The 226,677-nt window shown below is 69.9% G+C and carries 227 protein-coding genes, 2 tRNA genes, 1 other RNA gene and 1 pseudogene (1 of these 231 cut by a window edge); 152 read left to right on the top strand and 79 right to left on the bottom strand.

The features are described 5' to 3' along the window. The first annotated feature begins 7 nt into the window (after positions 1-7). From QM728_RS11615 to QM728_RS11570, 10 genes are all read left to right on the top strand, one after another. Positions 8-184: a hypothetical protein gene (locus QM728_RS11615; protein ID WP_415032164.1), complete on the top strand. Its 177-nt coding sequence runs from the start codon at positions 8-10 to the stop codon at positions 182-184. Between the two features lie 96 nt (positions 185-280). Continuing rightward, positions 281-1,615 carry a cytochrome P450 gene (locus QM728_RS11610; protein WP_415032163.1) on the top strand — a complete coding sequence of 445 codons (1,335 nt, stop codon included), beginning with the start codon at positions 281-283 and terminating at the stop codon, positions 1,613-1,615. Further along, positions 1,612-2,196 carry a TetR/AcrR family transcriptional regulator gene (locus QM728_RS11605; protein ID WP_415032162.1) on the top strand — a complete coding sequence of 195 codons (585 nt, stop codon included), beginning with the start codon at positions 1,612-1,614 and terminating at the stop codon, positions 2,194-2,196. The genes QM728_RS11610 and QM728_RS11605 overlap by 4 nt, the downstream gene beginning before the upstream one ends. A gap of 70 nt (positions 2,197-2,266) precedes the next feature. Next, positions 2,267-3,088, top strand: a complete 822-nt coding sequence (locus tag QM728_RS11600) for an SDR family oxidoreductase (protein ID WP_415032161.1) — start codon at positions 2,267-2,269, stop codon at positions 3,086-3,088. Position 3,089: 1 nt separating this feature from the next. Beyond that, positions 3,090-3,629 carry a hypothetical protein gene (locus tag QM728_RS11595; RefSeq protein WP_415032160.1) on the top strand — a complete coding sequence of 180 codons (540 nt, stop codon included), beginning with the start codon at positions 3,090-3,092 and terminating at the stop codon, positions 3,627-3,629. Continuing rightward, positions 3,626-4,144 carry a hypothetical protein gene (locus QM728_RS11590; RefSeq protein ID WP_415032159.1) on the top strand — a complete coding sequence of 173 codons (519 nt, stop codon included), beginning with the start codon at positions 3,626-3,628 and terminating at the stop codon, positions 4,142-4,144. Before QM728_RS11595 ends, QM728_RS11590 begins: the two co-directional genes overlap by 4 nt. After that, positions 4,141-4,728 carry a hypothetical protein gene (locus tag QM728_RS11585; RefSeq protein ID WP_415032158.1) on the top strand — a complete coding sequence of 196 codons (588 nt, stop codon included), beginning with the start codon at positions 4,141-4,143 and terminating at the stop codon, positions 4,726-4,728. Before QM728_RS11590 ends, QM728_RS11585 begins: the two co-directional genes overlap by 4 nt. Continuing rightward, positions 4,725-5,213 (top strand): hypothetical protein, encoded by a 489-nt coding sequence (locus tag QM728_RS11580; protein WP_415032157.1) that lies wholly within the window; start codon positions 4,725-4,727, stop codon positions 5,211-5,213. Before QM728_RS11585 ends, QM728_RS11580 begins: the two co-directional genes overlap by 4 nt. A gap of 34 nt (positions 5,214-5,247) precedes the next feature. Beyond that, positions 5,248-6,468, top strand: coding sequence for an NAD(P)/FAD-dependent oxidoreductase (locus QM728_RS11575; RefSeq protein ID WP_415032156.1), 1,221 nt, complete (start codon positions 5,248-5,250; stop codon positions 6,466-6,468). Further along, positions 6,468-7,181, top strand: a complete 714-nt coding sequence (locus QM728_RS11570; RefSeq protein WP_415032155.1) for a DNA alkylation repair protein — start codon at positions 6,468-6,470, stop codon at positions 7,179-7,181. Before QM728_RS11575 ends, QM728_RS11570 begins: the two co-directional genes overlap by 1 nt. 88 nt (positions 7,182-7,269) lie before the next feature. Here the strand turns inward: QM728_RS11570 and QM728_RS11565 are convergent, their stop codons facing one another. Then, on the bottom strand, positions 7,270-8,610 hold the full coding sequence (locus QM728_RS11565) for an APC family permease (protein ID WP_415032154.1): 1,341 nt from the start codon (positions 8,608-8,610) through the stop codon (positions 7,270-7,272). A 61-nt stretch (positions 8,611-8,671) separates the two neighbouring features. On the opposite strand from QM728_RS11565, the gene QM728_RS11560 reads away from it, so the two are divergent. Continuing rightward, entirely contained in the window at positions 8,672-9,463 is a 792-nt protein-coding gene (locus tag QM728_RS11560; protein ID WP_415032153.1) for an LLM class F420-dependent oxidoreductase, read from the top strand. 59 nt (positions 9,464-9,522) lie between these two features. Here QM728_RS11560 and QM728_RS11555 read toward each other — a convergent pair whose 3' ends face one another. From QM728_RS11555 to mftR, 3 genes are read right to left on the bottom strand one after another with little or no spacing between them, the layout of a single operon-like run. After that, positions 9,523-9,924, bottom strand: a complete 402-nt coding sequence (locus QM728_RS11555) for a hypothetical protein (protein WP_415032152.1) — start codon at positions 9,922-9,924, stop codon at positions 9,523-9,525. A gap of 19 nt (positions 9,925-9,943) precedes the next feature. Continuing rightward, positions 9,944-11,002 (bottom strand): 2Fe-2S iron-sulfur cluster-binding protein, encoded by a 1,059-nt coding sequence (locus QM728_RS11550; RefSeq protein WP_415032151.1) that lies wholly within the window; start codon positions 11,000-11,002, stop codon positions 9,944-9,946. A gap of 37 nt (positions 11,003-11,039) precedes the next feature. Continuing rightward, positions 11,040-11,708, bottom strand: coding sequence for a mycofactocin system transcriptional regulator (mftR, locus tag QM728_RS11545; RefSeq protein WP_415032150.1), 669 nt, complete (start codon positions 11,706-11,708; stop codon positions 11,040-11,042). Between the two features lie 46 nt (positions 11,709-11,754). On the opposite strand from mftR, the gene mftA reads away from it, so the two are divergent. The 9 genes from mftA (at position 11,755) to QM728_RS11500 (ending at position 17,560) form a co-directional block, all read left to right on the top strand. After that, positions 11,755-11,850 (top strand): mycofactocin precursor MftA, encoded by a 96-nt coding sequence (mftA, locus tag QM728_RS11540; protein ID WP_415032149.1) that lies wholly within the window; start codon positions 11,755-11,757, stop codon positions 11,848-11,850. Then, positions 11,850-12,230: a mycofactocin biosynthesis chaperone MftB gene (mftB, locus tag QM728_RS11535; RefSeq protein WP_415032148.1), complete on the top strand. Its 381-nt coding sequence runs from the start codon at positions 11,850-11,852 to the stop codon at positions 12,228-12,230. Before mftA ends, mftB begins: the two co-directional genes overlap by 1 nt. Beyond that, positions 12,227-13,447: a mycofactocin radical SAM maturase gene (gene mftC, locus QM728_RS11530; RefSeq protein ID WP_415032147.1), complete on the top strand. Its 1,221-nt coding sequence runs from the start codon at positions 12,227-12,229 to the stop codon at positions 13,445-13,447. The genes mftB and mftC overlap by 4 nt, the downstream gene beginning before the upstream one ends. A 42-nt stretch (positions 13,448-13,489) precedes the next feature. After that, positions 13,490-14,698, top strand: a complete 1,209-nt coding sequence (mftD, locus tag QM728_RS11525) for a pre-mycofactocin synthase MftD (RefSeq protein WP_415032146.1) — start codon at positions 13,490-13,492, stop codon at positions 14,696-14,698. Between the two features lie 2 nt (positions 14,699-14,700). Beyond that, the gene (locus QM728_RS11520; RefSeq protein ID WP_415032145.1) at positions 14,701-15,198 is read left to right on the top strand and encodes an SRPBCC family protein; all 498 of its coding nucleotides are present in this window, start codon (positions 14,701-14,703) and stop codon (positions 15,196-15,198) included. After that, the gene (locus QM728_RS11515; protein ID WP_415032144.1) at positions 15,191-15,742 is read left to right on the top strand and encodes a DUF1990 family protein; all 552 of its coding nucleotides are present in this window, start codon (positions 15,191-15,193) and stop codon (positions 15,740-15,742) included. Before QM728_RS11520 ends, QM728_RS11515 begins: the two co-directional genes overlap by 8 nt. 100 nt (positions 15,743-15,842) lie before the next feature. Beyond that, a complete protein-coding gene (locus tag QM728_RS11510) occupies positions 15,843-16,253 on the top strand; it encodes a hypothetical protein (protein ID WP_415032143.1) in 411 nt (136 codons plus the stop codon). 9 nt (positions 16,254-16,262) lie between these two features. Then, on the top strand, positions 16,263-16,697 hold the full coding sequence (locus QM728_RS11505) for a hypothetical protein (RefSeq protein WP_415032142.1): 435 nt from the start codon (positions 16,263-16,265) through the stop codon (positions 16,695-16,697). A gap of 62 nt (positions 16,698-16,759) precedes the next feature. Next, positions 16,760-17,560 carry a mycofactocin-coupled SDR family oxidoreductase gene (locus QM728_RS11500; protein ID WP_415032141.1) on the top strand — a complete coding sequence of 267 codons (801 nt, stop codon included), beginning with the start codon at positions 16,760-16,762 and terminating at the stop codon, positions 17,558-17,560. A 1-nt stretch (position 17,561) separates the two neighbouring features. Here the strand turns inward: QM728_RS11500 and QM728_RS11495 are convergent, their stop codons facing one another. Beyond that, a complete protein-coding gene (locus QM728_RS11495; protein WP_415032140.1) occupies positions 17,562-18,665 on the bottom strand; it encodes a CaiB/BaiF CoA transferase family protein in 1,104 nt (367 codons plus the stop codon). Positions 18,666-18,762: 97 nt separating this feature from the next. On the opposite strand from QM728_RS11495, the gene mftE reads away from it, so the two are divergent. From mftE to mftG, 3 genes are read left to right on the top strand one after another with little or no spacing between them, the layout of a single operon-like run. Then, positions 18,763-19,464: a mycofactocin biosynthesis peptidyl-dipeptidase MftE gene (mftE, locus tag QM728_RS11490; protein WP_415032139.1), complete on the top strand. Its 702-nt coding sequence runs from the start codon at positions 18,763-18,765 to the stop codon at positions 19,462-19,464. Positions 19,465-19,511: 47 nt separating this feature from the next. Next, the gene (mftF, locus tag QM728_RS11485; protein ID WP_415032889.1) at positions 19,512-20,870 is read left to right on the top strand and encodes a mycofactocin biosynthesis glycosyltransferase MftF; all 1,359 of its coding nucleotides are present in this window, start codon (positions 19,512-19,514) and stop codon (positions 20,868-20,870) included. Next, on the top strand, positions 20,867-22,129 hold the full coding sequence (mftG, locus tag QM728_RS11480; protein ID WP_415032138.1) for a mycofactocin system GMC family oxidoreductase MftG: 1,263 nt from the start codon (positions 20,867-20,869) through the stop codon (positions 22,127-22,129). Before mftF ends, mftG begins: the two co-directional genes overlap by 4 nt. Positions 22,130-22,215: 86 nt before the next feature. Here mftG and QM728_RS11475 read toward each other — a convergent pair whose 3' ends face one another. The 5 genes from QM728_RS11475 to QM728_RS11455 all read right to left on the bottom strand — a co-directional run bounded on the left by QM728_RS11475 (position 22,216) and on the right by QM728_RS11455 (position 26,417). Further along, the gene (locus tag QM728_RS11475) at positions 22,216-22,704 is read right to left on the bottom strand and encodes a hotdog fold domain-containing protein (RefSeq protein WP_415032137.1); all 489 of its coding nucleotides are present in this window, start codon (positions 22,702-22,704) and stop codon (positions 22,216-22,218) included. Positions 22,705-22,738: 34 nt separating this feature from the next. Next, on the bottom strand, positions 22,739-24,286 hold the full coding sequence (locus QM728_RS11470) for a DUF4153 domain-containing protein (protein ID WP_415032136.1): 1,548 nt from the start codon (positions 24,284-24,286) through the stop codon (positions 22,739-22,741). Positions 24,287-24,428: 142 nt separating this feature from the next. Continuing rightward, positions 24,429-25,004: a hypothetical protein gene (locus tag QM728_RS11465; protein WP_415032135.1), complete on the bottom strand. Its 576-nt coding sequence runs from the start codon at positions 25,002-25,004 to the stop codon at positions 24,429-24,431. A gap of 173 nt (positions 25,005-25,177) precedes the next feature. Further along, positions 25,178-25,528 carry a hypothetical protein gene (locus QM728_RS11460; protein ID WP_415032134.1) on the bottom strand — a complete coding sequence of 117 codons (351 nt, stop codon included), beginning with the start codon at positions 25,526-25,528 and terminating at the stop codon, positions 25,178-25,180. Positions 25,529-25,595: 67 nt separating this feature from the next. Continuing rightward, positions 25,596-26,417, bottom strand: a complete 822-nt coding sequence (locus QM728_RS11455; protein WP_415032133.1) for a tyrosine-protein phosphatase — start codon at positions 26,415-26,417, stop codon at positions 25,596-25,598. 408 nt (positions 26,418-26,825) lie between these two features. Between QM728_RS11455 and rpsJ the strand changes: the two genes are divergently transcribed. From rpsJ to rpsQ, 11 genes are all read left to right on the top strand, one after another. After that, a complete protein-coding gene (rpsJ, locus tag QM728_RS11450) occupies positions 26,826-27,131 on the top strand; it encodes a 30S ribosomal protein S10 (RefSeq protein WP_007318892.1) in 306 nt (101 codons plus the stop codon). A 16-nt stretch (positions 27,132-27,147) separates the two neighbouring features. Beyond that, complete coding sequence (gene rplC / locus QM728_RS11445; protein WP_415032132.1) at positions 27,148-27,807, top strand: 50S ribosomal protein L3; 660 nt, start codon at positions 27,148-27,150, stop codon at positions 27,805-27,807. Between the two features lie 257 nt (positions 27,808-28,064). After that, positions 28,065-28,706 carry a 50S ribosomal protein L4 gene (gene rplD / locus QM728_RS11440; RefSeq protein WP_415032888.1) on the top strand — a complete coding sequence of 214 codons (642 nt, stop codon included), beginning with the start codon at positions 28,065-28,067 and terminating at the stop codon, positions 28,704-28,706. 2 nt (positions 28,707-28,708) lie between these two features. Then, entirely contained in the window at positions 28,709-29,014 is a 306-nt protein-coding gene (rplW, locus tag QM728_RS11435) for a 50S ribosomal protein L23 (protein WP_415032131.1), read from the top strand. Positions 29,015-29,050: 36 nt separating this feature from the next. Then, entirely contained in the window at positions 29,051-29,887 is an 837-nt protein-coding gene (gene rplB, locus QM728_RS11430) for a 50S ribosomal protein L2 (protein WP_415032130.1), read from the top strand. A 17-nt stretch (positions 29,888-29,904) separates the two neighbouring features. Continuing rightward, entirely contained in the window at positions 29,905-30,186 is a 282-nt protein-coding gene (rpsS, locus tag QM728_RS11425) for a 30S ribosomal protein S19 (RefSeq protein WP_415032129.1), read from the top strand. 2 nt (positions 30,187-30,188) lie between these two features. Then, complete coding sequence (rplV, locus tag QM728_RS11420; RefSeq protein ID WP_415032128.1) at positions 30,189-30,602, top strand: 50S ribosomal protein L22; 414 nt, start codon at positions 30,189-30,191, stop codon at positions 30,600-30,602. Then, the gene (gene rpsC, locus QM728_RS11415) at positions 30,602-31,453 is read left to right on the top strand and encodes a 30S ribosomal protein S3 (protein WP_415032127.1); all 852 of its coding nucleotides are present in this window, start codon (positions 30,602-30,604) and stop codon (positions 31,451-31,453) included. The genes rplV and rpsC overlap by 1 nt, the downstream gene beginning before the upstream one ends. Before the next feature lie 2 nt (positions 31,454-31,455). Then, a complete protein-coding gene (gene rplP, locus QM728_RS11410; protein ID WP_007320503.1) occupies positions 31,456-31,872 on the top strand; it encodes a 50S ribosomal protein L16 in 417 nt (138 codons plus the stop codon). Next, positions 31,872-32,102 (top strand): 50S ribosomal protein L29, encoded by a 231-nt coding sequence (gene rpmC, locus QM728_RS11405; protein WP_415032126.1) that lies wholly within the window; start codon positions 31,872-31,874, stop codon positions 32,100-32,102. The genes rplP and rpmC overlap by 1 nt, the downstream gene beginning before the upstream one ends. After that, positions 32,099-32,389, top strand: coding sequence for a 30S ribosomal protein S17 (gene rpsQ / locus QM728_RS11400; protein WP_415032125.1), 291 nt, complete (start codon positions 32,099-32,101; stop codon positions 32,387-32,389). The genes rpmC and rpsQ overlap by 4 nt, the downstream gene beginning before the upstream one ends. 82 nt (positions 32,390-32,471) lie before the next feature. Here the strand turns inward: rpsQ and QM728_RS11395 are convergent, their stop codons facing one another. Together QM728_RS11395 and QM728_RS11390 are read right to left on the bottom strand one after the other, a co-directional pair. Next, positions 32,472-33,074: a TIGR00645 family protein gene (locus tag QM728_RS11395; protein ID WP_415032124.1), complete on the bottom strand. Its 603-nt coding sequence runs from the start codon at positions 33,072-33,074 to the stop codon at positions 32,472-32,474. 38 nt (positions 33,075-33,112) lie between these two features. Beyond that, entirely contained in the window at positions 33,113-33,502 is a 390-nt protein-coding gene (locus tag QM728_RS11390) for a PPOX class F420-dependent oxidoreductase (protein WP_415032123.1), read from the bottom strand. A gap of 333 nt (positions 33,503-33,835) precedes the next feature. Here QM728_RS11390 and QM728_RS11385 point away from each other — a divergent pair, with 333 nt between their 5' ends. The 10 genes from QM728_RS11385 (at position 33,836) to QM728_RS11340 (ending at position 69,451) form a co-directional block, all read left to right on the top strand. Continuing rightward, positions 33,836-38,629: an amino acid adenylation domain-containing protein gene (locus QM728_RS11385; RefSeq protein WP_415032122.1), complete on the top strand. Its 4,794-nt coding sequence runs from the start codon at positions 33,836-33,838 to the stop codon at positions 38,627-38,629. A 4-nt stretch (positions 38,630-38,633) separates the two neighbouring features. Next, positions 38,634-48,575: an amino acid adenylation domain-containing protein gene (locus QM728_RS11380; protein ID WP_415032121.1), complete on the top strand. Its 9,942-nt coding sequence runs from the start codon at positions 38,634-38,636 to the stop codon at positions 48,573-48,575. Next, entirely contained in the window at positions 48,572-65,320 is a 16,749-nt protein-coding gene (locus QM728_RS11375; RefSeq protein ID WP_415032120.1) for a non-ribosomal peptide synthase/polyketide synthase, read from the top strand. Before QM728_RS11380 ends, QM728_RS11375 begins: the two co-directional genes overlap by 4 nt. A 31-nt stretch (positions 65,321-65,351) precedes the next feature. Continuing rightward, positions 65,352-66,341, top strand: a complete 990-nt coding sequence (locus tag QM728_RS11370) for an alpha/beta hydrolase (RefSeq protein ID WP_415032119.1) — start codon at positions 65,352-65,354, stop codon at positions 66,339-66,341. Between the two features lie 83 nt (positions 66,342-66,424). Then, on the top strand, positions 66,425-66,730 hold the full coding sequence (locus QM728_RS11365) for a hypothetical protein (RefSeq protein ID WP_415032118.1): 306 nt from the start codon (positions 66,425-66,427) through the stop codon (positions 66,728-66,730). Between the two features lie 209 nt (positions 66,731-66,939). After that, entirely contained in the window at positions 66,940-67,311 is a 372-nt protein-coding gene (rplN, locus tag QM728_RS11360) for a 50S ribosomal protein L14 (RefSeq protein WP_415032117.1), read from the top strand. Between the two features lies 1 nt (position 67,312). Beyond that, positions 67,313-67,630 (top strand): 50S ribosomal protein L24, encoded by a 318-nt coding sequence (rplX, locus tag QM728_RS11355; protein ID WP_415032116.1) that lies wholly within the window; start codon positions 67,313-67,315, stop codon positions 67,628-67,630. Between the two features lies 1 nt (position 67,631). Further along, the gene (rplE, locus tag QM728_RS11350) at positions 67,632-68,207 is read left to right on the top strand and encodes a 50S ribosomal protein L5 (RefSeq protein WP_415032115.1); all 576 of its coding nucleotides are present in this window, start codon (positions 67,632-67,634) and stop codon (positions 68,205-68,207) included. A 14-nt stretch (positions 68,208-68,221) separates the two neighbouring features. Beyond that, a complete protein-coding gene (locus QM728_RS11345) occupies positions 68,222-68,407 on the top strand; it encodes a type Z 30S ribosomal protein S14 (protein WP_007319192.1) in 186 nt (61 codons plus the stop codon). Positions 68,408-68,527: 120 nt separating this feature from the next. Continuing rightward, complete coding sequence (locus QM728_RS11340) at positions 68,528-69,451, top strand: TIGR03564 family F420-dependent LLM class oxidoreductase (protein ID WP_415032114.1); 924 nt, start codon at positions 68,528-68,530, stop codon at positions 69,449-69,451. Here QM728_RS11340 and QM728_RS11335 read toward each other — a convergent pair. Beyond that, positions 69,448-70,782 (bottom strand): annotated as a pseudogene (locus QM728_RS11335) (family 2A encapsulin nanocompartment cargo protein cysteine desulfurase); the annotation flags it as partial. The gene QM728_RS11340 and the pseudogene QM728_RS11335 sit on opposite strands and share 4 nt — an antisense overlap. A 64-nt stretch (positions 70,783-70,846) precedes the next feature. Beyond that, complete coding sequence (locus QM728_RS11330) at positions 70,847-71,776, bottom strand: family 2A encapsulin nanocompartment shell protein (RefSeq protein ID WP_415032113.1); 930 nt, start codon at positions 71,774-71,776, stop codon at positions 70,847-70,849. Positions 71,777-72,037: 261 nt separating this feature from the next. Between QM728_RS11330 and QM728_RS11325 the strand changes: the two genes are divergently transcribed. Next, positions 72,038-73,030 carry a TQXA domain-containing protein gene (locus QM728_RS11325; protein WP_415032112.1) on the top strand — a complete coding sequence of 331 codons (993 nt, stop codon included), beginning with the start codon at positions 72,038-72,040 and terminating at the stop codon, positions 73,028-73,030. A 4-nt stretch (positions 73,031-73,034) separates the two neighbouring features. Here QM728_RS11325 and QM728_RS11320 read toward each other — a convergent pair whose 3' ends face one another. Genes QM728_RS11320 through QM728_RS11305 form a run of 4 tightly spaced genes read right to left on the bottom strand, consistent with a single transcriptional unit; the run spans position 73,035 to position 75,348 of the window. Next, positions 73,035-73,556, bottom strand: coding sequence for a DUF4334 domain-containing protein (locus QM728_RS11320; RefSeq protein WP_415032111.1), 522 nt, complete (start codon positions 73,554-73,556; stop codon positions 73,035-73,037). A 10-nt stretch (positions 73,557-73,566) separates the two neighbouring features. Further along, entirely contained in the window at positions 73,567-74,142 is a 576-nt protein-coding gene (locus tag QM728_RS11315) for a hypothetical protein (protein WP_415032110.1), read from the bottom strand. Between the two features lies 1 nt (position 74,143). After that, entirely contained in the window at positions 74,144-74,383 is a 240-nt protein-coding gene (locus QM728_RS11310) for a hypothetical protein (RefSeq protein ID WP_415032109.1), read from the bottom strand. Between the two features lie 20 nt (positions 74,384-74,403). Next, positions 74,404-75,348 (bottom strand): NAD(P)-dependent alcohol dehydrogenase, encoded by a 945-nt coding sequence (locus QM728_RS11305; RefSeq protein ID WP_415032108.1) that lies wholly within the window; start codon positions 75,346-75,348, stop codon positions 74,404-74,406. Positions 75,349-75,434: 86 nt separating this feature from the next. On the opposite strand from QM728_RS11305, the gene QM728_RS11300 reads away from it, so the two are divergent. From QM728_RS11300 to map, 10 genes are all read left to right on the top strand, one after another. Beyond that, positions 75,435-76,070: a TetR/AcrR family transcriptional regulator C-terminal domain-containing protein gene (locus QM728_RS11300; protein WP_415032107.1), complete on the top strand. Its 636-nt coding sequence runs from the start codon at positions 75,435-75,437 to the stop codon at positions 76,068-76,070. A gap of 303 nt (positions 76,071-76,373) precedes the next feature. Further along, entirely contained in the window at positions 76,374-76,772 is a 399-nt protein-coding gene (gene rpsH / locus QM728_RS11295) for a 30S ribosomal protein S8 (protein ID WP_415032106.1), read from the top strand. 9 nt (positions 76,773-76,781) lie between these two features. Continuing rightward, positions 76,782-77,318: a 50S ribosomal protein L6 gene (gene rplF, locus QM728_RS11290; protein WP_415032105.1), complete on the top strand. Its 537-nt coding sequence runs from the start codon at positions 76,782-76,784 to the stop codon at positions 77,316-77,318. A 3-nt stretch (positions 77,319-77,321) separates the two neighbouring features. After that, positions 77,322-77,720 (top strand): 50S ribosomal protein L18, encoded by a 399-nt coding sequence (gene rplR, locus QM728_RS11285; protein WP_415032104.1) that lies wholly within the window; start codon positions 77,322-77,324, stop codon positions 77,718-77,720. Positions 77,721-77,763: 43 nt separating this feature from the next. Beyond that, positions 77,764-78,441: a 30S ribosomal protein S5 gene (gene rpsE, locus QM728_RS11280; RefSeq protein ID WP_415032103.1), complete on the top strand. Its 678-nt coding sequence runs from the start codon at positions 77,764-77,766 to the stop codon at positions 78,439-78,441. Positions 78,442-78,443: 2 nt separating this feature from the next. Next, entirely contained in the window at positions 78,444-78,626 is a 183-nt protein-coding gene (gene rpmD, locus QM728_RS11275; RefSeq protein ID WP_415032102.1) for a 50S ribosomal protein L30, read from the top strand. Positions 78,627-78,628: 2 nt separating this feature from the next. Then, the gene (gene rplO / locus QM728_RS11270; RefSeq protein WP_415032101.1) at positions 78,629-79,069 is read left to right on the top strand and encodes a 50S ribosomal protein L15; all 441 of its coding nucleotides are present in this window, start codon (positions 78,629-78,631) and stop codon (positions 79,067-79,069) included. Between the two features lie 153 nt (positions 79,070-79,222). After that, on the top strand, positions 79,223-80,572 hold the full coding sequence (gene secY, locus QM728_RS11265) for a preprotein translocase subunit SecY (RefSeq protein ID WP_415032100.1): 1,350 nt from the start codon (positions 79,223-79,225) through the stop codon (positions 80,570-80,572). Next, complete coding sequence (locus QM728_RS11260) at positions 80,569-81,123, top strand: adenylate kinase (protein WP_415032099.1); 555 nt, start codon at positions 80,569-80,571, stop codon at positions 81,121-81,123. Before secY ends, QM728_RS11260 begins: the two co-directional genes overlap by 4 nt. Before the next feature lie 15 nt (positions 81,124-81,138). After that, entirely contained in the window at positions 81,139-81,936 is a 798-nt protein-coding gene (map, locus tag QM728_RS11255; protein ID WP_415032098.1) for a type I methionyl aminopeptidase, read from the top strand. Here map and dtd read toward each other — a convergent pair. The 5 genes from dtd to QM728_RS11230 all read right to left on the bottom strand — a co-directional run bounded on the left by dtd (position 81,933) and on the right by QM728_RS11230 (position 85,301). Then, on the bottom strand, positions 81,933-82,382 hold the full coding sequence (gene dtd / locus QM728_RS11250) for a D-aminoacyl-tRNA deacylase (protein ID WP_415032097.1): 450 nt from the start codon (positions 82,380-82,382) through the stop codon (positions 81,933-81,935). The genes map and dtd overlap by 4 nt on opposite strands. Before the next feature lie 21 nt (positions 82,383-82,403). Continuing rightward, the gene (locus QM728_RS11245; RefSeq protein WP_415032096.1) at positions 82,404-83,612 is read right to left on the bottom strand and encodes an alpha/beta hydrolase family protein; all 1,209 of its coding nucleotides are present in this window, start codon (positions 83,610-83,612) and stop codon (positions 82,404-82,406) included. Position 83,613: 1 nt separating this feature from the next. After that, positions 83,614-84,135 (bottom strand): hypothetical protein, encoded by a 522-nt coding sequence (locus QM728_RS11240; RefSeq protein ID WP_415032095.1) that lies wholly within the window; start codon positions 84,133-84,135, stop codon positions 83,614-83,616. 9 nt (positions 84,136-84,144) lie between these two features. Continuing rightward, positions 84,145-84,732, bottom strand: coding sequence for an SIMPL domain-containing protein (locus QM728_RS11235; RefSeq protein ID WP_415032094.1), 588 nt, complete (start codon positions 84,730-84,732; stop codon positions 84,145-84,147). A gap of 164 nt (positions 84,733-84,896) precedes the next feature. Continuing rightward, on the bottom strand, positions 84,897-85,301 hold the full coding sequence (locus QM728_RS11230; protein ID WP_415032093.1) for a phage holin family protein: 405 nt from the start codon (positions 85,299-85,301) through the stop codon (positions 84,897-84,899). A 238-nt stretch (positions 85,302-85,539) separates the two neighbouring features. Here QM728_RS11230 and infA point away from each other — a divergent pair, with 238 nt between their 5' ends. From infA to truA, 8 genes are all read left to right on the top strand, one after another. Further along, a complete protein-coding gene (gene infA, locus QM728_RS11225; protein ID WP_188586733.1) occupies positions 85,540-85,761 on the top strand; it encodes a translation initiation factor IF-1 in 222 nt (73 codons plus the stop codon). A gap of 83 nt (positions 85,762-85,844) precedes the next feature. Beyond that, positions 85,845-85,958, top strand: coding sequence for a 50S ribosomal protein L36 (gene rpmJ / locus QM728_RS11220; protein ID WP_026917227.1), 114 nt, complete (start codon positions 85,845-85,847; stop codon positions 85,956-85,958). Between the two features lie 178 nt (positions 85,959-86,136). Next, positions 86,137-86,505, top strand: a complete 369-nt coding sequence (gene rpsM / locus QM728_RS11215; RefSeq protein ID WP_415032092.1) for a 30S ribosomal protein S13 — start codon at positions 86,137-86,139, stop codon at positions 86,503-86,505. Continuing rightward, on the top strand, positions 86,505-86,912 hold the full coding sequence (gene rpsK / locus QM728_RS11210; protein ID WP_007322015.1) for a 30S ribosomal protein S11: 408 nt from the start codon (positions 86,505-86,507) through the stop codon (positions 86,910-86,912). The genes rpsM and rpsK overlap by 1 nt, the downstream gene beginning before the upstream one ends. A 23-nt stretch (positions 86,913-86,935) precedes the next feature. Beyond that, positions 86,936-87,541 carry a 30S ribosomal protein S4 gene (rpsD, locus tag QM728_RS11205; RefSeq protein WP_415032091.1) on the top strand — a complete coding sequence of 202 codons (606 nt, stop codon included), beginning with the start codon at positions 86,936-86,938 and terminating at the stop codon, positions 87,539-87,541. An 86-nt stretch (positions 87,542-87,627) separates the two neighbouring features. Beyond that, entirely contained in the window at positions 87,628-88,677 is a 1,050-nt protein-coding gene (locus tag QM728_RS11200) for a DNA-directed RNA polymerase subunit alpha (protein WP_415032090.1), read from the top strand. A 59-nt stretch (positions 88,678-88,736) separates the two neighbouring features. Further along, complete coding sequence (rplQ, locus tag QM728_RS11195; protein ID WP_415032089.1) at positions 88,737-89,492, top strand: 50S ribosomal protein L17; 756 nt, start codon at positions 88,737-88,739, stop codon at positions 89,490-89,492. A 15-nt stretch (positions 89,493-89,507) separates the two neighbouring features. Then, positions 89,508-90,404 (top strand): tRNA pseudouridine(38-40) synthase TruA, encoded by an 897-nt coding sequence (truA, locus tag QM728_RS11190; protein WP_415032088.1) that lies wholly within the window; start codon positions 89,508-89,510, stop codon positions 90,402-90,404. Here the strand turns inward: truA and QM728_RS11185 are convergent, their stop codons facing one another. Next, complete coding sequence (locus tag QM728_RS11185; protein WP_415032887.1) at positions 90,405-91,415, bottom strand: alpha/beta fold hydrolase; 1,011 nt, start codon at positions 91,413-91,415, stop codon at positions 90,405-90,407. 154 nt (positions 91,416-91,569) lie between these two features. Between QM728_RS11185 and QM728_RS11180 the strand changes: the two genes are divergently transcribed. From QM728_RS11180 to ahcY, 12 genes are all read left to right on the top strand, one after another. Next, on the top strand, positions 91,570-93,345 hold the full coding sequence (locus QM728_RS11180) for a long-chain-acyl-CoA synthetase (protein ID WP_415032087.1): 1,776 nt from the start codon (positions 91,570-91,572) through the stop codon (positions 93,343-93,345). A gap of 86 nt (positions 93,346-93,431) precedes the next feature. Next, complete coding sequence (locus QM728_RS11175; RefSeq protein ID WP_415032086.1) at positions 93,432-93,782, top strand: hypothetical protein; 351 nt, start codon at positions 93,432-93,434, stop codon at positions 93,780-93,782. Between the two features lie 5 nt (positions 93,783-93,787). Next, positions 93,788-94,144: a YbaB/EbfC family DNA-binding protein gene (locus tag QM728_RS11170; protein WP_415032085.1), complete on the top strand. Its 357-nt coding sequence runs from the start codon at positions 93,788-93,790 to the stop codon at positions 94,142-94,144. After that, positions 94,141-94,443 (top strand): hypothetical protein, encoded by a 303-nt coding sequence (locus QM728_RS11165; RefSeq protein WP_415032084.1) that lies wholly within the window; start codon positions 94,141-94,143, stop codon positions 94,441-94,443. Before QM728_RS11170 ends, QM728_RS11165 begins: the two co-directional genes overlap by 4 nt. Further along, positions 94,440-95,792: a hypothetical protein gene (locus QM728_RS11160; protein ID WP_415032083.1), complete on the top strand. Its 1,353-nt coding sequence runs from the start codon at positions 94,440-94,442 to the stop codon at positions 95,790-95,792. Before QM728_RS11165 ends, QM728_RS11160 begins: the two co-directional genes overlap by 4 nt. Further along, positions 95,789-96,103, top strand: coding sequence for a PE domain-containing protein (locus QM728_RS11155; RefSeq protein WP_415032082.1), 315 nt, complete (start codon positions 95,789-95,791; stop codon positions 96,101-96,103). Before QM728_RS11160 ends, QM728_RS11155 begins: the two co-directional genes overlap by 4 nt. Then, the gene (locus QM728_RS11150; protein ID WP_415032081.1) at positions 96,100-97,035 is read left to right on the top strand and encodes a PPE domain-containing protein; all 936 of its coding nucleotides are present in this window, start codon (positions 96,100-96,102) and stop codon (positions 97,033-97,035) included. The genes QM728_RS11155 and QM728_RS11150 overlap by 4 nt, the downstream gene beginning before the upstream one ends. A gap of 23 nt (positions 97,036-97,058) precedes the next feature. Beyond that, positions 97,059-97,367 carry a WXG100 family type VII secretion target gene (locus QM728_RS11145; protein WP_415032080.1) on the top strand — a complete coding sequence of 103 codons (309 nt, stop codon included), beginning with the start codon at positions 97,059-97,061 and terminating at the stop codon, positions 97,365-97,367. Positions 97,368-97,388: 21 nt separating this feature from the next. After that, complete coding sequence (locus tag QM728_RS11140; protein WP_415032079.1) at positions 97,389-97,682, top strand: WXG100 family type VII secretion target; 294 nt, start codon at positions 97,389-97,391, stop codon at positions 97,680-97,682. Between the two features lie 109 nt (positions 97,683-97,791). Continuing rightward, entirely contained in the window at positions 97,792-98,778 is a 987-nt protein-coding gene (locus tag QM728_RS11135) for a DUF808 domain-containing protein (protein WP_415032078.1), read from the top strand. 99 nt (positions 98,779-98,877) lie between these two features. Beyond that, positions 98,878-100,389 carry an amino acid permease gene (locus tag QM728_RS11130; RefSeq protein WP_415032077.1) on the top strand — a complete coding sequence of 504 codons (1,512 nt, stop codon included), beginning with the start codon at positions 98,878-98,880 and terminating at the stop codon, positions 100,387-100,389. 59 nt (positions 100,390-100,448) lie between these two features. Beyond that, complete coding sequence (ahcY, locus tag QM728_RS11125) at positions 100,449-101,939, top strand: adenosylhomocysteinase (protein ID WP_415032076.1); 1,491 nt, start codon at positions 100,449-100,451, stop codon at positions 101,937-101,939. Positions 101,940-101,950: 11 nt separating this feature from the next. Here the strand turns inward: ahcY and QM728_RS11120 are convergent, their stop codons facing one another. Continuing rightward, positions 101,951-102,580: a dTMP kinase gene (locus tag QM728_RS11120; RefSeq protein ID WP_415032075.1), complete on the bottom strand. Its 630-nt coding sequence runs from the start codon at positions 102,578-102,580 to the stop codon at positions 101,951-101,953. 87 nt (positions 102,581-102,667) lie between these two features. Here QM728_RS11120 and mtrA point away from each other — a divergent pair, with 87 nt between their 5' ends. From mtrA to QM728_RS11105, 3 genes are read left to right on the top strand one after another with little or no spacing between them, the layout of a single operon-like run. Further along, positions 102,668-103,354, top strand: a complete 687-nt coding sequence (gene mtrA / locus QM728_RS11115) for an MtrAB system response regulator MtrA (RefSeq protein WP_415032074.1) — start codon at positions 102,668-102,670, stop codon at positions 103,352-103,354. Beyond that, entirely contained in the window at positions 103,351-105,081 is a 1,731-nt protein-coding gene (gene mtrB / locus QM728_RS11110; protein WP_415032073.1) for an MtrAB system histidine kinase MtrB, read from the top strand. The genes mtrA and mtrB overlap by 4 nt, the downstream gene beginning before the upstream one ends. After that, complete coding sequence (locus tag QM728_RS11105; RefSeq protein ID WP_415032072.1) at positions 105,078-106,844, top strand: LpqB family beta-propeller domain-containing protein; 1,767 nt, start codon at positions 105,078-105,080, stop codon at positions 106,842-106,844. The genes mtrB and QM728_RS11105 overlap by 4 nt, the downstream gene beginning before the upstream one ends. Before the next feature lie 71 nt (positions 106,845-106,915). On the opposite strand, the gene QM728_RS11100 is transcribed toward QM728_RS11105, so the two are convergent. Further along, positions 106,916-107,608: a ComF family protein gene (locus tag QM728_RS11100; RefSeq protein ID WP_415032071.1), complete on the bottom strand. Its 693-nt coding sequence runs from the start codon at positions 107,606-107,608 to the stop codon at positions 106,916-106,918. 210 nt (positions 107,609-107,818) lie between these two features. Here QM728_RS11100 and hpf point away from each other — a divergent pair, with 210 nt between their 5' ends. The 5 genes from hpf to QM728_RS11075 all read left to right on the top strand — a co-directional run bounded on the left by hpf (position 107,819) and on the right by QM728_RS11075 (position 114,081). Continuing rightward, positions 107,819-108,562 (top strand): ribosome hibernation-promoting factor, HPF/YfiA family, encoded by a 744-nt coding sequence (gene hpf / locus QM728_RS11095; protein WP_415032070.1) that lies wholly within the window; start codon positions 107,819-107,821, stop codon positions 108,560-108,562. A gap of 145 nt (positions 108,563-108,707) precedes the next feature. Then, the gene (gene secA / locus QM728_RS11090; RefSeq protein WP_415032069.1) at positions 108,708-111,473 is read left to right on the top strand and encodes a preprotein translocase subunit SecA; all 2,766 of its coding nucleotides are present in this window, start codon (positions 108,708-108,710) and stop codon (positions 111,471-111,473) included. A 54-nt stretch (positions 111,474-111,527) separates the two neighbouring features. After that, positions 111,528-112,067 (top strand): Rv3235 family protein, encoded by a 540-nt coding sequence (locus QM728_RS11085; RefSeq protein ID WP_415032068.1) that lies wholly within the window; start codon positions 111,528-111,530, stop codon positions 112,065-112,067. A gap of 50 nt (positions 112,068-112,117) precedes the next feature. Next, positions 112,118-113,554 (top strand): wax ester/triacylglycerol synthase domain-containing protein, encoded by a 1,437-nt coding sequence (locus QM728_RS11080; RefSeq protein ID WP_415032067.1) that lies wholly within the window; start codon positions 112,118-112,120, stop codon positions 113,552-113,554. Continuing rightward, entirely contained in the window at positions 113,551-114,081 is a 531-nt protein-coding gene (locus QM728_RS11075) for a DUF6912 family protein (RefSeq protein ID WP_415032066.1), read from the top strand. The genes QM728_RS11080 and QM728_RS11075 overlap by 4 nt, the downstream gene beginning before the upstream one ends. Positions 114,082-114,130: 49 nt before the next feature. Here QM728_RS11075 and QM728_RS11070 read toward each other — a convergent pair whose 3' ends face one another. Beyond that, entirely contained in the window at positions 114,131-115,246 is a 1,116-nt protein-coding gene (locus QM728_RS11070) for a ferredoxin reductase (RefSeq protein WP_415032065.1), read from the bottom strand. Positions 115,247-115,345: 99 nt separating this feature from the next. Between QM728_RS11070 and QM728_RS11065 the strand changes: the two genes are divergently transcribed. Both QM728_RS11065 and QM728_RS11060 read left to right on the top strand, forming a co-directional pair. Next, positions 115,346-116,665 carry a fatty acid desaturase family protein gene (locus QM728_RS11065; protein ID WP_415032064.1) on the top strand — a complete coding sequence of 440 codons (1,320 nt, stop codon included), beginning with the start codon at positions 115,346-115,348 and terminating at the stop codon, positions 116,663-116,665. 58 nt (positions 116,666-116,723) lie between these two features. Beyond that, positions 116,724-117,938: a fatty acid desaturase family protein gene (locus QM728_RS11060; protein ID WP_415032063.1), complete on the top strand. Its 1,215-nt coding sequence runs from the start codon at positions 116,724-116,726 to the stop codon at positions 117,936-117,938. 63 nt (positions 117,939-118,001) lie between these two features. On the opposite strand, the gene rsgA is transcribed toward QM728_RS11060, so the two are convergent. Continuing rightward, complete coding sequence (gene rsgA / locus QM728_RS11055) at positions 118,002-119,000, bottom strand: ribosome small subunit-dependent GTPase A (RefSeq protein WP_415032062.1); 999 nt, start codon at positions 118,998-119,000, stop codon at positions 118,002-118,004. Continuing rightward, positions 118,997-120,265 (bottom strand): 3-phosphoshikimate 1-carboxyvinyltransferase, encoded by a 1,269-nt coding sequence (aroA, locus tag QM728_RS11050; RefSeq protein WP_415032061.1) that lies wholly within the window; start codon positions 120,263-120,265, stop codon positions 118,997-118,999. Before aroA ends, rsgA begins: the two co-directional genes overlap by 4 nt. Positions 120,266-120,299: 34 nt before the next feature. Here aroA and QM728_RS11045 point away from each other — a divergent pair, with 34 nt between their 5' ends. Then, entirely contained in the window at positions 120,300-120,761 is a 462-nt protein-coding gene (locus tag QM728_RS11045; protein ID WP_415032060.1) for an NUDIX domain-containing protein, read from the top strand. A gap of 146 nt (positions 120,762-120,907) precedes the next feature. After that, the gene (gene gdhA, locus QM728_RS11040; protein ID WP_415032059.1) at positions 120,908-122,248 is read left to right on the top strand and encodes an NADP-specific glutamate dehydrogenase; all 1,341 of its coding nucleotides are present in this window, start codon (positions 120,908-120,910) and stop codon (positions 122,246-122,248) included. Between the two features lie 6 nt (positions 122,249-122,254). On the opposite strand, the gene QM728_RS11035 is transcribed toward gdhA, so the two are convergent. After that, positions 122,255-123,235 (bottom strand): NADP-dependent oxidoreductase, encoded by a 981-nt coding sequence (locus QM728_RS11035; protein ID WP_415032058.1) that lies wholly within the window; start codon positions 123,233-123,235, stop codon positions 122,255-122,257. A gap of 41 nt (positions 123,236-123,276) precedes the next feature. Here QM728_RS11035 and QM728_RS11030 point away from each other — a divergent pair, with 41 nt between their 5' ends. Further along, positions 123,277-123,624, top strand: a complete 348-nt coding sequence (locus tag QM728_RS11030; RefSeq protein ID WP_415032057.1) for a DUF488 domain-containing protein — start codon at positions 123,277-123,279, stop codon at positions 123,622-123,624. A 3-nt stretch (positions 123,625-123,627) separates the two neighbouring features. Here the strand turns inward: QM728_RS11030 and QM728_RS11025 are convergent, their stop codons facing one another. Next, positions 123,628-123,828 carry a hypothetical protein gene (locus QM728_RS11025; RefSeq protein ID WP_415032056.1) on the bottom strand — a complete coding sequence of 67 codons (201 nt, stop codon included), beginning with the start codon at positions 123,826-123,828 and terminating at the stop codon, positions 123,628-123,630. Positions 123,829-123,908: 80 nt separating this feature from the next. Here QM728_RS11025 and QM728_RS11020 point away from each other — a divergent pair, with 80 nt between their 5' ends. The 4 genes from QM728_RS11020 to QM728_RS11005 are packed head-to-tail and all read left to right on the top strand — an operon-like array spanning position 123,909 to position 126,662. Beyond that, a complete protein-coding gene (locus QM728_RS11020) occupies positions 123,909-124,367 on the top strand; it encodes a hypothetical protein (protein WP_415032055.1) in 459 nt (152 codons plus the stop codon). Between the two features lie 8 nt (positions 124,368-124,375). After that, complete coding sequence (locus QM728_RS11015; protein ID WP_415032054.1) at positions 124,376-124,648, top strand: GlsB/YeaQ/YmgE family stress response membrane protein; 273 nt, start codon at positions 124,376-124,378, stop codon at positions 124,646-124,648. Beyond that, positions 124,645-125,301 carry an SDR family oxidoreductase gene (locus QM728_RS11010; RefSeq protein ID WP_415032053.1) on the top strand — a complete coding sequence of 219 codons (657 nt, stop codon included), beginning with the start codon at positions 124,645-124,647 and terminating at the stop codon, positions 125,299-125,301. Before QM728_RS11015 ends, QM728_RS11010 begins: the two co-directional genes overlap by 4 nt. Further along, positions 125,298-126,662 carry an FAD-binding oxidoreductase gene (locus QM728_RS11005; RefSeq protein WP_415032052.1) on the top strand — a complete coding sequence of 455 codons (1,365 nt, stop codon included), beginning with the start codon at positions 125,298-125,300 and terminating at the stop codon, positions 126,660-126,662. The genes QM728_RS11010 and QM728_RS11005 overlap by 4 nt, the downstream gene beginning before the upstream one ends. A 13-nt stretch (positions 126,663-126,675) precedes the next feature. On the opposite strand, the gene QM728_RS11000 is transcribed toward QM728_RS11005, so the two are convergent. Then, the gene (locus tag QM728_RS11000) at positions 126,676-127,110 is read right to left on the bottom strand and encodes a hypothetical protein (RefSeq protein WP_415032051.1); all 435 of its coding nucleotides are present in this window, start codon (positions 127,108-127,110) and stop codon (positions 126,676-126,678) included. Positions 127,111-127,177: 67 nt separating this feature from the next. On the opposite strand from QM728_RS11000, the gene QM728_RS10995 reads away from it, so the two are divergent. Both QM728_RS10995 and QM728_RS10990 read left to right on the top strand, forming a co-directional pair. Next, complete coding sequence (locus QM728_RS10995; protein ID WP_415032050.1) at positions 127,178-128,662, top strand: flavin-containing monooxygenase; 1,485 nt, start codon at positions 127,178-127,180, stop codon at positions 128,660-128,662. Positions 128,663-128,666: 4 nt separating this feature from the next. Next, a complete protein-coding gene (locus QM728_RS10990) occupies positions 128,667-129,371 on the top strand; it encodes an aspartate/glutamate racemase family protein (protein ID WP_415032049.1) in 705 nt (234 codons plus the stop codon). 1 nt (position 129,372) lies between these two features. Here QM728_RS10990 and QM728_RS10985 read toward each other — a convergent pair whose 3' ends face one another. Together QM728_RS10985 and QM728_RS10980 are read right to left on the bottom strand one after the other, a co-directional pair. After that, positions 129,373-130,107: a hypothetical protein gene (locus tag QM728_RS10985; RefSeq protein ID WP_415032048.1), complete on the bottom strand. Its 735-nt coding sequence runs from the start codon at positions 130,105-130,107 to the stop codon at positions 129,373-129,375. A gap of 54 nt (positions 130,108-130,161) precedes the next feature. Further along, the gene (locus QM728_RS10980) at positions 130,162-130,947 is read right to left on the bottom strand and encodes an SOS response-associated peptidase (RefSeq protein ID WP_415032047.1); all 786 of its coding nucleotides are present in this window, start codon (positions 130,945-130,947) and stop codon (positions 130,162-130,164) included. Between the two features lie 182 nt (positions 130,948-131,129). Between QM728_RS10980 and QM728_RS10975 the strand changes: the two genes are divergently transcribed. Beyond that, positions 131,130-131,867, top strand: coding sequence for a sigma-70 family RNA polymerase sigma factor (locus tag QM728_RS10975; RefSeq protein ID WP_415032046.1), 738 nt, complete (start codon positions 131,130-131,132; stop codon positions 131,865-131,867). After that, positions 131,864-132,223 (top strand): mycothiol system anti-sigma-R factor, encoded by a 360-nt coding sequence (rsrA, locus tag QM728_RS10970; protein WP_415032045.1) that lies wholly within the window; start codon positions 131,864-131,866, stop codon positions 132,221-132,223. The genes QM728_RS10975 and rsrA overlap by 4 nt, the downstream gene beginning before the upstream one ends. A 33-nt stretch (positions 132,224-132,256) precedes the next feature. Here rsrA and QM728_RS10965 read toward each other — a convergent pair whose 3' ends face one another. Then, entirely contained in the window at positions 132,257-132,331 is a 75-nt protein-coding gene (locus tag QM728_RS10965; RefSeq protein ID WP_371865352.1) for a 50S ribosomal protein bL37, read from the bottom strand. A gap of 125 nt (positions 132,332-132,456) precedes the next feature. Here QM728_RS10965 and QM728_RS10960 point away from each other — a divergent pair, with 125 nt between their 5' ends. Next, a complete protein-coding gene (locus QM728_RS10960) occupies positions 132,457-133,977 on the top strand; it encodes a sensor histidine kinase (protein WP_415032044.1) in 1,521 nt (506 codons plus the stop codon). Between the two features lie 6 nt (positions 133,978-133,983). On the opposite strand, the gene QM728_RS10955 is transcribed toward QM728_RS10960, so the two are convergent. The 3 genes from QM728_RS10955 to QM728_RS10945 form a co-directional block, all read right to left on the bottom strand. Then, a complete protein-coding gene (locus tag QM728_RS10955; protein ID WP_415032043.1) occupies positions 133,984-134,478 on the bottom strand; it encodes an SRPBCC family protein in 495 nt (164 codons plus the stop codon). Positions 134,479-134,557: 79 nt separating this feature from the next. Continuing rightward, positions 134,558-134,812 (bottom strand): WhiB family transcriptional regulator, encoded by a 255-nt coding sequence (locus QM728_RS10950; protein ID WP_007322075.1) that lies wholly within the window; start codon positions 134,810-134,812, stop codon positions 134,558-134,560. Positions 134,813-135,027: 215 nt separating this feature from the next. Continuing rightward, complete coding sequence (locus QM728_RS10945; RefSeq protein ID WP_415032042.1) at positions 135,028-135,987, bottom strand: diacylglycerol/lipid kinase family protein; 960 nt, start codon at positions 135,985-135,987, stop codon at positions 135,028-135,030. A 51-nt stretch (positions 135,988-136,038) separates the two neighbouring features. Between QM728_RS10945 and QM728_RS10940 the strand changes: the two genes are divergently transcribed. Both QM728_RS10940 and QM728_RS10935 read left to right on the top strand, forming a co-directional pair. Continuing rightward, entirely contained in the window at positions 136,039-136,443 is a 405-nt protein-coding gene (locus QM728_RS10940; RefSeq protein ID WP_415032041.1) for a hypothetical protein, read from the top strand. A gap of 16 nt (positions 136,444-136,459) precedes the next feature. Continuing rightward, a complete protein-coding gene (locus QM728_RS10935; protein ID WP_415032040.1) occupies positions 136,460-137,257 on the top strand; it encodes a ParA family protein in 798 nt (265 codons plus the stop codon). On the opposite strand, the gene QM728_RS10930 is transcribed toward QM728_RS10935, so the two are convergent. Both QM728_RS10930 and QM728_RS10925 read right to left on the bottom strand, forming a co-directional pair. Then, positions 137,258-138,505, bottom strand: coding sequence for a hypothetical protein (locus tag QM728_RS10930; protein WP_415032039.1), 1,248 nt, complete (start codon positions 138,503-138,505; stop codon positions 137,258-137,260). A 14-nt stretch (positions 138,506-138,519) separates the two neighbouring features. Further along, entirely contained in the window at positions 138,520-140,109 is a 1,590-nt protein-coding gene (locus QM728_RS10925; protein ID WP_415032038.1) for a DEAD/DEAH box helicase, read from the bottom strand. 202 nt (positions 140,110-140,311) lie between these two features. Here QM728_RS10925 and QM728_RS10920 point away from each other — a divergent pair, with 202 nt between their 5' ends. Together QM728_RS10920 and QM728_RS10915 are read left to right on the top strand one after the other, a co-directional pair. Then, positions 140,312-140,956, top strand: a complete 645-nt coding sequence (locus QM728_RS10920) for a ferritin-like fold-containing protein (protein ID WP_415032037.1) — start codon at positions 140,312-140,314, stop codon at positions 140,954-140,956. Between the two features lie 74 nt (positions 140,957-141,030). After that, positions 141,031-141,264, top strand: a complete 234-nt coding sequence (locus QM728_RS10915) for a DUF3107 domain-containing protein (protein WP_415032036.1) — start codon at positions 141,031-141,033, stop codon at positions 141,262-141,264. Here QM728_RS10915 and QM728_RS10910 read toward each other — a convergent pair whose 3' ends face one another. Next, a complete protein-coding gene (locus QM728_RS10910; protein WP_415032035.1) occupies positions 141,265-141,903 on the bottom strand; it encodes a TetR/AcrR family transcriptional regulator in 639 nt (212 codons plus the stop codon). 103 nt (positions 141,904-142,006) lie between these two features. On the opposite strand from QM728_RS10910, the gene QM728_RS10905 reads away from it, so the two are divergent. Both QM728_RS10905 and moeZ read left to right on the top strand, forming a co-directional pair. Then, complete coding sequence (locus QM728_RS10905) at positions 142,007-143,155, top strand: DUF3152 domain-containing protein (RefSeq protein ID WP_415032034.1); 1,149 nt, start codon at positions 142,007-142,009, stop codon at positions 143,153-143,155. Next, entirely contained in the window at positions 143,152-144,324 is a 1,173-nt protein-coding gene (gene moeZ / locus QM728_RS10900) for an adenylyltransferase/sulfurtransferase MoeZ (protein WP_415032033.1), read from the top strand. Before QM728_RS10905 ends, moeZ begins: the two co-directional genes overlap by 4 nt. On the opposite strand, the gene QM728_RS10895 is transcribed toward moeZ, so the two are convergent. The 3 genes from QM728_RS10895 to QM728_RS10885 all read right to left on the bottom strand — a co-directional run bounded on the left by QM728_RS10895 (position 144,325) and on the right by QM728_RS10885 (position 146,370). Further along, positions 144,325-145,182: a TIGR02569 family protein gene (locus QM728_RS10895; RefSeq protein WP_415032032.1), complete on the bottom strand. Its 858-nt coding sequence runs from the start codon at positions 145,180-145,182 to the stop codon at positions 144,325-144,327. It lies immediately after the preceding gene. A gap of 97 nt (positions 145,183-145,279) precedes the next feature. Then, complete coding sequence (locus QM728_RS10890) at positions 145,280-145,579, bottom strand: MGMT family protein (RefSeq protein WP_415032031.1); 300 nt, start codon at positions 145,577-145,579, stop codon at positions 145,280-145,282. After that, a complete protein-coding gene (locus QM728_RS10885) occupies positions 145,579-146,370 on the bottom strand; it encodes an alpha/beta fold hydrolase (RefSeq protein ID WP_415032030.1) in 792 nt (263 codons plus the stop codon). Before QM728_RS10885 ends, QM728_RS10890 begins: the two co-directional genes overlap by 1 nt. A 63-nt stretch (positions 146,371-146,433) precedes the next feature. Here QM728_RS10885 and QM728_RS10880 point away from each other — a divergent pair, with 63 nt between their 5' ends. From QM728_RS10880 to QM728_RS10845, 8 genes are all read left to right on the top strand, one after another. After that, complete coding sequence (locus tag QM728_RS10880; protein ID WP_415032029.1) at positions 146,434-149,727, top strand: ATP-dependent helicase; 3,294 nt, start codon at positions 146,434-146,436, stop codon at positions 149,725-149,727. After that, positions 149,720-153,067, top strand: coding sequence for an ATP-dependent helicase (locus QM728_RS10875; protein WP_415032028.1), 3,348 nt, complete (start codon positions 149,720-149,722; stop codon positions 153,065-153,067). The genes QM728_RS10880 and QM728_RS10875 overlap by 8 nt, the downstream gene beginning before the upstream one ends. A 45-nt stretch (positions 153,068-153,112) precedes the next feature. Next, on the top strand, positions 153,113-154,192 hold the full coding sequence (locus tag QM728_RS10870; RefSeq protein WP_415032027.1) for a potassium channel family protein: 1,080 nt from the start codon (positions 153,113-153,115) through the stop codon (positions 154,190-154,192). A 4-nt stretch (positions 154,193-154,196) separates the two neighbouring features. After that, the gene (gene nudC / locus QM728_RS10865; RefSeq protein WP_415032026.1) at positions 154,197-155,120 is read left to right on the top strand and encodes an NAD(+) diphosphatase; all 924 of its coding nucleotides are present in this window, start codon (positions 154,197-154,199) and stop codon (positions 155,118-155,120) included. 143 nt (positions 155,121-155,263) lie between these two features. Beyond that, positions 155,264-155,512 carry a mycoredoxin gene (locus tag QM728_RS10860; RefSeq protein WP_415032025.1) on the top strand — a complete coding sequence of 83 codons (249 nt, stop codon included), beginning with the start codon at positions 155,264-155,266 and terminating at the stop codon, positions 155,510-155,512. A gap of 23 nt (positions 155,513-155,535) precedes the next feature. Further along, complete coding sequence (locus tag QM728_RS10855; protein ID WP_415032024.1) at positions 155,536-157,647, top strand: ATP-dependent DNA helicase UvrD2; 2,112 nt, start codon at positions 155,536-155,538, stop codon at positions 157,645-157,647. Positions 157,648-157,768: 121 nt separating this feature from the next. After that, positions 157,769-157,930, top strand: coding sequence for a hypothetical protein (locus QM728_RS10850; RefSeq protein WP_415032023.1), 162 nt, complete (start codon positions 157,769-157,771; stop codon positions 157,928-157,930). A gap of 110 nt (positions 157,931-158,040) precedes the next feature. Beyond that, positions 158,041-158,331, top strand: a complete 291-nt coding sequence (locus tag QM728_RS10845; RefSeq protein WP_415032022.1) for a WhiB family transcriptional regulator — start codon at positions 158,041-158,043, stop codon at positions 158,329-158,331. 31 nt (positions 158,332-158,362) lie between these two features. On the opposite strand, the gene QM728_RS10840 is transcribed toward QM728_RS10845, so the two are convergent. The 3 genes from QM728_RS10840 to QM728_RS10830 all read right to left on the bottom strand — a co-directional run bounded on the left by QM728_RS10840 (position 158,363) and on the right by QM728_RS10830 (position 162,099). Further along, entirely contained in the window at positions 158,363-159,676 is a 1,314-nt protein-coding gene (locus QM728_RS10840) for an ABC1 kinase family protein (protein WP_415032021.1), read from the bottom strand. 30 nt (positions 159,677-159,706) lie between these two features. Then, entirely contained in the window at positions 159,707-160,585 is an 879-nt protein-coding gene (locus QM728_RS10835; RefSeq protein ID WP_415032020.1) for a hypothetical protein, read from the bottom strand. 89 nt (positions 160,586-160,674) lie between these two features. Beyond that, positions 160,675-162,099: a zinc-dependent metalloprotease gene (locus QM728_RS10830; RefSeq protein ID WP_415032019.1), complete on the bottom strand. Its 1,425-nt coding sequence runs from the start codon at positions 162,097-162,099 to the stop codon at positions 160,675-160,677. Between the two features lie 34 nt (positions 162,100-162,133). On the opposite strand from QM728_RS10830, the gene QM728_RS10825 reads away from it, so the two are divergent. After that, entirely contained in the window at positions 162,134-163,240 is a 1,107-nt protein-coding gene (locus QM728_RS10825; RefSeq protein ID WP_415032018.1) for a PDZ domain-containing protein, read from the top strand. Here QM728_RS10825 and QM728_RS10820 read toward each other — a convergent pair whose 3' ends face one another. Further along, positions 163,241-164,152: an SGNH/GDSL hydrolase family protein gene (locus tag QM728_RS10820; RefSeq protein ID WP_415032017.1), complete on the bottom strand. Its 912-nt coding sequence runs from the start codon at positions 164,150-164,152 to the stop codon at positions 163,241-163,243. A 95-nt stretch (positions 164,153-164,247) separates the two neighbouring features. Beyond that, positions 164,248-164,838, bottom strand: a complete 591-nt coding sequence (locus tag QM728_RS10815; protein WP_415032016.1) for a PPA1309 family protein — start codon at positions 164,836-164,838, stop codon at positions 164,248-164,250. A gap of 115 nt (positions 164,839-164,953) precedes the next feature. On the opposite strand from QM728_RS10815, the gene QM728_RS10810 reads away from it, so the two are divergent. Further along, positions 164,954-167,929, top strand: a complete 2,976-nt coding sequence (locus QM728_RS10810; RefSeq protein WP_415032886.1) for a UPF0182 family protein — start codon at positions 164,954-164,956, stop codon at positions 167,927-167,929. On the opposite strand, the gene QM728_RS10805 is transcribed toward QM728_RS10810, so the two are convergent. Continuing rightward, complete coding sequence (locus QM728_RS10805; protein ID WP_415032015.1) at positions 167,930-168,217, bottom strand: hypothetical protein; 288 nt, start codon at positions 168,215-168,217, stop codon at positions 167,930-167,932. Positions 168,218-168,396: 179 nt separating this feature from the next. Here QM728_RS10805 and QM728_RS10800 point away from each other — a divergent pair, with 179 nt between their 5' ends. Next, positions 168,397-169,653 carry an MCE family protein gene (locus QM728_RS10800; RefSeq protein WP_415032014.1) on the top strand — a complete coding sequence of 419 codons (1,257 nt, stop codon included), beginning with the start codon at positions 168,397-168,399 and terminating at the stop codon, positions 169,651-169,653. 13 nt (positions 169,654-169,666) lie between these two features. Here the strand turns inward: QM728_RS10800 and QM728_RS10795 are convergent, their stop codons facing one another. Together QM728_RS10795 and QM728_RS10790 are read right to left on the bottom strand one after the other, a co-directional pair. Then, a complete protein-coding gene (locus tag QM728_RS10795) occupies positions 169,667-171,166 on the bottom strand; it encodes a PH domain-containing protein (protein WP_415032013.1) in 1,500 nt (499 codons plus the stop codon). After that, positions 171,153-171,650: a PH domain-containing protein gene (locus QM728_RS10790; protein WP_415032012.1), complete on the bottom strand. Its 498-nt coding sequence runs from the start codon at positions 171,648-171,650 to the stop codon at positions 171,153-171,155. The genes QM728_RS10795 and QM728_RS10790 overlap by 14 nt, the downstream gene beginning before the upstream one ends. Before the next feature lie 87 nt (positions 171,651-171,737). Between QM728_RS10790 and ppk2 the strand changes: the two genes are divergently transcribed. Genes ppk2 through QM728_RS10775 form a run of 3 tightly spaced genes read left to right on the top strand, consistent with a single transcriptional unit; the run spans position 171,738 to position 173,981 of the window. Next, a complete protein-coding gene (gene ppk2, locus QM728_RS10785) occupies positions 171,738-172,712 on the top strand; it encodes a polyphosphate kinase 2 (protein ID WP_415032011.1) in 975 nt (324 codons plus the stop codon). Positions 172,713-172,721: 9 nt separating this feature from the next. After that, positions 172,722-173,513: a crotonase/enoyl-CoA hydratase family protein gene (locus QM728_RS10780; RefSeq protein ID WP_415032010.1), complete on the top strand. Its 792-nt coding sequence runs from the start codon at positions 172,722-172,724 to the stop codon at positions 173,511-173,513. Positions 173,514-173,540: 27 nt separating this feature from the next. After that, on the top strand, positions 173,541-173,981 hold the full coding sequence (locus QM728_RS10775; protein ID WP_415032009.1) for a nitroreductase/quinone reductase family protein: 441 nt from the start codon (positions 173,541-173,543) through the stop codon (positions 173,979-173,981). Between the two features lie 98 nt (positions 173,982-174,079). Here the strand turns inward: QM728_RS10775 and QM728_RS10770 are convergent, their stop codons facing one another. From QM728_RS10770 to QM728_RS10760, 3 genes are read right to left on the bottom strand one after another with little or no spacing between them, the layout of a single operon-like run. After that, positions 174,080-174,328, bottom strand: coding sequence for a helix-turn-helix domain-containing protein (locus QM728_RS10770; RefSeq protein ID WP_415032008.1), 249 nt, complete (start codon positions 174,326-174,328; stop codon positions 174,080-174,082). Between the two features lie 32 nt (positions 174,329-174,360). After that, positions 174,361-174,696 (bottom strand): YidH family protein, encoded by a 336-nt coding sequence (locus QM728_RS10765; RefSeq protein ID WP_415032007.1) that lies wholly within the window; start codon positions 174,694-174,696, stop codon positions 174,361-174,363. 41 nt (positions 174,697-174,737) lie between these two features. Then, complete coding sequence (locus QM728_RS10760) at positions 174,738-175,328, bottom strand: TetR/AcrR family transcriptional regulator (protein WP_415032006.1); 591 nt, start codon at positions 175,326-175,328, stop codon at positions 174,738-174,740. A 73-nt stretch (positions 175,329-175,401) separates the two neighbouring features. Here QM728_RS10760 and QM728_RS10755 point away from each other — a divergent pair, with 73 nt between their 5' ends. Further along, positions 175,402-175,905, top strand: a complete 504-nt coding sequence (locus QM728_RS10755; RefSeq protein WP_415032005.1) for a DUF1992 domain-containing protein — start codon at positions 175,402-175,404, stop codon at positions 175,903-175,905. Positions 175,906-175,972: 67 nt separating this feature from the next. Here the strand turns inward: QM728_RS10755 and QM728_RS10750 are convergent. Then, positions 175,973-176,046: transfer RNA gene (locus tag QM728_RS10750), tRNA-Met, on the bottom strand. 214 nt (positions 176,047-176,260) lie between these two features. On the opposite strand from QM728_RS10750, the gene QM728_RS10745 reads away from it, so the two are divergent. Next, positions 176,261-176,929, top strand: a complete 669-nt coding sequence (locus QM728_RS10745; protein WP_415032004.1) for a hypothetical protein — start codon at positions 176,261-176,263, stop codon at positions 176,927-176,929. Positions 176,930-176,998: 69 nt separating this feature from the next. On the opposite strand, the gene QM728_RS10740 is transcribed toward QM728_RS10745, so the two are convergent. Together QM728_RS10740 and QM728_RS10735 are read right to left on the bottom strand one after the other, a co-directional pair. Then, a complete protein-coding gene (locus QM728_RS10740; protein WP_415032003.1) occupies positions 176,999-178,216 on the bottom strand; it encodes an acyl-CoA dehydrogenase family protein in 1,218 nt (405 codons plus the stop codon). 34 nt (positions 178,217-178,250) lie between these two features. Then, positions 178,251-179,615, bottom strand: a complete 1,365-nt coding sequence (locus QM728_RS10735) for an acyl-CoA dehydrogenase family protein (protein WP_415032002.1) — start codon at positions 179,613-179,615, stop codon at positions 178,251-178,253. Between the two features lie 153 nt (positions 179,616-179,768). Between QM728_RS10735 and QM728_RS10730 the strand changes: the two genes are divergently transcribed. Together QM728_RS10730 and QM728_RS10725 are read left to right on the top strand one after the other, a co-directional pair. After that, entirely contained in the window at positions 179,769-180,251 is a 483-nt protein-coding gene (locus QM728_RS10730) for a DUF2752 domain-containing protein (RefSeq protein WP_415032001.1), read from the top strand. Between the two features lie 67 nt (positions 180,252-180,318). Further along, the gene (locus QM728_RS10725; RefSeq protein ID WP_415032000.1) at positions 180,319-180,978 is read left to right on the top strand and encodes an MBL fold metallo-hydrolase; all 660 of its coding nucleotides are present in this window, start codon (positions 180,319-180,321) and stop codon (positions 180,976-180,978) included. On the opposite strand, the gene QM728_RS10720 is transcribed toward QM728_RS10725, so the two are convergent. Then, complete coding sequence (locus tag QM728_RS10720; RefSeq protein WP_415031999.1) at positions 180,975-181,823, bottom strand: SIR2 family NAD-dependent protein deacylase; 849 nt, start codon at positions 181,821-181,823, stop codon at positions 180,975-180,977. The two genes, QM728_RS10725 and QM728_RS10720, sit on opposite strands and share 4 nt — an antisense overlap. Positions 181,824-181,862: 39 nt before the next feature. On the opposite strand from QM728_RS10720, the gene QM728_RS10715 reads away from it, so the two are divergent. Next, positions 181,863-182,363 carry an ABZJ_00895 family protein gene (locus QM728_RS10715; RefSeq protein WP_415031998.1) on the top strand — a complete coding sequence of 167 codons (501 nt, stop codon included), beginning with the start codon at positions 181,863-181,865 and terminating at the stop codon, positions 182,361-182,363. Here QM728_RS10715 and QM728_RS10710 read toward each other — a convergent pair. Both QM728_RS10710 and hisN read right to left on the bottom strand, forming a co-directional pair. After that, a complete protein-coding gene (locus QM728_RS10710; RefSeq protein WP_415031997.1) occupies positions 182,360-184,027 on the bottom strand; it encodes an FMN-binding glutamate synthase family protein in 1,668 nt (555 codons plus the stop codon). The two genes, QM728_RS10715 and QM728_RS10710, sit on opposite strands and share 4 nt — an antisense overlap. Positions 184,028-184,077: 50 nt before the next feature. After that, positions 184,078-184,851: a histidinol-phosphatase gene (gene hisN / locus QM728_RS10705; protein ID WP_415031996.1), complete on the bottom strand. Its 774-nt coding sequence runs from the start codon at positions 184,849-184,851 to the stop codon at positions 184,078-184,080. A gap of 20 nt (positions 184,852-184,871) precedes the next feature. Between hisN and QM728_RS10700 the strand changes: the two genes are divergently transcribed. From QM728_RS10700 to ssrA, 10 genes are all read left to right on the top strand, one after another. After that, positions 184,872-185,225, top strand: a complete 354-nt coding sequence (locus QM728_RS10700; RefSeq protein ID WP_415031995.1) for a hypothetical protein — start codon at positions 184,872-184,874, stop codon at positions 185,223-185,225. A gap of 52 nt (positions 185,226-185,277) precedes the next feature. Next, positions 185,278-186,405, top strand: a complete 1,128-nt coding sequence (gene prfB / locus QM728_RS10695) for a peptide chain release factor 2 (protein WP_415031994.1) — start codon at positions 185,278-185,280, stop codon at positions 186,403-186,405. Then, positions 186,392-187,312, top strand: a complete 921-nt coding sequence (locus tag QM728_RS10690) for a mechanosensitive ion channel family protein (protein WP_415031993.1) — start codon at positions 186,392-186,394, stop codon at positions 187,310-187,312. Before prfB ends, QM728_RS10690 begins: the two co-directional genes overlap by 14 nt. Further along, a complete protein-coding gene (locus QM728_RS10685; protein ID WP_415031992.1) occupies positions 187,309-187,461 on the top strand; it encodes a hypothetical protein in 153 nt (50 codons plus the stop codon). The genes QM728_RS10690 and QM728_RS10685 overlap by 4 nt, the downstream gene beginning before the upstream one ends. A gap of 53 nt (positions 187,462-187,514) precedes the next feature. Further along, positions 187,515-188,201, top strand: coding sequence for a cell division ATP-binding protein FtsE (ftsE, locus tag QM728_RS10680; protein WP_415031991.1), 687 nt, complete (start codon positions 187,515-187,517; stop codon positions 188,199-188,201). Between the two features lie 28 nt (positions 188,202-188,229). After that, on the top strand, positions 188,230-189,138 hold the full coding sequence (ftsX, locus tag QM728_RS10675; protein ID WP_415031990.1) for a permease-like cell division protein FtsX: 909 nt from the start codon (positions 188,230-188,232) through the stop codon (positions 189,136-189,138). 24 nt (positions 189,139-189,162) lie between these two features. Beyond that, positions 189,163-189,633 carry an SsrA-binding protein SmpB gene (gene smpB / locus QM728_RS10670; RefSeq protein ID WP_415031989.1) on the top strand — a complete coding sequence of 157 codons (471 nt, stop codon included), beginning with the start codon at positions 189,163-189,165 and terminating at the stop codon, positions 189,631-189,633. 32 nt (positions 189,634-189,665) lie between these two features. After that, positions 189,666-190,400: a hypothetical protein gene (locus tag QM728_RS10665; protein WP_415031988.1), complete on the top strand. Its 735-nt coding sequence runs from the start codon at positions 189,666-189,668 to the stop codon at positions 190,398-190,400. 28 nt (positions 190,401-190,428) lie between these two features. Further along, positions 190,429-191,379, top strand: coding sequence for an alpha/beta hydrolase (locus tag QM728_RS10660; protein WP_415031987.1), 951 nt, complete (start codon positions 190,429-190,431; stop codon positions 191,377-191,379). 92 nt (positions 191,380-191,471) lie between these two features. Further along, positions 191,472-191,844, top strand: a transfer-messenger RNA (tmRNA) gene (ssrA, locus tag QM728_RS10655). A gap of 75 nt (positions 191,845-191,919) precedes the next feature. Here the strand turns inward: ssrA and QM728_RS10650 are convergent. Beyond that, on the bottom strand, positions 191,920-193,311 hold the full coding sequence (locus QM728_RS10650) for an MFS transporter (RefSeq protein WP_415031986.1): 1,392 nt from the start codon (positions 193,309-193,311) through the stop codon (positions 191,920-191,922). Between the two features lie 109 nt (positions 193,312-193,420). On the opposite strand from QM728_RS10650, the gene QM728_RS10645 reads away from it, so the two are divergent. Then, complete coding sequence (locus tag QM728_RS10645) at positions 193,421-193,747, top strand: transglycosylase family protein (protein ID WP_415031985.1); 327 nt, start codon at positions 193,421-193,423, stop codon at positions 193,745-193,747. A 72-nt stretch (positions 193,748-193,819) separates the two neighbouring features. Here the strand turns inward: QM728_RS10645 and QM728_RS10640 are convergent, their stop codons facing one another. Beyond that, positions 193,820-194,407 carry an alpha/beta hydrolase gene (locus QM728_RS10640; protein ID WP_415031984.1) on the bottom strand — a complete coding sequence of 196 codons (588 nt, stop codon included), beginning with the start codon at positions 194,405-194,407 and terminating at the stop codon, positions 193,820-193,822. A gap of 58 nt (positions 194,408-194,465) precedes the next feature. Here QM728_RS10640 and pgm point away from each other — a divergent pair, with 58 nt between their 5' ends. The 3 genes from pgm (at position 194,466) to QM728_RS10625 (ending at position 197,116) form a co-directional block, all read left to right on the top strand. After that, positions 194,466-196,103 (top strand): phosphoglucomutase (alpha-D-glucose-1,6-bisphosphate-dependent), encoded by a 1,638-nt coding sequence (gene pgm, locus QM728_RS10635; protein WP_415031983.1) that lies wholly within the window; start codon positions 194,466-194,468, stop codon positions 196,101-196,103. 80 nt (positions 196,104-196,183) lie between these two features. Then, positions 196,184-196,960 carry a DsbA family protein gene (locus QM728_RS10630; protein WP_415031982.1) on the top strand — a complete coding sequence of 259 codons (777 nt, stop codon included), beginning with the start codon at positions 196,184-196,186 and terminating at the stop codon, positions 196,958-196,960. An 83-nt stretch (positions 196,961-197,043) separates the two neighbouring features. After that, a tRNA-Ala gene (locus QM728_RS10625) sits at positions 197,044-197,116 on the top strand. A 90-nt stretch (positions 197,117-197,206) separates the two neighbouring features. On the opposite strand, the gene QM728_RS10620 is transcribed toward QM728_RS10625, so the two are convergent. Then, positions 197,207-197,827 (bottom strand): TetR/AcrR family transcriptional regulator C-terminal domain-containing protein, encoded by a 621-nt coding sequence (locus QM728_RS10620; RefSeq protein ID WP_415031981.1) that lies wholly within the window; start codon positions 197,825-197,827, stop codon positions 197,207-197,209. Between the two features lie 76 nt (positions 197,828-197,903). Between QM728_RS10620 and QM728_RS10615 the strand changes: the two genes are divergently transcribed. The 5 genes from QM728_RS10615 to QM728_RS10595 all read left to right on the top strand — a co-directional run bounded on the left by QM728_RS10615 (position 197,904) and on the right by QM728_RS10595 (position 201,478). Next, positions 197,904-198,107: a hypothetical protein gene (locus QM728_RS10615; RefSeq protein ID WP_415031980.1), complete on the top strand. Its 204-nt coding sequence runs from the start codon at positions 197,904-197,906 to the stop codon at positions 198,105-198,107. Positions 198,108-198,167: 60 nt separating this feature from the next. Then, positions 198,168-198,779, top strand: a complete 612-nt coding sequence (locus QM728_RS10610) for a dihydrofolate reductase family protein (protein ID WP_415031979.1) — start codon at positions 198,168-198,170, stop codon at positions 198,777-198,779. 16 nt (positions 198,780-198,795) lie between these two features. Next, a complete protein-coding gene (locus QM728_RS10605) occupies positions 198,796-199,269 on the top strand; it encodes a hypothetical protein (RefSeq protein ID WP_415031978.1) in 474 nt (157 codons plus the stop codon). Between the two features lie 90 nt (positions 199,270-199,359). After that, the gene (locus tag QM728_RS10600) at positions 199,360-200,313 is read left to right on the top strand and encodes an NAD-dependent epimerase/dehydratase family protein (RefSeq protein WP_415031977.1); all 954 of its coding nucleotides are present in this window, start codon (positions 199,360-199,362) and stop codon (positions 200,311-200,313) included. Next, a complete protein-coding gene (locus tag QM728_RS10595) occupies positions 200,210-201,478 on the top strand; it encodes a lipase family protein (protein WP_415032885.1) in 1,269 nt (422 codons plus the stop codon). Before QM728_RS10600 ends, QM728_RS10595 begins: the two co-directional genes overlap by 104 nt. Here QM728_RS10595 and QM728_RS10590 read toward each other — a convergent pair. Continuing rightward, on the bottom strand, positions 201,475-202,176 hold the full coding sequence (locus tag QM728_RS10590; RefSeq protein ID WP_415031976.1) for a TetR/AcrR family transcriptional regulator: 702 nt from the start codon (positions 202,174-202,176) through the stop codon (positions 201,475-201,477). The two genes, QM728_RS10595 and QM728_RS10590, sit on opposite strands and share 4 nt — an antisense overlap. Positions 202,177-202,291: 115 nt before the next feature. Between QM728_RS10590 and QM728_RS10585 the strand changes: the two genes are divergently transcribed. Then, positions 202,292-203,749 carry an MFS transporter gene (locus QM728_RS10585; RefSeq protein WP_415031975.1) on the top strand — a complete coding sequence of 486 codons (1,458 nt, stop codon included), beginning with the start codon at positions 202,292-202,294 and terminating at the stop codon, positions 203,747-203,749. Between the two features lie 2 nt (positions 203,750-203,751). Here the strand turns inward: QM728_RS10585 and QM728_RS10580 are convergent, their stop codons facing one another. Beyond that, positions 203,752-204,126 carry a cupin domain-containing protein gene (locus tag QM728_RS10580; protein WP_415031974.1) on the bottom strand — a complete coding sequence of 125 codons (375 nt, stop codon included), beginning with the start codon at positions 204,124-204,126 and terminating at the stop codon, positions 203,752-203,754. An 82-nt stretch (positions 204,127-204,208) separates the two neighbouring features. Between QM728_RS10580 and QM728_RS10575 the strand changes: the two genes are divergently transcribed. After that, the gene (locus QM728_RS10575; protein WP_415031973.1) at positions 204,209-204,664 is read left to right on the top strand and encodes a MarR family winged helix-turn-helix transcriptional regulator; all 456 of its coding nucleotides are present in this window, start codon (positions 204,209-204,211) and stop codon (positions 204,662-204,664) included. 8 nt (positions 204,665-204,672) lie between these two features. Here QM728_RS10575 and QM728_RS10570 read toward each other — a convergent pair whose 3' ends face one another. Further along, positions 204,673-204,885 (bottom strand): hypothetical protein, encoded by a 213-nt coding sequence (locus QM728_RS10570; protein WP_415031972.1) that lies wholly within the window; start codon positions 204,883-204,885, stop codon positions 204,673-204,675. Positions 204,886-204,908: 23 nt separating this feature from the next. Here QM728_RS10570 and QM728_RS10565 point away from each other — a divergent pair, with 23 nt between their 5' ends. Both QM728_RS10565 and QM728_RS10560 read left to right on the top strand, forming a co-directional pair. Then, positions 204,909-205,304 (top strand): YbaN family protein, encoded by a 396-nt coding sequence (locus QM728_RS10565; protein WP_415031971.1) that lies wholly within the window; start codon positions 204,909-204,911, stop codon positions 205,302-205,304. A 9-nt stretch (positions 205,305-205,313) separates the two neighbouring features. Beyond that, positions 205,314-205,667 carry a Fe-S protein gene (locus QM728_RS10560; protein ID WP_415031970.1) on the top strand — a complete coding sequence of 118 codons (354 nt, stop codon included), beginning with the start codon at positions 205,314-205,316 and terminating at the stop codon, positions 205,665-205,667. 11 nt (positions 205,668-205,678) lie between these two features. On the opposite strand, the gene glsA is transcribed toward QM728_RS10560, so the two are convergent. The 3 genes from glsA to QM728_RS10545 form a co-directional block, all read right to left on the bottom strand. After that, positions 205,679-206,701 carry a glutaminase A gene (glsA, locus tag QM728_RS10555; protein WP_415031969.1) on the bottom strand — a complete coding sequence of 341 codons (1,023 nt, stop codon included), beginning with the start codon at positions 206,699-206,701 and terminating at the stop codon, positions 205,679-205,681. A 69-nt stretch (positions 206,702-206,770) separates the two neighbouring features. Then, positions 206,771-207,091: a histone-like nucleoid-structuring protein Lsr2 gene (locus tag QM728_RS10550; RefSeq protein WP_415031968.1), complete on the bottom strand. Its 321-nt coding sequence runs from the start codon at positions 207,089-207,091 to the stop codon at positions 206,771-206,773. Positions 207,092-207,187: 96 nt separating this feature from the next. Further along, positions 207,188-207,946, bottom strand: coding sequence for a hypothetical protein (locus QM728_RS10545; protein ID WP_415031967.1), 759 nt, complete (start codon positions 207,944-207,946; stop codon positions 207,188-207,190). 42 nt (positions 207,947-207,988) lie between these two features. On the opposite strand from QM728_RS10545, the gene QM728_RS10540 reads away from it, so the two are divergent. The 4 genes from QM728_RS10540 (at position 207,989) to QM728_RS10525 (ending at position 212,079) form a co-directional block, all read left to right on the top strand. Then, positions 207,989-208,834 carry a rhodanese-related sulfurtransferase gene (locus QM728_RS10540; RefSeq protein WP_415031966.1) on the top strand — a complete coding sequence of 282 codons (846 nt, stop codon included), beginning with the start codon at positions 207,989-207,991 and terminating at the stop codon, positions 208,832-208,834. Further along, positions 208,831-209,871 carry a CobW family GTP-binding protein gene (locus tag QM728_RS10535; protein ID WP_415031965.1) on the top strand — a complete coding sequence of 347 codons (1,041 nt, stop codon included), beginning with the start codon at positions 208,831-208,833 and terminating at the stop codon, positions 209,869-209,871. The genes QM728_RS10540 and QM728_RS10535 overlap by 4 nt, the downstream gene beginning before the upstream one ends. A gap of 135 nt (positions 209,872-210,006) precedes the next feature. Then, entirely contained in the window at positions 210,007-211,092 is a 1,086-nt protein-coding gene (locus tag QM728_RS10530) for an N-acetylmuramoyl-L-alanine amidase family protein (RefSeq protein WP_415031964.1), read from the top strand. Positions 211,093-211,128: 36 nt separating this feature from the next. After that, positions 211,129-212,079: an SDR family oxidoreductase gene (locus QM728_RS10525; RefSeq protein WP_415031963.1), complete on the top strand. Its 951-nt coding sequence runs from the start codon at positions 211,129-211,131 to the stop codon at positions 212,077-212,079. A 3-nt stretch (positions 212,080-212,082) separates the two neighbouring features. Here the strand turns inward: QM728_RS10525 and QM728_RS10520 are convergent, their stop codons facing one another. Further along, on the bottom strand, positions 212,083-217,593 hold the full coding sequence (locus QM728_RS10520) for a carboxyl transferase domain-containing protein (RefSeq protein ID WP_415032884.1): 5,511 nt from the start codon (positions 217,591-217,593) through the stop codon (positions 212,083-212,085). A 177-nt stretch (positions 217,594-217,770) separates the two neighbouring features. On the opposite strand from QM728_RS10520, the gene QM728_RS10515 reads away from it, so the two are divergent. Beyond that, positions 217,771-218,346, top strand: coding sequence for a nucleosidase (locus tag QM728_RS10515; protein WP_415031962.1), 576 nt, complete (start codon positions 217,771-217,773; stop codon positions 218,344-218,346). 4 nt (positions 218,347-218,350) lie between these two features. Here QM728_RS10515 and QM728_RS10510 read toward each other — a convergent pair whose 3' ends face one another. The 3 genes from QM728_RS10510 to QM728_RS10500 all read right to left on the bottom strand — a co-directional run bounded on the left by QM728_RS10510 (position 218,351) and on the right by QM728_RS10500 (position 221,035). Beyond that, positions 218,351-219,256 carry a DUF6542 domain-containing protein gene (locus QM728_RS10510; RefSeq protein ID WP_415031961.1) on the bottom strand — a complete coding sequence of 302 codons (906 nt, stop codon included), beginning with the start codon at positions 219,254-219,256 and terminating at the stop codon, positions 218,351-218,353. A 64-nt stretch (positions 219,257-219,320) separates the two neighbouring features. Continuing rightward, the gene (locus tag QM728_RS10505; protein ID WP_415031960.1) at positions 219,321-220,481 is read right to left on the bottom strand and encodes a DNA recombination protein RmuC; all 1,161 of its coding nucleotides are present in this window, start codon (positions 220,479-220,481) and stop codon (positions 219,321-219,323) included. 35 nt (positions 220,482-220,516) lie between these two features. Further along, the gene (locus tag QM728_RS10500; RefSeq protein WP_415031959.1) at positions 220,517-221,035 is read right to left on the bottom strand and encodes a methylated-DNA--[protein]-cysteine S-methyltransferase; all 519 of its coding nucleotides are present in this window, start codon (positions 221,033-221,035) and stop codon (positions 220,517-220,519) included. A gap of 101 nt (positions 221,036-221,136) precedes the next feature. Between QM728_RS10500 and QM728_RS10495 the strand changes: the two genes are divergently transcribed. After that, positions 221,137-222,384: an AI-2E family transporter gene (locus tag QM728_RS10495; RefSeq protein ID WP_415031958.1), complete on the top strand. Its 1,248-nt coding sequence runs from the start codon at positions 221,137-221,139 to the stop codon at positions 222,382-222,384. On the opposite strand, the gene QM728_RS10490 is transcribed toward QM728_RS10495, so the two are convergent. The 5 genes from QM728_RS10490 to QM728_RS10470 are packed head-to-tail and all read right to left on the bottom strand — an operon-like array spanning position 222,381 to position 225,766. Next, complete coding sequence (locus QM728_RS10490; RefSeq protein WP_415031957.1) at positions 222,381-222,977, bottom strand: TetR family transcriptional regulator; 597 nt, start codon at positions 222,975-222,977, stop codon at positions 222,381-222,383. The genes QM728_RS10495 and QM728_RS10490 overlap by 4 nt on opposite strands. Beyond that, positions 222,974-224,161 carry an NAD(P)/FAD-dependent oxidoreductase gene (locus QM728_RS10485; protein WP_415031956.1) on the bottom strand — a complete coding sequence of 396 codons (1,188 nt, stop codon included), beginning with the start codon at positions 224,159-224,161 and terminating at the stop codon, positions 222,974-222,976. The genes QM728_RS10490 and QM728_RS10485 overlap by 4 nt, the downstream gene beginning before the upstream one ends. Further along, positions 224,158-224,337, bottom strand: a complete 180-nt coding sequence (locus QM728_RS10480) for a rubredoxin (RefSeq protein WP_415031955.1) — start codon at positions 224,335-224,337, stop codon at positions 224,158-224,160. The genes QM728_RS10485 and QM728_RS10480 overlap by 4 nt, the downstream gene beginning before the upstream one ends. 2 nt (positions 224,338-224,339) lie before the next feature. Then, complete coding sequence (locus tag QM728_RS10475) at positions 224,340-224,501, bottom strand: rubredoxin (RefSeq protein WP_415031954.1); 162 nt, start codon at positions 224,499-224,501, stop codon at positions 224,340-224,342. Further along, positions 224,498-225,766, bottom strand: coding sequence for an alkane 1-monooxygenase (locus tag QM728_RS10470; protein WP_415031953.1), 1,269 nt, complete (start codon positions 225,764-225,766; stop codon positions 224,498-224,500). Before QM728_RS10470 ends, QM728_RS10475 begins: the two co-directional genes overlap by 4 nt. Positions 225,767-225,978: 212 nt before the next feature. On the opposite strand from QM728_RS10470, the gene QM728_RS10465 reads away from it, so the two are divergent. Continuing rightward, positions 225,979-226,677, top strand: partial view of a methylenetetrahydrofolate reductase gene (locus QM728_RS10465; RefSeq protein ID WP_415031952.1) — the 5' portion only. The gene runs 210 nt beyond the window's last position; only the first 699 of its 909 coding nucleotides appear in the window; the start codon lies at positions 225,979-225,981; the stop codon falls past the right edge of the window.

Genomic DNA, 226,677 nt, shown 5'->3' with positions numbered 1-226,677 from the left:
GTCGATCATGACCACACCCGCCAAACGTATCGGCGCGTACCAGCTGATCGCCAGCACGGACGCGACGTACCCCAACCTCGACGACGTGCCCGGCAGTTTCGTGCAGCAACTCGACGGACTGCAGCCGAACTGGCGACGCATCATCGAGCTGGCCCGGGAGACCATCTCGGATGACGACGACTAGAAGTTAGAGACAAAGCTCGACTTTTGTTTCAAACGGGGTATGGTGAGACCTAGGCCACACTGCGCCACAGTCCACGCGCGACCGAGGAGAACACCCATGACCGCCGTCTTCGCCCAGGCACCCGCCGGCAGCGACTTGCAGAGCGTCCCGAAGAACCCGCGCAACGGCGTGGCGGAGATCCTGCGGATGCGGCGCGACCCGTTCTCCTTCTCCGAGGCGCGCAAGGCCGAGTACGGCGACGTGTCGGCGATGAAGGCCTTCGGCATCAACCTGGTCACGTGCTCGGGGCCGGTCGCCGCCGAGCAGATCCTGATGAACAAGGACAAGGCCTTCGCCAACGGGCCCGCGTGGAGCTACTTCATCGGACCGTTCTTCAACCGCGGCGTGATGCTCCTCGACTTCGACGAGCACCGCCACCACCGCGTCATCCTCCAGCAGGCGTTCACGCCCAAGGTCCTCAAGGGCTACTTCGACGAGATGCAGCCGTTCATCGCCGAGAAGATGGCCGACTTCCCGACCGGCCGCGTCAAGATGCTCAACGAGTTCAAGGAGCTGACCCTCGACGTCGCGCTCGAGGTCTTCCTCGGCGTCGAACTCCCCAAGGACGAGGCCGACAAGCTCAACAAGGCCTTCATCGAAACGGTCCGCGCCGGCGTGGCGTTCGTGCGCAAGCCCATCCCGCCCGGCCGCTGGTGGAAGGGCGTCCGGTCGCGCAAGGTCCTCGAGGAGTTCTTCTACGCCAACATCGACGCCAAGCGCGCCAAGCAGACCCCCGACCTGTTCTCGGTCCTGTGCCACGCGGAGAGCGACGAGGGGCACACCTTCACCGACGAGGACGTCGTCAACCACATGATCTTCGTGTTGATGGCCGCCCACGACACGTCGACCATCACCATGACGCAGATGGCATACCACATGGCCAAGCACCCGGAGTGGCAGGAGAAGGCCCGCGCCCAGGCCTTCGAGTTCGGCGAGAACCTCGAGTACGACGACCTCGGCAAGCTCGACGTGCTGGACAAGATCATGAAGGAGTCGCTGCGGCTCTGCCCGCCGGTGCCGGCTCAGCCGCGCATGGCGATCAAGGACACCGAGGTGAACGGCTACTTCATCCCGAAGGACACCCTCGTCACCGTCCCGCAGTTGACCAACCACCGCGACGAGAACTACTTCACCAACCCGACCGAGTTCGACCCCGACCGCTTCGACCGCGGCGAGGACAAGAGCCACCGGTTCGCGTGGATGCCCTTCGGCGGCGGCGTGCACAAGTGCATCGGCCTCTACTTCGGCCAGATGGAGATCAAGACGATCATGCACCACCTGTTGCGCGACTTCGAGTGGAGTGTGCCCGCCGACTACGTCATGCCGATGGACTACAGCGCGCTGCCGGTGCCCAAGGACAAGCTGCCGGTCAACTTGCAGCGACGGGCATGAGCGGGCGCAAGGCCCGCAGCACCGCCACCGTCGAGGACCAGGAATCGGCGATCCTCGCCGCCGCGGCGACCGAGTTCGCCGCGGTCGGTGCGCGCCGGGCCAACATGGACGAGGTGGCGGCGGCCGCCGGCGTGAGCCGGTCGACGCTGTACCGGCGCTTCCCCAACAAGGAGGGCCTGCTGCTCGCCGTCGCGAACGACGCGTACGAGAAGGGGATGCTCCGCCTCGAGGCGGCCGTCGTCGGGCTGGGCCCGCGCGAAGCCGTCGTCGAAGCGTTCGCCACCGGCGCCGAGATGGTCGGCACCGATCCGTTGCTCAGCCGCATGGTCCTCGAGGACTACGAGGTCCGCGGCGTCACCGCGTCGATCAACACGCTGTTCATCGCCATGGTCACCGACCGCGTCGCCGAGTCCCTGCGGGAAGCCGGCGCGACCATGCCCGACGACCGCCTCCACCAGGCCGTCGAGCTGCACGTGCGGCTCGTCATCTCCTACCTGGAGAACCCGGCCGAGCCCGAGCGGGCCACCCCCGAGTACGTGCGGGATATGGCCGAGACCTTCCTCGCGCCAATGATTTACTGACCATCGGCGGTCGAGTGCCGTTCGAGCTTGCGAGGACGGTGTATCGAGACCCTACGAACGGAGACAACACGTGAACAAGTCTGACGCCCTGCGCGACAAGGTCATCGCGGTCACCGGTGGTGCCCGCGGAATCGGGTTTGAGACGGCGACGCAGCTCTTCGACGCCAAGGCCAAGGTCGTCATCGGCGACATCGACGGCGACGCCGTCGGCAAGGCCGCCGCCGACCTCGGCATCGACGGCATCGAGCTCGACGTCACCAAACCCGAGTCGATCGAGGCCTTCCTCGACGAGACCGAGAAGCGCGTCGGCCCGATCGACGTCCTCGTGAACAACGCCGGCATCATGCCCGTCGGCCCGTTCCTCGACTACGACGCCGCACTCATCCGCCGCACCATCGACATCGACCTGATGGGCGTCATCTACGGCTCGCAGGCCGCGGCGCGGCGCATGGTGCCGCGCGGGCACGGGCACATCGTCAACGTCGCGTCGGTCGCCGGCCGTCTGCCGATGCCGGGCCTGACCGTCTACAACGCCGCCAAGGCCGGCGTCATCGAGTTCTCCGACGCCCTGCACGCCGAACTCGCCGACGCGGGCGTGTCCGTCTCGGCGATCCTGCCGTCGTTCACCAACACCGGACTGATCAGCGGGCTGGAGACCAACCGCTACATCCGCGTCGTCGAGCCGGAGGTCGTGGCGGAGACGATCGTCGACACGATCGTCAAGCCGCAGGTCCGCGTCGCCGCGCCGCGCTCGATGGGCTGGGTCAACTCGAACACGATCATGCCGCAGAGCCTCAAGCGCCGCAGCCGCAAGATGACCGGGCTCGACCACATCTTCCTGCAGTACGACGACTCGTCGCGCGCCGAGTACAACAAGCGCATCGGGCAGTAGCGTGCGCGCCGACGACCACGACCGCGAACTCCTCGCGGCCGAGCGACAAGCACGGGCCGAGCTCACCGAACTGCGCGCCCCGACGCCCCGCTGGCTCCGCGTCGCGCTGGGCGTTGCCGCCGTCGCGGCGACCGCGGGCGTCATCGCGATGCTGTGGTCCGGCCGCGCCCCCTCCGACGACGACTTCCAGCGGGCGGCCGCCGCACGGGTCAACGCGCTGCTGACCATCAACCCCGATCAACCGGGCCGCACCCAGCGGATCCTGGCCGGGGCCACCGGCGAGTTCCACGACGAGTTCGCCCAGTCCGCCGACGCCTTCAGCAAGTTCGTGAAGCAGGCCGGCGCCGTGTCTGACGGCCGCGTGCAGGGGACCGGCGTCACCGCGCGCACCGGCGATCAGGCCGAGGTGCTGGTGCTGGCCAGCATCGACCTGCCCGCCTCGCGCCAGGCCCCCGCCCGCAGCGCCGACTTTCGGCTGCGGGTGGTCGTGGCCGACGAGGACGGCGTGCTGAAGCTCGCGAAAGTGCAGTACCTGCCGTGACGGCGACGACGAACATCCAGCGGCGGAGTGCTGCCGCCGACGCCGCGGCCGCGGCCGACGACCGTCGGCGTCTCGCGCTGCTCGCCGTGGCGGCGCTCGTGGCCCTGGCGATGCTCGTCGTCGCGGGCCGGCAGTGGTCGGACTACCGGACCGATGCCTCCGCGCGCGGCCAGCGCGATGCCGCGGCCGCCGCCGCGCCCGGGATCATCGCCGACGTGTTTTCCTACGCGCCGCAGACCGTTGCCGCCGACAGCCGCCGGGCGCGCGAGCGGGTCAGCGAACGATTCGCGACGGCCAACGCCGCGGCGCTGAGCGACCAGCGCAGCGGCTCGGTCCGGTGGAAGGCGCGCACCGTCGGCGTCGAGGACTCCGGGCCCGACTGGGCCGAGGTGCTCGCCGTCGTCGAGGTGGCCGATCCGCAGCACGGCACCCTCGCCGATGACCGCATCGTGTCGGCGCGGCTCATCCGGTCCGGCGGCCGGTGGCTGCTCGACGCCGTGGAGCTGGTCCGATGAGCACCGCGGACACCGGCTCGATCGCGCGCGCCACCCGACGGTGGCGCGAGGCCCGCATTGCCGCGGCTCCCGCCCTGCGGCGGCAGGCCGCTCGGCGTCGCCACCTGTTGCGCCTGGCGCTGCGCGCCGTGGCCGGCCTGATCATCGTCGCCGCCGTGGCCGCGCTCGTGTTCGGCCTGCTGGCCCGCCGCGACGACAAGGCCGTCGACCGCGGCGAGCAGGCCCGGGCGGCGGCGCGATCGGCCGTGACCACCATGCTCACCGCCGACCCGCGCGCCGCCGACAAGTACGTCGACGCCGTGCTCGCGGTTACGACCGGTGGACAACGCGACCGGATCGCCGGCGCCCGCGGTGAACTCGCCGCCGAGATCGCCAAGCAGACCGCGCCGTCGACCGGTCAGGTCGTCTCGACCGCGCTGGTCGGCGAGCCGTCGACGAGCGGGACGGTGGACGTGCTGGTCGTCGCCGAGGCCACCAACCCGGAACTGATCGGCGCGTCGACGACCGCGAAGCGGGTGCCGGTCGTGGTGACCATGAGCCAGTCCGGTGACAGGTGGCTCATCGCGAAGGCGAGGCAGGGATGAGTCGGCGCAGGGTGTTGGTCGTGCTCACGGTGGTCTTGACGCTGATCGCCGCGGGGGCGTGGTGGCGGGCGTCGGCCGACCACCGCGTCGAGGATCCGGCGCGCGCCGAGGTGATGGCCGCCGCGGCCCGCACCACGACGGCGCTGATGACGCGCAAGGCCGACGATCAGCCGGTGCTGCCGTCGGCGGCCAAGAATCTGACCGGCCGCCTCGCCGACGAATACGCCAGTCAGGGCGCCGACGTCGTGCTGCCCGGCGCCGTCGAGGAGAAGATGGCGATGACCGCGCGGGTCGTCGGGACGGGCACCGCCGAGATCGGCATCAACCGTGCGCGGGTGCTGGTCTTCGTCGACCTGTGGGCGCGTCCGGCGGACGCGGACCGCGAGATACCAAGGGTTGCCTTAGCCCGCTGGGCGTCGATGCGTAAAGTCGACGGCACCTGGCTACTCGCCGGGCTGACGCCGGTGACCGGCACGCTCTCGTAACCCGAAGCGCCGGACACGACTTGAAGGGACTTCGATGACGGATCAGCTTGCCCCGGATGCAACCGTGGTGATCGTCGGCGCCGGACTGGGCGGCGTGCGCCTGGCCGAGAACCTGCGCACCGGCGGATTCGAGGGGCCGGTCGTGATGATCGGGGCCGAGGAGCACCCGCCCTACGACCGCCCGCCGCTGTCGAAGAACGTCCTCACCGACGCGGCCGAGCGCTTCGACCTGAAGCCGCCGGACTTCTACACCGACTCGCTGGTCGAGTTGCGCACCGGTGAGCACGTGGACTCGATCGACACCGCGGGCAAGAAGGTCGCCGTGACGCGCGCCGACGGGTCGTCGTACGAGCAGTCGTATGACGCGCTCGCCCTCGCCACCGGTCTGCTGCCCCGGCCGTTCCCCGGTGCCGAGGATGTCGCCGGCGTGTTCACGATCCGCAAGCTCGAGGACGCCGAGCGGCTGCGCGCGGCCGCCGGCGCGGCGAAGAGGGCGGTCGTCATCGGCGCCGGCTTCATTGGCTGTGAGACCGCCGCGAGCCTGCACACCCTCGGTCTCGACGTCACGCTCGTCGAGCCGGCCGAGACGCCGCTGGCGCAGTCGGTCGGCACGACCATCGGCAAGCTCGTCACCCGACAACACGACGAGAAGGGCGTCTCGGTGCGCGCCGGCACCGGCGTCGAGGAGATCCTGTCCGACGGCGGCAAGGTCACCGGTGTGCGACTGTCCGGCGGCGACGTCGTCGACGCGGACATCGTCGTCGTCGGCATCGGCTCCACCCCCGTCGTCGACTACCTGGACGGGTCGGGCATCGAGCTGGCCAGCCGCGACGTCGGCGGCGGCATCGCCTGCAACGAAGTCGGGCGTACGAGTGCCGACGGCGTCTACGCGCTCGGCGACGTCGCGAACTGGCGCGATCACGGCGGCGCGCAGAAGCGGGTCGAGCACTGGAACCACACCGTCGAGCAGGCGGCCGTCGTCGCGGCCGCACTGCTGGGCACCGATCACGCCGTCACCGCCGCGGTGCCGTACTTCTGGAGCGACCAGTACGACCTCAAGATCCAGGTCCTCGGCTGGCCCAAGGCGGACGACGACGTGCACGTCATCAGCGACGACGGCCACAAGTGGGTCGCCTACTTCAGTCGCGACGGGATGTTCACCGCCGTCGCCGGCGCCGGAAAGGTCGGCGCGGTCATGAAGATGCGTCCGAAGCTGGTCACCCCGACCCCGATCGAGGACGTGCTGCCGGACTGATGTCGGCGACGGCGGCGGCGATCCGGGCGGCGGTCCTCGAGCTCGGCGATCCCGCCCGGGCCGAGTCGTCGGAGTGGTTCTTCAAGACGGGGCCGGGGGAGTACGGCGAGGGGGACCGGTTCGCCGGGGTCGCGGTGCCGGTGCTGCGCAAACTCGCGCGGCGGTTCCGGGGCGTGTCGCCGGACGTGACCGGGGAGTTGCTCGCCGACGACATCCACGAGGTGCGACTGCTCGCGCTGCTGCTGATGGTCGGGGAGTTCGAGCGGTCGTCGGACCGCGAGGTCTGGGTGCGGGCCTACCGCGGTGGCGTCGCCGCGGGACGGGTCAACAACTGGGACCTGGTCGACTCGTCGGCGCGGCAGATCCTCGGGGCGTGGTGTCTGGACCGAGGCGACGCCGCCGAGCTGGTGTCGTACGCCCGGCGCGACGGGCTGTGGGAGAGGCGCGTCGGGATCGTCGGGACGCACGCGTATCTGTTCGCCGGCGATGCGTCGGCGACCTTGGCGGTCGCGCCGCACGTCGTCGACGACCGTCGTGACCTCATCCAGAAGGCCTTCGGCTGGATGCTGCGCGAGATGGGCAAGCGGGTGTCGCGGGCGTCGTTGACGGACTACCTGGACGAGCACGCCGCCCACCTGGGCCGCACGGCGCTCAGCTATGCCGTCGAACACCTCGACCCGGATCAGCGGAAGCACTACCGCTCCCTCCGCTGAACCCGCCGAGTGGGCGGTCAAACTCCGCCGAGTGGGCGGTCAAACCATGCCGAGTGGGCGGTCAAACCACGCCGAGTGGGCACCCTGGTCACGTCGAATGGACGCGCGATTCCGCGTCGAGCGACGCCTTGCTGATGCGCAGGTGCCGCCCGGTCTTTCGGCGGTAGACGTATTCGAAGGCGAAGCTCGCGGCCAGGACGGCCAGCAGGGTGAGCCAGGTGCTGGGCGAACCGGAACGGATCGAGTGCACCAGCAGCACCAGGAACAGCCCGGCGTTCAGCGCGACGGAGGTGATCAACATCCAGGCGTTGGCCCCGGTCTCGCGGCGCACCCGCAGGTGGCCCAGGCTGACCGAGCCGTAGACGATCAGGAACGCCAGGCTGGCCATCTGCCCGACAGCCGCGAGCGGGAAGAAGATGACGAACAAACAGGTGAGGCCGCCGGCCGCGACGAGTCCCCACGTCCCCGACCGCCAGATGCCGCGTGCGAAGTCGGCGGGCATCTCGCCGGACTTGGCGACGGTGTAGGCGAGGTTGGCGTTGCCGTAGAGGGTCGCGTTGACCGCCGATGCGGTGGCGAGGAGCGCGGCGGTGCTGATGGCGACCAGCCCGACGGTACCCAGGACGGCCTGACCGGCGGCGGCCAGTACGTGGCCCGCGTTGGCGTCGATGTCCTTGAGCTTCATCACCAGCACGACCATCACCGACACCGTCGTGTGGATGACGAGCACGATGGCCAATGCCGAGTACATCGCGCGCGGCAGTTCGCGCTTCGGGTCGGCCATGTCGCCGGCCGAGTTCGTGACGACGCCGAACCCCTCGTAGGTCACGTAGAGCACCCCCGCCCCGATCAGCACGCCGAGCAGCCCCCGACCGCCGGCCTGGTCGGTGAAGTTCGACGGCTCGGCCTTGGTCGCCGCGATGATGACGAAGACGAGGATGATGACCAACTCGATGCCGACGACGAACAGCTCGGATCGGCCGACGACCTTGGATCCGATGAAGTTCAGCGCCATCAGGGCGAGGACGAGCCCGACGCCGATCGCTTTGCCGGCACGCTCGTCGTGCAGGCCGAACAGGTGCATCAGATAGCCGGCGAAACCCGCCGCGTACAACGCCATCGCGATGATCCAGCCGAGGAACTGGAAGACGTTCAACCCGCCTGAGACGACCCCGTCGCCGAAGCAGCGGATCAGAAACTCCGCGGCACCGCCGCGGCTGGGGTAGCGGGCGCCGAGCTTGGCGTAGGAATAGACGCTGAACACCGACACCAGGCCGCCGACCAGGAACGAGCCGAACAGCCACACGCCGGCGGTCTCGGCGGCAAAGCCGAGCAGCGTGTACAGGCCGGCGCCCATCATCCCGCCGACGCCGATCGCCGTCGCGGCCGGCACGCCGATGGTGCCCGCGGTCGTGCTCCTGCTGGCCATCCGGCGTCCTCTCGACGTAGGTCTGGGACACTACCGCCCCGATCGGTCGTAGCCTGGGCTGATGAACATTCGCGTCGGCGTCCAGATCCAGCCCCAGCAAGCCCCGGATTACGCGCAGATGCGCGATGCGGTGCTGCGCGCCGAGGAGATCGGCGTCGACATCGTCTTCAACTGGGACCACTTCTTCCCGCTGTACGGGAACCCCGACGGCCCCCACTTCGAGTGCTGGACCATGCTCGGCGCGTGGGCCGAACAGACCTCCCGCGTCGAGATCGGCGCGCTCGTCACCTGCAACTCGTACCGCAACCCCGAATTGTTGGCCGACATGGCGCGCACCGTCGACCACATCAGCGGCGGCCGGCTGATCTTCGGCATCGGGTCGGGGTGGTTCGAGCGCGACTACGACGAGTACGGCTACGAGTTCGGCACGGTCGGTTCGCGATTGAACGATCTAGCGTCGGCGATGCCGAGGATCGTCGACCGGTGGGGCAAGCTCAACCCGCCGCCCACCCGCAAACTCCCCGTGTTGATCGGGGGTAGCGGCGAGCGCAAGACGCTACGACTCGTCGCCGAGTACGGCGACATCTGGCACTCCTTCGCCGACGCGGAGTCCTACCGTCACAAGTCGGAGGTGCTCGCGCGGCACTGCGCCGACGTCGGGCGGGATCCGTCGGAGATCGAACGGTCGGTCGCCGTCGGTGGTCGACGCCGGGGTGCCGGCGAGTTGTTGACGCAGGCCGACGCGATGGCCGAGCTGGGGATCGGTTTGCTCACCGTCGACGCCGGCGGGCCGGACTACGACCTCTCGCAGGCCGAGGCGCTGTGCCGGTGGCGGGACGAGCGCAACGGCTGACCGCCCACTCGGCGGGGTTGGACCGCCCACTCGGCGGTGTTTGGGTGCCCAGTCGGCGATTAGGGCTTCTTCGCGCCGCGCCAGACGAGCAGCGCGAGGATGATCATCGGGATCTGGAGCGGCAGTCGGGCCCAGGCGATCGACTTGAGCAACGCGCTCTTGTCCTGCCAGACGCGGATCATGTTCACGTTCGCCGGGAAGACCGCGGTGAACAGCGCGGCGGCGAGCAGTGCCGCGCGGCGGCGGAGCGACGGAACGAGCACCGCGGCACCGATGCCGACCTCGGCGACGCCGGAGGCATACGTGTAGGTGCGGGCGTCACCGGGGAGTTCCTCGGGGACGATCGAGTCGAAGGGCTTGGGCGCCACGAAGTGCAGGACACCGGGGACGAGAAGGATCACCGCCAGGACGCGCGCGAGCACGTCGTTGTCCTTGGCCATCGACCACGCCTTCTGCAGCATGACCCCAGCCTAACGCGGATCAGAACTCGATCTTGAGGTTGTCCGAGGTGGGCCGGGCCTGGCAGCCGAGGATGTAGCCGTCGGCGATGTCGTCGGGATCGAGTGCGCCGGAGTTCTCCATCTCGACCGTGCCCTCCGACAGGGTGCAGGCACACGACCCGCACTCGCCCTCCTGGCAGGAGTACGGCGCGTCGAGGCCGGCGGCCAGCATGATGTCGATCAGCGTGCGGCTGCGCGGCCACACCAGCTTGTGCGTCTCGCCGTCGAGCTCGACCTCGACCTCGGCGGCCTCGGCCGCCTCCTCCGCGGAGACCTCTTCATGCTCGACGTCGACGAAGGGGTCGCCGGTCAGCGAGTTGTAGACCTCGGTGTGCACGTTGTGGTGGTCGAACTTGGCCTTGGCCAGGCCCTCGTGCACCGCGTCCATGAAGGGGCCGGGACCACAGATGTAGGCGGTGTGCGTCATCGACATCGGCTTGAAGAAGGTCGCGAGCGTGCGGACGTCGGGGAGGCCCTGCAGCGACTCGAGCCAGTGCACCAGGGTGAGCCGGCCGGGATTGGCCTGCTGCAGCTCGCGCAGCTCCCGGGCGAAGATGACGTCGTTCTCGCCGCGGTTGGCGTAGAAGAACGTGACCGGTCCGGTACCCGTTTTGAGGGCGGTCTTGAGGATCGACATCACCGGGGTGACGCCCGAGCCGGCCGCGATGAGCAGCAGCGGCACGTGGATGTTGTGCGGGGTGAAGACGCCCGACGGCGGCAGCGCCTCGATCTGCGAGCCCGCCTCGAGGTTGTCGCAGACCCAGTTGGAGCCGTAGCCGTCGGGGGTGCGCTTGACGGTGACCTTCGGCTTGTCGTCGGTCGCCGCCGAGGAGGACAGGGAGTAGCAGCGCGCCACCGATCCGGTCTGGTCGCTGGGGATGCGCAGGGTGAGGAACTGACCGGGGTCGTAGTCGGTGAACTTGTCGCTCTTGTCCGCGGGCACCTCGAAGACGATGCTGCGCGCGTCGGCGGTCTCGTCGACGACCTCAGCGACCGTGAGGATCACGCTGCGCGAGCCGTGCGGGGTCAAGTCGGCCATCGCCGTCCTCTCCGTCAGTTTTAGAACGTGTTCTAATTTAGCGCATCGCCGGGCCGGTGTGCGAGAGCGCGGCGTCGATCCCGACGGACAGCAACCGGCTCCCCTCGACGAGCAACGAGCGCAGTCGCGCGGCGCTGGGTTCGTCGGGGTCGGCGAGCCATTGATCATAGGCGGCCAACGCGGTGCCGAGCGCGAGCCAGGCGATGAGCTGCGGCTCGTAGTCGGCGGCGCCCTGGCGCAGTCGGCCCGCCGCGTACGTCGCGATCGTGGCGCGCCAGTCGGCGTACATGAGCATCGAGTGCGCCTGCAGGGCGGGCACGGTCAGCAGCAGCCGCATCCGCCGACGGTGGCGCGCGGCCTCCTCCTCGGGCACGTCGTTGAACGCGACGAGGGCCTGGCCGAGCGCGTCGGCCAGCGGGAGGTCGTCGGGGAGGGTGTCCAGCAGGGTGCGCATGTCGTCGAGGTGGACGTCGAAGTCGCCCCAGGCGATCGCGTTCTTCGACGGGTAGTAGCGGAACAGCGTGCGCCGGGCGATGCCGGCGGCCGCGGCGATGTCGTCGACGCTGGTGTCGTCGAAGCCGTTGCGGTCGAACAGGTCGATGGCGAGGTCGCTGATGCGCGTGCGCGTGGTGACCGGTCGACGACTCACAGCTGCCTCCCATCGGACTCGTGGCACCCCGGGGTTGTTAAGTGCACTCGGTGCCATTATATTCGATCGTGATCCACATCACTAGCCCACAGGAGGTTGGATCATGGCCGATCAGGAAACTGTCACCACCGACACCGAACTCGTCAGCGAATCGCTGGTCGAGGAGGTCTCGATCGACGGGATGTGCGGGGTCTACTGATGACCACCGCCGCTTCGGCGACTCACCCCGGCGGCCAACCGGCCGCCGGGGCGAGTGTCGCCACTGACACGAAGGCCAAGCCGGAGTCGGACCACCGGGGCGGCTTCGATTTGGGCGCCGCCTGGCAGCTCAACCCGAAGGTCGCCGTGCGCCCCGAACCCTTCGGCGCGCTGCTGTACCACTTCGGCACCCGCAAACTCTCGTTCCTCAAGAACACGACCGTCGTCGGCATAGTCCAGACCCTGCAGGACTTCCCCGACGCCGACTCAGCCCTCACCGCCGCCGGCATCGACGCCGCCGCCCGCCCGCTGTACGTGCAGGCGCTCACCGCGTTGGCCGACTCCGGCATGATCATCCGTATTCAGGAGCCAGCCCAGTGACCACTCTTGAGAAGCCGCCCGCCGTCGGCCGCCTCGTCGACCAGTTCGAGCGCGGTCTCGACGCCCCCATCTGCCTGACGTGGGAGCTGACCTACGCCTGCAACCTCGCGTGTGTCCACTGCCTCTCCAGCTCGGGCAAGCGCGATCCGCGCGAACTGTCGACCGAGCAGTGCAAGGCGATCATCGACGAGCTGCAGCGCATGCAGGTCTTCTACGTCAACATCGGCGGCGGCGAGCCGACCGTGCGCCCGGACTTCTGGGAACTCGTCGACTACGCCACCGACCACCAGGTCGGCGTGAAGTTCTCCACCAACGGGCTGCGCATCACCCCCGACGTCGCGCAGCGCCTGGCTGCGTCGGACTACGTCGACGTCCAGATCTCACTCGACGGCGCGACCGCCGAGGTCAACGACGCCGTCCGCGGCCCCGGCTCCTTCGACATGGCGGTGCGCGCGCTGGAGAACCTGCGCGACGCCGGGTTCGCCGACGCCAAGATCAGCGTCGTCATGACCCGCGAAAACGTCGCCCAGCTCGACGAGTTCAAGGCCCTCGCCGACCGCTACAACGCGACGCTGCGCATCACGCGCCTGCGTCCGTCGGGCCGCGGCGCCGACGTGTGGGACGACCTGCACCCGCTGCCCGAGCAGCAGCGCGAGCTGTACGACTGGCTCGTCGCCCACGGCGACAACGTCCTCACCGGCGACTCCTTCTTCCACCTCTCGGCATTCTCGTCGGGCGGCGGCAGCGGACTGCCCGGCCTCAACCTCTGCGGCGCCGGTCGCGTGGTGTGCCTGATCGACCCGGTCGGCGACGTCTACGCCTGCCCGTTCGCGATCCACGAGAACTTCCTCGCCGGCAACATCACCACCGACGGCGGCTTCCAGGAGATCTGGCAGCGCTCGGACCTGTTCACGTCGCTGCGCGAGCCGCAGAGCGCGGGCGCCTGCGCGTCGTGCAACCACTACGACGCCTGCCGGGGCGGCTGCATGGCGGCCAAATTCTTCACCGGCCTGCCGATGGACGGACCCGACCCCGAGTGCGTCCAGGGCTACGGCGAGGAGCTGCTCGCCGGCGACCGCAGCAAGCCCACCGCGAACAAGGACCACTCGCGCGGCGTCCCGCTGACGCTGATGACCCGACCCCCGTCGCGCGACTGCGACGAGAACCCGCTCGCCGGGTTCGCCCCGACGACGGCCACCGGCTGCTCGTCCTGCTGATCAGCACCCACCGCTGATCCCACCCGAAGGAGACAAAGTTCGATGGGCAAGATTGCCGAGCTCAACCCGTGGCGCAAGAACCCCTGGTTCGAAACCGTCGGGGAGGCCCAGCGCCGCGCCGAGAAGCGGCTGCCCAAGACGATCTACTCCTCGCTCGTCGCCGGCACCCAGGCGGGCGTCACCCTGAACGACAACATGGAGGCGTTCAAGGAGCTGACCTGGGCGCCGCACGTCGTCGGCGCGCCCGCCGAGCGCAAGCTCGGCACCACGGTGATGGGGCAGGACCTTCCCTTCCCGGTGATCATCTCGCCGACCGGTGTGCAGGCGGTCAACCCCGACGGCGAGGTCGCCGTCGCGCAGGCCGCCGCCAACCGTGGCACCGCGATGGGGCTGTCGAGCTTCGCCAGCAAACCGGTCGAAGAGGTCACCGCCGTCAACGACAAGATCTTCTTCCAGATCTACTGGTTGGGCAGCCGCGACGAGATCCTCGCCCGCGCGCAGCGCGCCAAGGAAGCCGGCTGCAAGGGCCTCATCGTCACCACCGACTGGGTGTTCAACGTCGGCCGCGACTGGGGCAGCCCGGAGATCCCCGAGCAGGTCGACCTGAAGGCCGTCGCCAAGATGGCGCCGGAGATGGTCACCAAGCCGCGCTTCGCCAAGAGCTGGTTCCGTCGCGGCAAACTCACCATCCCCGACCTCTCCGCGCCCAACATCGCCCACAAGGGCGAGCAGGGACCGACCTTCTTCGACGTCTACGGCACCTGGATGAACACCCCGCCGCCGACGTGGGAAGACATCAAGTGGCTGCGCGAGCAGTGGGACGGCCCGTTCATGCTCAAGGGCGTCACCCGTCTCGACGACGCGAAGAAGGCCGTCGACGCCGGCGTCTCCGCGATCTCGGTCTCCAACCACGGCGGCAACAACCTCGACGGCACGCCCGCGACGATCCGCATGCTCGGCCCGATCGCCGACGCCGTCGGTAAGGACGTCGAGGTCCTCCTCGACGGCGGTATCCGGCGCGGCAGCGACGTCGTGAAGGCGCTGGCGCTCGGTGCGAAGGCCGTGATGATCGGCCGCGCCTACCTGTGGGGACTGGCCGCCAACGGGCAGGCCGGCGTCGAGAACGTCCTCGATCTGCTGCAGATGGGCGTCGACGCGTCGCTGATGGGCCTGGGCAAGGATGACGTCGCCAAGCTCTCCCGCGACGACCTCTACATCCCCGAGGGCTTCGAGCGCCGCTTCGGCGGATAGCGATGCGCTACCGCGATCAGCCCACCGTCGAGGTCGAGACCAAGGTCGCGGCCCCGCCCGAGCGGGTGTGGGACGTGGTCACCGACATTCGGCTCCCCGTCGACCTGCCCGGCGAGCTGTACGACGCGCAGTGGCTCGACGGCGCCGACGGCCCGGCCGTGGGCGAGCGGTTCGTCGGGCGCAACGAGATTGAGAACGTCGGCAAGACCGAGACGGTCTGCACCGTCGTCGACGTCGAGCCCGGGCGCCGCTGGGTGTGGTCGGTGAACGCCGGCGACCTCGAGCCGTGGGCGCAGTGGGGCTTCGAAGTCGACCCCTCGCGCGACGGGGCGGTCGTGCGGCAGTTCGCCCGTATCGGCCTGGCGCCGTCGCCGCTGCTCTCGGCCATCGAGGCCAACCCCGATTTGGAGGGCCGCATCATCGCCCGACGACTCGCCGGGTTCCGGGAGGCGATGGTCGCCAACCTCGAGGAAGTGCGCCGCCGCTGCGAGGATGGCTGACACGGTGAAAGCGCACGCCGTTCAACCGCTCGCCGACGACCGGGTCGGCCGGCTTCGGGCGGCGCCGTTCACCTACGCCGAGGTCGGGCGCACGGCCGACGGACCGGTTCCCGGCTACCGCAACTTCGCGAAGTCGCGGGTGTTGGAGCGACGCGACTTCGAACAGGCCGCCGACGACCTGATGCGGTGGCAGGTGCAGACCCGTTCGGGGCTGCGCGTGTGGGCGTCGGATTCCCCGCTGCGCGAAGGCACGGTCGTGCGCATGGCCATGGGTGTCGGCCCGCTCGCGCTCCGCATACCGTGTCGGGTGATCTACGTCGTCGACGAACCCGATGCGAAAGGCTTCGGCTACGGCACGCTGCCCGGGCACCCGGAGTCGGGGGAGGAGCGGTTCGTGCTGAGCCGAGACTCCCGGGGTGCGCTCACGTTGACGATCTCGGCGTTCTCGCGACCGCAGACGCGGCTGTCCAAGCTGGGCGGTCCGGTGTCGCGGTGGCTGCAGGACCACATGACCGACCGCTACCTGCGGTCGCTCGATTCTTGATCAGGCGGTACCCCGCCGAATCGGGTAGTCGACTACTCGTGTCGGTCTCCTGACGCGGCCCGACGATGGCTTCTGTCAATCCCCGACGGAAGGAACCATCATGACGAAACGTCTCATCGTGGCGCTGGCGGCGGTCGGTCTCGCGGCCGGTCTCGCCGGCGCGGGCCCGGCGTCCGCGATCCCGACTGTCCCGGGCTTCCGGTGTGAGCACTGCCCGCCGGGCCTCGGTGTGAAGGTGCTCCGCGCGAAGGTCGACGTGATCACCCCGAGCGGCGGACTCCCGACGACGCAGATCCATCTGGGGCAGTCGCCCACCGGCAAGGTCGTCGACGTCGCGACGCCGCAGATGGTTCACGGTCGGCTCTACCGCGTCGAGTTCACCGGCCCCCTCAAGAAGGGCACCGCGTACGTCATCACGGCGAAGAACTCCTGGGGGTGGGGTCTGACGGGGTTCACCTATCAGGGCAAACCCGTCCGCAAGCGCATCCACCTCACCAAGTTCCAGGCTTAGGAGGCCGTCATGATCAACCCCGCCAAACGACTGCTCACCGTCGCACTCGCGGTGCCACTGGCCGCCGGGATCGCCGGGGCCGGTGCCGCGTCGGCGATTCCCGACGTGCCCGGTGCGCCGTGCGTACACTGCCCGCCCCAGGGCGGCCAGTACCAACTGCTCAACCGCGTGACCATCGATGTGATCGGGAGCCACGGACTGGCGCCGACCGTCCAGCTCTTCGCGGGCGGGGGTCCCTTCCCGCAGGTTGTGGCGCAGGCCAGGGCGCAGCAGGTGCCCGGCAGCAGCATCTTCCGCACGCAGTTCACCGGTCGCCTCAAGAAGGGCGTCGGCTATTCCGTCGCGGCCCGCAACGCCTGGTACTCCGGGCAGCGCAACTTCTCCTACAACGGGAAGCCGGTCCGGCTGCGGGTGTCGATGCACCGGGCCGGACCGGGGTACTGACGGCCGAACCGCACCGGCGTTCGGCCGCCGCGCCGAAACTAGAACGTGTTACAGTTTCGGGCATGGGAAAGTTCGACGGCCAGGTCGTCTACATCACCGGTATTGCCCGTGGTCAGGGGCGCAATCACGCCCTGCGATTCGCCGCTGAGGGCGCGTCGATCATCGGCATGGACATCGCCAAGCAGATCGCCGACCACCAGACGTATCCGACGGCGACCGAGGCGGACCTGGCGGAGACCGTCCGCCTCGTCGAAGAGGCCGGCGGCAAGATCCTCGCCAAGCAGGGCGACACCCGCGACCTCAAGTTCCAGCAGGACCTCGTCGCCGAGGGCATCGAGAAGTTCGGCGGCATCAACCACGTCGTCGCCAACGCGGGCATCCTCACCTGGGGGTTGACCTGGGAGCTCACCGAGGAGCAGTTCGACGACGTCATCGACATCAACCTCGTCGGCACGTGGAAGACCCTCAAGGCGGTCATCCCGCCGATGATCGAGGCGCGCAACGGCGGCTCGATCACGATCATCTCCTCGACGGCCGGCCTCAAGGCGATGCCGATGCAGTCGTCCTACTCGGCGTCGAAGTTCGGCCTGCGCGGCCTCGCACAGTCGGCGGCCAAGGAGCTCGGCCAGAAGCGCATCCGGGTCAACACCGTCCACCCGTACGCCGTGCACACGGCCATGGCGCTGGAGGACACCGAGGCGTTCAAGGCCTTCGACACCTTCGGAGAGCACTTCCCGTCGATGATGAACCACTACCCGGTGGCCAGCCTCGACGACCTCTCCGACGCCGTCCTCTACCTGGCGACCGCCAACGCCGTCACCGGCGCGGAGTTCGCCATCGACATGGGCAGCTCCAAGGTCTGAGTCAGTCCTTCCAGATCGACGCGGGGTCGCTCGGGGTGCGCTCCGGGCCGGTCGGGGTCGTCGGCTTGGTGCGCGAGAACCGCGGCGCGACCTGGGCCTGCATGACCCCGTCGATCTCCACGAGGGTGCCGCGCGCGGCCAGGTGCGGATCCTTGGGCGCCTCGGTCCAGTCGAGGATCGGGGACACGCAGGCGTCGGTGCCGTCGAAGACCGCCGCCCACTCGTCGCGGGTCTTGGTCTGGAAGACCTCGGTGAACTTCGCCTTGAGCTCGTCCCAGCGGCCCATGTCCAGCTGGTGCGGCAGCGACTCGTCGCCCTCGAGGTCGAGCCCCTTGAGCAACTGCGCGTAGAACTGCGGCTCGATGGCGCCGACGGCCATCCACTTGCCGTCCGACGTCTCGTACACCTCGTAGAACGGGGCGCCGGTGTCGAGCAGGTTGGCGCCGCGCTTGTCCTGCCACAGGCCGGTGCCGCGGAACGCCCACATCATCTGGCCCAGCACCGACGCGCCGTCGACCATGGCCGCGTCGATCACCTGGCCCTTGCCGGAGACGCCGCGCTCGACGAGGGCCGCGAGGATGCCGACGACGAGGAACATCGAGCCGCCGCCGAAGTCGCCGACCAGGTTCAGCGGGGGAGTGGGCTTCTCGTCGGGACGGCCGATCGCGTGCAGCATGCCGGTCAGCGAGATGTAGTTCATGTCGTGGCCGGCGAGCTTGGCGCGCGGCCCGTCCTGGCCCCACCCGGTCATCCGGCCGTACACCAGACCCGGGTTGACCTTCTCCAGGTCGTCGGGGCCCAGGCCGAGGCCCTCCATCACACCCGGGCGGAAGCCCTCGATGACGACGTCGGCCTGCTTGACCAGCGCGAGGATGGTTTCGAGCTCGGACGGGTTCTTCAGGTTGGCCTCGATGACCCGGCGGCCGCGCAGCACCGCGTCGGCGTTGCGGCCCTCCTGCGGCATGTCGCCGGGCCGTTGCACGCGCACGACGTCGGCACCGAGGTCGGCGAGCAGCATGGCCGCGTGCGGACCGGGTCCGATGCCGGCGAACTCGAGGACGCGGATGGAGCTCAGCGGGCCGGGCTTGCCGGAGTCGTGGGTCATAAGCGGTGCCTCCACACAGTAGTTTCGAGTGTGATCACACCCGGTATCAGTTTGCTGGTTGCTTCCAGCATCGCATACCGCGACTAGACTCGGCGCAATGACCGATGCGCAGTTGGGCGCGCGATCGTCGGCCGATCTCACCGGCTCCGGCGCACTCGTGCTGGTCCCCCTGGGGGCGACCGAGCAGCACGGTCCGCATCTTCCGCTCGACACCGACACCCGCATCGCCGTCGAGGTCGCGACACGTGCCGCCGAGCGCATCGGGGCGCTGGTCGCCCCGGCCATCGGCTACGGCGCCAGCGGCGAGCACGAGGACTTCGCCGGCACGATCTCCATCGGGCACGACGCGCTGCGCACGCTGCTCGTCGAATACGGGCGCAGCGCCTGCGGTTGGGCGCGGCGCGTCGTTTTCGTCAACGGCCACGGCGGCAACGTGCCCACCCTGGTCACGGCGATTCCGCAGTTGCGCGACGAGGGGCGCGACGTCGCCTGGTTCGCCTGTGCCCCCGCCGACGGCGATGCCCATGCCGGTCACACCGAGACGTCGATGCTGCTGTCCTTCGCGCCCGACGTCGTCGACCTCGCCGCGGCGCGGCCCGGGCGCACCGAGCCGATCGGCGAACTCATCGGCGAGCTGCGGTCCGGCGGCGTCGCCGCGGTGGCGCCCAATGGCGTGCTGGGCGATCCGACGACGGCGACCGCCGAGCACGGCGCAACGGTCATGACCGAGCTGGTCGAGGCCCTCGTCGCCGCGGTGGCGGGCTGGGTGCCGGGCGAGCAGGGGCGGGTGCGGCGGTGAGTTCGGACACCGCCCTGCCGCTGGGGTTCCAGGCGCAGATCGATCCGATGTCGCGCGCGGGGCGGCGCACCCTGATCGGCGGGTCGCCGCGCCGCATGCTGAAGCTCTCCGACCGGGCCGTCGGGATGATCGACGACGACGGGCGGCTCACCGTCGCCGACGACGGTTCACGATCGCTCGCCCGCACGCTTCTCGACGCCGGGGTGGCGCACCCGCGGCCGATGGGCGGTCCCGACTGCGACGAGGTGACCGTAGTGATCCCCGTCCGCGACAACCAGGCCGGCCTGGACCGCCTGCTCGCGGCGCTCGGCGATATCGCGGTGATCGTCGTCGACGACGGCTCGACCATTCCACTGACCGTCCCCGACGGCGTGCGCCTCGAGCGCTTCGACGCCAACCGCGGTCCGGCCGCCGCGCGCAACCGCGGCGCCGAACTGGCCGAGACCGACTTCGTCGCCTTCCTCGACTCCGACGTCGTCCCGCTGGCCGGCGGCGACGAGCGTCCCGGTCGCTGCGGGGACTGGTTGACCGCACTGCTCGGCCACTTCTCCGATCCGTCGGTGGGCCTGGCGGCCCCACGGATCGTCGCGCTGCCGACCGCCTCGCCGGGGATCGTCGAGAAGTACGAAGCCGACTTCTCCTCGCTCGACATGGGGCCGCGCGAGGCGGCGGTGCTGCCCGGCACGCCGGTGGCCTATGTCCCCAGCGCGGCAATGGTCGTGCGCCGCAGCGCCTTTCCCGGGTTCGACGAGGAGCTGCGCGTCGCCGAGGACGTCGACCTGTGCTGGCGGATGATCGACGGCGGCTGGCGCGTCCGCTACGACCCGATCGCGCAGGTGGCCCACGAGCACCGGGCCTCGATGCGGTCGATGCTGGACCGCCGACGCTTCTACGGCACCGGCGCCGCGCTGCTCGCCGATCGGCACGGGCGGCGGGCCGCCCCGATGGCGATGGGTGTGCCGATCGCGGCGGCGCTCGTCGGGTTGTTGAGTCGGACGCGGGTGGGGTTGGCTCTCGCGGCACTCGGTGTCGGCATGGCCGGCTGGCGGGTGCGCAAGCGCGTGGGTGCGGGCAACGAGCGCGTCGCCGCAACCCTCACGGCGCAGGCCGTCGGCAACGGGTTGGTCCAGGTCGGCGGAGCGGTGTCGCGGCACTATTGGCCGGTGGCGCTGCTGGGTGCGGTGTTCTCCGGGCGGCTGCGGCGGTTGTTCCTGGGCGTCCTCGTTGCCGACGCGGCGGTCGCATGGGTGCGCCACGCGCGCGCGGAGGGCCGTCGGCCGCGCATCGATCCGCTGTCGTTCGTCGTGCTGCGCCGACTCGACGACCTCGCGTATGGCGCCGGTCTGTGGCAGGGCGCGATGCGAAACCGGGACGCGACATCCCTGCTTCCGGTGCTCTCCCGATGACCGTTGACGTGCTGATCGTCGGTGCCGGGAGCGCCGGGTGCGTGCTGGCCGAACGGTTGTCGCGGAATGAGGGGCGTCGCGTCACCGTCGTCGAGGCCGGGCCGCGCCCCGACGATCAGGCCCGCCGGTTGGATCGGTTGGAACTGGGTTCGCCGGGCAAGTCGTCGCCGTACGCGCGGTGGTACGACGACAAGCCGCCGGTCGTGCGCGGTCGGGCGGTCGGCGGGTCGTCGGTGGTCAACGGCGGCTACTTCCTGCGGGCCCACCACGACGACTTCGACGACTGGGGCGGTCCGTTCGAGACCGTCACGATCTCCGAGGCCTACGACGAGCTCGACGGTTGGGGCAACGGCGGCACGATGACCGTCGACTCGCTGCATGAGCCGCCGCCGGTGGTGCGGGCGGCCGAAGGCGCATGGAAGCGGACGGCGCCGCGACCCTGGCCCGGCATCGGCGTCCAACGGGTGCCGGTCAACCATCGTGGCGGGCGACGCTGGACCGCGGCCGACGCCTACCTCGATCCCGCGCGGGGCCGGTCGAACCTCGAGGTGCGCGACGAGAGCCCCGTCGCCGGGGTGCTGGTCGAGCGGGGGCGCGTCGTCGGGGTGCGGCTGGCCTCCGGCGAGGAGTTGCGGGCCGGCGAGGTGATCGTGTGCGCCGGGACGCTGGGGACCGCGGCGTTGCTGCTGTCGTCGGGGATCGTCGACGGACCGCTCCCGGTCTACGAGCATCGGGAGATCCTGGTCCGCTACCGGACGAGACGGCGGACCCCGGCGGCTGAGGCCCCGGTCTTGCTGCCCAGCGTCGTGCACACCGCCGGCGGCGCGGAGATCCGGCTGTACGCCGACGACTTCGCCCGCTTCATCGACGGTGCGCACCGGACGTCGCCGGCCGTCGGGGTGGCCGAGATGCGGCCGTCGCAGGCGGGGGAGTTGCGCCTGGACGCCGATCGCCTCGATGTGCGGCTCGCGCCGATCGGACCGGTGGACGACGCGGTGGCCAAGGTGGTCGACGTGCTGTCGTCGGACCGGATGGCCGACCACGTCGTGGCCCGATCGGTCCATGTCGAGCCGGTGATCGGCACGTCGCAGCACGCGTGGGGCTCGCTGGCGATGGGACGGCGGACCGACTGGCTCGGCGCCGTCGACGGGGTGCCGGGGTTGCGCGTCGTCGACGGATCGATCCTGCCCAACGTCAGCAGCGGCCCGCACGCGACGATCATGATGATGGCGATCGTCATCGCCGACGCCCTCGACTGATCAACCCCGCTCAATCCCGCGCGGATTCGCCGATCCCGCGTCGATCGGTGCCGGATTGGCGAAGCGTTGCGGGTTTGTCGAATCGGTCAGGCGGGCGTGACCCAGGTGGTGATGTCGCAGTGCACGACTTCGTTGCCCGCGGTGTCGCGGACGGCGACGGTGACGACGACGTCTTGCCCCTCGGTGACCTTGTCCCAGTCGATGTCGTCGGCCAGGCGCGCCTCGGCGGTCAGCCGGGTCTCGGCCTTCGCGAGGTACTTGGTGTTCATCGCCTTGGGAATCCATCGGTGCGACGTCGGCGTCGTGGCCTCCATCAGCATGCCCATCGCGGTCTCGGCGAGGTTGCACGCGGCGATCGCATGGAAGGTGCCGATGTGGTTGTGCACGCCCTTCCAGTTCGGCGCGGTCACCTTGCAGTAGCCGGGTTCCATCTCGGTGACCAGCGGCAGGATGGTGCCGAAGTAGGGCACCTTGGCGACCATGCCGACGGAGAACAGTGCGTTGCCGATCGCGTTCTTCGGCAGCCGCCGACGCATCTTGTAGGTCGCGCTCGGGCGCGGGTTCGCTTTAGCCATGGGGTTGATCTTACTCCACGGTAAGTTCGACGGCTCAGTAGCTGAAGCTACCGCAGTCGCCCGGGCCCTGATCGGGAACCTGCTGCCGCGGCACGCGGTGCAGGGAGAGATTCGACGACCGCCAGGAGTGCGTCGCCTGATACCGACGGTGGAAGCGCCAGGTCGCGCAGGCCTTGGCCGGCTCGGGCAGGCGCTGCAGCTGGCCGTAGGCGTCCGCCGACAGGCTGCCGAGGTACCAGTCGTCGACCTTCGGCGTCGCGTCGGGAGCGGCGATGGCCCGGTCGACGTTGGTCTTGGCGATCATCCGATCCGGGTTGAGCAGCGCCAGGCCGAGCGCGGAGAAGACCGTCAGAAGGATGACCCGGCGCACGAGCGGCCGCGCGTCGAACCGGATGCCGACAACCATGATGGCGATGATCACCGCGGCCAGGAACACCTCGAAGTACAGGCCGAAGACGCGATCGCGCGTGGCGCCGTAGGCGTTGATGTAGCGCTCCATGCGGCCGAAGGCCGATACGACGACGAGCAGGGTCGCCGCGCAGAGCCCGCCGAGCAGCAGTCGGGCGGCCCGGCGGTGGCGCGCGTCGTCGGCGTCGATGAACCACCACGCGACGGTGGCCACCAGGATGACCAGCAGGGTGACGACGAGCAGCTGCCAGAAGCCGCGGACCGCGTACTGCGAGTAGCTGAGGTTCGCGGTGCGCTGGACGTAGTCGTCGCCGCCGAACATCGCGCGCGCCTGCATGCCCAGGAACAGGACGAACAGCGCCAGGACCGCGCCGATCGGCACCGCCCAGGTCCACACCGGCGGGTAACGGCGGCGGGCGCTCTCGGGGTAGCTGAATTGTGCGTGCGCGAGGACCGAGCCGGTCAAGCTCACCCACGCGATGAACAGGCCCGCGAAGAGCGCGGCGACGAGCTCGCCGGAGATGGAGAAGTTCCAGTCGAAGTCGAACAGCTTGCCGAACGTCGGATCGGCGCCGGCGAACAGGGCGCCGAAGACCAGCAGCAAGAGCAGCGTCACGGCGCTCACCGCCCCGATGAGGAGCGTGCGCCGGGTGCGCGACATCGTCGGCGCCGACGGCGAGCCGGCCTTCCCGGCCTCGGGGGCCGAGCGGCGGCGGAATGGCTCCGCGACCGCGAAGAAAGGTGCGACGAACGGTGCGAATGCGGCGACGGCCACCCCGGTGAGGTTGTGGGCCCGGACGAAGAGGAGCAGGCCCGCGCAGACCGCGACGAACAGGCACAGGCCGCGGACCCAATCGGCGTCGAGAACCGACGGGACGATGAGGAGGCCGGCGATGCCGACGGTCAGGGGAACCCAGTAGGAGCGCTCGTCGCGGCGAAACGCTTCCGGCGCCGTGCCGATCACCGCGGCGAGGACGGTCAGGCCGGTGATCGTGGTGCCGATGCCGAGCTCGCCGATGCGCCAGCAGATCGCGCCGACGATGCCGGCGATCAGCGCGGCGATGAGCGTTGCCCGCGGAATCGGGGAACGGTCGACGGTGCTGCGGCCGATGGCGGTCTCCGATGGCTGCGGCGGCAGCGTGGGGGGCACCGGGGGAGCGGGAGTGAAGGTCATGGCGTGTCCTCGTCGTCGAAGCGGCGTCGGCCGCAGAGCCCGAACTCGGGTAACGACGCAGCGGCCGCGTGAGTTCCCGAGTCGATCGAAACACATCCGGCCGCGACCCCTTGTCGAGGTCGCGGCCGGATGGCGTCAGAGACTAGCGCGGCGGGTACTGCCCGGGGCGCACGCAGATGGGGCGCCCGTTGTAGCGGTTGATGTACTTGGTGCCGCGCCACATGAAGCCGCAACGCTGGTGCGTGCGGATCCACTTGCCGCCGTACCGCGGGCCGCGGTGACCGTCGTAGTGGTCGCGACCGCCACGGTTGTCGTAGCCCGGGCCGCGCTGGTCACGGGGACCGTGGCCGCGGTGGCCGTCGTTCCCACGGGGACCCCGGTGGTCGTTGCCACGGGGGCCGTGCTGGCCGCGGTCGCCACCGCGATCACCGTGCTGGCCACCTCGGTTGCCCTGCTGGCCGCGATCGCCGCCACGGTCGCCACCGCGATCTCCGCCACGGTCGCCCTGCTGGCCGCCACGGTCGCCGCCGCGGTCGCCCTGCTGGCCACCGCGATCGCCGCCGCGGTCGCCCTGCTGGCCACCGCGATCGCCGCCGCGGTCGCCCTGGCTGGTGCCCGGGCCGTTGTCGCCCGGGGCGGCCATCGCCACCGCGGGGGCCGTCAGCACGGCGCCGGCGATCAGGGGCGCTGCGATCAGCGCAATACGCTTCTGGAACATCTGTTGCTTCCTTTGGTCTCGGAAGGCCCCGGGAATCCCCGGGACACCGAGAGGGAACGCTATGCGAGGGATTCGACCGTGCCTAGTCCGCCGCGACAATCCACAACGAATCGCCACAGACCTCACAAGGAACTACCAGGTAGGGCAAAACGGACACGACGCCCGACGGCCGCTCAGCGGGGCGTCGGCTCCCACGGCTGGATGCAGCGGGAGACCCGAGGGTTCGACCGCAGGTGATAGCGCGTGCCGATGAATCCGCAGCCGCGTCCGCGGAACCATTGCGGAGCCCGGTGCTGGTGGGGCCGCTTGTGCTTCGGGGGGATGACCGGACCCGGGTGCATCGGCGACCGGTGGTAACCGGGGCCGTAGCCGTACGGGTTGTTGGGATTGGTGTAGCCGTAGTCGGGCCCGGGTTGGCCGGGCTGCGGACCGGAGTACGGAGCCGCCGCGACGATTGCCGGCGCGAGGACGAGGGAACCGGCGAGAAGGGGCGCGGCCAAGAGCGCGATCCGTCGATGAGTCACGGGTACTCCTTGCGGTGGGGGCTGGTGCGCCAGACGGTACGCCGCCGACCGTGGCCGGCGGGCGGAATCAGGCGTCGACCAGGAACCGTGCGCGCAACTCCTCCTGGCCGGCGGAGTCGATGCCGAGTGCGTCGGCGAAGTAGCGCTCAAGCGTGCCGTGTGTCTTCTCCATCTCCGCGAAGGCGGCGTCGAGGTACCGGGCCTCGACGCCGAGCAGCGGGCGCAGCAGGGCCGGATCCCCGCCGACCGCGGCGAACTTGTCGAACACCGGCGCGAGCGCGGGGAGCAGGCGGTCGTTGGTGAGCAGGTAGTCGCGATAGACGTCGTCGCGGGCCACGCCCATGAGGCTCAAGAACGAGGCGGCCGCCCACCCGGTGCGGTCCTTGCCGGTCGTGCAGTGGAACAGCACGGGGGTGAGTTCGCCGGCCAGGAGTTCCTTGTAGAAGGCCCCGAACGCGTGGTTGGCGCTGTCGAGGGTGATGAACTCGCGGTAGGTGGCGCTCATCAGTTCGTGTGCCTTGTCCGTGGAGAACTCCGCCGACATCTGGTTCACGACCGCCGGGTCCGACAGCACCTTTCCGAGGTTGGCGGGCACCTGCATCGAGTTGGCGCCCTCGAGGACGTCCAGGACGACTTCGGCGGTACCGGGGAACGTCGGATCGGGGTTGCCGGTGCGCTCGGTCTCGGTGCGCAGGTCGACGACGGTCCGCAGCCCCAGCTCGACGAGTCCGGCGTGGTCGTCGTCGGTCAATCCGACGAAGTCGTTGGCGCGGTACAGCGTCGCCGGGCGCACCACGCGCTCGCCGTCGCCGACCCAGTGGCCGAGGTCCCGGAAATTGGCGAGCGAGGGGAACGGGCTGGGGGCGCCGGCGGCGTCGTTGGCGGGCATGCTGTCACGATAGAACAGCCAGGTCCGGTATGCCGGACTCGCTTCCGGCGGGACCTGCGGTGACGCCGTGGACCGCGATTTGGATTGGGTCGCGCGGTGGTGCATACTTGTCGGGTTGCCTTGATCGGGCGGCGCGGTTCACTGCGGCCTCGATCCCGGTAGCCGATCTTCGAGTCCAAGGCGGGGATCGAGCGTGAAACGCGCGGACAACCATCGTCCGCGGCCCGACACGCCCGACCGCGTGGACCGGATGGCAAGACCCGTCGCCGATCTCACCGGCGACACGTACAACGACAGATGAACAGCGTCGATCCCCGGGCTTTGTTGCCGAGGACTGTGATCGCCGAGTTGCCGGTGCCCACACGCGTGCGTTCGTCTGTCGAGAACAACTGACGGAAGAGGACCAGCGTGGCGGGACAGAAGATCCGCATCAGGCTCAAGGCCTACGACCACGAGGCGATCGACGCATCGGCGCGCAAGATCGTGGAGACCGTGACCCGTACGGGTGCACGGATTGTCGGCCCGGTGCCGTTGCCCACCGAGAAAAACGTGTACTGCGTCATCCGCTCGCCGCACAAGTACAAGGACAGCCGCGAGCACTTCGAGATGCGCACCCACAAGCGACTCATCGACATCCTCGACCCGACGCCGAAGACGGTGGACGCGCTCATGCGCATCGACCTGCCGGCGAGCGTCGACGTGAACATCCAGTAAGCGGGGGATTCGAGCAATGACGAATCAGAGCAGCACGAAGGGTCTGTTGGGCACCAAGCTCGGCATGACCCAGGTGTTTGACGAGAACAACCGGGTTGTCCCGGTGACCGTTATCCAGGCCGGGCCGAACGTGATCACCCAGATCCGTACCCCGGAGCGCGACGGCTACACGGCCGTCCAGCTCGCCTACGGCGCCATCGACCCCCGCAAGGTGAACAAGCCGGTCGCCGGCCAGTTCAGCAAGGCCGGCGTGACGCCGCGCCGCCACCTCGCGGAGATCCGGGTCAACGACGCGAGCGAGTTCGAGGTCGGTCAGGAGCTGACCGCCGAGCTGTTCGCCGAGGGCACCAAGGTCGACGTGACCGGCACCTCCAAGGGCAAGGGCTTTGCCGGCGTCATGAAGCGCCACGGCTTCGCCGGCCTGGGTGCCAGCCACGGTGCGCACCGCGTGCACCGCGCGCCGGGCTCGATCGGTGGCTGTGCCACCCCGGGCCGCGTGTTCAAGGGCATGCGCATGGCCGGCCGCATGGGTAACGACAAAGTGACCACGCAGAACCTCACCGTCCACAAGGTGGACGCCGAGGCCGGTCTGCTGTTGATCAAGGGCGCGATCCCCGGCCGCAAGGGCGGCATCGTGGTCGTGCGTGACGCCGTGAAGGGTGGTGCGGCCAAGTGAGCGACGACGACAAGAAGGCTCCGGCCAAGAAGACCGCAGCCAAGAAGACCGCTGCCAAGAAGGCTCCGGCCAAGAAGGCCGCCGACAAGCCCGCTGCCGCCAAGAAGGCCGCCCCGGCCAAGAAGGCTGCTGCGACCAAGTCGGCCGCCGCTCCGGCTGCCAAGAAGGCCGCTCCGGCCAAGAAGGCCGCCGCGGCGAAGAAGGCTGCTGCTCCGGCTGCCAAGAAGACCCCGGCCAAGAAGGTCGGCGAGGCCAACCTGAAGCTGTCGGTCAAGACTGCCGACGGCAAGGGCAAGGGCACCGTCGATCTCCCCGCCGAGATCTTCGACGCTCCGGCGAACATCGCGCTGATGCACCAGGTCGTGACGGCCCAGCTGGCCGCCGCGCGCCAGGGCACGCACTCGACCAAGACCCGTGGCGAGGTCCGCGGCGGTGGCGCCAAGCCGTACCGCCAGAAGGGCACCGGCCGGGCGCGTCAGGGTTCGACCCGCGCACCGCAGTTCGCCGGCGGTGGCACGGTCCACGGCCCGAAGCCGCGCGACTACAGCCAGCGCACCCCCAAGAAGATGAAGGCCGCCGCCCTGCGCGGTGCCCTCTCGGACCGGGCGCGCAACGACCGCATCCACGTCGTCACCGAGCTGGTCGCCGGACAGACCCCGTCGACCAAGTCGGCGCGGACCTTCCTGGAGCAGCTGAGCGACCGTCGCAAGTTCCTCGTCGTGCTCTCGCGCGAGGACGACGCGGCCTGGCGCAGCGTTGCCAACCTCGGCAACGTCGCACCGATCGCGCCGGATCAGCTCAACACGTACGACGTGCTGGACTCCGACGAGGTCGTGTTCACCGTCGAGACGCTGAACGCTTTCATCGAGGGCGACCAGCGCGAGAAAGAGGAGGCCTAGGCATGGCTACCCACGCAGATCCGCGTGACATCATCCTGGCGCCGGTGATCTCGGAGAAGGCCTACGGGCTGATCGAGGACAACGTCTACACCTTCCTGGTGGCGCCGACGTCCAACAAGACCGAGATCAAGATCGCTATCGAGAAGATCTTCGACGTGAAGGTGGCGAGCGTGAACACGGCCAACCGTCAGGGCAAGCGCAAGCGCTCCCGCGGCGGCTTCGGCCAGCGCAAGTCGACCAAGCGCGCGATCGTGACCCTGGCCGAAGGCAGCAAGCCGATCGAGATCTTCGGGAACGCGGGCGCCTGAGCGGCCGCCCCGAAGACGAGTAGAGGACTTTGACTCATGGCAATTCGTAAGTACAAGCCGACGACGCCGGGCCGCCGTGGCTCGAGCGGATCGGACTTCGCCGAGATCACCCGTGATCACCCGGAGAAGTCGCTGGTCCGCCCGCTGCACGGCCGCGGTGGTCGCAACGCGCACGGCCGCATCACCACCCGCCACAAGGGTGGCGGCCACAAGCGCGCCTACCGGTTGATCGACTTCCGTCGCAACGACAAGGACGGCGTCAACGCCAAGGTCGCGCACATCGAGTACGACCCGAACCGCACCGCGCGCATCGCGCTGCTGCACTACCTGGACGGCGAGAAGCGCTACATCATCGCGCCGAAGGGTCTGAAGCAGGGCGACATCGTCGAGAGCGGCCCGAACGCCGACATCAAGCCGGGCAACAACCTGCCGCTGCGCAACATCCCGACCGGTACCGTCATCCACGCGGTCGAGCTGCGTCCCGGTGGCGGCGCCAAGATGGCCCGCAGCGCCGGCGCGTCGATCCAGCTCCTCGGCAAGGAGGGTCCGTACGCGACCCTGCGCATGCCGTCGGGTGAGATCCGTCGCGTCGACGTGCGCTGCCGCGCCAGCGTCGGCGAGGTCGGCAACGCCGAGCAGAGCAACATCAACTGGGGCAAGGCCGGCCGCATGCGGTGGAAGGGCAAGCGCCCGACCGTCCGCGGTGTCGTCATGAACCCGGTCGACCACCCGCACGGCGGTGGTGAGGGTAAGACCTCCGGCGGCCGTCACCCGGTCAGCCCGTGGGGCAAGCCCGAGGGCCGCACCCGTAAGAACAAGGCGAGCGACAAGCTCATCGTCCGGCGCCGTCGCACCGGCAAGAACAAGCGATAACAGGAGGGAGTTAGAGAATGCCACGCAGCCTCAAGAAGGGCCCGTTCGTCGACGACCACCTCCTCGCGAAGGTGGACGCCCAGAACGAGAAGGGCACCAAGCAGGTCATCAAGACCTGGTCGCGCCGCTCGACCATCATCCCCGACTTCATCGGTCACACCTTCGCCGTCCACGACGGTCGCAAGCACGTCCCGGTGTTCGTCTCGGAGAACATGGTCGGCCACAAGCTGGGCGAGTTCGCCCCGACCCGTACGTTCAAAGGTCACATCAAGGATGACCGGAAAGCGAAGCGCCGGTAATCATGACTACTAAGACTGACAACCCGCAGGCCCGGGCCACCGCCCGGTTCGCGCGCACGACGCCCATGAAGGCGCGCCGTGTGCTCGCGCTGATCCGCGGCAAGAACGTGGACGAGGCGCTGGACATCCTGCGCTTCGCGCCGCAGGCCGCCAGCGAGCCGATCTACAAGGTGCTCGAGTCCGCCGTCGCCAACGCCGAGAACAACCAGGATCTGGATCGCCGGACCCTGCGCGTCGCCGAGGCGTTCGCCGACGAGGGCCCGACCATGAAGCGGTTCCAGCCGCGCGCCCAGGGCCGCGCCTTCCGCATCCGGAAGCGCACCGCCCACATCACCGTGATCGTCGAGAGTGTTGCCGACGCAGCCGCCGCCGGCGGTCGTGGCCGGTCGCGCCAGGCCAAGAAGGGAGCCCAGTAGTGGGTCAGAAAATCAACCCGCACGGCTTCCGTCTGGGTATCACCACCGACTGGAACTCGAAGTGGTACGCCGACAAGCAGTACGCGGACTACGTGAAGGAAGACGTCGCGATTCGCAAGCTCCTCTCGACGGGGCTCGAGCGCGCCGGCATCGCCAACGTGAAGATCGAGCGCACGCGTGACCGCGTCCGCGTCGACATCTTCACCGCGCGTCCGGGCATCGTCATCGGCCGTCGTGGCGCCGAGGCAGACCGCATCCGCGGCGAGCTGGAGAAGCTCACCGGCAAGCAGGTGCAGCTGAACATCCTCGAGGTCAAGAACGCCGAGTCCGAGGCCCAGCTCGTGGCCCAGGGCATCGCCGAGCAGCTGAGCAACCGCGTGGCGTTCCGTCGCGCGATGCGCAAGGCCATCCAGTCGGCCATGCGCCAGCCGAACGTCAAGGGCATCCGCGTCCAGTGCTCGGGCCGCCTCGGCGGCGCCGAGATGAGCCGTAGCGAGTTCTACCGCGAAGGCCGTGTGCCGCTGCACACCCTGCGCGCGAAGATCGACTACGGCCTGTACGAGGCCAAGACCACCTTCGGCCGTATCGGCGTGAAGGTCTGGATCTACAAGGGCGACGTCGTCGGCGGCCGTCAGGAGCTGGCCGAGGCCGCTGCTGCGCCGGCGGGCGACGATCGTCGCGCACGCCGTCCGAAGTCGCCGCGTCGCAGCGGTGCCTCGGGCACCACGGGCACCAGCACCGAGGCGGGTCGCGCGGCTGAGGCCGCCGCCGCCGAGGCTCCGGTCGACGTCGTCGTCGAAGAGACGGTCGTCGTCGAGGCTGCGCCCGAGCAAGAGAAGCAGGAGAGCTAGCCATGTTGATCCCGCGTCGGGTTAAACACCGCAAGCAGCACCACCCCAGCCTCAAGGGCCGGGCCTCCGGTGGCACCAAGGTGACCTTCGGCGACTACGGCATCCAGGCGCTCGAGGGTGCGTACATCACCAACCGGCAGATCGAGTCCGCTCGTATCGCCATCAACCGGCACATCAAGCGTGGCGGCAAGGTGTGGATCAACATCTTCCCCGACCGCCCGCTGACCAAGAAGCCCGCCGAGACCCGCATGGGTTCCGGTAAGGGTTCGCCGGAGTGGTGGGTGGCCCCGGTGAAGCCGGGCCGCGTGCTGTTCGAGATGACCTACCCCAACGAGGAGATTGCTCGCGAGGCCCTGCGTCGCGCGCAGCACAAGCTCCCGATCAAGACCCGTATCGTGACGCGAGAGGAGCGCTTCTGATGGCACTGGGAACTGCCGCTGCCGAGCTGCGCGAGCTCGACGACGCCGAGCTGATCAACCGCCTCAAGGAGTCGAAGGAAGAGTTGTTCAACCTTCGGTTCCAGACGGCGACCGGTTCGCTCGACAACAACCGCCGGTTGCGCGTCGTGCGTCGTGAGATCGCCCGCATCTACACCGTCCTGCGCGAGCGCGAGCTCGGCCTCGCGGGCGGCCCGGAGGCGGACGCATGAGTAAGGACAAGAAAGACGTGACCACCACCGAGGAGACCCGGGCCAGCCGCAAGGAGCGGATCGGCTACGTGGTCAGCGACAAGATGCAGAAGACGATCGTCGTCGAGCTGGAGGACCGCAAGTCCCACCCGCTGTACGGCAAGATCATCCGCACCACCAGCAAGGTGAAGGCCCACGACGAGAACGGGGACGCCGGCGTCGGCGACCGCGTGCGTCTGATGGAGACCCGCCCGCTCAGCGCCACCAAGCGCTGGCGCCTGGTGGAGGTGCTGGAGAAGGCCAAGTAGGCCCCTCCCGCCTCACGCGAGACAAAGCCGCGGCCCGCTTCCCCCTCGGGGGAGGCGGGCCGCGGTTCGTTTGCGGTCCGGGTCAGAGCTGGTCGCCGGTACCGGTGGTGTCGTGGTTGAGGGCGGCGGCCTTGGCCGAGATCCAGTCGACGTAGGCCAGGCCGATCGCCGATGCGATGAAGGCCATGTGGATGATCGTCTGCCACATGAGCTTGTCGTTGCCGTGCGGCCCGTCGACGATGGTGCCGGCCTCGATGAACGACTTGAGCAGGTGGATCGAGGAGATGCCGATGATCGACATCGCCAGCTTCACCTTGAGCACGTTCGGGTTGACGTGCGAGAGCCATTCCGGCTTGTCGGGGTGGCTCTCCATGCCGATGCGCGAGACGAAGGTCTCGTAGCCGCCGATGATGACCATGATCAGCAGGTTTGCGATCATGACCACGTCGACCAGGCCGAGCACGATCAGCATGACCTTCTCTTCGGACAGCGAGCCGAAGTCGGTGACGAGGTGGGCCAATTCCTTCCAGAACACCACCACGTAGACCGCCTGCGCGACGATCAGGCCGATGTAGAGCGGCGCCTGCAGCCAGCGGCTGATGAAGATGGACGAGCCGATGAATCGGACGAAGGATTCCTGGGCCGGGTGGCGCGGCGAGATCTGCCGCGATTCGGTTTCTGTCATAGCGGAGTCAGCCTAACGGACGGAGTCGGTCAATTCAGTCAGGCCGCGGACAGTTCGATCCCGATGTTCGACGTGATGCCGCCGCGCAGTCGGGAGAACAGCGAGAAGGCCCGGCCGATCACGCCGTAGCGGCGGTTGATGGCGTCGTACACGGCCTTGGTCTGCGACGGGTCGAGCAGTCGCGCCCGGGCCTCGACGGCATCGCCCTTGACGTTGCCGCGGACGTCGCACTTGGCGATCGTCACACGCGGGGTGTTGCGTATGCGTTTGACCTTCCACGCCGACTTCTGCGAGATCACCCAGAAGGTGCCGTCGTCGGCCGTCGACGGGGCGATCCACACCGCGGTCGGCTTGGGTCGGCCGTCCTTGGTGAACGTGGTCAGACTGACGTAGTCCGAGCGGGCGGTTTCGGCGAAGGATGCGGCCATGGGCTCCATTCTGGCCCATGGCGGCACCCCCGCGCTCGGCCAGCCCCGGCAGGCCCGCCGACGTGCGGAAACAGTGTTCCGACTCACGCCGCGGCGGCCCGTCGGAGATTCGAATCACGCGTAACGGCATGAGACGATGGGAACGATAAACTGGTAGGCGCGCACAAAGGTCGGGTCCGGGCAAGTGTGCGCCTCTCAGGTATGCCGAGAATCATCCCGCGGCACGTCGTCGACGACACCTGAGAGCGGACCGTGGGACAGCGCGATTCGCCGGAAGGGGTGAGCTACGAGTTGGGTCGGGACAACAGCGCGGCGAGCCTGACCGGAAGTCGCGTGGACGCGAGCGGACGGGAACTCTTTCCGCTGACCGCTCCGCAGCGCGGAATCTGGTTCGCCGAGCAGATGTCCGACGACTACTCGGTCAACATCGCGCACTTCGTCGACATCCGCCACGCGCCCGGCGGCCTCGACATCGACCTGCTCGCCGAGTGCAGCGACACCGTCGCCACCCAGATGGGTGCGTTCAAGGTGCGGTTCACCGTCGTCGACGGCGAACCGATGCAGTACGCCGACCCGGACTACCCGGAGCTGACCACCATCGTCGACTTCCGCGACCGGGGGATCCCCCAGCTCGCCGCGCGGGCCTGGATGGACGAGGACTACCGTCGCCCGGTCGACGTCCTGACCGACCAGCTGGTCAAGGTGGGCCTGCTGCGCCTGTCCGACGAGCGCACGATCTGGTACATGCGCAGCCACCACCTGGTGTGTGACGGCATCGGCGCGAATACGGCCATGCGCCGCACCCTGCAGCGCTACGCCGACATCCGCGCCGGCAAGCTGCCCGACGACAATCCGGGTGCGGTGCTCGCCGACATCGTCGCGTACGACACCGAATACACCCGGGGCGACGAGCGTCGCGCGGACCGCGACCACTGGGCCGAGCGGATCGGCGAGATGCCCGAGCCGGTCAGCCTCGCGCGCACGACCGGCGTGGTCGTCTCCGCCGAGACCCTGCACGTGCGCCGTCCGCTCGCCCCGCAGCTGCAGCAGCGCCTCGACGGCCTGGCCACCGAGCTCGACACGCTGCCGGCCGCCCTGCTGACCGCGGCGGTCGCCGCGTTCCTGTCCCGCATGGCCGACTCCGACGACGTCGTGCTCAGCCTGCCGGTCACCGGTCGCACGACCAAGGAGATCCGCCGCGCGGCCGGCATGCTGTCGAACATCCTGCCGATCCGGTTCAAGCACATCGCGCACACCGAGGTGCGCGAGCTGGCCGAGCGGTCCAAGGTCGAGCTGCTCGGCGCGCTGGCCCATCAGCGCTATCGCTCGGAGGACATCCGCCGTGAGGGCGGCCTGGACTCGCGGAACATGTACTTCGGCCCGCTCATCAACATGATGTTCTTCCGCGACCTCGTCATCGAGGGCGCGACCCTCGACTACGAGATCCTGTCCACGGGCGTCATCGAGGACATGGCGGTCAACCTCTACCAGTCGGTGCCCGGCGCGCCCATGTCGGTGGACATCCTGGCCAACTCCAGCCTCTACACGCAGGCCGAGATCGACGAGCACGTCGACCGCCTGCTGCGGTTCACCGAAAGCCTGTACGCCGACCTGGACCGGACCGTCGCCGACGTCCCGCTGCTGCAGGCGGAGGAGGACGACGAGGTCCGCGACCTGGAGCGCGGACCCGACCTGGTGCATCCGATCGGCGCGCACATCCTCGAACCGTTCACCGCCATGGCGGACGCGGCGCCGGAGGCGATCGCCCTCGTCGACGACGAGCGGTCGTGGACCTACCGCGAGACCGACTTCCTGCGCCGCGACCTCGCCCAGCGGCTCGCCGCCGAGGGCGTGCGGCGCGGCGACCGGGTGGCGATCGAGCTGCCGCGGTCGGTCGAGCAGGTGCTGGCCATCTACGCGGTGTGGACCCTGGGCGCCGCCTATGTGCCGGTCGACATCGAGCAGCCGGAGCGGCGCCAGCGGCGCGTCGTCGACGTATCGCAGCCGAGTCTGGTCGTCTCCCGCGACTTGCTGGCGGACATCGGGTTCGACACCTCCGTCCCCGACGGGGCCGAGCTGCCACCGCTGCCCGCGCCGCCGACCCCGGCGATGCCGGCCTACGTGCTGTTCACCTCCGGTTCCACGGGCAACCCCAAGGGCGTCGAGGTCAGCCACGACGCGATCTCGCGCCGCATGGCGTGGGGGCACCAGCGCTACCCGCTGACCGAGGAGGACGTCGTCCTCTACAAGACTCCGTTCACCTTCGACGTCTCGCTGCCCGAACTCGTCGCGCCGCTGCAGGTCGGCGCGACGATGATGATTGCGCGCGCCGACGGGCACCGCGACCCGGACTATCTGCGCGAGACCATCGCCAAGCACAAGGTGACGAGCGTGCACTTCGTCCCGTCAATGCTCGACGTCTTCATCGCGACGGAAACCGCCCACGGCGATCCGGTGATGGCGCCGAGCGTGCGCCGCGTGATCGCCTCGGGCGAGGCGCTGCCCGCGACGACCGCGGCACAGGTCGTCGAGAACACCAAGGCCGAGATGGTGAACCTGTACGGGCCGACCGAGGCGGCGGTCGAGGTCACCGAGTACGTCGTCCGCCCGGGCGATCGCATGATCCCGATCGGCCACCCGGTCCCCGGCACCTCGGTCCGGGTGCTCGATCAGCGACTGCGACGCGTCCCGGTCGGGGTGGCCGGCGAGCTGTACCTGTCCGGCCCGCAGTTGGCCTACGGCTACTTCGGCGAGACCGATCGCACCGCGCACCGCTTCGTCGCCGACCCGTTCGGATCGGGGGAGCGGCTCTACCGCACCGGCGACGTCGTCCGCTGGAACACCGAGGGCAACCTCGAATACCTGGGCCGCTCGGACCACCAGGTGAAGATCCGCGGGCAACGCGTCGAGTTGGGCGAGATCGAGGTCGTGCTGGCCGAACACGCCGACGTCGATTCCGCGACGGTCGTCGTGAACGAGGACGGCCCGTCGCCGATGCTCGTCGCGTATGTGAAACCCGCGGCCGGCGCGGACGTGAGCACGCTCCCGACCCGGCTCGTCGAGGAGTGCCGCCGCAGCCTGCCCGGCCACATGGTCCCCGGCGCGGTGGTGCCGCTCGACGAGTTCCCGACGAACTCGGCCGGCAAGCTCGACCGCAAGGCACTGCCCGCGCCCAACCTCGACCTGATGTCGGTGGCGTACGTCGCGCCCGAGTCGCCGGCCGAGAAGGCCGTCGCCGACGTGTTGGCCAAGGCGCTGAGCCTGCCCCGGCTCGGCGTCACCGAGTCGTTCTTCGACGCCGGCGGCGACTCGTTGGCCGCGATGCGCGCCGTGCCCGCGCTCGGGGAGATCCTCGGCGCCAACCTCACCGTGCGCGACCTGTTCGCGAACCCGACGGTGCGGGGGCTGGTGGAATCGGTCGACGACTCGGCGCCGTCGGCGGCGCCCATCGCCAAGGTCGATCCGCGACCCGAGCGCATCCCGGTCTCCGAGGTCCAGCGCGGCATGTGGTTGCTCAACCGGGCCGACCCCGATTCGCCGGTCTACAACATGCCGTTCGCGTTCCGGGTGAGCGGCGACCTCGACCGGACCGCGCTGCAGCACGCCGTCGGCGACCTGTTGGCGCGGCAGGAGGCGCTGCGCACCTACTACCCGATGGTCGACGGCGACCCGGTGCAGGCCATCAGCGGCGTCGAGGACGTGTTGGCCCAGCTCACCCTGGACGCCCGGCCCGTCGCCGGCCAGGTGACCGATGCCGTCGCCGACGTCGCGGCCGCGGGATTCGACATCACCGACCGGGCGCCGTTCCGGTTCGCGATGTTCTCGGTCAGCGACACCGAGCACGTGATCGTGATCGTCGTCCACCACATCAACGCCGACGGCGTCTCGCTGTGGCCGCTGGCCGTCGACTTCATGTCCGCCTACTCGGCGCGCGCCCAGGGCGGTGAGCCGCAGTGGGAGCCGCTCGGCGTCGCCTACGCCGACTTTGCGCTGTGGCAGCAGGACCGGCTCGAGCAGGCCGCCGAGGACTCCACCGAGCGGCAGCGGCAACTGGCGTACTGGCGCGAGCGGCTCGCCGACGCACCGTCGTCGCTGGGCCTGCCCACCGATCGGCCGCGGCCGCCGACCCAGTCGTTCGACGGGGATGTCGTCGGCTTCGACATCGCGCGGGCGACGATGCAGCGACTCGACGAGATCGGCCACGAGCACGGGGCGACCGCGTTCATGGTCGTGCATGCGGCGTTCGCGGTGCTCCTCGGCCGGTTGAGCGGGCAGCAGGACATCGTCATCGGCATCCCCTACGCGGGTCGCTCGGCCAACGACCTGGAGAGCATCGTGGGGATGTTCGTGAACTCCCTCGCGCTGCGCACCAGACTCGACCCGGGCGAGACCTTCACCGACCTGCTCGCGCGGGTCAAGGAGGAGGACCTGAAGGACATGGCGCACGCCGACGTCGCCTTCGAGTCGGTCGTGAACGAGTTGGGCATCCGCCCCGGCGCGGGGATGAACCCCGTCTTCCAGGCCATGCTCTGGTTCCAGAACATGGAGATCCCGGAGGTCAGCCTCGACGGCCTGACAGTCGAGCCGCTCAACCCGGGCGTCGACCCGGCCAAGGTCGACATCCAGCTGGCCGTCTTCCCCGGTCGGCACCCCTTCGGCGACGACGCGTCCGGCGACGTCGTCCGAGCCGAGTTCAACTACGCGACGGCGCTGTTCGAGCGCACCACCGTCGAATTGCTGGCGGAGCGGATGGGCCGGCTCCTGGCGGCGATTGCCGAGGACCCCGATCGTCCCATCGCCGATCTGCCGATCGACGACCCCGAATCACAGGTTTCCGTGGTCTCCGAAGCCGCCGTGCTGCGGTCGTTGCCCGATCTGGTCACCGCGGCGGCGGAGCAGGCGCCGGAGGCGATCGCCGTCGACGGTCACGGTGCCGATGTCACCTTTGCCGACCTGATCACCTCGTCCACAGCCATGCAGGCGGCGATCCCGGATCCCGACTCGGCACTCGTCACCGCGCTGTTCGCCCTGTCGCCGAACCTTGCCGCGGCCGGACCGGACGCCCTGGGCGAGGTCCTGGGCACGCTGCGGGAGCGGGCCACCGCCGCGGCCGGCGAGGAGGCCTGACCGCATGGTGACGACGGACGAGTACTGCGCTGCGCTGCCACGGGTTTGGTCTGCCCAGCCGGGGACCGGTGACCTGATCGCCTTGGCCGCGGTTCTCGATCCGGACCGCCCCGCCCTCACAGCCGCGGCGGGGCCGGTCGGCTTTGGCGCCCTGGCCGCGCAGGTGAAGGTGATGACGCAGGCCCTTGCCGCGCAGGGCGTCGACGCAGAGGCCGCTGTTGGCGCCGCGGTGGCAGGTGCTCTTCGCAGTCCCGACCTGTCACCGCAAGAACTGGCCGCGGCGGCGCAGGAGGCCACCGGGCAGATCCGTGCCGCCGCGCTGGACATCATCGGGTCGGGCGACCTGGGGTCGCTTCCCGGTCTCTTCCGCGTCTCGGCGAAGCACCGGGCCGACGCGATCGCCGTCGTCGACGGTGCGGGCCGTTCGTTGACCTACCGCGAGCTCGACGCCAAGTCCGATGCGGTGGCCGCCGCCCTCATTGCGGTGGGTGCCGGACCAGAGCAGCGGATCGGCGTGGCGCTCGAGCGCGACGCCGACCTGATCATCGCGCTTCTCGGCGTCACCAAGTCGGGTGCCGCCTACCTGCCGTTGGACCGCACCCACCCGGTCGACCGGTTGGCCGCGATCGTCGACGACGCCCGCCCGGTCGTCACCATCACCGACGCCGAGACCGCGGTGGCCTGGAGCGACCTGGACACCCGCTTCACGACCGTCGCCGAGTGCCTGACCGCCGGCGGCCCGGTGGACCGCATCCCCGCGCGCGTCGACGGGCGCCACCCCGCCTACGTGATGTACACATCGGGCTCGACCGGCACGCCGAAGGGCGTCGTCGTCACCCATGCCGACGTCATCGTGCTGCTCGCCGCGATGGGCCGGGAGTACGACTACGGCGTCGACGACGTCTGGTCGATGTTCCAGTCCTACGCCTTCGACGTGTCCGTCGGTGAGATCTGGGTGTCGCTCGCCGTCGGTGGGCGTCTGGTCGTGCTCGACTACCTCACCACCCGCACGCCGGAGAAATTCGTCGAGGTGCTCGCGCAGCAGCAGGTCACCATCATCAACATCACACCGTCGGCGTTCTACCAGCTCGCCGGTGCGATCCGCCCGCCCGCCACGGGCCGGCTCTCACCGAGCGTGCACACGATGATCCTCGTCGGCGAGGCCCTCGACTTCGAACAGGTGCGACGGTGGTACGCCGACCGCCAGGAGTTCGACGGGAACGACGGCCCCGAGCTCAACAACATGTACGGGCCGACCGAGGCCACGGTCTACCTGACGCGCCGTCGGCTCACGCCCGAGTTCGTCGCGGCGACCGCGGCCAGCGACGTCGGCTTCGCCCTGCCCGGATCGCAGCTGTACGTGCTCGACTCCCGACTCAAACCGGTGCCCGAGGGTGCGCGCGGCGACCTGTACCTGGCCGGTGAGCAGCTGGCGCGCGGATATGCGGGCCGGTTCGGCCTCAACGCGACCCGGTTCGTCGCCAACCCCTTCGGCGGCCCCGGCGAGCGGATGTACCAGTCCGGCGACGTCGCGATGTTCCGCGACGGCAGCCTCGAGTTCCTCGGCCGCGCCGACAACCAGGTCAAGCTGCGCGGCTACCGCATCGAGCTCGGCGAAGTCGAAGCCGGCCTGCTCGCCGCCGCCGGCGTCAACGAGGCCGCCGCCGCCATCAAGGAGCGCCCCGGGTTCCCCGACCTGCTGGTCGGGTACGTCGTCGGGGTGAACGCCGACGGCAGCGAACTCGATCCGGCCGAGGTGAAGAAGGCCGCGGCCGGCAAGGTCCCCGACTACATGGTCCCGGACCTCATCGTCTCCCTCGAGCACCTGCCGCTCAACGTCAGCGGCAAGCTCGACCGCAAACAGCTGCCCGAGCCGGTCATCGAGGCGCAGGCCGAATACGTCGCCCCGGCCGACGAGGCCGAGGCCAAGCTCGCCGAGATCTTCGCCGACGTTCTCGGCGTCGACGAGATCAGCGTCATCGAGTCCTTCTTCGACCTCGGCGGCAACTCGCTGCTCGCCGCGCGCGTGGTGGCGCGCTGCGGCGAGGCGCTCGGCGTCGACCTCACCATGCGCGACCTGTTCGACGCCCCCACGGTCCGCGACTTGGCCGTGGGCGCGGCGCACCACGCCCCGGGGTTGCCGCCGCTGCTGCCCGCCGAACCGCGGCCGGAACGGGTGCCGCTGTCCTACGCGCAGCAGCGCATGTGGTTCCTCAACCAGTTCGACGTCGAGTCGGCGATCTACAACATCGTCATGGCCGCCCGGCTCTCCGGCGACGTCGATGTCGACGCACTGGAAGGGGCGATCGGCGACGCGATCGAGCGGCACGAGGTGCTGCGCACCGTCTACCCGGCCGTCGACGGCACCCCGTACCAGCACGTGCTCGACGTCGACGAGGCGCGCGATCGGTTCGACTGGGCGCGCGTGTCGTCGCGCGACGAGCTCGCGGCGGCCGGCGACAGCGGCTTCGACGTCACCACGGACCTGCCGCTGCGCGGCCGGTTGAGCATCGCCGACGACGGAACCGGCGAACTCGCCCTCGTCGTCCACCACGTCGCGTTCGACGGCGAGTCCATCGGGGTGCTGCTCGCCGACATCCTGAGCGCCTACGCGCGGCGGCGCGACCCGGCGCTGCCCGCCGCCGCGGGGTTGACCGTCCAGTACGCGGACTACGCCATCTGGGAGCGCGCCGAGCTGGGCCGCGTCGACGAGCCGGACACCGTCCTCGGCACCCAGATGGCGTACTGGAAGAACAAGCTCGCCGGCCTGCCGGTGCTCACCGAACTGCCGATGGACCGACCGCGGCCGCCGGTGTTCGACAGCGCCGGCGACATGGTCACCGTGGACGTCGACGACGATCTCACCGCGCAGATCATGGACCTCTGCCGCGCCTACGAGGTCACTCCGTTCATGGTCACGTACGCCGCGCTCGCCGTGCTGGTGTCCCGGCTGGGCGCGACCGCCGACACGGTGATCGCCAGCCCCGCGGCCGGTCGCCTCACGCCGGCCGTCGAACCGCTGGCCGGAATGTTCGTCAACACGTTGGTGCTGCGGACCGCCACCGAGGCCGGGCGGACCGTCGACGACCTGATCCACGGCGTGCGCGACGACGTCCTCGACGCGTTCGACAACGTCGCCGTGCAATTCGACGACCTCGTCGAGGTCCTGTCGCCGCCGCGGTCCACCGCGTACTCGCCGTTGGCGCAGATCGCGTTCACCTATGCCGAGCCGGGACCCGGCGAGAAGCCGATCGACGTCGCCGGCATGCACGCCGAACCGATCGAGATCACCGGCCACGAGGCGAAATTCGACCTGATGGTCCTCGCGCACGGCAAGACCGAGGATTCGCCGCTGCGAGTGGAGTTCCTCTACGCCACGGCGCTTTACGAGCGCGGCACGGTCGAACGCTTCAGCCGGGCCTACCTCCAGATCCTGCGGGAGCTGACCGCCGACCAGTCCGTCGCCATCGGCGACATCGAGCTCGGCGCCGCCCCCGCCGCAGTCGGGCCAGCGGCGGCTCCCACCGTCGCCGAACCCACCCCGGCGCCGACCGCGACGGGCAGCGATGGCGAGGTCGAGCCCGGCACGCTCCTGGACGTGCTCGCCCGGCGCGACCTCGACCCGACCCACCCCGCCCTGGTGTGCGACGGCGCCGAGCTGACCTACGCCGAGTTCGAAGAGCGGACCAACACCGTCGCCCGCGCGCTGCTGGCCCGGGGTGTTGCGCCGGATGACACCGTGGCCGTCGGCCTCGAGCGCTCCATCGACTCGGTGGTCGCCATCTGGGGCGTCATCAAGACCGGCGCCGCCTACCTGTCGATCGACCCCGCCTACCCCGATGACCGCATCGCCTACATGCTCGCCGACTCGGCGGTGCGGTTCGGCATCACCAAGCCCGACACGCGCGAACGGTTGGGAGAGTCGGCGGCGCAGTGGGTCAACCTGGACGAGCTGGCCGCCGAAGCATCGTCGGGTGCGCCGATCGCCGCCGCCGAGCGCAACGGCCCGGTGCGCCTGGCCAACCTGGCCTACGTGATCTACACATCCGGCTCGACCGGCTGGCCGAAGGGCGTCGCGGTCTCGAACGCGGGCATCGCCGATCTCGTCGCGAACTACCAGAAGGTGACCGGGTCGCGCGAGGACGACCCCGACACCCGCGTCCTGCACGTCGCCTCCCCGAGCTTCGACGCCTCGTTCTTCGAGATGTGTTGGGCGATCAGCGCCGGCCACACCCTGGTCATCGCCGCGCACGCCGACTTCGCGGGCGAGGCCCTCGACACCGTGCTCGACCGGGACGGGGTCACCGACATGGTGATCACCCCGTCGGTGCTCGCCACACTCGACCCCGACCGCGCCGGAGCGCTGCGGAACCTGGCGACGGCCGGCGAGGCCTGCCCGCCGGATCTGGTCGAACGCTGGTCGGCACGCGGTCGGCGGCTGTTCAACTTCTACGGGCCGTCCGAGACGACCGTGTGGGCGACGCGTGCCCGGATGCTGCCGGGCAAGCCGGTCACCATCGGCCGCGCCATCGGCGGGTTCACCGCCCGTGTCCTGGACCCGCGGCTCCACCAGGCGCCACAGGGAGTCACCGGCGAGTTGTTCCTGTCGGCGGCGGGACTCGCCCGCGGCTACGTCGGCCAGCCGGGGCTGACGGCGACGAGTTTCGTCGCCGACCCGTACGGCGCCCCCGGCGCACGGATGTACGCGACCGGCGACTTGGTCCGCATCACCGCGGCGGGGGACCTCGAGTTCGCCGGCCGCGCCGACCACCAGGTCAAGATCAACGGCCAGCGCGTCGAGCTGGGCGAGATCGAGGCGGTCTTCATCGACCAGCCGGGTGTCGCCCAGGCCGTCGTGATCGGCCGCAAGTCCGACCAGGGCGGTCGCGAGCACACCCAGGTCGTCGCCTACGTGGTCGCCGAATCCGGTGCCGCGCTCGACCGCGAGGAGTTGACCGCGCAGGCCGCGACCCGACTCGCGGCCCACATGGTGCCCTCGCACGTCGTGGTCATCGACGAAGTGCCGCTGACGCCGGTGGGCAAGACCGATCTGCGGGCCCTGCCCGAACCGGTGGTCGAGGTCGGCGAGTTCGTGCCCCCGGCCACCGCGGCCGAACGCGCGGTGGCGGCGGTGTTCGCCGACGTCCTCGAGGTGGACGAGGTGTCGGCGACGGCCAGCTTCTTCGACCTCGGCGGCAACTCCCTCCTCGCGACGCGGCTCGCGGCGCGGGCCGCCGAGGCGCTCGGTGCGGCGGTCACCGTCCGCGACGTCTTCGACGCGCCGTCGGTTCGCGCGCTCGCCGAGGCGGCCGGCGACCGAGGCGAGGCACTGGCGCCGGTCGTCCGCGTCGAGCCGCGCCCGGAGCGGATCCCGCTGTCCTTCGCCCAGCAGCGAATCTGGTTCATCAACCGGTTCGAGGAGGGCTCGGCCGCCTACAACATCCCCACCGTTCTGCGCCTGACCGGTCCGCTCGACGTCGACGCGCTCCGCGAGGCCATGGTCGACGTGACGGCACGGCACGAGGTGCTGCGGTCAGTGTTCCCCGTCGCCGACGGTGAGCCGTACCAACTGGTCAGCCCGGCCGACGAGGTGGCCGACCGCCTGGACTGGGCGGTCGTGCCGACCCGCGACGACCTCGACGCGGTCGTGACGGAGGGCTTCGACCTCACGACGCAGTGGCCGCTGCGCCTGCGGCTGTGGTCGTCGTCGGACACCGAGCACCTGCTGGCCGTCGTCGTGCAGCACATCGCCGCCGATGGCGAGTCGCTGCCGCCGCTGATCACCGACTTGATCACCGCCTATGCGGCCCGCGTCGCGGGCGCCGCACCGGAGTTCGAGCCGCTCCCGGTGCAGTTCGCCGACTACGCGATCTGGCAGCACGAGGTTCTCGGCTCGCCGGAGGATCCCGACTCGGTCGTCGGGCGCCAACTGGCGTACTGGACCGACACCCTCGCCGGATCACCACCGGTGCTCGAGCTCCCCACCGACCGGCCGCGGCCGGCGGTGGCGTCGCAGCGCGGCGCCCAGACCAGACTGTCGATCCCCGCGGCGACCGGACGGCAGGTGCTCGCGCTGGCCGATCGGACGGGCGCGTCGCCGTTCATGGTCGTCCACGCCGCGCTGGCCGCCGTCCTCGCCCGGCTCGCGGACACGGACGACGTCGTGGTCTCCACGCCGACCGCCGGCCGCGGCCAGGCGGTGCTCGACCCCCTCGTCGGCATGTTCGTCAACACCCTGCTGCTGCGCACCAAGGTCGATGTCGGAGAGAGTTTCGAAGCGCTGGTCGCGAAGGTGCGCGGCGACGACCTCGCCGCGTTCGAGCACGCCGACGTCCCGTTCGAAGCGGTCATCGACGCGGTCAACCCGGTCCGCTCGGAGGCCTTCGCGGCCCTGTCGCAGGTGATGCTCTCGTTCAACCCCGGCGCAACGGCGAACGCCGACGCCTTCGACGTCGCGGGGCTCCGCCTGGCCGGTACCGAGCCGGTGTCGCTGCCCGAGCAACTCGACCTCACATTCACCGTCGCGACGTCGGCCGACGGCGACTGGTCCGCCGACGTCTCCTATGCCGTCGACCTGTTCGACGAGGCGACGGCACGGGCCATCGGCCGCCGGTTCATCGACTTCCTCGGCGCGGCCACCGCCGACCCGGCCGGGGCGATCGGCGACGCGCCGCTACTCGATGCCGGCGAGCACGATGCCGCACTCGCCCGGTCGAACGGGCGCCGCGTCGACCTCACGCCCACGACGGTGGCCGACCTGGTGGCGGCCCAGGTCGCGCGTACCCCCGACGAGGTCGCGCTCACCTTCGCGGGCAACGAGTTGACCTACCGCGAGTTCGGCGCTCGAGTCGCAACCCTCGCCCGCGAGTTGATTGCGGCCGACATCGGCCCCGAGACGACCGTCGCGGTCTGCATCGACCGCTCGCTGGAGATGATGATCGCGCTGCACGCGGTCGTCGCGGCCGGCGGGCAGTACGTGCCGATCGACCCGACGACACCGCACGAGCGGGTCGACTCCATGGTCTCGCTCACCGATGCTTCGGTCGTGCTGGTCGCCGCCGGGCAAGTGCCGGCCGCGGCGACCGAGATCGTCAAGCGGCTGACCGTCGTGACGGCGGACGCCACGGCCGCCGTCGACCCCGCCGTCCCGCCGATCGCGCCGGCCGAGCGCCGCGGCGAGCTGCTGCCCGACAACGCGATCTACACCATGTTCACCTCGGGCTCGACCGGGCTGCCCAAGGGCGTCACGGTGACCCACCGTGCGCTCGCGGCCCATCTGGAGTACATCAGCTCCACGCGGGTGCAGGGCTCGGCGCGGGTGACGCTGGTGAAGACGCCGTACACCTTCGACCCGTGCGTGGTCGAGATCTTCTGGGGCGTCGCCGTCGGCGCCCGGGTCGCCATCGCGGCGCCCGGCGGCCACCGCGACGTCGACTACCTGGCCCGGCTGATCAGGGCCGAGGGCATCGAGATGGTCGACGCCGTGCCCGCGGTCTGGTCGATGATGCTCGACAGCGACGAACTCGCCGCGGTCCTCGCCGATTCGCAACTGCACGGCATGATGACCGGCGGCGAGGCGTTGCCGGTGACCATGGCGAAGCGGGCGGCCGAGGTGCTGCCCGACACCCGCCTGGTCAACCAATACGGCCCGACGGAGGCGACCAACTTCGTCCTCAACCATCTGGTCACCGACCCGGAGCGACCGCTCATCGGAACTCCGGTGTGGAACACCGCGGCGCTCGTCCTCGACTCGCGCCTTCACGTGGTGCCCGACGGCGTGGTCGGCGAGCTCTACCTCGGCGGCGCCCAGCTGGCCCGCGGCTATGCCGCGCAGGCGCGGTTGACCGCGGAGCGATTCGTCCCCGACCCCTACGGCGAGCCCGGCTCGGTGCTCTACCGCACCGGTGACCTGGTGCGGCGCACCGCGACCGGCGACCTCGATTACGTCGGCCGCGCCGACTACCAGGTGAAGCTGCGCGGCCAGCGGATCGAACTCGAGGAGATCGAGGCCGTGCTCGCCCAGGCGCCCGGCGTGGTGAGCGCCGCGGCCGTCGTCCGACCGGGGCCGGGCGGCGACGCCCTCGTCGGTTATGTCACCGGCGGCGAGCAGGCCCTCGACCTCGACGCGATCCGCCGCTATGCCGCCGACCACCTGATCGCCTACATGTGCCCCTCCGCCTGGGTGGAGCTCCCGGAGATGCCGCTCGGCTCGGCCGGCAAGATCGACCGCAAGGCCCTGCCCGACCCGGACTTCGCGGCCGCCGGTGAGTACGTCGCCCCCGAGGGGGAGGCCGAAGAAGCCGTCGCCGCCGTGTTCGCCGACGTACTCGGCGTGGACCGGGTCGGCGCGACCGAGTCGTTCTTCGACATCGGCGGCAACTCGCTCTCGGCGATGCGCGTGGTCGCCCGGGCCGGTGAGGCGCTCGGCGTCGAACTCTCGGTGCGCGAGCTCTTCGACGCCCCCACGGTGCGCGAGCTCGCCGCCGTCGCAGCGGGCCGCGGCAGCGCGCTGGAGGCGATCACCGCGGTGTCTCCGCGGCCGGAGCAGATCCCGCTGTCCTACGCCCAGCAGCGGATGTGGTTCATCAACCGCCTCGAACCCGACCTGCCCACCTACAACATCCCGATCGCGCTGCGGCTGACCGGCGACCTCGACGTCGACGCGCTGCACGCAGCCGTCGGCGATCTGGTCGCGCGCCACGAGAGCCTGCGGACCACCTTCCCGGCCGTCGACGGGGAGCCCGTCCAGGTCGTGCACGCCGCCGGCTCGCCCGAGGCGCAGCCGGACTGGGCGGTCGTCGACGACGAGGCCGCGCTCGTCGCGGCCGCCGGCGCCGGATTCGACGTCACCGCGCGCCCCGCCTTCCGCGTCCGCCTGTGGCAGGCCGGGCCCGACGAATGGGTCCTCGTCGCGGTCATCCACCACATCGCCGGCGACGGCGAGTCGATGACGCCGCTGCTCGCGGACATGATCGTCGCCTACGGTGCGCGCGCCGCCGGACACGAACCCGAATTCGCTCCGCTGGCCGTTCAGTCCGCCGACTACGCGCTGTGGCAGCGCCGCGTGCTCGGCGACCCGTCCGATGCCGAATCGGTGGTCGGCCGCCAGCTCGACCACTGGGAGAAGACGCTCGGCGGCCTGCCCGAACTCGTCGAGATCCCCACCGACCGACCGCGGCCGCCGGTCGCCTCGCACCGCGGCGCCACCGTCGAGCGCGACCTGCCGGCCGAACTGGGCGTACGTATCCAGGAGCTCGCCAAGGCTCGCGGCGTCACGCCGTTCATGGTCGTGCACGCCGCGCTCGCCGTGCTGGTGGCCCGGCTCAGCGCCACCGCGGACATCGCCGTCGCCACGCCGACCGCCGGGCGCGGCCAGCAGGTGCTGGACCCGGTTATCGGCATGTTCGTCAACACCCTGGTCCTGCGCACCGAGGTGACGTCGGACCAGACCTTTGACGACCTGCTCGCCGAAGTCCGCGGGGTCGACCTGGAGGCCTTCGCCCAGGCCGACGTCCCGTTCGAGGCGTTGGTCGAGCGACTGAACCCGGTTCGCTCGCAATCGTTCACCCCGCTGACCCAGGTGATGCTGTCGGTGGACTACGCCCCGACCGACGACGTCGACCTCGGTGTCGAGGGCCTGTCGGTGGCCGTGGTGCCGCCGCCGGTCGTCCCGGCGCAGCTCGACCTCACCTTCGACGTCCGCATCCGGCCCGGGCAGGACTGGACGCTGGCAATCTCCTACGCGACCGACCTGTACGACGAGGCCACGGTCGCTACGCTGAGTAGTCGATTCGCGGCGGTGCTCGACGCGCTCATCGCCGCGCCGGGCGAACCGGTATCGGCAGCACCGCTCCTCGACGACGGCCAGCGCGACCTGGTGCTCGGCTGGTCGTCGGGGGCCCAGCGGCCCACGGCGCCCGGAACCATTCCGGAGCTGGTCCGATGACGCGCACGAGTCCGACCGACACGGCGACGGGAGCAGAGGTGACGATGGCGCAGCCGCCGGCCCTGGTCTTCGGCGACCGCCGCGTGCCCCGCGACGAGTTCGACGCCCGCGTCGCCGTGTTGGCCCGCGACCTGATCGCCCGCGGCATCGGCCCCGAGGTCGCCGTGGCCGTGGTGATCCCGCGCTCGGTCGAACTCTTGGTCGCCCTGCACGCCGTCGTCGCCGCGGGCGGACAGTTCGTCCCCATCGACGTCGACGCGCCTGCCGACCGCACCGCCCGCATGCTGACCACCGCGCAGGTCGGCCTCGCGCTCGTGCCGGACGGCCCGGCACCGGGGGCGCTGGGGGAGTCCGGCGTCGACCGGTTGTTCGTCCGGTGTGACGAGCCGGTCGACACAGGCACCCCGCCGATCGCCGATGCCGAGCGCCGGAGCCCGCTGCTGCCGCAGCACGCGGCCTACACGCTGTTCACCTCCGGCTCCACCGGCGAACCGAAGGGCGTCACCGTCGAGCACGGTGCGATCGTCAACCGTCTCGCCTGGATGCGCGACTGGGCATCGCTCGACGAGACCGACGTCTTCCTGCAGAAGACTCCGATCACCTTCGACGTCTCGGTGCCCGAACTCTTCCTGCCGATGGTGCTGGGCGCGACGCTCGTCATCGCCGCGCCGGGCCGCCACGGCGACCCCGCCTACCTGCACGATCTGATCAAGCGCGAGCAGATCACCGTCGTGCACTTCGTCCCGTCGATGGCCGCCGCGTTCCTCGACGTTCTCGGCGATCGGATCCGTGAACTGTCGTCGGTCCAGATGGTGTTCGCCTCCGGCGAGGCCCTGCCGCCGCCGGTGGCCCAGCAGCTGCTCGACCACTTCGCCGGTGCCCGGTTGTTCAACCTGTACGGGCCCACCGAGGCCGCCGTCGAGGTCATCGTCGCCGAGGTCGACCGCGGCGATGCCGGGGTGCCGATCGGCTCCCCGGTGCCCGGCACCACGGCGTATGTCCTCGACGACCGGCTGCAGCTCGTCCCGCCCGGCACCCCCGGAGAGCTGTACCTCGGCGGGGTCCAGGTTGCGCGCGGCTACGCCCGGCAGACCGGGCTGACCGCCGAGCGATTCGTCGCCGATCCCTTCGGCGAGCCCGGCGACCGGCTGTACCGCACCGGTGACCTGGTGCGCTGGAACCCCGCCGGCGCCATCGAGTACCTGGGCCGCACCGACTTCCAGGTGAAGCTGCGCGGCCAACGCATCGAGCTCGGCGAGATCGAATCGGTCGTCGCCGGCGCCTCCGGTGTCGTCCACACCGCCGCCACCGTCGCCGCGGCGCCCGGTGGCGGCGAGTTCCTCGTCGCCTATGTGGCCCCGGCGGATGTCGACCTGGACGCGGTGAAGGCCCACGTGGCCGCCGCCCTGCCCGAGTACATGCGGCCCAGCCTGTGGATGCTGCTCGACGACGTGCAGCTCGGCAGCGCCGGCAAACTGGACCGTCGCGCCCTGCCCGAGCCCGAGTTCGACGACCTGGCGGGGGAGTACGTCGCGCCGGAGACGCCGGCCGAGGATGCGGTCGCCGAGATCTTCGCCGACATCCTCGGCGTCGACCGGGTGGGCGTCACCGACTCCTTCTTCGACATCGGCGGCACGTCGCTGTCGGCGATGCGCGTGGTCGCCCGCGTCGGCGAGGAACTGGGCGCCGAGCTGTCGGTGCGCGAGCTCTTCGACGCGCCGACCGTCCGCGACCTCGTCGCGGCCGCTGATTCGGCCGGTTCGGCGCTCGCGCCGATCACCGCGGCAGACCCGCGTCCCGAGCAGATCCCCCTAACCTTCGCCCAGCAGCGCATGTGGTTCATCAACCGGTTCGACCCGGGGGCGCCGACCTACAACATCCCGGTGCTGCTGCGGTTGCGCGGCGAGCTCGACGCCGCCGCGCTGCGCGCGGCGATGGCCGACGTCGTGGGACGGCACGAGGTCCTGCGCACCACGTTCCCGTCGACCGACGGCGTGCCCCACCAGGTGATCCACCCCGCCGAGGAGGCTGCGGCGGCGCTCGACTGGGCGACCGTCGATTCGCCCGTCGACCTGCAGGAGGCGGTGACCGCCGGTTTCGACGTCACCCGGGATTGGCCGCTGCGGGTGCGTCTGTACGAGGGTGCCGACGGCGAGCACCTGTTGGCCGTCGTCGCGCACCACATCGCCGCCGACGGTGAATCGATGACCCCGCTGGTCGCCGACCTCATCGCGGCGTACGGGGCCCGCCGCGCGGGCGCCGCTCCGGAGTACACGCCGCTCGAGGTGCAGGTCGCCGACTTCGCGCTCTGGCAGCACGCGACCCTCGGTGCGGCCGACGATCCCGACAGCGTGATCGCCGACCAACTCGCCTATTGGCGCAAGCAACTCGGTGGCGCCCCCGACGTGTTGGAACTGCCCGCCGATCGCCCGCGCCCGCCGGTGGCCTCGCACCGGGGCGCGACCGTCGACTTCGAGATCCCCGACGCGGTCACCGCGCGCATCCGCGAGGTGGCGCACCAGCGCGGCGTCACGCCGTTCATGGTCTTGCACGCCGGCCTTGCAGTGCTCCTCGGCCGCCTCGGCGCCACCGACGACGTCAGCATCGGTACCCCGATCGCCGGTCGCGGCCAGCAGGTCCTGGACCCGCTGGTCGGCATGTTCGTCAACACGCTCGTGCTGCGGACCCAGGCGGATCCGGGCGAGTCCTTCACGGAACTGCTCGCCGAGGTCAAGCGCGTCGACCTGGCGGCCTACGCGCACGCCGACGCCCCCTTCGAGGCCGTCGTCGAAGCGGTCGACCCGGTGCGCAGCGAGGCATTCGGCCCGCTCGCCCAGGTCGTCCTCACGGTGACGGAGGGGTCGGCCGCGACCCTGGACGTCGACGTCGACGGCCTGCACCTGGAGCTCGCGGATATCGACGAGGTCCCGGCACAGTACGACCTCGGCGTCTACGTCGACATCGCCGCCGACCGCGACAGCGCCTGGCGCGGGTCGCTGGTCTATGCGACCGATCTGTTCGACGCACCGCGGATCGCCGGACTGGGCGAGCGGCTGGTCGACGTGCTGGACGCGCTGACCGCCGACCCCGCGCTGGCCATCGGTGACGTCGACCTGCTCGCGGACGCCGACAAGCAGCTCCTCGCGGCGCTGCCGGCCCCGGTGCGGCCCACCGATGCCACCGGGTCGCTCGTCGACCTGTTCGCGGCCAGTGCCGCCGCGCACCCCGAGTCCGTCGCGGTGCGCGCCGGCGGGGAGGAGCTGACCTACGCGCAGCTCGACGCCCGCGCGAACGCGGTCGCCGCGGGCCTGGTTGACGCCGGGGTGCGCCCGGGCGACCTCGTCGGTCTGGCCACCGCCCGCTCGACTGACCTCGTCTCGGCGCTGCTCGGCATCCTGAAGACGGGCGCGGCCTACCTTCCGCTGGACCTCACCAACCCGGTCGACCGCCTCGGCTACATCCTCGGCGACGCCGCCGCCGCGTTCGTCGTCGTCGACCCGACCACCGCCGACCACGAATTGTGGACTGCCGACGGGGTGTCGGCGCAGGCCCTGGAGGTCGACGCGCTGATCGTCGAGCACACCGGCCAGGCGCCGCCGTCCATCGCGATCCCCGATGCGTCGCGCGCCTACGTCATCTACACGTCCGGTTCGACCGGCAAGCCGAAGGGCGTCGAGGTCACCCATGCCGACGTGGTCGCTCTGATGGCTGCGTGCGCCCAGGACTTCGACTTCCGTCCGGACGACGTGTGGACCCTGTTCCACTCCTACGCGTTCGACTTCGCGGTGTGGGAGATGTGGGGCCCGCTGCGCTCCGGTGCGACCGTCGTCATCGTCGACCGCGATCTGGCCCGCGACGCGGACGCCTTCGTCGACCTCCTCGTCGACGAGCGGGTCACCGTGCTGAGCCTGACGCCGTCGGCGTTCTACCAGTTCATCGACGCGCGGGCGGGCAACCCCGGCGACCTGAGCCTGCGGTACATCGTCTTCGGCGGCGAGGAGCTGCGCTTCGAGCAGGTGCGCCGCTGGTTCGACGAGAACCCGGACGATCCCGCCCGGCTGGTCAACATGTACGGCATCACCGAGACGACCGTGCACGTCACCTACCGGCCGATCGAGCGCGCCGCGGTCTCGGCCATCGACCCGTCCTTCATCGGGCGCCCGCTCTCGTCGCTCGCGGTGCACGTCCTCGACGACCGGCTGCGCCCGGTCCCCGACGGCGTCGTCGGGGAGATGTACGTCTCCGGCGTCCAGCTGGCGCAGGGCTACCTGAACCAGCCGGGCCTGACCGCCACTCGCTTCGTCGCCAACCCGTACGACGCCGACCCCGGTTCGCGCCTCTACCGGACCGGTGACCTGGCGCGACGCCGCGGCGACGACGTCGAATACCTGGGCCGCGCCGACGGCCAGGTGCAGTTGCGCGGATTCCGCATCGAATACGGCGAGGTCGAGGCCGCGCTGCTGGGGGTGCCCGGTGTGCGCGGCGCGGCGGCCAACGTCGTCACCGATCCGGTCCGCGGCGATCTGTTGATCGGCTACATCACCGCCGACGGCGACCTCGATCCGCAGCAGGTCCGCGAGACGGCCGCCGCGTCGGTGCCGCGCTACATGGTCCCCGACCTGGTGATGACCCTCGACCGGCTGCCGCTGACCGCCAACGGCAAGCTCGACCGCAAGGCCCTGCCGGCGGCCGACTTCGACGCGGCGCCCGCCGAGTACACCCCGCCCGCCGACCCGGCCGAAGAGGCGGTGGCCGCCGTGTTCGCCGAGGTCCTGGGCCTCGAGCAGATGTCGGTCACCGAATCCTTCTTCGACTCCGGCGGCAACTCGCTGTCGGCGATGCGCGTGGTCGCCCGGGCCGGCGAGGCCCTCGACGTCGACCTGTCCGCGCGCGACCTCTTCGACGCGCCCACGGTCCGCGACCTGGTGAAACTCTCCGCCGACCGCGCGCCCGGGCTGGCGCCCATCACCGCGGTGTCGCCGCGGCCCGAATCGATTCCGCTGTCGTTCGCCCAACAGCGGATGTGGTTCATCAACCGCTTCGACGCAACGTCGTCGGCGTACAACATCCCGGCCGTCCTGCGCCTGACCGGTGACCTCGACGTCGAGTCGCTGCACGCGGCGCTCATCGACACGGTCGTGCGCCACGAAGTCCTGCGCACGACGTTCGCCGAGATCGACGGGACGCCGTGCCAGCTCATCGCCGCACCGGACCGGGTCGCCGACGAGCTCGACTGGGCGATCGTCGATGACGAAGCGGAACTCGCGGCAGCGGTGACCGCCGGCTTCGACCTCGCGACCCAGTGGCCCATCCGTGCCCGTCTGTGGCGGGCCGCCGACGGCGAGTACGTGCTCGCGGTAGTGCTGCACCACATCGCCGCCGACGGCGAGTCGATCGCGCCACTGGTCGGCGACCTCGTCGCCGCCTACGCCGCGCGGTCCGCGGGATCGGCGCCAGGTCTGCCGCCGCTGCCCGTGCAGTTCGCCGACTTCGCTATCTGGCAGCACGAGGTGCTCGGCTCGCCCGACGACCCGGCGTCGGTGGTCGGGAAACAGTTGGCGTACTGGACCGAGCAGCTCACCGGCCTGCCCGACCTGCTCGAACTGCCCACCGACCGGCCGCGGCCACCGGTGTCCACCGGCATCGGCGACCGCGTCGAGTTCACGGTGCCCGCCGACCTGGTCGAGGCGGTCGAGAACCTGGCGCACAGTCGCGGGGCCACCTCGTTCATGGTCGTGCACGCCGCGCTGGCCGCCCTGCTCGCGCGCCTGACCGGCACCGACGACATCGCCATCGGCACACCGATCGCCGGCCGCGGCCAGGAGGTCCTCGACCCGCTGGTCGGCATGTTCGTCAACACCCTCGTGCTGCGCACCCGGGTGCGCCCGGATGCCTCGCTGAGCGACCTGGTCGACGAGGCCCGCGACACCGACACCGCCGCCTTCGATCACGCCGACCTCCCCTTCGAGACGCTGGTCGAAGCGCTCGACCCGGTCCGGTCGACCGCGTTCGAACCACTGGCGCAGGTGCTGCTGAGCTTCACCGAGTCGCTCACCGCCCACGCCGGCTTCGCCCTCGGCGACACCGGGGTCAGCGTCACCCCGGTCGACACCGGCGAGGTTCCCGCCCGCGTCGACCTCACCGTCGGCATCGGCGCCGGTGAAGACGGTGCGTGGACCGGCTGGCTCGACTACGCCACCGACCTGTTCGATCCGGCGACGATGCGGGGATTCGCCGACGCCCTGCTGCGCGTGCTGCGGGCCGGCGTCGACGATCCCGAGTCGAGCGTCGCCCGCATCGACCTCATGCCCGCCGACCAGCGCGCTGCGCTGCTGCCGGCCACCGGCGGCCGCCCCGCCAAACCGGTCGTGCTGCGCGACATCTTCGCCGACGCCGCCCGTCGCTGGCCCGGCCGCACGGCGGTCGTCGATGGTTCAGGCGCGTCGCTGACCTATGCCGAACTCGACGAGCGCTCCAACCGTCTCGCCCGCTGGTTGCTGGCCCGCGGCGCCGGCCCCGAGGCCACCGTCGCCCTCGCGCTGACCCGCTCGGTGGAACTGCTCACCGCCATCTGGGCGGTGGCGAAGACCGGCGCGGGCTACGTCCCGATCGACCCGGAGTACCCGGCCGACCGCGTCGCCGCCATGGTCGAGGACAGCGGTGCGGTCCACGGCTTGACCACGACCGCCGTCGCCGACGGCCTGCCGACCGGGATCGTGAAGTGGAGCCCGCTCGACGAGAAGAACGTGGCCTTCGAGCTGGCTGCGAACAGCGGCGCACCGCTCGGCGAGACCGAGCAGAAGCCCGTCGCGCCGGAGAACCTCGCCTACATGATCTTCACGTCCGGCTCGACCGGGCGGCCCAAGGGCGTCGCCGTCACCCACACCGGCCTCCTCAACTTCGCCCGCCAGGAGCGCATGCGCCTGAACGCGAACAAGACGCCGGTCGTCCTGGGCTTCGCCTCGCCGAGCTTTGACGCGTCGGTGCTCGAATACCTGCTCGCCGTCGTCGCCGGCGGCACCCTGGCCTACCGCCCGGCCGATGCCGTCGGCGGTACCGAACTGGCCGCGTTCATGCGCCGGCACCGCGTCAGCCACACCTTCCTCACGCCATCGGTCCTGGCCACCGTCGAGCCGGGGGAGCTGCCGGACCTGCGCGACCTCGCCCTCGGTGGCGAAGCGGTGCCCGCGGTCCTGGTCGACCGCTGGTCGCAACACACCGCCGTGCACAACCTCTACGGCCCGACCGAGACGACCATCGGCATCACCATCAGCGAGCCGATGGCGGCGGGGGAGCCGGTCTACCTCGGCACGCCGATCGGGGGCGTCGGCCTGGTGGTCCTCGACGCGAACCTGCAGCCGGTTCCCGCGGGCGTCCTCGGCGAGCTCTACGTCCTCGGCCCCGCGCTCTCGCGCGGCTACGCCCGCGACCTGCGGTTGACCGCGTCGCGCTTCGTGGCTGCGCCCGGCGGCCTCGGCAAGCCCGGCGCGCGGATGTACCGCACCGGCGACGTCGTCCGCTGGCGAGAGGTGGGCGACCGGTACATCCTCGAATACGTCGGCCGCAGCGACAACCAGGTGAAGATGCGCGGCCTGCGCATCGAACTCGGCGAGATCGAATCGGTGCTCGCCAACCACCCGGACGTCGAATCGGCGGCCGTCGTTGGGCTCGACGAGCACGGCACGCGGGTCAGCGGCGGCACCGTCACCGCGCTGGCGGGATACGTCGTGGCCGACCCGTCGCTCGATACCGCCGCGCTGCGCGCGTTCGCCGCCCGCCGCCTGCCCGCTTTCATGGTGCCGTCGACGATCACGGTCCTCGACGCGATGCCGCGGACCCCGGTCGGCAAGTTCGACACCGCCGCGCTGCCCGCGCCCGAAGCCGTCGTCGGCGAGTACATCGAACCGCAGGGCCCGGCGGAGACGGCCATTGCCGCGGCTTTCGCCGAGATCCTGGGCGTCGACCGCGTCGGCGCCACCGAGTCCTTCTTCGACGCCGGCGGCAACTCGCTGTCCGCGATGCGCCTGGTCACCCGGGTGGCCGAGTCCAGCGGTGTCGAGGTGTCGGTCCGGGACGTCTTCGACGCGCCGACGGTCCGCGAGCTCGCCGCGGCGATCAGCGGACGCGGCGCCGCACTCCCGCCGGTCACGGCCGCCGACCCGCGACCGCCGCGGATCCCGCTGTCCTTCGCGCAGCGCCGCATGTGGTTCATCAACACCTTCGACGCCGCGTCGCCGACCTACAACATCCCGTTCGTGCTCAAGCTGACCGGGAAGCTCGACACGGCGGCGCTGCGCGCCGCCCTCGTCGACGTGGTCCAGCGCCACGAAGTGCTGCGCACGACCTTCCCCGACGTCGCCGGCAAGCCGTACCAGTCGATCGCCGACGCCCGCGAGGTGCCCGAGCGGCTGGACTGGGCCGTTGTCGACACCCGCGACGAACTGGACGCCGCCGTGATGGGCGGCTTCGACGTCGCCGCGCAGTGGCCGATCCGCGCTCGCGTGTGGGCGGAGGCGCCCGACGTCCACATCCTGGCGGTCGTGCTGCACCACATCGCCGCCGACGGCGAATCGGTGGGCCCGCTGCTCACCGACCTGATCACCGCCTACGCCGCGCGCGCCGCCGGGTCCGCCCCCGCCTTCACGCCGCTGGAGGTCCAGTTCGCCGATTACGCGGTGTGGCAGAGCGAGGTCCTGGGCGACCCCGACGACCCGGACACCGTCGCGGGACGGCAGCTCGAGTACTGGCGCCGCCAGCTCGGCGACGCCCCCGACGTGCTGGAACTGCCCACCGACCGCCCGCGCCCGCCGGTCGCCTCCGGGCGCGGCGCCAGCGTCGACTTCACCATCGACCCGGCCATCGCCGACCGCGTCGCCGACCTCGCCGGCCGCGAGGGCGCGACCCCGTTCATGGTGCTGCACGCCGCGCTCGCGGTGCTGCTCGCACGGCTGTCGGCCACCGACGACATCACCGTCTCGACCCCCGTCGCCGGCCGTGGCCAGCGCGAACTCGATCCGCTGGTCGGCATGTTCGTCAACACCCTCGTGCTGCGCAGCCGCTTCCGCCCGGGCGACTCCTTCGTCGACGTCCTGCGGCACCTGCGCGAGACCGACCTGGACGCCTTCGCCAACGCCGACGTCCCCTTCGAAGCGGTCGTCGACGCGGTCGACCCGGTGCGCAGCGAGGCGTTCGCCCCGCTCGCCCAGGTCATGCTGTCCTTCGACCCACTCGCCAGCAGCGCCGGCGGGCTGCGCACCCCGGACCTTGCCGTCGACGAGGTGCCGATGCCGCAGACCCCGGCGCAGGTCGACCTCCAGATGGTCGTCTCCCCGGCGCCCGACGGCCAGCAGTGGACCGGTTCGCTGGTGTTCGCCGTCGACCTGTTCGACGAGTCGACCGCCGACGGGTTCGCCGAGCGGTTCGTCCGCCTGCTGGCCGAGCTGACCGCCGCGCCCGCGACCGCCGTCGGCGATGCGCCGCTGCTCACCGCGGCCGACGCCAAGGCGATCGCGCGCGGGGCGTGGGGCCGCAGCGTTGCGCTCGAACCGGAGACCCTTGCCGATGCGGTGGCCGCGCAGATCGCACAGACGCCGGAGGCCACGGCGCTGGTGTTCGGCGATCGGACCGTCTCCTACGCGGAGTTCGGTGCCCGCGTGAACGCGCTGGCCCGTGAGTTGATCGCCGCCGGTGTCGGTCCGGAGCGGGCGGTCGGCATCTGCATGCCGCGCGGGGTGGACCTGGTCGTCGCGATCCACGCGGTGACCGCCGCGGGCGGTCAGTATGTGCCGATCGATACCGAGACGCCGGCCGATCGCGCCGCGACGATGATCGACACCGCGGCCATCGGCCGGGTGCTGGTGTCGGCGGCTCAGCGCGACCCGGGCGCCTTGGCCGGTGTCGACGTCCGGCGGACCGTCGTCGACACCGGCGGTGAGACGCCCGAGTCGAAGCCGGTCACCGATGCCGATCGCACCTCGCCGCTGCGACCGGTCAACGCGGCCTACACGCTGTTCACCTCCGGCTCGACGGGAACTCCCAAGGGGGTGACCGTCTCGCACGCCGCGGTGCTCAACCGGCTGCGGTGGGGCCTGGCCGAATTCGGATGGTCGGCCGGTGACCGGATCATCCTCAAGACGCCGTTCACCTTCGACGTGTCGGTACCCGAGCTGTTCGGTCCGCTGATCGCCGGTGCGACCGTCATCGTCGCCGAACCGGACGGGCACCGCGACCCCGACTACCTGCTCGACCTGTTGGAACGCTCGCAGGCCACGTCGGTGCACTTCGTGCCGTCGATGCTCGCGGTGTTCCTCGAGGTCGTCGACGCCGAGCGACTGGCGGCGCTCACCTCGCTCAAGTGGCTCTTCGCCTCCGGTGAGGCGCTGACCACCGCGCAGGTGGCCGCCGCCCGCTCGCTGCTGCCCACGACAGCCGTCCACAACCTGTTCGGTCCCACCGAAGCGGCGGTCGAGGTCAGTTGGAGCGATGTCTCCGACGTGCCCGATCCGGTGACCATCGGCCGCCCGGTGTGGAACACCTCGCTGCAGATCCTCGATGCGCGACTGCGGCCGGTGCCCGACGGGGTGGCCGGCGAGCTGTACCTGGGCGGGGTCCAGATCGCCCGCGGTTATGCCGCGCAGGCGAAGCTGACCGCCGAGCGGTTCGTCGCCGACCCGTACGGCGAGCCCGGGTCGCGGCTGTACCGCACCGGTGACCTGGTGCGTCGCAACCGGGCGGGCGAGATCGAATACCTCGGCCGCACCGACTTCCAGGTCAAGCTGCGCGGCCAGCGCATCGAGCTCGGCGAGATCGAGGCGGCCATGACCGCCGCACCGGGCGTCGTGCACGCCGCGGCGACGGTGGCGACCGCCCCCGGCGGCGGCGAGTTCCTCGTCGGCTACCTCTCGCCCGCCGACGTCGACGTCGACGAGGTCGCCGCCACGGTGGCCGCCCGGGTGCCCGAGTACATGCGCCCGAGCGTGTGGACGCTGCTGGACGACGTCGTCCTCGGCACGAGCGGCAAACTGGACCGCAAAGCGCTGCCGGAACCCGACTTCGACTCGCTGGCCGGTGAGTACGTCGCCCCGCAGACCGCCACGGAGCGGACCCTCGCCGCGACGATCGGCTCGCTGCTGGGCATCGAGCGTCTCGGCCTCGACGACGACTTCTTCTCCCTCGGCGGCGACTCGATCATGTCGATCCAGTTGGCGTCGGCGGCCCGCGGCAGTGGATTGACGCTCACACCGCGCGACATCTTCACCCACCGCACCGTCCGCGGCATGGCCGCCGCGATCCACGCCGGCGGCGAGCAGCTGCCGATGCTGCCCGAGCCCGACGGCGGCCCGGTCGGCGACGCCCCGATCCCGCCGGTGGTGCGCTGGATGATCGAGGCCGGCGACTACGACGACTTCAACCAGTCCATCGTCCTGATCGCCCCCGCCGGACTCACGCCCGACCACCTGCGCCGACTGGTGGCCGCGGTCGCCGAGGAGCACCCGATGCTCAGCGCCCGCCTGGCGCCCGACACCGCGGGCGAGTGGACCCTGACCGTCGGCGACCCCTTCGACGCCGACGACGCGGTCGCCATGCGCGAGGTCGTCGCCGAGCCGGGCACCCCCGAGTTCGAGCGCGCCGTCGAGGCCGCCCACGCCACGGCCGCCGGGCGCCTGGATCCCGCGCGGGGCCGATTGCTGCAGGTCGTGCTGGTTCACGGCGGCGGGGGAGCCCGCGTCGTCGTGGTCGGTCACCACCTGGCCGTCGACGCGGTGACCTGGCCGATGCTCGTCGAGGACCTGTTCGTCGGCTGGACCCAGTTGTCGGGCGGCGCACCGATCGAATTGCGTCGCGAGGCCACCTCGGCGCGCGCCTGGTACACCGCGATGGACGCGCGACGCTCCGCCGCGGCCGCCGAACTCGACTACTGGCGCGAGCGCTCGCCCGAACAGGTCACCGACCTGGGCCTGCCCGGCGGGACGACGCGCTGGCGGCAGACCGAGGCGATCGAGGCCACCATCGCCGACGACGTCGCCGCCGCCCTGCTCACCAGCGTTCCCGAGAGCCTGCGCGCCAACACCGGCGACGTGCTGCTGGGAGCGTTGGCTCGCGCCGTCCGGTCGTGGCAGGAAGCCCGCGGCATCGCCGACGCCGCACCCGTCACCGTCCTGTCCGAGGGCCACGGTCGCTACGAGGACGTGCTGGAAACCGGCGACGACCCGCACCGCGCCGATCTGGCGCGCACCGTCGGCTGGTTCACCAGCATCGCACCGCTGCGCGTCGACGCGGCCGACGACGTCGTCGGTGCCGTGAAGTCCGCCAAGGAGGAGCGCCTCGCCCAACCCGGCCACGGCCTGGGCTACGGGCTGCTGCGCTACGCGCGCGTCTCGGCACTGGCCCGCCGACCGCTGCCGTCGATCACCTTCAACTACCTCGGCGCCCGCACCGCGCCCGTGACCGGGGAAGCCGGTGCCATGACGCCCGACCCGGAAGCGCCGGCGCTGCCCGGCAGCGTATCGGGGTCGGTCGGGATGATGAGTCCGCTGACCATCAACGTCGTCGCGGGCTCCTCGCCCGACGGCCCGGTCATCAGCGCCGACATCCGCTACCCGTGGGCGTGGTTGAGCCGCGCCGACGCCGAAGACCTGGCCGTGCGCTGGCAGACCGAGCTGCGCGCCCTCGCGGCGGCGGTCGCGGACGGCGATACCGGCCTGTCGCCGTCGGACGTGCCTGGCGCGCGGGTCACCCAGGCCGACCTGGACGCCATCGCCCGCACACATCCGGGAGCGGACGTGTGGGGTCTCTCCCCGCTGCAGCGCGGCCTCTACTTCCACTCGCTCATGGCCGCCTCGACCGGCGCGCCCGACGTCTATGTGATCACCGCGCTGCTGCGCTTGCGCGGCGAGATCGACTTCGACCGACTCCGCGCCGCCGGGCAGGGCCTCCTCGACGCCCACCCGGTGCTGCGGTCGGCGTTCCTCACCACCGCGAGCGGCGAGCAGGTCGCCGTCGTCGCCGACGAGGTCGCGCCCGCGTGGAAGTTCGTCGACCTGGGCCACCTCGACGACGACACCGCCCGCCGCTACGTCCGCGGCCTCGTCGCGCGCGAGACGGTCAAGCCGTTCGACCTCGCCGGGGCGCCGCTGCTGCGCTTCGTGGTCGTCCGCCGCGCCACCGGCACCGACATCCTCGTCGTCGCCCACCACCTGGTGATCGACGGCTGGTCGTCGCCGCTGGTCCTGGCCGACCTGATGGCGCTGTATGCCACCGGATCGACCTTCACCCCGCGCGCCCCGGGCGCGGCGGGATTCCGGACCTACCTCGAGGCGATCGACCAGCGCGACACCGAACGCGGCCTGGACACCTGGCGGACGGTGTTGGCCCCGGTAGAGGGCCCGACGCTCATCGCCCCCGGTGCCGAGGTCGAGCCCGACGGACTGCCCGAGACCCTGCCGGTACCGGTGGATCCGGCGCTCGCCGCCCGCCTGGACCGCGTCGCCCGCGACCACGGCGTCACCGTCTCGACGGTCCTGCAGCTCGCGTGGGCGGTGTTCCTGTCCCGCCGCACCGGCAACCGCGTCGTCACCTTCGGCGAGACCGTCTCCGGCCGACCCGCCGACCTCGACGGCGTCGAATCGGTCGTCGGCCTGTTCATCAACACGCTGCCGGTCGTCGTCGACGTCGACCCCGCGCGCTCGCTCTCGGACATCCTCCAGCGCCTCCAGGAGGACAAGGTCGCGCTGCTGGATTACCACCACATCGGCCTGCCGGAGATCGCCGCGGTCGCGGGCGATATCGGCTTCGACACCCTCGTCGTGCACGAGTCGTACCCGGTCGACGCCGACTCGCTGGCCGAGGGTGGCGACGACGGTGGCGACGGCCTGGGCATCGAGGATGCCGAGTTCAGCGACGCCACCCACTACCCGCTCAACATGATCACCGCCGGTGACGCCGGTGCGCTGACCGTGAACCTCAAGTACCTGCCCGACGCCTTCACCGGCGACGAGGTCGCCGACTTCGGCGCCATGCTCCTGCGCATCCTCACCGTCCTGGCCGAGCGCCCCGACACGCCCGCGGCCGAGGTGTCGCTGCTCGACGCCGACGCCCGCGATGCGGTGTTGGCGCGGTCGAGGGGCCCGGTTGCGGTGGTGCCGGCTGGTTCGATCGCCGATGCGGTGGCCGAGCAGGTGGCGCGGACGCCGGAGGCGACGGCCCTGGTGTTCGAGGGGCGCGAGGTGTCCTACGGCGAGTTCGGTGCGCGGGTGGCGGTGTTGGCGCGCGAGTTGATCGATTTGGGTGTGGGGCCGGATGTGGCGGTCGGCGTGTGCATCGACCGCAGCGTCGAGCTGCTGGTGGCTCTGCATGCGGTTGCGGCGGCGGGTGGTCAGTACGTGCCGATCGATGTCGCGACGCCGGTCCAGCGGGTGGCGACGGTGATCGAGGCCGTCGGTGCCGAGGTCGTCCTGGTGGCGGCCGGTCCGCGGCCGGATGCGGTGGCCCGTGTCGAGGGTGTGCGGCTGGTTCCGGTGGATGCCGGCGCCGAGGTGGCTGTGGCCACCCCCGCGATCTCCGATGGTGAGCGGTTGGGGCCGATTCGGCCGGATTCGGCGTTGTACACGCTGTTCACGTCGGGTTCGACGGGGACGCCGAAGGGTGTGACGGTGTCGCATGTGGCGGTGCGCAATCGTCTGGCGTGGATGGCCGCTGATTACGGGCTCGATGGCGGTGAGCGGTTTGTGCAGAAGACGCCGTACACGTTCGATGTGTCGGTGTGGGAGTTGTTCCTGCCTTTCATCATTGGTGCGCCGTTGGTGGTGGCCAAGCCTGATGGGCATCGTGATCCGGGGTATTTGGCGGGGTTGATCGAGCAGGAATCGGTGTCGGTGATCCATTTCGTGCCGTCGATGTTGTCGGTGTTCGCCGATGTGCTGGGTGAGCGGTTGGCGGGGTTGTCGTCGTTGCGGCATGTGTTCACCTCTGGTGAGGCCCTGGCCCCGGCGATCGCCCAGCAGGTCCTCGCCCAGGTGCCGGCGGTGTCGTTGGTAAACCTGTACGGCCCGACCGAGGCCGCCGTCGACGTCACCGCGGCGACGGTCGAGCCCGGTGATGCCGAGGTGACGATCGGTGTGCCGGTGGCGAACACGACGACCTATGTGCTTGATGACCGCCTTGCGCCGGTACCGGTGGGCGTGGCCGGCGAGCTGTACTTGGGCGGTATCCAGGTCGCGCGCGGGTACGCCGGGCAGGCGAGGTTGACCGCCGAGCGGTTCATCGCCGATCCGTACGGTCAGGCGGGAGCGCGCCTGTATCGCACCGGTGATGTGGTGCGGTGGAACACCGCTGGTGAGCTGGAGTACTTGGGTCGCAGCGATTTCCAGGTGAAGTTGCGCGGTCAGCGCATCGAGCTGGGCGAGATCGAGGCGGCGATCGCCGGGGCGCCGGGTGTGGTGCACGCAGCCGCCAGTGTCGCGACCGCGCCCGGTGGTGGGGAGTTCCTGGTCGGCTATGTGGCACCGGCATCGGTGGACCTGGCGGCGGTCCAGGAACACGTGGCCGAGGTGTTGCCCGAGTTCATGCGACCCACCGTGTGGCAGCCGCTGGAAGACGTTGTCCTCGGGTCGTCGGGCAAGCTCGACCGCAAGTCCCTGCCCGCCCCCGATCTGGGTTCACTCGCCGGCGGCGGCGAGTACGTCGCACCCGTCGGTGTCACCGAGGAGACGATCGCGGCGGTCTTCGCCGACGTGCTGGGCGTCGAGCAGGTCGGCGTCACCGAATCCTTCTTCGACCTCGGCGGCAACTCCCTCTCGGCCATGCGCCTGGCCGCGCGGCTGACCGACGGTGGCACCCCCGTCGACGTGCCGCGCCTCTTCGCCTTCCCGACGGTCCGCGGCTTGGCCGAGGCGATCCGCGACGACCTGCGCACCAGCGGCGTCGTGATCCCCCTGCGCCCGAGCGGCGACGAGGCGCCCCTGTTCTGCATCCACCCCGCCGACGGCCTGGCGTGGGCCTACGGCGAACTCGTGCCGCACCTGCCGGGCCGCCCGGTCTACGGCCTGCAAGACCCCGCCGTCGTCGCGGGGGAGGAGCGCCTGGACAGCATCGAGGCCTTCGCCGAGCGGTACCTGGCCGAGATCAAGGCCATCGCGCCCGAGGGGCCGTACCACTTGCTCGGCTGGTCGCTCGGCGGCGTCATCGCCTTCGAGATCGCCACCCGCCTGCGCGCCGCGGGCGAGGAGGTCGCCTTCCTCGGCCTCATGGACCCGGCGGCCGGATCGGCCTACAGCGACGAGGTGTCGCGCGAGGAGCACGACGCCGTCGTCGCCGATCAGCGTCGCGCCATCGCGGCGATGGCCGACGGCGGCAGCCTCGACCTCGATCCGGAGACGGCCAAGGAAGACACCATCGCCGCACAGTTCGCCGCGGCCGGCGCCGCCTCGCCGGACCAGATGCGGCGCATGGTCGACGCGCTCGACGCCGGTCCCGCCCTGCTGCCGGTCTACGAACCCGGTGTGTTCGACGGCGAGGTGCTCTTCGTCAACGCACTGCGCGGCAAGATCGACCCGCAGCGGTTCATCGACTTCTGGCGGGCGCACCTGACCGGCCGGCTGACCGTCGTCGACGTCGAGGCCGAGCACGGCGTGCTGGGCACCGCCGACGGATTCGCGGTCATCGGCCCGCAGATCCGCGACGCGCTGGACGAACTCACAGCAAACCCGAATGACCGCGGTGACCGGAACGTGACGCGCGCTCGGTAGCATCGACCGCTTGAACCTGGAGGGGAAATACATGAAGAACTCGCAGCGTCGAGTCGGAGCAGTGCTGGGTGGCGCGCTCGTCGCCGGGCTCGCGGCCGGTGTCGCACCGGTGTCGGCCGCACCCGCCGCGCGCATCGTCAGCGTGCAGGCGAAGGGACCGCAGCGCGAGGTCATCACGGTGTTCTCGCCCGCGATGGGGATGAACATCCCGCTCGACGTGCTGCGCCCGAAGAACCGTGCCAAGGCTGCGCCGACCCTGTACCTGCTCAACGGCGCCGCCGGCGGCGAGGGCGAGGGCAATTGGGCGGACAAGACCGACTACGCGAAGTTCTTCTCCACCAAGCACGTCAACGTCGTGACGCCGCTGAAGGGCCAGCTGTCGTACTACACCGACTGGTTGCGCCGCGATCCCAAGATGGGTAAGCCCATGTGGGAGACCTTCCTGACCCGCGAGCTGCCGCCGCTGATCGACGCGAAGCTCGGCACCACCGGCAAGAACGCCACCGCGGGCATCTCGATGGCCGGGACGTCGGTGCTCAACCTGGCCATCGTGCGCCGCGGCCTGTACCGCGCGGTCGCGGCATACAGCGGATGCGCCCGCACCAGCGACCCGCTCGGCCAGGAGTACATCAAGCAGGTCGTCGAGGGCCGCGGCGGCGGCAAGGTCACCAACATGTGGGGCCCCCTCGGCGGGCCGGACTGGATCCGCCACGACCCGTACATCAATGCGGCGAAGCTGCGCGGCCTCTCCATCTACCTGTCATCGATGACCGGTCTGCCCGGCCAGGACGAGGCGATCGACAACCCGAAGAACCTGCAGGGCGACTTTGCCGACCGCATCGTCCTCGGCGGCCCCATCGAGGCCGCGATGAACGCGTGCACCCAGCAGATGGACCAGAAGCTGCGCTCGCTCGGCATCCCGGCGACCTTCGTCGTGCGCCCGGCCGGCACCCACTCCTGGGGCTACTGGCAGCGCGAGCTCAAGGCCTCCTGGCCCCAGCTCAGCCGCGCACTGCGCTGACCGCCGTCTCGGTTCCGTCACGGAAGGGCGGCGAAACCGCTCGTCACATATGCACCATTGGTCACATTGGCAACAATGGACCCATGGACAACCTCATCGCACACATCGACGACCGCGGCCGCGCCATGCCGCAGCTCACCGCTGTGCGCTGGAACGGCGAGGTCGTCACCCACGGCGTGCTGCGGCAGCGGCTCGTCGACTACGACCGCGCGGTCTCGGCCGAGGACCTCTCGGAGGCCGCGGGTCTGGTCGCCGCGTTGATGAGCCTCATGCCCGAGTCCCTGCGCGGGCTCCAGCCCGGCGCGCAGGCGGAATCGGTCGCCGAAGTGCTGGCGTGGCTGAGCCGCGACGTCGACGGTGCCGTCGACGATCTCGTCGCCGTCGGCTGACGTCGGCTCGATTTGGCCGCGACCTGCGGTTTCCCCTAGACTGAAGCGGTTGCCTGCGGCGCGCGAGCGTCGCAAGTCGGCATGCGAACCCACTGGAGTCGTCCGGGAAACCGGAAAACCCCAGGCAGGCGCGTGTGCGATGGGCAACAGGCCGTGCGCGTCGGGTCGGAAATCCGGCGGGCAAGAAAATCCAGGTCAAGGAGACACGAGTGATTCAGCAGGAATCTCGCGTGCGCGTCGCCGATAACACCGGTGCCAAGGAAGTCTTGTGCATCCGCGTGCTGGGCGGCTCGTCGCGGCGATACGCGGGGATCGGCGACGTCATCGTCGCCACCGTCAAGGACGCCATCCCCGGCGGCAACATCAAGAAGGGCGAGATCGTCAAGGCGGTCATCGTGCGCACCGTCAAGGAGCGCCGGCGCCCGGATGGCAGCTACATCCGTTTCGACGAGAACGCTGCCGTCATCCTCAAGGGTGACAACAACGACCCGCGCGGTACCCGCATCTTCGGCCCGGTCGGCCGCGAGCTGCGCGACAAGCGCTTCATGAAGATCGTTTCGCTGGCTCCGGAGGTGCTCTGACATGAAGGTGCACAAGGGCGACACCGTGATCGTCGTCTCGGGCAAGGACAAGGGCGCCAAGGGGAAGGTCATCCAGGCCTACCCGAAGCAGCAGCGGGTCCTCGTCGAAGGCGTCAACCGCATCAAGAAGCACACCGCCGCCTCGGCCGACGAGCGCGGCGCCTCCTCCGGGGGCATCGTTACCCAGGAGGCCCCCATCCACGTGTCGAACGTGATGGTCGTGGACTCCGACGGCACCCCGACTCGCGTGGGGTACCGCACCGATGAGAAGACCGGCAAGCGCGTCCGGATCTCCCGCAAGAACGGGAAGGACATCTGAGATGACCACCTCTGAGAAGGTCCAGCCGCGGCTCAAGCTCCGCTACCGCGAAGAGATCAAGGACTCCCTCAACAAGGAGTTCGGCTACGACAACGTCATGCAGATCCCCGGCGTGGTCAAGGTCGTCGTGAACATGGGCGTCGGCGACGCCGCCCGCGACTCGAAGCTCATCAACGGCGCGATCAGCGACCTCGAGCTGATCACCGGCCAGAAGCCCGAGGTTCGTCGGGCCCGCAAGTCCATCGCACAGTTCAAGCTGCGCGAAGGCATGCCGATCGGCGCCCGCGTCACGCTGCGCGGCGACCGCATGTGGGAGTTCCTCGACCGCCTCGTGTCGATCGCCCTCCCGCGTATCCGCGACTTCCGCGGTCTTTCCGACCGCCAGTTCGACGGCAACGGCAACTACACCTTCGGGCTCAACGAGCAGTCGATGTTCCACGAGATCAACATCGACTCGATCGATCGGCCGCGCGGCATGGACATCACCGTCGTGACCACGGCCACCAACGACGACGAGGGTCGCGCGCTGCTCAAGGCGCTCGGCTTCCCGTTCAAAGACAACAACGCGAAGAACTGACGGTAGGGAATCCAATGGCAAAGAAGGCTCTGGTCAACAAGGCCAACAAGAAGCCCAAGTTCGCCGTGCGCGCCTACACGCGCTGCAACAAGTGCGGTCGCCCGCACTCGGTGTACCGCAAGTTCGGCCTGTGCCGGGTTTGCCTGCGCGAGATGGCGCACGCCGGCGAGCTGCCGGGCGTGCAGAAGTCCAGCTGGTGAGCTGACGGTCCGGCTGCCGCCGGGCCGATAGAACGAACGACGACCCCGCCTCCGATAGGAGGCGGGGTCGTCGTGCTTTTTGGCACTCGAGCACCGGCGCCGGTGGGCTACGTTGGAATCGTGGAGATCAGCATCATGCACACGGTCGACGGCCGGAAGACCGTGCACCTCGACGACTACATCGCGGCGCTGCGGACCTACGACGCCGAGGGCTTCCGTCGCGTGTGGTCGACGCAGATGCCGCGCGACCCCGACGCGCTGACCGTTCTCGCCCTCGCCGGGCGCGAGGTGCCGCGCATCGAATTCGCCACCGGCGTGCTGCCCATCCAGACCCAGCACCCGATGAATCTCGCGCAGCGGGCGCTCACCGTCAACGCCGTCACCGACGGCCGATTGACGCTCGGCGTCGGGCTGACCCACCGGGTCGTGACCGAGGGCATGTGGGGCATCCCGTACGACCGCGGCGTGCGGCGCATGTCGGAATACCTCGACGGCCTGCTGCCGCTTCTGAACGACAAGATGGTCGACGCCGCCGGCGAGTTCACGACGACCCGCGGCGACATGAGCCTGACCGAGGTCCCCGGACCGCCGGTCTACCTCGCCGCGCTGGGCCCGCAGATGTTGAAGCTCGCGGGCCGGCGCACCGCCGGCACCGTCACCTGGATGACCGGGCCCAAGACCCTGCGCGACCACATCGTGCCGAGCCTGCGTGCCGCCGCCGAGTCTGCCGGGCGCGCCGCCTCCGACGTGCGGACCGTGGCGTTCCTGCCCGTCGCCGTCACCGACGACCCCGAACCGTCGAAGGAGTCCGCGGCCAAGCAGTTCGCCGTCTACAACGGGCTGCCGTCGTACCGGGCGATGCTCGACCGCGAGGGCTATGACACTCCCGTCGACGCCGCCATCGTCGGCGACGAGGCGGCGGTCACCGCTCGGGTCGGCGAGCTGGTCGATGCCGGCGTCGACGAGTTCGTCGGCATCGTCTTCGACCGCGACGAGGCGGTGCGCAACCGCACGCGGGCGTTGCTGCGCGCGCTCGACGGCTAGACCCGCCCGCGCGCCAGCCGGTCGACGACGTCGATGAACACGTCGATCTCATCGGTCGTGTTGTAGAACGCGAAGGACGGCCGCACGGTCTGCTCGACGCCCATCCGCCGCAGGATCGGCTGCGCGCAGTGGTGTCCGGCGCGCACGGCGATGCCCTCGGCGTTGAGCGCCTTGCCGATCTCGAGCGGTTCGTGCCCGTCGAGGACGAAGCTCAGCACGCTGGCCTTGTGGTCGGCGGTACCGATGAGCCGCACACCGGGAATGGCCGCGAGCCGCGGCGTCGCGTAGTCGAGCAGCTGGTGTTCGTAGGCGGCGATCCGCTCGATGCCCAGATCGGCGACATAGCGCAGGGCGGTGCCGAGTCCGACGGCGTCGGCGATATTGCCGGTGCCGGCCTCGAACTTGTTCGGCGGCCCCTGGTACAGCGCGCGCTCGAGGGTGACGTCGGCGATCATGTTGCCGCCGCCCTGCCACGGCGGGGTGTCGGCGAGGGCATCCTCGGTGCCGTAGAGCACGCCGATGCCCGTTGGCCCGACGATCTTGTGGCCGGAGAAGACGAAGAAGTCGGCGCCGAGGTCGACGACGTCGATCGGCATGTGCGGGATCGATTGCGCGCCGTCGATGAGTACGCGCGCCCCGTAGCGGTGGCCGATCTCGACGATCTGCTTGGCCGGCGTGACCGTGCCGAGCGCGTTGGAGACCTGGGTGGCCGCGATGATCTTCGTGCGCGGGCCGACCAGGCGCTCGAGTTCGTCGAGCAGGAGGTTTCCGCGGTCGTCGACGGGGGCGACCCGGATGACCGCGCCGGTCTGCCGGCCGATCTGCTGCCACGGCACGATGTTCGCGTGGTGCTCGAGGTGGGTGATGACGATCTCGTCGCCCTCACCCAGGTGCTTGCCGCCCCACGACTGCGCGACGAGGTTGATCGCCTCGGTGGTGCCGCGCACAAAGATGATGTCCTCGACCCGCGGCGCGTTCAGGAAGTGCCGGGTGGTCTCGCGGGCGTCCTCGTACGCATCTGTCGCGCGGGCGGCCAACTCGTGCGCCGCCCGGTGGATGTTCGAGTTCTCGTGTTCATAAAAACGCGAGATCCGGTCGATCACCGCCCGCGGCTTCTGCGTCGTCGCGGCGTTGTCGAACCAGATCAGCGGTCGCCCGTTGACCTGCTCGGACAGGATCGGGAAGTCGCCGCGCACCGACGCCACGTCGAGCGCGCGGTCGCCGGTGGTGGTGACCGCCGGGAGCTCCGGCGCACTCGGCTCGACCGGCGGCTCGTCCGACGACGCGGCGGGGGTGTCGTCGACGAAGTAGAACGGGGCGGAGTCGTCGGCGGTGAAGTAGAACTCCGGGGTCGTCGTGAACGAGCCGAGCGCACCGCCGGGTGCGGCCGGCGCGTCAGGAGTAGTCATGGAAGTTGTCCACCGCGACGTCGTCGAGCACCGCGAGGGCGTCATCGGTCAGCGCGGCGAGCGAGGTGTACAGGCTCACCAGGTAGGACGCGACGCCGGCCCGGTCGATGCCGGAGAATCGCACCGACAACCCGGGCGTCTGCCCTTCGCCCTCGAGCTCGGGCTGGAACAGGCCGACGACGCCCTGCCGCTCGACGCCGGTGCGCACGAGGATGAACTTGGTCTTCGACTTGGTCACCGGCACCTTGTCCGACGGGATGATCGGGATGCCCCGCCACGTCAGGAACTGGGCACCGAACAGGCTGACCGTCGCCGGCGGCACACCCCGACGCGTCGCCTCGCGGCCGAACGCCGCGACGCCCAGCGGGTGCGTCAGGAAGAAGCCGGGCGACTTCCACACCTTGGTGATCAGGCCGTCCAGGTCGTCCGGGGTGGGCGGACCGGTCAGCGTCGCCACGCGCTGCTCGGGCACGGCCTGTGCCAGCAACCCGTACTCGGGGTTGTTGATCAGCGCCGACTCCTGGTGCTCCTTGATCGTCTCGATGGTCAGGCGAAGTTGCTCGGCGACCTGGTTGTGCGGGCTCGAATAGAGGTCGGAGACCCGGGTCTGGATGTCGAGCACGGTCGAGATCGGGCGGAGGGTGAACTCGCGCGGGTGCGTCTCGTAGTCGACGAACGTCTGCGGCAGATCGCCGTCGAGATCGGACTCGCCCTGCGCGACGTGCACCGACACCTCGTCGGGGTTGACCACGCGGTTGACGCGGTAGATCCCGGCCTCCACCGGAACCCACTGCAGCAGGTCCAACAGCCAGCGCGGCGTGATGGTGGGCAGCTGCGCATTGGTCTTCGTCGCATTGGCGAGCTGCCGTGCGGCGAGATCGCCAAGCGCCTGGGACTCGTTCTGCGGGTTGGTCATCAGACTCCTCCAGTCATAGGTGGCTCGACTGTAGGGCGGACCCGCGGCGCCGCCCCCATCCAAGCGGGGTTGGAGTCACGACGATCCGAACCCGCTCGGGCGCTGGGGTTCCGGGGCGTCGGCGCGATACGGTGACCGGCGTGAACCTTCCCCGTTCGATGCGAATGTGCGACGTCGCCGTCGCCCCCGGCCGCCGCTGTAGCTGACCGATCGGTCAGCTTGCGCTTCGCCACGCCATCGAAACTCTCCGGAAGATCCCCCATGCCTGACACCGCGTTTGCGGTCGCGCTCCACCGCGCCGCCCCCGTCCACTCCGTCGCCCCGCCGGCTCCCGCGGCACCCTTCGCGCGCCTGACCCGCTATCGGGGCGGCACCTACTCGACGAGCGTCGCCCGGATCCGCTTTGCCGACGGCACGGATGCGCGCACCGACCTGGTCCGGCTCAACCCGAACGTCGGCGCCTACTCACTCGACTTCGACGGGCGCGTGACCGACAGTCCGACCACGTATCGGCCGCACTCGTGGGATCAGGTGACCGGCGCCTACGCCGCCCGATTCCGTTCGTCGGCGATCACGGCGGTGCTGGCGCAGTCGTATCCGGTCGTCGGACTGGCCGAGCTCAGCGATCGGCTGCGCGCGGCGGGCTACCCGCTGGGCGCGGCGAACCTGCGCGAGCACCAGGCCATCGCGGCCACGCAGGCGGCATTGTGGCGACTGACCAACAACCTGGTCCTCGACACGATCCCGATCGATGCGCCGTTGACCGTGCGCGACGTCGACGACGCCGATGGCCGGCTCATCGAGGTCGAGTTCGCCAACCCCGTCGTGCTGGGCGGATTCGGCGTGACCGTCGCGTCGAGCATCGCCGGTGACGAGGTCGCGGCGCGATTGCTCAAGCCGACCGCGCACGGGTGGTCGACGGTGGCCGGTTCGACCTTCACCGCACGGGCCGCGAGCCGTCACGAGCGGACGCTGGGCGAGGCCGCGACGATCAGCGACAGCCGCCGGGGCTCCGCCGACGTCGGGTACGACCGCTACCGACTCGAAGTCACCGGAGCGGGCCGGATCGATCTCGCCGACCTCGCCTTCCGCGTCTCCGGCAGCGCGCGCTACGCCAACGAGGCGCCGATCGTCCACCTCTACGAGTACCTGCTGGACCGCGTCGACGTCGAACCCGAGGGGGTGCGGCCGTGGGTGCTCCTCGCCGACGAGCACCAGGCGGTCGGCTACACCCCGCTCATCACGGCGGGTTGACGCGTCAGTCCCGTTCGAGCAGGAAGTAGTAGGTCTGTTCCGAACCGCGCTGGTCCATCGCGCCGAGGACGGTGTTCTCGTCGAGGCGACGGAAGTGGTCGATCACCGGGATGTCGTCGTAGACCATCGCCGCGCTGGTGGCGCCGCGGAAGTCGAGGGTGCGGAGCCGGGCGCGCGGCTTGCGCGTGCGCAGGGCCCGGAAGGCCGACCGCCCGCCCGGCGGCATGACCCGCGGAAACGCCGCGCCCGCCCGGTTGAGTGTGCGCATCGGAATGAGCTTGGGGTTCACCGCGTAGAACTTGCCGGGCGTGCCGAACAGCAGCGGATGTACGTGGTCGGCGTCGATGAATTCCTTGCCGTACCAGCCCGACAGGGCCAGCAGACCATCCATCGGATGCCCGGTGGGCACCTCGGACCCGTGCCACCGGCCGATCATCTCGTCCACGGTCACCGGTGGCAGGGAATCGAAGAGTTCGTGGGCGGCGATGGAGCTGATGCCGGAGCGCAGGTCGGCGGTGGTGGTCATCGGGGGCCTTTCATCGCAGGTCGACGGCGGTGGTGGAGACGGTGAACCCGTGGTGGCTGGCGGTGTTGTCACAGGTGACGCCCTTGGCTTCGTCGATCGAGCACTGCAGCTCGCCGACGCGGAGCACCAGGCCGTAGGGCAGCACGCGGGTGTGCGGCCCCGGGTAGTAGCGCGGGTCGCCGATCGAGAGGAACCGCGCCATGCCCGGTCCCGACCCGACGACGACCGAATTGGGGCGGACCATGGTGTCCGGCGCACCCGACCCGGGGACAGTCGGGACGTCGGCGGGGAACGGGCCGTGGCAGCCCGCGTTCGCGGTGCCGTCGCCGGGCAGGATGCCGCATTTCCATTGTCCCGACGGGGACAGGAAGTAGAAGCCGCCGCGCTCGGCGTATGCCGACGGGTCGACGGCCCGGCCGGCCGTCGTGCCCGGGGTCGGCGTGGCGGCGGGTGTGTCGCGGTGCGGTTGCTCGGTGATCGTCGTGGTGACCGTCTGCGGGGCGGCCGGCTGAGTGCGGGTGCAGCCGACGAGGGAGAGGGCGACGGCGGCGGCGATTGCGACGACGGCGAGCGGGCGGGCGGGCACGTCAGCCCTCGACGGCGCGCGGTCGTCGGCCGCGCAGGAGGTAGAACAGCGGCAGCAGGCCGGCCGAGTTGACGATCCCGAGGCCGGTGGACCAGAGCGGCTTCGGTCCGTTCACCTCGGTCTTGTCGCGACTGCTCAGGTCGCGCAGCGCCCACGCGCGCAGCCCGGCATCGACGGCCGCGACGCCGACGATGATGCCCTTGGCGGTGGGGGACAGGTCGCTCCAGCGCTTCTTAGCCATGCCCCAACGCTACTCGGCGCTCAGCAGCGGATGACGATGTTCCCCACCTTGCGCCCGGAGTCGACGCGACGGTGGGCAGCGACGATGTCGTCGAGGTCGGTGACCCGGTCGAGGACGACGCGCAGCTTCCCGTCGGCGACCAGGCGCAGGAGTTCGTCGAAGTCCTCGGGGCGCTCGGGTGCGACGCCGGCCTTGACGTGTTTGCGGGGGATCACGTTGTCGCGCAGGGTCGCCACCGCGAGGACGGCGGTGCCGTCGTCGGTCAGCAACTCGGCCGCCGCCGCGCCGTCCAGATTGCCGACGGTTTCCAGGACGACGTCATAGCGCTTTGCCGTGTTGCGGATATCGGTGGTGGTGTAGTCGACGACCTCGTCGGCGCCGAGGTCGCGAACCAGTTCCGCGTTGGCGCCGCTGGTCACGCCCGTGACCGTCGCGCCGAGGTTCTTGGCGAGCTGCACCGCGATGGTGCCGATCGCGCCCGACGCGCCGTTGACGAGGACCGTCGAGCCCGATCCGGTGCCCGCGGCGCGCAGAAAGCTCAGCGCCGCGGCGCCGCCGAACAGGAGACCGGCGGCATCCTCGTGGCTCACCGCCGCCGGTTTGCGGGCGAGTTTCTTCGCCGGCACCGCGACGTACTCGGCGTGGGTGCCCATGGCGATGCCGGTCATCCCGCACACCTCGTCGCCGACGGCAAACCCGTCGACCTTGCCGCCCACCTCGGTGACGACGCCGGAGAAGACGCCGCCCAGCACCGGCTTGCGCGGCCCGCGCAGACCGAACGCGAGACGGGACGGGATCGCGAAGCCGTCGGGGAAGTTGGCCCCGCGGATCCGTGCGTCGCCCGAGGTGACGGCGGCGGCGCTCACCCGGACGACGACCTGCTGCGAGGTCGGTGTCGGGATCGGCCGATCCAGGATCGAGACGACCTCGGGCGGCCCGTAGGCCGATACGACTGCGGCACGCATTGCGTTCTCCTTACGCCTGTAAGTCTGTGGTTGGAATGTTAACCTTACATCCGTAAGACCGCAACTGTCCGGTGGAGGAGTGATCTGTGACCCGTGCTCGCTTGACCCGGGGAAAGATCGTCGACGCCGCCGTCGCGGTCGCCGACGCGGGCGGCCTGGCCCAGGTCAGCATGCGCAACGTCGGACGAGAGCTCGGCGTCGAGGCGATGTCGCTCTACCACCACGTCAAAGACAAGAGTGCGCTGCTCGACGCCATGGTCGACTGGATCTTCACCCGCGTCGAGCTGCCCGCCCCCGACGACGGGTGGCGCGAGGGGATGGTGCGCCGCGCCGACTCGGCGCGCGTGGTGCTCGCCGCCCACCCCTGGGCGCTGGGCCTCATCGAGTCCCGGCGCACCCCCGGCCCGGCGCTGCTGCGCCACCACGACGCGGTGCTCGGCTGTCTGCGCCGCAACGGATTCTCCGTCGAACTGGCCTCCCACGCCTTCTCGGCCATCGACTCCTATGTCTACGGCTTCGTGCTGACCGAGCTGAACCTCCCGTTCGGCGAGAGCGCCGACGACTTCGTCGAGGAGTTCACCGACGCGCTCCCCATGGACGACTATCCGCATCTGGGGGAATTGGGGGCCGCGATCATGGCCGGCGGCTACCAGTACGGCGACGAGTACCGGTACGGCCTTGACCTCGTCCTGGACTCGCTCGCCGACCGGCTGACGAACTGATCCCGCACGGTTTCGGCATAGCCGCATCGATCCATGCGGAATCGGCGAAACGGGGCGGGGCGATCTCGACGACCCGATTTGGGTCTGGGCTGGTGATTCCCTACACTGAAACGGTTGCCCGGGGTGAACTGTGCTCCCGGGAGCCACAACTTCATACCCCGCTCGTGCCGGCGAAAAGCCAACGGCACCAGCAGGGAAGAACCTAAGCACAACTCCACTTCGTGGAAGGCCCACCGGTCTGAGCTGGATTTCCAGCGCTGACCGCTGCATGGGAACCGCTACGAGAAAGGTTGACGGTCACCCATGACCATGACTGACCCCATCGCAGACTTCTTGACGCGTCTGCGCAACGCCAACTCGGCGTACCACGACGAGGTGACCCTCCCGTCGTCGAAGATCAAGGCCAACATCGCCGAGATCCTCAAGAAAGAGGGCTACATCACCGACTACCGCGTCGAGGACGCCGAGGTCGGCAAGAAGCTCGTCGTGAACCTCAAGTACGGCCCGAGCCGGGAGCGCAGCATCGCTGGCCTCCGTCGCGTCTCGAAGCCGGGCCTGCGGGTGTACGCGAAGTCCAACAACCTGCCCAAGGTGCTGGGTGGCCTCGGCGTGGCGATCATCTCCACGTCGTCCGGCCTGCTCACCGACCGCCAGGCAGCCAACCAGGGCGTGGGCGGCGAAGTCCTCGCTTACGTCTGGTAGGGGGCGACCATGTCACGTATCGGTAAGAGCCCCATCGCCATCCCGGCCGGCGTCGACGTCACCATCGACGGTCAGAACGTCAAGGTCAAGGGACCCAAGGGCGAGCTGGAGGTCACGATCTCCGAGCCCATCAAGGCTGAGGTGGAAGACGGCCAGATCGTCGTCACCCGCCCCAACGACGAGCGCCGCAACCGTGCCCTGCACGGCCTGTCGCGCAGCCTGATCAACAACCTGGTCGTCGGCGTCACCGAGGGCTACACGCGCACGCTGGAGATCTTCGGCGTCGGTTACCGCGTGCAGGCCAAGGGCCGCGACCTCGAGTTCGCGCTCGGCTACAGCCACCCGGTGCCCATCGAGGCGCCCGAGGGCATCACCTTCGCGGTGGAGTCGCCGACGAAGTTCTCGGTGTCGGGCATTGACAAGCAGAAGGTCGGCCAGATCTCGGCGAACATCCGCCGCCTGCGGCGCCCGGACCCGTACAAGGGCAAGGGCATCCGCTTCGAGGGCGAGCAGGTCCGTCGCAAGGTCGGAAAGACGGGTAAGTAAGCCATGAGTGATACAGCAACCAAGCGCAAGCCGGTCGGCACCGACGCCTCGACGCGTCGTCGCAAGGCCACCAACCGCCGCCACTTCCGCCTCCGCAAGAAGGTCGCCGGCACCCCCGAGCGTCCGCGGCTGGTGGTCAAGCGCAGCAGCCGCCACGTGCACGTGCAGCTCATCGACGACCTGGCCGGCAACACGCTGGCCGCCGCGTCGTCGATCGAGGCCGACGTGCGTTCGGCCGGCGGCGACAAGAAGGCCCAGGCGGCGAAGGTCGGCGAGCTGATCGCCGGTCGCGCCAAGAAGGCCGGCGTCGAGACCGTCGTCTTCGACCACGGTGGCCACGGCTACCACGGTCGGATCGCGGCACTCGCCGACGCCGCCCGCGAGGGAGGCCTGAAGTTCTGATGACCACCTACACCATTTGCCTGAACAACGGAGGGACCCTCTGATGCCCGGACGTCAGCGTGACGGCGGGAACGGTCCCGCCGCCAACAACAGCAACAACAGCAACGAGCGCGGCGGCGACCGTCGCGGAGGCCGCGGCGACCGTCGCGACAACCGTGGCGGAGGTCGCGACCGCGAGGAGCGCAACCACCTCGAGCGCGTCGTCACCATCAACCGCGTCTCCAAGGTCGTCAAGGGCGGCCGCCGGTTCAGCTTCACCGCCCTCGTGGTGGTCGGCGACGGCCAGGGCATGGTCGGTGTCGGTTACGGCAAGGCCAAGGAAGTCCCGGCCGCGATCCAGAAGGGCGTCGAAGAGGCTCGCAAGAACTTCTTCCGCGTTCCGATGATCGGCGGGACGATCACCCACCCGGTGCAGGGCGAGGCCGCGGCCGGCGTCGTGCTCCTCCGCCCGGCCAGCCCGGGTACCGGTGTGATCGCCGGTGGCGCGGTTCGCGCCGTGCTCGAGTGCGCCGGTGTGTCCGACGTGCTGGCCAAGAGCCTCGGCTCGGACAACGCCATCAACGTCGTGCACGCCACCGTGGCGGCCCTGAAGCTGCTGCAGCGCCCCGAAGAGGTCGCCGCCCGCCGCGGGCTGCCCGTCGAGGACGTGGCTCCGGCCGGCATGCTGCGCGCCCGCGCCGCTGCTGCCGCCGCCGCGTCGGCCAGTGCGAAGGAGGCCTGATCATGGCCAAGCAGCTGAAGATCACCCAGATCAAGAGCACCATCGGCACCAAGAGCAACCAGCGTGACAGCCTGCGCACCCTTGGCCTCAAGGGCATCCGCAAGACCGTCACCCGCGAGGACAACCCGCAGACGCGGGGCCTGATCAACGTGGTCCGGCACCTCGTGACCGTCGAAGAGGTTTAGACATGACCATCAAACTCCACCACCTTCGGCCCGCACCGGGCTCGAAGCCGGCCAAGACCCGCGTGGGTCGCGGTGAGGGCTCGAAGGGCAAGACCGCCGGTCGCGGCACGAAGGGCACCAAGGCCCGTAAGAACGTGCCCGCCGGCTTCGAGGGCGGCCAGATGCCGATCCACATGCGGCTGCCGAAGCTCAAGGGCTTCACCAACCGCAACCGGGTCGAGTACCAGGTCGTCAACGTCGGCGATCTCGCCGAGCTGTTCCCCAAGGGCGGCAAGGTCGGCGTCGAGGAACTCGTCGCCAAGGGCGCGGTGCGCAAGAACCAGTTGGTCAAGGTCCTCGGCAACGGCGACCTGTCGGTGAAGCTCGACATCACCGCCAACAAGTTCTCGGCCGTGGCCAAGGAGAAGATCGCTGCCGCCGGCGGCAGCACCACCGAACTCTGACGCACCCGTCGGCGCGGTGCACCGCACCGCGCCGACGGCTGCCGAGCAGCCACAACTGTTAGAGTTTGCAGCGTTGCGCCCGACAACTACCGTCGACGCTGATCCGCGTTTACCGCCGGGCTGACCGGACTGGTCGCCCACTAGGAGGAATCCGTGCCATCCCCCCTCGTCGAGACGTTCCGCACGCCGGAACTGAGGAAGAAGATCGTCTTCGTCCTCTTCATCCTCGTGCTGTACCGGGCCGGTGCGACCATGCCCTCGCCGGGCATCCGGTTCCAGGTGCTCGAGCAGTGCCTCAAGCCCGCCGATGACAAGACGAGCACCGGCGCCGAGCAGGTCTACTCGCTGATCAACATGTTCTCGGGCGGCGCGCTGTTGCAGCTGTCGATCTTCGCGATCGGCATCATGCCGTACATCACCGCGAGCATCATCGTGCAGCTGCTCACCGTGGTCATCCCGCGCTTCGAGGAGCTCCGCAAGGAGGGGCAGGCCGGCCAGGCCAAGATGACGCAGTACACCCGCTACCTGACGGTGGCGCTGGCATTGCTGCAGGCCACCGGCATCGTGGCCATGGCCTCGAGCGGCGCGCTGCTCCAGGGCACCGGCAAGGCCAACTGCACCGGCAAAGACATCCTGATCAACCAGAACATCGGTTCGCTCGCCCTGATCGTCATCGTGATGGTCGCCGGCGCGATGCTCGTCATGTGGTTCGGCGAACTCATCACCGAGCGCGGTATCGGCAACGGCATGTCGCTGCTGATCTCGGCCGGCATCGTGGCCCGCATTCCGCACGAGGGCGTTCAGATCTTCAAGAGCCGCGGCGTGTTCACCGGTTGCATGGTCATCGTCGCCGGATTGATCATCGTCGCCGGCGTGGTCTTCATCGAGATGGGCCAGCGGCGCATCCCGGTCCAGTACGCCAAGCGCATGGTCGGCCGGAAGATGTACGGCGGATCGTCGACGTATCTGCCGCTGAAGGTCAACCAGGCCGGTGTTATCCCGGTCATCTTCGCCTCGTCGCTGCTGTACCTGCCGATGCTGATCACCAACCTGATCCCGCAGGGGGACGGCGGCGCGGAGGGGTGGCGCACCTGGGTCACCAAGCACCTGATCAGTTCGAGCGACCCGGTGCACATCATCAGCTACTTCCTGCTGATCATCTTCTTCACGTACTTCTACGTCGCGGTCACCTTCAACCCGCAGGAGCGCGCCGACGACATGAAGAAGTACGGCGGCTTCATCCCGGGCATCCGTCCCGGCCAGCCGACGGCCGACTACCTCGGTTACGTGCTGTCGCGCATCACGCTGCCCGGTTCGATCTACCTCGGTGTGATCGCGATTCTGCCGAACCTCTTCCTGGAGGCGGGCTCCGGCGGAGCCAGCGCCCAGAACCTGCCGTTCGGCGGTACCGCGTTGCTGATCATGGTCGTGGTCGCCCTTGACACCGTCAAGCAGATCAACAGCCAGCTGATGCAGCGCAAGTACGAAGGGTTCCTCAATTGAAACTCGTGATTCTGGGCCCGCCCGGGGCCGGCAAGGGCACTCAGGCTGAACTGCTGTCGGAGTCGCTGGGTGTTCCGCACATCTCGACCGGCGACCTGTTCCGCGCGAACATCTCGCAGGGCACCGCGATCGGCGTGGAAGCCAAGCGCTACCTCGACGCCGGCGACCTGGTCCCGTCCGAGGTGACCGTTGACATGGTCCGCGCCCGCATCGCCGAGCCGGACGCCGCCCGCGGCTTCATCCTGGACGGCTTCCCGCGCTCCATCGAGCAGGCCGAGGCCCTCAAGGAGATGGGCGTCGCGCTCGACGCCGTGCTGTCCTTCACCGTCGACGCCGACGTCGTGGTTGAGCGCATGCTCGCCCGCGGTCGTGCTGACGACAGCGAGGAAGTCATCCGCAACCGCCTCTCGGTCTACGCGACCGAGACCGCGCCGCTGTTGGACTACTACGGCTCCGAGGTCACCGCGATCGACGCCGTCGGCGAGGTGGACGAGGTGCACCGCCGCGTGCTGGCCGCGCTCGGCGTCGACGACAAGTCCGACTCCGCGTAGCAGCGGCGTCGCGAAATGGGTTTCTTCGGTCGGCGGGGCGTCGTCCCGTTCCGGTCCGCCGGCGAACTCGACGCCATGGCCGCCGCCGGTGAGGTCGTCGGCCGTGCCCTCGTCGCGTGCCGCGAGGCGTCGAAGCCCGGTGTCTCCACCCTCGAGCTCGACGAGATCGCCGAATCGGTGATCCGCGACGCCGGTGCCGTCCCGTCCTTCAAGGGCTACCACGGCTTCCCCGGATCGATCTGCAGCTCGGTCAACGACGTCGTCGTGCACGGCATCCCCAGCGCGGACGTCGTGCTGTCCGACGGCGACCTGGTGTCGATCGACTGCGGCGCCATCCTCGACGACTGGCACGGCGACTCCGCGTGGACCTACGGCGTCGGAACGCTGGCCGCCGCCGACTCAGAGCTCAGCGAGGCCACGCGGCTGTCCCTCGACGCCGGCATCGCCGCGATGGTGGAGGGTGCGCGGCTGACCGACGTCTCCCACGCCATCGAGCAGGGCACGCTGGCCGCGAGCAAGAAGTTCGGCCGCCACTTCGGCATCGTCGCCGGCTACGGCGGCCACGGAATCGGGCGCGAGATGCACATGGATCCCTTCCTCGCCAACGAGGGCGAGCCGGGCCACGGTCCGCGGCTGGTCGTCGGATCCACCCTGGCAATCGAACCGATGCTCACCCTCGGCACCGAGGAGACCAGCGTCCTCGACGACGACTGGACGGTCGTGACCGATGACGGCAGTCGCGCCGCGCACTGGGAGCACACCGTCGCCGTCACCGCCGACGGCCCGCGGATCCTCACCCGGCGGCCGGACTAAAGCTCCAGCAGGATCGTCACCGGCCCGTCATTCACCGTGTCCAGGTGCATGTGTGCGCCGAAGCGGCCGGTGGCGACCGTCGCCCCGAGTCGGCGCAACGCGGCCACCACTGCTTCGACCAGCGGCTCGGCGACGTCGCCGGGCGCGGCGGCGCTCCACGACGGCCGCCGTCCCTTGTCGGTGTTGGCGTACAGCGTGAACTGGCTGACGACCAGGATCGGCGCATCGAGGTCGGCGGCGCCGACCTGACCGCCCTCGGGCCCGTCGAGGATGCGCAGTCGCCAGATCTTGTCGGCCAGCGCGCGGGCCTGTTGCTCGGTGTCCTCGTGGGTGACGCCGACGAGTACGGACAACCCCTGCCGACCACCCGAGAGGTCGAGTTCGCCCACGACCTCGTCGTCGACGCTCACCTGCGCCCGACTCACCCGCTGCACCACCGCCCGCATACGGGCAAGCCTGCCAGACGGTCAGCCCAGCGTGGTGTCCAACCAGTCGAGTACGCGCTCGTTGAGCAGCGGGCGATTGAGCATCTCGCAGTGCATGCCCGCGCCCTCGGCGGCGGTGAACCGCACCCGGGTCACCCGGTCGCCGAGCTCGGCGGTGAACCGGTCGGCCCCCTGCGACAGGAAGTCGTTCTCCGCCGACGTCACCAACACCGGGCAGGAGATGTGCCGGCCGACGTCGTCGAGCGTGTAGCGCAGGGTGGCGGCGAGGAAGTCGGCGAGGTTGTCGACCCCGTTCACCCAGAATCCGCGCTGGACGATCATCCAGCGCAGTCGCGGGTCGGCGGTGATGACGCCCATCATTTTCGCGATGGTCGCGGCGTCGATCGTCTTCGGATGGGTCGCGGCATCGGCGGAGACGCCGAGCGCGGTGGCCATCGTCGTCATCGCCGCGCCCACGTCCCACTGACCGGGGTCGGCGACGACGGCGGCCAAGCGGTGCTCTCCGGACGCTCCGCGCGGCGCCAGGTAGCCGCCGAGACTCCAGCCGCTGAGCACGATGCGGCCGGCGTCGACGATGTCCTGGCGCAGCGCCCAGTCGACGACCTGGGTGATGACGTGCTCCCAGTCCGGGCGCATCGGCATGCCGTGGTGATAGAGCATCTCGCCCTGGCCGGGGCCGTCGAACAGCAGGCAGTGGTAGCCGCGGCGCGACGCCGCGACCGCGGACGCGAAGTACATGTCGGTGATTGTGGCGTCGTAGCCGTTGGTGAAGATGATCAACGGCCGTCGGCCGCCGCCGGCGTTCGCGGCGGGGATGAGGTAACCGGGCAGCGTGGTGTCGTCGTAGGGGATCCGCGTCGGTCCGGACGGCTCCGGTCCGAGCGACAGGCCGCTGTTCAGTTCGACGACCTGCTTGTCGAAGGCGTCGATCAGCCGCGGGTCGACCGGAGAGCCGTACAGCGGGTGGTAGGCGGCGGCGTAGTAGGACGACGCGCGCAGGTGCAGTTCGCGGGCGGCGGCGAAGTGGCCGGCGGCCTCGGCCGCGGCGGCGTCGTGGGCCAGCCGGTCGGCGGCGGTGGTGAAGGCGTCGTAGAAGGCGTCGGCGCCCCCGTCGCCCACGGTGGCCGCGATCGCCCGGAGTTCGTCGACGTCGCCGCCGCCATAGGGCGCATAGCCCAGCGGCCACTGGCCGAATTCGTCGAGCAAGGGATCGGTGAAGATGGCGGCCACGTCAGCGTCGGATCTCGACGAGCGCGATCCAGGCGAAGCCGACGCCGCCGATGATCGAGGTGATCGCGCCGGCCGCAACCCAGTTCAGGCCGTTGGTGTTGCCCGTGGCCAGGAAGCCGCCGCCGAGGGTGAACAGCACCGGCGAGGTCAACGAGAGCAGTGCCTTGACCGGGAGCTGGCGGCGCGGCGGGGCCGGCGGCAGACCGGCGTCGGGATCGGGGTCGCCGGCGCGATAAATCGCCACGGTCGCGACGACGCCCAACAGCACGGCGATCAGGCCGCCGATCAGCACCTCGACGCCCAACAGGAACAGCGACTGGTCGGGGATGAGGGGCAGGCACGCCGCGGTCACGGTGAGCGTCAGCGCACCGATGGCCGCACCGGCGCGAGCGGGGATTGCCGGGGCGGCCAGGATGTCGTCGAGGTTGACCGACATCGCGACGATGATGAGGCCCGCCAGGGCGGCGCTGGCACCGGCGACGGCGACGTTGAAGTCGGCCCACGGGGCGAGCGTCGGATGCACGGCGGGGTTCTAGGTGAGGGCGAACTTCACGGTGACCGTGTACGTCAGCGTCTGCTCGCCGGGCGAGATCGGCATCGGCGCGGCGGCCATGTCCCGGGATTCGCGGTAGGCCGGCGCGGGGGAGTCCGTCGCGTTGGACTCGGTGATCGTCAACGCCTTGCCGAGCTTGTCGCCGGCGAGGCGGGCGTACTGGTCGGCGCGCGCACGGGCGTCGCCGAACGCTGCCTCGCGTGCATTGCGCAGCAGCGCGGAGTTGTCGTCGATGGCGAAACTGACGCCGGAGAGCCGGGTGTTGTTGCCGCCGGCCGTCACCGCGTCGCCGAGGAGCTTGGAGGCCTTGGTCAGGTCGCGCAGCTTGATGGCGACGGTGTTGTTGGCCTCGTAGCCGCTGATCGACGGGGTTCCGCCATCGCGGCCGGGCGTCGCGTAGCGGGGGTTGATGGAGACCTGCTGGGTCTGCACATCCTTCTTGTCGACGCCGCCCGCGGCGAGCGCGTCGGTGATCTTGGTGATCTTCTCCGAGGTCTGGTTGATCGCGGAGCTGACGTCGTCGGCCTGGGCCTCGACGCCGATGGTCGCCGAGAGGGTGTCGGGCACCCCGGTCACCTTGCCGGTCCCGACGACGGTGACCGAGCGGGCCTGCTCGGTGTTGCCCGAGTTCGACGAGCAACCGGCGAGGGTGCCCGCCGCGACGGGGCCGTGACCATCACGGCCGCCGCGCGACGAGACATGTGCACTATGTGCCTAGACCTTTGTCCGGCCTAGACCTTGTCGACGAGACGGTCCGCGACCTCGCCGACGAGCCAGCCGATGATCGACACGACGATGGCGGCCCAGATGGCCGACCACCAGAACTTGTCGACCACGAGGCCCCAGTGGGTCACGTGCTTAGTGAACTCCGAGACCAGCCAGAGCATGAAGGCGTTGACGATGACGCTGAACAGGCCCAGCGTCAGGATGTAGAACGGGATCGACAGCGTCTTGACGATCGGCTTGATGAACGAGTTCACCAGGCCGAACACGACGGCCACGGCGCCGACGATGAGCACGTGCTGCCACGAGTGGGTGTACTTGTCCCACTCGAAGTGCATGCTGTCCTTGACGAGCAGGGTTGCGATCCAGAGGACAAGTCCGGTAACGGCGGTACGCCACATAAATGAAATCATGATCATGATCTTGCCAGACGGTTCCGATCGTGGTGCGGGGAATCCCCGGTACCGGTTGCTGTTGGGGTCAGATCGCGAATTGGATCGGCGGGTGCCGATCGCGTAACATGGATCGTCGGTGCGCACGTCGCGCTCGTTTTCGCATGCGATCACGGGTCAGGCGTGCACCGACCGGAAACACTGCTGGTGACAGCAATTCGAGGACTACCAGGCCCATGGGCCGGGAATCGCGGAGGACATGGCGAAGAAAGACGGTGCCATCGAGGTAGAGGGTCGCGTTGTCGAACCCCTGCCCAATGCGATGTTTCGCATTGAGCTGGAGAACGGCCACAAGGTTCTCGCCCACATCAGCGGGAAGATGCGGCAGCACTACATCCGCATCCTGCCCGAGGATCGCGTCGTCGTCGAACTGTCGCCCTACGACCTCAACCGCGGTCGAATCGTTTACCGGTACAAGTAGGACTTCCCGGCTCTGCCGGGGGAACAGCAGCGAGTGGCGCGGGGTTCCGCGCCGCCCGTGACAAGAAAACAGGAGAAGCTGACGTGAAGGTCAAGCCGAGCGTCAAGCCGATCTGTGAGAAGTGCAAGGTGATCCGTCGTAACGGTCGGGTCATGGTGATCTGCGAAAACCTGCGCCACAAGCAGCGCCAGGGCTAGAGCAGCGCCCTTCCACCGGTCGTCTTGGCCGAAACAGACAACTGAATATCGATTGACGAACTTCCAGCACCAGCGGAGACAGACGAGTTTCCGCCCACCCCCGGTTCAGAGGCCGGGGCCCGACAGTGAGCGGGGCGGACTGGGGGAAGACCTCTGAGAATGAGAAGGAATTGAACACATGGCACGTGTTGCCGGTGTGGATCTCCCCCGCGAAAAGCGGCTGGAGATCGCACTTACGTACATCTACGGGGTGGGTCGTACCACCTCGAAGGAGATCATTGCCGCCACCGGCCTCTCGCCGGATCTGCGCGCCAAGGATCTGACCGACGCCGATGTCTCCAAGCTCCGCGAGTACATCGAGGCGTCCGTGAAGGTCGAGGGCGACCTGCGCCGCGAGGTGCAGGCCGACATCCGTCGCAAGATCGAGATCGGCTGCTACCAGGGTCTGCGCCACCGTCGCGGCCTGCCGGTCCGCGGTCAGCGCACCAAGACCAACGCCCGCACTCGCAAGGGCCCGAAGAAGACCATCGCCGGGAAGAAGAAGTAATGCCTCCGAAGTCACGTAGCGCTGGCCCCAAGAAGGGCACCCGCCGTCGCGATAAGAAGAACGTCCCGCACGGCCACGCGCACATCAAGTCGACGTTCAACAACACGATCGTTTCGATCTGCGACCCCAATGGCAACGTCATCAGCTGGGCGTCGTCGGGTCACGTGGGCTTCAAGGGCTCGCGCAAGAGCACCCCGTTCGCCGCGCAGCTCGCTGCCGAGAACGCTGCCCGCAAGGCCCAGGAGCACGGCGTCAAGAAGGTCGACGTGTTCGTCAAGGGGCCGGGCTCGGGGCGCGAGACCGCGATTCGCTCGCTCCAGGCCGCCGGCCTCGAAGTCGGCACGATCTCCGATGTCACCCCGCAGCCGCACAACGGTTGCCGTCCGCCCAAGCGGCGCCGGGTCTAGCGGGAAGGTAAGGACTAGAAACAATGGCTCGTTATACCGGACCCGCAACCAAGAAGTCGCGTCGTTTGCGCGTCGACCTCGTCGGTGAAGACAAGGCGTTTGAGCGCCGTCCCTACCCGCCCGGCCAGCACGGCCGCGCGCGGATCAAGGAGACCGAGTACCTGCTCCAGCTGCAGGAGAAGCAGAAGGCCCGCTTCACCTACGGCGTGATGGAGAAGCAGTTCCGCCGCTACTACGAGGAGGCGAACCGTCGCACCGGCAAGACCGGCGACGAGTTGCTGAAGATCCTCGAGACCCGGCTGGACAACGTGGTTTACCGCGCCGGACTGGCACGCACGCGTCGCCAGGCCCGTCAGATGGTCAGCCACGGACACTTCACCGTCAACGGCGTGAAGGTCGACGTCCCCAGCTACCGCGTCAGCCAGTACGACATCATCGATGTCCGGCCGAAGTCGCTGAGCACCGTTCCGTTCCAGATCGCCAAGGAGATCCAGGGCGAGCGTCCGGTGCCGGCATGGCTTCAGGTCGTGCCGTCGACGCTGCGCATCCTCGTGCACAACGTGCCCGAGCGCGCGCAGATCGAGGTGCCGCTGACCGAGCAGCTCATCGTCGAGTACTACTCGAAGTAACCCACGCCCCACCGCCGTCCGGCACCAGCCGTTCGGTCCACTTCTAGGCCGTCATATAGCGGTCGGCCACAAGGAGAGAAACAACAATGCTGATTTCCCAGCGACCCGCACTGTCCGAAGAGGTCATCGCCGAGAACCGGTCGAAGTTCGTCATCGAACCGCTCGAGCCCGGCTTCGGCTACACCCTCGGCAACTCGCTGCGCCGCACCCTGCTGTCGTCCATTCCGGGCGCGGCGGTCACCAGCGTGCGCATCGACGGCGTCCTGCACGAGTTCACCACCGTGTCCGGGGTCAAGGAAGATGTCACCGAGATCATCCTGAACCTCAAGGGCCTGGTCGTGTCCTCCGAAGAGGACGAGCCGGTCACCATGTACGTCCGCAAGCAGGGCCCCGGTGACGTCACCGGCGCCGACATCGTGCCCCCGGCCGGTGTCACGGTGCACAACCCGGACCTGCACATCGCGACCCTCAACGACAAGGGCAAGCTCGAGATCGAGCTCGTCGTCGAGCGGGGCCGCGGTTACGTGCCGGCCGTGCAGAACAAGGCCACCGGTGCCGAGATCGGCCGCATCCCGGTCGACTCGATCTACTCGCCGGTCCTGAAGGTGACCTACAAGGTCGAGGCCACGCGTGTCGAGCAGCGCACCGACTTCGACCGTCTGGTGCTCGACGTCGAGACCAAGAACTCGATCTCGCCGCGCGACGCCCTGGCGTCGGCCGGCAAGACCCTGGTCGAGCTCTTCGGCCTGGCCCGCGAGCTCAACGTCGAGGCCGAGGGCATCGAGATCGGCCCGTCGCCGATCGAGGCCGACCACATGGCGTCGTTCAACCTGCCGATCGAGGACCTGGAGCTGACCGTGCGCAGCTACAACTGCCTCAAGCGCGAGGGTGTGCACACCGTCGGCGAGCTGGTTGCCCGCACCGAGTCGGACCTGCTGGACATCCGCAACTTCGGCCAGAAGTCGATCGACGAGGTCAAGGTGAAGCTGCACGCCATGGGCCTGTCCCTCAAGGACAGCCCGGCCAGCTTCGACCCGTCGCAGGTTGCGGGCTACGACCCGGCCACCGGCACGTGGTCCGATGATTCGGGCCTCGACGACGCCGGCGAGGATTTCGCTGAGACCGAGCAGCTGTAAGCAGCTCAACCAAACCCTGACCCACTCGTGAGAGTCGGTCACCTCTGAGGAGAGAGACAATGCCCAAGCCCACCAAGGGTGCCCGCCTCGGCGGGTCGGCCAGCCACCAGAAGGCGATCCTGGCGAACCTTGCCACCTCGCTGTTCGAGCACGGCCGCATCACCACCACCGAGGCCAAGGCCAAGCGCCTGCGCCCCTACGCCGAGAAGCTCATCACCCACGCGAAGGGCGGCAGCCTCGCCGACCGTCGCCAGGTGCTGCGCGTCATCCGCGACAAGGACGTGGTGCACGAGCTGTTCGCCGAGATCGGCCCGTCGTTCGCCGAGCGTGCCGGTGGCTACACCCGCATCATCAAGACGCTGCCGCGCAAGGGCGACAACGCCCCGATGGCCGTGATCGAGCTCGTCCGCGAGTCGACCGCGACCAGCGAGGCCGACCGCGCCAACCGCGTCGCCGCGTCCAAGAAGGCCGACGAGAAGCCGGCCAAGAAGGCTGCCGCCAAGAAGGCCGACGAGAAGCCGGCCAAGGCGGATGACGCTGCCGCGGAGGACAAGGCGGATGAGCCCGCCAAGAAGGCCGCTGCGAAGGCCGACACCGCCGAGGCCGCCGACAAGCTGCCCAAGGGCGCCAAGGCCCCGCTCAAGAGCGGCGGCCAGCCGAAGGGTTACCCGATCAAGGGCAACCTGCAGTCGATGCTGTACCACCGTCCCGGCACCGCGTTCTACGACAGCACGATCGCCGAGATCTGGTTCGCGACCGAGGAAGACGCCGAGGCCGCCGGTTACAAGCTGCCGCCCTCGCAGGACGAGGACTAGGTCGTAGCCGACCGCATGACCACGGCAGACCCCGCCACCGACTCCGGTGGCGGGGTTTGCCGTCTGCGCCTCGACGTCGGCTACGACGGCACGGATTTCAGCGGCTGGGCGGCCCAGCCCGGGCGGCGGACCGTCGCCGGGGTGCTCACCGAGAAGTTGGCGACCGTGCTGCGCGAACCGGTGCGGCTGACCGTCGCCGGTCGCACCGACACCGGGGTCCACGCCACGGGGCAGGTCGCCCACGTGGACGTGCCGCGGGCCGCGCTGGACACCCGCTCCATCCACGGTGATCCCGCGACGCTCGTGCGGCGCCTGGCCAAACTGCTGCCCGACGACGTGCGGGTCAAGGCCGTCACCGAGGTGTCGGGCGACTTCGACGCGCGCTTCTCGGCGTTGCGCCGCCACTACGTCTACCGCCTGTCCGACGCGCCGTGGGGACCCGAGCCGGTCGCTGCGCGCACGACCGCGCACTGGGCCCGCCCGCTCGACGTCGACCTGCTGAACGCCGCGTCGGCCGAGCTGATCGGCCTGCACGACTTCGCCGCCTTCTGCCGCTTCCGCCCCGGTGCGACGACCATCCGCGACCTGCAGGCCTTCGACTGGCGCCGCGACGGCGACGGCGTGCTGATCGGGCGGGTGAGCGCCGACGCTTTCTGCTGGTCGATGGTCCGCTCGCTGGTGGGCGCGGTCGCGACCGTCGCCGAGGGCCGCCGCGACGTGCCGTGGTGTGCCGGACTGCTGGCCGAGGCGAGCCGCAGCGCGCAGGTGCCCGTGGCGCAGGCGCGCGGGCTGTGCCTGGTCGGCGTCGACTATCCGCCGGCGGATCAGTGGGCCGACCGCAATGCGACGACGCGCGACATCCGTGGCGCCGACGAGGTCGACGGGTCGAGCGGCGGCTGCTGCGGGGGCTAGTCAGTTCGCGCTGAGCTCGATCGCCATCGCTTCGGCGATCTCCGCCCTGGTCAGCGCGCTGAGCTGTTCGCCCTGATCGCCGAGGACGACGGGATCGGCGCCCTCGATGAGCATTTTGCGCCAGGCCCGTGGATCGAAGGTTCCCGGGACGGTGGTCGACACGAAGTCGTCGACGAGCGCGGCGAACCGGTCGGGTTCGTCGCGGAACGGGAAGTGCCCGCAGCCGTCGAAAGTCTCGAGCAAGGACCCCGTGATGGCCGCATGGGCGATCTCGGCGTGCCGGTAGGGGATCACCGTGTCGGCGGTGCCCCACGCGATGAGCACGGGGATGCCGGCGGTCAGATACGCGCGGTCCAGCATGGATACGTGTTGCCCGCGCCAGTCGACGGCCGAGCGCAGCGTGCGCCCGAACGCGGCGCGGGCGTCGGGCGGAGCCAGGTCGCGCAGGATCCGCACGATGTCGGAGCGGTCGGTCAGGTGGCGGCTGGGGGACAGCGGCGCGGCTCGGCCGGGCAGCGCGGGCGTCGCGGCCAACGCCTTGGCGGCGGTGTCGAGGGCGGTCATCGCCCCGGGAACCCGCAACAGCCCGAGGAGCGAACCCACGCCCGGCAGCGTCGCCAGGCGCAACGCCGGCGAAACGTCGCGGGTGACGCCGCCGGCGGACACGAGCACCAGGCGCGAGACCATCGACGGGTACTGGTAGCAGAACTGCATGGCGACCCCGCCGCCGAGCGAGTGGCCGACGAGGGTGACGCGCTCGTGGCCGAGCACCCACAGGAGGTCGCGCAGACCGTTGGCGAAGGCCGCGACCGAGTAGTCCGCGCGCGGCTTGTCGGAGAAGCCGTGACCGAGGAGGTCGGGGGCGATGACAGTGTAGTGCTCGGCGAGGCGGGTGATGATCGGATCCCACGTCGACGAGTTGTCGCCGATGCCGTGGACGAGGACGATCGGCGGTCCGCTGCCGGCGATGCGGTACGCGCGGCGATAGCCGTGGATGGTGCGATAGCGCATCCGGATGCGGGGCGTGCTCGTCACGGGTGGCCTCCTTCGTGCCTGTTGTCGAGTCAACCCCACCTGCGGCCGCCGGGCACTGGGCGCAAACGCCTGTTAGCACGGTGTTTACAAAGCCTGCCCGATCTCCGCCCGCGCTTGGTGTACTCGGGGGATGAGCGCGCAACCGTCGCCGATCTCCCTCGGCTCACTGCTGGTCGGGGCCGTCGGGTTGACCCGCGACCTGCCGCACCTGGCGCGCCAGCTGCCCGCGATGGCCAGCCTGCGCCCCGGCCACCGATGGACGATCGGCAAGCAGGTCGCCCGGGCGGCCGCCGCCCATCCGGATCGGCCGTTCCTGCGCCAGGACGGGCGGGACCACACCTATCGCGACTGCAACCGGCGGGCCAATCGGTGGGCGGCGGTGTTGGCCCGGCGCGGCATCGGCAAGGGCGACGTGGTGGCGGTCATGGCCCGCAACAGTGTCGACGTGGTCATTGCCGTGATCGCGACGGTCAAGCTCGGGGCGGTCGCGGGGATGGTCAACTACCACCAGACGGGCGAGGTGCTCGACCACAGCCTGGGGCTGCTCGACGCGAAGGTGCTGGTGCGCGACGAGGCGAGCGCGGCGGAACTCGCCACGGCGTCGGCGACGGTGCCCGACGTGTTGACCTTCGGCGACCTCGACCACGAGGCCGTCGAGCTTGCCGCACGGAACCCGCGGGTCAACAAGAATCCGGCGATCACCGACTCGCTGCGGGCGGGGTCGCCGGCCTTCTACATCTTCACTTCGGGGACGACGGGGTGGCCCAAGGCCTCGATCATGAGCCACGGCCGGTGGGCGATGAGCATGGTCGGCCTCGGCGGCACGGCGATTCGACTGCGCGCCGACGACGTCATGTACTGCGCGCTTCCGCTGTACCACAACAACGCACTCACGGTGTCGCTCGGCGCGGTGCTCGGCGCCGGGGCCTGCCTGGCGATCGGGGAGAAGATCTCCGCGTCGCGCTTCTTCGACGACATCATCGCGAACGACGCGACGGCCTTCTGCTACATCGGCGAACTGTGCCGGTACCTCCTCGCCCAGCCCGCCAAGCCGAGCGACCGTGCTCATCGGGTTCGGGTCGCGGTTGGCAACGGGCTGCGCCCGGACATCTGGGACGAGTTCGTCGAGCGCTTCGGCATCGAGCGCGTCGTCGAGTTCTATGCGGCCAGCGAGTCCAACATCGGATTCGTGAACATCTTCGGCCAGCGCAACACCGTCGGATTCTCGCCACTGCCGTATGCGATCGTCGAGGTCGACGTCACCACCGGCGAACCGATCAGGAATGCGCGCGGCCGGGTTCGCCGCGTCCGCAAGGGGCAGCCCGGCCTGCTGCTGAGCCACATCTCGCCGCTCACCCGGCTGGACGGCTACACCGACCCCGAGGCGACTGAAAAGAAGATCGTCCGAGGCGCCTTCCTGCCAGGGGATGCGTTCTTCAACACCGGCGACCTGGTCTACTCACTCGGCTACGGGCACATCGCGTTCGCCGATCGCCTCGGCGACACGTTCCGCTGGAAGGGCGAGAATGTGGCGACCACCGAGGTGGAATCCGTCCTGAGTGGTGTCCCCGGGGTCGTCGAGTCGGTGGTGTATGGCGTCACGGTGCCCGGTGCCGATGGGCGCGCCGGGATGGCCGCCCTCGTCGTCGATGACGATTGGGATGAGGCGTCCTGGTCGGCCCTGGCGGCCGCGGCCACGACGCGGCTGCCGGGCTACGCCGTACCGGTTTTCGTGCGCCTGGTGCCCGCGATCGAACACACCAGCACCTTCAAGTCGCGACGCGTCGACTTGCGCGAACAGGGCTATGCCGACGTCGGCGAGGATCAGGTCCGCGTCCTCGACGGGGATCGCTACATCCCGTTGTCGACGGCGGCAGTGGCGCGAGTGGCCGGCGCCCGCCCCTAGCCGCGCACCGCGGGAGGGAACCGTTCGGGGCCCGGCTGCGTCTAATTCCCATACGCGGCGATAGGCGCCGCGCGGGGGAGGGCGCTATGCCGGACGACCAAACGACGGGCGCGCACGAGTGGATCGACTCGCGGTACACGGTGCGGTCGCGCTCGGGAGCCATCACGGTGACGACGACGGCCCACGGCCTGCCGGTCGCCGTCCAGCTGGGTGAGTCGGCGATGACCATGGGGGCGGGTGCGCTGGCCGACGCGGTGCTCGGGCTGTGTGCACAGGGCCGCCTCGCGGCGAGCGCACGGTTGCGCGAGATCCTGCGGGCCGACGGCATCGACGACGAGGTGCTGGCCACGATGGCGCTCGCCACCGCCGAGGATGTGGCGCGGGCCCAATCCGTCGAGGACGACCGCGCGACGGCGCCCGCGTCGTGGATGCGGTGAGCACGATGGCCAATCCGCAGTTGGACGAACTCCTGGCACGTGCCGGCGCCGCGGCCGGGCGCATGGCGGACCTGGCCGACGGGTACGCGGCGATCACGGGCGAGGCCAGTGATGCGCGCAAGGTCGTCACCGCGCGCGTCGATGGGAGCGGCGGCCTGATCGGGCTGTCGCTGGACCGGGGCGCGCTCCGCCTGACTCCCGCGGAACTGGGCGAGCTGATCGTGTCGACGGCCCTGGTCGCGGCGCAACGGGCCTACGCCGAGCGGGCCAGGCTGACCGACGACTTCAACCGGGAATTCGCCGAATACCTCGGCGCCGGGGAAACAGCCGGGACACACCCGGGGAACGAGGGGGACAGATGAGTTCGGTGATGATGGTGGGTGAAGCCGTCGAGGGTTTGGCGGCCACATCGGCGACGATGGGTACCGCATTGGCGAGCGCCGGCGGGGTCAACGCGGCGGCGAACACCGCGGCGATGGTCGCGGTGTTCGGGGTGATCGGCCAGGAGTTCGTCGCGGCCTTCGTCGCCGCGCAGGCGGCCCACCTGGCAGCGGTGGGGAACATCGCCGCGGTCCACGCCGGGACCGCGGCATCGATGCTCGTCGGCGCCGCCGACTTCGCCGGTGCCGACGTGGCCGGGGCAGTCGGGATCGGTCGATGACCGCGGCGGCTCCTCCCGCCGGTGCGGCGGCCGGTGGTGGCGACTGTGCCGCGGCGCTGACGGTCGAGGGGGCGCTGCGCGGCGCGGGTCTGGGCCCGGTCCTGGACATGCCCGTCGGGGCGGTGCTGCGCAACCTGGGCCTGCCGGCCCTGCCCGCACCGCCGCCGCTGCCCCCATTGCCCGGCCTTCCACCGCTGCCCGTGCTCGATCCGTCGGCGCTGCTGAAACCGCTGACCGATCTGCTCGGCGCCTTCGGCACCGGTGACCTGGCCGGCGCCGGCGACCCGACCAAGATCTTCTCCGGCCTGTCCTCGCTGCTCGACCTCACGATCTCTGGGACCACCACCGCGCTCAAAGCGCTCGACAAGGCGTGGGCCGGTACGGCCGCCACGTCGGCGGCGACGAAGATGGGCCGCACCGCCGTCGAGTCGGGTGCCGTGGCCAAACAGGGGACCGGGATGTCGTTCGACATCACCGCCGCGGCCGGCATCGTCGCGGGCGGTCTCGCCGCGCTGCAGGCGGTCATCGTGAAGACGGTCGGCCTGGTCGGTGCCGCGATGCCTTTCATCTGCACCCCGCCGGGCCAGGCGGCGGCTCTCGCCGCCATCGGCGCGGGTATGACGGAGGGGATGGCCGTGATCGCCGCCACCAAGGCGCAATTGCTGGCGCCGACGGCGAAGATGATCGCCAACGGCGCACCGGTTCCGATCAGCGGTGCACCCGCCGGTGCCGGGACGTCGGGATTCGCCCTGGCCGCCACCGCGCTGGAGGCCGCCGCGACTCCGCTCAAAGCCGCGACCGGGGTGCTCGGCAGCGTGCTCGCCGCGGCCGCGAAGACCGGATCGACCGGGGCCACGAAGCAGCTGACGCCGCGCGCACGCGACATCGATCCGCGCCGGCCCGGCGACCCCGCGCTGTGTCCGACCGCGGCCCGCACCGCTCCGGCGGGCGTGGGCGCCACTGGGCTCGGGCGCGGGATCGCCACCGGTGGAACCGGGCGCGAGATCACGGCGCGCTATGCCGCGCGGACTCCGGCGCCCGGTGGCACCGGACCGGCCGGACTGGCCGCGGTCGCGCCGCCCGTCGCACCCGCGGGTGCTGCCGTCGGACCCGGTGCCGCCGTCGCGCCGATGGGCGGCGCCGGTGCGCTCGGCGGGGCGCATGCGATCGGCCGGGTGGTGGGCGGGCCGCACCTCGCCATCAAGTCCGACGACGCGGTCGCCGACTGCGACAGCACCTGCGCGCCGCCGGTGTTCGGGGCGGCCGAGGGCACGCCCCAGCCCGACGACCCGACCGGCGGCGACGCCGGATCCCGGCTCGACGCCCTGAAGGCGGAGTTGCTGTCATGACCGAGCAGCGCGGAACCCTGCTGACCGCCGATGTGGCGGCGATGCGCGATACCGCTGCCGCGCTCGACCGGTTGGCGGGCCGCCTGGCCGAGGCCGTCGACCGTCGCGCGCAGCGCCTGTCGCCCGCGCCCGCCGGTGACGACGAGGTCAGCCGCGCCGTCGCGGCAGCGCTGTCCGCCGCTGGTGGCGGCCTGGTCGCCGACGCATCCGCGGGCGCGGCCCAGGTGAGCGCCTGTGCGGCGGCGCTGCGGAGCCAGGCGCGGGCCATCGTCGACGCCGACGCGCTGAGTCCGACGTCCGAGGCGTCGTGAACCGGCCCGGCTTCACCGGTGTCGACTGGTCGTCCCGGTCGCCGGAGCACCTGTGCACCCGCCTGTTGAGCGGTCCCGGCCCGGCCCTGCTGGCCGATTGCGCCGCTGGCTGGGCGGACCTGGTCGACGACCTCGCCGAGCTCGTGAGCACGGCACGGCGCATCGTCGACAAACTTCGCGCCGAGTGGGATTCACCCGGCGCGGTCGGTGCCGCCGGCGCGGTGGCACGGCTGCCGGAGTGGCTGGACGCGCTCCGGCGCCAGGCGGTGCGGGAGTGCGACTCGGCGCAGACCGCGATGGCCGCCATCGAGACTGCTCGGCTGGTGATGCCCGCGGCGGCCGCCGTCGACGACGCGCGCGCCCGGTGGACCGCGCTCACCGAATCCGTCGGCATCGGCGCCCTGATGACCGGCGGCCTCGCCGGAGCCCGACGGGCACTGGACGAGCAGTCCGCCACGGCCGCCCGGGTGATGGCCGATTACGAGCGCGACGTCACCGCCGTCGCCACCGGCTCGCGCCAAAGGTTGCGACCGCCCGAACTCGTCCGCGCGCCGGCCCCGGCTGCCCGCGGTACCGCCGCGGCGGGCGGCGCCGTGGTGTTGCCGCGGGTGCTCGGCGGGTTCCAACCGGTGATCCATCGCAGCGGCACCGGGCCGGTGCTTGCCCGTCGGGCGACCGTCGCCGACAACAACGTCGGCGTCGCCGCCGGGACGGGTGGCACCGCGCCCGTCGCACCGATGACCGGTGCGGGCGGACTGTCGGCGCGCGGCGGCACCGCCATTGTGGCGCCAGCGGCTTCTCCGCATGTCGCGGCGGCACCGGGTGAGGGTGCCGACCGGCCGATCACGTGGGCGCAGCTCGCCGATGCCGGCGACCCGCACGTCGACCTCGGCCACACCGAAGGACTCGGGGCGCACGACCGTGCGCTCTGACATCAGGAAAGAAGGGGGACATCATGTCCGGATCAGGACTCAATCTCGACGTCGGCGCGTCGATGGCGTCGACCAAGTCGGTCGCCGGGATCGTCGACGAGATGCAACAGGTCATCCGCGCGATCCAGACGGCGTCGCAGAACGCCGCGACCACGTGGAAGGGGCGCGCGTCGGGGGCGTATGACACGACGCACGCCGATTGGAGCTCGAGTGCCAGCAAGCTGAACCTCGCGCTCGAGGACATCAAGGCCAAGCTCACCGCCTCCTTCGCCGGGTACGGCGACGAGGACGAGTCGGGCGCCGCCACGATCAGCGGCTCGCTGGCCGTCTGAGCCGGGACCAAGGAGGAAATCATGAGTGTCATCCAGTACGACTTCGGCGCGCTCGAGGTCTTGACCGGAGATCTGAACCGCAACTTCGCCCGGCTCGAGCACCTGTCGGGCCAACTGCGCACGCAGGTCAACGCTCTCGCGGCGCACTGGCAGTCGGTGCAGGGCGCCCAGGCCTACCAAGAGGCGCAGGCCCACTGGGACCGCGTCTTCGACGAGTCCCGCGGTCGACTCAACGGACTGAGTTCGGCGGTGTCGAAGGCATCGTCGACGATGGGCAACACCGACCTGCGGGTCGGGCGCACCTTCGCGGTGTGATGTCGCCGCCGTCGCCGTCGGTCCGACGGCGACGGCGAGCGCGCATCCTCACCGTGGGCGGCATAGACTTCGGGGAACGTATTCGCCCAAAACGGAAAGGTCCCCACCGATGGCCGGAGGGCTTGCGGCACTGCTCGACGACGTCGCCGCACTGGTGAAGCTGACGGCTGCGTCGGTGGACGATATCGGTGCCGCGGCCGGCAAGGCCGGCACCAAAGCGGTCGGCGTCATCGTCGACGACGCTGCGGTGACCCCGCGGTACGTGCAGGGCATCAAGCCGGCGCGCGAGCTGGCGATCGTCGGGAAGATCGCGCGCGGATCGATCCGCAACAAACTGGTCTTCATCCTTCCGGCGATCATGCTGCTCAGCCAGTTCGCGTCGTGGGCGCTCACGCCGCTGCTCATGGTCGGCGGCACCTATCTGTGCTTCGAGGGTGCGGAGAAGATCTGGGAGAAGCTGTCCGGGGGCGGCCACGAGGAGGAGACGCCCGTCGTCGCCGCCGGTGGCGACGCCGAGAAGGAACTCGTCGGGGGTGCGGTCCGCACCGACTTCATCCTGTCCGCCGAGATCATGGTGATCGCGCTCAGCGAGATCGCCGGCGAGGGCTTCTGGCTGCGCCTGGGCGCCCTGGTCATCGTCGCCATCCTCATCACGGCGCTGGTCTACGGCGCCGTTGCCGCCATCGTGAAGATGGACGACGTCGGGCTGATGATGGCGCGTCGCGACGGTGCTGCCAGCCGTCGCATCGGCCGCTGGCTGCTGCGGGCGATGCCGATGGTGATGGCCGCGCTCTCGTTCATCGGCACCATCGCGATGCTCTGGGTCGGCGGCCACATCCTGCTGGTCGGCATCCACGACCTCGGCTGGGACCCGCTCTACGACTTCGTGCACCACCTCGAGACGGCGGCCGCCGAGGCGACCGGCGCGGTCGGCGGGTTCATCGGCTGGTTGGTCAACACCTTCTTCTCGGCCGTCCTCGGGTTCATCGTCGGATCCGTGGTGGTCGGCATCGTGCACCTTGTGAAGCACCGGACCACCCGCGGCGACGAGCACCCGCTGCCGACGGAACCGGCCGCGCCCGAACCGCGCGCCTGACGCGGTCGATGCCCGAGTAGCCCGGTGGATCGGGTCGGGGTGCGCTAGCCTCAACGCTCAGCCGCGCAGGTCAACCCTGCACACCGATCCGGGAGCGTGATGAGCAACCCGCTGCTTCGCACGAAGTCCATCGAACAGTCGCTGGCCGACACCGACGAGCCGGGCCACCAGCTGCGCAAGGACCTCTCGGTCCGCGACCTGATCGTCTTCGGCGTCGCGGTCGTCATCGGCGCCGGCATCTTCACGGTGACGGTCTCCCAGGCCGGAAACAACGCCGGCCCCGCCATCTCGATCTCCTTCATCATGGCGGCTCTCGTGTGCGGGCTGGCCGCGCTCTGCTACGCCGAGTTCGCCTCGACCGTGCCGGTCGCCGGGTCGGCCTACACCTACGGCTACGCCACCTTCGGTGAATTCCTGGCGTGGATCCTGGGTTGGGACCTGATCCTCGAATTCGCGGTCGGGGCGGCGACGGTCGCCAAGGGGTGGTCGGGCTACCTCGGCAACCTGATGGACTCGTCGGCGACGGTCACGATCGGCGGCGTCAAGGTCGATTGGGGCGCCGTCCTGGTGGTCGCCGTGGTGACGACGCTGCTCGCCGTCGGGACGAAGCTGTCGTCGCGGTTCAGCGCCGTCATCACCGGCATCAAGATCGCCGTGGTCCTGTTCGTCATCATCCTCGGCGCGTTCTACATCAAGAAGGCGAACTACTCGCCCTACATCCCGCCGTCGCAGACCGGCGGCGACCTGCACAAGTCGGTCGACTCGACGCTGTTCTCCTTGATCACCGGCGCCGGCAACACCGCCTACGGCTGGTACGGCGTGCTGGCGGCGGCATCGGTCGTGTTCTTTGCATTCATTGGATTCGACGTGGTCGCCACGACCGCCGAAGAGACGCGCAACCCGAAGCGCGACATTCCCCGCGGCATCATCGGCTCGCTGGTCATCGTCACCGTGCTGTATGTCCTGGTGACCCTGGTCGTGAGTGGCATGGTCAACTACCGCCAGCTGGCCGGTACCGGCGACGACTCGAAGAATCTCGCCGACGTCTTCGCCCTGAACGGGGTGAAGTGGGCGGAGACGGTGATCGCCGTCGGCGCGCTCGCGGGACTGACCACCGTGGTCATGGTCCTGATCCTCGGTCAGACCCGCGTTCTGTTCGCCATGTGCCGCGACGGGCTCCTGCCCCGCAAACTGGCTCAGACCAGTCCCCGCTTCGGCACACCGGTGCGGCTGACCGTGCTGATCGGCACCCTCGTCGCCGTCGTCGCCGGCCTGTTTCCGATCCACCGACTCGAGGAGATGGTCAACGTCGGCACGCTGTTCGCGTTCGCCGTCGTCGCCGGCGCGGTCATCATCCTCCGCCGGACCCGACCCGATCTGCCGCGCGGGTTCGTCGTGCCCGGCGGCTCGGTGGTCCCGATCCTGGCGATCGTCGCCTGCGGTTGGCTGATGCTGAACCTGTCGGCCCTGACGTGGATCCGGTTCGTCGTGTGGATGGCACTCGGGGCCGTCGTGTACTTCACCTACGGCCAGCGCCATTCGATGGTGGGCCGTCGGGAGCGCGGTGAGGTGCCCGCCTGGGATTCGGAGACCGACGACACGATAGCCTGACCCCACACCGATTACCGCCGCCGGGACGACGCGCGCCCGGGGCATCGAGTAGGGGAGCCATGAGCCTCGTGTCCAAGTCCACGCCCACTGCCGACCACCGCAACGGAATCGACTTCAAGGTCGCCGACCTGGGCGAAGCGGAGTTCGGCCGCAAGGAGATCGAACTCGCCGAACACGAGATGCCCGGCCTGATGGCGCTGCGCCGCGAGTACCACGACGTGCAGCCGCTCAAGGGCGCGCGCATCTCCGGGTCGCTGCACATGACGGTGCAGACCGCGGTACTCATCGAGACCCTCGTCGCGCTCGGCGCGCAGGTCCGCTGGGCGTCGTGCAACATCTTCTCCACCCAGGACCACGCCGCCGCCGCGGTCGTCGTCGGGCCGCACGGCACCGTCGACGAGCCCAAGGGCGTCCCCGTCTTCGCCTGGAAGGGCGAGACGCTCGAGGAGTACTGGTGGTGCGCCGAGCAGATGCTCACCTGGCCCGACGTCGACGGCAAGCCGGTGCTGGCCAACATGATCCTCGACGACGGCGGCGATGCCACCATGCTCGTGCTGCGCGGCGCCGAGTTCGAGAAGGCCGGCGTCGTCCCGCCCGACGACGACAGCCATTCGGCCGAGTACAAGGTCTTCCTCGACCTGTTGCGCCGCAGCTTCGCACAGGACAAGGGCAAGTGGACCGCGATCGCGAAGTCGGTCAAGGGCGTCACCGAGGAGACCACCACCGGCGTGCTGCGCCTGTACCAGTTCGCCGCCGCCGGCGACCTCGCCTTCCCGGCGATCAACGTCAACGACTCGGTCACCAAGAGCAAGTTCGACAACAAGTACGGCACCCGCCACTCGCTGATCGACGGCATCAACCGCGGCACCGACGTCCTCATCGGCGGCAAGAAGGTGCTGATCGCGGGCTACGGCGACGTCGGCAAGGGCTGTGCGGAGTCGCTGGCCGGCCAGGGTGCGCGCGTCCAGGTCACCGAGATCGACCCGATCAACGCCCTGCAGGCGCTGATGGACGGTTTCGACGTCGTCACCGTCGAGGACGCGATCGGCGACGCCGACATCGTCATCACCTCGACCGGCAACCTGGGGATCATCACCTTCGCGCACATGCAGAAGATGAAGAACCAGGCCATCCTCGGCAACATCGGCCACTTCGACAACGAGATCGACATGGCCGGCCTGGAGAGCGCGCCCGGCATGAAGCGCATCAACATCAAGCCGCAGGTCGACCAGTGGGTCTTCCCCGACGGCCACAGCATCATCGTGCTCAGCGAGGGCCGACTGCTGAACCTGGGCAACGCCACCGGCCACCCGTCGTTCGTGATGAGCAACAGCTTCTCCAACCAGGTGATCGCCCAGATCGAGCTGTGGACCAAGAACGACGAGTACGACAACGAGGTCTACCGACTGCCCAAGCACCTCGACGAGAAGGTCGCGCGCATCCACGTCGAGGCGCTCGGCGGCAAGCTGACCAAGCTCACCAAGGAGCAGGCCGAGTACATCGGCGTCGACGTCGAAGGCCCGTACAAGCCCGAGCACTACCGCTACTGAGCGGGCCTCGTTTAGCCGAGTAGTTGCGCGGCCAGGCCCGACGGCGGGTCGCCGGCGAGCACCCGCCACGGCGAGACCCACTCCTGCGCGGCCAACCGACGATAGGCGGCATCGACGCGCGCCTGCAGGTCGGCGTCGCGCTCGTAGCGGTCGCGGGCCCGACTCTCGTCGGACTCGGCGCGCGAGACGGCGCGCTGGGCGGCGACCTCGACCGGGACGCCGAGGAAGAGCTGGTGGTCCGGGACCGGCAGGGCGAACCGGTCGAACTCCAGCGCGCGGACCCATTCGACTGCCGCGTCGGCCGCACTCGGCACCCGGGCGGCGGTGTAGGCCGCGTTGGAAGCGGCATAGCGGTCGGCGACGACGACGTCGTTCTCGTCGAGCAGCGCGGTCAACCGCGGCACCGCGTCGCGGCGATCGAGGGCGAACAACAGGGCCATCGCGTAGGCGCTGTCGGTGACGTCGCCGTGCTCGCCGTGCAGCGCCTCGGCGGCGAGGTCGGCATGCACCGATTCGCCGTAGCGCGGGAACGCGATCGTCGCGACGCGCACCCCGTCGGCCTCCCACTGGCGGCGCAGACCGTCGACGAGCGTCCGCTTGCCGGCTCCGTCGAGTCCCTCGACGGTGATGAAGGTGGCCACGGCGCAAACCCTACCGAGGTCGGGGCCCTCAGCTGGTCGTCGGGCCGTCGGCGCGTCATCCGGGGAAAAGGTCACGAAAATGTCACTATGGACCGCATGAAGCCACGTGTCCTGGTCGTCGACGACGACGCAGCCCTCGCGGAGATGCTGACCATCGTGCTTCGCGGTGAAGGATTCGAGCCCTTCCACGTCGCCGACGGAGCGCAGGCGCTGACCGCGGTGCGCGAAACCCGCCCGGATCTCGTGCTGCTCGATCTGATGCTGCCGGGCATGAACGGCATCGACGTGTGCCGCGCGGTCCGTCAGGAGTCCGGCGTCCCGATCGTCATGCTCACCGCCAAGACCGACACCGTCGACGTCGTGCTGGGCCTCGAGTCCGGTGCCGATGACTACATGGTCAAGCCGTTCAAGCCGAAGGAGCTAGTCGCCCGCATCCGCGCCCGCCTGCGCCGCACCGACGACGAGCCCGCCGAGATGCTGTCCATCGGGCCGGTGGAGATCGACGTCCCCGCGCACAAGGTGACGCGCGACGGCGAGCCCATCTCGCTGACCCCGCTCGAGTTCGACCTGCTGGTCGCATTGGCCCGCAAGCCGCGCCAGGTGTTCACCCGCGACGTGCTCCTCGAGCAGGTGTGGGGCTACCGGCACCCGGCTGACACCCGATTGGTCAACGTGCACGTCCAGCGCCTGCGCGCCAAGGTGGAGACGGATCCGGAGAACCCGGAGATCGTCCTGACCGTGAGGGGTGTCGGCTACAAAGCCGGACCGCCGTGAGCGACCGCGCCGGACGGGCCCTCCGCCCGCGCCGTCCCAACAGTCCGCTGACCCGGCTGCGCCGCACCGTGGCGCAGCTGAGCCACAACTTCGGCGGTGTGTGGCGGCGCTCCCTGCAACTGCGCGTCGTCGTCTCGACTCTCGCCCTGTCGCTGGTCGTCGTCGGCATCCTCGGCTTCGTGCTCATGTCGCAGATCACCAACAGCCTGCTGGAGGCCAAACTCGCGGCCGCCGGTGAGGAGATCGACCGGGCGCGCGCGGCCGTCGAACGCGACCTCGCCAGTCCCGACCCGGGTACCCCGCTGCCCACCCGCCTGCGCCAGACCCGGTCTCTGCTGACCGAGCGCGATGCCGCCGATTCCGGGCCCGGCTCACGGCCCGTCGGCGCCTTCGACACCGTGCTGCTGGTCCGCGGCGCCGGCGGCAACGGCGTCGCCGACACGGGCGTCGGGCCCGTCTCGGCCATCCCCGACAACCTGCGCAACATGGTGCAGAGCGGTCAGGTTGCCTACCAGTACTCGACCGTCCAGACCGCCGGCGGCTCGACGACGGCCGCGCTGCTCGTGGGCACGCCGACGAACTCGTCGGTGCCCGGGCTGGAGTTGTACCTGGTGTTCCCGCTGACCGCGGAGCAGGACACCGTGAACCTGGTCTTCCGGACGCTGCTCGCCGGCGGCATCGTGCTGCTCGGCCTCCTCGCTGCCATCGCCTGGCTGGTCTCGCGCCAGGTGGTCCTTCCGGTGCGCTCCGCGTCGAAGGTGGCGGTGCGCTTCGCGGGCGGCCAGCTGTCCGAGCGCATGCCGGTCAACGGCGAGGACGACATGGCCCGCCTCGCGATGTCGTTCAACGACATGGCCGAGAGCCTGCAGCGCCAGATCGCCCACCTCGAGGAATTCGGCGGGCTGCAACGCCAGTTCACCTCCGACGTCTCGCACGAGCTGCGCACCCCGCTCACGACGGTCCGCATGGCCTCGGACCTGCTCTACGACGGCCGCGACGAGCTGGACCCGGTGCGCAAGCGCTCGGTGGAACTGCTCGACAAGGAGCTCGACCGCTTCGAGACCCTCCTCAACGAACTGCTCGAGATCTCCCGCCACGACGCCGGCATGGCCGAGTTGGCGGCGGAGAACATGTCGATGACGATCCCGATCGAAGCGGCGCTGCAGACGGTCCGGCACCTCGCCGACGAGACCGGCACCGAACTGGTCGTCGACCTGCCCGAGGACCCGATCATCGCCGAGATCGACCCGCGCCGCGTGGAGCGGATCCTGCGCAACCTTTTGGCCAACGCGATCGACCACTCCGAGCAGCGGCCCGTCACGCTCACCATGCGCACCGACGGTGACGCGGTCGCCGTGACCGTCCGCGACCGCGGCGTCGGCTTGCGGCCCGGCGAGGAGAAGCTGGTGTTCAACCGGTTCTGGCGCTCTGACCCGTCCCGCTACCGGCGTTCGGGCGGCACCGGCCTCGGCCTGGCGATCAGCGTCGAGGACGCCCATCTGCACAACGGCCGATTGGAGGCGTGGGGCGAGCCCGGCAAGGGTGCCAATTTCCGGCTCACGCTGCCGCTCAAGCGCGGCCACAAGGTCCTGGGCAGCCCGCTGCCGCTGCGCCCGACCGATCTGCGCGCGACGACCAAGCCCACGGCGGCCAAACCCACGGCTGCCAAGCCCGCCGCCGCCGAGCCTGCCGCCACGGCGAAGACCGACGACGGGGAGAAGTCATGATGCGCCGGATCCGGGCGGCCGCACTGGCCGTCGTCGTCGCGCTGGGCACGGCCGGGTGTGTCGCCATTCCCACCGACTCCTCGCCGCAGCCGCTCAAGACCTTCGAGCGACGCCCCGCCGCGCAGGCGCCGGCGCGGCCGACCGCCACGATGGACCCCGAAGCGCTGGTCCACGGATTCCTGCGCGCCACCGCCGACCCGACCGCGGCGCACTCGGCCGCTCGCGCCTTCCTCACCCCGGAGAACGCGGCGCGCTGGGACGACCGCGGCGACACCACGGTGCTGGGCAACATCAGCGTCGTCACCGAGTCGCGCACCGACAACGAGGCGACGGTCCGGATCACGGGCGACAACACCGCGTCGCTCAAGGTGAACGGCCAATTGTTGCCCGCCACGGGCCGCGTCGAGACCACGATGCGCCTCACCCGCACGCCGACGGGCTGGCGGATCGACGGTCCGCTGCCGCAGGGCGTGCACCTGGACCGGGCGCAGTTCGATTCGACGTTCCGGTTGGCGACGCTGTACTTCACCGACCACGAGCACCGCCGCCTCGTCGGAGACCCGCGCTGGTTCTTCGTCGGACAGCTGACGGCGTCGTCGGTGGCGGCGCGACTGCTCGCGGGCCCGAGCCTGGACCTCGTGCGCGCCACCGCGTCGGCGATCCCCGCCAAGGCCGAACTCGGCGATGCGGGACGTCGCGACCAGGGCGGTGGCGTGCGGATCGACCTCAAGAACGCGGGTTCGCCGTCGGACCAGGACCGCGAGCTCATGGCCGCGCAGCTGGTGTGGACGCTCAGCTCGGCAGATTCGCCGGCGCCCTACGTCATCACCCTCGACGGCCAACCGCTGCTCCCCAAGCACGCCGACGGGATCCGGCTGGCGGACGTGCAGAAGTTCTCGCCCACCGCCGCCGACGGCAACCAGGACCGCCTGGACGTCATCAGCGACGGCCAGATGTCGACCGTCGAGGGCACGGCGCTCAAGCCCGTCGGGGGCGGACTGAACGACGGCAAGCAGGTCGTCTCGGCGAACGTGAGCCCCGATCGCAGCCGCGTCGCCGCGGTGCGCGGTCCCCGTCCGGACCGGCCCGCCCCCGGTGCGCCGCCCGCCGACCCCGACGCGGCGCCGCCGGCCGACGACGCCCGTTCACAGCTGGTGTCCGGTCCGTACGGGGGAGCGGTCGCGACCCTGGCCACGGGCGCGACGATCACCCGCCCGTCCTTTGGCGCCAACGGCGACCTGTGGGCCGTCGTGGACGGCAAGCCGACGCGTTGGGGGCCCGATGCGCGGCCGACCGTCGCCGACATCGAAGCGCTCGACGCCGTGGCCCGCGGTCCCATCATCGAGATGCAGGTGTCGCCGGACGGCGTGCGGGCCGCGCTCATCGTCGCCGGTCAGGTGCTGTTCGCGATCATCGAGACGGCCGAGGACGGGCGCCTGGTCCTGGCGCATCCGCGATTCGCCGCGTTCAACATCGGCAATCGGGCCGTCGCGCTGGACTGGTCGTCGCCGACGACGCTGGTCGTCGCCCGCGATGCCGCCGAGACCCCGGTGACGCAGGTCCCGCTGTCCGGCCTGCCCGCGGCGGGAATGGTGACCGGCAATCTCGCCCCGCCGGTGCGCGCGGTCGCCGCGAACCTGTCGGCGACCTACGTCGCCGACACCCGCGGCGTGCTGAAGCTGGCCCCGAGCACCGAGCGCGGACAGACCTGGGAGGACGTCCCGGCCGGCAAGGGGCCGGACATGGTCCCGGTGGTGCCGTAGCTACCTCCCGCCCCGATCGACAGATCCCGCAGCAATCCCGTCGGGAAGCGCGGATTCGTGCGGGAGGAAGGCTAGTCGGCGGCCGCCAGGGCGAGGACGGCGTCGACCCCGACGCCGGCCCGGGCGAGGACCCGCACCGATTCGGCGACGGTCGCCCCGGTGGTGAGGACGTCGTCGACGAGCACGACCGCGGCATCGGCGAGCCACGGGGGATCGGCGCGCAACCGGATGGCACCGCGCAGATTCGCACTGCGCGCCGCCGCCGACAGACCCGCCGAGTCGCGCACCCACGCCGCCGTGCGCAGCAGGGGAGCCACACGCGCACCATCGCCGAGTCGCTGCGACGCGACCCGGCAATAGGCCTCCACCGGGTCGCCGCCGCGCCGTCGTGCGGCGATCGCCCGGGTGGGTGCCGGAATGAGGATCAGCCGCGCCGCGTCGGGGATCTCGCCCCACCGGGCCAACGTCGCCAGGGCGCCGCCCAGCGCGGTGCCGAGCGGATCGACGAGGTCGCGGCGGTGCCGTTCCTTGGCGGCGATGATGGCCTGCCGCAACGGGTTTCGATACGGCCCGACCGCCCACACCGGAGCCGGGACCGCCACGCGGGGAGTGACCGCGCGTGGCACGTCGGCGAGGCGGCGCTCACACGTCGGACACCACGGCGGGCCCGGCCGACCGCACCCGCCGCACACGGCGGGGACGGCCAGGTCGAGTAGCGCGCGCAGCAGCTGCCCGGGCGCGAACGGGCGCGTCGATTCCCCCATCGGTGTTCCCCCGGCTCCATCGCACCACGACGGGAGGACCTGTGGGGCAAAACCTGGCAGGGCCGGTCAACTGCGACTACGGTCGGACTCAACATTCCCCGCACCGCTCGCGGCAGTGTCGACAGGGAGGTGAGGCCGCCGCCACTGAGTGTCAGCCGCCCGGCTGGCATGCCTCGTTCCGAGACTTTTTCGCCAGTAAGAGGAGCCTGCATGACTGTCATCCACCGCAAGGGACACCGCGAATCCAAGGCCAACCGGCGCGAGGACGCGTTCGACGCCGAGGCAGCCTTCACCCGTCCGCCGGGCACGACCGTGTCCAGCGCACCGGCAGAGCCGGAGGCGACGGTGACCTTCTCCGGCCGGAACGTGGAGATCCCCGAGCACTTCAAGGTGCACGTGCGCGACAAGCTGGCCAAGCTCGAACGGTTGTCCCCGGGCACCCAGCGATTCGACGTGCAGCTCTACCACGAGCGCAACCGCCGCCAGGCCAAGGCGTGTCAGCAGGTGGAGCTCACCGCGGTCGGCAAAGGGCCGGTGGTCCGGGCGCAGGCGGGCGGCGAGAACTTCTACGCCGCGCTGGAGGCGGCCCTCGACCGCCTCGACTCGCGGCTGCGCCGCGCCAAGACCCGTCGCGAGGTCCACTACGGGCTGCGCACGCCGACGTCGCTGGCCGAGGCGACCGCGACCGGTGCCGGCGACCTGGCCGGCAGCGCCGCCGACTCGAAAGCCGCTGCCGAGGCCGATGCGGCCAAGTACGACGTCGACGACCACGACCCCGGTCAGATCGTCCGCACGAAGGAGCACCCGGCGGTGCCGATGACCGTCGACGACGCGCTCTACGAGATGGAACTCGTCGGCCACGACTTCTTCCTGTTCCACGACAAGGAGTCCGACCGGCCGACCGTCGTCTACCGCCGGCACGCCTTCGACTACGGCTTGATCCGGCTGACCTGAGCGCGCGGCCGCCGCGCCGATGGACGCGCTGCGGCGCAGCGGCATCCTGTTCCGTACGATGTCAAAGGGCGTTCTGCCGTGTCCCCGCCGCGGGGGCTGACAGACGCCCGCGACATTCACGGGTTTACATATTGAGGGATTGCCAGTGCTGAACAAGCTGCTTCGCGTCGGCGAAGGCCGGATGGTCAAGCGACTCGACGTGATCGCCGGTCACGTCGAGGCGCTCGAGGACGAGACCGCCGCGCTCTCCGACGCCGAACTGCGCGCCAAGACCGACGAGTTCAAGGAGCGCGTCGCCGACGGCGAGACCCTCGACGAGCTCCTGCCGGAGGCGTTCGCGGTGGCCCGCGAGGCAGCCTGGCGCGTGCTCGACCAGAAGCACTTCCACGTCCAGATCATGGGCGGCGCGGCACTGCACTTCGGCAACATCGCCGAGATGAAGACCGGTGAGGGCAAGACCCTGACCTGTGTGCTCCCGGCCTACCTGAACGCACTCGCCGGCAAGGGCGTGCACGTCGTCACCGTCAACGACTACCTCGCCAAGCGCGACGCCGAGTGGATGGGCCGCGTCCACCGCTTCCTGGGCTTGGAGGTCGACGTCATCCTGTCGGCGATGTCGCCGGACGCCCGCGCGAAGGCCTACGCCGCCGACATCACCTACGGCACCAACAACGAGTTCGGCTTCGACTACCTGCGCGACAACATGGCGCACACCCTCGAGCAGCAGGTGCAGCGCGGCCACAACTACGCGATCGTCGACGAGGTCGACTCGATCCTCATCGACGAGGCCCGCACGCCGCTGATCATCTCCGGCCCGGCCGACTCGTCGAGCAAGTGGTACGTCGAGTTCGCCCGGCTCGCGCCGCTGATGAAGAAGGACGTGCATTACGAGGTCGACATCAAGAAGAAGACCATCGGCGTGCACGAGGCCGGCGTCGCCTTCGTCGAGGACCAGCTCGGCATCGACAACCTGTACGACCCCGCGAACTCGCAGCTGGTCGGCTACCTGAACAACTCGATCAAGGTGAAGGAACTCTTCCACCGCGACAAGGACTACATCGTCCGGAACGGCGAAGTCGTCATCGTCGACGAGTTCACCGGTCGCGTCCTCGACGGCCGCCGGTTCAACGAGGGCCTGCACCAGGCGATCGAGGCCAAGGAAGGCGTGGAGATCCAGGCCGAGAACCAGACCCTGGCCACCATCACGCTGCAGAACTACTTCCGCCTCTACGACAAGCTGGCCGGCATGACCGGTACGGCCGAGACCGAGGCCGCCGAGTTCGACCAGATCTACAAGCTGGGCGTGCTGCCCATCCCGACGAACAAGCCGATGGTGCGACAGGACAAGTCGGACCTGATCTACAAGACCGAAGAGGCCAAGTTCGACGCCGTCGTCGACGACATCGCCGAGCGGCACGAGAAGGGCCAGCCGGTCCTCATCGGCACCACCAGCGTCGAGCGCTCGGAGTACCTGTCCCGCCAGCTCCAGCGCCGCGGCATCCCGCACAACGTCCTGAACGCCAAGTTCCACGAGCAAGAGGCGCAGATCATCGCCGAGGCGGGCCGCGTCGGCGCCGTCACCGTCGCGACGAACATGGCCGGCCGCGGTACCGACATCGTGCTCGGCGGCAACGCCGACATCATCGCCGACTCGCGCCTGCGCAAGGCCGGCCTGGACCCGGTGCACACCCCCGACCAGTACGAGGCCGCGTGGGACGAGGCGATCACCGTCGCCCGCGAGAACGCCGAGGCCGAGGCCGACGAGGTGCGCGAGGCCGGCGGCCTGTACGTGCTCGGCACCGAGCGGCACGAGTCGCGCCGCATCGACAACCAGCTGCGCGGCCGCTCCGGCCGACAGGGCGACCCGGGCGAGTCCCGGTTCTACCTGTCGCTGGGCGACGAGCTCATGCGCCGCTTCAACGGTGCCGCGCTCGAGACCATCATGAACCGCGTCAACCTGCCCGACGACGTGCCGATCGAGGCGAAGATGGTCACCCGCGCCATCCGCTCGGCGCAGACGCAGGTCGAGCAGCAGAACTTCGAGGTCCGCAAGAACGTCCTCAAGTACGACGAGGTGATGAACGAGCAGCGCAAGGTCATCTACGGCGAGCGCAACACGATCCTCGCCGGCGAGGATCACAGCGAAGAGATCCAGGGCTTCATCGACGACGTCGTCGGCGCCTACGTCGACGGCGCGACCGCCGAGGGGTACGCCGAGGACTGGGACACCGACAAGCTGTGGGAGGCCCTGCGGTCGCTTTACCCGATCGAGCTGTCGCCCAAGAAGGTCATGGCCGAGGACGACTTCGGCGGACGCGACGACATCTCCCCGGACGAGCTCCGCGAGATCCTCACCAAGGACGCGCACCACGCGTACGCCGAGCGCGAGGCCGCGATCGACGCCGCCTACGGCGAGGGCACGATGCGCAAGCTCGAGCGCGACGTCCTGCTGCAGGTCATTGACGAGAAGTGGCGCGACCACCTGTACGAGATGGACTACCTGCGCGAAGGCATCTACCTGCGGTCGATGGCGCAGGCGGACCCGGTCGTTGAGTACCAGCGCGAGGGCTTCGACATGTTCGGCAAGATGCAGGAGGGCATCAAGGAGGAGACGCTCGTCTACCTCTTCCAGGGCCAGTTCCACGTCGAACCCGCAGCCGCCCAGTTGCCCACCGGACCGGTCGCCGACTCGGCGGACCAGTCGAAGGTGCCCGCCGCGCTGCGCGGCAGTGGTACCCCGACGGCTCCCCGCGACGACGCGATGACCTACACCGGTCCCGACGAGAGCGGTGACGCCACCGCCTTCGACGAGCACGCGGACCCCGCGTTGGAGCCGGAGGCCACCGGCCGCCCGAACCGCAAGGCCAAGGGCAAGCCGGCCGCCAAGCGCGGCGGGAAGCGCCGCCGCTGATCCTCTCGGCGACTTTCGGTTCCGACGGAACCGAACGGGCCCGCGCTGCGTCCCATGTATATGGACACCCAGCAGGTCGTCGTGCGGCCGGCACCGCCGTTCGAGCATCCCGGCCAGTGGGCGCAGCCCTGCGCCTGTAGTGCGCGCGACCGGCAGCCGCCGCCGGCGTTGGTCAGCGCCGCCGTGCCGCCGACCCCGCCGACTCCGCCCGCCGAGCGCAGCGTCGTCGGTGCGCGGGAGTTCGCCATCGCCGCGATGACGGTGATCCTCGAGGTGCTCGACCGCCGTCGGCCCGTCGTGGCGCTGCAGCCGTTCGTCGCCCCGGCGGTGGCCGACCACGTGCTCAGTCGGGGACGGGCCAAGCACGAGGCGCGCAGTGCGCGCGCCGGTGTGGTGCGGGCGCCGGATCTGCGGCTGCGGCGCCTGCACGTCCAACTGGTTGCCGAGGGGCAGGCCGAGTTCTTCGGCAGCTACGCGTGCGGTGCGCGGGTGCGCGCCTTCGCCGGCCGAATGGCGGTGCCCAAGCGTCGGCGCGGGAAACAGCACGCCGAGCCCGCGGTGCCCTGGCAGGTCCGGGGTTTGATGCTGGACTGACGGCGATGCCCGGTCCGCGCCGGCCTTGCGGCCGATAGGATCGCTCCATCATGGTGAATCGGCTGTCCGCGCGCGAAGCGATGTACTACTTCCTCGACGAGGCCGGTTCCACCGTGCATGTCGGGACGCTGATCGTCGTCGATCCGGCGGCGGCCGAAGGCGGCGCAGCGCTGGACTACCACTCGCTGGTCGCGCTCACCGAGGCCCGCATCCAGTTGGCTCCCCGTTATCGCCAGGTGGTGAAGTCCGTGGTGCTCGGCTTGGCCAGGCCGGTGTGGGTCGACGATCCGGAATTCGACATCAACTTCCACGTCCGGCGGGCGGGACTGCCCGGACCGGGCGGGGTCGAGCAATTGCAGGACCTCGTCGGCCGGGTGCTGTCGCGGCCACTCGACCACAAGCGGCCGCTGTGGGAGATGTATCTGATCGAGGGGCTGGCCGACGGCGGGATGGCGGTGCTGACCAAGACGCACCGCTGCATGCTCGGCCGGGGCGCGCCGGAACTGTCGCAGATCCTGCTCGACAGCGACCCCGGCGCCGGCGGCGAGACCCCGGAGGACCTCTGGATGCCGAAGTCGACGCCGGGCACCGTGCAACTCGCGGTCGAGGCGATCGCCGAGGGGCTGGCGCGGCCGGGCGAGTTCGTCGAGAACATCGTCACCGGCCCGGTCAGCGGCTTGCGCTCGCTGGCCCAGTCGTCGGCCGCGCAGGTGACCGAGGCCATCTCCCAGGTCGCCAACGCCGCGCCGGACAGCCCGCTGAACCGCACCACGACCTCGACGCGGTCCTTCGCGGTCGCGTCGGTGTCCGCGTCCGAGGCCACCCGGATCGCCGAGCACCACGACTGCACCCGCAGCGACGTCGAGCTGGCTATCATCACCGGGGTGCTGCGCCGGTGGCTGCTGTCGTTCACCGAGACGCTGGCCGCCGGCGACACCGTGCGGGTGGTGCTGCCGCTGATGGGCCGCGACGAGGAGTTCGACACATCCGGCATCGACGGTCCCGACAGCGGCTGGTCCGGCGAGGACGGCCCCGGTTTCGTTACCGACCTGCCCGTCGGCGAGGCCAACCCGGCGGTCGTCATCTCGCAGGTCGCCGGCTTCGCCAGCCGCAACGCCCACTCGGCGACGCGCCAGTCGCGGCGGTTGGGGCCGCTGCTGCCCGATCTGGGCGTCGTCCCCTTCGGCGACGTGGCGGCCCGCGTGTTCACCAGTTGGAACCGGCACACCTACAACCTGCCGATCGCCGTCGCGCCGACCCCGGTCGGCCAGCGGTGGTGCAACGGGGTGCCCGTCCGCGACCTGTTCCTGGTGCCCAGCCTGCTGGCCAACCGGGCACTCGCGATTACCGTGCTGACCTACACCGACCGGATCGAGTTCGCCTTCCTCGGCGACCGCGGCGTGCTCGCGGACCTGCCCGCGCTGGTCGACTACACCCACGATGCCTTCGATGAACTGCGGCCAGGCCGCGGAGGGGACAAGAAGTGAGGGTTTACATCCCGGCCACGCTGGCGATGCTGCAAGCGCTGACCGCCGACGGCGAGATCGCGCCGCTCGGCGGCACGGCCTTCGCGCTCACGCCGGCGTTGCGCGAGTCGTACACCGCCGGCGACGACGAGGAGTTGGCCGAGGCTGCGATGCGCGAGGCCGCACGGGCCAGCCTGCGCCTGCTCGACGTCGACGAACCGCCCGCCGACGGCGAGGACACCGATGCCAAGCCGCTCCCGCCGCGACGCGTCGTCGTCGCGGCCGACGTCGCCGACGACAAGGTCAAGCTGCGGCCCGACCTGGATGCCGCGGTCGTGAAGCTGGCCGGCCCGGTGCCGCTGGCCGACATCGTCGCGGTCCACGTGGACGGCGCCGACGCGGAGAGTGCCGTGCGCGCGGCCGTCGACGCGGTCGATGCCGCGGATCTGGGCGATCTGGACGCCGAACTGGCGATCGGCGACGTCGAGGACTTCGACCTCGGCTGGTACGCCACCCAGGAACTGCCGTTCCTGCTCGAACTCCTCTGAGTCGACCCCGGCACTCGTCGAGCGTGCCCGGAATCGCGCCGAGCGTGCCCTACACGTCGAGCGAGCAATCACCCGCCGCCGCGCTGACGCACGTCTGGATGCGCTCGCCGGCGACGTGCTCGACGCCGGTGCGCAGATCGCGCACGACGCCGGCCTCGACCGGGACGACACAGCTCTGGCAGATGCCCATGCGGCAGCCGAAGGGCATCAGCACGCCCGCTGCCTCACCCGCCTCCAGCAGCGTGGTGGCCCCATCGATCTCGGCCGTCTTCTCGCTGCGGGCAAAGGTCACGGTCCCGCCCTGCGCGCCGACGGCACCGCGCTCGAGGGCGAAGCGCTCCAGGTGCAGGTGCTCGGGGGCGCCGGCCCGGTCGAACATCTCGGTGACGAGGTCGAGGAAGCCGCCCGGGCCGCAGGCCCAGGTCTCGCGCTCGGCCCAGTCCGCGCACAGGTCGGCGATGCCGTCGGGGGACAGCCGGCCGCCGTCGCGCGTGTGGTGGATGTGGACGTCGACCAGGCCGCTCTCGGCGTAGCGCGCGAGTTCGTCGGCGAAGAGGACGTCCTCGGGGGCGGGCGCCGAGTGCACCAGCACGATGTCGGAGCTCTGGTGGCGGTGGGCGACGGTGCGCAGCATCGAGATGATCGGGGTGATGCCGCTGCCCGCGGTGAGGAACAGCAGTTTCGGCGGCAGCGGCTCGGGCAGGACGAACTCGCCCTGCGGTGCGGCGAGGCGGACGATGGTGCCCGGCTTGAGGCCGGTGACGAGGTGCGAGGAGAGGAAGCCCTCCGGCATGGCCTTCACGGTGATGGCGACGGTCTGCGTCTTCTCGGCGCGCGCGGGGGCCGAGGTCAGCGAATACGACCGCCAGATCCAGCGCCCGCCGACGTCGACGCCGATGCCCAGGTACTGACCGGGCTGGTAGTCGAAGGAGAAGCCCCAGCCGGGCTTGATCTCGATGGTTGCCGAGTCCGCGGTCTCCCGGTGGACCGAGACGACGCGGCCGCGCAGCTCGCGGGCCGACCACAGCGGATTGGCCAGGTGCAGGTAGTCGTCGGGGAGCAGCGGCGTCGTGATCCGAGCGGCGGCGGCGCGCACCCAATTGGTCACGCGGTGCCGTGCCGCGACGTCGCGCACGGGCTCCTCGAAGCGATCGCGCCAACTCATCTCTCGACGTTCTCCTCTGTGTGGGCGGGGGGACTGGACAACCTTCGCAAGCGTAACCTACGCTGTCGTAAGTTACGAAACCGTAGGTAAGGATTCTCCATGGCTATCGCCGACATCCCCGAGTACGCCCACCTCACCGATGCCGACGTCGAAGAGTTGGCGCGCGAACTCGATCAGATCCGTGCGGACATCGAGGCGGACCGCGGCGAGCGCGACGCCCGCTACATCCGCAACACCATCCGATTCCAGCGCGGCCTGGACCTGGCCGGCCGGGTGATGCTCGTCGGCGGGCGCAAGCGCAGCCTGTGGTGGGCCGGTGCGACCACGCTCGGCGTCGCGAAGATCGTCGAGAACATGGAGCTCGGCCACAACGTCATGCACGGCCAGTGGGACTGGATGAACGATCCGGAGATCCACTCGACCACCTGGGAGTGGGACAACACCGGACCGTCGTCGCACTGGAAGCACACCCACAACTACATCCACCACAAGTACACCAACGTGCTGGGCATGGACGACGACGTGGGCTACGGCACGCTGCGCGTCACCCGAGACCAGAAGTGGCACCCCTACTACCTGGGCAACCTCGTCTACAACACCCTGCTGGCGCTCTTGTTCGAGTTCGGCGTCGCCATCCAGCACCTGGAGCTGTTCCGGAAGCGCAAGACGCCGGAGGCCAAGGCCGAGTTCCAGGCGAACCTGCGCGAGGTCGGCCGCAAGGTCGGCAAGCAGGTCGGCAAGGACTACGCCCTCTACCCGGCGATCACCGCCGCGGTGACCCGCTCGCCGCGCGCCGCAGTCAAGACCGCCACCGGCAACCTGCTGGCCAACGTCATCCGCAACCTGTGGACCAACGCCGTCATCTTCTGCGGGCACTTCCCCGACGGCGCCGAGAAGTTCACCAAGCAGGACATGGAGAACGAGAGCCAGGGGCAGTGGTACCTGCGCCAGATGCTCGGCAGCGCGAACTTCCACGCCGGCCCGGTCATGGGCTTCATGTCGGGGAACCTGTCGTACCAGATCGAGCACCACCTGTTCCCCGACCTGCCGAGCAACCGGCTGCCGGAGATCGCCACCCGTGTGCAGGCGCTGGCCGAGAAGTATGACCTTCCCTACACCACCGGCTCCCTGCCGGTGCAGTACCTGAAGGCCTGGCGCACCATCGCCAAGCTGTCGCTGCCGGACCGCTTCCTGCTGGCCACCGCCGACGACGCGCCGGAGACGGCGTCCGAGCGCCGGTTCAAGGCCGCCGAGTCGGCTCAGCGCCTGGTCGCGACGGTCGATCCGGTCACCGGTCGGCGCCGCGGTCTGCGCACGGCGATCGTCGAACTCCGCCGTCGGCGGCGCGGTCGCAAGGCGGCGCTGCAGCTCTCGGCGGTCGCATCGGGTGACGGCTCGGGCGAGAGCAACGCGGCCTGACGAAGGTCCCGCATCCGAGATGCGCGCGCCCGCTCGGGAATGCGCATAATGGACACCGATGGCAATCACCGATATCCGCGAGTACGCGCACCTGACCGAGGCCGATGTCGAGGCGCTCGGTGCGGAGCTGGACTCGTTGCGCCGCGAGGTCGAGTCCGATCTCGGAGCGCGCGACGTCGCCTACCTGCGCCGCACGATCCGGGCGCAGCGCGCCCTTGAGATCGTCGGCCGGGTTTCCCTGCTCGGCAGCGGCAAGCGCAGCCTGTGGTGGCTGGGCACGGGCTCGTTGGCGTTGGCCAAGATCATCGAGAACATGGAGCTCGGCCACAACGTCATGCACGGCCAGTGGGACTGGATGAACGATCCGGAGATCCACTCGGCGACGTGGGAGTGGGACATGGTGTGCGCGGCGCCGCACTGGAAGCACTCGCACAACTACATCCACCACAAGTACACGAACGTTGTCGGGATGGACCACGACGTCGGCTACAAGACGCTGCGGGTCACCCGGGACGAACCGTGGGAGCCGCGCTGGCTCGCCCAGCCCTTCCTCAACGTCCTCCTCGCGGCCACCTTCGAGTGGGGCATCGCGCTGCACGACCTGGAGCTCGGCGAAGTCGTCAAGGGCACCAAGGACCGGACTGTCGCAGTCCCGCAGATCAAGGAGTTCCTCCGCAAGGCCGGCCGCCAACTGGGCAAGGACTACGTGCTGTTCCCGGCGCTGTCCGGGCCGAACTTCAAGCACACGTTGACCGCCAACCTGTCGGCCAACCTGATCCGCAATGTGTGGGCCTACCTGGTCATCTTCTGCGGCCATTTCCCCGACGGGGCCGAGAAGTTCACCGTCGAGTCGCTCGAGGACGAGACGCAGGGCGCCTGGTACCTGCGCCAGATGCTCGGTACCGCGAACTTCGACACCGGCCCGGCGCTGGCCTTCCTGTCGGGCAACCTGTCGTACCAGATCGAGCACCACCTCTACCCGGATCTGCCGAGCAACCGGCTGCCGGAGATCGCGGTCCGCGTGCGCGAACTCTGCGACAAGTACGACCTGCCGTACACGACCGGCTCGATGCTGACCCAGTACCTGCAGACCTGGCGCACCATTCACAAACTGGCGCTCCCGGACAGCCTGCTGCGCGACACCAGCGACGACGCCCCGGAGACCGCGTCCGAGCGACGCTTCGACGGCCGCCCGCCCAAGTCCGGCCTCAAGGCCGCGCTGCGGGACCTGGCCCGGTCGCGGAAGCGACGGGTGCCGCGCGCCTGGCGCTGAAAAATCTCCCCTCCTGACCACTCGGGGGAAGATTGCCGTCCAGTGCTCGGCAAGGGAGAAATCTCAGCATGGTTCGTCGTGCAGCGCGACCAGCATGCTCCGCACCGCCATGGCCCGGCGCGCGGAAGCCCCCGCCAACGTGTCGAGGGCGCATTCCGGATCAGCCGGCGGACCCAGGTGGGTGCAGCCCCGCGGACACTCCTCGATCGCCTCGCGCAGGTCGCTGAAGGCGTTGACGACATCGTCGGGGGAGACGTGGGCCAGGCCGAACGACCGGATCCCGGGGGTGTCGACGACCCAGGTGTCCGCCGTGCCCGGCACGGGCAGCGCCACCGACTGCGTCGACGTGTGCCTCCCCTTCCCGACGCCGGAGACGACGCCGGTGGCACGGTCGGCAGCGGGGACGAGGCGGTTGACCAGTGTCGACTTCCCGACGCCCGAGTGACCCACGAGCGCGGTCAGCTTGCCCGCCAGGACCGCGTGCAGCTCGGCGAGGTCGTCGTCGCGCCCGGCGGCGACGATGGGGAGGTCGAGCCCGGCGAAGGCGGCCCGGAAGTCGGCGCCGTCGGCCAGGTCGGACTTGGTCAGGGCGAGGATCGGGGTGAGGCCGCCGACGTAGGCCGCCGCGAGCGCCCGCTCGACGAAGCCGGTGCGCGGCGGCGGGTCGGCCAGTGCGGTGACGATCAGCAGCTGGTCGGCGTTGGCGACGACGATCCGCTCGTACGGGTCGGTGTCGTCGGCCGTGCGGCGCAGCACCGACGTCCGATCCTCGACCCGCACGATCCGAGCGAGCGTGTCCTTGGCCCCCGACGTGTCGCCGACGACGCCGACGCGGTCGCCGACGACGATCGGGGTGCGGCCCAGCTCGCGCGCCCGCATGGTGACGACGATCCGGTCGGGGTCCGCGTCGATGGCACAGCCCCATCGGCCGCGGTCGACCGAGACGACCATCGCCTCGTCGGCGTCGGCGTGTGCCGGTCGCGTCTTGGTCCGCGGACGGGTGCCCTTGCCCGGGCGAATCCGGACGTCGGATTCGTCGTACCCGCGGCTGGAGCGGCTCATGCTCCGGCGCCGAGCATGGTGGCCCACATGGCCGGGAAGTCCGGCAGCGTCTTGGCGGTGGTGGCGATGTCGACGACCTCGACGCCGGGCACCCGCAGGCCGATCAGCGCGCCCGCAGTGGCCATGCGGTGATCGGCGTAGGACTCCCACACGCCGCCGTGCAGCGGGCGCGGGCGGATCAGCAGGCCGTCGGCCAGCTCCTCGACGTCGCCGCCGAGTCGGTTGATCTCGGTGGCGAGGGCGGCGAGGCGGTCGGTCTCGTGTCCGCGCAGGTGGGCGATGCCGGTCAGACGCGACTCGCCGTCGGCGAGGGCGCACAGCGCGGCGACGGTCGGCGTCAGCTCGCCGATCGCGCGCAGGTCGGCGGTGAGCGGGCGCAACGACTCGCCGCCCGTGACGGTGAGCAGCCCGTCGTCGTCGCGGCGGGCAGTCGTGCCCATCCCGGCGAGCAGGTCGAGGAACTGGGCGCCGGGCTGCGTCGTCGACGCCGGCCAGCGCGGCACGCGGACCGTGCCCCCGGTGGCCGCGGCGCCCGCGAGGAACGCCGCCGCATTGGACAGGTCGGGCTCGATGATCCAGTCGTGGGCGGCGATCGGGCCCGGCGCGACGCGCCACTCGTCGGTGCCGGTCGCGACGGACACACCGTGCTCGGCCAGCATCGCCAGGGTCATCTCGACGTGCGGCATCGACGGCATCGGGGCGCCGCGGTGCACGACGCGCACCCCCTCGTCGAAGCGCGCGGCCGACAACAGCAGACCGGAGACGAACTGCGACGACGCGGACGCGTCGATGATCACCTCGCCGCCGCGCAACCCGCCGGCACCGATTACCGAGAACGGCAGCGACGACCCGTCGACGTCGGCGCCCAGGGTGCGCAACGCGTCCAGGATGGTGCCCAGCGGTCGGGTGCGCGCCTGCTCGTCGCCGTCGAACCCGACGGTGCCCGACGCCAGCGCGGCCACGGGCGGTAGGAAGCGCATCACGGTGCCGGCCAGCCCGCAGTCGACCTGGCCGCCGTGCAGCGGCCGCGGGGTCACGGCAATCCGGGTGGGGTCGTCGGCATCGGCGGTCAGCCCGGCACCCATCGCGGCGAGGCCCGCGATCATCAGGTCGGTGTCACGGCTGCGCAGCGTCCCGGTGATCGTCGACGGCCCGTCGGCGAGCGCGGCCAACACCAGCGCGCGGTTGGTGATCGACTTGGAGCCGGGGACCTCCACGGTGGCCGACACCGGCGCATGCGCGGTGGGGGCCGGCCAGGTCGTCATGGGTTCCAGTCTCTCATGCGGTGATAATCGAGCGATGGCGGCGCAGAGTGCGGGTTTGCTGGTCCACCGGGGCACCGCGGAGGTGTTCCTGGTCCATCCGGGCGGGCCGTTCTGGGCGCGCAAGGACCTCGGTGCGTGGTCCATCCCGAAGGGGGAGCACGCACCGGACGAGGATCCCCTCGCCGCCGCCCGCCGCGAGTTCGTCGAGGAGACCGGACAGCCCGCGCCGGACGGGCCGGTGACCGATCTGGGTGAGGTCCGCCAGCGCGGGGGGAAGGTCGTGCGCGCCTATGCGGTCGTCGGCGACGTGGATGCGACGGCGGTCGAGTCGAACACCTTCGAGATCGAGTGGCCGCCGCGTTCGGGGCGGCGGCGCGCGTTTCCCGAAGTCGACCGCGGCGAGTGGTTCACCCTCGAAGAGGCCGCCGCGAAGATCAATCCCGCCCAGGCCGAATTCCTCGTCAGGTTAGTGCAGGCTTACCCGCCGTCGGAGTGAATCCGCAGGTCAGCGCGCGGGGTGCTTTGCGCGATTTGGCAGCGGTGGCGTGAATGTGGCATTTTTGCGCTCAACAGGACCCTCGCAACTGTGAGGGTGTCGTTGTGAGGCCTCAACGGTGAGGCCGGGTGAAGGGTGCCATTGCCATGGACGCGAAACTGACCGAGCTCTTCGACGAGGTCGTGAGCCGCAACCCCGGGGAACTCGAGTTCCACCAGGCGGTGCGCGAAGTCTTCGACAGCCTCGGTCCGGTCGTGGCCAAGCACCCCGAGTACACCGACGCCGCCGTCATCAAGCGCATCTGCGAGCCCGAGCGCCAGATCATCTTCCGCGTGCCGTGGGTCGACGACGCCGGCAACGTCCAGATCAACCGCGGCTTCCGCGTCGAGTTCAACTCCGCCCTCGGCCCCTACAAGGGCGGGCTGCGGTTCCACCCCAGCGTGTACCTGGGCATCGTCAAGTTCCTCGGCTTCGAGCAGATCTTCAAGAACTCCCTCACCGGTCTGCCCATCGGCGGCGGCAAGGGCGGCTCGGACTTCGACCCGAAGGGCCGCTCGGACAACGAGGTCATGCGCTTCTGCCAGTCGTTCATGACCGAGCTGTACCGCCACATCGGCGAGTACACCGACGTCCCGGCCGGTGACATCGGCGTCGGCGGCCGCGAGATCGGCTACCTGTTCGGCCAGTACAAGCGCATCACCAACCGCTACGAGTCGGGTGTACTCACCGGCAAGGGCCTGGCGTGGGGCGGCTCGCAGGTCCGCACCGAGGCCACCGGCTACGGCGCGGTCTTCTTCACCCAGGAGATGCTCAAGACCCGCGGCCAGAGCTTCGACGGCAAGAAGGTGTCGGTGTCCGGGTCGGGCAACGTCGCCATCTATGCCATCGAGAAGGTGCACGAGCTCGGCGGCACCGTGATCGCCTGCTCGGACTCGTCGGGCTACATCGTCGACGAGCAGGGCATCGACCTCGAACTCCTCAAGGAGGTCAAGGAGGTCAAGCGCGGCCGCGTCGACGACTACGCGAAGGCGCGCGGCAACGGCGTCTCGGTCGTCAAGAACGGCAACATCTGGGACGTCGCGGCCGATGTGGCCCTGCCGTGTGCGACGCAGAACGAGTTGCACGGCGACGACGCGACCAAGCTGATCAACGGCGGGGTCGTCGCCGTGGCCGAGGGCGCGAACATGCCGTGCACCCCCGACGCCACCAAGGCCTTCTCCGAGGCGGGCGTGCTGTTCGCGCCGGGCAAGGCCGCCAACGCCGGCGGCGTCGCGACCAGCGCCCTCGAGATGCAGCAGAACGCCTCGCGCGACTCGTGGAGCTTCGACTACACGCAGGACCGACTGGCCGAGATCATGCGCGGCATCCACGACAGCTGCGTGGAGACCGCCGAGACCTACGGCATGCCCGACAACTACGTCGCCGGCGCCAACATCGCGGGATTCATCAAGGTCGCCGACGCGATGCTCGCGCTCGGCGTGATCTGACCCCGCTCAGGGCAGCAGCACGAACTTGCCGCGCGGGTGCGCGCGAGCGAGCTCGTCGAGCGCCGCGCCGGCCTGCGCCAGCGGAAACGTCTTCGCGACCTCGACGACGAGTCCGCCGCTCGTCGCCTCGGCGATAAGGCCGGCGATCGCCTCCTCGCGCCGCCGTTTGCTGTCGCCGCCGGACCCGTCGACGATCACGATCCCGTCGTCGGCGCGGCCGAACGCGGCGATGGAGACGATCCGCGTCGGCGGCACCCCCAGCGCGAGCGAGGTGTCGATGGCCTCGTCGGTGCCGACGGTGTCGAGGGCCGCGGTGACCCCGCCGGGCGCCGCGCCGCGGATCCGGTCGGCGACGCCCTCGCCGTAGGCGACGGGGATGGCTCCCAGCGCGCGGAGGAAGTCGTGGTTGCGCGGCGCGGCCGTGGCGATGACCGTGGCCCCGGCCTTGCGGGCGAGCTGGACCGCCACGGTTCCCACCGCACCGGCGCCGCCGTGCACGACGACGGTGTCCCCGGCCCGGATGTCGGCCGCACCGACCATGTCGGCGGCGGTCGCGCCGGCCAGGAGCAGCCCGGCGGCGACGGGGAAGTCCAGCGCGGCGGGTTTCGGGTGCACCGACGTGTCGTCGGCGAGCAGGGCCTGCGCATAGCCGCCGACCGCGCGGTAGACGATCACCTCGTCCCCGACGCAGATGTCGCGCCGCTGGTCGTCGTCGGGGTCGAAGTAGCGGGCGCCGTCGCCAACGGCCGTGACCACCCCGGCCGCCTCGGAACCGATGCGTCGCGGCAGCGCCGCGGGGTCGGCGCCGAACAGTCCGCGCACGACCTTCCCGTCGACGGGGTTGACGCCGGCGGCGCGGACGGCCACGACGACCTGGCCGGGTCCCGGCGGCGCGATGTCGACGGTGCGGGCGGCGACCACGGTCGTCGGATCGCCGTATTCGGTGGCGACCATCGCGGTGGCGGTGCGCAGGGATTCGTCGGCCATGGGAGTCCTCGTCGACGTCGGGTGGGGGTACGTTCGAGTGTATGGGCGTAGCGATCGGCCGGGTGTACGACGATGTGCCGCCCGGCGTCCACCGGGTGTTCGTCGACCGACTCTGGCCGCGCGGAATCCGCAAGGACGACCCGCGGATCGGGGAGTGGTGCAAGGACGTCGCGCCGAGCGGCGAGTTGCGCGACTGGTACCACCACGCGGGGCCCGGCCACCACGAGGAGTTCGCCCGGCGCTACGGGCAGGAGTTGGCGTCGGGGGAGCAGGCCGCGGCGCTGGCACACCTCGCCGAACTGGCGTCGCGGGAGGACATCGAGCTGGCCACGGCCACCAAGGACCCGTCGACCAGCCATGTGCCGGTCATCGTCGAGCACCTGGGCTGAGCGCTACGCCTCGCTGTCGGTGCGGTCGCCGACGTAGTCGCGCAGGGCCGCGTCGGCGGACTCGATGCGGTCGACCTCCTCGCCGCCGTCGCAGCGGTACATCCCGATCACGAGCGTGTCGCCCCGGCGGGCCAGGACGCGCCACAGTGCGCCGGCGTCGCTCCACCGGCGCAGCGTCTCGACGGGATCGGAGGCGGCGGTCATATCCCCGATGGTATTCCGCCGCCGATGTCAGACCCCGGTGATTGACTTCGAACATCAGTTCACAATGTTGGGAGGCGGCGATGACGGACGAGCGCGGTGCGCGGTGGGAGGAGTTCACCGGATGGTTGGCCGATCGGCTGACCGAGTTGCCGGTGGCCAGTGTGCTCGACGCCGGTCGCGCAGGAGCCTGCGCGGCGACCCACGGCTACGACGTCGAGTGCGCCCAGGTGCAACGCCTCGACGGGGGACGGTTCCTGCTGCGGTTGTCGACGACGCTGATGATCATCCCGTTGCTGGACGGGTACGGGGCCGCGGGCATGGAGCTCGACCGCTGGTACCACGACAACCTGTTCGAGGACTGCACCCACGGCTACCTGGTGGCGCAGTCGCCCGGGCTGGTGGCCGACCTGGTGACGTCCTGGTTCCGCGATCGGTGCGGTTTCGGCGGTCCGGCGGACGTCGGCTTCTCGTACATGAGGGCCAAGACGCTGCCGCACACCGAGGCTAGGCTGGACCCAGAGCGCCTTCGCTTCGACTAGGAGTCTGCATGGGTATCGGCGAGATCATCGGCCTGATCGCGATCGGTGCCGTCATCGGCGTTCTCGCCCGCGTCGCAATGCCGGGCCGCCAGTCCCTCTCGGTGCTGGCCACCGTCGTCCTCGGCGTGCTGGGCACGCTGTTCGGCTATTGGGCGGCGGGTCGGCTGCTCGACGACGAGGTCGGCACCATCGTCGGCCTGCGCTGGATCATCGGCGTCGCGGCCGCGATCCTGCTCGCCTTCGCCTACGAGAGCGTCCTGCACCGGTCGGGGGGCCGGTGATGCGCGTCGTCATCGTCGGCGGGCACGGCAAGGTGGCGCTGCGCGCCGCACGACTGCTCTGTGCCGACGGCCACGAGGTCACCGCGCTGATCCGCAACCCCGCCCATGCTGCGGAGGTGCGCGAGACCGGGGCGACCCCGGTGATCTTCGACGTCGAGGCGGCCAAGGAGTCCGCCTTCGCCGATGTCTTCGTCGGCCACGACGCCATCGTGTGGTCGGCGGGCGCGGGTGGCGGCAACCCGGCGCGCACCTACGCGGTGGACCGGGACGCGGCCAAGCGCTCCATGGATGCCGCCTCGGCGGCGGGCGTGCGGCGCTATGTGATGGTGTCGTACTTCGGCGCCGCGCTCGACCACGGCGTGCCCGAAGGGGATTCCTTCTTCGCGTACGCCGAAGCGAAGGCGGCCGCCGACGAATACCTGCGGAGCACCGCGCTGGACTGGACCATCCTGGGGCCCAGCCGACTGACTGACGAACCGGCGACCGGTATCGCGGTGAGCGAGCCGGGTGCGCCGTCGCCGGGGCTCGCCAAGGGCATGGTGAGTCGCGACGCCGTCGCGCAGGTGATCGTCGCGGCGCTCGGCGACCGCTCGACGATCGGGCGCCAACTCGAGTTCAACGACGGCGACGGCGTCGTGGGCTCGGCGTGGTGAGCGGTTTCGCGCCCGACGAACTGGCCGCCGTCGTCGGCGCCGCACACGTGCTGACCGATCCCGACGTCACCGAGCGATATCGCACCGACTGGACCGGGCGTCGCACCGGCCGTGCGGACGCGGTCGTGCGGCCGCGGACCACCGATGAGGTGTCGGCGCTGCTGCGCTGCTGCGGTCGCGCGGGTGTCGCCGTCGTCGTGCAAGGCGGCAACACCGGGCTCGTCGGCGGCTCGGTACCGGCAGTCGAGGCGGATGGGCCCGTGGTCATCCTCAGCACCGAGCGGATGACCGAGGTCGGCGCGGTCGACACCGTCGAGATGTGCGTCGGCGTCCAGGCGGGCGCGACGGTGGCCGACGTGCAACGAGCGGCGGCCGCGGCGGGCTGTCACTTCGGGATCGATCTGGCCTCGCGCGATTCGGCCACGGCGGGCGGCATCGTGGCGACCAACGCCGGCGGCGTCCACGTCGTGCGGCACGGCAGCACGCGCGCGCAGGTGCTCGGCATCGAGGCGGTGCTCGCCGACGGTCGGGTGGTGCGCCGGTGGAGCCCGCTGCGCAAGGACAACGTCGGGTACGACTTGCCCGGCCTGCTCGCCGGGAGCGAGGGAACCCTCGCGGTGATCACCGGGGTGCTGTTCGCCCTGGGTGAGCCGCGCGGTGCGACGGCCGTGGCGATCATCGGCTGCGACACCGCCGACCGCGTCTTCGAACTCGTCGCCGCGGTGCGCCGCGGCGGGCTCACCGTCGAGGCGGCCGAACTGATGACCGCCGCCGGTATCGATCTCGTCGTCGCCGCGGGCGCCCGCCCGGCGCTGCGCTCGGGGCCGCGGTTCCAGGTGCTGATCGAGGCGAGCGGCGCCGATCCGGCCGATGAGCTCGCCACCGTTCTCGCCGCCGCCGGGGTGGACGACGCGGTCGTCGAGGCGGGACCCGCCCGCGATCTGTGGGCGCTGCGCGAGCGGCACACCGAGACGATCGCGGCGTCCTCGGCGACGGTCCCGGTGAAGCTCGACGTCGGGATCCCACATCGCGACGTCGACGGCTTCCTCGCCGAGCTCGAGCAGTTGTCGGCCGATGTGGGTCACCCGTGCCGCCCGGTGGTGTTCGGCCACGTCGCCGACGGCAACCTGCACGTGAACCTGCTCGACGTGCCCGACGGCGAGCAGGCGGCGCTGGCCCACCGGGTGCTGGAACTGGTCGTGGCCCGCGGTGGGAGCGTCAGCGCCGAGCACGGCATCGGGCGCGACAAGCGTGAATGGCTGCCCGTCGTGCGCGACGGCGCCGACGTCGACGTGATGCGCGCGATCAAACGGGCGTGGGATCCCGCCGGCCAGCTGAACCCCGGCGTGCTCTTCCCCTGACCGCCGAGCGTGCCTAGCCGGTCCAGGCGAAGACCACGCCGGCGACGAGCACCAGCACGCCGCCGACCTCGCCGACGATGAGGGCCGTCATGAATCCGCGAACCGCGGCGGCCGGGCGGGGATGGAACTGGTTCTCGGTGTCGCGCAGGGCCCCGTGCAGCATGTAGCTCCCAATGGCGCCGACGAAGAAGAACAGCTCGACCGCGACGCACGTGGCGTTCACCCAGGCGGGCCAACCCGACAGCGCAACCAGGGCGGCGAGCAGCAGGGTGGCGAAGGAGTACATCAGCGCGGCCCGGTGGGCGATGTCGACGTAGGGGTGGGCCACACCGGCGGACGAGGAGAGGATCTGCTGGTACTTCCACACGCCCAGGCCCATGGCCCATGCGAGGAGCAGGCCGGCGGCGACGACCGTCGCGATGGTGACTGAGTCGAGCTGATCGATCATGGGGGCTGCTTTCGGGGTTGGACCGTAGACTCGGGGGCGAGGGTCGACGAATCGAGGGACTGTGGCTGTGACACCCGAGTATGACGCTGTCATCGTAGGCGCCGGCTTCGGCGGTATGGGGTCGGCAATCGAACTCAAGCGCCAAGGCGTGGAGAACATCGCGATCGTCGAGCGCGAGGACGACCTCGGCGGCACCTGGCACGTGAACCACTACCCGGGTCTGGCCGTCGACATCGCGTCGGTGACCTACAGCTACTCGTTCGAGCCGAATCCGTACTGGTCGCGGTTCTACGCACCGGGCCGCGAGCTCAAGAAGTACGCCGAGCACGTCGCCGACAAGTACGACCTGCGCCGCCACATGACCTTCGGCGAGCAGATTCAGCGCGCCGAGTGGGACGAGAAGAACTCGCTGTGGCGGGTTTTCAGCGAGGACGGCACCGAGCGCACGTCCCGCTTCCTGCTCACCGCCACGGGCTTTCTGTCCCAGCCGCACTTCCCCGACATCCCGGGGATCAAGTCGTTCGAGGGCAAGGTCATTCACACCACTGCGTGGGAGGACGGCCACGACTTCACCGACAAGCGCGTCGCCGTGATCGGCACGGGTGCGACCGCGGTCCAGCTGATCCCGGAGATCGCCAAGCAGGCCCGGGAGCTCACCGTCTACCAGCGCACCCCGATTTGGGTCATGCCGAAGGTCGACTTCGACATCCCCCGGCCCGTGCAGCAGCTGTTCGCCCGCGTCCCGCTGACGCAGAAGGCCGCGCGCCTGGCCAACACCACGCTCCTCGAGATCATCATGGTGACCGGGGTGCTGCACTTCAAGCAGTTCAAGTTCGGCAACAAGGGCGCGGCCCGGGCCGCCAAGGCGTTCCTGCGCCGCGAGGTTCCGGACCCGGAGCTGCGCAAGAAACTGACCCCCGACTACGACTTCGGCTGCAAGCGCCCGACCTTCTCCAACGAGTACTTCGCGACGTTCAACAAGCCCAACGTCCATCTCGAGACGTCGACGATTGAGCGGATCGAGGCCGACGGGATCGTCACCGTGGACGGAAACAAGACCGAGATCGACACCCTCGTCCTGGCGACCGGCTTCGACCTGTGGGACACCAACTTCCCGGCGTTCGAGATCCGCGGGCGCGACGGGATGGATCTGGGCAAGTGGTGGCGCGCCGAGCGGTTCCAGGCCTACGAGGGCATCACCGTGCCGAAGTTCCCCAACTTCATGACGCTCAACAGTCCGTACTCGTACAGCGGACTGTCGTACTTCACGACCATCGAGGGACAGATGAAGCACATCGCCCGACTCCTCACCGAGTTCAAGCGGCGGCGGGCCACGACCTTCGAGGTCACCGAGGCCGCCAACACCCGCTTCCTCGACGACGCGACGCGACGCCTCGATTCGTCGGTCTTCTACAACGGCGACTGCGCGACGTCGCGCAGCTACTACTTCAACCACGCGGGCGAGGCCACGCTGCTGCGGCCTCGGTCGACACCGGGCACGCTGCGCGAGATGTCGACCTTCCCGCTGTCCGACTACGAGTTTGCGGGATAGGCACATGACCGAGCGCAAGAAGATCACCCTCGTCAATCCGGCGGACTACGACGCCCTCACGCGGCAGATCGCGGCGACGATCACGTCGCTGGAGTTCGCCGACGGACCCGAGATCGACGTCGTCACCCTCACCGGCGGGCCGCCCATGATGGTGTCGCAGGAGAACATCGACAGCGTCGCGGAGCCGCTGGTGAAGTTGATCCAGGCGGACACGGACTCGGCCGCCTTCATCATCGGGTGCTACGCCGACCCGGGGCTGAAGGAGGCGCGCGCGGCGGCCGGCGGGCGCAAGGTCTTCGGGATGAATCAGTCCGGCGTCGCGACGGCGCTGGCCACCGGAGACCGGGTGGGGGTGATCGCCGTTCAGCAGGTCGCCGTGGAGCGCCACCGCAAGTACTACGAGGAGCAGGGCGTTGCCGCCCGCATCGTCGGTGAACGTGCCGTCGAGGTCGATCCCGAACTCGCCAAGAAGGGGCCGACCGCCTTCTCGCCGGAGATGGCCGCGCAGGCCGCGATCGCCGCGGGCACCAAGCTCCGCGACGAGGACGGCGCCGACGTCATCCTGCTCGGTGAAGGCGGGATGACCGCGCTCCGCGACCCGGTGGAGCAGGCGCTGGGCATCCCGGTCGTCGATCCGAGCCTGGCGACCATCGCCATGGCCATCCAGGCGGTCGAAGGTTTCCGGCCGCCCGCGGCGCCGGCGTCCTGACCTACGGCGTCGCCGGCGCGTCCGTCGGGCGTCCGGCCACCAGGTCGCCGATCGCCAGGCCGCGCCGACCCCAGCGGGCGTCGAAACCGTCGGCCCGACTCGTCGCCCGCTTGATCTTCTCGGCGGAGTACCGCTTGGTCGCCCACCGCGACGTCGGGCGGGCCAGCCGGATTGCGCCCACCCATGCGATCGGCGGCAGGAACGCACCGAAGACGGCCGTCGAATACTTGCCCTTGCTGATGCATACGAGCAGCGCCAGCACATGGATCGGCAGGCTCGCCAACAGGCCGAGATGGCCCCAGTGCACGGCCGGGAAGCTCTCCAACGGGGTCATGCCGATCGTCAACAACCCCAGGACCGCGCCGGTCAGCATCACCACCAGGACGGAGAGCTGTCCCTCGTCGGACCAGTAGACGTCCTGCAGGTGCAGCAGCAGGGCGAACTCGTCGAGCACCAATGACGCCCCGATGCCGATGAACACCGCACTGATCGCGGCACCCGGGACGGCGCCGTTCGCCGCGACGGAGGCGATGGCGCCGCCGATGGTCAGGATGATGCCCGGGATGGAGTGGTGGATGTGCACGCCGCCCTGCACGTTGTCGTGGAACGGTCCCTTGCCGGCGCGGATCAGGCGGGTGATCACCCTCGTCACCACGAAGGTGGTCAGAAAGGCGACGAACAGCAGCGTCAGCGGCAGTCGATTCGGCGCGGTGAGATTGTCGAGGACGTGGCCCATGGTGATGAGGCTACGCGGCGCGGTCGCGGGCGGGTCGCGCCGCGCGAAGGCCGCTCACGAAACGGGATCCAACAGGTGGGGACCGTTGTTCGTCACGCGGTTCACCAGGGGCGACACCTCGCGGACGTTGATCGCGTCGACCAGGTCGTGGGCGGGCGGTGCCAGCATCTCGGGCGGTGCCGGGCGGTCGGGGTCGAGCCATTCGTCCCACCACTGCACGGGCATGATCAGCGGCATCCGGTCGTGCACCTCGCGCAGCTTGCCCACCGACGCGGTGGTGAGGATCGTGCAGCTCATCAGCGGCGGATCGTCGGGGTCGGTGTCGCGCGGGCGCCACACCGACCACAGACCGCCCATGAACAGACGGGTGTGGTCGGTCGGCGACATGAAGTAGGGGACCTTCCGCGGCTTGCCGTCGGGCCCGTCGACCTTCTCCCACTCGTACCAGCCGTCCATCGGCACGAGGCAGCGCTTCGACTTCACCGCGGCGCGGAACGACGCTTTGTCGGCGGCGGTCTCGGCGCGGGCGTTGAACAGCGACCCCTTGCCGATCTCCTTCGCCCACGGCGGCACCAGGCCCCAGCGCATCGCGCGGACGCGCCGGGTCGCGTCGTCGTCGGGGGCCTCGCGCGAATGTCGCTGCACGACGGTCAGCACCGTCGTCGTCGGTGCGACGTTGTAGTTCTCCCACCGCGACCGCGGCTCGTCGCCCGACGCCAGGTCGTCCAGACTCTGCTGCGCCGGCGGCTCGGGGACCGGCAGGTCGGGCACTTCGTTGACCGCGTCGATCTCGGCGGCGAGCTTCGCCGGGTCGGTGGTCACCGCATACCGTCCGCACATGGCTCCAATGCTAGGCGCGGAGTACGACAGCACCCACTCGGCGAGATTCGCCGCCCACTCGGCGGATTGTGCCGCCCACTCGGCGAGATTTGCCGCCCACTCGGCGGGTTGCGGGTGGGAATGACGGCCGTGCCGGGCGCGTTGCACCCCTCGTAACAGGTTCGACGACAGGAGTGGCGGATATGTCATGCGCTACTGCGCACCCGATTGCGGGGCGCGAGGTCTTCGGCTCGGTAGACTTGGTGAAGTGCCCGGGCGATCTTCGGCCGGCGCGAACCGAAGGGACCCCGTTGAGCAAGGCGGCACAACCGGCCGACGACGCACAGGTCGAGACCGATGAGGAGCGGACCGCGCGGTTCGAGCGCGACGCGCTCCCGCTGTTGGACCAGCTCTACGGTGCCGCGCTGCGCATGACCCGCAATCCCGCGGATGCCGAGGACCTCGTCCAAGAAACCATGATCAAAGCGTTCTCGGCGTTCGCCTCGTTCCGCGAGGGCACCAACCTGCGCGCGTGGCTGTACCGGATCATGACGAACACCTACATCAACAGCTACCGCAAGAAGCAGCGGCAGCCGGCGCAGTACCCGACCGACGAGATCACCGACTGGCAGCTCGCGCAGACCGCCGAGCACACGTCGAGCGGTCTGCGGTCGGCGGAGATCGAGGCGCTCGACGCCCTGCCCGACGACGAGATCAAGGAAGCCCTGCAGGCGCTCCCGGAGGAGTTCCGCATGGCGGTCTACTACGCAGACGTCGAGGGCATGCCCTACAAGGAGATCGCCGAGATCATGGACACGCCGATCGGAACCGTGATGTCGCGGCTGCACCGCGGCCGCAAGCAGCTGCGCGACCTGCTCGCGGACGTGGCCCGCGAGCGCGGCTTCAACCGGAACTCGGAGACGACGGAGGTGGCGCCGTGAGCGAGTCCGACCCCCAGTTCGAGGCACTCGACTGCACCAACGTGCTCGCCGACGTGTGGCTGCTCCTGGACAACGAATGTGACGCCGGCGCCCGTGCCCGACTGCAGCAGCACCTCGACGACTGCCCGGCCTGCCTGGAGCACTACGGCATCGAGAAGCAGGTCAAAGAGCTGATCGGCCGCAAGTGCGGCGGCGAGCGCGCCCCGCAGGGACTGGCCGACCGGGTCCGCGTCCAGATCCGTCAGTCGACGACGGTCACCGAGGTCTCCGACGGCACGACGACCTCGCGCACCACCGTCCAGCGCACCACGATCCAAGCGTCGCCGGAAACAGAAAACCCGGGCGGCCGACACTAGGTCGGCGGCACCCGGGTTCGATCCCAGTTCGGATCAGGCGTTCGGCCGCTTGCCGTGGTTGGCGGCGTTCTTCTTGCGGCTGCGCTTCTTGCGTCCACGCTTACCCATGACGTGCTCCTTCAATCGGTACCCGCCCATTCTTCCACGGCGGGCCCCCGGGAACGAAAACGAGTCCGCGGCCGTGCGCTACGTTGGGCAGATGCACCTCACCCCGGCCGAGGTCAGGTAGCCGCGTGTCGACGCTCGCCGACCTCCTCGCCGCCCACACCGGTCTGTCCGACGAACAGGGCGGACACCTGCAGCGCCTCGTCGGGGAATGGCAGTTGCTCGCCGACCTCTCCTTCGCCGATCTGCTCCTGACCGTGCCCGACGCCGCCGCGGCGAACACGGCCTTCCTCACCGTCGCCCAGTGCCGTCCCAACACGGCGGCGACCGTGCTCCCGGGCGACGAGGTCACCAACGTCGCCGACGACCAGCTGACCCGCGCGCTGCGCAGCGCCGCTGAGCGCGGCGAGATCACCGTCGACCGCGGCGCGGCACCGGGCGGGGTGGAGGTCCGGCGCGAACTCATCCCGGTCCGGTTCGACGGCGAGGTCGTCGCCGTGTTGATCCAGGCCGCCGCCGACACCGCCCAGCGCGTGCCGTCGCCGCTGGAGCGTTCCTATCAGGCGTCGGCCGCCGACCTGTGCCACATGGTCGCCGACGGCACCTTTCCGGTCGTCGAGGGGAACGAGAGCGGGCTGTCGACGCCGCGCGCGGGTGACGGCTACGTGCGCGTCGACGCTGACGGCCTGGTCCGCTACGCGAGCCCGAACGCGCTGTCGGCCTTTCACCGCATGGGTTTCACCAGCGACCTGTCCGGTGTGGTTCTGGCCGACGTCTTCACCGAACTGGTCACCGATGCGTTCGACGCGCAGGACGCCGCCCAGATGATCACGCTCGCCGCGTCGGGCCCGGCCCTCGACCCGGCCGCCGCCGATCGCGTGCTGCGCATGGAGGTCGACGCCCGTCGTGCGACGGTCCTGGTGCGCGCCGTGCCGCTGCGCCCGCGCGGGGTGGCCACCGGCGCGATCGTGCTGGTGCGCGACGTCACCGAGGTCAAGCGCCGCGACCGCGCGCTGATCAGCAAGGACGCGACTATCCGCGAGATCCACCACCGGGTGAAGAACAACCTGCAGAGCGTCTCGGCGCTGCTGCGGCTGCAGGCCCGTCGGACCGCCAACCCGGACGCGCAATCGGCGTTGAACGAGGCGGTCCGCCGCGTCGCGTCGATCGCGCTGGTGCACGAGTTCCTCTCCGGCAGCGTCGACGAGGAGGTCGACGTCGACGAGGTCGTCCACCGGCTCCTGCCGGTGCTCGTCGACGCCACGAGCGCGGGTGCGCCGCGCGCGGAGGTCCAGGTGTACGGCCGCTTCGGCGTGCTGTCGGCCGACCTCGCGATGCCGCTGGTGATGGTGTTGACCGAACTCATCCAGAACTCGGTCGAACACGGCTTCGCCGACGGGCGGCAGGGACGGATCGAGGTCCACGCGCAGCGCGGGCTCCGCGACCTGGTCATCCAGGTCAGCGACAACGGCGCCGGGATCCCGCAGGGCTTCGACCCGGGGGACAGCGGGAACCTCGGCCTGCAGATCGTGCGCACCCTCGTCGAGATCGACCTGAACGGCACCGTCGAGTTTGCCGGCGCCGACGGCGGGGGGACGGCGGTGCGGATCACGATCCCGATCGCCGTGGCCGCCGATGCCCGCGTCTGAGCCGCCTCACCCCTCGATAAGCCGCTTGAGACGCTTGAGGCTTTCGGCGATATTGCCGCGCTGGAACTCGGCGAACCCGGGTTTGCCCGTGACGATTCGGTCGAAAACAGCGGCGACTCCGTCGGGCCACCCCCGATCGTCCGTCCAGGTTTCGGTGACCCTGGTGCCACCGTCGACGGGCTCGAGGGTGAATGTCCAGGTCGCAACCGCGACGGGTGCCATGACCGGGCCGAAGCCCCAGCGGCGCACGGCGAACTCGAACCGCCTATTGGGATCGGCGGCGGTGACTTCGCACCGCGTGGACCACCGGAAGCCGAGGCGGCGGTTCCATCCCGTAAACGTCATCCCCGCGTAAGCCGCACGGTCGGGGTCGTCGACCACCCCGCGCGTGTTCTCCGGACTGAACTCGGGGATCCGGTCCGGATGACTGACGACGTCGTAGACCACCGCCGGATCGGCAGCGACGACGATGCTCTCGGAAACGCGCGTGGTCCGTGTCATGGACCGAGCATAAGTCCTTACAACAGCAGCGAACCCCGGTGGCCGAGGGCCATCCGGGGTTCGCTGGAAACGTCTGGACTTAGACGGTGCTGCGCGCGCGGGTGCGGGCGTTGCGACGCTTGAGGGCGCGGCGCTCGTCCTCGCTCATGCCGCCCCACACGCCGGCATCCTGACCGGAGTCGAGGGCCCACGTCAGGCACTCGGCGGTCACCGGGCAGCGGTTGCACACGAGCTTCGCGTCGGCGATCTGGGCGATGGCCGGGCCACTGGTTCCCACCGGGAAGAACAGCTCCGGGTCTTCGTCGCGACAGATTGCCTTGTGGCGCCAATCCATTTCTTCACGTCTCCCTGTGTCTGCGCGCAGCGATGCGCGCCCGTCATTAAGCCGCACGGGCGTTTGGCTGGTTTTAGCTGGCTGTTCACGCGCTGACCTGCTGTTCGTCAGCTTGTGTTCCTTGTGAATACTTTCACGAATCAGCGTGAAGTCAATAGGTTTCCATTAACACGTGTGCAACATCACTGTGCGCGCGGGGTCCCCTTTGGGCCGGTTCAGCCGGCGGTGTCCGGCGGTGCGACGACGGCGAGCGCGTCGGGCCGGTAGCCGAACTCGATCTCGGTGCGCTCGCCGACGTAGTCGCCGTCGATCTGCACCGGCAGCGGCACGGGGGAGGTGAACCACACCTTCGCGACGTCGTCGTTGCGGTAGAGGTGCCCGGCATGCGGATCGGCGTGGACCAGCAGCCGGGTGGCCAGCGGCAGGTTGCGCGGCACGCTCATCGTCGACGACGCGAAGACGCCCAGGCCGCCGAACAGCGTGGTGCCGGGGTTGGTCTCGATGATGCGACCGCCCAGGAAGGTCCACGGCGTGGTGTTGAGGACGAATGCGAACGAGGTGTCGGGCAGGTCGAGGTGGCCGCCGTCGTGGGTCGACACCGAGACGGTGAAGCGCGCGGTGTCCATCCGGTGGCGCAGGAACGTGACGACCGTCGTGAACAGGTACCGGGCGGGCGTGGCCGCCTTGCCCTTCTTGCGCTTGCGCTCCATCGCCTCGACGACGTGCGCGTCGATGCCCATGCCGCAGTTGAACAGGAACCAGCGGCTGTCGGCGATGCCCAGGTTCACGGTGCGCGAAGCGTCCGACTCGAGCAGGCCGATCAACTGTGCCGTCGCCAGCAGGGGGTCGGCGTCGATGCCGAGGGCGCGCGCGAACACGTTGGCGCTGCCGCCGGGGATGATGCCGAGGCGGGGCAGGGACGGCGGTGTCGGATCGGCGGGCGTGCCGAGCAGCCCGTTGACCACTTCGTTCACCGAGCCGTCGCCGCCGTGGACGATGATCGCGTCGTAGCCGCCGTCGGCCACGGCCTTGCGCGTCAGTTCCTCGGCGTGGCCGCGGTGGGTGGTGAGTTCGACGGTCAGGTCCATCCGGGCGCCCAACGTGTGCGCGAGGGTGTCCCGGCCAGCCGGGGTCGTCGCCGTCGCGTAGGGGTTGACGATTAGCAATGCCCGCACGGAACACCACCCTACGGTGGCCGTTGTCGGCGTGCGCAATACCCTGGGCCCATGCAACTCGGTGACGCTCCGACACCGGTCCGGTGGGCCGGCATCTCGATCGCGATTCAGGGGGCGGTGGGCCTGGTCGCCGCCGCGGTTCTGGTGGTCCGCGCGCTGGGCGGACACCACGAGGACTTCGCCAGCGGCTACGGCCTGGCGCTGTGGTGCGCGCTGATCGGCCTCGCCGTGCTGGCCGGGGGTCTCGCGCTGCTGCGCGGCAAGCGGTGGGGCCGGGGGATAGGTGTCGTCGCCGAACTCCTGCTGTTGCCGGTCGCCTATGCGCTGATGACCGACAGCGGACGTCCCCATTTCGGCATTCCACTGGCGATCTGGGCGTTCGGCACGCTGGTCGCGCTGTTCACCGCGCCCGCGCTGGAATGGGCGGCCGGCGACCTGCCGCCCGACGCGAACTGACCCGTAAGGTAAAGCCATGACCACGACCGTCGCGATCGCCAACCAGAAGGGCGGGGTCGCCAAGACCACGACCACCGTCTCCCTCGGGGCCGCATTGTCCGAGATGGACGTCTCGGTGCTCGTCGTCGACCTCGACCCGCAGGGCTGCCTGACGTTCTCCCTCGGTCACGATCCCGACCAGCTCGAGGTGTCGGTGCACGACGTCCTCCTCGGCGAGGAGGAGATCGCCGACGTGCTGCTGGCCACCGACGACGGCATGACCCTGCTGCCGGCCACCATCGACCTCGCCGGCGCCGAGGCGCTGCTGCTGATGCGTCCGGGCCGCGAGTACGCGCTCAAGCGCGCGCTGGCCGAGGTCGCGCAGGACTACGACGTCATCCTCATCGACTGCCCGCCGTCGCTGGGCGTGCTCACCCTCAACGGCCTGACCGCCGCCGACTCGGTGATGGTGCCGCTGCAGTGCGAGACGCTCGCCCACCGCGGCGTCGGCCAGCTGCTGCGCACCGTGACCGAAGTCCAACAGATCACCAACCCGAATCTTGAGCTCATCGGTGCGATCGCCACCCTGTACGACGCCCGCACCACGCACAGCCGGGATGTGCTGGCCGATGTCGCCGACCGCTATGAGCTGTCGGTGATCAACCCGCCGATCCCGCGCACCGTGCGATTCGCCGAGGCGTCCGCGTCGGGCGCGTCGGTGCTGCGCGGGCGCAAGAACAAGGGTGCGGTGGCCTACCGCGAGCTGGCGCAGAACCTGTGGAACCACTGGTCCAAGGGCGCCGAGCTGGAGACCTTCGCGCTCACCGGAGGGTGATCACGGCCCGTAGGCGGTGATCGTCTGGCCGCGCTGCTCGATGACCTGCGCGCCGATCAACGCCGGCACGATCGCCATGTCGGGGCCGGGTGGCCGGCGCAGCGGCACCTCGCCCTCGCGCTGGCCGCTGGCCGCGTCGACGACCTGGTAGCCGCCGGCGTCGGGGATCAACAGCTTGCCGTCGACCGTCGCCGCGGGTCCGCGCGTGCCCGCCGCGGTGAACTTCGGGCGCATCGTGGCAGTGTCGAGGACCACGGTCGCCGGACCGGTCCACAGCGTGGCCATGCCCTCGCCGTCGGTCGCGATCGAGCCGGGCGGCAGTTCCGCGCCACCGGGCACGCGGTGCCTTCCGGTCTCGGTGCCGTTCGAGTCGAAGGTGCGGATCGCCGCGGGGGTGGGCTCGGGGGTGTTCTTGCCGCCGTCATAGACAGCGATCGCCGACTCGGACATCGCGACGACGACCGGCGGGGCGAACGCGGTGCCGCTGGTGATCACGGTCGAGCCGTACTTGGTGACCTTCTCGTCCTTGTTGAGCACGGCGCCGACGACGGTCAGCCGGTAGCCGGGGTCACCGTCGCAGTGCTCGATGACGGCGACGCGGTCGCCGGCGGTGCGGCCCGACGACAGTCGGCAGTTGCGCCCGGTGTGCTCGCCCGGGTCGGGCTTGACGGGTGCGTCGACGCGGCCGTACTCGATGCCGCGGACCAGGTTCGAGCCCCAGGACTCGAATCGTGTCGGGCCCAGGCTCAGCACGTAGCCGCCGTCGGACTGCAGGGTGACCGACTGGTCGGCGTCGGAACTGCGGGTGGCTTTGCGGATGCCGCGGGTCGCCTCGATGGCGGTCACCTCGCCGCAGCCGCGGCTGTTCCGATACGCCGCGAGCGCGGTGGGGCTGTTGGGCGACCAGGCGGCCAGGACGGCGCAGACCGGCAGCGGTCGGCGGTAGGTCCACACGGCTTTGCCGGTGCGCGGGTCGCGCGCGGTGACGGTGCCGCCGTCGCCGGTGAGCGCCACGGTGTCGGTGACCTGGGGCGACCGGGTCGCGGGGGAGGGGGCGGTCCACAGTTGGCGCAGCTTCGCCGGCACGCCGGCCGGGTACGGCTGCGCCGGCGGCGTCGACGTCGCCGGGGTCAGCGTGGTGCGTCGCGCGGAGCTGAAGTACCAGGCGGCGGCAGCGGTGACGACGAGCGCCACGACGATCAACGCCGAGACGATGAGGTCGACGGGTCGGCGCCGCAGCGGTCGCATACTCGGGTGGGTGCCTACTCGGCCGAGGCCGGCGCAGCAGCGGTGTTGGCGTCGCCGCTGCCCTTGCCGCGTCCACCGCGACGACGGCGTCGACGACGCGGTGCGCCGCCTTCGCCGGTGCCCTCGCCGGCCGCGGCCTTGGCGGGCTGTGCGTCGGTCTTCGCCTCGCCGCCCTCGGTCGACGGCTTGCCGCCGCGGGTACGGCTGCGGGTGCGCTCGGACTTCTGGCGGGCCGGGCGCTCGACGCGCTTGCGGTCGCGGTCCTTGTTGCGCAGGCCCTGGGTGCCGGTGGCGGTCTTCGGGGCGCCGATGCGGCCGGTGGCCGACTCGGGGATGTTGAGCTCCTCGCGCAGGTGCTCGGAGCTCGAGTAGGTCTCCACCGGCTCGGGCGTCTCGAGGCCGAGGGCGTTGTTGATCAGCGACCAGCGGTGCATCTCGTCCCAGTCGACGAGGGTGATGGCGATACCGGTGCGGCCGGCGCGGCCGGTGCGGCCGATGCGGTGGACGTAGGTCTTGTCGTCCTCGGGGCACTGGTAGTTGATGACGTGGGTGACGTCGTCGATGTCGATGCCGCGGGCGGCGACGTCGGTGGCGACGAGGACGTCGATGGTGCCGTCGCGGAACGACGCCAGCGCCTTCTCGCGCGCGCCCTGGCCGAGGTCGCCGTGGACGGCGCCGACGGCGAAGCCGCGGTCGGCCAGGTCGTCGGCGACCTTCTGGGCGGTGCGCTTGGTGCGCGTGAAGATCATCGTCGCGCCGCGGCCCTCGGCCTGCAGCACGCGGGCGACCAGCTCGGCCTTGTCCATCGCGTGGGCGCGGTAGATGTGCTGGGTGGTGCGCTCGTGCACGGCTGAGTCGTTGGCGTGCTCGGCGCGGATGTGCGTCGGCTTGGTGAGGAAGGTGCGGGCCAGGGTGACGATCGGACCGGGCATCGTCGCCGAGAACAGCATCGTCTGGCGGGCCGACGGGACGGCGGACAGGATGCGCTCGATGTCGGGGAGGAAGCCCAGGTCGAGCATTTCGTCGGCCTCGTCGAGGACGAGGATCTCGACCTTGCCGAGGACCAGGTGGCCCTGCTGCGCGAGGTCGAGAAGACGGCCGGGGGTGCCGACGACGACATCGACGCCGGCCTGCAGCTCGGCGATCTGCGACTCGTAGGGGCGACCGCCGTAGATGGCGGTGACCTTCAGCGGGCGGGTGGTGCCGTCGGCGAGCGTGACGTCGACGCCCTTGCCGGCGACCTCGAGGTCGCCGTTGACCTGCAGGCACAGCTCGCGCGTCGGCACGATGACCAGGGCGCGCGGGGTGTTGTCGAGGGCGCGGACGCCGGACTCGGGGGCGGTCTTCAGGCGGTGCAGCAGCGGCACGCCGAAGCCGAAGGTCTTGCCCATGCCGGTGCGGGCCTGGCCGATCAGGTCGTCGCCGGCCAGCGCGAGCGGCAGCGTCAGTTCCTGGATGGCGAAGGTGTGGGTCTTGCCGTCGGCGGTGAGTGCAGCGACGATGTCGTCGTGCACGCCGAGCTCGGCGAAGGTGGGAGCGGAGTGCTCCTCGTCGATGATGGTCGTCTGGACCGACTCGTCGGCGGTCGCGGCGGAATTACTCATATGGGATTGTCCAAAACCTCTCGGATGGCTTCGCGCGCATCCAGCGGTTTGGCCGGCCCCGAGTGATTCGCGGATGCCCCTGCAGGGGCCGCGTGCGGAGCGATGCGCGCACATTGCGCGGCGCCGCAACCGAAGATCACGGTGCGGCACCTATCTCCAGTGTACTTGGTTAGCCGACGCGGGCCCGCCTACCATCCAAGTCATGGACGAAAGCCCCGGCATTGCCAAGCTCTTCTCGGTCCTTCTCGCCGGCGAATACGCCGCCTACCAACGGTTGATCACGGAGTCCGCGATGGCGCCCGACGTCGCCAGTCGCATCGCGATCGGTCGGATGGCGGCCTCGGAGATGGGGCACTTCGACGAACTCGCGGAGGAAGTCGCGGGGCGCGGCCTCGACCCCGCCGAGCAGGTGCTCAAGTACGTCGACATCTTCGACCGCTACCACGGCACCACCAACCCCAAGACCTGGGACGAGGTCATGGTGAAGTGCTACGTCGGCGACGGGTTGGCGGCCGACTTCTACGGCGAGCTGGCCGACGCGCTGCCCGCCGAGGCCCACGACGTCGTCTCCTCGGTGATGCGCGAGACCGGCAACTCGGAGTTCGCCAAGGAGTGGATCCGTGCGCGCGTCGCGGCCGAGCCGGAGTTGAAGTGGCCGCTCACCCTGTGGGGTCGGCGCCTGCTGGGTGAGGCCGTCACGCACACGCAGTGGGTGCTGGCCGCCGAGGACGACGTCACCGACCTGTTGTTCACCGGTGGGACCACCGACCTCGCGCAGGTGTCGCAGTTCTTCGACTCGGTCACCGAGCGGCACGCCAAGCGCATGGCCGATCTGGGGCTCGGGTAACCCGTCTTCCGCTGCTGGCGAAACGGGTGCCGCGCGGCGTCGGCGTCCGCCCGGTCTCGGCTAGGCTCTAGACCATGAGCGTGGAAGTCAAAATCGGCATCGTCGACAGTCCTCGGGAACTGACCGTGCAGGTCGCCGATGACAGCGAGAAGACCTTCGACGCGGTGTCGTCGGCGTTGAGCGGCAAGACCGAGCTGCTGACCCTGACCGACGACCGCGGTTCTCGGTTCCTGGTGCCGGCGGCGAAGATCGCCTACGCCGAGGTCGGCAGCGCCGAGGTGCGCCGCGTCGGCTTCGCCGCCAAGTAGCTACTTCTCTTTGTCCGCGTTCTGATACGGAACGCGCGACAGCCCGCCCCAGAGCAGGGCGACGGTGGTCTCCACCGCGACATCCTTGTCGACGGGCCGGTGCGCGTCGATCCAGTAGCGCGCGTTGACCTGGCTGGCGCCGACGATGCCGGCGGCGAGCATGCGCGACCGGTACGGGTCGTAGCCCGAGTCGTGCATGACGAGTTCGTAGATGGCGTCGACGCAGGCCTCGATGGCACCCTCGGTGCGCTTGATGACGGCCGGGTCCTTGGCGTCGGAGGTGAAGATCAGGCGGTAGCCCGAGTTGTCCAGGTCGACGAAGTCGAAGAAGGCCTCGACGGCGGCGCGCACGCGCTGGCGGTTGTCGGTGCTGATGCGCAGCGCGTCGTTGATCGCCGTCACCAGCTTCTCGGCGTGCGAGTCGACGACGGCGATGTAGAGGTCCAGTTTCGACGGGAAGTGCTGGTACAGGACGGGCTTCGAGACGCCAGCGTGAATGGCGATCTCGTCCATGCCGGCCGAGTGGTAACCACGCTCGACGAAGATCTCGCTGGCGGCGTCGAGGAGCTGCAACCGCCGGGCACTACGCGGCAGCCGCGTGCCGTTGCGGCCCGCGGGAGTCGTGCTGGACGTTGTCATGAGCAGCAGCCTACTCCGGCGGTGGTTGAGCGCATTTCGGTAACCTGGGCGCCCTGCGCGGCGCCTCCGCGGAAACGGCCGCGACCTGTGAGAAAGTTGTGATGTGAACCGATCTGAGGACGGCCGTTCCGGCGTGCCGCCTCGACCCCGAGCGGGCGAGGCCGCGCGCCGGTCGCGCCCCCGCGCGGGTGAATCTGCCGGGTCGCGCCCCCGCGCCGGGGATTCGGAGCGCCCGCGCGCCGGCGATCTGGCCGGCGTCGGCGCGGCGATGTCGGCCGACGCACCCGCGAGCGGTGCGCACCGTTCCGCCGGGTCGCGCGGGGCGCCGCGATCGTCGGTGCCGCGGCCGGACCCCGGTCAGCCGCTGACTGCGACGTGGGACCCGCCCGCCGAGACCGACCTGGACCACGAGGGTTTCGTCGCCACCTACGGCTGGCGGGCGTACGCGATTCCGGTGCTCGCCATCTTGACCGTCGTCCTGCTGGTGCTGACCGTGCGCGGCGGGAGTGCCGACGGATCCGCGGACAAGCCGTCGCCCGACGAGGGGCGCGACACCCAGGTGGCCAAGGAGTCGGCACCGGTCGGTGCGCCGACCGTTCAGATCGCCGAGGCCGCGCTGCCGGTCGGTGCGCTGCCCCCGGGCGGGCACTTCACGCGGCAGGCTAAGAAGTCGTTCCACGTCGTGCCGGTGAAGACGTCGAAGAAGATCGGGCGGGGTGCGCAGGAGTACACCTACACGGTCGAGGTCGAGGACGGGCTGATCGCCACCGACTTCTCCGGCGACAACGCCTTCGCGACCATGGTCGACGCGACGCTGGCGAACCGGCACAGCTGGATCGGCGGCGGCAAGGTCTCCTTCAAGCGGGTGGGCGCCGGACAGAGCCCGAACCTGCGGATCTCGCTGACGTCGACGAATACGGCCCGCGAGCTGTGCGGCTACCAGATCAAGCTGGAGAGCTCCTGCTTCTACCCGCCGACGAACCAGGTCCTCCTCAACGAGGCCCGGTGGGTGCGCGGCGCGATCTCCTTCGACGGCGACATCCACAGCTACCGGCAGTACCAGATCAACCACGAGGTCGGGCACGGCATCGGGTACGCCCAGCACGAGCCGTGCAAGCAGAACGGCAAGTTGGCGCCGATCATGATGCAGCAGTCGTTCGGCGTGCGAAACAAGGACATAATGGGGTTGGACCCGCAGATGGACGCGAATCCCGCGTTGAGCTGTAAACCCAACCCTTGGCCCTTCCCATGACACTTCCCCCGCTGACCGAGCCCGCCGGTGAACTGAGCCGCGCCGAGGTTGCCCGGTACAGCAGGCACCTGATCATTCCCGACGTCGGGATGGCGGGGCAGAAGCGGCTGAAGAACGCAAAGGTACTGGTCATCGGGGCCGGCGGGCTCGGATCGCCGACGCTGATGTACCTTGCCGCCGCCGGGGTGGGGACCATCGGCATCGTCGACTTCGACACCGTCGACGAGTCCAATCTGCAGCGCCAGGTCATCCACGGCCAGTCCGACATCGGCGTTCCCAAGGCGGTCAGCGCCAAGAACTCGATGTTGGAGATCAACCCGCACATCACCGTGCACACGCACGAGTTCGCGTTGAGCAACGAGAACGCCGTCGAACTTTTCGCCCAATACGATTTGATCCTCGACGGAGCGGACAACTTCGCCACCCGCTACCTCGTCAACGACGCCGCGATCCTCGCCGGCAAGCCCTACGTGTGGGGCTCGATCTACCGGTTCGAGGGCCAGGTGTCGGTGTTCTGGGAGGACGCGCCCGACGGGCAGGGCCTCAACTACCGCGACCTCTACCCGCAGGCGCCGCCGCCGGGCATGGTGCCGTCGTGCGCCGAGGGCGGCGTGCTGGGCATCCTCTGCGCGACGATCGGCTCGATCATGGGCACCGAGGCGATCAAGCTGATCTGCGGGATCGGCGAGACGCTCCTCGGCCGGCTGATGATCTACGACGCCCTGGAGATGACATTCCGCACGGTCCGCATCCGCAAGGACCCGCAGGGCGCGAAGGTCACCGAGCTCATCGACTACGACGACTTCTGCGGCGTCGTCTCCGACGAGGCGCAGGCGGCCGCGATTGGTTCGACGCTGACCCCGGCCGAACTCGCCGAGCGCCTCAACGCCGGTGACCCGGTCGCCCTCGTCGACGTCCGCGACCCGGTCGAGTGGGACATCGTGCACCTCGACGGCGCGACGCTGATCCCGAAGGGCGAGTTCGAATCGGGCGACGGCCTGGGCAAGCTGCCGCAGGACAAGCCGGTCGTGCTCTACTGCCGGACGGGGGTGCGGTCGGCCGAGGTGCTCGCCATCCTCAAGGGCGCGGGTTTCGCCAACGCCAGTCACCTGCAGGGCGGCATCACCGCGTGGGCGCAGACGGTCGATCCGTCGATGCCGATCTACTGACTAAACGCGCAATCGCACCAGGTCGACGACCCGCATGAGCCCCGGGAGGGCACCCGCGGTGGACCGTGGGTGCAGGGCGTGCACGGCGAGGCGGAACATCACCGCGCGCAGCAACATCTGACCCCACTCGGGCAGGTCGGACCAGCGGTCGAGCAGGTCCTCGCCGGCGCCGCCCCACGCGATCGCGTCGACCGCGGCTACCGCCGACGCCCAGGCGGCCGGCCGCCAGTAGGGGACGATGTCGGTGATTCCGGGCGCCGCGGCACCCGCGAATAGGACGGTGCCGAACAGGTCGCCGTGGACGATTTGCGACCGTGAGGTCACCGGTCGTCGGAGCCCGGCCAACGTCTTGAGCATCGCGACGCTCGCCTGGCCGTCCTCGCTCTCCGGCTCGGCCATGCCGGCGGCACGGGCGCTGCGCAGCGGCTGGTCCTCCCACGCCGCGCGGTCGGCCGCGGTGAAGACGTCGACGTCGGTATACGGCGGGGCGGGCGGCTGCAGCAGGAAGCGAGGGCGCTCGAGGTCGGCCAGCGCGGCGTGCAGCCGGTCGGCGACCTGCATGATCTCGTCGTAGCGCGGCTCGGGGGACCCGGCGATGTAGGTGTCGGCGCGCCAGCCGGACACGACGTAGCGGCCGTCGGTGGCGCGGAACGGTCGTGCGACGCGCAGGCCGTCGACGTAGAGGCTCTCCCGGGTGGACGCCGACCAGGCGGCGCGCGCGTGGTCGGGGACCATCGACAGGACGACTTCGCCGACGCGCCAGCCGCCGACCCACTGATCGCCCATGGCGATCGGCGGGTGTGCGGTCAGCCCGAACGTCCCCAGGACATGCTCGGGCGGCTCGACGGCTTTGGTCACGGCTCTGAGGTTACCGACGCGGTCGCCCGTTTCTGGTCAGCGACACCGGCGATCGACCTGGTCTTTTGCTCGGAAAGCGGTGAAAACGACAGGCGGATCAGGCGGGCGACCAGCGACACTCGCGCAGGACCACCCGACCGTCGACGACGGGCACCCCCTCGTCGGCGAGTCGGCCCAGCTGTCGCGACGCCAGGTGCGCCGGCGGACGGCCCGACGCGCTGATCACGCGGTGCCACGGGAGGTCGGCGGAATCGGTGCGCATGATCCAGCCGACGATCCGCGGGCTGGACAGGCCCGCGGCCGCGGCGAGGTCGCCGTAGGTGGTGACCATCCCGACTGGAATCGCCGCGACGAGTGCGCGCACCCGCTCGACGTCGTCGTCGGTGACGGCGGCCATCAGCGGGCAGCCCGCACGAGCCGCGCGACGAGCGCCGGTTCCAGGAACGGCACCATGTGCTCGCAGTCGGCGTGGTGGACGCGGACCGACTCGGCCCGCTCGCGCCGGCAGGCGTCGAGGAAGGCGGCGCTCACCAGCGGGGGTTCCACGCGGTCGGCGACGACGACGTCGGTGGGAATACCGTCCGGCGGCAACTCGAAGGGGCGGGCCATCTCGCTCCACGCGGTCGCCGCCGCCGGTTGGCTCACCCGCCAGGCAAAGGCTCCCGGCGGCAGTCCCACCTGGTCGGAGGGCCGCAGGTGGACGGCGATCTCCTCGTCGAGGATCTCCGGCGGCACCGCGTACCAGCCCTCGGCGCGCTTGCCCTCGCGCGCGGCGTCGGGCGACGCGTAGGTCCAGTGGGCCATGCTCGCCGTCGAGATCTCGAGCGCCCGCGCCGGGTCGAGGCCCTGCGCCGGATCGAGCAGGACGAGTGCGCGGACGCGCTCGGGATGTCGCTGCGCCAACCGGATGGCGAGGGCCCCGCCGAAGGAGTGGGCGACGACGACGAACGGCGCCGCAAGCCCGGCCACGACCTCGTCGATCGCGTCCAGGTGCGCCTCGTACGACCACGGCGGCGCCCACGACGAGTCGCCGTGGCCGAGTAGGTCGGGGGCGACGATCCGGTGGTCGGGCAGGTCCCGCGCCAGGTGCGCCCACCGCTGCCCGTGACCGGTCAGGCCGTGCAGCGCCAGGACGAGCGGCGCGTCGGCATCGTCGGGCCCGAAGCGGTGGACGTGGAGTGCGGACATCGTGTGCCCGACCCTAGCCGGTGGGCGGCCCGTCGCGTCAGACCGTTCTGCTTCGATGGGGTCATGGTCCGCAGCCCGGTTCCGCGCCCCGCGGTGCGCACGACGCTCGTCGCGCCGCCGGTGCCGGCGGACGAGCCGCGGCAGTGGCCGTCGGCGGTCGCGCGGCTGATCGGGACCCCGGTGCTCGCCGAGCCCGGACGGCCGTGGCTGCCGTACCGCGTCCACGGCGGACCGGGGACCGGCAAGAGTTCGGTCATCGTCGACGCGGCCGTCGCGCGGCTCACCGATCCGACGGTCGACCCCGAGTCGGTCCTGGTGCTGGCGCCGGGTCGTCGGGCCGGCGCCGCACTGCGCGAGGAGATCACCCGCCGCGTGCTGGCGTCGGGGGCCGCGCACGCCGGTGCCGCGCGCGAACCGCTCGTGCGAACGATCCACTCCTACGCCTTCGCCATCCTGCGCCTGCAGGCCCAGGCCCACGACAACCCGCCGCCGCGGCTCATCACCGGGTCCGAGCAGGACGTCGTGCTGCGCGAACTCCTCGCGGGCGACGTCGCCGACGGTGCCGACAACTGGCCGGCGCGGCTGCGGCCGGCGCTGCTCACCGACGGCTTCGCCCAGGCGTTGCGCGACCTGCTCATGCGGGCCGCCGAGCGCGGCGCCGGACCGGAGGAGCTGGTCGCCCTCGGCCGCAGGCACAAACGCCCCGAATGGGTCGCCGCCGGCCGCATGTTCGCCCAGTACGAGCAGACGATGCTGCTGCGCGGCTCGGTCGGCGTGGAGGCACCGCAGGCCAGCGCGCCCGCCGTCGACGCCGCCGAACTCGTCGGGTCCGCGCTCTCGGCCTTCGCCACCGACCCCGACCTGCTCGCCGCCCAGCGCGCCCGCATCCGCCACGTCCTCGTCGACGACGCGCAGCACCTGGACCCGCAGGCCGCGGAACTGGTGCGCCTCATCGGCACCGGGGCCGACTCGACGATCATCGCCACCGACACCGACCAGTCGGTATTCGGCTTCCGCGGCGCCGCACCGCGGTTCTCCGACGACCTCGTCGACGCCGGGTCGCCGCGCGACATCGAGCTGACCGTCGACCACCGCTGTGCGCCTCCGATCAACGCCGTCGGAGCCGCCCTCGCGGCACGACTGCCCGGCGCGCGCCCGCACGACTACCCGCGGGCCGACCCCGACGCCGACGGCAGCGCGTCGGTGCGGGTCTACGCCTCAGCGGCGAAAGAGGCGACCGCGGTCGCCGACCTGCTGCGCCGGGCGCACCTGTTCGACGGTGTGCCGTGGTCGTCGATGGCGGTCGTCGTGCGCTCGGTGCCGGCCGCACTGCCCGCCCTGCGCCGGGCCTTCCGCTCGGCCGGCGTACCGATGGCCACGCCCGCCTCCGACCTGCCGCTGCACCGCCAGCGGGCCGTCGCCGCCTTCCTCATCGCGCTGCTGGCCGCCGACCGCGCACCCCTCGAACCCGAAGACGTGATCACCCTGCTCACCGGTCCGATCGGCGGAGCCGATCCCGGATCGCTGCGCCGACTGCGACGGGGCGTCCGGCGAATCGACGAGGATGTCGACTCCATCGTCGCGTTGCACACCGCCATCGTCGACGACGATCAGGCCGCCCGCTACCTGTCCGAGCTGTCAGAGGCGGAGGCGCGTCCGCTGCAACGGGTGCGCGCCGTCGTGACCGCCGCGCGCACCGCTGTAGCGGCCCACCGCAGCGTCGAAGAAGTCCTCTGGGAGGCCTGGCAGGCGTCCGGCCTGGAGCGACGGTGGGCGCCGTCCGCATTGCGCGGCGGGCCGGCGGGGGAGCAGGCCGACCGTGACCTCGACGCGATGCTCGCGCTGTTCGAAGCCGCCGAGTCATTCGGCGACAACCTGCCCAGCGCCGGTGTCGCCATGTTCGTCGAGCACGTCGAAGCGCTGCAGATCCCGCGCGACTCCCGGGCCGCCGCCGTCCGCGACGAGGCGGTCACCATCTGTTCGGCGCACGCCGCCGTCGGCCGCGAATGGGACGTCGTCGCCGTGCCCGGCGTGCTCGACGGATTGTGGCCGTCGCTGCGCCCGCGCGGCAGCATCCTGGCGACCGGGGCGCTGGTGGACATCCTCGACGGCATCGACCCGGCGGCGGTCGACACCGTCTCGCGCAGCGCGGGCGCCCTCGCCGACGAGCGCCGCCTGCTGCTCGTCGCGTGCACGCGGGCCCGACGACGACTCCTGGTCAGCGCGGTCGAGGACGGCAGCGGCGAGGCCGCACCGTCCCGCTTCATCGGGGAGCTGGCGGCGGTCACCGGCACAACGGCCGACGGCGAGGTCGACGACCCCGAGGCGGTACCCGTCGACCCGGGCGTCGACCGCGTGCTCTCGCTGCCGTCGCTGGTCGCCACCTTGCGCGCCGAGGTCATGGCCGGCGTCGACCCCGACGGGGGAGCGCCGACGCCGCGGGCGCGGGCGGCCGCCGACCTCCTCGCCCGGCTGGCCGACCGGGACATTCCCGGTGCCCACCCGCGCGACTGGTACGGACTGGCCGATCCCAGCACCGACGAACCGCTGTGGCTGCCCGCCGACGGGCCGCGGCGGCTCTCCCCGTCGGGCATCGAGTCGCTGACCCGCTGCTCGCTGCGCTGGGTCCTCGAGGGCAACGGCGGCCGTGATGGCGACGCGACGCCCGCGGTCACCGGCACGCTCGTGCACACGCTGGTGCAGGCGCTCGCCGGCGCGATCTCGCCGGAGCAGGCGACGGCGGCGCTGCGCGGGATCTGGGACCGCGTCGACACCGGCGCCGAGTGGTTCTCCCGACGCGAGCTCGAGCGCGCCGAGACGATGCTCGACAACTTCCGCAACTGGCTGACCGCCTCGCGCGACGCGCTGACCGAGGTGGGCACCGAGGTCGAGGTCGACGCCGCGCTGGCAGCGGCGGACCCGGGCGACATCCCGGTGCGCGTGGTCGGTCGCATCGACCGCCTGGAGACCGATCACCAGGGTCGCCCGGTGGTCGTCGACGTGAAGACGGGCAAGAACCCGGTCACCAAGGCCGACGCCGCCGAGCACCCGCAGTTGGCGACCTACCAGCTCGCGCTGCACCTGGGCGGCGTCGAGGGATTCCCCGCCGGTACCGAGCCCGGCGGCGGCGAACTCGTCTACGTCGCCAGCCCCAACAAGACGACCGGCGCCGCGGTCCGCGGGCAGCCCGCGCTCACGCCCGAGCTGGTCTCGGAATGGATGCTGATCCTGCGGATGGCCGCGAAGGCCAGCACCGGGCCGGTGTTCGTCGCCGCGCAGAACCCCGGCTGTGACCACTGCGGGCTGCAGGCGTCGTGCCCGGCGCAGTTGACCGGACGGAGTGTGGTCGATGACTGACCTCATCCCTGCCACCAGCATCGCCGCCGCGCTTGGACTTCCGCGGCCGACCGAGGAACAGGTCGCCGTCATCGAGGCGCCGCTCGAGCCGGTGCTCGTCGTCGCCGGCGCCGGTGCCGGCAAGACCGAGACCATGGCCTCGCGCGTCGTGTGGCTCGTCGTCAACCGCTTCGCCGGCCCCGACGAGGTGCTGGGCCTGACCTTCACGCGCAAGGCGGCCAGCGAACTGGGCGCCCGCATCCGTCGCCGGCTGTCGATGCTGGCCGGCGCCCCCGTGCTGGCCGACTGGGATCCCGACGGCGAGCTCCGCGCGCGCCTGGCGGGCGCCGACCCGGAGATCAGCACCTACCACGCCTACGCGGGCCGGCTGATCGCCGACTACGGCCTGCTGCTGCCGGTCGAGCCGTCGTCGACCCTGCTCAGCGAAACCGAGCTGTGGCAGCTCGCGTTCTCGGTCGTCGCCACCTATCCGGGCGAACTCGCCACGACCAAGGTTCCGTCGGGGGTCACCGAAGCGGTCCTCAAGCTCTACTCCGATTCCGCCGAACACCTGGTGAGCCTCACCCGGTTGGCCGCCGCCGGGCAGCAGCTCTACGACATGGTCGACCGGTTGCCGAAGGGCCCGGGGCAGAAGGAGAACCCGAACGCCTACCTGCGCTCGGTGCAGGCCGTCGTCGACGAGCGGCGCGCGCTGCTGCCCCTGGTGCAGTCCCTGTCCGACCGCATGCGCGAGCAGGGCGCCCTCGACTTCGGCTCGCAGATGTCGCTGGCCGCGCGCCTGGCGACCGCGCACCCGGAGGTCGTCGCGGCCGAACGGGCGTCGGTGCGCGCCGTGCTCCTCGACGAGTACCAGGACACCGGACACTCGCAGCGCATCCTGTTGCGCGCGCTCTTCGGCGGCGATGGGCCACCCGTCGCGGTGACCGCGGTCGGCGACCCGATTCAGTCGATCTACGGCTGGCGCGGCGCCTCGGCGGCCAACCTGCCGCGCTTCGCCACCGACTTCCCCCGGCCCGACGGCACCCCGGCACGACGACTCGAACTGCTCACCAGTTGGCGCAACGGCGCCCACGCGCTGACCCTCGCCAACGCGGCGTCGGAGGAGCTGCGCCGCCGCGGCGTCCCGGTCTCGGTGCTGCGGCCCCGGCCCGACGCCCCGCTGGGCACCGCGACGCTGGCGTTGACCGACACCGTGCTCGACGAGCGCGCGTGGATCGCCGCGCAGATCGCCGACCTCTACACCGCCGCGGCCGACGCCGGTGAGGCGCCGCCGACCACGGCGATCCTGGTGCGCCGCAACGAGGACTCCGCACCGCTGGCCGCCGAACTCGAGGGCGTCGGCATCCCCGCCGAGGTCGTCGGCATCGGCGGGCTGCTGCATGTGCCAGAGATCGAGGACGTCGTCGCCACGCTGCGGCTGATGGCCGATCCGATGGCCGGCGCCGCCGCGATGCGACTGCTCACCGGCGCCCGGTGGCAGCTGGGCGCCGGGGACATCGCCGCGCTGTGGCGACGGGCCCGCGAACTGGCCGCCCGGACCCGCGTCGCCGACATGCCGCTGACCACTGCCGAAGAGCTCGACGCGGCCCTGGCCGCCTCGGTGCCCGACGAACTCGTCGACGACGCCGGCATCGCCGACGCGCTGGTCGATCCCGGGGATGCGTCGCGCTACAGCGCCGAGGGGTTCGCGCGGATCCGCCGCCTCGGCGGGCAACTCGAAGGCCTGCGCCGCCGCATCGGCCAGCCGCTGCCCGAGCTGGTCGCCGACGTCGAGCAGACGATCGGCGTCGCGGTCGAGGCACAGATCCGGGCCCGCCGCATGCGCGGCGCGACGACCGGCCGCGAGCACCTGGACGCGTTCGCGGCATACGTCGCCGACTACGCCGACAAGCCGGGGGCGACGCTGCCCGGCCTGCTGTCGTTCCTCGACACCGCCGAGACGATCGAGAAGGGCCTGGAGCCCGGCCGCATCGAGGTCGCCGAGCAGCGGGTGCAGATCCTCACGGTGCACGCGGCGAAGGGCCTGGAATGGGATGTCGTGGTGATTCCGCACATGTGCGGCGGGATCTTCCCGAGCGGTCGCGCCGAGGGGACCTGGCTGGGCAGTGCGCGCGAACTGCCCGCCGAGGTGCGCGGCGACCTGGCCGACCCGCAGCACCCCGGCGAGGGGTACCCGGCGCTGGACCTGTCCGCCGTCACCGACCGCAAACAGCTGGAAACCGCGCTCGAGGAGCACAAGGACGCCATCGCGCGCCGCCGACTCGAGGAGGACCGTCGACTGCTCTACGTCGCGCTCACCCGCGCCAAGGAGCGGTTGTACGTCTCGGCGCACCACTGGTCGATGGGGTCGGCCAAGCCGCGCGCGGTCTCCGAGTTCTACGACGAATTGCGCACCATCGTCACCGAGGCGATCGCGGATCCCGCCGTCGATTCGACCGGCCTGACGGTCGCCGTCGCCGCGCCCGAGCCCGAGGACGGGACCGTCAACCCGCTCGCCGCGCACACCGTCACCGCGCGGTGGCCGGCCGATCGGTTGGGCGCGCGGCGCTCGGCCTCCGACGCCGCGGCCGCGCTCGTCCTGGACCGCCTGACTGCGCGCGACCAGCCGTCGCTGTTCGACGAGGGGACACCGGCGGATTCGATTCCCGCGGACGTCGACGTCGTGCAGTGGGCCGAGGAGGTCGAGGTGCTGCTCGACGAACACGCACACGCCAACCAGGCGGGCGTCGACGTCGCGCTGCCGACGCATCTGTCGGTGAGTCAACTGGTCGACCTCGACACCGACGAAGCGTCCTTCGCGCAGCGCCTGCGCCGCCCGGTACCGTTCAAGCCGAACCCGATGGCCCGCCGCGGGACCGCCTTCCACGCCTGGGTGGAGCGCCGCTTCGGCGCGACCCGGCTGCTCGACATCGACGAGCTGCCCGGTGCCGCCGACGACACCGCCACCCCCGACGAGGACCTCGCCGCGTTGATCGCGCGGTTCGAGTCGTCGCGCTGGGCGAATCGGACCCCGGTGGAGGTCGAGGTGCCCTTCGAAACGGTCATCGGCGGCGCGGTGATCCGTGGTCGTGCCGACGCGGTGTTCGCCGACGAGCCCGGCCCCGACGGGGAGCCCCGGTGGATCGTCGTCGACTGGAAGACCGGCGCGGTGCCCGAGCCCGCCAAGCGGGCGTCGCTCAACATCCAGCTCGCGGCCTACCGGATCGCCTGGGCGAAACTCGCCGGCGCCCGACTCGACCAGGTCCGCGCGGCCTTCCACTACGTGCGCTCGGACTACACCCTCGAACCCGACGACCTGCCCGACGCCGCGGCGTTGGCGGCGCTCCTGGCGCGTGGGTGACCGATTCGCTGTTAGATTGCATCCTGTGAAGACCACGGGCGGCCGATGAAGGACAAGCTTCGGCGCAGGCGGCCGGGCAGCGTGCTGTCGGCCGAGCCCGAGTACGCCCTCGTCAACATCATCAAGATCCCCGACGCGGAGGTCAGTCCCGCGCGGGCAATCGGGCGCCGCATCCTGTTCGCGCTCGTCGCGCTGTTCTTCTGTGCCTTCCTGGTCTACGTCGACCGCGAGGGGTACCACGACGCGAAGGGCGAGGGTCAGCTCACCTTCCTCGACGCCGTCTACTACTCGGCGGTGACCCTTTCGACCACCGGCTACGGCGACATCACGCCGGTGAGCGAGTTCGCCCGCACGATCAACATCGTCATCATCACGCCGCTGCGCGTGCTCTTCCTGATCGTCTTGATCGGTACGACCCTCGAAGTCCTCACCGAACGGTCGCGTCAGGCGCTCCGAATCCAACGCTGGAGGTCCACGTTGCGCAACCACACCGTCGTCGTCGGGTACGGCACCAAGGGACAGACCGCGGTCGACGCGATGCTCGCCGACGGCGTCAAGCCGTCCGAGATCGTCGTCGTCGACCCGTCGCAGAGCGCGCTCGAGGCGGCCGAGGCCCACGGGCTGGTCACCGTGCGCGGCGACGCCACCAAGTCGGACATCCTCCGACTGGCCGGCACCGCCCACGCCGCGAGCATCATCATCGCGACCAGTCGTGACGACACCGCGGTGTTGACGACGCTGTCGGCGCGGGAGATGAACAAGACGGCGACCATCGTCGCGTCGATCCGTGAGGCGGAGAACACCCACGTGATGAAGCAGTCGGGCGCCAACTCGGTGGTGGTCAGCTCGGAAACCGCCGGCCGACTGCTCGGCATCGCCACGCAGACCCCGAGCGTCGTGGAGATGTTCGAGGACCTGCTCACCCCCGACGAGGGGTACGCCATCGCCGAGCGGCCGGTCGATCCGACGGAGGTGGGCGGCTCACCGGCGCACACCTCCGACATCGTGTTGGGCGTCGTGCGCGACGGCAAGCTGTACCGGGTGAGCGAACCCGACGTCGACTCGATCGAGTTGGGCGACCGCCTGCTCTACGTCCGGCGCGCCCCGGCTGCGAAGGACCGCTGACCCCGTGGCCTTCGCGCTGCCGCAGCCGCCGCTGTTCTCCCGCTCCACGATTGCGCGCGGCGGCGAGCTGCGCGGTAATCGCGGCGTCGCACACCAGGCGTGGCCGATGGCCAAGGTCCTGTTGCTCGACCGTCGCGGCCGGTTCGGCGTCGCCGAGCAGGGCGGCCTGCGCTGGGTCGGCGGACCGGAGGTCGCCGCCGACGGCCCGCCCGACGACGCGGTCCTGCTGGGTGTCGACGGCGAGGTGTTCCTGTGGGCGCGACGGGTCGACGAGGTCGCCGAGCCGCTCGGGGACGCGCGCTCGGCCGGCCATCACCTCAGCGGGGACGAGGCGGGTCTGCTCGTCACGGCGCTGGGGCTGCTCAACTGGAACGACACCGCCGAGTTCTCGCCGACGACCGGTCAGCCCACCCGCCCGGAGAAGTTCGGCTGGGTCCGTCGCGACCGCTCCTGCGGCCGCGAGGAGTTCCCGCGCACCGATCCGGCGATCATCACAGTCGTCCACGACGGCGGCGACCGGATCCTGCTCGGCCGCCAGGCGATGTGGCCCGAGCGGTGGTATTCCACGCTCGCCGGGTTCGTCGAGCCGGGGGAGTCCCTCGAGCAGTGCGTCATCCGCGAGGTGCACGAGGAAGTCGGCATCACCGTCACCGACCCGCGGTACCTGGGCAGCCAGCCGTGGCCGTTCCCGCGGTCGTTGATGATCGGTTTCGCCGCCCTCGGCGACCCCGACGAGCCCCTGGAGTTCCTCGACGGCGAGATCGCCGACGCCGCCTGGTTCACCCGCGACGAGGTGCGCGCTGCGCTCGCCGCGAAGGAGTGGACCGACCCCGACGAGGGCGACGACGGTCCGCAGGTCCCGCTGCGCGTGCCCGGATCGGTGTCGATCGCCCGCTCGATGATCGAGGCCTGGGCCGCCGCCGACTAACGCCGAGTGGGCGGTCGAAACCCACCGAGTGGGCGGTCTAACCCCACCGAGTGGGCACCCAGTCCTCGCCGAGTGGGCACCCAGACCGCGCCGAGTGGGCACCGCGGGGAACATGTGGCCCGCGCTGTGGTGTTATGCCACGTATGAGCAATGACGCAGCCCTGACCATGTACACCACCACCTGGTGCGGCTACTGCAACCGCCTCAAGACCGGGCTCAAGAGCCTCGGCGTCACCTGGGACGAGGTGAACATCGAGGAGGACCCGGCGGCGGCCGACTTCGTCGGCAGCGTGAACAACGGCAACCACGTCGTCCCGACGGTGAAGTACGCCGACGGCAGCACGGCCACCAACCCGTCGATCGCCGACGTCAAGAAGAAGCTCGGCCTGTAGGGCTGTCGGCCCCGGGTGAGATAGTGGTCGGCGTGGGGGACCATCTCGCCGATCTCGATCCGGAACAGCTCGCCGCGGTGACCGCGCCGCGCGGTCCGGTGTGCGTGCTGGCGGGCGCCGGCACGGGCAAGACCCGAACGATCACCCGGCGGATCGCCCACCTCGTCGACCAGGGCCAGGTCAACCCCGACCAGGTGCTCGCCGTCACCTTCACCGCTCGCGCCGCGGGGGAGATGCGCTCGCGACTGCGCACCCTGGGGATCGGCAACGCCGGCGCCGGCGGCGGAGTCCAGGCGCAGACCTTCCACGCCGCGGCCCTGCGCCAGCTGCGCTACTTCTGGCCGCGCTGCCTGGGCAGCGCCCGCTGGGAGCTGCTCGACTCCAAGCTCCCCATCGTCGGACCCGCCGCACGCAAAGCGGGCGTTCCGACGGCGACCGAGACGCTGCGCGACCTCGCCTCGGAGATCGAATGGGCCAAGGCCAGCCTCGTCGGGCCCGGCGAGTACGCGGCGGCCGCCACCCGGGCCGACCGCGACCTGCCGGTGTCCGCGGAGAAGGTGGCCGAGGTGTTCGCCGCCTATGAGGCCGCCAAGGTCTCCGCCGACGGCGACTACCTGCTCGACTTCGACGACCTGCTGATCTTCACCACCCAGATGCTCACCGACGACGCCGGTCTCGCCGACGAGTTCCGCTCGCGCTACCGCTGCTTCGTCGTCGACGAGTATCAGGACGTCACGCCCGTGCAGCAGGGCCTGCTCGACGCGTGGCTGGGCGAGCGCGACGATCTGACCGTCGTCGGCGATGCCAACCAGACCATCTACACCTTCGCCGGCGCCCGGCCCGACTACCTGCTGAACTTCTCGCGCCGCTTCCCCGAGGCACAGGTCGTTCGCCTCGTCCGCGACTACCGGTCCACCCCCGAGGTCGTCGACCTCGCCAACCGGGTCATCGGGGCCGCCCGCGGCCGCGCGGCCGGCACCCGGCTGGAGTTGGTTGGTCAGCGCCCGCCCGGGCCGCAGCCGAAGTTCGCCGAATACGCCAACGAACCGGCCGAGGCCGCCGCGGCCGTCGCCGAGATCGGCAAGCTGATCGCCGACGGCGTCCCGGCATCGGAAATCGCCATCCTGTACCGGGTGAACGCGCAGTCCCAGGTCTACGAGCAGGCGCTGACCGAGGCGCAGATCCCGTACCAGGTCCGCGGCGGCGACGCCTTCTTCAATCGGACCGAGATCCGCCAGGCGCTGCGCGAGATCGTCGCGGCCGGACGGGCCGAGAACGTCGCGTCGGGACCCGACCTGCCGGGCGCCCTCGGCGTGCTGCTGTTCCCGCTGGGCCTGACCCCCGACGAGCCGTCGGGTGCCGAGGCGAAGTCGCGCTGGGCCTCGCTCACCGCGCTTGTCGAGTTGGCCGAGGAACTCCTCGCGCACAACCCGGAGCTGTCGATGACCGAACTCGCCGCCGAACTGACCTCCCGCGCGTCGGCCGGCCATCCGCCGACGATGCGCGGCGTCACGCTCTCGTCGCTGCACGCGGCCAAGGGTCTGGAGTGGGACGCGGTGTTCCTCGTCGGGCTCACCGACGGCGCGGTGCCGATCAGCCACGCCATCGACACCTCGCCGGAGGCGATCGAGGAGGAGCGTCGCCTGTTCTACGTCGGCGTCACCCGGGCGCGCGAGCACCTGCGGTTGTCGTGGGCGCTGGCGCGCAACGAGGGCGGTCGTCGCGGCCGACGACGGTCCCGCTTCCTGAGTGGACTGCTGCCGACCTGCACGCGCTGCTCGTCGAACCTGATGGGCGCGAAGGCGCTGCAGACGGGCGTTTGCGACTCGTGCTCGGGCGACCGCAGGCCCGGCGGCGGATCCGGCACCGCGGCGCGACGGGCCGCGACCATGCCGCTGGCCCCGGCCGACGCCGAACTCTTCGACAACCTCAAGGCGTGGCGACTGGCCGAGGCGAATCGGCAGGACAAGCCCGCCTTCACCGTCTTCGCGGACAAGACATTGCGCGAGATCGCCACCAGCCGGCCCGTTGACTTGCGCGCGTTGGCCCGGGTCAACGGCGTCGGCGCGGCAAAGCTCGAGCGCTATGGCGAGGACGTCGTCGCCATCGTCGCCAATGCGCAAACCGCGCACTGAGCGGTAAAACCGGAGGTCAAAAATAGGTTGTGCCACTCGGATCGGGTCCGTACCCTGGTTCGAGTCAAGGCAGCGGGGACGTACCCCTTGCTGTGTGTATCGAGTCGGAAGGAGTCCGGCAGTGAACTGGAGCGATTACGTCGCCAGCCATGCGTTCCGCGCCGTGCGCCTGTGGGAAGGCCATGCCGTGCCCACGACCGACCTCGCGAATGCGCAGCTGAAGCCGGGAGCCGCAATCTCTCGTGCTCTAGAGCGATTCTCCGATACGGATCATCCGATGTGACGAAGTAGTCCTTCGGACTCGAACCGGCCACGGCGAATCGCTTACCGCGAGGACCTGGCCGGTTTTTTCGCATCTGTTGACCGTTGTACCTGCTGACCTTGGAGAATCACATGACCTGTTTGACCGATTTCATCAGCGGAGCGCCCCCGTCGGCGTCCTCCGTCACCTCGCTCGGCATCCCGTGCCGGGAGACCGAGGCGGACTTGTGGTTCGCCGAGGCCCCGGCCGAGTTGGAGGCCGCGAAGGCGTTGTGCCAGACCTGCCCGTTGCAGCGGGAGTGTCTGACCAGCGCGATCGAGCGCTCCGAGCCCTGGGGGGTCTGGGGCGGCGAGATCTTCGAGCGGGGCCAGATCGTGGCCCGCAAGCGGCCGCGCGGGCGCCCGCGGAAGATCGCCAGTTAGGACTGAGCCCGGCAGGCATTGCTTGCCGGGCTCAGTCGATCCCGGGGACCCACTCGGACACGATGGCCCGGTAGGGGGCGTGGGCCTCCAGCTGCGAGGCGATGCCGACGCAGCCGAGCAGCACGCGGAAGATCATCACGTACTCGGTGGGGACGTTGAGGTACCGGGACGTCTTGTAGACGTCGCCGCGCATGTCGGTGGCATTGCCCGCGGCGCGCTGCATCCACTTGCGGGTGAAGTGGAAGTCGTCGACGTAGAGCGGGTCGACGAACGGTCGGAGGAAGGCTTCGAGGTCCTCGGCGCTCACCTTGCCGGCGTGGCTGCGCTGCAGGAAGTTGTTCTCGACCATCACCTCGCGCAGCTCGTCGTACTTCTTGTCGCGGGCCAATCTAAGAATCTCGCCGGTCGCCGCCGGCAGCCCGTCGGGATACCGGCCGACGGCGCCGAAGTCGAGGACGCCGAACCGGCCGTCGTCGGCGATGAAGAAGTTCCCCGGATGCGGGTCGCCGTGCAGGAGGCCGACGCGGTAAGGGGAGGAGATCTCGAAGCGCGCCATGTGCTCGGCCGCCTTGTTGCGCTCGGACTGGCTGCCCTCGGTGATCAGTTTCGACAGCGGCCGTCCGGTCACCCATTCGGACACGACGACCTTGGGCGCACTCGCCACGACCTTCGGCACGAGGAATTCTGGATCGCCCTCGTACGCCTTGGCGAAGGCGCGCTGGTTCTCGGCCTCGCCGAGGTAGTCCAACTCGTCGTCGGTGCGGTCGATGAGCTCGTCGACCATCGCCTTCACGTCGGTGCCCGGCGACAACTTCTGGATCAGGCCGGACATCCGGCCGAGGGTCTTGAGGTCGGCGCGCAGGGCGTGGTCGGCACCCGGGTACTGGACCTTGACCGCGACGTCGCGCCCGTCGGACCACACCGCCTTGTGCACCTGGCCGATGCTGGCGGCCGCGGCCGGCTCGTCGTTGAACTCTTGGAAGCGCTCGCGCCACTTGGTGCCCAGTTGCTGGTCGAGCACGGCGTGCACCTTGGCGGCGGGCAGCGGCGGCGCCTCGGCCTGCAGCTTGGTGAGGGCGTCGCGGAACGGCTCCCCGAACTCCTCGGGGATGGCGGCCTCCATGATGGACAGCGCCTGGCCGACTTTCATCGCACCGCCCTTGAGCTCGCCGAGGACGGCGAAGAGCTGCTCGGCGGTCTTCTCCATCAACTCCTGGTTGACTTCGTCCTTGCTCTTGCCGGCGATCCGCTTGCCCAGTCCGCCGACGGCCCGCCCGGCCACGCCGATCGGAAGTGCCGCCAACTTGGCGTTGCGCCGCCCTGCGCCCCGCGTGATGTCGCTCATACCAGCCAGAGTAGACCAGCGCCGGATGCCCTAGTCGTTTCTCCAACGCGCCCCGCAGAAACAGTGCGGGTGCGCCGGCCAGTCCTTGTGGCGCAGCCGCAGCGGGCGGGCGTGGATCTCCAGCGTGCGCTCGACCAGATCGGGTCGCGCGCGGTCGCCGTCCAACCCGTCCAACCCGGCCGAGATCTGCTCGATCTGCTCGACGGCCGCGCCGACGGCCAGCCGGACGACCGCGTCGCTGGCGTAGCCGGGCCGGTTCACCAACTGGGCGCAGACCTGCGGCCAGCCCGGATCCAGCGTCGCGCGGTGGTGGTCCGCGCACCGCAGGCAACTGGATCGGCCGGGCAGGACGAGCGGTCCGACGACCGCGACGCCGTCGCGCAACCGCACCGGCAGGTGGGGCACGCCGGCGCGCATCAGATCGGTGACGACCAGCGGGTCGTGGTGGGTGAAGTCGGTGAGCACGACCAGCGTCGGCCGCGTCGCGCCGCTGCGCCACGGGCGGGCATGGCGGACGCTGCTGCGGGCCAGCGGGTAGCCGGCGTCGGATAGCGCGGCACTCAAGCCGTCGCGCACCGGACCGCGCCCGTGCAGGCACACCCGCAGGGTGGGCGGGCAGCCGGATGTGATGGCGCCGAGGCCGCGCAGCGGCGCGACGATCCGGTCGAAGTCCGCCGGGGAGAGCCCCACCTCGTCGAGTCGCGACCGCAGGCCGCCGGTGCCGCCCGGTTCGCGGAGCGAGTCCAGGAGGTCGGCGACGTCATAGGCGTAGACGTCCGGCGGGAGGTCGACGAGGGTGCTGCGCTCGGGGTCGCAGCCGATCTGCAACTGGTGCGCGCCGCGGATGAGAATCGCCGCGCCCGCGCGCAGCGCGGCTGGAACCGGAATCGCGATCTGCACTGCCCCCATGGGGACAGTGTGCCGTCGGCGGCAGCGGACCGACCCGCCGCCGACGGGTTATCCACAGGCCGATTCGGCCCGTTACCTGCGGGGACTGCTCAATCGCCAGATTTGTCGTCGTCGCCCTTGGGTTCGTCGGTCAGGGTGTCGGTCAACCCGGCGAAGGGATCCTCGTCGTCGCCCGCGACGATCCGGTCGATGAAGGCGGCCGGTGCGTCGAGGTCCGAGCTGTCGGGCAAGAGGTCGGGGTGGTCCCAGACCTTGTCCCGGGTGGTGACGTCGGTGGCCTCGAGCAGCCGGTCCCACAGCGCGGTCGCCTCGCGGACGCGACGCGGCCTCAGCTCGAGCCCCACCAGCGTGGCGAAGGTCTGCTCGGCCGGGCCGCCCGTCGCGCGGCGCCGCCGGATGGTCTCGGTGAGTGCACCGGTCGACGGGATGCGCTCGGCCAGGGCCCGCGTGACCACGTGCTCGACCCAGCCCTCGATCAACGCCAGCAGCGTCTCGAGGCGGTCCAGCGCGGCCTGCTGCTCCGGGGTCGTGGTCGGCTCGAAGGAGGCGGCCGAGCCGAGGATCTCGTTCAGCTTCTCCGGGTTGGCCATCAACTCCTCGGGGTTGATGTCGTCGCCGAATCCCTCGGCGAAACCGCTGACGTCGACGGTGATGCCGGCCGCGTACTGCTCGACGGCCGACAGCAGCCGCTGGCGCAGCCAGCCGACGTGGGTGAACAGGCGCACGTGCGCGGCCTCGCGGGCGGCGAGGTAGACGATGATGTCCTGCGCCGGGAGGTCGAGGCCGTCGGCGAAGGCGGCGATCGCCTCGGGCATCAGGACGGCGGTACCGGCGGGTGCCAGCGGCAGGCCGATGTCGGTGCCGGTCAACACCTCGGTGGCCAGCTTCCCGAGTCCCTGGCCGAGTTGGGTGCCGAATACCGAGCCGGAGAGCTGGCTCATCATGCCCATCATCGGGCCGGCGAAGGCCTCGGCCCCCTCGGGCATGTTCTGCGACCACGTCTGCGACAGCTGGCGGGCCAGCGGATCGCACAGCGTCGACCACGTCGGCAGCGACTCCTCCAGCCACTGCACCGGTGTCCACGCGGTCGTCGTCGTCACGCCGCCGGGCAGGGCGCTGACCTCGTCGAGCCACAGTTCGGCGAGGTGGACCGCGTCGGCCACCGCCGACGTCTCCTTCTCAAGGATCGGGGTGAAGTCGCCGATCTCGCGCCGCGCGATCTGCTTGGCGACGTCGTAGTTCACCGGGCTGCCGCCGGACGCGGTCGTGCCGCTGCCCATCGCGCTGAACATCGTGCCGAGCTGGGAGAACAGCTGCCCGATCATCTCGGGGTTCAGCTGACTGGGGTCGATGCCGAGTTGCGACGGATCGAACGTCGACGGATCGAAGGTGGACGGGTCGAAGTTCGACGGGTCGAAGCCAAACGGTCCGCCGGCTCCGGACTGGTCGCCGTCGTTCTTGTCGTCGTCGCGGTCCGGATCTTTGCCGGAGAACCCGAACGGGAGATCACTCATGGTTCCACCGTACCGACCGATTACGCTGACGCACGTGAATGTTTCCGCCGACTACCGCCGCATCATCACGTTGGCGGTCACCGCCGCGCTGATCGGCCTGTTCGTTTTCTTGGGCATGACCGTGCAGGTGCCCTACGTCGCGCTGGGCCCGGGCCCGACGGTGAACACCCTCGGCAACGTCGAGATCTCCGACGGCAAGGCGCCGGACGGCAAGAAGCTGGAGCGCACGGTCCCGGTGGTCGACATCCAGGGCGTGCCCACCGATCCGACGAACGGCCACCTGAATCTGACGACCGTGTCGGTCACCGACGACATCCGCCTGTTCGACGCGCTGTCCCTGTGGGCATCGCGCGAATACTCGCTGACGCCCCGCGAATCGCAGTACCCGCCGGGCCGCAGCCGCGAACAGGTCAAAGAGCGCAACACCGCGCAGATGACCGGCTCCGAGTTGACCGCACAGGCCGCGGCCCTGCGCCAGGTGCACCGGCCGACGAAGCTGGCGATCACCTCGGTCGGCAAGGGCGGTCCGTCCGACGGCCTACTCCGGAAGGACGACGAGGTGCGCGCGGTCGCCGGGACCCCGGTCAGCACCGTCGAGGAGATGCAGCAGGCGGTTCGCGAACATAAACCCGGCGAGAAGATCGACGTCGACGTCGTGCGCGACGGCCAGCCGCAGCGCGTCACGATCACCCTCGGCAAGGTCGAGGGCACCGACAAGGCCGGTCAACCCAAGACGGTGAGCTTCCTCGACGTCGCGCCGGCCGTCGTCAACGCCGACCCGGCGATGAAGATCACCATGAACGTCGGCGACATCGGCGGACCGTCGGCGGGCCTGATGCTGTCCCTGGCGATCGTCGACCGGTTGACCCCGGGCAGCCTGACCGGCGGCAAGTTCATCGCCGGCACCGGCACCATCACCGACGACGGCAAGGTCGGCCCGATCGGCGGGATCACGCACAAGATGGCGGCGGCCCGCGACGCCGGGGCGGAGACGTTCCTGGTGCCCGCGGACAACTGCGGCGAGGCCATGTCCGACGTCCCCAAGGGGTTGCGCGTGGTGAAGGTCGACACCCTGCCGGGCGCCATCGACTCGTTGAACGCGGTCAACGCGGGTAAGCCCGCGCCCACCTGCAGCCGCTAGTCAGCGGCGGATGGAGCCGGCGATCCGGTTGGCGACGACGGCCCGGCCGGTGGTGTTCAGGTGGAAGGCCATGTTGCCGGCCGGAGCGGTGCGCCCGTAGAACCACGGGCGGCCCGAGCACGCGTCGTGACCGGGATCGGTGACCTCGATCAACCGTCCGCCGACGCCTGCCACCGCGGTGCGCAGCCGGTTGTTGGCCTCCTTGAAGAGGTTGTTGAACCACACGGCGTCGGCCGTGCTCAGCTGCACCTGGCGGCAGCCGTGCTTGCCGATGAAGCCGCCGAGCCCGACCGCGAAGATCTGCGCCTGCGGGGCGCGACCGCGGATGGCGCGGAACGAGGTCGTCGACTGCACGGACAGGCGGTTCAGGCCGCGGCGGGCCTGGCCGATGATCCGCGGGTTCTTGCTGCAGTTCTTGCGGGACCGGATGTTGCACTTCTTGAGGATCTCGGCCCAGTCGAGGTCGTTGCCGCCGGTGCTGACGGTGATCACCTGCGCGTTGCGCGGCACCTGGGGGAGCTGGGCGGGAATGGGGAACGCCAGCGAGCCGGTCATCGAGCCGGTGGCCGAACCCAGCGGGTCGTTGGTCTGGCGCAGCCCCATCACCTGCGGGTGGTTGCGCAGGTTGGCGCTCTTGGCGCCGATGCAGGAGATGTCGAGGTAGGTGCGCGGCTTGATGCGGTCGCGGACCATCGACGGGTAGTTGTCGCCGGACCGGCGGCAGGGGTTGAGCTGGTAGTCGGCGGTCAGGGTCGCCGAGCCGCCCGCGGCGCGCGAGTCGCCCATCGCGACGTAGGTGCCGTGGGTGTACGGGGCGCCCGCCAACGGCGTCGGCGGGGCGGCGAGAGCGGTCGCCTCACCGGTCGCGACCAGGGTGAGGAGCACTCCGGGCACGGCGAATCGGGCAAGCATCTGGCGAGATTCCATTCGTATAGGTCTAGCAGACCGTCGTTATCGATACGTAATCAAAACTGTGGATAACCCCGATCGTGACGACCCTCACCGGGCTAGTAGTCCTCGGCGTCCAGGGTGGCCTCGAGGGCGTCCAACAGGCCCGGCGCGAGGTCGGGGTGCGAGAGCAATTCGATCCGGCCGTCCTCGTCCTCGTCGTCGCGCAACTGCAGCAGGGCCAGCCGTCGGCCATCGCGCAGCACGCCGGCGATCAACCGCGCCTCCTTCTGGTCCGGGTGGGCCTGCGCCGCCTCGCGGGCGGCCGCTTCGGCGGCGTCGGGGTCGGCCAGCAGCGGCTCGAAGGCGTCGTCGAGATCGCCCTCGGCCTGCGGCGGCAGCACGATGATCTCCTGCACCAACGCGCAGCCCGCGACGGCCTCGGGCCACCTGGTGGTCCCCAGCACGTGCTCGAGCTCGTCGTCGACGGTCGTCGGGTCGTCAGACAGCGGGAGTTGCTCCTGGGCGATCGGGGAGAGTTCGGAATCGTCGAACTCGTCGACGAGATCGGGGTCGGTCTGCGCGAGCACGCCGGTGGGGACGAGGGCGAAGAGCATCGGCGCCTGGCCCCAGCCGGAGGTGTCGACGAACTCGGTCACGTCGCGCAGTGCGGCGCCCAGCGCGTCGGGGGACAGGTCGGCATCGGTCACCGCTCCATCATCGCCCACCCGGAAACTGTGCGGGCGCGCCGGTCGCCGATAGAGTGGACGGAAATCGGACACGCGCGGACCAGACGGAAAAGAGCGACACGTGACTAGCCCCACCATGCCGGCGTTGACGCGCCGTGGCCGGATCATGATCGGCGTCGGCGTCGGCATCCTGTTGCTGCTGCTCATCGGGCCGCGCCTGGTCGGCATCACCACCGACTGGTTGTGGTTCACCGACCTGGGGTACCGCTCGACCTACACGACGATCCTGTGGACCCGCATCTGCGTCTTCCTCGTCGTGCTGCTCATCGTCGCCGCGATCATTGCCGCGGCGATCTTCACCGCCTACCGCAGCCGCCCCATCGTGGTCAGCTCGTCGGGGCCGAATGATCCGCTGGCCAACTACCGCGCCGCGGTCACCAGGCGCCCCCGCCTGTTCGCGCTGCTCCCGGCGGTGGCCTTCGGCGCGGTCGCCGGCCTGATCGCCCAGGCGTCGTGGTCGACGGTGCAGATGTTCCTCAAGAGCGAGCGGTTCGGCGTCAAGGACCCGCAGTTCGGCAAGGACATCGGCTTCTACGCGTTCGACCTCGGCTTCTACCGGATGGCGCTGTCGATCCTGACGATGACCGTCATCATCGCCTTCCTCGCCAGCCTGATGACCCACTACGTCTTCGGCGGCATCCGCCTCGGCGGCAACGGCACCCCCGGCGCGCTGACGTCGGCGGCGCGCATCCAGCTCGCGGTGATCGCCGGCGCCTTCCTGTTGCTCAAGGCGATCGGGTACTGGCTCGACCGTTACACGCTGCTGTCCAGCGGTCGTCGCGCCGAGATCTTCTACGGCGCCGGATACACAGACATCAACGCCGTGCTCCCGTCCAAGCTGATCCTGATGGCGATCGCGATCATCTGCGCCGTGGCGTTCTTCGCCGGCGCGGTGCTGCGCGACCTGCGGATCCCCGCGCTCGCCACCGCCCTCATGTTGTTGTCCTCGTTGCTGATCGGCGTCGGCTGGCCGGCCGTCATGGAGCAGTTCTCGGTCAAGCCGAACGCGCAGCAGAAGGAAGCCGAGTTCATCTCGCGGAACATCGCCGCCACGCGGCACGCGTACGGGATCGACAAGGACAACGTGCGGTACGAGCCGAACTGGACCTCGGTGCCGCCGGTGCCGGAGAGGGTCAACACCGATACGCACACGCTGTCCAACATTCGGTTGTTGGACCCCAACGTGGTGTCGCCGGCCTTCGCGCAGAGCAACAGTCTGCGCAACTTCTATGCGTTCTCCAAGCAGTTGGCGGTCGACCGGTACAACGTCGACGGGCAGATTCGCGATTTCATTGTCTCGGTCCGCGAGCTGGACCCGTCGCTGCTGGACAAGAACCAGCAGGACTGGATCAACAAGCACACCGTGTTCACCCATGGCAACGGCTTCATCGCCGCCCAGGCGAACAAGGTCGATTCCGCGGCGTCCACCACCGACGCGGACAGTGGCGGCCTGCCCGTCATCCAAGTCAGTGACCTCGACACCATCAACACCCCCAAGTACCAGCAGAGTGCGCCGATCAAGGTCAAGCAGCCGCGCATCTACTTCGGCGAGCTGATCGCCAAGCGCCCGGACTACGCCATCGTCGGCACCGAGGACGCTGCCAAGGAGTACGACGGCGAGGGTCGCAAGAAATACACGTACAGCGGCTCTGGCGTCTCGCTGGGCAACTGGTTCAACCGCCTGCTGTATTCGGTGAAGTACGCCGAGCGCAACATCCTGCTCTCGTCGGTGATCAACAAGAACTCCAAGATCGTCTACAACCGGGACCCGCGGGACCGGGTCAAGAGCGTCGCCCCGTGGCTCACGGTCGATTCCAAGACCTATCCGGCGGTGATGGCCGACGGGTCGATCAAGTGGATCGTCGACGGCTACACGACTCTCGACCGCTACCCGTACGCCCAGCCGACATCGCTGCAGAGTGCGACGACGGACGTTCGCACACTGACCGCCGGCCAGACCGCGCGCGTACAGCTCGACCGCGACGTTTCGTACGTCCGCAACTCGGTCAAGGCGACCGTCGATGCCTACTCGGGCAAGGTTGAGCTTTTCGCAGCGGATGACAAAGACCCTGTTCTCAAGACGTGGATGCGAGTCTTTCCCGGCACGGTGAAATCGCACGCCGAATTCGACAAGCGCGCCGATCTCCGGGACCACGTTCGCTACCCCGAAGACCTGTTCAAGATCCAGCGCGACCTGCTGGAACGATTCCACGTCGACGACCCCAAAGAATTCTTCAGCGGCAGCGACTACTGGTCGATTCCGCCGGACCCGACTACGCAGCAGACCGGCCAGCAGTCCGTCACCCCGACGCCGGTGCCTGCGAACCTGCGGACGCGTCAGCAGCTGCAAGCGCAACAGCGCTCGGACGCACTCCAGGCGCCGTACTACTTCACTGCGGCGGCGCCAGACGACCAGAACAAATCGCAGTTCCAGCTGACGACTGTCTTCACGGTGCTGAAGAAGCCGTATCTTGCGGCGTATATGACTGCGTCGTCAAACCCCGCCAGCTACGGCAAGTTGACGGTCAAGGTGCTGCCGTCGAATAAGCAGTACATCGGCCCGTTGCAGGCGCAGGACCGGATGATGAAGGCCACCACCGAAGTGCGCAAGATGCTCGAGGGCACGGTGGTCGAGATCTACGGGAACCTGCTGACGCTACCGGTCGGCAAGGACGGCGTGCTGTACGTCGAGCCGCTCTACACGCAGTCGAAGAACGCCGGGTCGGCCGTGCCGAAACTGTTCGGCGTGATGGTGTCCTACAACGACAAGGTCGTGTTCGACCCCACCCTCGCCGGCGCGCTGAAGCTCGTCGGGATCAACCCCGCCGAGGTGACGACGCCCGACGGGGCACTGCCAGGGATGCCGCCGTCGGCGGCCGATCAGGCTGCCGATACGTCGCCCAATGCGGCGCGGGACGAGGCGGTCAACGCCCTCAACGAGGCGTTGAACGCGGTGAGCGCGGCTCAGCGGTCGGGCAACTTCAAGGCCTACGGCGAGGCGCTCGAGCAGTTGAAGGCGGCCGTGGCCAAGTACCAGGCGCTGCCCAAGTAGTCAGGACCGGTACTCGTCGAGATACCGCCGCGTTTCCATCTCGGTGTTCTCCGGCTGGATCGGGCCGTGTTTGGCGCCGACGGCGACCATGCGGAACGCGGTGGCCGAGGCGAGGAAGAACAGCAGGGCGGCGACGCCCACGGTCAGCGACATCTCGTGGCCCGCGGCGAGGGCGACGAGCCAGACTCCGGCACACCCGATGCCGGCGAGCATGGCGCAGAAGCCGAGCACACTCATCGGGTGGTTGCCGTGGGATTCGTGGTGGTGCACCACATGGGTGGTTGCCATCATGACCTCCTTTGCTAGACCAATCGGCACTGCCAATGGTACGCCTGACTGTGACCCGTGACACACTGTTGGGCGCATGTGGGTTCGCTCCCGCCGCGCTGTGCGGACTGGTTCGCCGGGTCCGTCGCGCCGTAGAGTGCGGCGTACCAGCGCGTGCGACGAGATGAGAGGTCGACGAGATGCCGCCGCTCAGTCGGGCCGAGAAGGCGAAGCTTTTCGCCACCCTCATCGTCGGTGTCATCGCCCTGATCCTCGGCGCCCTCAACGTCGTGCACGTCCCCCGGATGTTCGGCGCCGGCGTCTACGAGGTCACCGCGGCGATGCGCGATTCCGGCGGCATTTTCGAACACGCCGAGGTCACCTACCAGGGTGTGCCCGCCGGACGCGTCAAGCGGCTGCAACTCACCAAGTCCGGCGTCGACGTCGTGCTGCAGTTGGACAAGGCCCGCGGGCCCATCCCGGCCTCATCGTCGGCGGTCGTGGCGAACCGCTCGGCGATCGGCGAGCAGTACATCGACTTGCGCCCCACCTCCGCATCCGCCCCCTACCTCGAGAACGGCTCGCGGATCGACACCGACCGGACCGCCACTCCGCCCGTGCTCGAGGACGTGGTGAACAGTGCGCTCGACTTCGCCGAGTCGGTGCCGGTCGATGATTTGCACACGATCGTCGAGGAGCTGGGCAAGGCCTTCAACGGTCAGGGTGAGAACCTGACGCGGCTGGTGAATTCGTTGAACACGCTCTCGCAGGCCGGTTATGACTCGATCGGGGACACGATTGCGTTGCTGCAGTCTTCGAGCAAGTTGCTCTCGACGCAGCGGGAGCAGTCGGATGCGATTTTGCAGTGGTCGAAGAATTTGCAGGTGGTGACGGCGACGTTGGCGTCGGCGGATCCGGATGTGCGGCGGTTGTTGACCACGGGTCAGACGTCGGCGGCGGCGATTTCGACGTTGCTGCAGAAGCAGGGCGGGGATATCACCGCGGTGCTCAAGGACCTCGGTTCGGTGACCCGGACCGCGATCGAGCCCACCGGATGGTCGGCGAATGTCCTCTTCGCGCTGATCTCCCAGCTCTCCGCGAGTTCGCACGCGCCCGCCCCCGGCGACGGGCAGATCCACTTCGGCGTGGTGTTGGAGACGAACAACCCGGCGGCGTGTACGCAGGGTTATGAGTCGACGCAGACGATGATCGATGCGATCAAGCGGAAGAATCCGACGTTCGACATCAACTACGACGATTTCCCGTTGAACCTGAACGCGCGGTGCACGGTGCCGCAGGGCTCCCCGACGAGCGTCCGTGGCGCTGCGCGCGCACCGTTGGCCAATCCGAATATTCCGCAGCCGTGGGACAACAAGCCCAAGAAGGACCCCGACCGGATGGACCTGAGCCCGCTGGCCCACCAACTCGCCTGGCTGATGGGCGTGCACGGACGCTGAGCGCGGTCGACGACTAGGTCGTCGACACCAGGAACGGGCGCACCAGCTCGGGGGTCGCCCCGACCATGACTGACTCGACCGCGTCGTCGGTGAGATCGACCAGTCCGTAGGCCTCGGCGCCGGCCGCGGTGGCGAGGACCAGCGTCGCGACCCCTTGCCGACGCTGGAACGGTGACGACCGCACCTGCCAGCCGACGATGCCGTCGCGATTCACCAGGAACCGGTGCCGCGCGATCGAGGGTCGGGCGATGATCACCAGCCGGTCGGTGACGCGGCTGCCGAGGTGGCGGTAGCGAACCGGGGCGACGGCGATTCCGGCGACGACCACCAGCGCGGCCAGCACGATCGCGGTGGGCCCGTGCAGCCACCCGAGCCCGCCGGCGACGACGGGGATCGCGGCGAACGGAATGGTCGAGAGCCCCGCGCGCGTCCAGCGTCGTCGACGAGCGGCCGGGCCGTGTGGCACGAGCGGAACCGACAACTCCTCGGCGCTGCTCGCGACCGCCCCCGCGACCGCGACGGCCTCGTCGCGCGGTGCCGGGGGCAGGAGCAGGGGGTGCTTGGACGCGCCGGTGGCGAGGGCGAACAGACGGGCGCCGCCGAGTGCGCGCATCAGGACCGGCTCGTGCAGGTGCACGCCGCGCACCCGCTTCTCGTCGAGGCTGGTCGAGTTCGTCGTGATGAGGCCGCGCGAGGTCCGCAGGGTGCCGTCCGAATGTCGGGCCAGCAGGAAGTTCCAGTAGTTCAGGACGTAGCCGCCCACGGACGCGAGGGCACCGCCGCCAATGACGATCAGGGCGCCGATGGCGACCAGCAGGCCCACCGGAGCGTCGGCGATGCGGTGCAGCACCGTCGTTCCGGTGCTGCGCAGGGCGTCGAGGACGTCGCCCTGGAACAGGAATTGGGACAGGAAACCGAGAACCGCCGCGACGGAGATGAATCCGCCGATCGAGAACGGGGAGAACCGCAGCCAGTCGGTGCGGAACCGGGCGAGGACCTGGGGCGGCGCGTCGACGGCGGTTGCCGTCGGGTCGGCGACGTCGGCGGGGAGCGCGGCCGCACCCGTCGGCATCAGGTAGTCGTGGACCGCCTGCGCGTACGGCGCGGCGATGCAGTCGAGCTCGACGCTGCCGCCGTCGCTGCCGGTGCCGATCACGACCTTCTTCAGCCCGAGCATCCGGTGCAGCGCGCCGGCGGTGAGGTCGACGCTGCGGATGCGGTCGCGGCGCGCAGTGGCCACCTTGCGGTTGAGCACCCCCGTGCGCAGCCGCACGTGCTCGTCGGTGATCTGGTACTCGGTGGTCAGCCAGGGGATGACCGATACCGCGCCGACGGCGATGATCGAGACGCCCAGCGCGAACAACGGGGCAGCGCTGCCGGCGAAGACGACGGCGAGCAGGACGGGGATCAGCGACGGCAGCTGCTGGATCGGCCGGATCGCCATCATCGGCGCCGACTGGTGGTGCCAGTCGTCGGGGCCGTCGGTGTGCGGGGCGCTGCTAGGTCGCGTCACCGGGGTGCGCCTGGGTCGCGGTGGTCAGGTCGGCGGCGATCTGCTTGGCGCCCTCGGCGTCGAGACCGACGATCTTGATCATCCCGGCCGACGACGCCGTCGTGACCGTCAGCGTCGCGAGCCGCAGCAACTGCTCGAGCGGCCCCGCCTCGGTGTCGACGACCTGGATGCGCGCGACGGGAATGATCACCGACTCCCGGGTGAACCACCCGGCCTGCGTGTAGATCGCGTCGGGCGTCACCTCCCAGCGGTGGAAGCGGTAGCGCCACGCCGGTACGACGACGGCGAAGAACAGGGTCGTCAGCAGCGCGGCGACGGTCACGAGGGCGGCCGGCCAGCGCGCCTCGGGAGCGGCCAGCGCCACCAGGAGGGCGATGAGCGTGACCGGGATTCCGATGGCCAGCGGCGGGATCCGCCAGAGCGTCTTGGCCCGTGCTTCGACCCGGTGGGCGGGCTCGCGCAGGGCTTGGGTTGGTTGAGTCATCCCGGCCAGTATGGCAGTGAATCGGTGCGTCGCGGCGGCGCCCAGGCTGAGCGAGCCGAGTCGCGACGAGCGCCCTAGACTGAGCCCATGGCGACTGATCCCAAGAGCGGACATTCCGAAACTTTCGACGAGGACTACGAGATGGCCGCCCCGGGGCAGGTCGACGTCACCCCCGAGATCGACGAACTCGCGGAGTTGCAGCGCGCCGCGGGGAAGGTGCCGTCCGACGACGGTCCGGACGCGCCGTGGCGGCAGGGCTACCCGTACGACAAGAAGTTGTCGCGCCGCGCCTACGAGCGCGACAAGCGCAAGCTGCAGATCGAGCTCCTCAAGCTGCAGGCCTGGGTGAAGGAGTCGGGCGAGAAGATCATCATCCTGTTCGAGGGTCGCGACGCGGCCGGCAAGGGCGGCTCGATCAAGCGCTTCACCGAGCACCTCAACCCCCGTGGCGCACGCGTCGTCGCGCTGGAGAAGCCGAACGAGCGCGAGCTCACCCAGTGGTACTTCCAGCGCTACGTCCAGCACCTGCCCGCCGCCGGTGAGATCGTGCTGTTCGACCGCTCCTGGTACAACCGCGCCGGCGTCGAACGGGTGATGGGCTACTGCACCCCGCAGCAATACTTGGAGTTCACGCGCTCGGCCCCCGAGTTCGAGCAGATGCTGGTTAACTCCGGCATCCACATCGTCAAGTTCTGGTTCTCCGTCGGCCGCGCCGAGCAGCACGCCCGGTTCGTCGCGCGGTCCACCGACAAGGTCAAGCAGTGGAAGCTGTCGCCGACCGACCTCGCCTCGCTCGACAAGTGGGACGCCTACACCGAGGCGAAGGAGGCGATGTTCTTCTACACCGACACCCCGCACGCCCCGTGGACCGTCGTGAAGTCGAACGACAAGAAGCGCGCCCGCCTGGAGGCGATGCGCTGGGTGCTCTCGCGCTTCGACTACCCGAACAAGGACCACCGGGTCGTCGGGACGCCCGACCCGAAGATCATCGGCTCGCCCAAGACCGTGTACGACGAGGGTGAGGCGCCGTCGGGCACGTTCCCGATCGTCGACCCGGGCTAGGGTGCACGCATGACTGAACAGACCGAAGAGGTCGTGCGCGCCGAGCGCCGCGGCCACACGACCGTCCTCACCATCGACCGTCCGAAGGCGCGCAACGCCGTCAACCGCGACGTCACGGTCCAGCTCGGCAACGCCTTGGCCGACTTCGCCGCCGACAGCGATCAGTGGGTGTGCGTGATCACCGGCACCGGCGAGGCTTTCTGCGCCGGTGCTGACCTCAAGGCCATCGCCACCGGGCAGGGCATCGATGATCCCGAGCACCCCGAGCGCGGCTTCGCCGGCGTAGTGCAGCACGTCATCGACAAGCCGATCATCGCGGCGGTCAACGGCTTCGCGCTGGGTGGCGGCACCGAGATCGTCCTCGCCTGCGACCTCGCCGTCGTCGCGGAGAGTGCGACGTTGGGCCTGCCCGAGGTCAAGCGCGGCCTGATCGCCGGTGCTGGCGGCCTCCTGCGCCTGCACAAGCAGGTGCCGCCGAAGATCGCGTCGGAGCTGGTGCTCACCGGCCGTCCGATGACGTCGGCCGAGGCGCTGCAGTGGGGAATCGCCAATCGTGTCGTCGCCGACGACCAGGTCGTCGATGCCGCCGTCGAGTTGGCCGAGGCCATCGCCAAGAACGCGCCGCTGGCCGTTCAGGCGAGCAAGCGCCTGATGCGCGAGAGTGCGGCCGAGTCCGACTGGGCCGAGCCGATCTGGCAGCGCAACGCCGAGGAGTTCATCGGCTTGGCGGGTACCGAGGACTTCCTCGAGGGGCCGATGGCGTTCGCGCAGAAGCGCGATCCGGTCTGGAAGGGCCGCTGATCGGCCGCCGGGCGTAGGCTCGCGCGTATGCGCAAACCCGATTTCGTCTCCGAGGCGAGTGGCTGGGTCTTGGAGACCGGTCACCGCACCCTGCTCGCGGTGACCGGCGGTCGGTACCCCAAGTCCGTGATGGGCATGCTGCCCGTCGAGTTGCACACGGTGGGCCGAAAGTCGGGCAAGGCATACGGGACCATGCTCAGCAGCCCGGTGCAGGAGGACGGCACGATCGTCGTCGTCGCGTCGAAGGGCGGGCACAGCGACCACCCCGATTGGTACAAGAACGCGCTGGCGACGCCCGACGTCGAGGTCACGGCGAACGGGGAGACCAAGCCGTACCGCGCGCGGACGGCGACGGCCGACGAGCGTGCCCGGCTGTGGCCGAAGGTCGTGAAGGCCTACCGCGGGTACGCCGGCTATCAGCGCAACACCGACCGCGAGATCCCGCTGCTACTCCTCGAGCCGCGCTAGGTCTGGCCGGCGCCGAGGTCGGTCCCGCTGCCCGGTTTCGGTCACGCGCCCTCGATCGAGGACGCGGGACCGAAAGGAGGGTGCGGGAACGTGGCTCCCTAGCTTCTCAGCGAGTCCTCGGCGGTGGCGAGCAGTGCCGACGGAGTCGTCTCCAGCGCGGCCGCGAGACTCCACAGCCGCTCGACCGTGATGGTGGTCTGGGCTTGTTCGAGGCGCTGCAACTGCGAGCGGGACAGATCAGCGGTGCGGTCGATGACCTCGCGCTGCGGCAGGCCCAACTCGTTGCGCCGGGCCAGCAGGGCGTTCGCCAGGGCCTGGCGCCGGGCCGCGGTGTCGGGAGGGGACATTCGACCAACGTACGCCCCGGGTCGTCGTGGCGTCAGCGCCAGATCGCGAATCCGACGGCGACGCACAGCAACGTTCCGACGAGCACGTACACCGGCCACGGTCCGGGCATCGCGCCGCCGCGGTTCAGTGCGCGATCGACTTCGCGCCACCGCACGACGCCCACCACGGCGGTGAACGCGCCGAGCGCGATAACGGTTGTGCCGAGGATCAGTCGAGCGGTCGGGCTGAAGGACCCGAATAGGTGGAGGATCGCGACGCCGGCGGCGATCAGTCCGATCGACGTGCGTACCCAGGCGAGCACGGTGCGCTCCGCGGCAAGGGTGAAGCGAGCGTCTACCGCTCCGGGTGGGGGAGTGTCGTCGGCCATCGCCTCGGACTATACGAGGTGTGAGCCGAACGGATAGGGCGTCAAGGTGTGAACAATTCATCCAGATGCCGGTCGACCACGGCCAGCGCGGCTTCCGGGGTGACCACGTCGAACTCGATAAGCGGCGCGAGTCCGGTCAACGAGATCACCCGGTCGGTCTCGACGTCGGCGTCGCGCTCGGCGGAGATCAATCCCGCAGCCATTGACGTGCGAATGAGTTCCGCCACGTGCGAACGTCCGTCGCGTAGGCCTTGGCTCGCTTGTTGCCGGAGTGTGCTGTCGTGAAGCGCTTCCAGGACGAAGGCGGCGTTCAGCCGACTGGTCGCCCGCGACTGTGGCCGGAGGGGAAGCAGTTCGATGACCGCAGTCCGCAAGACGTCGCGAGGCGATTTGACCCCACGTTCCAGCTGGTGTGCGACACGGCCGGCGCTCTGCTCGGAGGCGTACGCCATCGCGAATGTGAGCATGTCCTGTCGGGTGCGGAAATAGTGCTGCAGCTGACCAAGCGAGACGTTAGCCTCCTGCGCCACTGTGCGCATTGTCGCCGCCGACCAGCCGCGGCGATCGACGACTTGCCACAGCGCTCGCGCGATCGCCGCGCGACGCTCGGTGTGGTCAACCTTCTTGGGCACTGGTGACTCCCTCACAATTCCCGGTACTGTATACAATACAACTGACTTGGAAAAGCGAAGGCAGGTGGTGGCGATGGCGAAATCGCGTCGCAACCCGTTCCGCAACACCAGCGCTGTCGTCCTCGACGCTGAAGTCGTGATCGCCCTAATGGCCGAGCGGCAGATACAGAAGGCCGTCGAGCGAGGAGACCTCGACGACCTGCCAGGCAGCGGGAAGCCCCTCGATCTGACCGACCACGACGATCCCGACTGGTGGCTCAAGCGCTACTTGAAGCGGGAGGGCCTGGTCATGCTCCCGCCGGCCATCCAACTCCGCAAGGACGACGAGGAATTGGACGCCAAGCTGGACGAGTTGCGGACCGAGCGATCGGTGCGGGATGAGGTGGCGGAGTTCAATCAGCGCGTCGCCGAGGCCCGGTACCGAGTTGCTGGCGGACCCCCGCTGATCACGGCTCCACGGGATGTCGAAGAGACAGTGTCCGCGTGGCGGAGTCGCAGGAGTGCGCTATCGGAGAGCGGCCTGCCAGTCGTCGCCACACCGCGTCGCCGGAGGTGGTGGCACGTTCGAAGGTTCTGAGCATGGTGACCCGCGACATGAAAGAGCCCGCCACCTGGCTTGTTGCCTGGTGGCGGGCTGTTCCTAGTAGCGGGGACAGGATTTGAACCTGCGACCTCTGGGTTATGAGCCCAGCGAGCTACCGAGCTGCTCCACCCCGCGTCGGTGAACACAACGTTACCGGCGAGCGATACGGCCGTGCAAATCGGTTTCCGGTGAAGGGAATCACATCCGCCAGCGCCGCTGGTCAGTATCTGTTCTGGCAATCCCGACCTTTCAAATCCTGAATATTGCGTGTGGGTTTAGTGCACTCCGGCAGATTTACGGGCAGAGTGGAAATCGCATTTCCGTGAGCTTCAGTGAGAGGAAGCACCCCATGGCTAAGAAGCCCGAAACCAACGCCGCGGCCGAGAAGGCCGCTGCAGCAGCCCAGACGGCAGCGGACAAGGCTGCCGCAGCCGCTCAGACGGCGGCGGACAAGGCTGCCGCGGCAGCCAAGCAGGCGGCAGATGCTGCTGCGAAGGCGGCTGCCGCTGCTGGTACGCCCCCGACCGCGGAGATTCCGCAGCCGACAACCGCGCCCCTCGCCGGGCACCAGGGCCTGCCGCACGTCGCGGCCGCCGGGGAGTCCAAGGGCAACTGGTGGCGCGAGCACCTCGCGACGACCGTCGCGGCCGTCGCGCTGTTGAGCCTGGTCATCGGCCTGGGCGGCGGGTTCGCGCTCGGCCACTTCACCAAGGACGACGATCGCGGCAGCTACTCCAAGCGCTACGACAAGAGCTGGAAGAAGAAGCACAAGAAGGACGGCTACGGCCGCTACAGCCCGTACGGCACCGACGACGATGACGACGACGACTTCGGTTGGGGCCCGCGTCGCGGCCCCGGTGGCAGCGACGGCGACTGGGGCGGCCCGTACTGGAACCGGCGTGGTCCGGGCAACGGCTACGACGGCGGGTCGCGCCCGACCCTGCCGCTGCCGGGTCAGCCCACGCCCGGTCAGCAGGCACCGTCGTGGCAGCGGCCCGGCGGCGGTCAGCCCGCATAGGCTTCGGTAGCAACGACGAGGGGCCGGGAGATTCGATCTCCCGGCCCCTCGTCGTTTGTCGCTGCTAGCTCACTTGAGGTCGGAGCTGCTCTTGTCGAGCACGCGACGCGCGATGATGAGCTGCTGGATCTGCTGCGTGCCCTCGAAGATGTCCAGGATCTTCGAGTCGCGGGCCCACTTCTCCAGCAGGGTGCGCTCGGAGTAACCGAAGGTCGACGCGAGCTCGACCGCCTTGTTGGTGATGTCGTTGACGCTGCGCCCGGCCTTGGCCTTCGACATCGACGCCTCCATGGAGTTGGGCATCTTGTTGTCGGCCATCCAGCCGGCGCGCATCGTCAGCAGGTACGACGACTCGTACTCGGCCTCGAGGCGGATGAACTCGGCGGCCGCGGCGGACTGGTCGATGGCCGGCTTGTCGTAGTCGATCTCGATCCCGTTCTCCTCCAGGATCTTGCGCAGCTCCTCCAACGCGGCGCGGGCCACGCCGACGGCCATGCCGGCGACCAGCGGGCGCGTGTTGTCGAAGGTCTGCATTACGCCGCCGAAGCCCTTCTTGACGTCGACCTCGGGGGAGCCCAGCAGGTTGTCCTTGGGGATCCGGCAGTTCTCGAAACGGATCACCGCGGTGTCCGACGCGCGGATGCCGAGCTTCTCCTCCAGGCGCTCGATGGTGACGCCGGGGTGCTCGCGCGGCACGACGAACGACTTGATCGCGGCGCGGCCGAGGCTCTTGTCCACGCTCGCCCACACGACGATGTGGGTGGCGCGCGAGCCCGCGGTCACGAAGATCTTCTCGCCGTTGATCACGTACTCGTCGCCGTCGAGGGTGGCGGTCGTGGTGACGGCCGAGGAGTCCGAGCCGAAGCTGGGCTCGGTGATGGCCATGGCGGCCCACACCTTGCCGAAGCGCTCGAGCTGCTCGTCGGTGGCGACCGCGGCGATCGCCGAGTTGCCCAGACCCTGGTACGGGATGGACAGCATCAGGCCGACGTCGCCGTAGGAGGCCCAGATCGAGTTGAGGATCGCCGACATGTTGCCGCCGTTGACGATGGTGCCCTCGGGGACTTCCTTCTTCTCGTCGCCGCGACCACCGGCGGCGCCGGCACCGGCCTGGCCGGCGGCGGCGAGGCCGTCGTACAGCGCGGCGATGGTGTCCAGCTCGACCGGGTAGGCGTGCTCGGCGCGGTCGTACTTGCGCGAGATGGGTCGGAAGACCTCGAGGGACGCCTGCTTGGCCTGGTCGATGTTGGCCGCGAACTTCTTGGGGATTTCGAGACTGATAGCCATCGGAATTCTCCTGGTTCTCGAGAGTTCGCCGCCCTTAGAGGACGACGATCCCCTCGCCGAGGCCGGCGCCGCGCAGGTCGCGGTACCAGCGCTCCACCGGGTGCTCCTTGGTGAAGCCGTGGCCGCCGAGCAGCTGGATGCCGTCCAGGCCGATCTGCAGACCCTTGTCGATGGTCAGCTTGCGGGCCAGGGCCGACTCGCGGGCGAACGACAGCCCCTGCTCGGCGCGCGAGGCACCGCGCAGGGTGACCAGCTTGAGGCCGTCGAGCTCGGTGGCGATGGTGGCGACCATGAAGGCCACCGCCTGGCGGTTGGAGATCGGCTCGCCGAAGGCTTCGCGCTCGTTGACGTAGGGGATCACGTAGTCGAGCACGGCGCGACCGGTGCCGGCCGCGAGGGCGGCCCAGCCGAGGCGGGACAGGCGCACGACGTCGCGGTACGCGGCGAACGAGGTGTCGCCGTCCTTGCCGCCGATGATCGCGCTCTCCGGGACGGTGACGTCGTCGAGCAGGAGGCGGCCCATGCCGGCGGCGCGCAGGCCCATGCCGGGGTCGGCCTCGACGACGAGGCCCTTGGAGTCGGACTCGACGATGAACAGCGCGGGGCGACCGTCGAGCTCGGCGCCGACGATGAACAGCTCCGACGATCCGGCGGCCGGGACGAACGACTTCACGCCGGTCAGGCGGTAGCCGCTGGGCACCCGGGTGGCCTTGGTGGACAGGCTGAACGCGTCGAAGAGCGGCTTCGGCTCGGCGATGACCACGGCCGACTGCGGCACGTTGTCGCCGGCGAAGTCGGGCAGGTAGGTCGACTGCTGCTCGTCGGAGCCGAAGTTGGTGAGCGTGGTGGCGACACCGCTGGGGGCCAGCAGCGGCACCGCCAGGCCCATGTCGCCGTAGGCCATCGCCTCGGCGACCAGTGCGTTGGTGACGACCCCGCGCTCGGCAGCCGCGCCGTCGAACTCCTCGGGGACGTTGATCATGGTGATGCCCAGCTCGGCGGAGCGCTCCAGGATCTCGGCGGGCGCCTCGGCCTTGGCGTCGGCCTCGTAGGCCGCCGGGCGCAGGATGCCGCTGGCGAAGTCCTTCACCGTGTCGGCGATCATCTGCTGCTCGTCGTCGGGCGTCAGGTTGAACAGGCCCTTGCCCGCGACGGCGGGGCGCTTGGCCTTGCCGTCGCCCTTGGTCTTGGTGAAGGCGCGGTTGGCGGCGCCGAGCGTGCGGAAGCCGGTCTTGGTGCCCTCGTAGGCGACGCGGTTGAGCGGCTCGCGGAGGCCGAACTTCTCGGCGAACTCGGATCCGGTGACCTTGGTGAGCGCACCCATGGCCACGCCGATGGGGCTGCGCTTGTTCTTGCCCTTGCCGACGGAGGAGGTGTCGCGGGGTTCAGTGTTCGTCATGAATCGCTGCTACCTGTTCTGGGAGGAACTGTGGACGACCCCCGTCGGACGGACCGGGGCGGCGGTCGCTTAGCGGGCTTCTTACTCGCTAGTAAGAACAGACCTTACTCCACGGTAAGGAGTGTTGTCGACAGGGGTCGGTACCCTGGTGTCATGACCACCCCCGCCGTGCCGGAGACCGCCGGATTGTCGTCGTCGCACGACCACGGCAACCCGCACCCGCGGCGCTCGGCACTGATCGGCGCCATCGGGGGAGGGGCCGTCCTCGCGATCGCCGCGGCATGGCCGACGGCCAGTGTCACCGACGGCCCGGGCACCTGCATCTTCCGGCACGTGACCGGGCTGCCGTGCCCGGGCTGCGGGCTGACGCGCAGCTTCGTGATGCTCGCGCACGGCGACGTGTCGGCGGCGTTCGGATTCAACCTGTTCGGCCCGGTGTTCTTCGCGGCGGTGGCCGCCACCGTCGTCGTCGCGCTGTGGGTGCTGGCCACCGGGCGCGGACAGCCCTTGGAACGCTGGAAACGGGTGGCGTTCAGCAAGGCGACGCTGGCCGTGCTCGGTGTGTGGCTCGCCTACGGCGCCGTGCGGATGATCTCGGCCGGCGCGCACCTGGGCTGGTTCCCGACCATCGCTTGACCCCTCGCGCGGTTGACCGCGCGGTTAACGCCGTCGCGGCCGGCGCGCGGGTGGCAGCATGAACGCCATGCGGATCACGTCCTACGGCCATTCGTGCTTCCTCGCCGACATCAACGGCACTCGGATCCTGTTCGACCCCGGCAACCTGTCGTCGGGCTTCGAAGACCTCACCGGCCTCGACGCCATCCTCATCACGCACCAGCACCCCGACCACGCCGACACCGCGCGACTGCCCGCCCTCGTCGCCGCGAATCCCGACGCGCAGCGCTGGTGCGATCCGCAGACGGCCGCACAGTTGAACGCCGACCCGACGATGGGGACGTGGGGCGACGCGCACGTGGGTCAGCGCTTCGCGATCGGGCCGCTCACCGTCCGGGCCACCGGCGGCCGGCACGCCGTGATCCACCCCGAGCTGCCCGTCATCGACAACATCGCCTATCTCGTGGGCACGGACGAGCGTCCCGGGATGCTGCTGCACCCGGGCGACTCGTACTACATCCCGTTTGCCTCGGTCGAGGTGCTGGCACTGCCGGCGGCTGCCCCGTGGATGAAGCTGTCCGAGGCGGTCGACTATCTGCGCGGCGTCGGGCCGGCCAAGGCTTTCCCGATCCACCAGGGCGTGCAGTCGTCGGCGGGAAAGGGCATCCACAACGCACGGATCACCGAGATGCGCCCCGGCGGCACCGAGTTCACGGTCGTCGAGCCGGGGGCGACGGTCGAGTTCTAGAAGCAGCACGGTTTCGCTGGTCCCGCGTCGATCGGCGGGGGATTGGCGAAACGCCGCGGGATTGCGGGCGCCTCGAGAGCGTCGACGATCGCGGGCAAGGCTGTCGCCGACGTCGCGCGGATCGAGTGCGTCGCGAGGTCGCTGAGTCCGGACTCGTCGGGGTTGATCTCGATGATCGGCACCCCGCGCTTGGCGGCCTCGGCGGGCAAGCCGGCGGCGGGGTGGACCAGGCCGCTGGTGCCGACGATGAGCACCAGGTCGCAGCGGGCGAAGGAGATCAGCGCCCGGTTCCAGTCGTCTTGCGGCAGCATCTCGCCGAACCACACGACGCCCGGGCGCACCGGGCCGCCGCACGCGTCGCACGCGGGCGGGGTCAGCCGCAGCGAATCGAGGTCGTCGGCGTCCAGGGCATCGAGGTCGTCTCGCCCGACTTCCCCGACGTACGGGTCGCCGCACACGGCGCACCGCGTCGCCGTCAGCCGCCCGTGCAGGTGGCTGACGACGGTGCTGCCGGCGCGCTCGTGGAGATCGTCGACGTTCTGCGTGACGACGTCGACGGTGCGCTCGGCGGTGGCGAGGTCGGCCAGCGCGCGGTGACCGTCATTCGGCTCGACGTCGTCGAGTTGTCCGATGCGCCAGGCGTACCAGCCCCAGACGAGGTCGCGATCGGCGGCCCAGCCGTCGACCGACGCCAGCATCATCGGGTCGAGGCGGCCCCACAGGCTGTCGCCCGACCCGCGAAAGGTGGCGATGCCACTCTCGGCGGACACCCCGGCGCCGGTGAACACGGTGACGTGGCGGGCGTCGCGGACGAGTGCGACGACGTCGTCGGGGATGACGGTCATACGGCCGAGTCTGCCCGATGACCGCGCTACGGTGGCCGCGTGACTGAGAACAACGTGACCACGATGCAGCCGCTGACCGTTCCGCTGAAGAAGTACCTCTGGTGGTTCGTCGGCATCTCGGTGGGGATGAACATCCTCATCGGGATCCTCGGCAGCGTCATCGGCGGCAGCGGCCTGGGCGGCGTCAGCATGATGGTGCCGTACCTCGCGGCGATGACCGCCGTCGACCGATTCGTCAACGACCACCACCGCGGCCCGAATGACGACGAGAAGCGGGCGCTGGTCTGGTGGTCGTTCGGCTTCACGATCCTCTGGTCGCTCGTCGGCGGGGCGCTGGTCCTGCTGGCGCTGCGGGACACCTCGTTCGTGCACGAGCTGGGTGTCGGGTGGATCGTCGGCATCGTCGTCGTCACCAGCCTGATCGCCTTCCTGATGATCTGGGCCACCTACACGTTCTGGCCCAAGCGTGCCCTGCGCAACCGACAGCGCCTCCAGGAGCGTCTCGCCGCCAAGGCGGCCAAGAAGGCGCAGCAGGACTAGTCGCGCTCGTCGGGGAACTCCCGGCGAATCGTCTCGAGATCGTCGGCACCGATCGGCTCCAGCAACTCGACGACCTCGACCGGATCCAGGGTCTCCGCCGACGCGGTCACCCAGTCCCGGTGCCACCCCTCCGGCGGGTGCGTGAGCAGCTGTCGGTGCTCAAGCCATTCGAACAGGTCGTGGTAGGTCATCGTGACCTGCGGGTCGACCCGGCGGAACAGCTTGCGCGGCGTCAATTGGTCGAAGGAGTCCAGCCCCATCGACGACACGATCTGCAGCGCCGAGTTCACCGTCTTGTCTTGGTAGTTGTAGACGCGCTGGATCTTGTCCTCGACGACCAGCGCCCGCGCCCGTGCCGGGTCCTGCGTAGCGACGCCGACGGGGCACGTGTTGGTGTGGCACTTCTGCGCCTGGATGCACCCGATCGCGAACATCATCGCCCGCGCGGCGAGGGTGAAGTCGGCGCCTTGGCAGATGCGCTTGACGATATCGATGCCGGTGGCGACCTTGCCGGACGCGCCGATCTTGATCTGTTCGCGCAGGCCGACGCCGACGAGCGCGTTGTGCACGAACATCAGCCCCTCGGTCAGCGGCATCCCGACGTGGTCCTCGAACTCGACCGGACCGGCACCGGTGCCGCCCTCGGAACCGTCGACGATGATGAAGTCGGGCGTGATGTCGGTGGCGAGCATGCCCTTGCAGAGGGCGAGGAACTCGCGCTTGGACCCGATGCACAGCTTGAAGCCCACCGGTTTGCCGTCGGACAGCTGCCGCAGCTGCTCGATGAACTCCATCAACTCGACGGGGGTGTGGAAGGCGTTGTGGGCGGGCGGGGAGACGACGGTCGTGCCGACCTCGACCCCGCGGGCCGCCGCGACCTCCGCGTTGACCTTCGACCCCGGCAGCAGCCCGCCCAGTCCGGGCTTCGCGCCCTGCGACAGCTTGATGTTGATCGCCTTGACCTGGTCGAGCCGGGCGCGCTCGGCGAACTTGTCCGGATCGAAGTGCCCGTCGTCGGTGCGGCACCCGAAATAGCCCGACGCGACCTCCATGATCAGATCCCCGCCGCGCTTGCGGTGGTACTTGCTGATCGACCCCTCGCCCGTGTCGTGGGCGAAGCCGCCCAATGCCGCGCCGCCGTTGAGGGCCTCGATCGCGTTCCCCGACATCGAGCCGAAGCTCATGGCCGAGACGTTGAGCAGTGCGATGTCGTACGGCTTGGTGCAGCGCGGTCCGCCCAGCCGTACCCGTGGCTGCGGCCCGTCGGGCTTGGGCTTGGCGCGCAAGGAGTGTGCGACGAACTCGTACCCGACGGCGTTGACGTCGCGCTGGGTGCCGAACGGCTCCTCGCCGTGGTTCCCCTTGGCGCGGTCGTAGACGAGGTCGCGAAGTTCGCGGTCGAACGGGCGGCCCTCGATGTTGGACTCGACGAAGTATTGGCGCACCTCGGGGCGGATCTCCTCGAGGAGGAACCGCAGGTGCCCGATGATCGGGTAGTTGCGGGTCACCGAGTGCCTGGTCTGGATCAAGTCGTAGACGCCGAGGCACCCGAGGGCGCCGATGCCGGCGGCGATCAGCCACCAGGCGAGGCTGCCGTAGAACCGCCCGAGGCCGGCGACCGCGGTCGCGACGACGAACACTGAGAAGACGGCGAGCCACCTCATAGGGCCCAATCCTGGCACTGCGGCCGGTGTGCGTCAGTGGAACGCGCGGATCAGCGGAGCTTGTTCAGCACCTCGTCGTGCAGGGTTCCATTCGTGGCCACCGCGCTGCCGCCGCGCGGCCCGGGTTCGCCGGCGAGGTTGGTGAACGTGCCGCCGGCCTCGCGGACCACGATGTCGACGGCGGCCAGGTCCCACAGCGAGACCTCCGGCTCGGCGGCGATGTCGACCGCGCCCTCGGCCACCAGGCAGTAGTTCCAGAAGTCGCCGAAGCCGCGCACGCGCCACACGTCGTCGGTGAGGCCGACGAACTTCTCGCGCAGTCCGCGCTCGGCCCACCCCGACAGGCTGGAGAAGGCCAGGCTCGCGTCGTCGAGCGATGACACCTCCGACACCGACAACCGTCGCGGTTCGTCGTCGCCGGGGCCGGTCGCGAACGCTCCGGCGCCGGCCGCGGCCCACCACCGTCGCCCCAGGGCCGGCGCGGACACGACGCCGACGATCGGCACGCCGTCGTCCAGCAGGGCGATGAGCGTCGCCCACACCGGGACACCGCGGACGAAGTTCTTGGTGCCGTCGATCGGGTCGATCACCCACTGGCGCCCGACGGCCACCGCGTCGCCGCCGAACTCCTCGCCCATGATCCGGTCGTCGGGCAGGCGGGTGCCGATCTGCTCGCGCAGCATCTTCTCGCACGCCAGGTCGGCGTCGGAGACGGGCGTGAGGTCGGGCTTGGTGCTCACCGACAGGTCGATGGCGCCGAAGCGCGGCAGCGTGAGGGCGTCTGCGGCGTCGGCGAGCGTCAAGGCGGTGGCTAGGTCGGCCATGAGGACCTAGGGTATCTGTCATGGTTGTTGGCTTGATCACGACGGCAGTGTTGGCGGCGACGGTTGTCGCCTTGATCCTCGGTCTGCGCGGACGCAAACCGTCGGCGGAGAAGTTGGCGGCGATGAGCAGCGGCACTCTCACGGTGACCGGCGTCAGCGAGCGCCCCGCCAAGGGCGACGCCAACGGCAAGGCCTTCCTGACGATCTCCGGCACGATCATCGGCGCCGACATCGCGCCGACCGAGGTCTACGGCTCGTTCGACTACTCCCTCGACGCGCCGTGGCCCACGATCGGCCAGGACCTGCCCGTGCGCTACAACCCGCGCAAGCCCGACCAGTCGTGGGTCCTGATGGCCGACGGCGACCGGCCGTAGCCGACCGCCTCCGGCGCGGCGCGCCCGATTCTGCCCGGTAGGCTGGTTCCCCGTGCAGCCCGATGTGATCGCCGACCTGGAATCCCTCGACTCGACGTTGACGACCGTCGAGAAGGTTCTCGACCTCGATGAGCTGCGCCGCCGCATCGACGAACTCGAGTTGCAGGCGTCCGACCCCGAGTTGTGGAACGACCAGGACCACGCGCAGAAGGTCACCAGCGACCTCTCCCACGCGCAGAGCGAACTGCGCCGCGTCAGCGAACTGCGCCAGCGCCTCGACGACCTGCCGGTCCACTATGAACTCGCCGAGGCCGAGGAGGGCGACGACGCCGCGGCCGCCCTCGCCGACGCCGACAAGGAGCGGGCTTCGCTGCGCGCCGACATCGAGGCGATGGAAGTCAAGACCATGCTCGCCGGCGAGTACGACCAGCGCGACGCCCTGGTGAACATCCGCGCAGGCGCCGGCGGCGTCGACGCCGCGGACTGGGCGCAGATGCTCATGCGGATGTACACGCGCTGGGCCGACGCCCACGGTTACGGCGTCGAGGTCTACGACACCTCCTACGCCGAGGAGGCGGGCATCAAGAGCGCGACGTTCGCGGTCAAGGCGCCCTACATGTACGGCACCCTCTCGATCGAGCAGGGCACGCACCGCCTGGTGCGGATCAGCCCCTTTGACAACCAGGGCCGTCGCCAGACCTCCTTCGCCGAGGTCGAGGTGCTGCCCGTCGTGGAGACGACCGACCACATCGACATCGACGAGAACGACCTCAAGGTCGACGTCTACCGGTCGTCGGGCCCGGGTGGGCAGTCGGTCAACACCACCGACTCGGCGGTGCGCCTCACGCACCTGCCGACCGGGATCGTCGTGACCTGTCAGAACGAAAAGAGCCAGTTGCAGAACAAGGCGTCGGCGATGCGCGTGCTGCAGGCCAAGCTGCTCGAGCGCAAGCGCGCCGAGGAGCGCGCCGAGATGGACGCCCTCAAGGGCGACGGCGGCTCGAGCTGGGGCAACCAGATGCGCTCCTACGTCCTGCACCCGTACCAAATGGTGAAGGACCTGCGGACCAACCTGGAGAACAACAACCCCACCGGCGTCCTCGACGGCGAGATCGACGACTTCATCGAAGCCGGCATCCGCTGGCGGATGGCCGACGGCGACGCCGATGACAACGGCTAGCCGACTGGGCGACGCCGCCACGCGGGCGGTCGACCGGGCTTGGGACTGGCTCAGCCTCACCGGTGTGCCGATCGCACTGTGGGTGATCGGCGGGATCCTGCTCGCGCAGGGGATCGGCTGGGTCCTCGGCCGCGTCGCGCGCCGCGTCACCACGCGCACCCAGGAGCGCGACGCCCTCGGCCGCGACGACTACCTCAAGGTCGTCGAGCAGGCCAGCCACACCCGTGCGGTGCTGCGCGTCGTGCGCTGGGCGCTGATCTCGGCGATCGCCTTCGTCGTGGGCCTGCGGGTCCTCGCGCTGCTCGGGGTCCCGGTCGCCGGGCTCGTCGGGCCGGGCGCCGTCATCGGTGCCGCGGTCGGCTTCGGCGCCCAGAAGGTCGTGCAGGACCTGCTCGCCGGCTTCTTCATCGTCTCCGAGAAGCAGTACGGCTACGGCGACCTCGTGCGGCTCACGCTCGGCGGCGGGGTCGTGATGGAAGGGCACGTCGAGGACATCACGCTGCGGGCCACCAGCCTGCGCACCACCGACGGCGAGCTCGTCACCGTGCCCAACGGGCAGGTAATCGCCGCGACCAACCAGTCCCGCGACTGGGCGCGCGCCGTCGTCGACATCAAGTTCGACCAGAACGCCGACCTCACCGTCGTCACCGAGAAGCTCGTCAAGGCCGGCGAGGCCTTTGCCGCCGACAAGCGCTACGGGCCGCTGCTGCTGGACGCGCCGACGCCGCTGGGCGTGGTCGACATGGGCGACGACGCGTACACGGTGCGGGTCGTGGCGCGCACGATGCCGGGCAAGCAGTTCGACGTCACCCGCAAGTTGCGGGTGTACCTGGTCGAGAAGCTGCGCAAGGGCGGGGTGCCCGTGCGCGCCGGATACAGCCCCGATGCCCCCGAGGAGGACGCATGACGGCGAGTCGGTTCACCAAGCGCTTCTCGACGGTCCTGTTGGTCGTCGCGTTCGTCGTCCTGTTCGCCGTCTATCTCAGCAGCGCCGATCAGGGCCGCGACGACGTACCGTCGCCGCCCACTGTGACGGTGCAAACACCCGCCCGGTAGGGGGCGGCGCGCCTGAGAGCCGCACTCAGATCTCGTGGCTACACTGGCTTTCCGTGATCAAGCTGGAAAAAGTCACCAAGCAGTACAAGGCCTCGACGCGGCCCGCGCTGTCCGACATCAACCTCGAGGTCGACAAGGGCGAGTTCGCCTTTCTGATCGGCCCGTCGGGGTCGGGCAAGTCGACGTTCTTCCGGATGCTCCTCAAAGAGGACAAGCCGACGTCGGGCGACATCTGGGTCGGTGACTTCCATGTCAACACGTTGCGCGCCGGCCAGGTGCCGAAGCTGCGCCAGTCCATCGGCTGCGTGTTCCAGGACTTCCGGCTGCTGCAGCAGAAGTCGGTGGCCGAGAACGTCGCCTTCGCCCTCGAGGTGATCGGCAAGCCGCGCGCCACCATCAACCAGGTCGTGCCCGACGTGCTCGAGTACGTCGGTCTCGGCGGCAAGGCCGACCGCATGCCCGACGAGCTGTCCGGCGGTGAGATGCAGCGCGTGGCCATCGCCCGCGCCATCGTCAACCGTCCGCTTGTGCTGTTGGCCGATGAGCCGACCGGCAACCTGGACCCGATCACCAGCCAGGAGATCGTCGAGGTGCTCGATCGCGTGAACCGGCGGGGGACCACCGTCGTGATGGCCACCCACGACCGCCAGATCGTCGACGCGATGCGCCGTCGCGTCCTGGAGTTCGACAACGGGCGCCTGGTCCGCGACGACAAGCACGGCGTGTACGGCATCGGCTGAGCCGCCGCAGACGAGGAGAGCAGCAACCATGCGCGCCAATTTCATCATCACCGAGGTCCTCAACGGACTGCGTCGCAACGTGACCATGACGATCGCGATGATCATCACCACCGCGATCACGCTGGGCATGCTCGGCGCCGGCCTGTTGGTCATGCAGATGGCCAACAAGAGCCAAGAGATCTTCTTCAACCGCGTCGAGATGCAGATCTTCGTCAACACCGACGTCGCCAAGGCCGACCCCAACTGCGAGCGGGTGCCCTGCACGCAGTTGCGCGACGACCTGAAGAAGGAGTCCGGCGTCACCAACGTGGAGTGGGTGAACCTCGACGACGCGTACAAGCGCGCCAAGGAGGTCTTCAAGAACACCCCGGAGATGGCCGAGGCCGTCAACCCCGACACCATGCCCGCCTCGTTCCGTGTGAAGGTCAACGACCCGGCCAAGTACGGCGAGGTCATCGACAAGTTCAAGGGCCGCCAGGACCTCGGCGTCGACGGCGTGCAGGACCAGCGACAACTGGTCAGCCGCCTGTTCAGCGTCCTCGACGGCGCCCGCAACGCGGCATTCGTGCTGTCGCTGATCCTCGGTGTGGCAGCGGTGCTGTTGATCGCGAACACCGTGCAGATGGCCGCCTACACGCGCCGGACGGAAGTCTCGATCATGCGGTTGGTGGGTGCGACGCGCTGGTACACGCAGCTGCCGTTCCTGATCGAGGCCGTGGTCGCCGCGGTGATCGGCACCGTCCTCGCCGTCGCCGGTCTGATGATCGGCCGCAAGTACTTCTTCGACGAGGCGCTCAACGACCTGTACCGCGTCAACATCCTGGCGCGCGTCTCCTCGGCCGACGTCCTGTTCGTCACGCCCTGGCTGCTGCTGACCGGAATTGTGTTGGCGGGTGCGACGTCGTATGTCACCCTGCGTTGGTACGTGCGCGAATAGCGCGCACCGCGGGAAGGCAAGGCAGTGAAGGAAAAGGGTCGCAAAGTCATCGCGACCAACCGCAAGGCGCGGCACAACTACGCGATCCTCGACACCTACGAGGCCGGTGTGGCGCTCCTCGGCACCGAGGTCAAGAGCCTGCGCGACGGCAAGGCGTCGCTGGTTGACGCGTTCGCGACCATCGACGACGGCGAGATCTGGCTGCGCGGGCTGCACATCGCCGAGTACGGCTCGGGGTCGTGGACCAACCACGCGCCGCTGCGCAACCGCAAACTGCTGATGCACCGCCGGGAGATCGACAACCTCGTCGGCAAGATCCGCGATGGCAACCTGACCCTGGTCCCGCTGTCGCTGTACTTCAACGACGGCCGCGTGAAGGTCGAGCTCGCCCTCGCCCGCGGCAAGCAGGCGCACGACAAGCGCCACGACATCGCCAAGCGGACCGCCCAGCGCGAAGTCGAGCGCGAGCTTGGCCGTCGCGTGAAGGGCATGTAGCGGTCGTGCAACGAGTCCGTGCGGGGCTTGGCGTGGCAGCGCTGGTCGGCACGCTCGTCGCCGGGTGTGCGGTGCGGGAGCCGACCCCGTCGGCGCCACGGCCCCACTTCGAGATTCCGGTCGACAACTGTTCGGTCCAGCAGATCAGTGTGCAGGCCGATGCTCTTGTCGCCACCGGCCTTCGCGATGCGGGCTATCGCCGCGTCGTCGTCGATTCGTGTGCGTCGTCCCCGGCGCGCGATGCCGCCGCGCGGGCGCTGGGTGCTCGGGGGATAGAGCTGGAGACGACGACGCCGGAGCGCGCTTATGAAGTGCGGGTGATCCCGGCCGTGGACCAGCCCGAGCGGGTGCGGCGCTCGATGACCCGGGCGGTGATGGTCGCCGAACAGATCGTCGCGTGGGGCGAGCCGGGCATCGTGCCGCCCGATGTGCGCGCCGTCCTGGCAAATCCGACGGTTCTGGCCCTCGCGGGCGACGACCGAGTAAGCGTTGGAGGGCGTGTGCCTGCCCGCGCGGTACGTGCCGAACCGGCGGTTGGTGAGCCGGCCGAGGTCTGGTCGCGGGCGATTGGCAGGAAGGGCCTGATCGTGTCGCTGCACAACCCGCGAACGACGCCCGCAACGGTGACTGTCTCCACCGGAGCGCTGGGATTGGCGGGCCAAATCCGGGGGATCGACGCGTGGACCGGGCGCGAATACTCGAGCAGCAGCGGGTGGCTGGGCGGGGAGGTCGGCGCCGGCGACACACTCCTGATCCAAATCGTGTGACCGGCGGGGCATCTGGTTTGATCTAGGGATGCTCAAACGTTGGACTGCCCGCGGCGTCGTGACCCTGGTGTCGGCCGCCGCCGCACTGACCCTCGCTTCCGTCCCGTCGGCCGAGGCGCGCGTCGTCAAGGTCGACCGCCGCGACGGGCAGCTGGTGCTCGTCCACGTGTACTCGCCGTCGATGCGCAAGACCATCGTCAACGAGGTCCTGAACTCAGGTGGCGGCGCCCAGCCGGTGTTCTACCTCCTCAACGGCGGTACCGGCGGTGCGACCGGCGACAAGTGGCGGACCTTCACCAGCTACCGCAAGTTCTTCGCCGGCAAGGCCGTGACCGTGGTGTCGCCGGTCGGCGGCGGTTTCGACTACTACGCCGACTGGCGCTACCCGGACCTGGCTCGCGGCATCAGCAAGTGGCAGACGTACCTGATGCGCGAGCTGCCGGCCGCACTCGCGTCGGTGTTCCCGTTCAACGGTCGCGCCGCGATCGCCGGCGTCTCGCAGAGCGGCGCCCCCGCCCTCGATATCGCCGGACGGTCGCCGATGTATCGCGCGGCCGCGTCCTACAGCGGCTGCCCGGCGTCGACGAGCATCTTCGGCTTCACCTCGATCTGGGCGTTCACCCTCGCGGGCGGCGGCAACCCGATCAACATGCGCGGGCTCTCGCACGACCCGGCGTGGTACCGCCACGACCCGGCGCGCAACCCGGTCCGCCTGCGCGGCAAGTCCGTCTACCTCGGCACCTCGACCGGCATGCCCGGCGAGGTGGACAAGGCGACGCCGCTGCCGGCGCTGCTCATCGGCCCGGCCCAGGTGGAGGCCGTCACCCACGTGTGCACCGGCATCATGCGCGACTCGCTCAACCGCGCCGGGGTGCCGAACACCTACCGCGTGTTCCGCCACGGCGCACACACCTGGAAGCTGTTCGAGCGCCAGATGATGGACTCGTGGCCGCAGATCGGGCGGGCCATCGGCGCCTGACCGTCGGGGCGCCCGACGAATAATCGGGATGATTTGTCGGGAGTCCGCGGTTACACTTGAATGTCCGCCGTGCAAGCGGTGGATCCCTACTCGGGGCTGATCGGTTTCGACTCTGTGCGTCGAGTTGGGGGAAGCGTGTCGGTGCAGGCTAGAGACCACCGTAAGCGTCGTAGCAACCAATTAAGCGCCGATTCCAATCAGCGCGACTACGCTCTCGCTGCCTAAGTAGCGAAGCTAGTCTGTCGGCCCGGGTGGTGTTCCCACACCCGGATGCCGGCATCAGCTTAGGGAACTCACCGACTCCGCCGGTCGCGGGTGGGATCGGGACAATCAACAGCGACTGGGATCGTCATCTCGGCTTGTTCGCGTGACCGGGAGATCCAAGTAGAGACACTGCGAACTGCACACGGAGAAGCCCCAGTGAAGCGGCGGAGGACCCGGGTTCAATTCCCGGCAGCTCCACTCTCAAAGCAAAGGGCCCCCTGATTGAGCTGGTCAGGGGGCCCTTTGTTGTTTCCGCGCGTTCTCGGCAGTCACAACCTAAGCCTCGACGGCGGGCGGCGATCCCGGCAACGGGCGGTCGGCCGTCTCCGGCATCGCGACGACCGCGGCAATCGCAATAGCGGAGAAGGCCATGATGTACAGCGCCGGCGCGTAGCGGTTGCCAGTCCAGTCGACGAGCTGGTTGGCGACCAGCGGCGTGGTCCCGGCGAAGAGCGAGGCCGCGACGTTGTAGGTGAGGCCCATCCCGGTGAACCGCGACGCGGTGGGGAACAGGGCGGGCAGTGCCGACGCGGTCATCGAGACGAACAGCGCCACCGGAACCGCGGCCAGCGCCAGCGCCGGGTAGACGACCCAGCGGTGGTCATGCGATTGCTGCAGCAACGCGAACGCGGGCAGCATGAGAACCAGCGTCGACGTCACCGCCGCGGCGTAGACCGGGCGTCGACCGATCCGGTCCGACAACCGCCCGAGCAGCGGCAACGCCAGCGCCATGACCACCAGCACCGGAATCGTCGCGACCGCGGCCCGCAACGGGGCGACGCCGACCTCCTTCTCCAGGTATGTCGGCATGTAGCTCGTGAGCGCGTACCCCGCGGTGCCCTCGGCGGCCACCAGGGAGATGCCGATGAGGACCGGCCGCCAGTAGTAGCGGATCACCCCGGCGACGCCGTGGCGGACGCGGGGATCGCGCGGGTCGACCGGCTCGTCGCCGATTGCCGCCTGCTCGTCGACGGTCTCGGAGAAACCGGGCGTCTCCGGGATACGCATGCGCAACCAGATGGCGATCGCACCGAGGGGCAGTGCGACCAGGAACGGGAGGCGCCAGCCCCAGTCCTGCATCCCGGCGTCGCCGAGAGCGAGCGTCGTGAAAGCGACCAGCCCGGCGCCGGCGGCGAAGCCCAGGTAGGAGCCGGTGTTGAGGATCGAGGCCCAGAAGCCGCGGGTGCGGTCGGGGGAGAACTCGGCGACGTACGTCGACGCCCCGGCGAATTCGCCGCCGGTGGAGAAGCCCTGCACCATCTTGAGCAGATAGAGCGGGATGATCACCAGCACGCCGGTCCCGGCGCCCAACCAGCCCTCGACCTGGGCGGAGGTCGGGAGCAGGCCGATGAGGGCGGTGGCGCCGGCCATGATCGCCATCGTGAAGTACAGGACTTTGCGGCGGCCGATGCGATCGCCGAGCGGGCCGAGGACGATGCCGCCGAGCGGGCGGACCAGGAACGACACCGCGAATCCGAGCAGGGTGAGCGTGAGGCCGAGGCGCTCGCCGAACCCGCTGAGAAAGACGTGATTCATAGTGATCGCGAGGTAGCCGTAGACGCCGAAGTCGTACCACTCCATGAAGTTTCCGACGAAGGCGCCGGACAGCGCGGTCCGCATCGACGTCCGGTCGACGACGATCAGATCGGGGCGCTCGGGCTCGGCCATGGTGTGTGGATCCTCCCACAACGGTTTGTGGATCCTCGCCCGGCTGTGTATGAATAATCACAGCAAGGTCACAGATAGATCACGACCCTGATCCCGAGGAGTTACTCATATGAGCATCACCAAGCTCACCGTTCGTGCCGCGATCGCCGGCGCGATGATCATCACCCCGGCCACCGCCGTTGTCGCCACCGCTGACGCGGCCGGCCACAACTGGGACGCCGTCGCGCAGTGCGAGAGCGGCGGCAACTGGGCCACCAACACCGGCAACGGCTACTACGGCGGCCTCCAGTTCAGCCTGGGCACCTGGCGCGCCAACGGCGGCACCGGCATGCCGCACCAGAACTCGCGCGAGGCTCAGATCGCCGTCGCCGAGCGCGTCCTGCAGACCCAGGGCGTCGGCGCATGGCCGCACTGCGGCCCGCGGCTGTACAGCTAGACAAAGCCCCACGAAACCGGCCGACCTGCTCACGCGGGTCGGCCGGTTTCGTGTTGCGGGGCGTACCCCGGGTCAACGCAGGTCGCGCAGCAGCCCACCGACGAAATCGATCGCCGAGCCCTGCCAGGTGCCGACGTGGTCGAGCATCGGGTGCTTGCCGCCGGGGATCTCGACGTAGCGGGCGTCGACGCCGCGTGCCCGCAACTCGTCGATCCCCTTGGCCGTGCGCTTGGCCAGGGTGACGTTGTCGGCGGTGCCGTGCAGCGCGAGTACCCGCGCCCCGCCGTGGATCTCGCGCCAGTCGGCGAACTGCCACCACGGCGCGAGGCCCAGCACGCCGATCACGCGACGGTCCGAGGCGAGTTGCGCCGCCACACGACCGCCCATCGAGTGACCGATGACGACGATCGGGATTCCGGGGTTCCGCTTGGCCATCCGCTCCAATGCCGCCTTGGCGTGCCACATCGGGCTGGCCTGGCCGCCGTTCCAGCCGTAGACGCGGTAGCGGACCTGCTCGACGTCGACCTGACCGCGGAAGCGGGCACGCAGCGACCAGGTGAACGGGTACATCCGCAGCGCCGAGTCCTGCCAGGGCGAGAACGGCTTGTAGGAGAAGTCGGTGCCGCCGGGCAGCACGAGGATTCCGAGCCGAGGTGCCATGGCGCGGTCTCCCGAGGGTAGGGGGCGGTTTGTCATCGGACAGGATAACTTGGGTGCCATGGCCGCCCACCCCCGCGCCGGTACGCCGGCCAGCGCCGAAGACCTGATCGACGTCGACGAGGTCACCCGGGCGTATTACGACCTCGTCCCCGACCCGGCCGATCCTGCCCAGCGCGTGGTTTTCGGCACGTCGGGCCACCGCGGTTCCAGCCTCGACGGCGCCTTCAACGAGGCGCACATCGTGGCGACGACCCAGGCGATCGTCGAGTACCGCGCACAGGCGGGCATCGACGGCCCGCTGTTCATCGGCTTCGACACCCATGCGCTGTCGATCCCCGCGTGGCGGACGGCGCTGGAGGTGCTCGTCGCCGGCGGCGTCGACGTCCACACCGCTGCGGGCGACGCGGTCACGCCCACGCCGGCGGTGAGCCGGGCGATCCTCGAGCACAACGCCGGCGGCGGTTCGCGCGCCGACGGCATCGTCGTGACACCCAGCCACAACCCGCCGCGCGACGGGGGCTTCAAATACAACCCGCCGTCGGGCGGCCCGGCCGACTCCACGATGACGACGGCCATCGCCGACCGTGCCAACGAGATCCTCGAGGGCGGTCTGCGTGCCGCCAAGCGCATCTCCTTCGACCGGGCGCGCGAGCAGGCCACCGACTACTCCTTCCTCGACAACTACGTTGACGCGCTCGGCTCCGTCATCGACCTGAAAGCCATCGCCGACGCCGGGATCCGCATCGGCGCCGACCCGCTGGGCGGCGCGTCGGTCGACTACTGGGCGGCGATCGGGGAGCGCTACTTGCCGTCGCTGACGGTGGTGAATCCGGCCACCGACCCGCGGTTCACGTTCATGACCCTGGACACCGACGGCAAGATCCGGATGGACTGCAGTTCGCCGAACGCGATGGCGTCGCTGATTGCCGAGCGCGACCGCTACGACATCGCGACCGGCAACGACGCCGACTCCGACCGGCACGGCATCGTGACCCCCGACGCCGGGCTGATGAACCCGAACCACTACCTCGCCGTCGTGATCGACTACCTGTTCACCCACCGCGACGGCTGGGGCGCCGATGCGGCCGTGGGCAAGACGCTGGTGAGCTCGTCGTTGATCGACCGCGTCGTCGCGGGGATCGGGCGGCGACTGGTCGAGGTGCCGGTCGGGTTCAAGTGGTTTGTCGACGGCCTGCTCGACGGCTCGATCGCCTTCGGCGGGGAGGAGAGCGCCGGAGCGTCGTTCCTGTGCTTCGACGGCGGGCCGTGGTCGACCGACAAGGACGGCATCATCCTGGCGCTGCTGGCCAGTGAGATCCTGGCCGTCACCGGGCAGACCCCGAGCCAGCGGTTCGCCGAACTCGCCGAGCGCTACGGCACGTCGGCCTACGCCCGCATCGACGCGCCGGCCAACCGTGAGCAGAAGGCCGTGCTGGCCGCGCTGACACCGGATCGGGTGAGTGCCCGAGCACTGGCCGGCGAGGAGATCACCGCGGTGCTGACCCGGGCGCCGGGCAACGACGCGCCGATCGGCGGGCTCAAGGTCACGACCGCCAACGCGTGGTTCGCCGCGCGCCCGTCGGGCACCGAGGACGTCTACAAGATCTACGCGGAATCCTTCCTGGGTGAGGACCACCTCCATCGCGTGCAGCGCGAGGCGCAGGCCGTCGTCGACGCCGCCTTGGCCGACGGGTGAAGTCTTAGCGGGGTCTCAGCGCCACTCGGGTAGCGTGCTACTGCAGAAGTTCCACCTTTTCCGATACAAGGAGCCATCACGTGACTGCCAACAAGGGCGGGCCCCAGATCCCCAACGTCCGAGGCGGCTACAAGCCGAACTCCTCGTCGAACGTGCTCACCTACGTCCTGGTGTCGCTGGCAACCCTGCTCATCGCCGCGCTCGTCATCGGCGGCGTCGTATGGTCGGCTAACCGGGAGAAGGATGCGAAGGACCAGGCGACCACCAGCGTCGACCTCAACGGCCCGGTGACCCCCGGGGTCGCCGACCTGACTTTTGGTGCGCCTGAGGCCCCGGTCGCCATCGACATCTACGAGGACGCGATGTGCCCGGCCTGCGCGGCATTCGAGCAGACTGACGGCGCCGCGGTGGCCGACGCGATTCGCGGCGGCAAGCTGCGGGTGCGGTTCCGGCCGCTGAACTTCCTCAACGAGGCGTCGGCGTCGAAGGACTACTCCACCCGTGCCGCGGGCGCGCTGCAGTGTGTGGCGGGCGAGAAGAACCAGGACCTGTTCCTGAAGTTCCACACCTCGCTGTTCGAGGATCAGCCGGCCGAGTACGGCAAGACCGACCACAGCAACGACGAGCTGGCCAAGATGTCAGCCAAGGCCGGTGCGACGGTCGAGACGCAGCGCTGCATCGCCAAGGGCGCCCAGGTCGGCGCGGCGGCGGCCTCGGCGCAGGAGTCGAGCACGCTCCTCACCGACATCACCAAGCGCGACGACCCGACGGGCAGCGTCAGCACCCCGTCGATCACGCGCGACGGCAAGCTGCTCAAGCGCACCGACAAGTGGCTGCAGGACCTCCTGGGCAACTAGATCCAGGGCGGTGATCGCCTCCGTTGGGATTTGGAGGCGGTCATCGCGATGGTGTAGTTTCGCTAATGCGCTTCGGCGCGAACGGGGCTATGGCGCAGCTGGTAGCGCACCACACTGGCAGTGTGGGGGTCAGGGGTTCGAGTCCCCTTAGCTCCACCGCGAGAAACCCGCTCTGACTTCGGTCGGAGCGGGTTTTTTCACGAAATAGGGGTTCAAGAACGCAGCAGAGCATTGTGTTGCGGTGAGTCAAGGTTTGACAGGCCTGAGTCCCCGAATGAGTGCAGCGAGCCCGGTCTCGAATTCGTGGTCCGAGCCCAAGGCGACGACGTACCGGATGCTCTCGAGGAAGTGGTTCGCTTCGTCATCGGTTCGGCTGGTTGTAATGACGATATCGCCGCCGTCGCGGGCGGTCTGCTGCTCGATAGCAGAGCCGATCGTGTATCGCGCGACCGCGATGAGGGCGAGGATGGCTTCCGCCGCGGTGAAGCCCGCGTCCTCGAGGAGGCTCACCTGGGCGATCGCGGTGTCGAGGTGTGGGCTTCGTGAGCCGGAGGATGCGATCAGTCGGGCGCCATCGCGGATGCTGAGCATTGCCCGGCGCATGCTCCGCGCGTTCCGAGTCACGAAGGTGTCCCACTGCTCACCGTCATGGGGGAGGCGGTCCGTGTGCCACGTGGAGAGGATCTCGTCGGCCACGGCGTCCAGCAGGTCGGCCTTGCTGGCGAAATGGTGGTACAGCGCCGGCTGGCGGATGCCTAGCTGCGTCGCGATCGCGCGAAGTGACACTCCATCCAGTCCGCGGTCGTCCAGCACCACGATTGCGGCGGCGACGATCTCGGCTCGGCCGGTGCGCGGCGGGTATGGCATGGCTACAGAATATCGTGGCTGGTCGTCGAAGACTATCACTGATAAGCTTTGTGCAGCCGACTAGCGAGAGGATCATATGAGCGACAATCAGGCCTGGGTCGGCACGGTGGTCAAGAAGTCGCGGGGGCTGCTAGACGGATCGAATCTGTATCGGCGGCTCACAGTTCAGACCGATGCCGGTGTCACAGAGAAGATCCGCGTTGACCGGGCGCTTTGGAACGAGTTGCAGGTCGGAGACCGCCTGGCCAAGGACGCGGGTCAAGAGCCTCGCCTCGCGTGAGGGCAGAACACCAGCCGCACTGCCGGATCGAGGACACCAAAGCACGATAAGGAGAACGTCTTGGGAGCACTCACCGTCGCGATGTTCATGACCATCGATGGCTACACGCAGACCGTCGAACGGAGCCTGATTGCTCCGGCCTGGGCCGGAGACATGCAGGAGCACTGGTCGGGCGCAAACGCTCACGAGGGGCAGCTCCTCCTTTACGGCCGCACCGCATTCCTGGAGAATTCCACGATCTGGCCCGCTGCGGCGGTGGACGCTCGCGGCCCGGATGAGCATCGGGCGTTCGCGGTGACGATGAATGCCCTGCCGAAAGTAGTGGTATCGGCGACTCTTACAGACCCGGGATGGAACGCTACGGTGGAGTCCGGCCCACTGCCAGAGGTGATCGAACGAGTCAAGGGCGGCTTCGACGGCGAGATCGTCGCCGTCGGTGGCGTCAGCCTGGTGCGCTCGCTCGTCGCCAGCGGCCTCGTCGACCGTTATCGACTCCTCGTCATGCCTCGCATCGCGGGCTCTGGAATCTCGATCTTCGACGGTGAGCACAGCCCGCGAGACCTCGAACTCGTGTCGCAGCAGACCTTGAGCACTGGCTCCGTCATCCTCGAATACCAGCCGGACGCCGCAAACAACGAAGGAATGGACTCCGGATTCACCCGTGGCGGTTAGGGATTACCCTCGCCCCATGAGCCTTGGTGTACGAGGACTCGCTGTCGCGGCAACAGCAGGTGCAGCCTTCGTTCTCACGTCGGTCGCGGCGGCCGGTGCGGTGCCGTATGTGCCGCGAGGGCGCAACGCGCGGACCGGGCAGGTAGCGACGCTCGCTTACGGCCCGGCATGCTTAGGCGAAGTGACGGGCTTCGCGTTCGTGCGCAAGGCGGACCCGGGCGCCGTCGACTTCGGAGTGTCGGGCGGCTTCGTCGGGATCTCCGGCAACGGGGGGCCGTGTGTGGTGAGGGCGACGATCCACTGGGCCAACGTCACCACCGGCAAGCGTGCCGCGGTCAGTGGGTTTGCGCGCGGCAATCTGCCCGGCCTGGGGGAGAACCAGAGCGGTTTCAGCAAGCGGGTGAACACCGGAAGGGGCACTGTCCGGTTCAGCGTGACCACCGACCGGCCGTACCTGGCTCAACCTTCAGTCACCATCCAGACGTACTGATGCCCGATGAACCGAGGGGCGACAGTTCACAGGCCTCTGTGACCTGCCGTTCTGGCTAAGCCGGACAATGCTGGCCGCTGTCATGGCATCGTGACGCCCGTGAAGGTGATGGTTGCCGGTGCCACGAGTGTGATCGGTCTCCCGGTGACGAAGCAACTCCTGCAGGCGGGTCACGACGTCGTCGGGTTGACGAGAGATCCACAGAGGGCTGCGCTAGTCGAAGCCGGCGGGGCGCGGAGCAGGATCGTCGACGTTCTTGACCGTGACGCGACCGTCCACGCGGTGCGCGACGAATGCCCCGACGTCGTGTTGTCGCTCCTGATCACGTTGCCGCGCTACGGCCCGCGTCGACTCCGCGACTTCGCGCCATCCATGGCACTCTGGCGCACCGGAGTGCCCAACCTGATTGCCGGTGCGCACGCAGCAGGCGCCCGACGGTTCGTCGCCGAATCGATGATCTTCGCCTACGGCTACCGGCGATTCCCGCAGACCCTGACTGAGGACGACCTCTATCCCGGTCCGCCGCCATCGGGGATCGGCGGAGCGGAGATGCTGGACGCGCTGCGCCGCATGGAAACCGGCGTGCTGGAATTCGGCGATTCCAATCATCAAGGAATCGTGCTGCGCTACGGAATCTTCCACGGCGGGGGCGTGCCACACAGCGGATACATGACGTCGCTCGCGAAGCTGTGGTTGATGCCGGTGCCGACCGGTGGGGGCGTCCTGTCGTGGATCGAATTGGGCGACGCGGTCGATGCCACGGTGGCGGCCGCGCTGTCCGACACGGCGAACGGCGTCTACAACGTCGTGGACGACGAGCCGGTCAGCTTCCGCGACTATATGGACTCACTCGCCGCAAGCCTGCGTCGGCCCAGACCCCTGCCGTTTCCGCGGAGTGTCCTCGGGCTGGCGGCACCGTATGCCGCGCAGGCATTCGGCGGTGTCGAGCTGCGCGTCGCAAACGACCGGGCGAAACGCGACCTCGACTGGCGGCTGCGGTATCCGAACAAGGACGCCCTCTTTGCCGGCGGCCTTGATGGGTAGGGCGATGCGGCGCCTCAACGATTGGGCGGCCCGCCACCTGACCGACGACCAGCGCGCCAACCGTCGTGCCGCGCTCTTGCCGACGCCGTTGTCCGGACCGGGCTTCTACGCTGATCCCGTCGACCTAACCGGGCTGTCGAACGGCGAGGTGATCCGCTCCGAATCGGTGTCGCCTCGGGTACCACGACGGGGTGTCGCCATCCGACGGTTCCTGGTCCGCTCCACCGATACCGCCGGAGACGCCGTGCCGGTCGCGGCGACGCTGCTCGAGCCGCGCCGACCGTGGCGGGGGAGCGGTCCGCGTCCAGTGGTCGTGCGCAATCAGCCGATCAATTCGCTGGGCCTCAACGCGGCACCCTCGCGCCGGATCGCGCGGGGCACCTACATCGACGCGCCACCTCTGCTGCCGCTGTTGCTGCGCCGCGGATACGCGGTACTGATCCCCGACCACGAGGGTCCGCGGATGGCCTACTCGGCCGGGATCATGGCGGCGCATGCGGTCCTGGACTCCGTGCGCGGCATGCGGCATCTTGCGCCCGAGCTCGTCGAGTCGGCGATGGTGATGGACGGCTACAGCGGCGGCGCGATCGCCACCGCGTGGGCCGCCCAGGAGCAGGCGTCGTATGCGCCCGAGCTGCGGTTCCGCGGCGCCGTCTGCGGTGGTACCCCCACCGACTTCGGTCTCCTGCAACACAGCATGAACACCGGCCTCGGTTCCGGCCTGCTCGCCGCGGCCACCATTGGTCAGGCGCGCGAATACCCAGAACTGGCCGAACTGTTCGGCGACTTCGCCCTCTACATGGCGATCCGCATGAAGGACCTGCCGCAGATCCGGCTGGCGGCATCGGGCCTGGCCCGTCTCGACATGAACGCGCTGGCCGCCGTGCCCGACGCCTTCGACTCGCCGATCGCACGAGGAATCATCGAAGCCAACAAGCCCGGTGCGACGGCCCCGACGATGCCGGTCCTGCTCTACCACGGGTCGCACAGCAAACTGCTCGGCGATCAGTTCATCCCGGAGGAGGGCGTCGTCGAACTCGCCCACCGATGGCGGCACCTGGGCGCCGACGTCGAGTTCCTACCGGTCCCCGGTGAACACATGATCGCGGCGGGTTGGGCGATGCCGACGGTGCTGCGCTGGATGCGCGCGGCGCTCGCCGACTAATCTCTGGCGGCCTGCTGGCGCAGGCCCTCGAGGATCAACTCGAGGCCGGCCTGGAACTGTTCGGTGTCGTCGTGACCGTCGAACTCGTCGACGATGAAGTGGATGAAGGGGTATTCGTCGGGGTCGAGAGCGCGCCACCCGTCGGCGGCTTCGTGGAGGAACTCGTCGCGGTTGGTGTGACCCTCGAGGAGTTCGGGTGGCGGAGTGTGCCCGAGGTCGGTCGCGGTGCCGATGACGAAGCTCGTGACGGCCGAAACCGCGCCGAAGGCCTCCCGCGGGGTCAGCGGCAGGCGCATGATCTGCTGGCCGATCAACTCGTAGATCTGCATCCCGCTGGTGTGGGCGTCGGTCTCGCGCATAAGCAGGGTGCCGAGCCACGGGCGGTCCACGACAGCGTCGAAGAGGGCCTGGGCGATCGAACGGATGTCGTCGACGGGATCTGCGGCGCCGTGGAACTCCCGGGCCTGCTCGACCACACCCTGCAGAACGTGGTCGGTCGCCCGGTCCAGGAGCTCGGCCTTGTTGGACACATACCAATAGATGGAGGCGACGCCGCCGCCGAGGCGCGCGGCGAGGGCGCGGAAGGTGAGGCCCTGCTCGCCCTTCTCGTCGAGCAGTGCGACGGCTTCGGACAGCACGGCCTCCATCGAATGGGACGCCCGACGTCGTCCCGTCTTCGCCTCGTTCTGTGCGGTCACCGTGCTCCTTTTCGTCCGTCGGTTGCATCCTATCGAACGTCGTTCTATTGTAGCGAACATCGTTCGATAACCGAACAGCGTTCGATAGAACGCCTGATACCCAAGGAGGTGTCTCATGGCCGCTGCGAATGAGACTTCGACCCCGGCGCGCACCTTCACGTCGCTGCGTGCCGCGTGGATCCCCATGCTCGCCCTCTGCCTCGCGTTCTTCGTCGAGATGGTGGACAACACGCTCTTGACCATCGCGCTGCCGACCATCGGCCGCGATCTGGGCGCCGGCACCACCGGCCTGCAGTGGGTCACGGGCGCGTACTCGCTGACCTTCGGCGGACTTCTCCTCACCGCGGGTTCGGCAGCCGACCGGATCGGACGGCGCAAGGTCCTGCTCTGGGGCCTGGCGGTGTTCGGCGTGCTGAGCATCGGTGTGCTCGCCGTGAACTCGGTGGGGCACCTGATCGCGCTGCGCGCCTTGCTGGGGATCGCGGCCGCGATGATGGCCCCGATCACCAACTCGCTCGTGTTCCGCCTGTTCGACGACGACGCCCTGCGCATGCGTGCGATGACGATCATGATCGTCGTCGGGATGAGCGGCTTCATCCTCGGCCCGGTGCTCGGCGGCACCGCCCTGGCCCACGTCAGCTGGCACTGGTTGATCCTGGTGAACGCACCGATCGCCCTGATCGCCTGGATCGGCGTCCGTCTGGGCGTGCCCGCCGACGAGCCCGACGGCCTCACCGACGACAGGCTCGACCTGCCCGGTGCCGCGCTCAGCGTCCTGGCCATCGGCCTGGGCTGCTACACGTTGACGTCGGGCGTCGAGAACGGTTGGGCGTCGTGGCAGACGGTCGGCTCGATCGTCGGTGCGCTGGCCGCGCTGGCGGGCTTCGTGTGGCATGAGCGCCGCACGCGCGAGCCGATGCTCGACCTGGGTGTATTCGCCAACGGCACTATCCGGGGCGCGGCGATCGCCCAGCTCGCCACATCGATCGCCATGGCCGGGGTGATGTTCGGGCTGATCCTGCACTTCCAGTACGCCTACGGCTGGAGCCCGATGAAGGCCGGCCTCGCCAACCTGCCGATGATCATCACCATGGTGCTGGGCACGCCGCTGTCCGAGCAGCTGGCCAAGCGCTATGGCCACCGCGTCGCCTGCCTGATCGGTGCCGCTCTGCTCGCCGTCGCGCTGGGCGGTCTCGCATGGGGCGTCGAACACGGCTACGTGTGGATCGCCGTATTCCTGGTCGTATTCACACTTGGCCTGCGGACGCTGATGACGATCTGTGCCGTCGCGCTGGTCGGTGCGATGCCGGAGAACCGGACGTCGCTGGGAGCCTCACTCAACGACACGGCTCAGGAGGTCGGCAGCAGCGTCGGCACCGCGATCGTCGGAACGCTGATCGCCGTGTTGGTCACGACGGTCTTGCCGACGGGCACGTGGAGCCCGGACCTCGTGCACTCCTACTTCTCCGGCGAGCGCATCACCTACGCGATACTCGCGGTCCTGGTCGGCATCGTCGCGGCAGTCGGAGCGCTGGCGCTCACCGACTCACGGGAGACCGAAGAAGCCCACTAGGGTCACTGCGCCCATGGGGGAGCGACGCGCTGCCCGTCGCCCATCACGGCGTTCATGCCGAGCGTCGTGGTGACCCAGGCGCGCGCGGGCTCTGGGCTCGAATTGCTGACGCACAGCGTCGTGCCGGCCGGGACGAGGATCGCCTCGCCGGTCGCCGCGGTGAAGCGCTCGTCGTCGAGCTCGACGTCGAGTCGGCCGTCGAGGACGTGCAGGACCTCCTCCTCGGTCATCGAGTGCGGCGTGCCCGTCGTGTGGGGCGGAAAGTCGGCGCGCCAGGCGGCAAGCCGGCGGGTGCCGCTGTGCGATGCGGCGAACGAGTGGAAGCGCACGCCGTGCAACTCGAAGGTGCGGGCGTCGTCGGCGGTGAGGTGGGGCATGGGGTTCTCCTAGCAGTATTGGTCAACTAGATTGACCATAGATGGTCAATCAGGTTGACCGCAAGGGGCTAGGATGGACACCATGACTTCGTCGGACGACGCGCAGCTGCCGTTTCTGCTGGTCTCGGCATTCCGCGGCCTCGTGGACTCGGTGCACGCCCACCTGGAAACCGTCGGGTTCCCCGGGGTGCGCAGCACCCACGGCTTTGCGATGCAGGCGATCGGCGACGGCTGTACCGGTGTCGAACTCGCGCACCGGCTCGGTGTGTCGAAACAGGCCGCCGCCAAGACCGCGGCCGCGCTCGAGGAGATGGGATTCATCAGTCGCGAGCCGAGCACCGCAGACCGTCGGGAACGGATCCTCCGTCCGACCGATCGCGGCCGCGAGATGCTTCGGCTCTCGGGCGAGGCCTTCCGGCGCGAGGTCGGCGCGTGGCGCGCGCGGCTGGGGGACGGGCCCGTCGACGCGACGGTGGCGACTCTCGCCGCGGCTGCGCGCGGCCACTCGGCGATCGACCCGGATGGGTGGGGCGGCTAGGCGCGCTCCTAGTCGGCGAAGGTGATGCCGCGCTCGCGCATCGCCTCGTCGAGGATGCGCACCGCCTTGGGGCCGACGCCGTGCGTGGCGAGCAGTCGGCGCTTGCCGAGTGCGGCGACGTCGGCCAAGGTTGTGACCCCCGCGTTGATAAGCGCACTGGTCGCCGGGCGGCCGATCCGGGGCAAGTCGCCGATCTGGTCCGGCATGTCGCGGGTGCTCACGACCCCCAGCTTAGACTGCGGCCATGGCTGAACCGGGGCGCGCGCGATGGGCCTGGTGGGCGCTCGCCTACCTGTCGCTCGGCCTCGGCTTCGCCGGCGTGGTGCTCCCCGTGCTGCCGACGGTGCCGTTCATCCTGCTGGCCGCCTACGCCGCGGCACGCGGGTCGGACCGGTTGCACCGCTGGTTGCTCGACCACCCGCGCTTCGGCCCGATGATCACCGATTGGCAGGAGCACGGCGCGGTGAGCCGGCGGTCGAAGTGGCTGGCGACGATCAGCATGCTGGTGTGCGGGGTCGTCCTCCTGCTGGTGGCGCCGATCCGGCCGGTGGCCTACGTGAGCATCGGGATCATGGCCGTCGTCGGCACGTGGTTATGGCTTCGCCCGGAGGCGAAGACGGGGCTCGACGACGCGGGGTAGCCTGAGGGAATGGAACTACTACGCAGCGTAATAGTCTTTCTCCACATCGTCGGCTTCGCGATCACCTTTGGATCGCTCGTCGGCGAAGCGGCAGCCCACCGCTTCCAGTTCACGAAGATCGCCAACTACGGTCTGCTCGTCTCGCTCGTCACCGGTTTCGCCCTCGCGGCGCCGTGGGGCACCGACGCGGAGCTGAACTACGTGAAGATCGGCGTCAAGATGGTGATCCTGGTGCTCCTGGGCGGGATCATGGGCATGGGCGTCGCCCGCGAGCGCAAGACCGGCGAGGCGCCCGAGCGCGGGCTGTTCTACGCCGCCGTGCTGCTCTCGGCGGCCGCCGCGGGCATCGCCGTCATCTGGTAGTCGATCGAGCCCTACAGCTTGGGCGCCCGGTGATCGCGCAGCCCGTCACGAGCCGCCGATGCGAAGACGTTCAGCCCGGCGGCCCGCGAGAGGTAGGCGATCGCGTACTGGCCGCGCACGCTGTTGCCCGCCTCGTCGAGGGGCGGGGAGAATGTTCCGACCGCGCCTTTGCCGGGCGTGATGGCGACGATGCCGCCGCCCACGCCCGACTTGGCGGGGATGCCGATTTCGAACAGCCACTCGCCCGAGCGCTCGTACATGCCGGAGGTCGCGATGACGGCCAGGGTGTCGCGACAGACCTGCGGTGATACGACCTTCTCGCGGGTCACCGGGTTCACGCCGCCACCGGCCAGCGTCGCGCCCATGACGGCGAGGTCGTGGGCGGTGACGCGCAGCGAGCATTGCCGCGTGTAGATGTCGACCATCTCCTGCGGGTCGTTGTCGAGGCGGCCGTAGCTCTGCAGCAGCCGGGCGAGCGCCAGATTGCGCTGATTGGTGCGCATCTCCGACTCGTAGATGTCGTCGTCCATGACCAGCTGGCGCCCGGCGAAGGCCGACAGCCCGGCAAGGATCGCAGTCCACTGTTCGTCGGGGGACGCGCCGGGCATCAGCGCCGTCGTGGCAATGGCGCCGGCATTGACCATGGGATTCCGCGGGCTGCCCTCGTGCAACTCGATGGCCATGACCGAGTTGAACGGCATCCCGGTGTTGTTCACCCCGATCTTGTCTTTGACCGCGTCGTGGCCCAGAGCGTTCGTGACCAGGGCGTAGACGAACGCCTTCGACGTCGACTCGATCCCGAAGGGAACGGTGGCATCGCCGACGTCGCTGGTCTCCCCGTCGAGCGAACAGGCCGAGATGCCGAACAGCTTCGGGTCGACCTTGGCCAGCGCCGGGATGTAGTCCGCCACGGCGCCGTCATCGAGATTTCGATAGCGCTCATGGGCGACGCGGAGCAGGCGGGCGACCTCCTCGCCGACGGGCAGGGTGGTCGAGACGTGCTGGTCGACATCGTCGTTATCGGTGCGGAACATGCCCCACGGTATCGCGCAACGACAAGCGCACCGGGGCAATCGCCCCGGTGCGCTTCACGTCGGTCCGGCTCAGTTGGCCGCGTCGAAAGCCTCGACGATGTGGCCGGGTATGCGCCCGCGGTCACTGACCGAGTAGCCGTTGCTGTTGGCCCAGTCGCGGATCCGCTGCGTCTCCTGCTTACCGCGGCCACCGCCGTGACGACGACCCGAGCGCACCGGTCGCGCGGCCTTGATGTACCTGTCCAGCGAGTCCCGGAAAGCGGCGGCATTGCGCGGCGAGGTGTCGAATTCGTACGATTTGCCGTCGATGCTGAATCGGACGGTCTCGTGCTCGTCCAATTGCTGGCCGTCGAGATCGTCGAACACCTGGATAATTGCTTTCCGCGCCATATCTTTTCCCTTATCGATTTCAGCGGGTGCTCGTTATCGCACGCCAACCAATGGGGACGATAACAGCAATTCCTTAATGCGTGCTGTTAAGTCGGATTATGAGGTCGGGGGAACCGACGGAGTGGTGCTCGTGCCGTCCTCGGCGCCGGATCCACCCGCTGTGCGCGGTGCCCGCTCGTCGGGCCGAATGGCGCGGTACCCGTCCTTGGTGATGGCGAATCCGGTGTCCCCGGACTGCAGGCAGAAGACGCCGTCCACCGTGTTCAGGCACTTGAACCGACCGGCGGCCAGCGTGCGCCCGAACGGCAGGATCGTCGAACGGCTCAGGACGGGAAAGAGATCGGCACACCCACCGGCCGCCGCGCCGGCCGGGCCGAGGGTGGCGAGGTGGGGGTTCCACTGGCACGTTGCGGGCGTCCCGCGCGGCGGGGCGGGAGCACCGTCGATGCGATCCGACGTGCAGGCGAGAGTGCCGGTGCCGCTGGCGCCCGTCGAGCACAGGACGGCGCGGTCGGGACTGCTGAAGTGGAATCCGCTGGACTCGGCCAGCGGGGACTGCGGCGTCTTCGCCCCGCGGTGGTAGGCGTCGCTGTTGGCGCGCGGGGCGACGTTGATGATGTGCCCGTAGGAGAGGTCGTCCCAGTAGCCCGACGAGGAGTCGCGCTCCTCGGCGGCCGACGGGTCGATCGAGGTGGCGCCCACCGACGACTCGGTGGTGAGCACGTCGGTCCCCGGGATCACGACGGTGCGCGACTCGTCCGGCGTCGCCAACTCGGACACGATCGTGCAACCGCCCAGGCAGATCATTGCGGTGACGGTCACCAGGCAGGTGGCGATCGTCCCGGCGATGCGCACCCGTCGCCGCCTGGTGTGCTGTCGTCCGTACCCTTGCATGCTGTGGCGACTCCCAAGATTGTGCTGTTCTACGTGTTCGCGCCGCTGCCCGATCCCGAGGCGATCCGACTGTGGCAGTCGGCGGTGGCCTCGGCCTCGAACCTGCGCGGCCGAATCATCGTCTCGCCCCACGGTATCAACGTGACGGTCGGCGGGGACCTCCCCGACGTGAAACGGTACGTGCGCGCCACCCGGGAGTACCCCGCGTTCAAGGCTGCCGACGTGAAGTGGTCGACGGGTACCGGCGACGAATTCCCCAAGCTGTCGGTGAAGGTGCGTCCGGAGATCGTCACCTTCGGCGACCCCGACCGGATTCGCGTCGACGAGAACGGTGTCGTCGGCGGCGGGACCCGGCTGACCCCCGAGGAGGTCAACGAGCTGGTCGACGAGCGCGGCGACGACGTCGTCTTCCTCGACGGGCGCAATGCGATCGAGGCGGGCATCGGCCATTTCCGGGGTGCGGTGATTCCCGCGGCCGAAACCACCCGCGACCTCTTGCGGCTCGTGGACGCCGGCGAATTCGACCGATTCCGCGATCGTCCGGTGATCACCTATTGCACCGGTGGCGTGCGGTGCGAGATCTTTAGCGCACTACTGGCCGAACGCGGCTTTTCCGAGGTCTATCAGATCGACGGCGGAATCGTCCGATATGGGGAGCGGTTCGGCGACGACGGGCTGTGGGAGGGTTCCCTCTATGTCTTCGACGGCCGGATGAGCGTCGACTTCTCCGACCGCGCCGCAGTCGTCGGCAGCTGCGGCAAGTGCGGTGCGGCCACGAACAATGTCGCCAACTATCCCGACGCCGACGGGCGCGATTTGATGGTCGTTTGCGGAGGTTGTGTGCCATGACGACGGTGCCGGTCATCGTGCTCGCCGGGTTCCTCGGTGCGGGCAAGACGACGCTGCTCAACCACGTGCTGCGCGAAGCCGGTGACGCGCGGTTCGGAGTCATCGTGAACGACTTCGGCACCGTCAACGTTGACGCCCTCCTCGTCGCGGGGCAGGTCGACGGGGTGGTCGGGTTCGGCAATGGCTGCCTGTGCTGCGCCACCGATTCGGACGGATTCGAGGACGCGGTCTCCACCCTGGTCCGCACCGACCTCGACGCGGTGTTGGTCGAGGCGTCCGGCATCGCCGAGCCGCGCAGCCTGGTTCGCCGCGTCGTGGCGCTCGACGACGATCGGGCGGCCTACGGCGGTCTCGTCTACGTCGTCGACGCCGCCGCCTTCGCCACCGGCGACCTCCCCGACGAGGCGCTGGCGCAAGCGCGCGACGCCGATCTCGTCGTGGTCAACAAGGCCGACCTCGTCGACGCGGCGGCGTTGGACCGGCTACGGCTGCGCCTCGACGGGATCAACGACAGCGCACCGCGCGTCACGACCGCCGAGGCGGCCATCGACCCGGCGCTGCTCGTCGATGCGCGCGACCGCGCCGCGCACGCCGGCCCGCAACAACTGACCCTGGACGCGTTGCTGCGCGACGAGGAGCCGGCGCACGATCATGGCGAGGTCCACCTCCACGATCGGTACCAGCAGCACACCTGGGAGAACAACGGTCCGGTGAACCCGCGTGCGCTCGCCCGCCTCCTGGAGCGGCCGCCGGCCGGCTGCTATCGCCTCAAGGGGTGGGCGCACGTCGAGTCGGAGTACTACACCGGGACGCTCGAGTTCTCCGCCGTCGGCGGGCGAGTGCGCGCGACACGGGCGCGCCGACGGGGGAGCGCGGCCGAGAACGTCGTCGTGCTGATCGGCGTCGGCATGGACGATGCGGACCTCGACCGCGCCCTGGCGGAGCTGGCCGAGGTCGAGCCGGACGACGAGTACGGCGTGCTGAGCCTGCTGCGCTACGACCCCGTGACCGTCGCCGGGCCCGCCGACACCGACTGATCGCCTGCATCGACCGCAGATCACAGCCTGCTAACAGATGTGCTCGCAGCTTGCCCCCGTCGACCGCGCGATGTTTCCCTTGTTACTGAAGTTACTAATGTGACTAGTGGTGTTTACACCGGAGGAAGAGTCATCATGCGCAAGTCCCTGCCCGCCGTCGCGCTGTTCGCAGCCCTGTCCGCGTCCATCGCGATGGCACCGACGGCCACCGCCGCCCCGCGCCCCGCGGCCCCGGCTCCGGCTGCTCCCGCACCGGCCGCTCCCGCCCCGGGAGCGCCCGCGCCCGGTCCCGCGGCGCCGCAGCAGCCCGCTGCCAAGTCGCTGACCGGCAAGACGATCTTCCTCGACCCCGGCCACCAGGGTTCGGCCGCCGGCCACAACCTCAACAAGCCGGTGCCCGACGGTCGCGGCGGGATGAAGCCGTGCCAGACCACGGGTGCGACCGGCGTTAACGGCGTCGGCGAGCACACCGTGAACTGGCAGGTCGCCCAACTGGTCAAGGGCGCCCTGGAGAGTCAGGGTGCTCGCGTGGTGCTCAGCCGCAACGACGACATCGGGTGGGGCGGGTGCATCAACGAGCGGACCGCGGCGGCGAACCGCTCGCGCGCCAACCTGGCCGTCAGCATCCACGCCGACTCGTCGGGGCAGGGCGCCAATGCCGGTAAGAGCGGCTTCCACGTGATCGTGCCCAAGCTGCCGCTGCCGGACAAGAAGGCCGACTCGGTGCAGCGCGGCGCCGGCCGCAAGGCGTCGTCGGCGATGCGCGATGCCTTTAAGAAGGCCGGCTTCCACCCCTCGAACTACCTGGCGACCAACGACGGTCTCCAGGAGCGCGCGGACATCGCCGGACCGAACACCTCGCACGTCCCGCTCGCCTTCGTCGAGATGGGCAACATGTCCAACCCGAGCGAGGCGCAGGCCCTCTCGGCGCACGACGGCCAGCTGAAGTACGCGGCTGCCATCACCGACGGCGCGATGAACTTCCTGACCGGCTCGTCGGCCGGCACGGGACTCTTCGCCGCGCCGGGCGGCACCGAGCCGGGTGCCGACGGCGCCGGACTCGGCGGCCTGCTGCCGGGGATCCAGGAGATGATGCGGTCGGGCAACCTGGCCGGTATCACCGGGTTCATGACCGGCCCGGCGGGCGACGCTGGCTCCGAGGTCCTCAAGGCCATGCTGGCCGTGGTCTACGGACTGTTCGGCGGCAAGCTGCCCATCTGACACCCGAGCCGGGGAGCGGTCACTAGTCTGGAGCCCATGGGCTTCAAGGATCTCTTCTACATGGCACCGCCGGTGCGCACGCTGCACGGCAAGAAGGTGCTGATCACCGGTGCCGCCAGCGGCATCGGCCGGGCAACCGCACTGGCGTCGGCGGCCGAGGGCGCCGAACTCGTGGTCACCGACCTGTTCCCTGAGCCGCTCGCCGAGCTGGTCGCCGATGTGACCGCCGCGGGCGGGACGGTGCTGTACCAGGAGGCCGGCGACGTCTCCGACTACGACTGGGTGTGCAAGTTCGCCCAGCACGTGGCCGCCAAGGCCGGTGTCATGGACGTCGTGATGAACATCGCCGGCATCTCCGCGTGGGGCACCGTCGACAACCTCGAACACCGGCACTGGAAGTCGATGGTCGACGTCAACCTCATGGGCCCCATCCACATCATCGAGTGCTTCATCCCGCCGATGATCGAGCGCGGCCAGGGCGGTCAACTGGTCAACGTCTCGTCGGCCGCCGGACTGTTGGCCCTGCCGTGGCACGCCGCCTACAGCGCGAGCAAGTTCGGCATCCGCGGCGTCTCGGAGGTCCTGCGCTACGACCTGCGCCAGCACCACATCGGCGTGAGCCTGGTGTGCCCGGGCGCGGTCGACACCCCGCTGGTCAACACCGTCGAGATCGCCGGCATCGACCGCGACAACGAAGAGGTGTCCAAGGCCATCGGCGGCTTCCACAAGATGGCGGCGTCGCCGGAGAAAGCCGCCAAGGCGATCATCAAGGGCATCAAGAAGAACCACTACATCGTCTACACGTCGTTCGACATCCGCTTCGGCTACTGGTGGTCGCGCAAGTTCGCGTTCCCCTACGAGGTGACGATGCGCGCCGCGAACGACCAGTTCTCGCGCCTCGCCCGGAAGGCGCCCGTGCCGAAGAAGGCCGTCGCCGCACCGAAGGGCACGGCGGCGCCCAAGGCCAAGGCGAAGGCCAAGGGCTGAGGGCTACTTCGCCTTCTTCTTGGCGGCGTTCTTGGCGGCCGCCTTCTTCGTCGGCTTCGCGGCGCCCTTGCGCATCGACGCGATGATCTGCGGGCGCAGCTCGGCCGCCTTGATGACGGCGTCGGCCGAGCCGACCTCCACCGCGCGCTCGATGTTGTGAATCGCGTCGAACTCGGTGGCGATCTCGGAGATCTTCTCTGCGCGGACCGCTGCCCGCATCTCGTCGAGCTCGGCGGCCAGCGACGCGCGATCGGCACCGGTGGCCGCGGCGACCCGCTCCTCGAGTTCCTCGACGCGGGCGTCCTTCGCGGTCCGCGAGCGGACCTCGCCGGCGAACACGACGGCCGCCGCGGGGGCGCCGCCCAGCACCGACGCGAACGAGCCCTCGAGGGCGAGCACCGTCATGTTCGGGTTGAGCGCCTTGGAGAAGACCACGAAAGCGCCGCCGTGGTAGCGGGAGATGACGCAGAAGACGATCGGACCGTCGAAGTTGACGATCGCTCGGCCGATCTCGGCGCCGTACTCGAGCTGCAGCTTGCGCAGTGACTCCGGGGAGCCGTCGAAGCCGGACAGGTTGGCCAGCACGACGACCGGACGGTTGCCGCTCGCCGCGTTGATCGCACGGGCCGCCTTCTTCGACGACTGCGGGAACAGGGTGCCGGCGGTGAAGGTGTCCGGGCCGTCGCTGGGGATGAACCCGCGGCGGGGGACCGGCTTGGACTCGATACCGATGAGCGACACCGGGGTACCGCCGATGTGCGCCTCCTGCACGACCGTGTTCTCCGCCTCGGCCATGCCGGCCCACCGCTCCAGGACCGGCTGGTCCTGGTCGGCGACGGCGCGCATGACGGTCCGGATGTCGAAGGGCTTCTTGCGGTCCGGGTTCTTGTCGGCGGAGAAGATCTCGCCGACCGTGGCGAACTCGCTGCCCTCGACGTCGTGCGGGTAGTCGGAGATGTCGCGGTCGACCGGGTCGGTGGACTCGGCGGCGCGCGGCGCCTGCTCGCCGGGTGCGACGTAGCTGTGCTCGTAGTAGTTCATCAGGATGTCGCGCGCGGACGGCAGGTCCGGCGCCCAGTACTGCGACTCGCCGTTCGGACCCATGACGCGGTCGTAGCCGCCGATGCCGAAGTTGTCCTCGGCGGAGACGCCGCCGGAGAAGTCCAGCGCGTTCTTGCCGGTCAGCACCATGGCCGAATCGGGCGTCATGATCAAGATGCCCTTGGTGTGCATGAGCATGGTCGCCTCGGCGTTCCAGTACGCCTGGCCGCCGACGTTGATGCCGGTGACGACGATGTTGATCTCGTGACCGTCCTGGGTGAACTCGACGATCCGCTTCAGGGCGGCGGCCACCCAGTCGAGGTTCTCGGTGCCGGAGTTCATCTCGACGGCCGCGCCGGAGGACAGGGCGTACCACTCCAGCGGCAGGCCCTCCCGCTCGGCGAAGTCCATCGCGGCGATCAGGCGCCGGCACTCGGGCTCCTTGAGCGAGCCGAGGGCCTTGGTCGGGTCACTCAGCAGGATGACGCGCTTGACGCCCTCCGGGTACTTCGGCGACGGCGTCGAGATGGTGCCGACGACGACGGCCGCGGTGTTCTCGCCCTTGGGGCGCTCGACCGGGACCAGGTTGTTCTTCGCGTCGAGGTCGTACTCGGTGAAGTCGCCGAGCATTTCGGTGAGCTCGTACGGGTACATCGTGCCGCGGCTGTGCGCGCGCAGCACCTTCTGGCGGTACTCGTCGAGCGGCTCGACGGCGTCGTCGGAGGGATCGCCGACGGTGATCTGCAGCTCGCCGGCGGCGTCGCGCGTGACGTGTGCGGCGATCTTGCGCAGTTCGCCGGTCTTCTTGTCGCGCTGTCGGCCGATGAGGAGGATCTCCTCGAGCCCGGCGCCCTCGGTGGAGACCGAGTTGGCCAACGTGTGCTCGACGACGTAGCGGAACTGGTTCTGCGACACGTCGATCGGCGGCCAGATGTACATGACGATCTGGTTGGTGTTGAACCGCTTGTTGCGCGGACGCTGTGCCTGTGCGCGACGGATGGAGTCGACGCAGGTCGCGAAGTTCGACTCGGCCGTCGGCAGCGTGATCAGCTTGCCGTCCTCCTCGCCGACCGCCGTCAGGTCGCGGATCTGGGTGAACGCGACCAGGCGGTCGTCGGCGGGGTTGGTCTTGGCGACGCAGCGGTAGAGGTAGACCTCTTCGTCCGACGACGGCAGGCGCGTGAGGTCGAACTTGCGCCACCGTTCCATCTGCATGCGCTGCGCGATGAACGGGTGCAGGCCGCGGATCAGGCGGTCCTCGGTCATCCCGGTCGCCGACGGGCGGAAGGTGAAGTGGTGGTGCATCGTGTCGCCGGTGCCGGCCACGGTGATCGTGACGCGGTGGACCTGGCTCGGGAGCAGGCGCGAGGCGACGATGTCGTGCAGGGCGTCGGCCATCGCGTCGATGTTGTCCGGCTGGTCGTCCCAGCTGACGTAGATGTCGGCGTCGATCGACGACGTCCCGTCGGCCAGCTCGGCCAGGCCGAGGACGGCCTTGTCGAGTCCGGCGAATCCGGTGGCCACCGACACCAGTGCCGATCCACGGCGCTGCGCGGTGACGAAGGTGCAGCCGGCGGCCTTGACTGCCTGGACCTCGGCGAGGTCCTTGTTGCCGTAGTAGCGGCGGGTGAGGACCTCGAGCAGCACCGTCGAGTCCTCGCCGTCGCCGACGAGGCGCTCGCCCAGCAGGCTGACCAGCGGCTCGGTGCTGCTGACCATCTTGGCGATGTGCTCGTCGCGGTCGTCCGCGGTCGGGTTTGCGTCGAGGTAGTCCAGGTGGTCGCGGATCTCGGAGTAGACGTCCTCGCGCTGACGCAGCAGGCGGGGGGCGCCGAACCAGGCGTGCAGCACGCCGCGGGCGAGGTCGGCGATCGCCGGGATGCGGACCTGGGTCGCCGAGACGAGGCGCTCGAGCGCCGAGCCGACCGGGTCGGCCAGCTCCTCGCCCGGGATGGGCTCGCGCAGCCACAGGCGCAGCAACGCGGTGATCACCGGCGCCGTCTCCTCCTGGCGCTGCAGCGCCAGGAAGGCGCGGAACACGGCTCCCTCGAGGTCGGGGGTGCGTTCCAGGTCGGTGATGCCGTAGTGGCCCAGCGCGTAGTCCAGACGCGTCTGGAAGCTCTCCGGGATCGCCGACACCTCGACGTCGAGGCTCTGCAGGTAGGTGTGGAAGTGCTCACGGGCGCTGTGCACGCGCTCGTTGCTGGTGTCGTCGTCGCGGGGGCGGACGCGGGCGAGTTCGGCCAGGTCGGCGAAGACGTCGATCAGTTCGACTTCCTGCGCGAGCGGCGGACCGGCGGCCTCGACGACCTCGCGCCGCGAGGCCAGGTAGTCCTCGAGCAGGTTGCGGTCCTCGTCGGGGTTGACGTCGAAGCCCAGCAGCAGGCTGCGCAGCTCCTCGCGGTCGCGATCGGCGCGCTCGGCCGGCTCGACGTCGGTCGGCGCCTCGGGCAGATCGAGAACGGCCACTTCTTCGGATGCGCCGTCGGACTCGTCGGCGTCCTCCAACGGCTCCAGGCGCAGCAGCGGCGCACCGGCCTCCACCTGGATGCCGGCGGTCACCTCCGACTCCTTGAGGCGGGCGCGGAACGGTGCGCGCAGCACCGTCTCCATCTTCATGCTCTCCAGGACCAGGATCGGGTCGCCGGCCTGGACTTCCTGGCCCACCTCGACCGGTGTGGCGATGACTAGCGCGGGAGCCGGAGCGCGCACGATGCCGCCCTCGTCGCGGCTCACGCGGTGGGTGACGCCTTCGACGTCGACCAGCGAGATCGGGCCGTGGGTGTCGGTGAGCAGCCGGTAGCGGGTGCCGTTGACGGTCATCTGCGCGGCGTGGTCGTCGAACCGCTCCAACTCGACGTCGGCGGTGCGAACGTTGCCCCCCGCCTCGATCACGATGCGGAAGCGGCGGCCGCCGATCCGTGCCACGCGCACCCGGTACGCGGCGCCGCGCAGCTTGAAGTCCAGCGGACGGCCGCTCTCGTGGTGGACCTGGGGGCGGCCGCCGTTGGCGGTGGCCAGCAGGCGGTTGAGCTCGGCGATCTCCGATTCCTCATAGGCGTCGATGGCCGCGGCGGCCAGCGCGATGGAGGAGTGCTCGTGCGAGACGAGGCGGCCCTCGTCGCGGACGCGGTCGATCCAGCCGGTGTCGGCGCTGCCGTCGATGACCTCCGGCTCGCCGAGAAGGTCGAGGACGAAGCTCTTGTTGGTGGCGCCGCCCTCGATGATCACGCCGGTCTGCGCCATGGCGCGGCGCAGGCGGCCGAGCGCCTGGTCGCGGTCGCTGCCGTAGGCGATGATCTTCGCGATCATCGAGTCGAAGTCGGCGGGGATGGTGTCGCCCTCGCTGACGCCGGTGTCGACGCGGATACCGGGACCGGTCGGCAGGTCGAGTCGGGCGATCTTTCCGGGGCTGGGCGCGAAATCGCGGTCCGGGTCCTCGGCGTTGAGGCGGGCCTCGACGGCGTGGCCGCGCTCGACCGGCTTCTTGCCGGTCAGCTTGCCGCCGGAGGCGACGTGGATCTGGGCGCGCACCAGGTCGAAGTCGTTGGTGACCTCGGTGATGGGGTGCTCGACCTGCAGGCGGGTGTTCACCTCGAGGAAGGCGAACATCTTGTCGCCGGGGTGGTACAGGAACTCGACGGTCGCCGCGCCCTGGTAGCCGACCTTCACGGCCAGCCGCTCGGCCGACGCCTTGACCTCCTCGACCTCCTCCTTGTTGAGGACGGGCGAGGCGGACTCCTCGATGATCTTCTGGTTGCGGCGCTGCACCGAGCAGTCGCGCACGCCCAGGGCCCACGCCTTCTGCCCGTCGGAGATCACCTGGACCTCGACGTGGCGGGCGCCGGTCACCAGGCGCTCGAGGAAGACCACGCCGCTGCCGAAGGCGCGCTCGGCCTCGTCGCGGGTGCGCTGGTACGCGTCGACCAGGTCGGCCTCGTCGTCGACGCGGCGGATGCCGCGGCCGCCGCCGCCGGCGGTCGCCTTCAGCATCAACGGGTAGCCGATGCTCTTGGCGGCCTTCTTGGCCTCTTCCTCGGTCTCCACCTCGCCGCGGCTCCACGGGGCGACGGGCACACCGACTTCCTCGGCGATCAGCTTGGCGCCGATCTTGTCGCCCAGCTTGCGCATCGCCTCGGGCGACGGGCCGATGAAGGTGATGCCGATCTTGTCGCACAGCTCGGCGAAGGCCGGGTCCTCGGCGACGAAGCCCCAACCGACCCACGCCGCGTCGGCGCCGGACTCGCGCAGCGCTTGCTCGAGGATCTCAAGGTTGATGTACGGCCGGTTCGCCGCCGGGCCGAGGTCGATCGCCAGGTCGGCTTCACGCACGAACGTCGCGGTGCGGTCGACGTCGGTGTAGAGCGCGACGGTTTGCACGTTCTGCCCGGTCTCGGCGTTGAGGTCCCGAACGGCGTTGATCAGCCGCATGGCGGCCTCACCCCGGTTGACTATGGCGATGCGGCGAAACATTCGGTCCTTCGGCGTCGGGCCGCTCATTCGGGCGGCGTGGGCGGAAGCTCGCGCGGTGCCGACCCGGGCTGCCGGATTTGGGCACACGAAGCAGTTCGGAGCTGGCCCGAACTATGCGTTCATCGTAGGGGTATCGCCATCGGGGGATACACCTACTCTCACGTAACCTCATCCAACGTGACGAAGGCAACTGTCTACTCGCCAGTATTGGTGGTTTCGGCGACGAAAGCCGAGGCGGCCCACGTCCCGACGGGGACCCGGCTGCTCATCACGGGCCTGGGCAAGGTGACCGCAGCACTGGCCCTGGCGAGGGTGTTGGCCGCCGCCGAGCACGGCGGCGAGCCGCCCGTCGAGACGGTGGTGAACATCGGAACCGCCGGGGCGCTGCACGATCGGCGCAGCGGGCTGTTCCTGCCGTCGCGGGTCATCGAGCACGATCTGGACGCCGACGTCCTCGCCGACCTGGGCTACCCGGTGCGGGCGGCATGGGATATCGCCGGCGGCGACGGCACGGTGCTCGCGACGGGGGACACCTTCGTCAACGATTCACGGCGACGCGCGGAGTTGGCGTCGGTCGCCGACCTCGTCGACATGGAAGGCGCGGCACTGGCGCGGGTGGCCGCCGACTTCGGCGTGCCGCTGCGGCTGGTGAAGGTCGTCAGCGACTCCGCCGACGAGAGCGCGAACGATTGGCCGGCGCAGGTCGATGCGGCCGCCCGCAAGCTGGGGCGGTGGGTGGCGCAGGCCCGGTAGCTGGCTAGAAGCCGTCGTCGTCGAGTGGGGGCGGTGCGGCGCGGCGACGACCGGCCTGCGGGGGCGGCGTCGTCTTGCGGGCCGGGCGCACGGCCGGCTGTGCCGGACCGCGCTCCGGGCGGACGTTGCGCGCCGCCGGTCCGGCAGCGGGGCGACGGGGCTGGCCCTGTGCCTGCGCGGCGCCGGCCGGGCGGCGGTTGAGACCGCCGCTGGGCACGACGGTCGGCGCGGCACGCGTGGCCGACGCGGCCGGCTGGCCGGGGCGGCGGCGCTGGGCGGCCGCCTCCGCCTGGGCGGCGGCACGGCTGGCCCGCACGGCGGCCGATTCGGGGCGAGCGGGGCGCGGCTGCTGCGCCGGCTGGTGCGGTCGTCCGGGCGCCGGTTTGACGGCGGCCTTCTTGGCCGCGGCCTTCTTCTCCTTCGCCTTGGCGGCGAGTTCCTGACGGGCCTTCCGGAGCCGCCGCAAGCGCACCAGCACGACCGTCAGCACGGCCAGGAAGGTGAACAGGATGACGGGGAAGTCGTTGGAGAAGGTGAAGATCTGCTTGATCAGCAGCGAGTTGAGCTCGGGGACGTGCGCACTAGTGAACAGGCCCTTGATCTTGACGCCGATCACGCGGGCGAAAACCAGGCCGATCGCGACCAGCGGCGGCTGAACCGCAGCGGTGAACAGCGCCTTGTTGCAGACCGCCAGCGCGGCGATCAGGCAACCGACGGCGAACAGGACCTGCCGGGCGTGCAGGCCGTCGCCGATGCCGAAGAGGCGGGCGGCGATCGAGTCCAGTGCGATCCCGGCCAACGAGAACCCGAAGGCGATGAGGACCGCACCCCACCACGGCACACCGCGCCGGTTGGCAGCGACAGACTGCTCGGCGAGTGGCACGTCGGATTGGGCTTGCAGGAAACGCACGTCTCAACGGTACCGGGTCGACCCCCGATTACCGGTAACCCACCACGCGGGCGGGTGTCGAGCCTCACGTCGACGGCGACGTGCCCGTGGCGGTCCGTCGGACCTCGGTGGTGACGAGCCGGGGCGGCTCCGGCGGGTCTGCCGAGCCGAACACCTCCAGCTCGCTCAGCTTCCGCGCGGTCACGCCGAGACGCGACTCGACGGTGCCCACCGTGGCGTTGTAGGACTCGACGGCCTTGCCCAGGCTCGCGCCGAGTCGGTCGAGGTGCGACAGCACGCCGCCGAGCCGACCGGCCAGTTCCTTGCCGAGGGCGTGGATGGTCTGCGCGTCCTCGGCGATCGACTGCTGCTGCCAACCGAGGGCCACGGCGCGGAGCAGGGCCACCAGTGACGACGGCGTCGCCAGCACGACGTTGCGGGAGAAGGCGTACTCGAAGATCTCCGGGTTCGCCCGGGCCGCGGCCTCCAGGATCGGATCGCCCGGCAGGAACATCACCACCATCTCCGGGCTCGGGTCGAAGGCGGCCCAGTACGACTTGGCGCCGAGCGCGGCGATGTGGGACTTCACCGCCCGCGCGTGATCGGCGAGCAGCTGTTCGTGGTCGGCGTCCGACGCGGCCAGCGCGTCCAGATAGGCGTGCAACGGCACCTTGGCGTCGACGACCAGATGGCGGTCGCCGGCGAGGTGCACGACCAGGTCGGGGCGCACCGACGAGCCGTCGTCAGACTCGACGTGGACCTGCGTGGAGAAATCGCAGTGCTTGGTCATGCCCGCCAGCTCGACCACGCGCTCGAGCTGCATCTCGCCCCACCGGCCGCGCAGGTGCGGCGTGTGCAGCGCATTGGTCAGGGCCTGGGTCTGCGTGCCGAGGCGGTGGGACGCCTGCTGCATGTCGCGCACCTGGGCGGTGAGCCCGGCGTAGGCACCGATCCGGTCCCGCTCGGTGCGCTGCACCTGCTCGGCCAGACGATGCAGGGATTCGTTGAGCGGCCCGACGACGTGGTGCACCGACGCCCCGATGGCCGCCGACTGCCGTCGGGCGGCGTCCTCGCTGGCCGACGCGAGTGCGCGCGAGGCGAGATCCGCCGATTCGCGCACCGCTTGTGCTTCGGCGCGTGCCGCGGCAAGAGCGGGTGCCAGCCGGGACGCCTGGAAGCTCCACCCGACGGCGAAGCCGGTGAGCAGCGCCAGGCAGACGAGCGCGATGACGATGGAGGTGGTCATGCCCCGATCGTCGCAGTCACCTCTGACATTGGCGGTCAGCGCGCCTCGTGATCGAGCAGCCACCGCTTGCGCTCGACGCCGTAGCGGAATCCGCCGATCTTCCCGCGCGCGTTAAGAATCCGGTGGCACGGGACGAACAGGACGGCGGCGTTGCGGGAACATGCCGCTCCGGCCGCGCGCACCGCCTGACCGTTGCCGGCGAGTTCGGCCACCTCGGTGTAGGTGCGCGTATCGCCGGGGCCGATCGAGCGCATCACCTGCCACGCCTGCTCCAGGAACGGTCCGCCCGACTGGGCGACGGCTACGCCGCCGAGCACCGCCGGCTCACCGTCGTAATACGCCTGGACGGCCGCGCGCAGGCGCTTGCGCTGCTCGCCGGTCGACTTCTTGAGGCCGTCGGCGCGCAGCGCGGGGTGGATCAGCGCCATCAGGTAGTCCGGGTCGTCGGTCCAGCCCGACGCCAGCACGGTCCCGTCGTCGCGGTGGATCAGGGTGAATCTCCCGTTCGGCGTCGGCATCGTCAGGTGGGCGGCCTTGGTCTGCGTGCTGGTCATCGTCGTCTCCTCGGTTGTCGGTGCGGTAATAACTCAGACGCACCGGACCGGCTCAACGGTTCCCTCACGTGCGCGGCGGTCTCGTGTGTGACAATTTCGCGGTGACTGAAAAAGCCGCCTCCACCGCCAAGCGCGACGACGTCGAATCGACGCCCGTCCAGCGCGATCGCCTCCACGTCGCCGGCGACTGGTTGGCCAGCGCCGCACGCGTGTCGCTGCAGATCATCTGCGTCGCCGTCCTGCTGTGGGGCCTGGCCAAGGTCCTGGGCAAGATCCAGTCCATCCTGATGCCGATCGCCCTGGCACTGCTGATCGCGACGGTGCTCTGGCCCGCGGTCGGCTGGCTGCGCCGTCGGGGCTTCCCGGACTCGCTCGCGGCAGCGCTCATGACCATCACCGGCGTCGCCGCGGTCGTCGGGATCGTCGCCGGGATCGTGCCGTCGGTGATGCAGCAGTCCAAGGGGCTGGGCCAGAAGGCGATCGACGGCGGCAAGAAGGCACTCGAGTGGTTGCACGGCCCGCCGTTCAACGTCGAGCAGAAGGAGCTCGACAACTTCATCCAGACGATCACCAAGAAGCTCGAGGGGAGCGCCGGTCAGATCGCGCAGACGGCGATGAGCGGCGTATCCACGCTGACGTCTTCGCTGCTGTCGGTGTTCACCATCCTCTTCCTGGTGTTCTTCTTCCTCAAGGACGGCCCCAAGTTCTTGCCGTGGCTGCGCTCGACGTCGGGCACCCGGGCCGGTGACCACCTGGCCGAGCTTCTCGCGCGGATCTGGAACACGCTGTCGGGATTCATCCGCACGCAGGCCATCGTGAGCTTCATCGACGCGTTCTTCATCGGTGCCGCACTGTTCTTCCTCGGCGTTCCGTTGTGGTTCCCGCTGACGGTGATCACCTTCGTCGCGGGCTTCATCCCCATCGTCGGTGCCGTCGTCGCCGGCATTCTGGCGGTGTTGATCGCGCTGGTCGGCAAGTCGTGGATCGCGGCGCTGATCATGCTCGGCGTGATCCTGCTGGTGCAGCAGATCGAGGGCAACGTCCTGCAGCCGATGCTGCAGGCGAAGGTCATGGAGCTGCACGCCGCGATCGTGCTGCTGGCCGTCATGCTGGGCTCGGACCTCGCCGGCATCCCCGGAGCGTTCCTGGCGGTGCCGGTGGCAGCGACGGTCGCGGTGATCTTCCGCTACGCCAACGAACAGCTGGCGCGCAAGGCGGCGGAGGAATCACCGCCGGACGAGGACGCCGACCGCAAACCGAAGTCGAAGGGACGCGCCGCAGCGCAGGCGAAGGCCGCCGCGGCGAAGGTGAAGGCCAAGACCGCGGGTGCCGCACGGGCGAAAGCCTAGGTTCGGGCCGCCTCAATGGCGGGACCGATGATCGAGGCGAGGTCGGCGGCGACGTCCCGGTCGCCCTCCGGCGGCATGGTCACGTAGCTCATCGCCATGCGAGTCAGGGCGCGTGAGATGCGCAGGGCGTCGTCGGGCGGCAGCGACAGCCACGTCGAGTCGGCCAGTGCCTGCAGCAGGATGTCGGACGCGGTGGTGATCAGCGGTCCGGCGTCGGTGGTCACGATCTTGAGCAGATCCGGCTTGGCCTCGCCGGCCAGCAGGGAGGCGATCAGCGGGTCGACGGCGACGCCGGTGAAGAACTCGCCGAACCCCTCGTGCAGGGCGCCTTCGACGTCGCCGACGTGCTTGGCGAGCTGATCGGCGACGATCGACGCCAGCTGGGCGGTCAACCGTTCGGCGTAGGCCTGTGCGAGCCCGTAGCGGGTGCCGAACTCGTTGTAGACGGTCTGACGGCTGACCCCTGCCGCCGAGGCGACGTCGGACATGCGCACCTGCGACCAGTCCTTCTCGACCAGCAGCTCGCGCAAGCCGTCGAGCAGGGAGTTGCGCAGCAGCGAGCGGCTCGCCTGCGCGTACGACTGGACGGTCATGTGCCGACCTTACTGCCGATGGCCTCGTCGATCTCGGTGCGCAACGCTCGGCCCGCCGCGGCTCGGCCCAGGCAGACGGCGCCGATGAGGGTGTCCCCCTGGAAGCAGCGCACGGTGGCGTCGAAAGCGTCGATGTCGCCGTCGACCTCGGTGCGGTCCGCCGATCCGGGCCAGCCGACCAGCTGGATGTTCTTGCCGTGCTGGATCGTCCAGGCGAGTGGGATGCGGGGGACGGGCGCGGCCGCCGACGTGTCCAGGCCGAGGTCGGCCGCGATCGTCGTCGCGACCAGCTTGCCGTGCTCGGTGGCGGTCATCCACTGCTCGGCGCGCGACGGTTCGCCGGTGATCGGATGCGGTCGCGCGGCGACGTCGCCCGCGGCGTAGACGCCGGCCACGTCGGTGCGCAGCTCGTCGTCGACGACGATGCCGGCCGGCCCGACCGCGGCCCCGACGCTCTCCGCGAGGCCGGTGTCGGGGGTCATGCCGATCGCGGCGATGACGGTGCCCGTGTGCACGCCGTCGGCTGTGGTGACGGTGTCGGGGGTGGCCGAGGCAACGTCGACGCCGGTGACGATGTCCACGCCGTTGGCGCGGTGCAGGTCGGCGATGGCGGTGGCGACGTCGTCGGGCAGGACGCGGGTCAGCACCGCGGGCGCGGCCTCGAGCACGGTCACCGACTCGGCCGTTGCGGCGGCCGACGCGGCGATCTCCAGTCCGATGAGACCGCCGCCGACGATGACGACCGGCTTGCCGTCGAGTGCCCGCTGCAGTTCGACGGCCTCGTCGTGCCGGCGCAGCGTCGGCACCGCGGCGTCGACTGCTGCCACCGAGCGCGGCCGGCCCCCGGTGGCCAGCACGAGGGCGTCGTAGTCGAAGCGGCGACCGTCGGCGCAGACGACCCCTCGACCGTCGGCGTCGATGTGCTCGACCGTGGTGCCGGTGACGATCGCGATGTCGCGCTCATCCCAGAACTCGGGCTTGCGCAGTCGGATCTTGTCGTGGGACAGGTCGGCGCCGCACAGGTCCTTGCTCAGCGCGGTGCGCCGATAGGGCAGGTGCGGTTCGTCGCCGATGACGGTGACCGGACCGGTGTACCCCAGTGATCGGAGGGTCTCGGCGGCGGTGATGCCGGCGATCCCGCTGCCGACGATCACCACCCCGGCCGACCCCGGATCGGTGCTCACGGGCGGGCCACCTCGACCATGGTGAAGTCGCTCTTGGCGGCTCCGCAGTCCGGGCAGCTCCAATCGTCGGGGATGTCGTCCCAGCGGGTGCCCGGCTCGATGCCGTCCTCGGGCCAGCCGAGCTCCTCGTCGTACTCGAAGCCGCACTGTTCACAGCGGTAGAGCTTGAAATCCATGGTCAGACTCCTTCGAAGTCGATCTTCTCGCGGACGCCGCAGTCGGGGCAGGCCCAGTCGTCGGGAACGTCGGCCCAGGCGGTGCCGGCCGGGAAGCCCTCGCGGGGGTCGCCGGCGGCCTCGTCGTAGGTGTACTCGCAGACCGGGCAGCGGTAGGCGCTCATGCGGCGGCCCCGTGCTTGGCGAGGACCTTCTCCCGCTTGTTCGGCTGGATGTTGGCCTTGGTGATGTCGCCGTCGTAGTGCTCGAGGACGCGGTGGTCCATCACCTTGCGCCACAGCGGCGGGACGTAGGCCAGGGTGATCATGCTGGCGTAGCCGCTGGGGAGGTTGGGCGCCTCGTCGAAGCTCCGCAGCACCTGGTAGCGGCGCGTCGGGTTGGCGTGGTGATCACTGTGCCGCTGCAGGTGGTACAGGAAGATGTTGGTGCAGATGTGGTCGGAGTTCCAGCTGTGCTGCGGCGTGCAGCGCTCGTAGCGACCGCTCGCGGTCTTCTGGCGCAGCAAACCGTAGTGCTCGAGGTAGTTGACCGTCTCGAGCAGGGAGAAGCCGTAGATGGCCTGGATGATCATGAACGGCAGGATCTTGATGCCGAACAGGGCGAGCATCGCGCCCCACAGGACGATCGAGAAGGCCCAGGCGTTGAGCACGTCGTTGCTGGGGTGCCAGAACGACTTGCCGGCGCGGTCGAGGCGCTTGCGCTCGAGCTCGATGGACGACTTCAGGCTGCCCCACACGCTGCGCGGGAGGAAGCGCCAGAACGACTCGCCGTAGCGGGAGGTGGCCGGGTCTTCCGGGGTCGCGACGCGGACGTGGTGGCCGCGGTTGTGCTCGATGTAGAAGTGGCCGTAGAAGGTCTGGGCCAGGGCCACCTTCGACGCCCAGCGCTCGAGGCTCTCCTTCTTGTGGCCGAGTTCGTGGGCGGTGTTGATGCCGATGCCGCCCATGACGCCGACCGAGATGGCCAGGCCGATCTTCGAGATCAGGCTCAGGCCGTTGTCGTAGCCGAGCCAGGACAGGTCGCCGGCCGACCACAGGTAGCCGGCGGTGAACAGGCTGGCGATCTGGAACGGCACGTACGCGTAGATGCAGTAGCGGTAGTACTTGTCCTTCTCCAACTGCTCGATGATCTCGTCGGGCGGGTTGGAGCCGTCCGGGCCGAAGAACACGTCCAGGATCGGCAGGAGGCCGTACACCAGGATCGGGCCGATCCAGAACAGGACACCCGACAGCGTCGCGAGCACGTTCAACACCGGGTTGTCGAAGTGCGCGGCGATCGCGTGAACGCCGGCGATCAGGGCGAGTGCGACGAAGATCGCGGTGGCCGGGATCAGGCCCAGGAGCCAGAGGTAGCGCTTCTTGTCGCGCCAGGCCATCGGGTCGGGGATGTCGTCGTGCGAGGTGTCGCGACGGATGGACGATGTGGTCATCGAAGACCTCCTTGCTGAGTCGGACTGTGACTGCTGCCACTAGACATTAGGGGAAGTCCTGTCGAATGTCTATACATACGCACTGATTTGTAAAGCAGCAGGCCGTGCGATGCGGTTTTGCCGACCGGGCTTCTATACGATGTCGACACGTATGTGCTGCTCATCGGCGTGATCGTCGCCGGGCACCGGAAATGTGGAAGCGGGGAGAACGCGTGGGACTGGCCGAGCGGATTGCCGAGCGCGGCGACGGGGTGCTGTTGTTCAGCCTCACCCCGCCGCGGTCGTCGACGACCCCGGAGGACGCCCAGCGCATCGCCGACATCACCCTCGACCGCCTGGACTCGCTCGACCTCGACGGGCTGATCCTCTACGACATCGACGACGAGAGCGACCGCAATCCCGTCGAGCGGCCCTTCCCGTATCTGCCGACGATGGATCCGGCCTCGTTCCTGTCCGATCACCTGACCAGGTGGCGACGCCCGGTCGTCGTCTACCGCTGCGTCGGGAAGTACGACGAGGAGTCGATGGAGCGCTGGCTCGCCGCGCAGGACCCTGGCAAGGTGCTCAGCGTCTTCGTCGGGGCGTCGACGAGCGGCAAGGAGCGCGCGCTCGAACTGCCGGCCGCGCAGAAGCTGCACGCCGAGGTGAATCCGAAGCTGCAGTTGGGCGGCGTCGCGATTCCGGAGCGCCATTCGCGCTCGGGCTCCGAGCACCACCGGATGGTCGCGAAGCAGCAGGCGGGGGTGTCGTTCTTCGTCACCCAGGTCGTCTACGACGTCTCGGCGGCGAAGTCGATGCTCTCGGACTACTTCTACGCGTGCGAGGAGGCCGGGATCGCGCCGGTCCCGGTGATCTTCACGTTGTCGGTGTGCGGCTCGATGAAGACCGTCGAATTCCTGGAGTGGCTGGGC

This window comes from Gordonia sp. (in: high G+C Gram-positive bacteria), assembly GCF_047602025.1.
Lineage (GTDB): Bacteria > Actinomycetota > Actinomycetes > Mycobacteriales > Mycobacteriaceae > Gordonia.
The sequence above is the reverse complement of the archived record's forward strand: the minus strand, read 5'-3'. Positions and strand labels throughout refer to the sequence as shown.

Coding starts and splice junctions, on each gene's coding strand:
- mftB (WP_415032148.1), top strand. CDS start 11,850: ATGACCACCGCCGCTTCGGCGACTCACCCCGGCGGCCAACCGGCCGCC.
- QM728_RS10740 (WP_415032003.1), bottom strand. CDS start 178,216: ATGGCTATCAGTCTCGAAATCCCCAAGAAGTTCGCGGCCAACATCGAC.
- ppk2 (WP_415032011.1), top strand. CDS start 171,738: ATGGCGACTGATCCCAAGAGCGGACATTCCGAAACTTTCGACGAGGAC.
- QM728_RS11585 (WP_415032158.1), top strand. CDS start 4,141: ATGAGCACCGCGGACACCGGCTCGATCGCGCGCGCCACCCGACGGTGG.
- QM728_RS11180 (WP_415032087.1), top strand. CDS start 91,570: ATGAGCGCGCAACCGTCGCCGATCTCCCTCGGCTCACTGCTGGTCGGG.
- QM728_RS11550 (WP_415032151.1), bottom strand. CDS start 11,002: ATGGCCGACTTGACCCCGCACGGCTCGCGCAGCGTGATCCTCACGGTC.
- QM728_RS11175 (WP_415032086.1), top strand. CDS start 93,432: ATGCCGGACGACCAAACGACGGGCGCGCACGAGTGGATCGACTCGCGG.
- QM728_RS10805 (WP_415032015.1), bottom strand. CDS start 168,217: ATGGCAACCACCCATGTGGTGCACCACCACGAATCCCACGGCAACCAC.
- QM728_RS11310 (WP_415032109.1), bottom strand. CDS start 74,383: ATGGCTAAGAAGCGCTGGAGCGACCTGTCCCCCACCGCCAAGGGCATC.
- QM728_RS10925 (WP_415032038.1), bottom strand. CDS start 140,109: ATGAGTAATTCCGCCGCGACCGCCGACGAGTCGGTCCAGACGACCATC.
- QM728_RS11520 (WP_415032145.1), top strand. CDS start 14,701: ATGCGCTACCGCGATCAGCCCACCGTCGAGGTCGAGACCAAGGTCGCG.
- QM728_RS11475 (WP_415032137.1), bottom strand. CDS start 22,704: ATGGCTAAAGCGAACCCGCGCCCGAGCGCGACCTACAAGATGCGTCGG.
- QM728_RS11570 (WP_415032155.1), top strand. CDS start 6,468: ATGTCGGCGACGGCGGCGGCGATCCGGGCGGCGGTCCTCGAGCTCGGC.
- QM728_RS10585 (WP_415031975.1), top strand. CDS start 202,292: ATGGCCGCTGCGAATGAGACTTCGACCCCGGCGCGCACCTTCACGTCG.
- QM728_RS11345 (WP_007319192.1), top strand. CDS start 68,222: ATGGCAAAGAAGGCTCTGGTCAACAAGGCCAACAAGAAGCCCAAGTTC.
- rplF (WP_415032105.1), top strand. CDS start 76,782: ATGTCACGTATCGGTAAGAGCCCCATCGCCATCCCGGCCGGCGTCGAC.
- rpsS (WP_415032129.1), top strand. CDS start 29,905: ATGCCACGCAGCCTCAAGAAGGGCCCGTTCGTCGACGACCACCTCCTC.
- mftG (WP_415032138.1), top strand. CDS start 20,867: ATGACCGTTGACGTGCTGATCGTCGGTGCCGGGAGCGCCGGGTGCGTG.
- QM728_RS10790 (WP_415032012.1), bottom strand. CDS start 171,650: ATGACTCAACCAACCCAAGCCCTGCGCGAGCCCGCCCACCGGGTCGAA.
- rplX (WP_415032116.1), top strand. CDS start 67,313: ATGAAGGTGCACAAGGGCGACACCGTGATCGTCGTCTCGGGCAAGGAC.
- rpsD (WP_415032091.1), top strand. CDS start 86,936: ATGGCTCGTTATACCGGACCCGCAACCAAGAAGTCGCGTCGTTTGCGC.
- map (WP_415032098.1), top strand. CDS start 81,139: ATGGGTTTCTTCGGTCGGCGGGGCGTCGTCCCGTTCCGGTCCGCCGGC.
- QM728_RS11560 (WP_415032153.1), top strand. CDS start 8,672: ATGAACATTCGCGTCGGCGTCCAGATCCAGCCCCAGCAAGCCCCGGAT.
- QM728_RS11015 (WP_415032054.1), top strand. CDS start 124,376: ATGGGTATCGGCGAGATCATCGGCCTGATCGCGATCGGTGCCGTCATC.
- QM728_RS11145 (WP_415032080.1), top strand. CDS start 97,059: ATGTCCGGATCAGGACTCAATCTCGACGTCGGCGCGTCGATGGCGTCG.
- QM728_RS10990 (WP_415032049.1), top strand. CDS start 128,667: ATGACCGAGCGCAAGAAGATCACCCTCGTCAATCCGGCGGACTACGAC.
- QM728_RS10830 (WP_415032019.1), bottom strand. CDS start 162,099: ATGAGTGATCTCCCGTTCGGGTTCTCCGGCAAAGATCCGGACCGCGAC.
- rplR (WP_415032104.1), top strand. CDS start 77,322: ATGAGTGATACAGCAACCAAGCGCAAGCCGGTCGGCACCGACGCCTCG.
- QM728_RS10810 (WP_415032886.1), top strand. CDS start 164,954: ATGCCGGCGTTGACGCGCCGTGGCCGGATCATGATCGGCGTCGGCGTC.
- moeZ (WP_415032033.1), top strand. CDS start 143,152: ATGACACTTCCCCCGCTGACCGAGCCCGCCGGTGAACTGAGCCGCGCC.
- rplW (WP_415032131.1), top strand. CDS start 28,709: ATGGCTACCCACGCAGATCCGCGTGACATCATCCTGGCGCCGGTGATC.
- QM728_RS10620 (WP_415031981.1), bottom strand. CDS start 197,827: ATGCCATACCCGCCGCGCACCGGCCGAGCCGAGATCGTCGCCGCCGCA.
- QM728_RS10975 (WP_415032046.1), top strand. CDS start 131,130: ATGTCATGCGCTACTGCGCACCCGATTGCGGGGCGCGAGGTCTTCGGC.
- hpf (WP_415032070.1), top strand. CDS start 107,819: ATGACTGTCATCCACCGCAAGGGACACCGCGAATCCAAGGCCAACCGG.
- QM728_RS11320 (WP_415032111.1), bottom strand. CDS start 73,556: ATGACCACCACCGCCGACCTGCGCTCCGGCATCAGCTCCATCGCCGCC.
- QM728_RS10860 (WP_415032025.1), top strand. CDS start 155,264: ATGAGCAATGACGCAGCCCTGACCATGTACACCACCACCTGGTGCGGC.
- QM728_RS10755 (WP_415032005.1), top strand. CDS start 175,402: ATGGCGAAATCGCGTCGCAACCCGTTCCGCAACACCAGCGCTGTCGTC.
- QM728_RS10660 (WP_415031987.1), top strand. CDS start 190,429: ATGCTCAAACGTTGGACTGCCCGCGGCGTCGTGACCCTGGTGTCGGCC.
- QM728_RS10550 (WP_415031968.1), bottom strand. CDS start 207,091: ATGGCGCGGAAAGCAATTATCCAGGTGTTCGACGATCTCGACGGCCAG.
- QM728_RS11580 (WP_415032157.1), top strand. CDS start 4,725: ATGAGTCGGCGCAGGGTGTTGGTCGTGCTCACGGTGGTCTTGACGCTG.
- QM728_RS10640 (WP_415031984.1), bottom strand. CDS start 194,407: ATGGCACCTCGGCTCGGAATCCTCGTGCTGCCCGGCGGCACCGACTTC.
- rplE (WP_415032115.1), top strand. CDS start 67,632: ATGACCACCTCTGAGAAGGTCCAGCCGCGGCTCAAGCTCCGCTACCGC.
- QM728_RS10840 (WP_415032021.1), bottom strand. CDS start 159,676: ATGAGCGACATCACGCGGGGCGCAGGGCGGCGCAACGCCAAGTTGGCG.
- rpsH (WP_415032106.1), top strand. CDS start 76,374: ATGACCATGACTGACCCCATCGCAGACTTCTTGACGCGTCTGCGCAAC.
- QM728_RS11500 (WP_415032141.1), top strand. CDS start 16,760: ATGGGAAAGTTCGACGGCCAGGTCGTCTACATCACCGGTATTGCCCGT.
- mftF (WP_415032889.1), top strand. CDS start 19,512: ATGTCGCGCGCGGGGCGGCGCACCCTGATCGGCGGGTCGCCGCGCCGC.
- QM728_RS10890 (WP_415032031.1), bottom strand. CDS start 145,579: ATGGCCGCCGTCACCGACGACGACGTCGAGCGGGTGCGCGCACTCGTC.
- QM728_RS10775 (WP_415032009.1), top strand. CDS start 173,541: ATGCGCAAACCCGATTTCGTCTCCGAGGCGAGTGGCTGGGTCTTGGAG.
- QM728_RS11365 (WP_415032118.1), top strand. CDS start 66,425: ATGGACAACCTCATCGCACACATCGACGACCGCGGCCGCGCCATGCCG.
- QM728_RS10915 (WP_415032036.1), top strand. CDS start 141,031: ATGAGCGTGGAAGTCAAAATCGGCATCGTCGACAGTCCTCGGGAACTG.
- QM728_RS11370 (WP_415032119.1), top strand. CDS start 65,352: ATGAAGAACTCGCAGCGTCGAGTCGGAGCAGTGCTGGGTGGCGCGCTC.
- QM728_RS10470 (WP_415031953.1), bottom strand. CDS start 225,766: ATGACCACATCGTCCATCCGTCGCGACACCTCGCACGACGACATCCCC.
- QM728_RS10575 (WP_415031973.1), top strand. CDS start 204,209: ATGACTTCGTCGGACGACGCGCAGCTGCCGTTTCTGCTGGTCTCGGCA.
- QM728_RS10720 (WP_415031999.1), bottom strand. CDS start 181,823: ATGACCGTCATCCCCGACGACGTCGTCGCACTCGTCCGCGACGCCCGC.
- QM728_RS10835 (WP_415032020.1), bottom strand. CDS start 160,585: ATGGGGGCAGTGCAGATCGCGATTCCGGTTCCAGCCGCGCTGCGCGCG.
- QM728_RS10800 (WP_415032014.1), top strand. CDS start 168,397: ATGCCGCCGCTCAGTCGGGCCGAGAAGGCGAAGCTTTTCGCCACCCTC.
- QM728_RS10765 (WP_415032007.1), bottom strand. CDS start 174,696: ATGGCCGACGACACTCCCCCACCCGGAGCGGTAGACGCTCGCTTCACC.
- QM728_RS11200 (WP_415032090.1), top strand. CDS start 87,628: ATGCTGATTTCCCAGCGACCCGCACTGTCCGAAGAGGTCATCGCCGAG.
- mftD (WP_415032146.1), top strand. CDS start 13,490: ATGGGCAAGATTGCCGAGCTCAACCCGTGGCGCAAGAACCCCTGGTTC.
- QM728_RS11305 (WP_415032108.1), bottom strand. CDS start 75,348: ATGCGTGCCGCAGTCGTATCGGCCTACGGGCCGCCCGAGGTCGTCTCG.
- truA (WP_415032088.1), top strand. CDS start 89,508: ATGACCACGGCAGACCCCGCCACCGACTCCGGTGGCGGGGTTTGCCGT.
- QM728_RS10700 (WP_415031995.1), top strand. CDS start 184,872: ATGGTTGTTGGCTTGATCACGACGGCAGTGTTGGCGGCGACGGTTGTC.
- QM728_RS11165 (WP_415032084.1), top strand. CDS start 94,141: ATGAGTTCGGTGATGATGGTGGGTGAAGCCGTCGAGGGTTTGGCGGCC.
- QM728_RS10730 (WP_415032001.1), top strand. CDS start 179,769: ATGACCACCCCCGCCGTGCCGGAGACCGCCGGATTGTCGTCGTCGCAC.
- QM728_RS10940 (WP_415032041.1), top strand. CDS start 136,039: ATGCAACTCGGTGACGCTCCGACACCGGTCCGGTGGGCCGGCATCTCG.
- mftA (WP_415032149.1), top strand. CDS start 11,755: ATGGCCGATCAGGAAACTGTCACCACCGACACCGAACTCGTCAGCGAA.
- rpmD (WP_415032102.1), top strand. CDS start 78,444: ATGGCCAAGCAGCTGAAGATCACCCAGATCAAGAGCACCATCGGCACC.
- QM728_RS11615 (WP_415032164.1), top strand. CDS start 8: ATGACCACACCCGCCAAACGTATCGGCGCGTACCAGCTGATCGCCAGC.
- QM728_RS11135 (WP_415032078.1), top strand. CDS start 97,792: ATGGCCGGAGGGCTTGCGGCACTGCTCGACGACGTCGCCGCACTGGTG.
- rpsQ (WP_415032125.1), top strand. CDS start 32,099: ATGAGTAAGGACAAGAAAGACGTGACCACCACCGAGGAGACCCGGGCC.
- QM728_RS10520 (WP_415032884.1), bottom strand. CDS start 217,593: ATGTTTCGCCGCATCGCCATAGTCAACCGGGGTGAGGCCGCCATGCGG.
- rplB (WP_415032130.1), top strand. CDS start 29,051: ATGGCAATTCGTAAGTACAAGCCGACGACGCCGGGCCGCCGTGGCTCG.
- QM728_RS10885 (WP_415032030.1), bottom strand. CDS start 146,370: ATGTCCGCACTCCACGTCCACCGCTTCGGGCCCGACGATGCCGACGCG.
- QM728_RS11035 (WP_415032058.1), bottom strand. CDS start 123,235: ATGGCCGACGAATCCCTGCGCACCGCCACCGCGATGGTCGCCACCGAA.
- QM728_RS11555 (WP_415032152.1), bottom strand. CDS start 9,924: ATGCTGCAGAAGGCGTGGTCGATGGCCAAGGACAACGACGTGCTCGCG.
- rplC (WP_415032132.1), top strand. CDS start 27,148: ATGACGAATCAGAGCAGCACGAAGGGTCTGTTGGGCACCAAGCTCGGC.
- ahcY (WP_415032076.1), top strand. CDS start 100,449: ATGAGCCTCGTGTCCAAGTCCACGCCCACTGCCGACCACCGCAACGGA.
- QM728_RS11065 (WP_415032064.1), top strand. CDS start 115,346: ATGGCTATCGCCGACATCCCCGAGTACGCCCACCTCACCGATGCCGAC.
- QM728_RS10560 (WP_415031970.1), top strand. CDS start 205,314: ATGGAACTACTACGCAGCGTAATAGTCTTTCTCCACATCGTCGGCTTC.
- QM728_RS10500 (WP_415031959.1), bottom strand. CDS start 221,035: ATGACCAGCACGCAGACCAAGGCCGCCCACCTGACGATGCCGACGCCG.
- QM728_RS11130 (WP_415032077.1), top strand. CDS start 98,878: ATGAGCAACCCGCTGCTTCGCACGAAGTCCATCGAACAGTCGCTGGCC.
- QM728_RS10525 (WP_415031963.1), top strand. CDS start 211,129: ATGGGCTTCAAGGATCTCTTCTACATGGCACCGCCGGTGCGCACGCTG.
- QM728_RS11380 (WP_415032121.1), top strand. CDS start 38,634: ATGGTGACGACGGACGAGTACTGCGCTGCGCTGCCACGGGTTTGGTCT.
- QM728_RS10725 (WP_415032000.1), top strand. CDS start 180,319: ATGCGGATCACGTCCTACGGCCATTCGTGCTTCCTCGCCGACATCAAC.
- rplO (WP_415032101.1), top strand. CDS start 78,629: ATGACCATCAAACTCCACCACCTTCGGCCCGCACCGGGCTCGAAGCCG.
- QM728_RS10565 (WP_415031971.1), top strand. CDS start 204,909: ATGGCTGAACCGGGGCGCGCGCGATGGGCCTGGTGGGCGCTCGCCTAC.
- glsA (WP_415031969.1), bottom strand. CDS start 206,701: ATGTTCCGCACCGATAACGACGATGTCGACCAGCACGTCTCGACCACC.
- QM728_RS10490 (WP_415031957.1), bottom strand. CDS start 222,977: ATGACCGTCCAGTCGTACGCGCAGGCGAGCCGCTCGCTGCTGCGCAAC.
- QM728_RS11470 (WP_415032136.1), bottom strand. CDS start 24,286: ATGACCTTCACTCCCGCTCCCCCGGTGCCCCCCACGCTGCCGCCGCAG.
- QM728_RS10930 (WP_415032039.1), bottom strand. CDS start 138,505: ATGCGACCGCTGCGGCGCCGACCCGTCGACCTCATCGTCTCGGCGTTG.
- QM728_RS11505 (WP_415032142.1), top strand. CDS start 16,263: ATGATCAACCCCGCCAAACGACTGCTCACCGTCGCACTCGCGGTGCCA.
- QM728_RS10475 (WP_415031954.1), bottom strand. CDS start 224,501: ATGAGCGCCTACCGCTGCCCGGTCTGCGAGTACACCTACGACGAGGCC.
- pgm (WP_415031983.1), top strand. CDS start 194,466: ATGGCCGCCCACCCCCGCGCCGGTACGCCGGCCAGCGCCGAAGACCTG.
- QM728_RS10880 (WP_415032029.1), top strand. CDS start 146,434: ATGGTCCGCAGCCCGGTTCCGCGCCCCGCGGTGCGCACGACGCTCGTC.
- QM728_RS10650 (WP_415031986.1), bottom strand. CDS start 193,311: ATGGCCGAGCCCGAGCGCCCCGATCTGATCGTCGTCGACCGGACGTCG.
- QM728_RS10645 (WP_415031985.1), top strand. CDS start 193,421: ATGAGCATCACCAAGCTCACCGTTCGTGCCGCGATCGCCGGCGCGATG.
- QM728_RS11390 (WP_415032123.1), bottom strand. CDS start 33,502: ATGGCCGCATCCTTCGCCGAAACCGCCCGCTCGGACTACGTCAGTCTG.
- QM728_RS11515 (WP_415032144.1), top strand. CDS start 15,191: ATGGCTGACACGGTGAAAGCGCACGCCGTTCAACCGCTCGCCGACGAC.
- QM728_RS11105 (WP_415032072.1), top strand. CDS start 105,078: ATGATGCGCCGGATCCGGGCGGCCGCACTGGCCGTCGTCGTCGCGCTG.
- QM728_RS10955 (WP_415032043.1), bottom strand. CDS start 134,478: ATGACACGGACCACGCGCGTTTCCGAGAGCATCGTCGTCGCTGCCGAT.
- QM728_RS11155 (WP_415032082.1), top strand. CDS start 95,789: ATGACCGAGCAGCGCGGAACCCTGCTGACCGCCGATGTGGCGGCGATG.
- QM728_RS11610 (WP_415032163.1), top strand. CDS start 281: ATGACCGCCGTCTTCGCCCAGGCACCCGCCGGCAGCGACTTGCAGAGC.
- QM728_RS10735 (WP_415032002.1), bottom strand. CDS start 179,615: ATGACGAACACTGAACCCCGCGACACCTCCTCCGTCGGCAAGGGCAAG.
- dtd (WP_415032097.1), bottom strand. CDS start 82,382: ATGCGGGCGGTGGTGCAGCGGGTGAGTCGGGCGCAGGTGAGCGTCGAC.
- QM728_RS11060 (WP_415032063.1), top strand. CDS start 116,724: ATGGCAATCACCGATATCCGCGAGTACGCGCACCTGACCGAGGCCGAT.
- rplP (WP_007320503.1), top strand. CDS start 31,456: ATGTTGATCCCGCGTCGGGTTAAACACCGCAAGCAGCACCACCCCAGC.
- QM728_RS10685 (WP_415031992.1), top strand. CDS start 187,309: ATGACGGCGAGTCGGTTCACCAAGCGCTTCTCGACGGTCCTGTTGGTC.
- QM728_RS10580 (WP_415031974.1), bottom strand. CDS start 204,126: ATGCCCCACCTCACCGCCGACGACGCCCGCACCTTCGAGTTGCACGGC.
- QM728_RS10690 (WP_415031993.1), top strand. CDS start 186,392: ATGACAACGGCTAGCCGACTGGGCGACGCCGCCACGCGGGCGGTCGAC.
- QM728_RS11495 (WP_415032140.1), bottom strand. CDS start 18,665: ATGACCCACGACTCCGGCAAGCCCGGCCCGCTGAGCTCCATCCGCGTC.
- QM728_RS10875 (WP_415032028.1), top strand. CDS start 149,720: ATGACTGACCTCATCCCTGCCACCAGCATCGCCGCCGCGCTTGGACTT.
- ftsX (WP_415031990.1), top strand. CDS start 188,230: ATGCGCGCCAATTTCATCATCACCGAGGTCCTCAACGGACTGCGTCGC.
- QM728_RS11565 (WP_415032154.1), bottom strand. CDS start 8,610: ATGGCCAGCAGGAGCACGACCGCGGGCACCATCGGCGTGCCGGCCGCG.
- rsgA (WP_415032062.1), bottom strand. CDS start 119,000: ATGAGCCGCTCCAGCCGCGGGTACGACGAATCCGACGTCCGGATTCGC.
- QM728_RS10985 (WP_415032048.1), bottom strand. CDS start 130,107: ATGGGCCACGTCCTCGACAATCTCACCGCGCCGAATCGACTGCCGCTG.
- rpsM (WP_415032092.1), top strand. CDS start 86,137: ATGGCACGTGTTGCCGGTGTGGATCTCCCCCGCGAAAAGCGGCTGGAG.
- rplQ (WP_415032089.1), top strand. CDS start 88,737: ATGCCCAAGCCCACCAAGGGTGCCCGCCTCGGCGGGTCGGCCAGCCAC.
- QM728_RS11170 (WP_415032085.1), top strand. CDS start 93,788: ATGGCCAATCCGCAGTTGGACGAACTCCTGGCACGTGCCGGCGCCGCG.
- gdhA (WP_415032059.1), top strand. CDS start 120,908: ATGGACGCGAAACTGACCGAGCTCTTCGACGAGGTCGTGAGCCGCAAC.
- QM728_RS11575 (WP_415032156.1), top strand. CDS start 5,248: ATGACGGATCAGCTTGCCCCGGATGCAACCGTGGTGATCGTCGGCGCC.
- QM728_RS10950 (WP_007322075.1), bottom strand. CDS start 134,812: ATGGATTGGCGCCACAAGGCAATCTGTCGCGACGAAGACCCGGAGCTG.
- QM728_RS11185 (WP_415032887.1), bottom strand. CDS start 91,415: ATGCGCTATCGCACCATCCACGGCTATCGCCGCGCGTACCGCATCGCC.
- QM728_RS10820 (WP_415032017.1), bottom strand. CDS start 164,152: ATGCTTGCCCGATTCGCCGTGCCCGGAGTGCTCCTCACCCTGGTCGCG.
- QM728_RS10780 (WP_415032010.1), top strand. CDS start 172,722: ATGACTGAACAGACCGAAGAGGTCGTGCGCGCCGAGCGCCGCGGCCAC.
- QM728_RS11030 (WP_415032057.1), top strand. CDS start 123,277: ATGGGCGTAGCGATCGGCCGGGTGTACGACGATGTGCCGCCCGGCGTC.
- mftR (WP_415032150.1), bottom strand. CDS start 11,708: ATGGCACCGAGTGCACTTAACAACCCCGGGGTGCCACGAGTCCGATGG.
- rpsK (WP_007322015.1), top strand. CDS start 86,505: ATGCCTCCGAAGTCACGTAGCGCTGGCCCCAAGAAGGGCACCCGCCGT.
- QM728_RS10870 (WP_415032027.1), top strand. CDS start 153,113: ATGAAGGACAAGCTTCGGCGCAGGCGGCCGGGCAGCGTGCTGTCGGCC.
- mtrA (WP_415032074.1), top strand. CDS start 102,668: ATGGACCGCATGAAGCCACGTGTCCTGGTCGTCGACGACGACGCAGCC.
- QM728_RS11455 (WP_415032133.1), bottom strand. CDS start 26,417: ATGCCCGCCAACGACGCCGCCGGCGCCCCCAGCCCGTTCCCCTCGCTC.
- QM728_RS10980 (WP_415032047.1), bottom strand. CDS start 130,947: ATGTGCGGACGGTATGCGGTGACCACCGACCCGGCGAAGCTCGCCGCC.
- QM728_RS11000 (WP_415032051.1), bottom strand. CDS start 127,110: ATGATCGATCAGCTCGACTCAGTCACCATCGCGACGGTCGTCGCCGCC.
- QM728_RS10505 (WP_415031960.1), bottom strand. CDS start 220,481: ATGACCACCTCCATCGTCATCGCGCTCGTCTGCCTGGCGCTGCTCACC.
- QM728_RS11085 (WP_415032068.1), top strand. CDS start 111,528: ATGTATATGGACACCCAGCAGGTCGTCGTGCGGCCGGCACCGCCGTTC.
- QM728_RS11080 (WP_415032067.1), top strand. CDS start 112,118: ATGGTGAATCGGCTGTCCGCGCGCGAAGCGATGTACTACTTCCTCGAC.
- QM728_RS10605 (WP_415031978.1), top strand. CDS start 198,796: ATGAGCCTTGGTGTACGAGGACTCGCTGTCGCGGCAACAGCAGGTGCA.
- QM728_RS10535 (WP_415031965.1), top strand. CDS start 208,831: ATGACGACGGTGCCGGTCATCGTGCTCGCCGGGTTCCTCGGTGCGGGC.
- infA (WP_188586733.1), top strand. CDS start 85,540: ATGGCGAAGAAAGACGGTGCCATCGAGGTAGAGGGTCGCGTTGTCGAA.
- QM728_RS11465 (WP_415032135.1), bottom strand. CDS start 25,004: ATGTTCCAGAAGCGTATTGCGCTGATCGCAGCGCCCCTGATCGCCGGC.
- rplV (WP_415032128.1), top strand. CDS start 30,189: ATGACTACTAAGACTGACAACCCGCAGGCCCGGGCCACCGCCCGGTTC.
- QM728_RS11160 (WP_415032083.1), top strand. CDS start 94,440: ATGACCGCGGCGGCTCCTCCCGCCGGTGCGGCGGCCGGTGGTGGCGAC.
- QM728_RS10845 (WP_415032022.1), top strand. CDS start 158,041: ATGACCTGTTTGACCGATTTCATCAGCGGAGCGCCCCCGTCGGCGTCC.
- QM728_RS11325 (WP_415032112.1), top strand. CDS start 72,038: ATGCCTGACACCGCGTTTGCGGTCGCGCTCCACCGCGCCGCCCCCGTC.
- QM728_RS10710 (WP_415031997.1), bottom strand. CDS start 184,027: ATGAGGTGGCTCGCCGTCTTCTCAGTGTTCGTCGTCGCGACCGCGGTC.
- QM728_RS10615 (WP_415031980.1), top strand. CDS start 197,904: ATGAGCGACAATCAGGCCTGGGTCGGCACGGTGGTCAAGAAGTCGCGG.
- QM728_RS10920 (WP_415032037.1), top strand. CDS start 140,312: ATGGACGAAAGCCCCGGCATTGCCAAGCTCTTCTCGGTCCTTCTCGCC.
- QM728_RS10530 (WP_415031964.1), top strand. CDS start 210,007: ATGCGCAAGTCCCTGCCCGCCGTCGCGCTGTTCGCAGCCCTGTCCGCG.
- QM728_RS11375 (WP_415032120.1), top strand. CDS start 48,572: ATGACGCGCACGAGTCCGACCGACACGGCGACGGGAGCAGAGGTGACG.
- QM728_RS11020 (WP_415032055.1), top strand. CDS start 123,909: ATGACGGACGAGCGCGGTGCGCGGTGGGAGGAGTTCACCGGATGGTTG.
- QM728_RS10770 (WP_415032008.1), bottom strand. CDS start 174,328: ATGTCCCCTCCCGACACCGCGGCCCGGCGCCAGGCCCTGGCGAACGCC.
- QM728_RS11070 (WP_415032065.1), bottom strand. CDS start 115,246: ATGAGTTGGCGCGATCGCTTCGAGGAGCCCGTGCGCGACGTCGCGGCA.
- QM728_RS11140 (WP_415032079.1), top strand. CDS start 97,389: ATGAGTGTCATCCAGTACGACTTCGGCGCGCTCGAGGTCTTGACCGGA.
- rpsE (WP_415032103.1), top strand. CDS start 77,764: ATGCCCGGACGTCAGCGTGACGGCGGGAACGGTCCCGCCGCCAACAAC.
- mftE (WP_415032139.1), top strand. CDS start 18,763: ATGACCGATGCGCAGTTGGGCGCGCGATCGTCGGCCGATCTCACCGGC.
- QM728_RS10480 (WP_415031955.1), bottom strand. CDS start 224,337: ATGGATTTCAAGCTCTACCGCTGTGAACAGTGCGGCTTCGAGTACGAC.
- QM728_RS11025 (WP_415032056.1), bottom strand. CDS start 123,828: ATGACCGCCGCCTCCGATCCCGTCGAGACGCTGCGCCGGTGGAGCGAC.
- QM728_RS11510 (WP_415032143.1), top strand. CDS start 15,843: ATGACGAAACGTCTCATCGTGGCGCTGGCGGCGGTCGGTCTCGCGGCC.
- QM728_RS11605 (WP_415032162.1), top strand. CDS start 1,612: ATGAGCGGGCGCAAGGCCCGCAGCACCGCCACCGTCGAGGACCAGGAA.
- QM728_RS10910 (WP_415032035.1), bottom strand. CDS start 141,903: ATGACAACGTCCAGCACGACTCCCGCGGGCCGCAACGGCACGCGGCTG.
- QM728_RS11395 (WP_415032124.1), bottom strand. CDS start 33,074: ATGACAGAAACCGAATCGCGGCAGATCTCGCCGCGCCACCCGGCCCAG.
- QM728_RS11330 (WP_415032113.1), bottom strand. CDS start 71,776: ATGACCAACCCGCAGAACGAGTCCCAGGCGCTTGGCGATCTCGCCGCA.
- QM728_RS10745 (WP_415032004.1), top strand. CDS start 176,261: ATGGCTAAGAAGCCCGAAACCAACGCCGCGGCCGAGAAGGCCGCTGCA.
- aroA (WP_415032061.1), bottom strand. CDS start 120,265: ATGACGACCTGGCCGGCCCCCACCGCGCATGCGCCGGTGTCGGCCACC.
- QM728_RS11045 (WP_415032060.1), top strand. CDS start 120,300: ATGGCGGCGCAGAGTGCGGGTTTGCTGGTCCACCGGGGCACCGCGGAG.
- QM728_RS10935 (WP_415032040.1), top strand. CDS start 136,460: ATGACCACGACCGTCGCGATCGCCAACCAGAAGGGCGGGGTCGCCAAG.
- rpmC (WP_415032126.1), top strand. CDS start 31,872: ATGGCACTGGGAACTGCCGCTGCCGAGCTGCGCGAGCTCGACGACGCC.
- QM728_RS11100 (WP_415032071.1), bottom strand. CDS start 107,608: ATGGGGGAATCGACGCGCCCGTTCGCGCCCGGGCAGCTGCTGCGCGCG.
- QM728_RS11230 (WP_415032093.1), bottom strand. CDS start 85,301: ATGATTTCATTTATGTGGCGTACCGCCGTTACCGGACTTGTCCTCTGG.
- hisN (WP_415031996.1), bottom strand. CDS start 184,851: ATGGCCGACCTAGCCACCGCCTTGACGCTCGCCGACGCCGCAGACGCC.